Source organism: Acidovorax sp. GW458-11-26-14-TSB4 (assembly GCF_059423865.1).
The window spans coordinates 1-222,072 of sequence record NZ_JBWKYR010000002.1 but is presented as its reverse complement, the minus strand read 5'-3'; the positions used below and the strand labels follow the sequence as shown (position 1 = coordinate 222,072).

Here is a 222,072-nt window from a genome sequence, read left to right as displayed (position 1 = left end):
GGTGCAGCGCCACCACTCGCGACGGGAAATGGACCTCTCCGGCCAGCCGCGCGACCGGGCGGCAGCCCAGCGCTGGTGGGTGGCCAGCGGCCTGATCGCACTGTATTTTCTGGCCCTGCTGGGCTTTCATGCCATGGACCTGGTGCAGGCACGCACCGTGTTCGTCGCCCTGGCGCTGATCGCCGTGGGCGTGCCGGGCTTTGCCCTGGCTTTTGCGCTGGGGCTGCACCACCGCGCCAAGGAAAAGCAGCTCAAGCTGCCCATTGCCATGGTGGCCTGCGCAGGCCTTCTGGTGCTCTGCTACCTCGATCCCATCCTGCAGATCCTGCTGGCGCCGTTTGCCTTCATCGTGGTCGCCTATGCCATGTACCGGGTCTCGGGGCGGGCGCTGATGTCGCTGGCCGGCATGCTGATGGCGGGCTACGGCCTGGTGATCGCCATGCACCATGCCGAGCAGGGCAACGAGGCGCTGCTGCGGTTGGAGCTGGCGCACTGGGTAGCGCTGGCGCTGGCGCTGCCGGCCTTCATCCTGCTGATCGGCAAGGTGCAGAAGCTGCACCGGGTGCTGCACCGCGCGAGCCGCAAGATCCGCAACATCCAGGAAGATGCCCAGCGCGACACCCTGGTGGGCTGCTTCAACCGGCGCTACACGGTGGCGGCGCTCGAAGAGCAAAAGCAGCTCGCCGACGAGAGCGGGATCCCGCTGTGCCTGGCGGTGATCGACCTGGACCACTTCAAGCGCATCAACGACGAGCTCGGCCACCTGGGCGGCGACGAGGTGCTGCGCACCTTCTCGCGCGTGGCGCAGGACAACGTGCGCGCGGGCGATATCTTCGGGCGCTATGGCGGCGAGGAGTTTCTGCTGATCTTCCCGGGCACCTCGCTGCTGCCCGCGCTCAACACCTGCGAGCGCATCCGCGCGCACGTCGAATCGCACGCCTGGACCGGGGCGCTCAAGAGCCGCGTCTCGGTGTCCATCGGCGTCACGCAGTACATCCTGGGCGAGTCGGTGCTCGAGTTCTTCTCGCGCGCCGACACCGCCATGTACATGGCCAAGGAAGGAGGGCGCAACCAGGTGGTGGTGGAAGAGCCCGTCTCCAAGGGCGATTCGTCCATCACGCCGGTGGGCACCGAAAAGGACTTTCTCGGCACCCCAGCGCCCTGATCAGCCGCCGATCTGCCCCGGCATGAAGTGCAGCAGCACGGTGGTCATCACCAGGTAGCGCATGAACTTGCCCACCGCCATGTAGGCCAGGCAGGGCCAGAACGGCAGCTTGAGCCAGCCGGCCACCGCGCACAGCGGGTCGCCCACCACGGGCAGCCAGCTGAGCAGGCAGGCGCGCGCGCCGAAGCGCTCCAGCCAGGCCAGTGCGCGCACATTGGTGGCATGCCCGCGCGCCTTGTCCACGGCCTTGTGGGCCCCGAGGCCCATCCACCAACTGACGCCGCCGCCCAGGGTATTGCCCACCGTGGCCACCAGGATGGCCGGCCAGTACATCTGTGGGTTGAGCTTGATGAGGCCGAACACCGCCGGCTCCGAGCCCAGCGGCAGCAGCGTCGCCGAGATGAACGAGACGACGAAGACGGTGCTCAGGCCGAACTGCGGCAAGGCCAGCCATTGCATCAGCTGGTGCATCCATATTTCCATGCACCGGAGTTTAGAGGGGGCCTGCGCACCCAAAGCCGGGTAAAGGCTCCGTCCTACACGGGGGTGCGCCATCCGCGCATGTCCCATCGCCGGGTGGATTCGTATCGTTCATGGACGCTAGCGCTCAAGCAGGAGGCCCTCATGCAAACCATCCACCGCACCCCCAACGTCCCCCACCGCAGCCCCTGGCTGTCGCTGGCAGCGGCGGCTTTGCTGGCGGCATGCGTGCAGAGTCCCCAGGCGGCCGTCCCCCAGCCAGCGGGCGCATCCAACGTGGTCCAGGACCGCGGCTGTGGCGCCACGGGGCAGCCGGCTGCCCTGCGCTCCGTCGAAGATGGCCTCCGTGCCCAGGGCATGGCGCTCAAGGCGCAGTGCAATGCACAGACCGGCGCCTGGACAGTGCGGGTGGTCGTGGTCGATGGCCTGCGCGCCAGCAAGGTCGTGCGCGGCCCCCTGGCCGATGGCGGCGAGGTGGACATGGGCACGCCCGCTGGTGTGGTGGCCCCGGCCACCGAGAACTTCTCGCCGGACGTGCACCACAACCGCGACTGGCTGCGCAGCCTGATGGCGCGCCACCAGTTCGACAACCTGCCCGATGCCTGGTGGCACTATGCCCAGCGGGGTGCGCCTGTGCAAGCGGGCGACACCGACCTCGCCGCGCGCTGACAGGCCTTCCCCAAGGGAGGGGGCAAGGGGCTTGTTGCACTGCAGCACAAGTCCTCCAAAAAAGTCGCGCAGATTTCATTTGCTGAAATTTTAAGCAGGTACAATCCTGCCTCCTTTTTCGGCATTCGCGGCATTCGCGTACCCCCATCCCCTTCATGCAGATCGGCCACATTCCTTTGGCGAACAGCCTGTTCGTCGCCCCGATGGCGGGCGTCACCGACCGGCCGTTCCGCCAGCTGTGCAAGGCGCTGGGGGCAGGCTATGCCGTGAGTGAAATGGTGACCTCGCGCAAGGACCTGTGGAACAGCCTCAAGACCTCGCGCCGGGCCAACCACGAAGGGGAGCCCGGGCCGATTGCCGTGCAGATCGCCGGCACCGATGCGCAGATGATGGCCGAGGCCGCGGTCTACAACGTGGAGCGCGGCGCGCAGATCATCGACATCAACATGGGCTGCCCGGCCAAGAAGGTGTGCAACAAGTGGGCGGGTTCTGCCCTGATGCAGGACGAGGCGCTGGCCGTGTCCATCGCGCAGGCGGTGGTCGAGGCCTGTGCACCGCACAAGGTGCCCGTCACGCTCAAGATGCGCACCGGCTGGTGCCAGGAGCACAAGAACGCCGTGGCGCTGGCGCGCCAGTTCGAGGCCGTGGGCATACAGATGCTCACGGTGCACGGGCGCACGCGCGAGCAGGGCTACAAGGGCCATGCCGAGTACGACACCATCGCCGCCGTGAAGGCCGCGGTGCGCGTACCGGTGGTGGCCAATGGTGACATCACCTCGCCCGAGAAGGCGCGCGATGTGCTGGCCGCCACCGGGGCCGATGCCATCATGGTCGGCCGTGCGGCCCAGGGCCGGCCCTGGATCTTCCGCGAGATCGGCCACTTCCTGGCCACCGGCGAGCACCTGGCCCCACCCCTGGTGGCCGAGGTGCGGCGCCTGCTGCTCGACCACCTGCAGGACCACTACCACCTGTATGGCGAGCTGACCGGCGTGCGCAGTGCGCGCAAGCACATTGCCTGGTACCTGCGCACCATGCCCGGCGGCGAAGCTTTTCGACAACACATCAACACCATAGAGGACTGCGTGGACCAGTGGCAGGCGGTGGCGGACTATCTGGATGCCCTGGCGCAGCAGATGGACCGCTTTCCCGCCGCGAGCACACTGGCGGCCGACGCAGACCCCAGCGAAGAACAAGAGGGATTGGCTGCATGAGCAAGAAACATATTGAAGAATGCGTGCGCGAGAGCCTGCAGGGCTACTTTCGCGACCTGGGCGGCGAGACGCCCGACGGCATGTACGACATGCTGGTGCGCGTGGTCGAGCGCCCGCTGCTGGAAGTCGTGATGCAGCAGGCCGACAACAACCAGTCGCGCGCCGCCGAATGGCTGGGACTGAACCGCAACACCCTGCGCAAGAAGCTGGTGGAGCACAAGCTGCTCTGATGCCCTGTTGCGCCGGGCAGTGCTTGCGCTCCCCACTACCGCGGTGCAGTTGCCGGCAACTGCACCCCACCCGATTCCAAACTCCTTTACCGACCCGCCATGAACGCACTTCTTTCCGTCTCCGACAAAACCGGCATCGTTGAATTTGCCCAGGCTCTGCATGCCCTGGGCATCAAGCTGCTGTCCACCGGCGGCACGGCCAAGCTGCTGGCCGACAAAGGCCTGCCCGTGACCGAGGTGGCCGAGGTCACGCAGTTCCCCGAGATGCTGGACGGCCGCGTCAAGACCCTGCACCCCAAGGTGCATGGCGGCCTGCTGGCACGCCGCGAGCTGCCCGAGCACATGGCGGCGCTCAAGGAGCATGGCATCGACACCATCGACCTGCTGGTGGTCAACCTCTACCCCTTCGAATCCACCGTGGCCAAGGCCGGCTGCACACTGGCCGATGCCATCGAGAACATCGACATCGGCGGCCCGGCCATGGTGCGCAGCGCCGCCAAGAACTGGAAGGACGTGGGCGTGCTGACCGACGCCTCGCAGTACCCCGCGGTGCTCGAAGAGCTCAAGGCTGCGGGCAAGCTCTCGGACAAGCTGCGTTTCGCGCTGTCGGTGGCCGCTTTCAACCGCATCGCGCAGTACGACGGCGCCATCAGCGACTACCTCTCGTCCGTCACCTTCGAAGAAGAAAAGCTGTCCGAGACCTACGTGCCTGAGCGTGCCCAGTTCGCTGGCCAGAGCAACGGCATCTTCACCAAGGTGCAGGACCTGCGCTACGGCGAGAACGCGCACCAGCAGGCTGCGCTGTACCGCGACCTGCACCCCGCGCCCGGCTCGCTGGTCACCGGCGTGCAGTTGCAGGGCAAGGAACTGTCGTACAACAACATCGCCGACGCCGATGCCGCGTGGGAATGCGTCAAGAGCTTCGAAATCCCGGCCTGCGTCATCGTCAAGCACGCCAACCCCTGCGGCGTGGCCGTGGGCCTGGATGCGCTCGACAGCTACAGCAAGGCCTTCCAGACCGACCCCACCAGCGCCTTCGGCGGCATCATCGCCTTCAACCGTCCGGTGGACGGCAAGGCCGCGCAGCAGATCTCCAAGCAGTTCGTCGAGGTGCTGATGGCCCCCGACTTCACGGCCGAGGCGCTCGAAGTCTTCAAGGCCAAGGCCAATGTGCGCCTGCTCAAGATCGCGCTGCCGGCCCATGGCGGCAGCACCGATTGGCAGCGCGGCCGCAACGCCATGGACGCCAAGCGCATCGGCTCGGGCTTGCTGCTGCAGACCGCCGACAACCATGAGCTGTCGCTGACCGACCTCAAGGTCGTGACCAAGAAGCAGCCCACGCTCGAAGAGATGGAAGACCTGCTGTTCGCCTGGAAGGTGGCCAAGTACGTCAAGAGCAACGCCATCGTCTTCTGCAAGGGCGGCATGACCATGGGCGTGGGCGCCGGCCAGATGAGCCGCCTCGATTCGGCCCGCATCGCCAGCATCAAGGCCGGTCACGCCAACCTGAGCCTGCAGGGCACGGTGGTGGCGAGCGACGCCTTCTTCCCCTTCCGCGACGGCCTGGACGTGGTGGTCGATGCGGGTGCGACCTGCGTGATCCAGCCCGGCGGCTCCATGCGCGACAACGAAGTCATCGCCGCCGCCGACGAGCGCGGCGTGGCCATGGTCTTCAGCGGCGTGCGCCACTTCCGGCATTGAGCCGTTGGCGATGCGTTGGCATCGCCACCTGCAAAATAACAAAGGCGGCCCGGGCCGCCTTTTTCTTTGGACGCAGGCAGGGTCAGGCCGCCACGATGCGCCCGCGCCCTGCGGCGCCGGCCAGCACCTTGAGCGATTTGTCGGTGCTGGCCGTGTAGTTGCGGCTGTTAATGGTGTTCACGTACACCCAGTCGGCGCGGCATTCGGTGGGCGTGGCAGTGAGCACCATGTAGCCGCGGCGCGAGGTGTCGCAGTATTTCAGCGTCTTGATCAACTGCTGCAGGGCGCCGGCCAGCACGGCCGGATTTTCCTTGGACAGGTATTCCTCGAAGCCGGGCGAGGTGACGGAGGAGGTGGCGAACTCCACGCCCACGGCATTGCCGTTCATGTCGGCCAGCTCGTTGGCCCAGGCGTTGTGGGTGTCGCCGGCCAGCACCACCAGGTTCTTGTCCAGGCCACGGGCCATGCCCAGCACGGTTTCGCGTGCGGCCTGGTAGCCGTCCCAGGCGTCCAGGTTGTACGGGATGGAGGGTTGCGCGAGGACGGCCTTCTCGGTGGCCGTCAGCGTGGCCGGTGCCGCCTGGGCCTTGGCGACCATGGCGGCGTATTGCGATACCGAGACGCCCGTGCCGGGCTGCAGCGTGTCGATGAGGATGGGCGCAGGGATGTTCATGCGCCCCATCAGCACCTGCTGGCCCAGTACCTGCCAAGTGGCGTTCGATGCTGCCATCTGCTGCTGCAGCCACTGGGTCTGGGTGGCACCCATGAGCTGGCGCGTGGGCGCCCCCACGGCTGCGGTGAAGCCCGCCGCATCGAAGCCGTTGGCCGTGAAGAAGCGTGCATAGTCGACCTGCTCGTCGCGCCCGATCACGCGCGTGTCGAGCATGTGCAGGGCGACCAGGTTGCCGAAGGCGAAGCTGCGGTAGATCAGCTCGGGCTGCGCGTTGCGGGTGGGCATCCACTCGTGGTAGGCCTGCATGGCGGCGGCCTTGCGCGTGGCAAAAATGCCTTCGGTGGCGCTCTGGTGGTTTTCGGCGCCGTTCATCCAGGTGTCGTTGGCGATCTCGTGGTCGTCCCACACGGCGATCATCGGGGCCACGGCATGCAGGGCCTGCAGGTCCAGGTCGCTGCGGTACTGCGCGTGGCGCGTGCGGTAGTCGGCCAGCGAGAGGATCTCGCCCGCGGGCTGGGCCAGGCGGCCCAGTTGCTCTGCATTGGTGGAGGCGTAGCCGCCGCGCGCGTACTCGTACAGGTAGTCGCCCAGGTGCACCGTGGCGTCGAGGTCGTTGCGGCGTGCCGCGTCGGCATAGACGTTGAAGTAGCCGGTCGGGTAGTTGGCGCACGAGAACACGGCCAGCCGCACCTGCGCCACGCTGCCGGTGGGCAGGGTGCGCGTGCGCGCCACGGGCGAGGTGGCTGCGTAGGACGTGAAGCGGTAGTAATACTGCGTGGCGGGCTTGAGGCCTGTGGCATCGACCTTGACGGTGAAGTCGCGGGCGGCCGTGGCGGTGGCCGTGCCCTGGACCACGATGGTGGAAAAGGCGGCATCGCTGGCCAGTTCCCAGCGCACGGGGATATCGTCGCGGTAGTCGGCCGGCGGGGTGACGCGGGTCCAGAGGATCACGCGGTCGCTCAGCGGGTCGCCACTGGCCACGCCATGGGCAAAGCGCACCGCGGGGCCGTCATCGCTGCCGCCACAGGCGGCCAGCGGCAAGGTGCCCAGTGCGGTGGCGCCGAGCGCCAGCTGGCGCACGAAGACCCGGCGGCCGGCATCGGCCGGAGCGGCATGGTCGGTTTCAGCGCCTTCGGGATGCAGCAGGTTGGTCAGAGGGCGGTCGGAGCGGGGAGGGCGGTTCATGGGGGCGATCCTTTGAAACCGCCAAGCCTCGCACGGTGCCGTGACGGATCGATGAACCGGCCCTGCCGCTGCCTGCCGGATGGCCGGGCCCTACGCGCCCGGGGGCATTCCAAAATCCATCGGCAGGCCCACGTAGTTCTCGGCCAGCGCGGTCGATGCCGCGCGCGAGTGGATCAAATAGTCGAGCTCGGCCTCCTGCATCTTCTGGCCGAACTCGCCGGTGTCCGGAAAGCGGTGCATCAGCGAGGTGAACCACCACGAGAAGCGCTCGGCGCGCCAGACGCGGCGCAGGCAGCGGTCGGAGTAGGTGTCGATGCCGGCGCTGGACTTCTCGCCGTAGTAGTCGGCAAACGCGTTCCACAGGTAGCCCACGTCGCTGGCGGCCAGGTTCAGGCCCTTGGCGCCGGTGGGCGGCACGATGTGGGCCGCGTCGCCCGCGAGGAACAGGCGGCCGAAGCGCATGGGCTCGGCCACGAAGCTGCGCAGTGGGGCGATGCTCATCTCCAGCGCCGGGCCGGTGACCAGGTTGTCCCGCGCCTCAGGGTCCAGCCGGTTGCCCAGTTCGGCCCAGAACTGGTCGATGCTCCAGTTCTCGACCTTGTCGGTGTCGGGCACCTGCAGGTAGTAGCGGCTGCGCGTGGTGCTGCGCATGCTGCACAGCGCGAAACCGCGCTCGGTGTTGGCGTAGATCAGCTCGTGCGAGACGGGCGGCACGTCGGCCAGCACGCCCAGCCAGCCAAAGGGGTAGACGCGCTCGTAGGTCTTGAGCGCAGCGGCCGGCACGCTGGCGCGGCAGACGCCGTGGTAGCCGTCGCAGCCGGCGATGAAGTCGCACACGACCTCATGCGTCTGGCCGTCCTTCTCGTAGGTCACACGCGGCTTGCCACCGTCGAAGTCGTGCACGCTCACGTTGCCCGCCTCGTACACGGTGGTGAGGCCCGCGGCGGCGCGCGCGTCCATCAGGTCGTGCGTGACCTCGGTCTGGCCGTACACCGTGACGCGGCTGCCGCCAGACAGGGCGTGCAGGTCGATGCGGTGGCGCGCGCCCTTGAACAAGAGTTCGATGCCATCGTGCGGCAGGCCCTGGGCGTGGGCGCGGGCGCTCACGCCGGCCTTTTCCAGCAGGTCCATGGTGACCTGTTCAAGCACGCCGGCGCGGATGCGGCCGAGCACATAGTCGGCGCTGCGCTGTTCGATGATGACGGCGTCGATGCCGGATGTGTGCAGCAACTGGCCGAGCAGCAGGCCGGCCGGGCCGGCGCCGATGATGGCAACCTGGGTACGCATGGAGGAACCTCGCAAAGCTGGGGGATGAAGACCCTGAGAACTGGCTCAGAGGCATGGCCCAAGCGTAGGTTGATGCAGGTCAAAGCGCGATGCCGCCAGGCCGGTTGCGTGCGATCAGTGGATGCTTTGTGCGATGATCGCGCAATCCTTTGTCCATGACCTCCCCCGCCCCCACCATCGCCAAGGCCGACCTCATCGAAGGCATGGCCAAGGGCATGGCCGTGCTGGAGAGCTTCGACACCGAGCGCCAGCGCCTCAACGCCACGCTGGCCGCGCAGCGCACCGGCCTCACGCGCGCGGCGGCGCGCCGGCACCTGCTCACGCTGGCGCACCTCGGGTACCTGGAGAGCGATGGCAGCTATTTCTGGCTGGCGCCCAAGGTGCTGCGCTTCTCGGGCAGCTACCTGGCGTCGGCCCGGCTGCCACGCGTGCTGCAGCCCACGCTCAACCGCCTGGCCGCGCAGACCCAGCAGTCCTTTTCGGCGGTGGTGCTCGATGGCAGCGAGGTGGTGATCGTGGCGCGCAGCGGGGTGTACGGCGCGCCCTCGCGCGTGCTGGCCTATGGCCTGCACCTGGGTGCGCGGCTGCCGGCGCACCCCACGTCCACCGGGCGGGTGCTGCTGGCGGCGCTGCCCGCGCCACAGCTCACGGCCTGGCTCAAGGGCGCTGCGCTGCAGCGGCTCACGCCCCATACCCTTACCCAGGTCGGCCCGCTGCGCCAGGCCATCGCGCGTGCGCGGCGCGACGACTGGTGCCTGGCGGTGGAAGAGCACGAGCTGGGCGTGCACGCCCTGGCCGTCCCGCTGCGCAACCTGCAGGGGCAGACCGTGGCGGCGCTCAATGTGGTGGCCTCACCCAAGCAACTGGACGAGGGCAGTCTGCAGCGCGAGATGCTGCCGCTGCTGCAGGAAGCCGCCCGCGAGTTGCGCGGGCTCCTGTGACCGATTGCCTACAGCCGGCTAACGTCGTTGGGGCGCCTTGCCGTGCTACAGCACTGTCTGCGGCTCCCCGCCTAGTTATCCGGCCGAATGCGAACCGGCTGGACGCGCTGCTTATTTTGCGAGCGTCTTGAAGACTTCGCGCGCGGCGGCCACCGTGGTGGCGATGTCCTCTTCGCTGTGGGCCGAGCTCACGAAGCCGGCCTCGTACAGCGCAGGCGCTATATAGATACTGCGGTCCAGCAGCCCATGGAACAGCTGGTTGAAGCGGGCGCTGTCGGTAGTCAGCACCTCGGGGTAGCTCTGGGGCAGGTTGGGCAAGAGGAAGAAGCCGAACATGCCGCCTTCGCAGTCGGCGCTGAAGGGTACGCCCTCGGCGGCCGCGGCGGCCTTGAGGCCATCCACCAGCGATTGCGTGCGGGCCGACAGGGCGTCGAAGAAGCCGGGCTTCTTGATCTCGCGCAGCGTGGCCAGGCCGCAGGCCGTGGCCACCGGGTTGCCTGACAGCGTGCCGGCCTGGTACACCGCGCCAATGGGGGCCAGGTGTTCCATGATGGCGCGCGGCCCGCCGAAGGCCGCCAGCGGCATGCCGCCGCCGATGACCTTGCCCAGCACCGTGAGGTCGGGCTTGAAGCCGGGGATGCTCTTGGCGTACACGCCCTGAGCGCTGGTCAGGCCGACGCGGAAACCCGTCATCACCTCGTCCAGCACCAGCAGCGCACCGTATTCGGTGCACAGCTCGCGGCAGCGCTGCATGAAGGGCACGCTCGCGCGCACGAAGTTCATGTTGCCGGCGATCGGCTCGATCATCAGGCAGGCCAGGTCCTTGCCGTGCAGGGCGAAGGCCTCCTCCAGCTGGGCGATGTCGTTGTACTCCAGCACCAGGGTGTGTTGCACCACCTCGGGCGGCACGCCCGCGCTGGTGGCATTGCCGAAGGTCGCCAGGCCCGAGCCGGCCTTGACCAGCAGTGCATCGGCATGGCCGTGGTAGCAGCCATTGAACTTGATGATCTTGCTGCGGCCGGTGGCGCCGCGCGCCAGGCGGATGGCGCTCATGCCGGCCTCGGTGCCCGAGCTGACCAGGCGGATCATCTCCATCGAGGGCACCAGGCCGATGATCTCCTCGGCCAGTTCCACTTCGCGCTCGGTCGGCGCGCCGAAGCTGAAGCCTTCCAGCGCGGCCTTCTGCACCGCCTCGACCACGGTGGGGTGGCCGTGGCCCAGGATCATGGGTCCCCAGGAGCCGATGTAGTCGATGAAGCGCTGGTCGTTGGCGTCCCAGAAATGGGCGCCCTGGGCACGCTTGACGAAGCGCGGCGTGCCGCCCACGGCCTTGAAGGCGCGCACGGGCGAATTCACGCCGCCCGGGATCAGGGCCTTGGCGCGTTCGAACAGGGGAATGTTGAGGTCAGTGCTTTGTGTCATGGGGGGGCATCACGAAACCTTCGATGGCCGTGGTGTCGTCAAGGGCGGCTTCTTCGTCTTCCCCGTCCTCATCGTCGGGCTGGGCCCAGAACATGCGGTCGGGCACGATGTGCCCCATTCCGGGGCGAAAGCCGGCATCCAGGCAGCGGTCCAGGTAGCCCAGCGCCTCGCTGGTGGCCTCGCCCAGGTCGTTGCCGCTGGCCACCAGGGCGGTGAGCGCCGCCGAGAGCGTGTCGCCCGCACCCGAGAAGGTGGCATCGAAGAGTTCGAACTTGCCGCTGCCCAGCACCGTCTGCGGCGAGGCCAGCACGTTCTCGACGAACTGCTCGGGCAGGGGGATGCCGGTGACCAGGGTGTAGGGCACGCCCATCTCGGATGCGGCCCGGGCAATGTCGCGTGCGGTCGGGTTGCGGTCGCTTTTCCAGTCCGGCAGCAGCCAGCGCCACAGCGTGCTGTGGTTTCCAACCAACACTGAGGTCTGCGGCAACAACAGCTCGCGGAAGGCGTCCAGGTACTCGTCGATCTGCTCATCCGTCCACCAGGACAGGTTGGGCATGTACGCTATCACTGGGACTTCGTCATAGTCTGTGGTTATTTCGGCGATGGCGCTGATGTTCTCGGGGCAGCCCACGAAACCCACCTTGATGGCCTGCACGGGCATGTCCTCGAGCACGGCCCGGGCCTGCTCCGAAACGGCCTCGTCGTCGAAGCTGAAATGGTCGAATATCTGCGCCGTATCGCGTGCGTAGGCGCCTGTGACCACCGCGATGGGGTGGCCGCCGACCGATGCGATGGTGGTGATGTCGGCCGTCAGGCCGCCGGCACCGCTGGGATCGTTGGCGTTGAAGACCAGCACGCAGGCCGGGCTCGCTTCGTCGCCGGATGCGTCGTCGATGTCATCGATGTTGGAGGGGGAAGGTGCGGAAGATGTCATGGGCCAGTGGCAGCATAGGGGGTGGCAAGGAAGCCGCAGCCCGGGGAGATGACTAGATACAATCGTTGCATTCTATGTGAAGGCCCTTTAAGCTGTGACCGACTCTAAAACTTGGATGTGTTTGATTTGCGGGTGGATATATGACGAGGCACAGGGTGCGCCCGAGCACGGCATTGCCCCCAACACTCCATGGGAGCAGGTTCCCATGAATTGGACCTGTCCGGAATGTGGCGCCCGCAAGGAAGATTTCGAGATGGTTCAGATTTGAGGCGCGGCTCCTGCCGCGCTGTTTATTTTTCCATCGGGAGCATTAGCAATTGACTACAACAGGCGCATCTTTCAAAGTGCTCGTGGTGGATGACAGCAATACCATCCGCCGAAGCGCCGAGATTTTTCTCAAGCAGGGGGGGCACGAAGTCTTGTTGGCAGACGACGGCTTTGATGCTTTGGCGAAAGTGAACGATTACCAGCCGCAGCTGATTTTCTGTGACATTCTCATGCCCAAGCTCGACGGGTACCAGACCTGCGCGATCATCAAGCGCAATGCCCGTTTCGCAGATACCCCGGTGGTGATGCTGTCCTCCAAGGACGGCGTATTCGACAAGGCGCGCGGGCGCATGGTCGGCTGCCAGGAATATCTCACCAAACCGTTTACCAAAGACCAGTTGCTGCAGGCTGTGCAGCAATTTGGCAATTCCCAACAAGGAGCGATGTAATGCCCATCCAGAAAGTTCTGGTCGTCGACGATTCGAAGACCGAGTTGATGTTTCTGACGGACCTGCTGCAGAAAAAAGGCATGCAGGTGCGCACGGCCGAGAACGCCGAAGAAGCCTTCCGCCGCCTGGCCGAAGACAAGCCCGACCTGATCCTCATGGACGTGGTGATGCCCGGCCAGAACGGCTTTCAGCTCACGCGTGCGATCACCCGTGATCCTCTGTACGCCGACGTGCCCATCATCATGTGCACCAGCAAGAACCAGGAGACCGACCGGGTCTGGGGTATGCGCCAGGGTGCGCGCGGCTACATCACCAAGCCGGTGGATCCCGCCGAGCTGCAGGCCAAGATTGACGCGCTGAACTGAGGCGGCGGCGCTTTCATGGCCAACCGCGAAGCCCTCCGCGAGCTACAAGTCCGACTGGCCAGCCGCCTGCAGGCCGCCAGAACGGAAGGCTTGTCCGTATCGTCCTGGCTGGCTGTAGAGACAGCAGGGCAGTACTACCTTCTACCTCTCGCCCAATCGGGCGAGATTTTTCCTTGGGTCACCGTCCAGCCCGTGCCGTACACGCAAAGCTGGTTCCTGGGTGTCGCCAACCTGCGCGGCGGCCTGGTCGGCGTGGCCGATCTCGCCGGCATGCTGGGCACCACGGTCACGCGCACCGAGCAGGCCCTGTCCGAGGCCAGCCTGCTGGCCTTCAATGCCGTGCTCGAGGTGAATGCCGCGCTGCTGGTGGACCGCCTGGCCGGTCTGCGCGGCACGGACTCCTTCGTGTCGTCCGAGCCTCCTGCGCCGGAGTCTCCGGCATTCTTCGGCACCACCTACATCGATGCAGGTGGCGCGCGCTGGCAGGAGCTCAATCTGCAGATCCTGTCCCAACATCCCGCTTTCCTGAGCATCAGTGCTTGAGTTTTTCTGTAAGGCTGCACCATGTCCGTCGTCAATCAATTTGGAAAACTGTTCAACCGGAAGCCCGGCACGCGGGACGCCGCAGCGGGCCACGCCGCAGCCGATGACGGCCAGGACGTGCTGGGGACCGGTTCGCTCGAGGCAGCCGCGCTGCGCGAGTACCAGAGCGACGCGATGAACAGCGTGCAGGGCGACCCCGGTGGCTATGCCACCGAGATCGGCGAGGTCGATGGCGACCAGGACTTGATCTCGCTGCCGGTGCTGGGGACTTCCACGGCCGCCGGCCACCAACGCCGCCTGCTGGCCCTGCTGGCCATCGGTGTGGTGGTGCTGGGCGCGATTGCGGCCTGGGTGCTGCAGCAGGCGGACCGCTCCGCACAGCAGCTCGCCGCTACCGGCCAGTCCCTGATGCAGTCGCAGCGCCTGGCCAAGTCGGTCTCGCAGGCCCTGGTGGGCAGCCCCCAGGCCTTCCCCGACGTGGTGGAAAGCTCGGGCGTGCTGGCGCGCAACGTGCGCGCCCTGACCGCTGGCGACAACGAACTCGGCGTGCAATCGCTGGGCGAACCCTACAAGCCCGACCTGGATGCCGTGACGCCCCTGATGGAGCGCGCAGAGCGCAACGCCGGCGTGGTGATGGGCCAGCAGAAGATCCTGACCCAGGTGGGCGACGCTCTGCGCACCATCAACCGCCAGTCGTCCGACCTGCTGGAAATCGCCGAAACGGTGTCCTCGCTCAAGCTGCAGCAGAACGCCCCCGCGGCCGAAATCTCCGCCGCCGGCCAGCTCGTGATGCTGACCCAGCGCATCGGCAAGTCCGCCAACGAATTCCAGACCATGGAAGGCGTGAGCCCCGAGGCCGTGTTCCTGCTGGGCAAGGACTTGAACTCGTTCAAGGAAATCGCCCAGGGCCTGCTCGACGGCAGCCCCGAACTGCGCCTGGCCGCCACCAAGGACGCACAGACGCGCGAGCAGCTCGAGGCCCTCGTGAAGCTGTACGAGCAGACCCGCACGCAGGCCAGCGCCATCCTGGGCAACCTGCAGGGCCTGGTGTCCGCCCGGGAAGCACAGTCCGCCATCATTGCCGACAGCGAGCCGCTGCGCCGCCAGCTGGAAAACCTGCAGGGCAAGCTGTCTGCGCAGACCGGTCTGGGCGCCGGACAGATCGGTGCCCTGGCCCTTGCCGCCCTGTTCGTGCTGGCTTGCGGTGTCGGCATCTCGCGTGTGCAACTGCTGGACAGCCGTGGTCGCCAGACCGCTGCCGAATCGCAGCAAAAGGACGCCAAGCGCCAGGAGCAGGAAGCCAAGCGCGTCAACGACGCCAACCAGGCCGCCATTTTGCGTTTGATGAACGAACTGCAGTCGGTCGCTGAAGGTGACCTGACCCAGGAAGCCACCGTGACCGAGGACATCACCGGCGCCATCGCCGACTCGGTGAACTACACGGTGGAAGAACTGCGCCAGCTGGTGGGCAGCGTGCAGAATACGGCGACCCGCGTGGCACAGACGACGGCCCAGGTGGACTCCACCTCGACCGAACTGCTGGCCGCCTCGACCGAACAGCTGCGCGAAATCCGCGAAACCGGCCGCTCGGTTCTGGACATGGCGACCCGAATCAACGAAGTGTCCACGCAGGCGCAGGAATCCGCCACGGTGGCCCGCCAATCGCTGCAAGCCGCCGACTCGGGTCTGCAAGCCGTGCAGAACGCCATCGGCGGTATGAACTCCATCCGCGACCAGATCCAGGACACCTCCAAGCGCATCAAGCGCCTGGGCGAATCCTCGCAGGAGATCGGTGAAATCACCGAACTGATTTCCGACATTACCGAGCAGACGAACGTGCTGGCCCTGAACGCTGCCATCCAGGCCGCATCCGCCGGTGAAGCCGGCCGCGGCTTCTCGGTGGTGGCGGAAGAAGTGCAGCGCCTTGCTGAACGCTCCGCAGACGCCACGCGCCAGATCTCGGCGCTCGTGAAAGCCATTCAGACCGACACCCAGGATGCCGTGGCCGCTATGGAACGCTCCACGCAGGGCGTGGTGGAAGGGGCCCGCCTCTCCGACTCCGCCGGTACTGCGCTGACCGAGATCGACCGCGTGTCGCGCCGCCTTGCCGAACTGATCGAACAGATCTCGTCCTCGACCTCCCGCGAAGCCGTTCTGGCAAACGAAGTGGCCGACAACATCCAGCACATTTTTGCCGTGACGGAGCAGACCGGAGAAGGCACCCGCACGACGGCCCAGCAGGTGCGCGAACTGTCGCACATGGCCGAAGAACTGCGCCAGTCTGTCGCCCGTTTCAAGATCGCCTGAGGCGATCCGTAGTCATCAACCAGCTGGCTCATTGCAGCCGGGGACTAACCCATGCCATCTATTGATGTCAAAAATGCACCGGCCGCAGACTGGACCCAGGGAGATCAGGACCTGGGTCCTTTGGCCTGGGTGCTGGACGAACTGCGCAAATCCCTGGGCGGTGCCGTCAAATCCATGCGCCGCTTCGTGCGCGATGTGGAAAGCGCCAATGAATCCGACCTGGCCGCGCTCGACGCCGGTGCCCTGCGCATCGCGCGCCAGCAACTGCACCAGGCCAGCGGCGCGCTCGAAATGGTGGGCATGGGCCCGCCAGCGCTCGTGCTGCGCGCCATGGAAGCAGCGGTGCAGCGCTTCGTGCAACGCCCCGAGCTGTGCACCGACGAGGCCACCAACACCATCGAGAAGGCCAGCTTCGGCCTGATTGAATTCCTGGAAAGCGTCCTGGCCGGCAAGTCCATCTCGGCAGTGGCCCTGTTCCCCCAGTACCGCGATGCCCAGGCCCTGGCCGGTGCCGAGCGCGTGCACCCAGCCGACCTGTGGCCCGTGGAACGGCGCTTTCGCGAGCCCGAGGTCACCATCCCCGCACAGCCCCTGCCGTACGGACCCCAGGCGCGCGGCCAGCTGGACGCGGCCGTGCTGCGCATCGTCAAGTCGGGCGACCTCAAGGCCGCCCGCGCCATGTACGACACCTGCCTGGGCTTCGTGGCTGCCCAGCAGGACCGCCAGTCGCGTGCCTTCTGGAAGATCTGCGCCGCCTTCTTCGAGGCCTTTGCCGGCGGCCTGCTGCCACCCGACGTGTATGTGAAGCGCGTGGCCTCGCGCGTGCTCATGCAGTACGCCACCCTGGCCAAGGGCGACCCCACCATCGCCGACCGCCTGGTGCAGGACCTGCTGTTCTTCTGCTCGCAGGCCACCGTGCCTGCGGGCGCGGAGGCCAGGTTCCCCGCGCTGATGAGCGTGCGCCAGGCCTTCAGCCTGGACCGCTTCAAGCCCGTGGACTACGAGACCGCGCGCTTCGGCCGCTTCGACCCGGCCGTGCTGGCCCAGGCCCGAAAGCGCATTGCCGCCGCCACCGAGACCTGGTCGGCCCTGGCCGGCGGTGACCGCAACAAGATCAAGCCCGCTGCCGACCAGTTCAGCCTGGTCTGCGATTCGCTGCGCAAGCTCAGCCCCGGCAGCGAGAAGCTGGCCACGGCGCTCACGCACGTGATGGACGCCACCACCCGGTCCGGCGAGCCGCCATCGGCCGCGCTGGCCATGGAAGTGGCCACCTCGGTGCTGTACCTGCAGGCCGCGTTCGAGGAGCTCGACGCCGCCGAGGACCAGATGGCCGAGCGTGCCGCCCGCCTTTCCGAACGGCTCGAAGCCGTGGGCGCCGGTGCCGAGCCCGAGCCCCTGGAAGCGTGGATGGAAGAGCTGTACCGCCGTGTCAGCGACAACCAGACCATGGGCAGCGTGGTGGACGAGCTGCGTGCCACCCTGGCCGAAGCCGAGAAATCGCTCGACCTGTTCTTCCGCGACCCCAAGGATGTCGCCGTGCTGGCGCCGGTGCCTGGCCACATGGCGCAGATGCGCGGCGTGCTGTCCGTGCTGGGCCTGGACCAGGCCTCGCTGGCCGTGGTGCGCATGCGCGACACCGTCGACCGCCTGCTCATCAACGAAATTCCCGAGGAAGAGCGCCAGCCCGCCTTCGAGAAGCTGGGCAGCAGCATGGGGGCCCTGGGCTTCCTGATCGACATGCTGAGCTACCAGCGTGCCATGGCGCGCAAGCTCTTCGTCTACGACGAGGAACAGGGCGAACTGCGCATCCTCACCGGCCGCACGCGCTCGCGCGCCACCGACAGCACCCAGGAAGCCACGCCGGCCAAGCTCGAAGAGCGCGCAGCCATTCCGCTGCCCGACGTGGTGCCGCGTTTCCCGGTCGAAGAGCCGGAAAGCGCCCCCACCGACTTCTCGCCACTGCCGGGTGAATTCTCGGCACCAGCCCCGGCGCCCGCGCCGGTGGAGCAACTGGCTCCCGAGATCGGCTTCGGTCATCTGGGTGCCGCTCCCGTGGCGCCCGAGCCGGCTCCTGCGCCGGCACCTGTGGCCGCTCCCGCGCCGGTGGTATCGGCGCCGGTGGTGCGGCCGCCCGTCGCCGTCGAGGACGAACTGCTCGAGATCTTCCTGGAGGAAGCGCGCGAAGTGGTCGCTACCGGCCTGGCTGCCATCGCCACCTTGCGCAACGAGCCGGGCGAGCTGAGCGAGCAGACCACGCTGCGCCGAGCCTTCCACACCCTCAAGGGCAGCTCGCGCATGGTGGGCCTCAACGACTTCGGCGAAGCCGCCTGGTCGATGGAGCAGGTGCTCAATGCCTGGCTGGCCGAGCAAAAGCCCATGCAGCCCCCCCTGCTGCAGCTGTCCACCGATACCTTGCATGCCTTTGGCGACTGGGCCGACAGCCTGGCGTCGGGCACGCCGACACACTGGCAGCCCGAGGCCTTCCGCAAGGCGGCAGAGGCCATGCGCCAGGACGGCAAGCTCCTGTCCCTGACGCCGGGCGCTGCCGAACCTGCCGCCGCCGAGGAAGTGCCCCTGATCGACGTGCCGGCCGACATCGTCGCCGAGGCGCCGCCCGAACTTCCGGCCACCGTGCCGCAGCCGGTGGAGGAGTTCGTGCCCGTGCCGGAACTGGTCGAGGAGCTCCCTGCTGCCCTGGAGCCCGTGCCCGAAGCCCTGCCGCAGGAAGAGGAAATCGTCCACGCCGACTTCGTTTCCACCGAGGTTCCTGAAGACGCGGTCGAGCCGGAGATCATCGCGTTCGAGGCGCCCAAGGAAGTGCCCGACACCAGCTCCACGGTCACCGAAGAGATCGACTTCGCGGTTTTCGCCGATGCCGTCGCCCAGGCACCCGGCAGCCCCGAGCCGGCTCCAGCCATCGAGCCTGCCGTCGTGGCCGAGCCGGTGGCAGCGGCGCCGGCCGGGGTGGACTTCGATCTGCCGATGCTCGACACCTTCGAGATCGCTGCAGAGCCCGCGCCGGCACCCGTGCCCGAGCCCGTGGTGGAGGCCGTGTCCGGCACGCCGTTCGAATTCGCACTCGACGACCAGTTGCTCGAAGCCGGTGCCCCGGCGCCCGCACCAGCCGAGGCCTTGCCCGAGGCCGAAGCCCTGCAGGCCTTTGCCCCTGAGCCCGCGCCGCAGGAACCGGTCCTGGTGGCCGAGCCCTTCGCCCCCGCCGAAGAGGTGTTGGAGCCCCTGCCCGAAGTCCTGCCCGAAGTCGCGGCAAGCCCCGCCGCGCCTGCGGTCGCTGCGCCCGTGGCCGACGAGGCATCGTTCGACGAGGCCGTCAAGGTCATCGAAACCCTGCGCATCGGCATCCCGCTGTACAACGTCTACCTGAACGAAGCCGACGAATGGTCGCGCCGCCTCGTCACCTGCCTGCAGGAATGGTCGCTGGAGCTGCACGAACCCCTGCCGGACACGGCCGTGGCCCTCGCGCACTCGCTGGCCGGCAGTTCCGCCACGGTGGGCTTCACCGCCCTGTCCGAACTGGCGCGCGTGCTGGAGCATGCGCTGCAGCATGTGCAGTTGCAGACGCGTGGTTCCGAAGACCAGGCCCGCGTCTTCATGGATGCCGCGGAAGACATCCGCCGCCTGTTGCACCAGTTCGCTGCCGGCTTCCTCAAGGAGCCGAGCCAGGAGGTCCTGGCCGCACTGCGCCTGATTCTGGAGACCGAGGTCGACAACACCCTCACGCCGCCCGAGGACGAGGCCGACGACATGCCGGTCCCGGAAATGACGGACTCGGTGGTCGCTGCCCTCGATGCCCTGGAGAGCCCTGCTGCCACCGAACCACCTGCGGCGGCCCCTGCCGTGGTGGAGCCGCCACCGGTGACCGCGGTGGTTCCCACCGGCCACGTGGCGCCTGCGCTGTCGGCCGTGGTGCACGACCACGACCAGGACGTGGACGATGCCATCGCCCGCGCCGTGGAGCTGTCGTCCGACATCGACGACGACATCGACGCCATCGACGTGATCGACCCCGACCTTTTCCCGATCTTCGAGGAAGAGGCCCAGGAACTGCTGCCCCAGCTCGGTGGTGCCCTGCGCCAGTGGGCGTCGCGCCCCGACAACCTGGGTGCCCGCAGCGAAGTGCTGCGCGCCCTGCACACGCTCAAGGGCAGTTCGCGCCTGGCTGGTGCCATGCGCCTGGGTGAAATGGCCCACCGCCTGGAGTCCGCCATCGAGCAGCTCGATGTGGAGACCGTCACCAGCGCCGAGATCGAGCCGCTGCAAGGCAGCTTCGACGGGCTGGAGGCCAACTTCGCCGCGCTGAGCGCCATCGGTAGCCAGGACCCGGCCGACGCCGTCGTCGCGCTGCCCGTGCCGACCCGCAGCGAAACCCCCGCTCCTGAAGCGCCTGCGGCCCTGGCCGCGGTCGCTGCTGCCCCGGCCCCGTCGGAGCAGCGGCCCGTGGCGGCCTCCGCGGCCCCGGCCGTGCGCCTGCCCGGTCCTTCGCAACTGGCCCCGCTGCGCGTTGCGGCCAACCAGTCGGTGCGCGTGCGCGCCCAGATGCTGGATCGCCTGGTCAACCAGGCCGGCGAGGTGATGATCAGCCGCTCGCGCCTGGACGTGCGCCTGTCGCAGTTCCGCTCTTCGCTGACCGACCTGTCGGGCAACTTGGACCGCCTGCGCCTGCAGCTGCGCGACATCGAAGTGCAGGCCGAATCGCAGATGCAGTCGCGCCTGGCCCTGTCCAAGGATTCGGCGGCCGGCTTCGACCCGCTGGAGTTCGACCGCTTCACCCGTGTGCAGGAACTCACGCGCATGATGGCCGAGTCGGTCAACGACGTGGCCACCGTGCAGCGCAACCTGCAGCGCACCATGGAAGGCGCCGAAGACGACCTGATCGCCCAGGGCCGCCAGGCGCGCGAACTGCAGCGCGACCTGCTGCGCACCCGCATGGTGGAGTTCGAAGGCATTGCCGAGCGCCTGTACGCCGTGGTGCGCCAGGCCTCCAAGGAGACCGGCAAGCAGATCAAGCTCGACATCACCGGCGGCTCCATTGAAATGGACCGCGGCGTGCTGGACCGCATGACCCCGGCCTTCGAGCACTTGCTGCGCAACTGCGTGGCCCACGGCATCGAGAACCCCGAAGCCCGTGTGGCCGCCGGCAAGCCGGCCTCGGGCACCATCACTGTGGACCTGCACCACGAAGGCAACGACGTGTCGGTCGAGTTCCGCGACGACGGCGCCGGCCTGAACCTGCCGCGCATCCGCGAGAAGGCCATTGCCCAGGGCCTGATCGAGCGCGGCCTGGAACTCAGCGATGCCGACGCCGCCAACCTGATCTTCACGCCCGGTTTCAGTACCGCCAGCGAAGTCACCGGCCTGGCCGGCCGCGGCATCGGCATGGACGTGGTGCGCTCCGAGATCAACGCCCTGGGTGGCCGCATCGAGACCACCAGCCAAACCGGTCAGGGCACGGCTTTCCGCATGGTGCTGCCGCTGACCACGGCCGTGACGCAGGTGGTGATGCTGCGTGCCGGCGACCTGTCCATCGGCGTGCCCGCCAACCTGGTGGAGATCGTGCGCCGCACCTCGGTGGCCGATCTGCAGGAAGCCTACAAGGCCGGCCACTTCGACGACGGGCTGGAGCAACTGCCCTTCTTCTGGGCCGGCGCCCTGCTGCAGGCGTCGGCCCGCAGCCATGAAACCGTCGGCAAGACCCGCCCGGTGGTGATCTTCCGAAGCGCTTCGCAGCGCATCGCCATGCACGTGGACGAAGTGCTGGGCAACCAGGAAGTGGTGGTGAAGAACCTCGGGCCGCAGCTGTCGCGCCTGCCCGGCCTGGCCGGCATGTCCGTGCTGGCCTCGGGTGCCGTGGTGCTGATCTACAACCCGGTGGCCCTGTCCACCGTGTATGGCGACCAGGTGCGTGCCGCCAGCGAGAACCTGCCGATGGTCACCGACAAGGTGGAAGCCGGCGCGCCCGCCGGTACGCCGCTGTCCTCCGGTGTCAACCAGGTGCCGCTGATCCTGGTGGTGGACGACTCCATCACCGTGCGCCGCGTCACGCAGCGCCTGCTGCAGCGCGAAGGCTACCGCGTGGCCCTGGCGGCCGACGGCCTGCAAGCGCTGGAGCGGCTGCAGGAAGAGCGTCCGACCGTGGTGCTGTCGGACATTGAAATGCCGCGCATGGACGGCTTCGACCTGGCGCGGAACATCCGCGCCGACGGGGCCCTGCGCGACCTGCCCATCATCATGATCACCTCGCGGATCGCCGAGAAGCACCGCGAGCATGCCATGGAGCTCGGGGTGAACCACTACCTGGGCAAACCGTACTCGGACGAAGAGCTGCTCAGCCTGATCCAGCACTACGCCCGCATCGCCGCTGCCGCAGAGGCCTGACCCACCAAGCAACGCCTGCACCCTCACCGGTGCAGGCGTTGGTTTTTGGGGGATGGGCGAAGCGGCTTTTTCGTGTCCCACTGCCTAACCAGAGAACCCGATGGAGTCGACTTCACCCGGTGGCGACAGCCGCCTGCTTGCCTGCCTGGCCTTGGTCGCGCGCGAGGGCGCGTCCGACCTGTTCCTGTTGGCGGGCGCTTCGCCCACGGTCAAGCGCCAGGGCCTGTACGTGCCCATCTCGCGCCAGGTCATGGGCGCCGAAGACATCCGCGTGATGGCCTACTCGGTGATGCGCAAGGCGCAGCGCGAGGAGTTCGAGGCCACCATGGAGTGCGATCTGTCGTACACCACGCCCGATGGTGAGCGCTTTCGCTTCAACATCCACATGCAGCGCGGGCAGGTCGGCATCGTGGTGCGGCATGTGGTCTCGCACATTCCGCAGCTCGACCAGCTCGGCCTGCCGCCGGTGCTCAAGCAACTGTCCTTCCTCAACGGCGGGCTGATCCTCACCGTGGGGGCCGCCGGCTCGGGCAAGACGACCACGCTCGCGGCCATGCTGGACCACCGCAACGAGCACGCCAACGGCCACATCCTCACCATCGAGGACCCGATCGAGTACCTGCACAACCACAAGAAATCGCTGGTGACCCAGCGCGAGGTGGGCCTCGATACCCTGTCCTACGACGAAGCCCTGCGCCGCGCCATGCGCGAGGCGCCCAGCGTGATCCTGATCGGCGAAATCCGCGACCGCGCCACCATGCAGCATGCGCTGCACTATGCGCAGTCGGGCCACTTGTGCGTGTCCACCCTGCACGCGCACAACGCCAGCCAGTCGGTGCAGCGCATCCTGAACTTCTTCCCGGAGACGGCCCACCAGCAACTGCTGATGGACCTGTCGCTGAGCCTCAAGGCCGTCATTGCGCAGCGCCTGATCAAGAGCGTCAAGGGCACCCTGGTGCCCGCCACCGAGGTCATGCTGCTCACCCCCTTCGTGGCCGATCTGATCCAGAAGGGCCAGGTCGACGAGCTCAAGACCGCCATCATCCGCGGCAGCGAGCAGGGCATGGGCAGCTTCGACCAATCGCTGCTGGCCCTGGTGGAAGCCGGCACCATCACCCCGGCCGAGGCCGTGGCCAATGCCGACAACCGCACCGATGTGACCCTGCGCCTGCGCCTGGCGGCCGGCAACGGTCTGGCCATCGATGACGGCGGCATGCAAATGGCCGAAAAGCCGCGCGACCCCATCTCGCGCTTCTGACCTGCCGCGCACGCGGGTGCGCTTTCAGTCTGCTGCCGTCTTCACCACCGCATAGCGCTGCAGCGTGCGCTCACGCGCCTCGTCGTGCGCCACGATGGGGTGCGGGTAGTTTTCTCCCAGCACCACGTCGGCCGCCTGCAGCTCCAGCGGCGTGGCCTTCCATGGTGCGTGCAGGGCCGCATCGGGCAGGTAGGCCAGCTGCGGCAGGTACTTGCGGATGAACTGGCCCCGGGCGTCGAACTTCTCGCTCTGGCTCACGGGATTGAAGATGCGGAAGTAGGGCTGTGCATCGCAGCCGCTGGAGCTGGCCCACTGCCAGCCGCCGTTGTTGGCCGCCAGGTCGAAGTCGTTGAGGTGGGTGGCGAAGTACGCCTCGCCCCAGCGCCAGTCGATGCCCAGGTCCTTTACCAGAAAGCTGGCCACCACCATGCGCAGGCGGTTGTGCATGTAGCCCGTCTGGTTGATCTGCGCCATGGCGGCGTCCACCAGCGGGTAGCCTGTGCGGCCCTCGCACCAGGCTGCGAACAGCTCCTTCGCATGGGGCCCTTGCTCCCATTCGATGGCGTCGTAGGCCGGCTTGAAGCTGTGCCCCACCACATGCGGGTGGTGGGCCAGGATCTGGTGGTAGAAATCGCGCCAGATCAGCTCGCTCAGCCAGGTGGCCGCCCCTGCATTGCCTTGCACCATCAGCCCGTGGGCAGTGCGCGCCAGCAGGCGCGGCGAGATGGTGCCAAAGCGCAGGTGCACGCTCAGGTAGCTGGGCCCCTTCACGGCCGGAAAATCCCGCGCCTCGCCATAGCGCGCAATGCGCTGGCGAAAGTCCTCGAACAGCTTGTCCGCCCCGCTGGCGCCCGTGGGCAGGGCCTGCCGGTTCAGGTCCGAGGGCTCGAATCCCAGCGCTTTCAATGTAGGCACTGCATGGGCATGCGCCTTGGGCCGGGCTGCCAGGGCTTTGGCATGGCGCTCCACCGGGTAGCTCTTGAGGTAGAAGGCATCCAGCTTCTTGAGCCAGGCGTTCTTGTACGGCGTGAACACGCTATAGGGCTTGCCTGTCTGGGTCAGCACCTCGTCGCGCTCGAAGACCGTGTGGTCCTTGGAGGTGTGAAACGCCCGCCCGGCCGCCGCCAGCCGCGTGCGCACCCGGCTGTCGCGGGCCAGGGCCTGCGGTTCGTCGTCGTGGTTGGTGTAGACCGCATCGACCGCGAGCTCCTTCGCGAGGGCGGGAATGGCGTCGCTGGCCACTGCGTGCAGCACGATCAGCCCGCCCATGGCATGGCCCGATAGGCTGCGCAGCCGCTCGTCGAGTTCGACCAGCGACTCGCGGATGAACTCCACGCGCCGGTCTTTTCTGGGCAGCGGATCGAGGATTTCCGTGTCGAACACGAAGGCGCAGTGCACGGCACGGCATTGGGTCAGCGCGTGGTAGAGGGCCGCGTGGTCGCTGGCGCGCAGGTCGCGCCGGAACCAGACGAGACCGGTGGAATAAGAGGGCTCCATGTTCACCGTTAAAATTGGCCAATATGTCTATCGATTCTGCGCCCATCAACCTGACGCACCATTTCCTGATCGCCATGCCCGGTCTGGAGGATGCGTCTTTCGCGCGCAGTGTGGTCTACCTGTGCGAGCACAGCGAGCGTGGCGCCCTGGGGCTCATCATCAACAAGCCCAGCGACATCACGCTCAAGGGCCTGTTCGACAAGGTCGACCTGTCCCTGCGCCGCGAGGACCTGCGCGCCGAACCCGTGTTCCAGGGCGGCCCGGTGCAGACCGAGCGCGGCTTCGTGCTGCACGAGCCCATGCTCATGGACCGGGCCGAAAACGACGAGTCGGTCTACGCCTCCACCATGACCATCCCCGGCGGCCTGGAGATGACCACCTCCAAGGACGTGCTCGAAGCCCTGTCCACCGGTGCCGGTCCGCGCCGCGTGCTCATCACCCTGGGCTATTCGTCCTGGGGCGAGGGCCAGCTCGAGTCCGAACTGGCCGAAAATGCCTGGCTCACCGTGGGCGCCGATCTGTCGGTGATTTTCGACACCCCTGTGACCGAGCGTTACGACCGCGCGCTGGGCCTTCTGGGCCTGCAGGCCTGGATGCTCTCGCCCGAGGCGGGGCACGCATGACCGGCTTGCCCGTTCAGCCTGCCGTTCCTGCGCATTTCCAGACCTTTCTTGCCTTCGATTTCGGCGCCAAGCGCACGGGGGTGGCCTCAGGCAACCGCATGCTGCGCACGGCCAGCCCGCAGGAGACCATCAAGGCCGAGGGCGCCGACGCGCGCTTTGCGCAGGTGGCCCTGCGCATCAAGGAATGGCAGCCCGATGCCCTGGTGATCGGCGTGCCCTACCACCCCGACGGCGCGAGCCACGAAAACACCGAGCGCGCCCTGAAGTTCGGGCGCCAGCTGCGCGGCCGCTTTGGTTTGCAGGTGTTCGAGGTCGATGAACGCTACAGCACCACCGAAGCCATCGCCGGCGGTGCCAAGGATGCCGATGCCGCCTCGGCCTGCATCATCCTGGAACAGTTTTTGAGGAATCTTCCACCATGACGACGCCCAATTCACCTTCACCGTCCGGCAGCCTGGTGCTCGACGCCGAGGCCCTGTACCGCGAGCTGCTGCGCGGCGTGCGCAGCATGGTGAACCCGGGCAGCACCCAGTTGGCGGGAATCGCCTCTGGCGGCGCCTGGCTGGCCGAGCGCCTGCAGAAGGACCTGGGCCTCGCGGGCGCCCCCGGCGTGCTCTCGTCGGTGATGCACCGCGACGACTTCGCCCAGCGTGGCCTCGCGGCCGGCGCGCAGACCGCGCTGCCCTTCGATGTGAACGGTGCCGACATCATCGTGCTCGACGACGTGCTGTACACCGGCCGCACCATCCGCGCGGTGCTCAACGAGCTGTTCGACTACGGCCGCCCCGCCAGCGTGCGCCTGGCCGTGCTGGTGGACCGCGGCGGGCGCGAGCTGCCCGTGCACGCCGAATTCGCCGCCGCGCGCGTGGCGCTGCCGGCCACGCAATCGCTGGCCCTGGCGCGCGACGCCCAGGGCGGGTTCCAGTTCCAAGTCCACCAAGCCCGGGAGGCCTGACCGTGCTGCACAAGCGCAACCCCCAACTCAACCGCAATGGCGAACTGGTCCACCTGCTGTCCATCGAAGGCCTGCCGCGCGACATCGTCACGCACATCCTTGATACCGCCGCCAACTTCGTGAGCGTCAGCGATCGCGAGGTCAAGAAGGTGCCGCTTTTGCGTGGCAAGAGCGTGTTCAACCTGTTCTTCGAGAACAGCACGCGCACCCGCACCACCTTCGAGATCGCGGCCAAGCGCCTGTCGGCCGACGTCATCAACCTCGACATCGCGCGCAGCTCGGCCAGCAAGGGCGAATCGCTGCTCGACACCATCGCCAACCTGTCGGCCATGGCGGCCGACCTGTTCGTGGTGCGGCACAGCGAATCGGGCGCACCCTACCTCATCGCCCAACACGTGGCTCCCCACGTGCACGTCATCAATGCGGGCGACGGCCGGCATGCCCACCCCACGCAGGGGCTGCTGGACATGTACACCATCCGCCATTATAAAAAGGACTTCAGCAACCTCACCGTGGCCATCGTGGGCGACGTGCTGCATTCGCGCGTGGCGCGCTCGGACATCCACGGCCTGACCACGCTGGGCTGCGCCGAGGTGCGCGTGGTGGGCCCGCGCACCCTGGTGCCGTCCGACATGTCGCAGATGGGCGTGCGCGTGTGCCATACGCTCGAAGAGGGCATCAAGGACGCCGACGTCGTCATCATGCTGCGCCTGCAGAACGAGCGCATGAGCGGCGCGCTGCTGCCGTCGAGCCAGGAGTATTTCAAGAGCTTCGGCCTCACGCAGGAAAAGCTTCGGCTGGCCAAGCCCGACGCCATCGTCATGCACCCCGGCCCCATCAACCGCGGCGTGGAGATCGACTCCGCCGTGGTCGACGGCAAGCAGAGCGTGATCCTGCCGCAGGTCACTTTCGGCATCGCAGTGCGCATGGCCGTCATGTCCATCGTTGCAGGAAATGAAGCATGAAGATACTCATCCAGAACGGCCGGGTGATCGACCCCGCTTCCGGCTTTGACCAGACCTGCAGCATCGCCTTGGCCGCGGGCCGCATCGTCGGCATCAACCGCGTGCCGCCCGACTTTGCCCCCAACCGCGTGATCGACGCCGCCGGCTGCTACGTGCTGCCCGGCCTGGTGGACCTGGCCGCGCGCCTGCGCGAGCCCGGCCACGAGCACGAAGGCATGCTCGAATCCGAAATGGCCGCGGCCGTGGCCGGTGGCGTGACCAGCTTGGTCTGCCCGCCCGACACCGACCCCGTGCTCGACGAGCCCGGCCTGGTGGAGATGCTCAAGTTCCGCGCCGAGAAGCTGCACCAGAGCCGCCTGTTCCCGCTGGGCGCGCTCACGCGCAACCTGGCCGGCGAGGTGCTCACCGAGATGGCCGAACTCACCGAGTCCGGCTGCGTCGGCTTCAGCCAGGCCGAGGTACCGCTGGCCAGCACCCAGGTCACCCAGCGCGCGCTGCAGTACGCCGCCACCTTCGGCTACACCGTATGGCTGCGCCCGCAGGACCTGCACCTGGGCAAGGGCGTGGCTGCCAGCGGCCCGCTGGCCACGCGCCTGGGCCTCTCGGGCGTGCCCGTGGCGGCCGAGACCATTGCCCTGCATACCATTTTCGAGCTGCAGCGCAGCACCGGCGCCCATGTGCACCTGTGCCGCATCAGCAGCGCCGCGGGCGTGGAGCTGATCCGGCGCGCCAAGGCCGAGGGCCTCAAGGTCACGGCCGACGTGAGCATCAACTCCCTGCACCTGACCGATGTGGACATCGGCTTCTTCGACAGCCGCGCCCGCCTGTCGCCCCCACTGCGCCAGCAGCGCGACCGCGATGCGCTCAATGCCGCCTTGGCCGACGGCACCATCGACGTGCTGGTGAGCGACCATACCCCCGTGGACGAAGACGCCAAGACCCTGCCGTTCGCCGAGGCCGAGCCCGGCGCCACCGGGCTGGAACTGCTGCTCAGCCTGGCCCTCAAGTGGTCGCAGGACAGCGGCGTGCCGCTCAAGCGTGCGCTCGCCGTCGTCACCAGCGAGCCTGCACGCGTGCTGGGCGGCGCATTGGGCACCCTGCAGGCCAGCGTGGGCAAGATCGTCGAAGGCGGCGTGGGCGACCTGTGCATCTTCGACCCCGCTGCCGCCTGGACGGTGCAGGGCGAGGCCCTGCGCAGCCAGGGCAAGCACACGCCCTTCCTGGGCTACGAGCTGCCCGGCCGCGTGCGCACCACCCTGGTCGGCGGGCAGGTCGCCTTCGACCGCGGCGGCTGAGCCGGCTCCATGCGAATGACGGTGCTGCCATGAGGGCCCTGCGCGCCATATGGCGCCTCGTGCGCATGCTGGGCCACATCCTCAAGGGCATGGCCATCGTGGCGCTGCGCTTTCCTGCGCTCTCGCCCGACCAGCAGCACGCCCGCGTGCAGGCCTGGTCCATGGAACTGCTGGCCAAGGCCGGCATCTCGCTGCGCCTGCTGGGCCAGCCCCCGGTCACCGGCCCGGTCATGCTGGTGGCCAACCACATCTCCTGGCTCGACATCCCGGTGATGCACGCTGCGCGCCACTGCCGCTTTGTTTCCAAGTCCGACGTCAAGGCCTGGCCCCTGATCGGCGGCCTGGCGACTGCCGCCGGCACCCTGTACATCGAGCGCGCCTCGCGCCGCGACGCCCTGCGCATGGTGCGCACCATGCAGGAGTCGCTGGAGCGCGGCGAGGTGCTCGGCGTCTTCCCCGAAGGCACCACCGGCGACGGCCGCGAGATCCTGCCCTTCCACGCCAATCTGATCCAGGCCGCCGTGGCCGCCAACGCCCCCGTGCAGCCCGTGGGCCTGCGCTTCGTGGACCGCACCACGGGCGAGTTGAGCTTCGCCCCCAGCTACATCGGCGACGAAACCCTGGTCGGCTCCCTCTGGCGCACCCTGAGCGCCCCGGCCATCGAGGCCGTGGTGCACTATGGCGAGCCGCAGCTGCCCGCGGGGCGGGATCGGCGCGTGTTCACGCAGGATCTGCAGGGGGCTGTGGACCGGTTACGGCGCAGCTGAGAGCGAGAAGCCCGAGCTGCCCTCGCATCTGGCGGGGTATGCGTTCGGGCGCAGGCGCGTGGTGTGGTGCAGATCCGTGGGGCGCTGCTGTCGCCCAGTGTCATCGGTGCGCAGCCGTGGCGCCAGGCGAGGTAGGCGGCACGGGCGCGGGGCCTGTGGACTCGGATGGTGGCGGCACCGCCACCGACTGCACCATGGCCTGCGCCAACGTCTCGTACAGCGGCCGCGCCAGCATGCGCGAGACCAGGCTGGCCAGCATGGCGGCGGCCATGAGGCTGAGCACCATGGCGTGGCCGTCCACCATTTCCATCACGATGATGAAGGCCGTGAGCGGTGCCTGCGTGACAGCCGCGAGGAAGGCGGCCATGCCCATGGCGATGAGGGCGGGAGCGATGTCGCTGCCCAGCAGCAGCGACACGTTGTGCCCCACGCCCGCGCCGATGGACAGCGAGGGCGCGAAGATGCCGCCGGGCACGCCCAGCCAGGCCGATAGCCAGGTGGCGATGAACTTGAGCGTGACATAGAACGCCGGCATGTCGGCCTGGCCTGCCAGCATGTGCTTGACCGCTTCGGAGCCTGCGCCGAAAGTGGCCCCGCCCGTGACCAGGCCGATCACGGCCACCACCAGCGCACCCAGCGCCGCGAAGCGGATCGGAAAGCGCGCGCGCAGCCGGCAGGCGCGCTCGCCGGTGCCGGTGAGCGAGGCCGCCAGCAGCTTGGCGAACAGCCCGCCCAGCACGCCGCACGCCAGCGTGACGGCCAGGCCGGGGAGCAGGGCGTCCCAGTCCAGCCGCGGCACCTGGATGCGGCCGAAGTAACTCAGGTTGCCGAAGGCCGACACGCCCATCAAGCCCGCCAGCACGATGGCGGCGATGATGACGCCGCTGCTGCGCGACTCCAGCTTGCGCGACAGCTCCTCGATGGCGAACACCACGCCGGCCAGCGGCGCGTTGAAGGCCGCCGCGATGCCGGCCGCGCCGCCGGCCACCAGCAGCGCATGCGCGGTGATGCCCGAGCGCGGGTCGAACCAGCGCCGCGCATGGTGCATGACGCCCGCAGCCACCTGCACCGACGGCCCCTCGCGCCCGATGGACAGGCCCGCCAGGAAACCCGCGCTGGCCAGCACGATCTTGGCGAACGACAGCCACAGCGAAACGAAGCGCCCGCGCCAGCCCGGCTGCAGCGCCGGGTCCAGCGCGCTCATGACCTGGGGGATGCCCGAGCCCGCCGCCCCTGGCGCCCAGCGCCGCGTGGCCCACACCACGGCCGCCGTGACGGCCGGCATCCACAGCAGCACGGCCCAGCCGCCCTGCCAGCGGTAGATGTGCATGAACAGCTCGAAGGCTGCATCGGCCAGCAGTGTGAACGCCACCACGCATAGCCCGGCCGCGCAGGCATAGGCCAGCACGATGGAGCGGTCCAGCCAGCGCCGGCCGTCCTTGAGTTCGTCGCGGACGTTGTGGAAGAAATCGGGTTCCTGGTGGTGCATGGGCGGGGCGCTTGCAATTGCCGTGCCGCAGGGGGCGGGGCTGGGTGGCAGTCACAAGGGTCGATGCACGGGCGGGCGCCTGGGTTCCCCTGCAATGGCATTTCATCCTGCATTTGGGGGTCTCGGTGGTGGTGATGGGCATGAGGGTCTCCACCACGAATTCGCCGGGCGGCAATCCGGGGGCATGGGCCCAGGGCGATGTCCACCTCGCCTTTGCGCAGGGGCGCCTGCCGCAGGCGGCTTGCAAAGCGGCGTGGCCGGGGGCGTGCGCCACGCTTTCTGAGGCCGACCGGCCGGGCGGAACCTTCGTACCCTGCAGGCGCCCGGCTTGGCGATGTTGTCCGACAGACCGGGCCCGGTGGTTTGCCCCATAGTGGTTCCATCCTTCCCGGCCTACGGAGCGTGATCCACCATGATGCGAGCAATCTTCCGGCAAGCGGCTTTCTGGGCCTTTGTGGCCGGTGCCGCCATTGCAAACGCCCAGGGCGTCAACACGCCTGCCATCGTGCCGGGGCTGCGGCCTGCCGTTCCACCCGCATCGTCGCCCTACCAGCCTCCGATGCCAAGCACCAGCACAACGCCGCAGCAGACCCCTGCGGCCCCGCCCAGCCAGACCCCGGCCCAGACGCCGGAGCCGCCACCCTCCCAATCGCCCTCCGAGACGCCGCGCGAGCCGGTGGCTGCTCCACCTGTGCAGGGCTGATAACCGCAGCCTCTGGCGCAGGCCCTGCGCTGGGGCGCGCCTTGCCGTTCTTCCGTTGCGGCCAGTTCGGACAGCCGGAGTAGCCTGCCTGTCCGAAACCGTGCATATTCCACGTTTGCAACGGCAGGGCGCAGAGGTGGGCGGCTCAAACGCAGCCTGATTGCCTTATCGTCCGCACCAGTCGACAGGCCTGCGTTCATGGTGAAGTGCAGGCGTCGTCCATTCACTGCGCCGGGGAGGCCACCATGAACCTGATTGAACGCGTCAAGAGCATTCTTCTCAAGCCCCAGGAGACCTGGGCCACCATCGAGTCCGAGCCTGCCGACGTGGCAGGCCTGTACACCCAGTACCTGATGATCCTGGCGGTGATCCCCGCGGTCTGCGGTTTCATCGGCATGTCGCTGATCGGTGTGGGGGGCTTCGGCTTTACCATGCGGGTGCCCATTCTCTGGGGCCTGACCAACATGGTGGTCTCGTACGTGCTGAGCCTGGTGGGTGTGTTCGTGCTCGGCCTCATCATCGATGCGCTGGCCCCCACCTTCGGTGGCCAGAAGAACCAGATCCAGGCGCTCAAGGTCGCGGTCTACGGCAGCACGGCGGCGCTGCTGGGCGGCATCTTCACCCTGTTGCCCCTGTTGTCGATACTGGGCCTGCTGACGGCGCTGTACTCCATCTACCTGGTGTACCTGGGTCTGCCGGTGCTGATGAAGAACAATCCCGAAAAGTCGATCGCCTACACGGCGGTGGTGATCGTGGCCGGGGTCGTGGTCGGCATCGTCATCGGCGCGGTGAGCACGCTGTTCGCGCCGCGCGGCCCCGCCATGTTCAGCGGCTCCTCGGACGCGCCGGCCATCACCATGAACACCCCCGGTGGCAAGGTCACCATCGACACCGCCGGCCTGGAAGCCGCTAGCAAGAAGATGGAAGAGGCCGCGCGCCAGATGGAAAAGGCCCAGAAGAGCCAGGACCCTGCCGCCATTGCCGCCGCCAACAGCGGTGCCGTGGCTGCTGCGGCCGGCATGATGGGTGGCGGCCAGGCCGTAGCGGCCCAGTCGCTCAAGGCCGCGCTGCCAGAGAAGCTGGCCGATCTGCCGCGCACGGGCTTTGACGTGCAGGACGGCGCGGCCCTGGGCCTGCCCACCAGCCAGGCCAGCGCCTCCTATGGCAGCGGCGACAAGCGCGTTCGCATCGAGATCATCGACATCGGCGGCCTGGGCCAGATGGCGGCCCTGGCCATGGGCATGGGCCAGGGCGAGAAGGAAGACCAGAACAGCGCCGAGAAGACCTGGCAGGAGAATGGCCGCACGCTGCACCAAAGCTACCGCAAGGATGGCAGCCGCGCCGAGTTCAAGACGGTGCTCAAGAACGGCGTGGTGGTCGGCATCGAAGGCGACCGCGTGGGCGTGCAGGACCTGCGCGGCATGCTGTCGCAGGTGGACCTGAACGCACTGGAAGCGCTCCAGCGCAAGCCCAAAGGTTGATGCAGGCCACCATGGCGGCATGAGCGGGCGCCGGCCCGCATTTTTTTGCCTGCGTTGCAGGGCAGGTAGACTGGATGCACGCAGTCTCTTGTCCTTGATCCCCCGGATCCATGAACGACTCCATTGCCTCCACCGCACCCGCCACGCTGTACCAGCGCGTCATGGGCGGTGACTTTGATCGGCTGGCTTCTCCCGTGGCGCGTTTTCACCGCCTGGCTGGACCACAGGTGCTGCACGGCCAAGTGCAGGTGCAGGCCCCTGCATCGCTGCTGGGCCGTGTGCTGGCCTGGGGGCTGGGGGCGCCGCAGCAGGCAGGGCATGGGGCGATCCGTTTCGAGCTGGATGCCACGCCCGCCGCCGAGGTCTGGACCCGCATCTTCCCCATGCGCACCATGCGCTCCACGCTGCGCGAGGCACCGGGCTTTGTCGAGGAGCACATGGGCGCGGCGCGCTTGCGCTTCGGCCTGTCGGCGGTGGAGGGCGGCCGGCTGGAAATGCGCCTGGTGCGCATGTGTTTCCTGGGCATACCGTGCCCGCGCTGGCTGCAGCCGGCCATCGTGGCGCGCGAGACGGGGCAGGGCGATGACGAGCTGCACTTCGACGTGCAGGCCAGCGTGCCCTGGATCGGCCGTGTGGTGGCTTACCAGGGGCACCTGCGGGTGCCTCCCATGCCATGATCGTCGTCTTCGACGGCAAGTGCCTGCTGTGCAACGGATGGGTGCAGTTCCTGCTGCGCCATGACCGGCAGGGGCGCATCCGCTTTGCGTCCATGCAGGGGCAGGAGGGCGGGCGCCTGCTGCGCGAGGCGGGCCTGTCGGCCGGTGAGGGCCTGCAGACCCTGTTGGTGATGGAGGGCGGCAAGAGCTGGCAGCACACGGCCGCCATCCTGCGCGTGCTGCACCGTCTGGGCTGGCCCTGGCGGTTGGCCTGGGTGGGCTGGTTGGTGCCGGCGCCGCTGCGCGACGCGCTGTACCGCTGGGTGGCGCGCAACCGCTACCGCATCTGGGGGCGGTCGGAGGTGTGCATGGTGCCGGCCCCTGAGCATGCAGGGCGCTTTCTCGATTGAACTGGCGCCCCCTGCGGACGCACCTGTTCAAATCCGCGCTTTGACGTGGAACTGTGCCGTGCGGCCCTCGGTCTCCGGCGTGGAGGCAAAGCTGTATTCCAGCGGTGCACTGGCATCGCGTGCAATCGTCAACAGGCCCAGGCCGGCGCCTTTGCTCAACGTGTCATTGGCATTGTGGTCGGGGTTGCGCAGCTGCTCGCGGTAGCTTTGCTTGATCTCTTCGAGGCTCATGGCCCGCAGGGTGTCGAGCTTGTCGGTCAGGCGCGGCACATGGGCGATGTCCACCGCGTTGCTGCATACGATCCAGTATTGCGCGGGGGCCGCCTCGGCCTCCTGGCCATCGCCGGGCAGGTCCTTGCCCACGCCAATGGCGCCCTTGGGGCCGGGGGCCGCAGTGGCCGCACCATCAGCGGCCGGCGCTGCGCCGTCTTCGGGCGGCACGGCATAGTGCAGGATGTTGTGCGCCATCTCCACGAAGGTGGAGAACAGCTTGCGCTTGGCCGGACCCGAGGCGTCCTCGGTGGCCAGACGCTGCTTGAGCGAGTCGGCCGCCGCGGCCACCACGGCCGGGGTGAACTCGCCTGCGTAGTAGAACAGCACGCCGCAGTCCTGCGCGTTGGCCTGGAAGCGTTCGAAATCGGGGCCGTTCATGCGCTGGCCCCCCAGTGGGTGAGACGGAAGGATGGCGGTACCGCCTGGACGGAGGCTCCAGCGGCCGGGCGACTGGCAAGAGAAGACATGCAGGAACCGGTGATACTACGAATTGCAACCGATTCTTGCCGTCTTGCGTGACGGCGCCGTGACGTTTCGGTGAAGCGCGGCCCGGCCGCTCAGGCGGGCTGCGCTTCGCGCGGGAATGTCACCACATGGTTGGCCTCTGCGCGTATGCCGATCCACTCGCCCAGCGCATGGTCGTGGTGGCTGGGCACGTGGGCCAGCACGGTCTGGCCGTTGGCCAGGCGCAGGGTGTACAAGAACTCCGAGCCGCGGAACGACTTGCGCACGATCTGCGCCTGCACCGGCGAGGCATCGTCGTGCACGATGTCGTCGGCGCGCAGCAGCACATCGCATTCGCCGCCCGGGTAGCTCGCGGGCAGGGGGCACTCGGCCAGGTCGGTCAGCTCGCCCACGGGCGTCTGCGCCACCACGTTGCTGCCGCGCTGCACCAGCGTGGCGGGCGCGAACACGCCGTGGCCGATGAAATCCGCCACGAAGCGCGTGGCCGGGCGGTGGTACAGGGTGTAGGCATCGTCCCACTGGTGCAGCTGGCCCTCGTGCATCACGCCGATCACGTCGCCGATGGCAAAGGCCTCCAGCTGGTCGTGCGTGACGAACAGGGCCGTGGCGCCCGCGGCCTTGAGGATGCCGCGCACCTCGTGCGCCAGGCGCTCGCGCAGGTCCACGTCGAGGTTCGAAAACGGCTCGTCCAGCAGCATGAGCTGCGGGCGCGGTGCCAGCGCGCGCGCCAGCGCCACGCGCTGCTGCTGCCCGCCCGACAGCTCGTGCGGAAAGCGCTGCTCGCTGCCCGCCAGGCCCACCAGCGCCAGCACCTCGGCCACGCGCGCCGCCTGCTCGGCGCGCTGCAGGTGGTGGATGCCGAAGGCCACATTGCGCCCCACCGACAGGTGCGGAAACAGCGCATAGTCCTGGAACACCATGCCGATGCGCCGCTGCTCGGGCGCAACGCTCACGCTGGCGCTGCTGACCACCTTCTGCGTCAGGCTGATCTGCCCGCCCGACACGGGTTCGAGCCCGGCCACGGCGCGCAGCAAGGTCGTCTTGCCGCAGCCCGAGGGGCCGATGAGCACGCCGATATCGCCCGCGCGCAGGCCCAGGGACACGTTCTGCACCGCCGCGCGGGGGCGGCCGGCATAGCGCACTTCAAGTTGGGAGACCTCTAGGAACATGGTCCCATTTTAGGTTGCCTGGGCCAAATGCTTAAAATTCGCATTTGCATTTCCGAACTCCCCTGCCGCCCCGGGCGCGGGGCCGGCATGCCCTGACCCCTTTGCCGAGCCTTTTCGCCTTGCGCCGCACACCTTTTCGCATCCACACCATTCCCCTGGTCCTGCTCGCCGGCATCCTGGTGCTCCCCGTCCTGGCGGTGCTGGCCTCGTGGCTGCCGATCGGGCAGGCCGACGCGCTGGCCGGCCCCATCCTGCGCGAGATGGCTTCCACCGTGCTGCCCGGCTATGTGTGGACCACGCTGTGGCTGAGCGTGCTGGTGGCGTTGGGCGCGGCCACCGTGGGCACGGCCGCAGCGGCAGCGGTCACGCTGTTCGACTTCCCGGGCCGGCGCGCCTTCGAATGGCTGCTGCTGCTGCCCCTGGCCATGCCGGCCTATGTCACGGCCTATGCGTACACCGACTTCCTGCAGTTCAGCGGCCCGCTGCAGGTGGGGTTGCGCGCCACCTTCGGGCTCGAAGGCCGGCTGCTGCCCGAGGTGCGCAGCCTGGGCGGTGCGGTCTGGGTGTTCATCTTCTCGCTCTACCCCTATGTGTACCTGCTGGCGCGCACCGCGCTGGGCGAGCGCGCCGCGCACCTGATGGAGGCCGCGCGCCTGCTCGGCGCACCGCTGCCGCGCCGCATCCGCGCCGTGGCGCTGCCGCTGGCGCGCCCGGCCGTGGCCGCCGGCGTGGCCCTGGTGCTCATGGAGACCCTGGCCGACTTCGGCGTGGCCAGCTACTTCGGCATCCAGACCTTCACCACCGGCATCTACAAGGCCTGGCTGTCCATGGACAACCGGCTCGCCGCCGCGCAGCTCGCCACCATCCTGCTGGTGGTGGTGATGGCCTTGCTGCACCTGGAACACCGGGCGCAAAAGCGCATGCGCTTTGCCGCCGGCCTGGGCCGCGCGGGCTCGGCCGAGGCGCAGCCCATGGCGCTGCGCGGTGGGCGCCGCCTGCTGGCCTGGGCCGTGTGCGGCCTGCCGGTGCTGATGGGCTTTGTCGCGCCCGTGGTGTTCATGCTGCGCCCGCTGGCGGCCGACTGGTCGGTACTGCCCTGGGCGCGCTTCATCGAATGGGCCGGCAACAGCGTGCGCCTGGGCGCCATCACCGCCGTGCTGGCCGTCATCGTGGCGCTGGCGCTGGCCTTTGCCGTGCGCCGCAGCGCCGACGCCGTGACGCGCGGCGTGGTGCAACTGGTGAGCCTGGGCTACGCCGTGCCCGGCGCCGTCATTGTCGTGGGCTTGCTGCTGCCCGTGGGCTGGCTGCAGGCCGCCGCGCCCCAGTGGGGCCTGGGCGCCTTGGTCACCGCCACTGTCACGGGCATCGTCTGGGCCTACCTGGTGCGCTTTTGCGCGGTGGCGCTGCAGTCCATGCAGAGCGGCTATGCGCGCATCCCGCAAAGCCTGGACGACTCGGCACGCATGCTGGGCACCGGCAGCGCCGGCCTGTTGGCGCGCGTGCACTGGCCCCTGCTCAAGCGCTCCACCGCAGCGGCGGCGCTGCTGGTCTTTGTGGACGTGATGAAGGAGCTGCCCGCCACCATGGTGCTGCGCCCCTTCAACAGCGACACCCTGGCCGTGGTGGCATACCAGCTCGCGCGCGACGAGCGCCTGGGCGAGGCCGCGCTGCCCTCGCTGGCGCTGGTGGCCGTGGGGCTGGTGCCGGTGATATTGCTCAGCCGCACGCTGAGGTCGGGCAAGCGCTAGCAGTCCGCTGGTTGCAGCACTTGGCGGCAAACCGGGTAACCTGCGCGCCATGCACGCCCGAGTTCTGCGCTACCTCGACGAAGTGGTCCGCCGCGGTTCCATCCGCAAGGCGGCCGAGCACCTGCACGTCGCGCCCACGGCGGTCAATCGGCAGATCCTGGACCTGGAGGCGGAGCTGGGCGCGCCGCTGTTCGACCGCATCCACAACCGCCTGCGCCTGACGCCGCTGGGCGAGATGGTGCTGGCCCATGTGCGCAGCACCCTGCGTGAGCACGCCGCGCTGCGCGAGCGCATCGCCGAGTTCAAGGACGAGCGCCGCGGCGAGATCACCGTGGCCACCACGGCGGGGCTGGCGGGCTCGCTGCTGCCCTCGCTGGTGCATGCGTTCCGCCAGCGCTACCCGGGCATCGCGGTGCGCACCATCGACCTGCCGATCACCGAGATCCCTGCCGCCGTGGAGCGCGGCGAGGCCGAGCTGGGCCTGGGCTACGACCTGTCGCTCAAGCCCGCGCTGCGCACGCTGTCGGCCAGCGAATGGCCCATCGGCGCCGTGGTGCCGCCCAGGCATGCGCTGGCGCGCCAGTCCTCGGTGCTGCTCAGCGACTGCATCGGCCATGCGCTCATCCTGCCGGCGCCGCAGCTGACCATCCGCACCCTGCTCGATGAGGCCTTTGCGCGCAATGCCATCACGGTGACGCCCGTGGCCGAGTCGACCTCGGTGGCGCTGATCCTGCGCCTGGTGGTGCTGGGCGAGGGCATTGCCCTGCTCAATCCGCTGGACGTGATGGAAGAGCGCGCGCGCAACGCCCTGGTCTTCGTGCCGCTGCGCGACGCCCACTTGGCGCGCCAGACCCTGGTGCTGGCGGCGCGTGCCAAGGGGCAGCTCAGCCCCGCGGCCGAGTTGATGGGCGCCAACATCGGCGATGCCCTGGCGCGGCTGTACGCCGGCGCGCGCTGAGCGGGCTGCGACTGTCCACATTTTGTGGACACCCCGAGCGCAATTTGGCGCTATCGCGTGGGCATCGGCCTTCCTAGACTGGCGGCACCGCATCTGCACAACAAGCGAAGCCGCCCCCCATGAGCACACAGACCACGCCGACCCCCCTGATCGCCCTGAACGCCGATGTCCTCGTCACCATGGACGCGCAGCGCCGCGAGATCCGGGATGGCGCCCTGGTGGCCCACGGCCCCGCCGTGCAATGGGTGGGCCCCACGGCCGAGCTGCCGCTGGAATACCGCCGCACGGCCGACGAAGGCCGGGCCCGGGTGCTGGACATGCGCGGCCGCGTGCTGCTGCCCGGCCTGGTCAACACCCACCACCACATGTACCAGAGCCTCACGCGCGCCGTGCCCGCGGCGCAGGATGCGGAGCTGTTTTCCTGGCTCACCAACCTCTACATGCTGTGGTCGCACCTCACGCCCGAGATGGTGCATGTCTCCACCCAGACGGCCATGGCCGAGCTCATGCTCTCGGGCTGCACCACCACCAGCGACCACCTGTACATCTACCCCAACGGCGCGCGCCTGGACGACGCCATTGCCGCCGCGCAGCAGATGGGCATGCGCTTTCACGCCGCGCGCGGCTCCATGAGCCTGGGGCGCAGCAAGGGCGGCCTGCCGCCCGATGCGGTGGTGGAGGAGGAAGAGGCCATTCTGCGCGACAGCCTGCGCCTCATCCAGCAGTACCACGACGCCTCGCGCCACGCCATGCTGCGCGTGGTGCTGGCGCCGTGCTCGCCGTTCTCGGTGACGCGCGAGCTGATGCGCGAGTCGGCCCTGCTGGCGCGTGCCCACGGCGTGTCGCTGCACACCCACCTGGCCGAGAACGACAACGACGTGGCCTTCTCGCGCGAGAAGTTCGACATGACCCCCGCGCAGTACGCCGAGAGCCTGGGCTGGGTGGGCCGCGACGTATGGCATGCGCACTGCGTCAAGCTCGACCCCGAGGGCATTGCCCTGTTCGCGCGCACCGGCACGGGCGTGGCCCACTGTCCCTGCTCCAACATGCGCCTGGCCTCGGGCATCGCGCCCGTGCGCGCCATGCGCGATGCCGGCGTGCCCGTGGGCCTGGGGGTGGATGGCAGTGCCTCCAACGATGGTGCCCATATGCTCGGCGAGGCGCGCCAGGCCCTGCTGCTGCAGCGCGTGGGCCATGGCCCGGCCGCCATGGGCGCGCGCGAGGCACTGGAGATCGCCACCCTGGGCGGTGCGCGCGTGCTCAACCGCGACGACATCGGCGCGCTGGCGCCCGGAATGTCGGCTGACTTCGTGGCCTTCGACATGTCGGCCGTCGGCTATGCCGGCGCAGGCCACGACCCGGTGGCGGCCCTGGTGTTCTGCACGCCGTCCCACGTGGACACCAGCGTCATCAACGGCCGTGTGGTGGTCGAGCGCGGCCGCCTGCTCACGGCCGATCTGCCCGTGGTACTGGGGCGCCACAACGCGCTGGCGCAAACGCTGTTCGAGCGGGCCTCGGCCGGCCACTGATCGCTTTATCCACCGATCCACCCACCACCAGGCTGCCCTTTGCGGGCGGGCCCGGTTCATCCTGGGCGCATGCCGCCCGCCATCGCACGCAAGGAGCCCCGGCAACGCGCCCCACCAGTGACCGCATTCCTCACATGACGACAAGTGCCCTGCAAAAGGGCCAACAAGGAGACAAGACAATGGAACAACAACTGCTTTACCAGGTGGAAGACCGTCCACCGATGATCGCCACCACGGTGCTGCTGTCGCTGCAGCACCTGCTGGCCGCGCTCGGCGGCATCATCGCCGTGCCCCTGGTGGTGGGTGGCGCGCTCAAGCTACCGGCCGACCAGATCGTGGCGCTGGTGAATGCCGCGCTGCTGGGCTCGGGCATCGTCACCATCATCCAGTGCAAGGGGGTCGGGCCGGTGGGCATACGCCTGCCCTGCGTCATGGGCACCAGCTTCGCCTTTGTCGGCGCGGGCATCAGCGTGGGCCTGGAGCATGGCGTGGCCGGCATCCTGGGTTCTTCGCTGGTGGGCTCGCTGGTGATGATCGTGGGCAGCTTCTTCATGCCGGTGATACGCCGCTTCTTCCCGCACACCGTCACCAGTGTGGTCGTGACCCTGATCGGCCTGTCGCTCACGCCCGTGGCGGTGGACTGGGCGGCCGGCGGCGTGGGCGCCAGCGACTATGGCGCCGTGGGCCACCTGGCCATCGCTGGATTCGTGCTCGCGCTGGTCATCGCCTTCGTGCAGTGGGGCAAGGGCGTGGTCTCGGCCAGTGCCGTGGTGCTGGGCATCGCCAGCGGCTATGTGCTGTGCCTGGCGCTCGGCCTGATCGACTTCACCCAGGTGCGCGAGGCGCCGGTGTTCGCCATCCCGCAGCCGCTGCACTTCGGCATGGCGTTTCCGGTCTCGGGCATCTTCGCCATGTCCATCGCCTTCCTGGTCACCATCGTCGAGACCACGGGCACCTTCATGGCCCTGGGTGCGGCCACGCGCACGCCCATCCCGGGCAAGCGCCTGGCCAGCGGCATCCTGTGCGACGGCGTGGGCTCGGCCTTCGCGGCGGTGATGTCCAGCCCGCCGCTGTCCACCTTCGCGCAGAACGTGGGCGTGGTCTCGCTCACCGGCGTGGCCAGCCGCCACGTGGTCACGCTCACCGGTGTCATGCTGCTCTTGGCCGGGCTGTTTCCGGTGCTCGGCGCGCTGGTGGTGACCATTCCGCAGCCCGTGCTCGGCGGTGCGGGGCTCATGATGTTCGCGATGATCGTCGCGGCCGGCATCCGCATGCTGGCCAGCACCGCGCCCTCGCGGCGCAACACCCTCATCATCGCCGTCTCGCTGGGCTGCGGCTTGGCCGTCACGGTGCGGCCCGAGCTGCTGGGGCGCCTGCCGGCCTTCGTGCGCGAGGTCTTCGGCTCGGGCATCACCGTGGGCGCGCTGGTGGCCGTGGGCCTGAACCTGGCGCTGCCCGGGCGAGAGCACGGTGAAGACGAGCCCGCCTGAGCCCACGCCGGCATGAAAAAGCCGCCCGAAGGCGGCTGGCTGCGTTGGCGTGCTGCCAGGCGAGCGGCTCATTCGCTCCAGTCCGAGTGCTTCTCGCAGATCTTGTTGGTTTCCTTGCCCTTGCGGGTTTCGGCAAAGGTCACGAGGTTGCCCTTGAAGTCGTCGGGCGTCTCGTTCCACATGCAGGTGCACCAGGCCTGGGCCTTGGTCTGGCCCTTGATGGGGCTTTTCTCGTCGCCGCCCTCGTAGAGCTTGGCGGCATAGCCCAGGCACTGGCGGTACTGGGCGTCGCCTGCCGGGGGCTTGTTGTAGTCGGTGGCGGCCAGGGCGGATGTGCCCGCAGCCAGGACGAGAAGGGCGCCGGTGAGCGCGGTACGGATCGATTGCATGGGGGGCCTTTGCCAGGTGGGTGGTTTTTGGTGTTGAAGACGGCGGGGCCCGGGCGCCTGCGGCAGGGATGCAGCATGCCACCCGGGTGTTACGCAGTGTATCTTGGCGAAACAGAAAGTTTCAACACTATTTTGCACCCACCTTGGCAGCCTGCACTGTGCCCCGCAACGGCCGCACCAGCCGCCGCCAGCCCACCACCACGCCCGTGGCGCTCAGCACCCCGCCGCCCAGGCTCAGCACGATGAGCAGCACATCCCACAGCGGGCGGCTGGCCAGCAGCGGCGCCCAGTCCCAGCTGTGCAGCAGGGCGAACAGCCAGCGGCTGGCACGGCGGTGCGTGTCGCTCTTGTCGAGCACGGCGCCGGTGTGCGGGTCGATGTGCACCCAGGTGGCATGGGCGTCGGCAAACACCACGCGCAGCACGGGCAGGGGCTTGTCACCGCCGCCCGTCATGGTGTGGGCGGCACGGCTGTAGTAGTGCAGGTCGTAATCGTGCAGCAGCTCGGCGCGGGCCACTGGGGCGGCCACCAAGCGGGCCGCGGCGTCCTGCAATGATTGCGCATTGAAGGTCTGGGCCTGTGCTGTGGCGGCGTCCAGCACGGCGGGCGCACCCGTGGGGCTGGCGGCCAGCACCAGGGTGTGGCCGGCGTGGCGCACCCAGCGCAGCTCGCGCGTGTTGGGCGAAGCCGCGGCCAGCAGGGCCTGCACGCTGGCCGCCTGTGCCGGCACCACCAGTGGGCCGCCGTGCATGGCCTGCTGGCGCAGGGCCGGGGCGCCGCTGTCGAAGATCTTCCAGGGGTTCATGGACATCAGGCCGCTGAAGATCCAGGTCAGCGTGACCGCCGCGAACAGCAGGCCGAAGACATGGTGCCAGCGCATCATGAACCCCCGGTAGGGCGAGCGCGAGCCGTTCTTGTAGCGCCGCGTGAAGCGCCAGCGCAGCACGCCCACCACCGTGCCCGTGAGGGTGAGCACGATGCCCGCGATGGACAGCCAGTTCACGATGTCGGCCCACCAGGCATTGAACACATTGCCGCGAAACGGGTAGAGCCAGTGGATCCAGGCGCCCAGGTAGTTCCAGCCGCGCTCGCTGCGTGTGGCGTCGCGCACCACCTCGCCCGTGGTGCCCGAGACATACACCTCGGTGTCCGCCGCGTCGCCCAGGGCCAGGCGGTGCAGGGGGCGGTGCGCATCGAGCGCGCGCGAGTGGGTGAAGGCGTCTTCGTCCAGCGTGCCCAGGTGGCGCGGGGCGCCTTCCGATGCGCCCGCGAAGGCCTGGGCCGATGCCGTGGCCCGGCCCGCGTCCACGCTGCGCAACACCTCGCCGGTGGCGGCATCCACCACCGTGGCCGGCTGGCGCTTGGGCGCGCCCTCGGGCTGCACCAGGTACACGGCCCGCCCGCCGCTGGCCACGGCCAGGCGCAGGTCGGCCAGGGGGCCGGTGATGCCGGCCGCGCGCAGAGCATCGGCGGGCTCCAGCGCGATGGATGCACCGCGCAGCGGCGCCAGGTGTTCCAGGCGCTCGGTGGCCGTGAGCTTGGGGTAGCCCACGTACATCATCACCACGCCCGAGAAGAACCACATGGCGAAGAAGGTGCACAGCACCACCCCGGCCCAGCGGTGGACCAGGTACAGCCAGCGCTTGGCGTGTTGCATGCGGTGTCCTCCGGCCTCAGAACGCGGTGTGCAGCGTCAGATCGGCCGTGCGCGGTGCGCCAAGGTAGACCTGGTCGCGCACCTCGGCCGCGTAGGTGCGGTCGGTGGCGTTGCGGATGCGCGCGGTGAGCGTGGTGGCGGAGCCGAGCTTCCAGCCCAGGCCCAGGTCGAGCAGGGTGTACGAGGGCCAGTACTTGGTGTTGGCCGCATTGCCATAGACCTTGCCCACATGGCGCAGCCCCGCGCTGGCCGTGACCGTGGGCGTGATGGCGTACGACACCCAGAGGTTGGCCACCGCCTGCGGCACCAGGGCCGGCACCTTGCCCGCCATGGACACGCCGCCCTGCACGAAGTTCTCGTACCGTGCGCGCGTGAGCGCCAGGTTGCCCTGCAGCTGCCACTGGGCGCTGGGGCGCAAGCCAGCCGACAGCTCCACGCCGCGCGAGGACTGCTCGCCCACCAGCAGCGTGAGGTTGGGGTTGGCCGGGTTCTGCGAGGCGATGTTCTGGCGCCGGATCTCGTACACCGCCACGGTGGCGCTGCCCTTGCCGTCCCAGAAGTCGAACTTGCTGCCCACTTCGACTTGGCGGCCCGTGGTCAGTTCGCTGTTGTTGCGCACATCGGCAAAGGAGGCTGAGGCCAGCGAGCCCGAAGGCGGGTCGGCCGCGTTCGAGGCCTGGGCGTACAGGTTGGCGCCGGGGGCGATGTCCCACACCAGGCCCAGGCGGCCGGTGGTGGGACGGTAGTCGCGGCTGAAGGTGGCGGGCGCGGCGGCCGTCACGGCGCGGCGGTTCACCAGGTCCAGGGCTATGCGCTCGTGGCGCAGCGCGGTGACGAGGTTCAGGCCGGGTACCACGGCGGTGCGGTTCTCCAGGTACAGGGCGGTCGTCGTGGCCTTGTTGTCCTTGTCGGCGTTCCAGACTGGTGACAGGCCTGGAATGTCGAAGAAGTTCTCGGTTGCAAAGCGGTAGGGGTCCACGGTGCTCACGGTGACGGCGGGGCCTTGCGGGAAGCGCGTCTGCTTGTTCACGCTCATGTCCAGGCCAAAGGCCCAGTCGCTCTTTCGGCCCGCCAACTGGCCCTGGTAGGTGCCTTCGATGCGGTTGCCCAGCAGCGTTTGGTCATGGCGCTGCAGATAGGGCGAGGTGCGCGCCACGGCCGTGTTGGCGGCGTTGAAGGTGTAGATCTCCACGTTGCGGTAGTCGCGCAGCGCGTCGTAGGCGTAGAAGGTGTTGCGCAGCTGCAGCGCGTCGGACACGCGCCACTGCGCCACCGAGCGCAGCCACTGCACGCGGTGCCCGTACACGCCGTCGGCGCTGTTGTAGTTGGCAAAGCGCGTGGCCGGGTCGATGCGCAGCGCGCCCACGGCGGGGTTGAGCACCGGCGTGCCCCAGTAAGGGCGGTCCACATGGTCCTTCTGGTACTCGTACGACAGGGTGTGGGTGAAGCCCCCGCCCAGGTCCGACAGCAGCGAGGTGGCCAGCTGCGTGGCCTGGGTTTTCGTGCCCGTAGTCCAGCTGCCCGCGTCGCGGTGGTTGATGTCGATGCGCGCGAAGTGCGCCGGGCCGGAACTGTCGCTGCTGCCCGCACTGCCTGCGATCTGCCGGTTCAGGCCCACCGAGATTTCCTTGAGCCCGTAGGAGCCCGCGCGCACCTGGCCCTCGGCGAAATTGCCGCGCTCGGCCGTCTTGGTGATGTAGTTGATCGAGCCGCCCACCCCGCCCGAACCGTAGAGGAAACTCGACGCCCCGCCGATGGCCTCGACGCGGTCGTAGATCCAGCTGTCCACCGCGCGCGTGGCGCTGCCGTACTGCGGGTTGATGCCGTTGTACAGCTGCGCCACCGAGTTGGCCGTGAAGCCGCGGTAGCTTGCGGCCATGGAGCCGGGCGCGTTGTGCGCGCTGACGCCGGGCACGGCGCGCAGGATCTCCTGCGTGTCCTGCGCGCCGCGCGCGTCGATGGTGGCACGGTCCACCAGGGTGACCGAGGCCGGCGTTTCGCGCGCCGTGAGGCCCAGGCGGCTGCCTGTAGCCACTGGGGTGTCGAGCTGCAGCCGGCCATTGGGCTGGGCCGCGGCATCGACCACGTCGACCGGTTGCAGGGTGGGTGTCTGCGCCGTGGCGGCCAGTGGCACCAGGGCCAGGATGGCTGTGCACATGGGCGACAGAGGGAAGAAGCGGGCGGGCGTGGCGGCACCAGCCAAAAGGGAACGGGACATGGCAAAACTCTCTGGCGGACGGCATGGCACCGGGCTGCCGGTGCGCACCGTCCGCGGCGCGGACGACGGGAAAGCCGCGCAGCCCGGGCGATCCGGGGCCGCGCGAATGGCGGTCAGGTCAGAGAGTCGTTGGCGGCCCGCGGGCGGGCAGGGGTGCTGCGGTGATGGCCGCGATGCGCGCCGCCTCCACGGGCTGCACGGCATGCGCCAGCGGCTGCGGCAGGGGGAGGGTGGCCGTGCTGGCCGGTGGTGGGGCGCCCACGGTGGCGCACAGCGGGCAGTCCATGCCCATGGCGCCCATCTCCACGGTGCCGTCCTCGGTCTGCACCAGCAGCTTGATGGTGCCGGCACCCGAGCAGATCACCTCGATGGCCTGCGGGTTCACCAGCGGCGAGGCAATCGCCACGCCCACGGACGCCATGAACCAGGCCAGCACCACAAGGCGCAGGGCGGCAAAGGTTCGAAGGGCGTGCATGGGGCGCAATTATGCAGGCAAGCCGCCAAAAGCAATCGGGCGCCGATGGCGCCCGATGGATCTGCGTCAAGCCAGGATGGATCAGGCTTGCGTGTACGCCGTCTTCACCGTGGTGTAGAACTCCGCCGCATAGCGGCCCTGCTCGCGCGGGCCGTAGCTGCTGCTCTTGCGGCCGCCGAAGGGCACGTGGTAGTCCACGCCAGCCGTGGGCAGGTTCACCATCACCATGCCGGCCTGGGCGTGGCGCTTGAAGTGCGTGGCGTGCTTGAGGCTGGTGGTGGCGATGCCGCTGGCCAGGCCGAAGGGCGTGTCGTTGGCCAGGGCCAGCGCTTCCTCGTAGTTCTTCACGCGCTGCACGCTCACCACGGGGCCGAAGATCTCTTCGCGGTTGATGCGCATGCCGGGCGTGGTCTCGGTGAACAGGGCCGGGCGCAGGTAATAGCCGGGGGCGCCGTCGGCGTTCTTCTCCAGGGCTTCGCCGCCGTAGGCGAGCTTGGCGCCTTCCTGCTGGCCGATGCCGATGTACTCGAGGTCCTGCGCCAACTGGCGGTCGTCCACCACGGGGCCGATGTCGGTGCCGGCCTTGCGCGCGTCGTCCACCTTCAGAGTCTTCATCTTCTCGACCATGGCGGCCACGAAGCGGTCGTGGATGCCTTCTGTCACCACCAGGCGGCTGCTGGCGGTGCAGCGCTGGCCGGTGGAGAAGAAGCCGCTGTTGATGGCAGCGCCCACGGCGACGTTGATGTCCGCATCATCGAGCACCACGAAGGGGTTCTTGCCGCCCATCTCCAGCTGCACCTTGGCGCCGCGCGGCACGCAGGCCGCTGCCACGCGCTGGCCCGTGCCCACCGAACCGGTGAAGCTCACGCCGGCGATGCGCTCGTCTTCCAGCAGCACCTGGCCCACGTCCGAGCCGCGGCCCATCACCAGGTTGAACACGCCGGCCGGCAGGCCCGCGCGGTGCAGAATGTCGGCCAGCGCCCAGGCGGAGCCGGGCACCACCTCGGCGGGCTTGAACACCACGCAGTTGCCATAGGCCAGGGCCGGCGCGATCTTCCAGGCCGGGATGGCGATGGGGAAGTTCCACGGCGTGATGATGCCGATCACGCCCAGGGGCTCGCGCGTGATCTCGATGCCCACGCCGGGGCGCACCGAAGGCAGCACCTCGCCGCCGGGGCGCAGCGCCTCGCCGGCGAAGAACTTGAAGATGGCGGCCGCGCGGCCCACTTCGCCAATGGCTTCGGGCAGGGTCTTGCCCTCTTCGCGGGCCAGCAGGTCACCGAGCTCGGCCTTGCGAGAGATGATCTCGTTGCCCACCGCGTCCAGCACGTCAAAACGCTGCTGCGGGGTGGACAGGCTCCACGCCGGGAAGGCGGCGTGGGCAGCCGAGACGGCCTCCAGCGCCTGCTCGCGGCTGGCCACGGTGTAGTCGCCGATCACGTCGCGCGTGTCCGAAGGGTTGGTGTTGCGGTAGCTGCGGACGCCTTCGGTCCAGTTTCCGCCGATCAGATTTGCATGCATGGTGGTTGTAGGCTGAGGTGGGTGGTTGAGGGGGTGAAAATCAGGGTTGCCGCAAGGCTGGGCGCTCAGCGCCGCACTGCAGATGGGCTGGCGGTTGATGTAGTGAACACTGAACGATAACCTGCCGACGCCAGATTCGGCAAGCCTCGGGCGTGCATTGCTGTCTCCTGTCATGCAGGGCGGCGGCATGCTGCTGGCAGCTGAGCCCCGTGTCTGCAAGCCATCGCGCGCAGACAATTGTTGTATGTCATCGTACAACAAAATGTGCTTTTGCGCACCCTTGATCGCCAAGGGCGGGAGCCACCCCTGGCGCTCAGCCCGCTTCGGCCTGCGCGCGGCGGCGGCGTTCGCGGCTGTTGGCCAGGTGGGTGCGCATGGCCGCACGGGCGCCGTCGGGGTCCTGGGCCAGGATGGCGTCGTAGATGCTCTCGTGCTCGCCATTCACGCGCCGCAGGTACTGGCGCAGGTCGCTCTCGCTGTCGCCGGCATCGAGCCGCGCACGCGGAATGATCATGCTGCCCAGCGTGCCCATCAGCTCGGCGAAATGGCTGTTCTGCGTGGCGCGCGCAATTTCCAGGTGGAACTGGAAGTCCGATGCCACCGCATCGCGGCCCTCGTCCACCGCCTGCGTCACGGCGTCCAGTGCGATGCGCATGGCGGCGATGTTGGCGTCCGTGCGGCGCTGCGCGGCCAGCGCGGCGGCCTCGGTCTCCACGCCGATGCGCAGTTCCAGCACGGCGATCACGTCGCGCAGCGTACTGAATTGGTCGGGCGTGATCTTGAAGCCCGGCGCCTGGCCCAGGCCCAGCACGAAGGTGCCGATGCCGTGCCGTGTTTCCACCAGGCCCGAGGCCTGCAGCTTGGAAATCGCCTCGCGCACCACCGTGCGGCTGACCTCGAACTCCGCCATGATCGCCGCCTCCGTGGGCAGCTTGTCGCCCAGCGCCAGGCGCCCGTCTCGGATACGGTCACCCAGGGACTCCACCAGCTCCAGGGCCAGGGTGCGGGGCTTGCGGCGAAGGGCGACGGCGGTGTTCATTTCTTGGTGTTATCCCTATGTATCGAAGGGGCTCATGGGAGTACATTGCCTTTCGTTGTACGACAACTGATGACGTTCAACGACGCATACCGCAACTGTAAGCCAAGAACCTTCCCGATTTCCATGCCCTGCCACCCGACCCCGATCCGATTCAACCGCCTGCTGCTCACCGGCGCCGCAGGCGGGCTGGGCCGTGAACTGCGCAGCCGCCTCAAGGCGTACTGCACTACCCTGCGCCTGTCCGACATCGCCGACCTGGGTTCCGAGGCCGCCGGGGAGGAAGTGCGCCCCGCCAGGCTGGAGGACGCCGCTGCGATCCACGGCCTGCTGGCCGGGGTGGACGCCGTGGTGCACCTGGGCGGCGTGTCCACCGAACAACCCTGGGACGCCATCCTGCCCGCCAACATCGTGGGCGTGTACAACCTGTACGAGGCCGCGCGCAAGCAAGGCGTCAAGCGCGTGATCTTTGCCAGCAGCAACCACGTCACCGGCTTCTACCGGCAGGACGAAGTCGTGGGCCTCAAGGACCCGGCCCGGCCCGACGGCCTGTACGGCGTCTCCAAGGCCTTCGGCGAAGACCTCTCGCGCTTCTATTTCGACCGCTACGGAATCGAAACCGTGTGCCTGCGCATCGGCTCCTCCTTTCCTGAGCCGCGCAACCGCCGCATGCTGGCCACCTGGATGAGCTACGACGACCTGGAGCGCCTGGTCGTCGCCAGCCTCACCGCACCCGTAGTGGGCCACAGCACCATCTACGGCATGGGCGACAACACGACGACCTGGTGGGACAACACCCTGGCGCGCCACATCGGCTACCGTCCGCAGGACAGCTCCGAGCCCTTCCGCGCCAAGGTGGAGGCCGCCGACCCGGCGCCCGACATGGCCGACCCGGCCGTCATATTCCAGGGCGGCCCCTTCGTGCGCACGGGGCCTTTCGAATGAGCGCTACCACCGTGGACCTGCTGCTTGCCGACCACCGCGACCAGGTGGGCGAAAGCCCGCTGTGGAGCCCTGCCGAGCAGGCCCTGTACTGGGTGGACATCGAAGGCCGCGCCCTGCGCCGCCTGCGCTGGGCCGACCGCCAGCTCACGAGCTGGGCCACACCCGAGCGCCTGGCCTGCATTGCGCTGCACGCCGAGGGCGGCCTCATCGCCGGCATGGACACGGGCCTCTTTCATCTGCTCCCGGCCGACTATGGCACGCTGGCTTGCACCCCCATCTCCCCCGTGCAGCACCCGCAGGACGGCATGCGCTTCAACGACGGGCGCTGCGACCGCCAGGGCCGTTTCTGGGCCGGCACCATGGTGCGCGACATGGCCCTGGCGAAGCCCGCAGGGGGCCTGTATCGCCAGGATGCGCGCGGCCTCTCGGTGCCCCAGGTCGAAGGCCTGGTCACCCAGAATGGCCTGGCCTTCAGCCCCGACGGCGCCACCATGTACCTGAGCGACAGCCACCCCAGCGTGCAGAAGATCTGGTCACTGGACCTGCATGACGACGGCAGCCTGGGCCCGCGCCGCCTGTTCGTGGACATGCGCGAATTGCCCGGCCGGCCCGATGGCGCGGCCATCGACACCGATGGCTGCTACTGGATCTGCGCCAACGACGCGGGCCTGGTGCACCGTTTCACGCCCGCGGGCGTGCTCGACCGCTCGCTCACCGTTCCGACCAGCAAGCCGTCGATGTGCAGCTTCGGCGGCCCCGACCTGGACCTGCTGTTCATCACGTCCATCCGCCCGGGACAGCCGCAGGGCGACGACATCGCGCACGGCGGTGCGGTCTTGGTGACCCGCCCCGGCGCACAGGGGCTCAGAGAAGCCCCGTACCAGCCCGCCCGGGCTGCCTGACCACCCCCCATTCAACCCTGGAGACAAACCACCATGAACGTTCCACACCTCATCGGCCGCGTGGCACTGGCCGCCGGCATGCTGCTGGGCAGCCTGGCCGCGCAGGCCACCGAGTTCCGCTCGTCCGACATCCATCCCGAGGACTACCCTACGGTGCTGGCCGTGCGCCACATGGGCGAGACGCTGTCCAAGGCCACCGGCGGCAAACACAGCATCAAGGTCTACGCCAAGGGGTCGCTCGGTATCGAGAAGGACACCATCGAGCAGACCAAGCTGGGCGCCATCGCCATGACGCGCGTGAACGTCGCGCCCATGAACAACATCTGCCCCGCCACCATGGTGCCCACCATGCCCTTCCTGTTCCGCGACAAGGAACACATGCGCAAGGTGCTCGACGGTGACATCGGCGACGAGATCCTCAAGGACTGCGAATCGCAGGGCTTCGTGGGCCTGGCCTTTTATGACAGCGGCGCGCGCTCGATCTACACCGTGAAGAAGCCCGTCAAGACCCTGGCCGACGTCAAGGGCCTGAAGGTGCGCGTGCAGCAGAGCGACCTGTGGGTCTCGCTGCTCGAAGCCATGGGCGCCAACGCCACCCCCATGCCCTTCGGCGAGGTCTACACCGCGCTCAAGACCGGCCTGGTGGACGCTGCCGAGAACAACTACCCCAGCTACGAGAGCTCGCGCCACTTCGAGGTGGCCAAGTACTTCAACAAGACCGAGCACTCGATGGCGCCCGAGATCCTGCTGTTTTCCAAGCGCGTGTGGGACACCCTGAGCGCCGATGAGCAAAAGGCCATCCGCGCAGCGGCCAAGGAGTCGGTGGGCTTCATGCGCAAGATCTGGGACGAGCGCGAAGAGAAATCCCTGGCCACCGTGAAGGCCGGCGGCGCGCAGATCGTGGAGATCGACAAGGTCGCTTTCAAGACGGCCATGAAGCCGGTGTACGACAAGTTCCTCAAGGACCCCAAGCTGCAGGACATGGTCAAGCGCATCGACGCGGTCAAGTAAGCAGAACCCAGAGCCCCTTCAGGCTGGCGGCGCAGGGCAGGGCCCCGCCGCCAGCCTCTGTCCAGTTGTAGTTTTTCAATGTCCACTATGTACACGCGACTTTGCGCTTTGATTGCGCGCACCTGCCTGCAGCTCGGGGTGGGGGGCCTGGTCCTTCTGGTCTGCGCCGTGCTCTACCAGGTCATCGGCCGCTATGTGTTCAACGACACGCCCACCTGGGCCGAGAGCGGTGCTGTGCTGCTGGTGCTTTACGTGACCATGCTGGGCATGGCCGTGGGCGTGCGCGATGCGGGCCACATCGGCCTCGAATCCTTCCTGGTGCTGGCGCCCGACTGGCTGCGCACCAAGCTCGAATTGCTGATCCACGCGCTGGTGCTGTTGTTCGGCGTCGTCATGGCCTGGAACTGCGGCGTGCTGGCCGAATCGGTCGCGCCCTACAAGATCCCCACGCTCGGTATCTCCGAAGCCTTCAAGTACGTGCCGCCCGCCATGGCCGGCGTGCTGGTGGCCATGTTCTCGCTGGAGCACATCATCGCCATCCTGCGCGGCGTCGAGGTCGAGCCGGCCTGGCATTGACTTCCCGCCCCCGAGCCGTTCTTTTGCACCCTTACGTCCCTACAAAGATTCCACCACCATGGCGTTGACCATCCTCTGCGTGACCTTCACGCTGCTGCTGCTGCTGGGCGTGCCCGTGGCCTTTTCGATCGGCCTGTCCTCGCTGGCCACCATCCTCTACGAAGGCCTGCCGCTGGCCGTGGGCTTCCAGCAGATGATTTCGGGCATGAACCCGTTCTCGTTCCTGGCCATCCCGTTCTTCATCTTCGCCGGCGAGATCATGATGTACGGCGGCATCGCAGACCGCATCGTCAACTTCGCCAAGAGCGTGGCGGGCCATGTGCGCGGCGGTCTGGGCATGAGCAACGTGCTCGCCTGCACGCTGTTCGGCGGCGTCTCGGGCTCGCCCGTGGCCGACGTCTCGGCCATGGGCGCCGTGCTCATTCCGCAGATGAAGAAAGAGGGCTACCACACCGACTACGCGGTGAACGTGACCACGCACGCCTCGCTGGTGGGCGCGCTCATGCCCACCTCGCACAACCTCATCATCTTCACACTCGCTGCCGGCGGCAAGGTGAGCATTGCCGCGCTGATCCTCGCGGGCATCGTGCCCGCGCTGCTGCTCACGGTGTGCAACCTGGCGGCTGCCTACCTGGTGGCCGTCAAGCGCGGCTATCCCGCCGGCACCTTCCCTGGTTGGGAAATCGTGTGGATCTCGTTCCGTGCCTCCGTCCCGGGCCTGGCCGTGGTGGTCATCATCATCGCGGGCATCCTGTCGGGGGCCTTCACGGCCACCGAGTCGGCGTCGGTCGCGGTGCTCTGGGCGCTGGTGCTCTCGGTCTTCGTCTATAAGAAGCTCACGCGCGAGCAGTTCCTCAAGGCCGCCTCCAAGGCCGTCAAGACCACGGGCACGGTGCTGCTGCTCATCGGCATCTCGTCCATGTTCGGCTACCTGATCGGCCTGTACGGCGTGGCCGAACTCACGGGCGATGCGCTCAAGTCCATGAGCACCTCGCCGTGGGTCATCTTCCTGTGCGTGAACATCATCCTGTTCATCCTGGGCACCTTCCTGGACATGGCGGCCACCATCCTCATCTGCACGCCGATCTTCCTGCCCATCTGCCAGCAGTTCGGCATGAGCACCGAGCAGTTCGGCATCGTCATCCTGATCAACTGCGCCCTGGGCCTGAACACCCCGCCCGTGGGCACCACGCAGTTCATCGGCTGCACCATCGGCGGCATTTCCGTGGGCGAGGTGATGAAGACCATCTGGCCGTTCTACAGCGCGCTCATCGTCGCGCTGATGCTGGTGACCTACGTGCCGCAGTTCTCCATGTGGCTGCCGGACCTGGTCCTCAAGGGTGGTGGGTGAAGCGCAGGGGGGCGTCCTGCGGCTCCCCTGCGGTTTTTTCTGGATATGAACGAGGCGCCTGCGGGCGCCTCATCTTCTTTTGAACGAAAGATGGACCTGATGGGGGCTTCCCGTTTTTCCGACCGCAAGGTCCTCGTCGCCGTGGCGCTGCTGTGCTGCCTGCTCTGGGGCAGCTCCTACCCCGCCATCAAAACCGGCTACGCCTGGTTCGCCATTGCCAAGAGCGACGTGCCCACCCAGCTCGTCTTCGCGGGCTGGCGCTTTGTGGGCGCTGGGCTCATACTGCTGGCCTGGGCCCTGGCCAGCGGCCGCAACATCCTGGCCCTGGGCCCCGGCGCGCCGCGCCAGCTCGTGGTGCTCGGCCTGGCGCAGACCGCCCTGCAGTACGTCTTCTTCTACGTCGGCGTGGCGCACACCACGGGCGTCAAGGCCTCCATCATGAACGCCACCGGCACCTTCTTCAGCGTGCTGCTGGCGCACTGGGTCTACCACAACGACCGCCTGAGCCACGCCAAGCTTTGGGGCTGCGTGGTGGGCTTTGCGGGCGTCATGGTGGTCAACCTGGGCCGCGGCACGCTGGACATGGACTTCACCCTGCTGGGCGAAGGTTTTGTCGTGCTCGCGGCCTTGGTGCTGGCCGCCGCCAGCATCTATGGCAAGCAGGTGTCGCAGCGCATGGATTCGGTCGCCATGACCGGCTGGCAACTGGCCATCGGCGGTGTGGCCCTGCTCGCCATGGGTTGGGGCACGGGCGGTTCGCTCTCTGGCTTCACGCCTGCGTCCACCGTGTTGCTCGTGTACCTGGCCCTGCTGTCCTCGGCCGCGTTCTCGCTGTGGAGCTTGCTGCTCAAGCACAACCGCGTGAGCCAGGTCACGGTGTTCAACTTCACCGTGCCCATTTTTGGCGCCGCCCTGTCGGCCCTCTTCCTGGGCGAGGCGCTGTGGGAGTGGAAGAACCTGGTGGCCCTGGTGCTGGTGTGCGCGGGGATCTGGTTGGTGACGCGTGGTGCGGGGCAGGGTCAGGCGGGGAGGTGAATGCGCTGCCAGTCTGCACACCGCCGCTGCGGCGTCAACGGGGCAGCCTGACAACCCCATAGGGGTTGAACTTGAAGTCGTCCTCTTCGTAAGAGGAGGCGAGCGTGTGGGCGCCGCGGCGCTCCTTGAGCACCTGCGCCAGCCCGCGCTGCGCCATCTCATCCGCCACGGCATCCATCAGCGCCACCGCCTGCAGCTCCGATCCCATCGACTGCGGCACATACACCTCCGGCAAACCGACCAGGTGAAAGCCCACGCTTTGCAGGTAGCCCTTGTCCGATATCGGGCGCCGGGCGAAGGCCAGGCGGCCCACCCGTTGCTGTGCCAGCAGGTCGCCGGATTGCAGGGCCCGGGCGCCCTGGCGGACCAGCTCCCGCCAACGATCAAGCCCGTGCGCGACGCCTGCACTTTCGCCCTTGGCGGCAACCGCCCCGGCATCGATCAGCCGGCTGACCAACTGCAGTGCCGCCATCGAGACCTTGACCGTGTCCTGCCGATCCATGGGCGGCCCCAGCACGTAGAGGACGGAGCGGTGGCTGGCGACCGCCTGTTCGTCCGCTGCGGTCCAGGCATTGGGGAGCACCCGGTCGCGGTTCACCTCGAACGACCGTGGCATGCGCTTGTCAGGCTCGGAAAGGGAGTAGTCCTCGTCCGCACTGAACCCGGTCGCGAAATCACGCACCGCTGCCGACACGGCGGCCTTCAATGGAGCCAGGTTGCTGCTTTTTCCGAGGAAGCACAGTACATGGCGCGGCTGCACCGACGGTGGTTCAGGCACTGGGGGTGTGGACGGGCGTCCTTCGGGCTTCTGGCCCCAGGCCCCCCTCCAGCCCACGGTAGCGGCGATGCCTGCTGCAACGAGACGGCGCATGGTGTTCAAGGTTCTGTACCTGCAGGTTGTTGATGGTGGTAACGACGGGACAGCGCGCGGGGGCGGGCGCTCGGACCGCAGCGCGACAGCCGTCCATCTTACGGCGATCGGCGCAGGGTGGTTGTCCTCCCATAGGCGGCCCCGGCAAGAAACACTTCGTCTTGCCGCTGCTTTCTGGTAGAAAGCGCTGTCACCCCGTCTTGCGCTCAGCCAGCCCAGGCCGTGGTGCCGCGCTCCGAGCCGAACGCCCGCTTGGGCATCCGGTCCCCCCGAGAGATCTGCGGCCACAGGCACCTGGTTTCCTGGCCGCCAGCACGAGGATGCAATCAGCATGGCCTACCACCCCCTGGACCTCGCTCACCCCACCGACGCGCACAGCAGCCCCGTGCAGATGGTCTTCCTCTTCAGCGATCTGCACGACCCAGCGGCGCTGGCCACCGCGGTCCCCGAGGGGGCCGAGCTTGTGCTGCTCGATGGCATGCGCGACGGCCTGGCACAGATGGCCGCGCACCTGCAGGGGCGCAGCGGCATTGGCGCCCTGCATGTGCTCTCCCACGGCAGCCCGGGCCGCCTGCACTGGGGCAGCACCGTGCTGGATGCCGACAACGCCCCAGGGCATGCCGACCTGCTGCGCGCCATCGGCAGCGTGCTCGCCGACGATGGCGACGTGCTGCTCTACGGCTGCCACTCGGGCGCGGGCAGGGAGGGCATCGCCTTGCTGCGCACGCTGTCCGACCTGTTCGGGGCCAACGTGGCGGCGTCCACCAACGCCACCGGCTCGCCGCAACTGGGCGGCGACTGGGTGCTCGGGCGGCAGCACGGCCCGGTGCATACCCCGGCGCTGGTGGGCCCGGCCGACTATGCAGCGGTGCTGGCTGCGCCCGCCGACGAAAACTACGATTCCAATGGCATCACCAACTTCGCCACGGCCACCTTCACGCTGGACGGCATCAAGTACACGGTCACCGGCACGGGCACCTACTCCCACAGGGTCTCCAACGACAGCACCCTGTCGGCGCTGGGCAACGACGCAGGTGACTACTTTCTGCGCTTCGACCGGACCAATGTCTCTGGCATTTCCAGCATCAAGGTCGAGGCGGCCGATGGCAGCGCATTCCGGCTCAATGGCCTGAGTTTCGGTGCAGCGGCCGATGGCACCATCACCGTCACCCCCGATGGGGGCTCGGCCCTGACCTACGCCAGCAGTGGCACGACCATCCTGCAGCAGAACGTCAACACCACGGCCAATACCCACTTTCAGAACATCACCAGTTTCACCTTCGCGGGTGCGAACCTCTCCCTGGCCCTGGATGACCTGGATTTCGAGCCGGCTGTCGTATCGATCGCCGCGATCACCGGCGCCACCTACAACGCATCGACCGGGGTGCTGTCCGTCACCGGCACCAACCTCGCCAGCGGCGGCAATGTCGATGTTGGCAAGCTCGCTCTCACCGGCCAGGGCGGCACCAGCTACGTGCTGACCAGCAGCAACGTCAACGCCAGCAGCGCCACCACCTTCTCGGTCACCCTGAACGCGGCGGACCAGCTCAACGTCAACGGCCTGCTCAACACCAACGGCCTCGCGGCGGTGGACGCCACCGTCTTCAACCTGGCGGCAGCGGCCGGCTGGCAGTCGGGGGCCTCCGCCGACACCACCGGCAACGCCATGCTCGTCTCCGGCGTGGCCGCCCCTGCCATCACCAGCGCCACCTACGACACCGGCACCCATGTCCTCACCGTCACGGGCACCAACTTGGTCAAGACCGACGGGGCCACCAACGATGTCTCGGTCAACAAGCTGACCCTCACCGGCGAAGGCGGCGCAACCCGCGTGCTGTCCACCTCGGCCAACGTGGAGGTCACTTCGGCCACCAGCTTTGAGGTGACCCTCTCGGGCGCCGATATCGCCGCGGTGGCGGCGCTGCTCAACAAGGGGGGAACCAGTTCCACGGGTGGCACCACCTACAACCTGGCCGCAGCCGATGACTGGAACAGCGTGGTCACGGGCGGCAACATCGCCGACCTCACGGGCAATGCCATCACGGTCTCCATCCCGGGGCCGGCTCCCACCATCACCAGCGCCACCTACAACGCCAACAGCGGCGCCCTGGTGGTGACCGGCACCGGCTTCAGCGCGCTGGCGGGGGCCGCCAACGACATCGTTGCCGACAAGTTCAGCTTCATCGGCGAGGGCGACGCGGAGTACACGCTGACCACCACAGGCAATGTGGAGATCACCAGTGCCACTGCCTTCACGCTGACGCTCAGCGCGGCCGACCGTGCGGCCGTGAACCAGTTGGTCAACAAGAACGGCACCAGTTCCACCAGCGGCACGAGCTACAACCTGGCTGCTGCCGAGGACTGGGCCGCCGGCGCCGATGCGGCCTCGGTGGTGGCCGACCTCACGGGCAATGCCATCACCGTGAGCAATGTCGCGGTACCCACCGCTACCAGTGCCACCTACGATGTGGGCACCGGGGTGCTGGTAGTTACCGGCACCAACCTGCTGGGCAAGGCCGGCACTGCCAACGACATCGTCGCCAACAAGCTCACCTTCACTGGCAAGGCTGGCGGCACCCATGCGCTGACCGACACCGCCAACGTGGACATCACCAGCGCCACCAGCTTCACCCTGACGCTGAGCGCCAGCGACAAGGCAGCCGTGAACCTGCTGCTGGACAAGACCGGCACCAGCGCTACCGACAGAACCACCTACAACATCGCCTTTGCCGAGGATTGGAACGCTGGTGCCGATGCGGCCGTGGTGATCGCCGATCGCACAGGCAACGCGGTCACGGTCGGGGGCACGCCGCCGCCCTCGAACAACGTGGATGGCACGCCCGTCACCGTTACCACGGAGCCCGATGGCACCACCACCACCACGGTGCCCGTGGTTGCCAGCAACCGGCCCGATACGCCCGGCTCGGCCACCCCGCTGGCCGATATCCCCATCGTCAAGGCCGCCGATGGCCATGCCCTCGTGTCCGTCAGCGTACCTGCTGGCGTGGGCCTCACTTCCGTGGGGCAGGCCACCGGCAGCACGGGCTCGGCCGCACAGACTGAGCTCCTCAAGCGCATCGACTCCGCTGCGGGCAGCAATTCGGAACTGGCCCCCCAGGCGCAGGACTTCCTGGCCACCTTGGGCGCCAGCGAATCGCTGGTGGTGCAGATCATCAAGCCCATCACCGGCACCGGCTTCAACCCCAATGTGCCGCTGGTGATCAACGGCAGCGCCGCGGCGGGGGACGGCAAGCAGGCCATCGTGGTGGACGCGCGCGCCCTGCCCGCGGGCAGCGTGATCCAGGTGGACAACGTCGAGTTCGTGGCCATCGTAGGCGCCGTGCGCACCATCGGCGGTGCCGGCCAGAACATGGCCGTTGGCGATGGTGCCGCCCAGTGGATCGTGCTGGGCCCGGGCAACGACACCCTGCACGGTGGCGACGGCAACGACACCGTGGGCAGCGAGTCCGGGGACGACCGGGTCTATGGCGACGCCGGCGACGACATTGTCTTCGGCGGCGCCGGCAACGACATCCTCTCGGGCGGCACGGGCAGCGACAAGCTCAATGGCGGCACAGGCTTCGATGTGGCGCTGCAGGAGGGCTCGCGCGCGGACTACACGGTGGTGCTGGAGGCCAATGGCATCAAGCTCACGCATACCGCATCCGGTGTCTCCGACTGGCTGGTCGATGTGGAGCGGGTGCGCTTCGACAGCGGCCCCAGCCTCACCGTGGCCCACAGCGCGGCCGAGGAAGCGGCGGCCTACCTGTTCCAGAAGTGGCTGGGGCGCGAGCTCACGCCCGGCGAGGGCGCCATCATCCAACCCTTCACCAGCGCCACCGCGCTGGAAGTGGCCGCCCTGTTTGCCCAGTTCTTCCCGCAGCAAAGCGCAGGCAGGACGCCAGCGCAGCTGCTGGAAGGCATGGCCAGTGCAGTTGCCGTGCGCGTGGATGCCATCCGAGATGTGACCGGCGACGCCGGCAACAACACCATCAGTCCCACGCTGGGCCTGGCCCGGTATGTGGACGGCGGGGCGGGTGCCGATACGGTCGTGGTGCCGGCCACGCTCGCGCAGACCCACGTGCAGCACAACGGCAACGGCAGCTATACCGTGCAGCGCATGACCGATGGGGCCATGCTCGATTTAACGCGGGTGGAGCGCATCAGCTTCAGCGACACCAAGCTGGCCCTGGACCTGAACGGCAACGCCGGCCAGGCCGCCAAGCTGCTCGGTGCGCTGGGCGGCCCGGCCTTTCTGACCAACAAGGGCGCGGTGGGCGAGGTGATGCGCCTGCTCGACGCAGGGGCCTCCAGCCAGACCGTTGCAGGCATTGCCCTGCAACTGCTGGGCGTGCAGACGCCGTCCCAGGTGGCACAACTGCTGTGGACCAACATCGTCGGCCGCGCGGGCTCGCAGGCCGAGCTCAAGCCCCTGGTGGACCTGATGGTCAGCGGCGTTTCGTACAACGAGGTGGCCGTGATGGCGGCCAACCTGGAACTCAATGCCACGCGCATTGATCTGGTGGGGCTGGCCAGCAAGGGCATCGAGTTTGTGTGACGGCAGGGGCCGCCCGGCCCCTGCCGATCGCCCGCGCTGGGGCTGCGTCAGCCGCCCCAGCGGCCCCGGCTGGGTGGACGCCATGGCCACTCGCACCTTCGACATTCCCAAAGACTTTCACCCCACGCGCCGCTCGCTCGGCATCACGGGCGACGGCTGGTGGCTCACCGACGACGGCGCCATGCTGGTCATGTGGCACTCCGGCCAGCGCATATATATCCACCGCGCAGAGCAGCTGGTGGTGGTGAACCTGGCGGCGTACCCCGAGCCGCGCTATGCGGGGCCGCATGAGCATGATCGGGATGCGGAATTGAACAGCTTCGTCCAGGCGTGCAGGGCTTGAGAGGTGCCACCGGCATCCTGCCTGCGCCAACCCGTCGCCGCGCATAAACTCGGCGCATGCCCCACACCCTCCACCGCGACGCATTCCAGCAAACCCTGCACGGCCAGCGCACCGACCTCTACACCCTGCGGGGCGAGGGCGGCATGCAGGTGGCCGTGAGCAACTACGGCGCGCGGCTGGTGCAGATTGCGGTGCCCGACGGGCAGGGCGGGCTGGTGGATGTGGCGCTGGGCTACGACAGCCTGCAGGGCTACCTCGATGGGCAGCTCTCCATGGGCGCACTCATCGGCCGCTGGGCCGGGCGATTGCGCCAGGGGCTGCTGGCACTACCCGGCGGTACCTTGACGATGCACCTGCCCACCAACAGCGGCCCGCACCACCACCATGGCGGGCCGCGCGGCAGCCGTTTCCAGGTGTTTGCGGTGGACGAAGTGCAGGCCGATGCCCTGTTGCTAAGCCATGTGTTCTGCACCGAGGACGATGGCGTGCCCGGCACAGTGCGGCTCACGGTGCGCATCGCCGTCACGCCCGACAACGCGCTGCAGATGGCCTGGACGGCCGAGGCGGCGGATGCGCCCACCATCGTCAACATCACGGGCCATGCCTTCTTCAACCTCGCGGGCCATGGCAGCACGCACCGCCACCAGTTGCAGGTGCCCGCCAGCCGCTATGTGCCGCTGGCGCTGGACGTATGCCCGCTGGGGCAGGTCGACGATGTGCAGGGCACGGCCTTCGACTTTCGCGAGCTGCGCACGGTGGGCGAGGCCATTGCCCAGCACAGTGACCAGCTGGCGCTGGCCGGCGGGCTGGACCATTACCTGGTGCTCGACAGTTCGGTATCGGCCCGCGCACCGTTTGCATTGCCCGCCAGCAGCCCTGGCCTGCGCCTGGCCGCGCGCCTGCGCGAGCCGGTGAGCGGCCGCAGCATGCAGGTGTGGAGCACGGCCCCCGGCGTGCAGGTGTACGCGGGCCACGGCCTCAAGGCAGACCCGGCGCGCGACCTGGGCCGGGGCACTGGCGCAGGCGGCTGGCTCTGGCAGCCTGGCGATGGCATCTGCCTGGAGCCCATGGAGTACCCCGACGCGCCCAACCATCCGGCCTTCCCTATGCACTGGCTGGCGCCGGGCGAGGTGGAGCATGGGGCCATCGTGTACCGGTTCTTGTGATCCACCGGCATCGCGTCCGGCCGCATCGCTTGCGGCAGTATCAGGACCTTGCCCATGGCTGCAGTTCAACGGCGGCCAACCGAAGCGCACAGGGCAGGCGCGTGCGGCCCTTCGCCATCAACACCTGCCCTTAGCTTTCACCACCATGGACAAATTCTTGCTGCAGCAGCAGGTGCTGCAACGGCTTGCCCAAGACCTGCTGCAGGCCGAAGAGGCGGTGCGCGTGGCCCATGAAACGGCGACCCACGAAGAGAACATCGCCGAAAACAAGTACGACACATTGGGGCTCGAAGCCGCCTACCTGGCCACCGGCCAAGCCCGGCGCGCCGAAGCCATCCGCCAGGCAATGGCCCATTGGCGTCAGTTCCACCCACATCCCTACGACGCTGGCAAAGGCATACAGCTCGGCGCGCTGGTCTGCCTGGCCGATGCCGATGACAGGCAGCAACTGTTCTTTTGGGGTCCGGATGGGGGCAGCATGCAGTTGGCCAGTGGCGGCCAGCCGGTGCAGGTCATCAGCAGCGAAGCCCCTTTGGCTCGGGCCATGCTGGGCAAATGCGAGGGGGACGAGGTGTTGCTGCAGGTCGGCCCGACCCGACAGCAGTTCGAGGTATTGTGGGTTTACTAGGTCGCCGAGGTCTGCAGACGTGCAGGCGCAAGCGATGGGCAGCACACGCGCTGCCTGGGAGGGTGGATGAAGGTGTCCGAATTCGGCGAGTCAAACCGCCGGCTTCGCGGACTCTTCGCCTGCGCATTCAACCAAGCGGAGGCAGCCGTGGCGTACTTCTCTCACACCATTTTGCTCAATGTCGGGGCTGACCAGGCCTGGGATGCACTTCGTGACGTAGGCAACCTGCACACCCGGCTGGTGCGGGGCTTTGTGGTCGAGTGCGAGTTCGACGGCAGTGAGCGCATCCTCAAATTCGCCAATGGGGTCAGCGCCACCGAACGAATCGTCGCCATCCGGCGCGTCTCCTGGTCGGCGATCAGCGAGCGCCTTGCACACCACAACGCCTCTGCCCAGGTTGTGCCGGAAGGTCCGGGGTCTTGCCGGTTCATTTGGTCCGTGGACGTGCTGCCCGATTCCATAGCTCCCAGCATCGAAGCCATGGTGCAGGCGGGCCTCCAGTCCATCCAGCTGACGCTTGAGCAAGCAGGTGCCGCCTGAACCGTTGCGGCTGTGGCTTTCATCCTGGCCGATTGCGAAAGTCTGGCCAGAACCGCTGCGCCAGTTGGGCCCGGCCCGCCTAAGTTTCGCCTAAGTGTCCGCTCAGAAACTGCCTTCCATCACAGCAAATCCCTTGCTAGGAAAGGCAGACCACCATGAACACCTCCAGCTTTGTCGCATCGACCCCCCGCCGCCTGATCGCCGCCCTGGTGGCCGCAGGGGCCCTGGGCGCCGCAAGCGTCGGGCTCATCAGCGGGCACACGGCGCGGGCATCGGCACCCGTGCCGGCGCCCGTGGTGGCGCAGGCCGCCTTGCCCGCCGGCGCCGCGCTGCCCAGCTTTGCGCAGATCACCGCGCAGAACGGCCCGGCCGTGGTCAACATCAGCGTGACGGGCAGCTCCCGCGCCTCCATGGACGGGGACGACGATGACGAGCAGCCGACCGCGCGCCAGCAGCAGCAAAAGCGCCAGGCGCCGGGCCTGGACCCCGATGATCCGTTCTACGAATTCTTCCGCCGCTTCGGCGTGCCTGGTGCCGGTGGTGGCGTGCAGCCCAACGTGCCCACGCACGGCCAGGGCTCGGGCTTCATCGTCAGCCCCGACGGGCTGGTGCTGACCAATGCCCACGTGGTCAAGGGCGCGAGCGAGGTGATGGTCAAGCTGACCGACCGGCGCGAGTTCCGCGCCAAGGTGCTGGGGACCGACCCCAAGACCGACGTGGCCGTGCTCAAGATCGACGCTAAGAACCTGCCCACGGTGCGCCTGGGCAGCACGCGGGACCTGCAGGTGGGCGAATGGGTACTGGCCATCGGCTCGCCCTTCGGCTTCGAGAACAGCGTGACCGCCGGCGTGGTCAGCGCCAAGGGCCGCTCGCTGCCCGACGACAGCCTGGTGCCCTTCATCCAGACCGATGTGGCGGTGAACCCCGGCAACTCGGGCGGCCCGCTGTTCAACGGGCGCGGCGAGGTCGTGGGCATCAACTCGCAGATCTACAGCCGCTCGGGCGGGTACCAGGGCGTGTCGTTCGCCATCCCGATCGAGCTGGCCGACAAGATCAAGGAACAGATCGTGGCCACCGGCAAGGTGCGCCATGCCAAGCTCGGTGTGGCGGTGCAGGAGGTGAACCAGGCGTTTGCCGAGTCCTTCCAGCTCGACAAGCCCGAAGGCGCGCTGGTGGCCAGCGTCACCAAGGACAGCCCGGCCGACAAGGCCGGCCTGCAGGCGGGCGACGTGATCCGCCAGGTGGACGGCCAGCCCATCGTGGCATCGGGCGACCTGCCGGCCTGGGTGGGCCAGGCGCAGCCCGGGCAGAAGGCGCGCCTGTCGGTGTGGCGCCAGGGCAAGCCGCTGGAGCTGACCGCCACCCTGGGCGACGCCAGCGACAAGGGCAAGAACGCCGTGGCCAAGGCCGACGAGGCCGTGGGCAAGGGGCAGCTGGGCCTGTCGCTGCGCCCGCTGGACCCCGATGAGCGCCGCGAGGTGGGCGTGAAGGAGGGCCTGGTGATCGAGCAGGCGCGCGGCCCGGCCGCCGCCGCTGGCGTGCAGCCCGGCGACGTGCTGCTGGCCATCAATGGCGCACCGGCCAAGGACATCGATCAGGTACGCGCGGCCATGGCCAAGGCGGGCAAGTCGGTGGCCTTGCTCATCGAGCGCAACGGCGACAAGATCTTCGTGCCCGTTCGCCTTGGGTGAGCGGCCCAAAAAGCTCTCCTGGCGTCGTTGCTCCGTCTTGCCGTACCTTGAGTACTGTCTGCGACGGAGCGCCTAGCCAGGACCGCTGCGCTGAGCTTTGTGGTCCGCTTGGAGGCTGTGGTTCCAGGGGCTGCTTCGGCGGCCCTTTTCCATTCATTTCTTTCGCTATGCTTGCCGCACCATGCGACTGCTGCTCGTTGAAGACGACCCCATGATCGGCGAGGCCGTGCAGGACCTGCTGCGCGCCGAGGACTATGCCGTGGACTGGGTGCGCGATGGCGATGCCGCCGACACGGCCCTGCGCGCCAATGCCTATGACCTTGTGATGCTGGACCTGGGCCTGCCCAAGCGCGACGGCATCACCGTGCTGCGCGACATGCGCACGCGCAAGGACCGCACCCCCGTGCTGGTGGCCACCGCGCGCGACGCCGTGGCCCAGCGCATCGAGGGGCTCGACGCCGGGGCCGATGACTACGTGCTCAAGCCCTACGACCTGGACGAACTGCTGGCCCGCATCCGCGCGCTGCTGCGCCGCGCGGCCGGGCGGGCCGAGCCGGTGTACGAGCACAAGGGCGTGAGCATCAACCCCAGCACGCGCGAGGCCAGTGTCAACGGCGTGCCCGTCGTCCTCTCGGGCCGCGAATGGGCGGTGCTGGAGCCGCTGCTCGCGCGCCCGGGCCTGGTGCTGTCGCGCCAGCAGCTCGAAGACAAGCTCTACGGCTGGGGCGACGAGGTCAGCAGCAATGCGGTGGAGGTGTATATCCACGGGCTGCGCAAGAAGTTGGGGGCGGACATCCTCTTGAACGTGCGCGGTGTCGGCTACCTGGTACCCAAGGCATGACGGAGCCATCCAGCCCCTGGCGCAGATTGCTGCCACACTCCCTGCGCGCGCAGCTGCTGGTCTTTCTGCTCGCCGCCATCCTGCTCGCGGGCGCCGTGCAGGGCGTGCTGGCCTACCGCAGCGCGCTGGCCGAGGCCGACTCGCTGTTCGACTACCACATGCAGCAGACCGCGCTGGCCCTGCGCTCGGGCCTGCCGCCCGATGCGCGAGACCTGGGCCAGGGCCTGTCGGGCGAGGACGAGAACCACGAATTCATCGTGCAGGTGTGGACCAACGAGGGCCTGCGCATCTTTGAATCGGCCGTGGGTGCAGCGCTGCCGCAGATCGCGGTGCTGGGCTTCACCAACGTGCAGGCGCGCGGCGGCACCTACCGCGTTTTTTCGCTGCAGACGCGCGCCCAGGTCATCCAGGTGGCGCAGAACATGGCCGTGCGCAGCGGCATGGCGCGCACCCTGGCGCTGCGTACGCTCGCGCCCCTGGCCGTGATGGCGCCGCTGCTGCTACTGGCCGTGTGGTGGGGCGTGAGCCGCTCGCTCGCACCTGTGGAGCGCGTGCGCCGCCAGCTCGCCCGCCGCCAGGCCGACGACCTCTCGCCCGTGAGCGACGAGGCACTGCCCGACGAGGTGCAGCCCCTGGTGACCGAGCTCAACCTGCTGTTCGAGCGCGTGCAGGGCGCCTTCGCCGCGCAGCAGCACTTCGTGGCCGATGCCGCGCACGAGCTGCGCTCACCCCTGGCCGCGCTGCGCCTGCAACTGCAGGGCCTGCAGCGCGCGGGCCAGGATGATGCGGCGCGCGCCGTCGCGGTGGAGCGCCTGTCCGCCGGCATTGACCGCGCCACGCGCCTGGTGGAACAACTGCTCACTCTGGCCCGGCAAGAAGCCGCTGCTGCCAGCCCGACCGAAACCGTGGACTTGCGCGCCGTGGTCCAGCTCGCCCTGGCCGATGCCGCCCCCGCAGCCCAGGCGCGCAGCATGGACATGGGCCTGCTCGACTCCGATGCCGTGCACATCCCTGGCCGCCCCGAGGCCCTGCGCATGCTGGCGCGCAACCTGCTAGACAACGCCGTCAAGTACACGCCCCCCGGCGGCCAAGTGGACCTGCAGGTCCAGCGCACGGCAGACAACGCCGTGGAGCTAATGGTCGAAGACAGCGGCCCCGGCATCCCCCCCGAGCACCGCGAGCGCGTGATGCAGCGCTTCGTGCGCGAAACCGCCGACAGCGCTCCCGGCAGCGGCCTGGGCCTGGCCATCGTGCAGGCCATCGCCCAGGCCCACGGCGCCAGCGTGGCGCTGGATGCCTCGCCCCGGCTGGGCGGGCTGCGGGTGGTGGTGCGGTTTCCTGCCGCCACTGCAGCACCGGTCGCATAGGCAGCACCGGCGGCGGCATCCAGGCCGCACAATGCGCCCACTATCAAGGGGGCTGCATCGTATGAACTTCATCGTGCTGGGCGCAGGCGCCATCGGCTGCTATGTGGGTGGGCGCCTCGCGGCGCAGGGGCAAAGCGTCTGCCTGGTCGGCCGCCCCCACGCCATGGAGCCCCTGGCGCGTGAAGGCCTCACCGTCACCGACCTCGAGGGCTACCGTGCCCACGTGCCCGCCGCGCAGCTGCGTGTGGCTGGCACGCTGGCCGAGGCCGCGCCGAGCCCGGGCACTGTGATTCTGCTCTGCGTGAAAAGCGGCGCCACCGACAGCGCTGCGCGCGAGCTGGCCGCCGCCTGCGCGCCCGGCACGCCCGTCATCTCGCTGCAAAACGGCGTGGACAACGTGGCCCGCATTGCGGCACAGGCACCCGCGCTGAACGCCCTGGCCGGCATGGTGCCCTACAACGTGGTGCTGCGCGGCGCCCAGGTGCACCGCGCCACGGCCGGCGCCATCCAGCTGCAGCGCGACGCCGCCACCGAGCCCGTGGCCGCAGTCTTCAACGCCGCCGGCCTGGCCACCGTGCTGCCCCAGGACATCCGCGCCGTGCAGTGGGGCAAGCTGCTGCTCAACCTGAACAACCCGGTCAACGCCCTGTCCAACCTGCCCCTGCGCGAGGAACTGCTCGACCGCGACTGCCGATACGTCTTCGCCGCCCTGCAGACCGAGGCCCTGGGCGTGATGCGGCGCGCCGGCATCACGCCCGCCCAGGTCACCGCCGTCTCACCGCGCATGCTGCCCCGGGTCATGCGCCTGCCCAACTGGCTCTTCACCCGCCTGGCCAAGCGCATGCTGCAGATCGACGCCACGGCCCGCTCCTCCATGTGGGACGACCTCGAAGCCGGCCGCGTGACCGAGATCGACGCCATCTGCGGTGCGGTGGTACGGCTGGCCGCGCAGCATGGGGCGCAGGCGCCGCTCAGTGCGCGCATGTGCGAACTGCTCAGTGGGCCGCGGTTGCGGTTGACGGGGGTGGAGCTGAAGAGGGCGGTGGGGCTGGGGTGAATCGCTTCGGGTGAAGCGCTGCTACGCCGCGCCGCCACGCCCGGCCGCGGACAGGTCTGCCGCCCGCTTTCGGAGCGCCCCCAGCATGCTGAAGCCCATCAGCCCGCTGAACAGGCCGAAGGCCCCGAAGCCGTATACGCCCGCCTGCCACAGGTGTTTGCGCGCAAGCTTGTATGCGCTGGAGTTGCCTCGAATCCGTCGAAGGTTCCAATCGAGCTCTTTCAGTTCCTGCGCATTGAAACTCCCGCGGTCAATGTAATTGCGTTCAATGGCTTCCAGTGCCACTTCCGTGCTGAGTTTGTCGAAAGGCACCTGCACGAAACAGTAGGCGCTGAGGCAGAGGGCTGCGACAGCGAGAAAAAAGTAAGCAACGGCGAATCTGCGCACGGTGGATGGGCCTAGGGAAAAAGCGGCCTCTCGGGCCTTACGGCAGGCAGCGTCTGACCGATTGTCGCCACGATACGGGCCTGCTTCAGCGAGCGTCACATGAAGCAGCGTGCAGGCGCCTGCCACGACGAATATGGTTTCGACGCCAGCCTTGCCCTGGCGGGGGCGCCCGCTGCAGCAGGCATGCCGGTGCTGCGCTACCGCAGCAAGGCGACCTCGTTTCCGGGGCGTGTGTCGCGCTCCAAAGACTCGGTGGCGGCGAGGCCCCTGCGCCAGCGCGACCTGGTCACCGTGACTGACCCCCAATGCAGCTACCAGCGGCTGTACCGCTTTGACCCGCAGGCCCGCGCTTACGTGCCCGACACCCCCGTGCCCGACTGCTCGAACTACACCGTGCCGTGAGCATTGCATTGCCCGGTGCAGGCGTGTCCACCCCGCGCGGGCATGCAAAGACGCCCGGCGCCGGTCTGGTTCGGTAAGTCGCTGTGTACGGTAGCCAGGCGGGCCAGGGCATGCCGGTCGCCGGCAGGCTTTACGGCCTGTGCGCCGGCGCCCTGGCGCGTGTCAGAACCGTGCCTTGACGAACACGCTGGGGCCGGGCAGTTTGACGCGCAGGCGGGCGTCCACGTCGTCGTTGTACTTGAGGTCGATGTCGGTCACCCCGTACGAGACCACCAGCCCCACGTTCTTCACCGGGAACCACTCGACGCCCAGCGCGGCGTTGTAGATGCTGCCGTGGGCCTTGCCGCTTTTCTTCCACACGCCCGAGGCGTCGGCGAACAGGCGCAGGTCGGGCGTGATGGCGTGGCGCACGCCAAACTCCAGCAGCGGGGCGATGGCGTCTTCGCTCGCGTCGGCAGAGAAGCCGCGCGACTCGTTGCCCACGCGGGCGTTGCCGCTGGCGTTCACGCCCAGGCGGTAGTACGCGGCGCCGGCGCCCAGGCCCACGGCGGTGTTGCCCGAGCCCATCCACCACTTGTAGGCCAGCTTGGCGAACTCCAGCTCGGTCTGCAGGCGCACGTCGGCCGCGGCGGTGGTGGGGCCCTGGCCGTTGCTGCCGCCACCCAGGCCGAAGCTGCCGTTGGCGCTGTCGGACCAGGTGCGCTTGTAGCGGTAGTAGTCGAACGACAGGCCCTGGCTGTCGAACAGCAACAGCTCGGCCGATACGCGCGGCAGCGTGGCTGAGCCGGCCTTGAGGTTGCCGCCCGTGTCCAGCGTGCCGTACTGCGTGCCCACGCGGGTGCCGAACTCGGGCTTGACGTAAAAGCCGCCGGCAGAGATGCTGAACCGGTCCAGCGCAGGCGACACCTCGGCCCACGCAGGCAGCGCGCCCATGCCCGCGCCCACTACCAGGGCCGCGCCGGCAAGGGTGCGGGCGGTGACGGTGGCCCGGGCCAGATGGCCACGCGTGCTGGATGGGTTCGAATGCAGTGGGCTGTGGGTGGACACGGGTGCGGCAAGGGCGCCGCCGGAGACGGGGGAACGCATGGAATTTCCTCGGGTGGTGAAGGTTTGGAACAGTGAAATGAAGAAAGCATCAGGGAGCGGGCGGCGCAAGGCAGGGGCAATGCAATGGCAAGGCGTGGCGATACATGGCAATGGCAGTGCAGGCCTGCGGGCAACGCCCGGTGGTTTCAGATGCTTGCGCCGAATATACGTTTGCAACCACGGCATGCCCTGCAATTTGGGGCCTTGTCCTACAGCCCGTGCAACGTGATCTTGGCGCTTGGGCGGGGGCACGGCTGGGCACAGCGCGGCATGCCCGCCATGCAGGCATTTGCATCCGCAAGGCCGGTTCGAGAGGGCCGCGCGCAACAGCGCTGCGCGACAAAAGCGAGTGCAAAGTCAGCGACACCGACCTGCTGTACCAGCCAGCGCTGCGGTGGGTCGGCGCGGTCATGGCACCAGCCGCGTGGCCAGCATGGTCGGTGCATCCGCGGGCCGTTGGCCGGCATTACCTGCGGCGCGTCTGCCCCAGCGCCAGCGCCACGACAGCGATGCCGCCAGCGACGATCAACGCGTCCTCGATCAGGCCGCTGCGCGTTTGACCGATGTGTCTCATGGCGCTCTTTCTGGCATCCAGGGTGATGTATGCCAAAGGCACCGCGGTGGCCACCGCCACCAGTGCGCCGGCTTGCTCACGACCAGGCGGAGCCAGCGCCGCACCGGCGATTCCGGCGCTCATGACGCGCGCCAACAGGCCCAGGGCAACTGTCCTGTCGGGGGCCGTCTTCATCTTGTCACCGGCCAATTCTCCGGCCCCCATCGCTAGCGCGCCGTACTTGAACAAGGGGCGGTCCAGCAGTGCCAGTCTGCCGGGCGTGGAGTGGCCGAGCAGCCTGGCTGCCGACAGCGTGGCCATGGGTGTCATGGAGCGGGCACTCGCGACCGCTCCGATGAGCGCGGACCAGAGCAGGCTTGGCGTTTTCATGTGGTTTCCCCGTGGGTGATGCAGTGGACAAATCGTCAGTGACAACCCTCCATTACAGCTAGTTCTTGAACTCGCTGACGCCCGTAGGACAACGAGCCGCACGGGTACCGCCGAGCCCATCTACCAACACCTGCCTGTGCAGGTCGATGGTGGCTGCAATCGGCCCGCCGTCGGTTTCGTCCATGGGATAAGCTGGGCCGTCCATCCCCAAAATACTTGTCGCGGCCTGTCGATCTGCCGCATTGTCGTTCGTCGTATCCACAGGAGGCGGCAGGAAGAAGGGCGCACGCACCTTACGGGCGTCCCGCTTGCCCTCCAAAATAAATCATCCACCCAGGAGCCAGCCCATGCCCGCACCCAGCACCACCCCCGCCGTCAAAGGCCCCGCCTCGTACTTCCCCTCCATCGAGGCCAAGTACGGCCAGCCCATCAGCCACTGGATGGACGTGCTGCGCGCGGCGGGCGAGCGCAAGCACATGGAGTACGTCGCCCTGCTCAAGGCCGACCACGGCATGGGCCATGGGCATGCCAACGCGCTGGTGGCGGCGTTCCTGGCGCAGGGCAGATAGCAGGCCTGAAAAGGGGGCGGACACATCCCTCGGCCCTATGCACGGCCCGCGCCCTACTGCAGGTACAGGTGGCCTTCGAACGCCACGATATCGTTGGCAAAGCACGGCTCGCCCACGCGGTGGATGGCACGGCCTGCAATGCTGTCCGACAGGAGGCTGAAGTACTGCACCAGGTTGATGGCGTAGGTGCCCTTGGGGCTCACATTGCACTCGCCGCTCAGTTAGGGCTTGATGCCGTTCATCGGAAAGCCCACGAACAGGTAGTTGCCACGGTCTGCCGCTCCTTGTGCGCAGCAATGCGCGCAAGGGCCTGCGGCACATCGCCGGCCCCCAGGGCCAGCACGGGCTTGGGCATGCTGGCCCACCATTCGTCCTCGGCCTCCTTCTGGTCCTCGACTGGGTCGCTGCTGCCTTCCCAGAACACGGAGTGGGCCCATGTGCCAGCGCCGTCAATGAAGGTATAGGTGCTGTAGCCGTTCTCGTGCGACAGCAGATTTGCAGGGAGATTTCCAGCATGGGCGCGGGGGCGAAATGATTGATGACACGCCCTGGCTGGGCCAGCGGCGCACCCGATCTCGCGATGGCGCTGGACAAGTTGTCACTCTCACGGCACCACGGCCCCTTGCCGCCGAGCCTCCCAGCGTGCCAGGCCTGGCCACTCAATACGGCGATGGCCGATGGCATTGCTTGAGCGCAATGGCCTTGTCCGTGCCTTGCACCACGCTGTCGAGCGTGAGGTAATCGGTGGGGGGAGTGGTGCGGAAGTCCTGGTACAGGCGGCACAGGTATTCGCCCTTGCGCACCCACACTACGCGCACTTTGGTGCCCCCGTCCTCGATCTGATCGCCCCAGAAGGCGGTAAGGTCGCCGCGGCTTTCCTGGCGGTCGAACACGGTCTCCTTGTTCTGTGGAATGCTGTCCATGTACACGCCGCCGCGGCCTGAGCAATCGGCCGTGGTGAAGGCCACATGCCCATTGGACACGGCCACCCGAGTCTCGCTGCGGCGCACGATGCGCAGTTGGCTCAGCTGGCCTGGGTCGGGGAAGGAGGGGTTGCAGTACTCACCCGTCCAGTCGCCCTGGGGCAAGGCCCAGGTGGTTCTGGCGCAGGTTACCTGCACCGATTGCACGTGCGCGTTGCCCACCGGGCCGCTGGCGTTGGCCAGCGTGCAGACCTGGCCCGCGGGGTGCGACAGCACGCGCACCGCATAGGTGCTGCTGCCCGCCACCGGCGTGGCAAAGAGAAAGCGGCCGTTGTCCGTGAGCGCCAGGTCATCGCCCTGGTTGTTCTGCAGCACCAGCCGGCCACCGGGCAGCAGGCCCGTAACCTGGCCGCCCACGGTGTGGGTGCCGGCGGGCAGGGTCTCGCAGCGCACGGCCACGTCGGCTACGTTGGCTGCCTGCACGGTGCCCGTGCCTTGCGCCACGCTGCAGCGCTGCCCCGCGGGCTGTGACGAGACGGCGATGGCATAGGCACCGCCCGTGGCCACGCGCCGGCCCATCGTGAAGCTGCCGTTGGCGGCCACGGTCAGATCGTCGGCCCCCTGGTTCTGCAGCGTCAGGCTGCGCCCCTCGCCCACACCGCTAACCACACCGCCCACCGTGAAGTCGCCGACGCCCTCATCCCCGCCACCGCAGGCCACCAGCAGCAGCGGCAGTGCCAAGGCCAGGCAGGCCGTGGGCGTACGGCGGTACCGCGGGGCGGATGATGGGGATGCCATCGGGGGCTGGGCGCTGGAGGTCGTGGGCATGGTCGAACACCTTTCTGACAAGGCAGGTCAAGGACAAAAAGAATTACAAACAACAGACAGGCAAATAAACAGAAAAATCGCATCCGACATGCGCGCATGCGCGCATGCACGCGGCGCCGGGGGCGCGAGGGGCGGGCCATGCTGCGCAAGGAGGCGCCAGACAGGCGTTGCGCCGATCTTCATCGCGGCGCAGGGCGCTGTCTGTGTTGCGCATCACATGTCCAGGCGCCCACCCAAATAGGTGGCCGGGGCGGTCAAGGCGGCGGCAGGCGACCTGGTCCGGTCTGCGCGTGGCCCAGCAGGCTGTGGTTGCGCACCAGCGCTGCCAGCAGCTGCAGGGCCTCCTCCAGGTTCCAGTCTCGGTTCCGGTGCGAGGTGCTGCGCGCCTCGGTGCCGCTGGCGTGGTGCACCAACTTCACGCAGCTTCTCAAGTGCACGACCATGCCGGAGTCGATGGCGCCCTCGCGGCGAAAGTGCTCCACGGTGTAGTCGTGCGCTCGCAGGGTGATCTCGGCGGGGTCGAGCGCGGCGACGAATTGCGCCTGCACCCACTGGCAATGCCGGTCCGCCAGCAGTTGCGCGATTGCTGAGGCCATGGGCGCGTAGCAGATGTCTGCAAGGAACTTGATGGTGAGCTCCTTGCAGCGGCCGTCGGCGTGCAGGCGCTCGTCGATGACGTCGTAGGTGCGGCCCAGGCCCACCAGTTGGTGCAGCTCCGCGAAGAAGCGGTTCACCGGATCCCGCGAGCTGTCTTGCAGGGCGTGGCGGGTCCGCAGGATGAGGAATGCATCTGCGGCAGGGACCCGGCGAAGCTGCATGGCGGGGGCTGGCTTGCCTGTCCGTTCGTCCGGCTCCCGGTGGGTGGCTGCGCCCGGTCTACACACCCAAGCCCGGGAACACGGCCACCCGCTGGTCCCTGGGCTTGCGGAGCTGGACTGGTGCCGGGTGCGGACCAGCTCCCGTGCATCCTTCGCCATGCGGTTGCGTGTCCACGCCGGCCACGGCGAACACCTGGGCCCTGTCCTTGCTGTGCGACCTGAAACGCATGGTGAACCTTCCATCTGGATCAGCCCGCGTTGTAGGCAATGGCCAGTGGGCCGTCAAGGCAAGAATTGCGCGGTGCTGGTGGCGAGGACTGGGCGTCCAGGTTGCCCCCGCGCGCGGCCTCAACGCTGGCGCATGCTGCGTTTCATCCTGGTCCCTTTGGTTGCCTGGTCCTGGGCCTGCGTGCCATCGGCCTGGGACATGCGCTGGCTTGCGGCCCGGATGCTTTCCACCGTGCAACGGGCGGCCCGCAGCGCATCGAGTACCTGCGCTGGGACGTGCGCGGCCTCATCGGCGCCAAGGCCTGCATCGGCTGGGGCCGCTCGTTCGCCGAGATGGTGGATACCGTCCAGATGCGGGAGATACACACGGTGGCCGCGCCCTGAGAGTCGCAGGGGTTGGCCCCGGGGTGGACTTGGACTACCCCGGATCGGCCTCTTCTCCAGGCAGCGGCACCTGCAGCCCCGCCTTCAAGCACCCCAGCGACACCGACGTGCGAAAGCGCCGCACGTTGTCATCGCCCTCGAACAGCCGCCGCGTCAGCGCCTCGTAGTCGGCCATCGACGCCACGGTCACCACCAGCAGGTAGTCGGCCTCGCCGGTCACGCTGTAGCACTGCTGCACGGCCGCCTCTGCAGCGATACGGCTGCGCAGCGGGGCGGTGCGGTCGGGGCGCTCGTTCTCCAGATGCACCTCGACCATGATGGTCAGGGGCAGCCCCACCTTCTCGGGGTCGATCACGGCCACATTGGCGCGTATCACGCCGTTCTGCTGCAGCCGCTGGATGCGCCGCTGCACTGCGGGTGCCGACAGATGCACCGCTTGCGCAATCGCGCGCTGGGGCGTGGTGTTGTCGCGCTGCAGGATGCCGAGGATGGCCAAGTCGAAGGCGTCGAGGGCTGGAGTGGCGGGCATGGGGTGGTTCTGGACAGTGAACGAGCGAAAGTTGCGTGCAGGGCCTGAAATTCGAGCGAAAGTCCAAGCGCTATCGCACTATATTTTCAACCATGTCTTCCCTGTTGCACCGTTACCAGCGTTTTGTTCCCTTCCTGGCCGTGCTCGGCGCCGTCACGGCGCTGGGCGTCGGCACTTCCTGGGCCAAGCACTATCTGTTTCCGCTGGTGGGCGCGCAGGGCACCACGGCCGTGCGTGTGGGCTTCTCGGCGCTGCTGCTGATCCTGCTGTGGCGGCCCTGGCGCTGGCAGCTGTCGCGCACCGACCTGCGCGCCGTGATGCTCTACGGCGCCATGCTGGGCGCCACCAACCTCACGTTCTACATGTCGTTGCGCACGCTGCCCTTCGGGCTGGCGGTGGCCATCGAGTTCTCGGGCCCGCTGCTCATGGCCGTGCTGTCCTCGCGCCGCGCCATCGATTTCGTCTGGGTGGCGCTGGCCGTGGTGGGCCTGGGCATGCTGCTGCCCCTGGGCGGCATGAACGGCAGCACGCTGGACCCCACCGGCGTGGCCTACGCGCTGGCGGCCGCCACCTTCTGGGCGTTGTACATCGTGTTCGGCAAGCGCGTGGGGCATCTGCATGCGGGCCATTCCGTCTCGCTGGGCCTGGTGGCCGCCGCCGTGGTGGTGGTGCCCGTGGGCGTGGTGCATGCCGGCACCGCGCTGCTGTCGCCCTATGTGCTGCTGGTGGGCGTGGGCGTGGCGGCCGTGTCCAGCGCCATCCCCATCTCGCTGGAGATGATGGCCTTGAAGCGCCTGCCCAAGGAGGCCTTCGGCATCATGATCAGCATGGAGCCCGCCGTGGCCGCACTGCTGGCCCTGCTGCTGCTGGGCGAGGTGCTGAGCTTCCACCAGTGGCTGGCCATTGTGCTGATCATGTCGGCTTCGATGGGAACGGCGATGACGGCGAAAAGGCAGGTGCAGGGCAAGGCTGCGGCGCAGGAGGCGGTGGTTGCTTGACGGCTGCGGCGGCTTTGGCGCAGGTCACTCCACCCGCATCAGCACCTTGCCGATGGCCTGGCGGCCCTCCAGCGCGCGGTGCGCCTGTGCACCGTCGCGCAAGGCGAAAGTGTGCGCTATGCGCAACTGCACGTCGCCCGCCAGAATCCACTCGAACAGCTGCGCCGCACGCGCCCGGCGCTCCTGCGCGCTGGTGAGTACGTTCCACAGGTCACCGCCCACCAGCGCCAGTGAGCGGTCCATGAGACGGCGCGGGTCCACCGGCGCCGGGTCGCCCGCTGCCATGCCGTAGAAGACCACGGTGCCGCCGGTGCGCGTGGCCGCCATGCTGTCGGTCAGGGTGGTGCCTACCGAGTCGTAGACCACATCGGCCCCGCGCCCGCCGGTGAGCGCCTGCACGGCCTGAAGCCAGCCCTCGGTAGGGATCACCGCCACCACGCTGGGATCTGTACCCAGCACTTCGCGCACCGCCTGGCGTTTGGCCTCGGTCGATGCGATGGCGATGACCCGCGCGCCCAGGCGGCGCAGCATCTGCGTGAGCAGCAGCCCCACGCCGCCCGCTGCGGCATGCACCACGGCCCAGTCCCCCGCGCGCACCGCATAGCTGTCGCGGCACAGGTACTGCGCCGTGAGGCCTTGCAGCAGGCTGGCCGCGGCCGTTTCGAAAGAGATGGCGTCGGGCAATGGGATCAGCCGATCCATGTCCACCGCGCACAGCTCGGCGTTGGCAAACGGGCTGTCGGCAAAGCCCACGCGCTGGCCCGGCTGCAGGCCGCTGCCCGATGGGGCGCTGACCACCTCACCGGCACCCTCGTAGCCCAGGATCCAGGGTGGCGAGCCGGCCAGGTGGTAGTTGCCCTTGCGGCGGTAGATGTCCGCAAAGTTCAACCCCACCGCCCGCATGCGCACCAGCGCCTGCTCTGGGCCGGGGGCCGGGTCGGGGACGGCTTCATGGTAGAGAACATCGGCATCGCCGAACTGGTGGAAGACGAGTGCGTGCATGGACTGGACACCTTCTTGGATGGATTGATTCACTTGTTGCCCGATGAAGGCACCCTGCAGGACCAGCCAGAAGCTGCGGACCAGAAACAGCTATTTTTTCTACTGCCATTGGCTTCCGGGCTTCTCTGCGTGCCGCATGGCAGCATCACATACATAGCAGATCCTGGCATTCAGGTTAGCATCGGCATCCCGGCTCAGCGAGCCTGCTGTGCTGCATTCACTCAGTAGAAAAAATACTGCCATCACATGAACGCCAGCCACCACACGCCCTTGCATGAGCTGCCGTCCCTGAAGGCGCTGCGCGTCTTCGAGTCCGCCGCGCGGCACCTGAACTTCCGGCTCGCGGCCGAGGAACTGGATGTGACGCAGGGCGCCGTGGCGCAGCAGGTGCGTGCGCTGGAGGCAGAGCTTGGCATCCGGCTGTTCGAGCGGCATGCGCGCGGGCTGGCGCCCACCGAGGCCGGCAGCGCCTATGCGCTGCGCGTGCGGCGCGCGCTGGAGGAGATTGCCGACGCCACGCGCCAGCTGCGCCCCGGCGAGCGGCAGGTCACCATCAGCGTGGCACCGACCCTGGCCGCCAAATGGCTGCTGCCGCGCCTGCCGCGCTTTGCCGAGCGGCACCCCGGCATCGAGCTGCGCGTGCTCGCGACGGAGCGCGTGTCGCGCTTTCATGCCGAGGGCGTGGACCTGTCGATCCGCTATGGCCAGCCGCCCTTCGGGCCTGGGCTGAACGTGCAGCGGCTGCTCGTGACCACCTTGATCGCGGTGGGCAGCCCGGCGCTGCTGGCGGGCCCAGGCGCGCTGTCGGCCAAGCGGGTGGCCCGGCTGCCGCTGGTCCATGACGCGCATGGGTCCTGGCCTGCCTTCTTCGCCCACGCGGGCTTGCCGCCCCCGCAGCCCGGCGGCACGCGTTTCAACCAGACGGGACTGGCCATCGATGCCGCGGTGGCTGGCCAGGGGTTGGCGCTGGCCAGCCCTTTCTTCGTCGCGGCGGATCTGGCTGCCGGTCGCCTGCTGCAGGCGCTGCCGCAGGTGGCGCTGCGCACGGGGATGGACCACTACCTGGTATGGCCGCAGCGCCCCCGCAGCGATGGGCTGGTGCCCCTGGACGCGGTCGCCGCGTGGCTGCTGGAGGAAGCGGCTGCGAGCAGCGGTGGTGCACACGCCTGAGCCTGCAGTCCCTGCCCTGCCTTGCCATGGCCGCTCGGCGCGTCGCGCCCATCGGCATTTCGGTGTGGCCCTGAACGCGTCCTAGCGCAATTGGACTATGGACGACTGCCCGCGATCCCTGCAGCATCACGCACCATGCCAGCGCTCGAGGAATTGCAGCGCGGCACCCAAGGCGTCGTGACCTGTGTGTGCGCAGACCGGTTCGATGCACCACAACGGCAGCAGAGAACATGCACATGGGATTTTTCACGAAACTTCTGCAGATTCGCAGGGTGGCACGGTCCAGCGTTGACACGCCGTGGGACCTGGAGGACAACGCCAGCGAGCTGGTGCTGGATGCCGAGGCCGCCGAGCACCTGGTCATGGAGATGGAGATCGACGCCTGCATCGCCAGCCATGGGGCTTGGCGCACACAACTGGAGCAGGCGCTGCAGCAACAGATGCTGCAGCAGCAACCCAACCACAGGCGGCAGCAGAGTCCGCGGCCGTTGAATGGCGCGGAAGGCACGCTCGCGGCCGCAATGCCGCACCCCGAACTGCTCTGCGACGCGGCGCGTCCGTGCGCGGTGGCGCGCTGGCTGGAAGGCCCTGGGCAAGCACTCCATGGCAACCGCCAGGCCTTTGGCATGCTGGCGGCGCGGCACCGGTACTTTCACCAGCAGGTGGCGGCAGCGATCCGGCTGCACCAGGCGGGCGAGAGCATGCAGGCTCGGCAGATCGTGAACGGGGGCTGTGCCCATGCCTCCAACCAGGTGGTGCTGCTGCTCAAGGAGTTCCGCAAGGGGCCGTGGCGCTAAGCGCTCAATCTGTTGCAGACCTTGGTAGGCGGGTCCGGTCCGGCCAAGGGCCGGGGGGGGCCCAAGCAAGCCAGGCGAGGCCTTTCGTCACAGCGAGCGGGTTTAGGCGACGGAGCTATGCGCCTCTGCTCTTTACAGGTTCCAGCCGCGACGGCGCACCCCGCTCGCGCGCTGCTGGTCAGCGCTGGGGACGCCTGTCTCACACACTTCACTTCATTTGCAAAAGCGCGCGGAGTAGGGGTTGACCTCCGCTGTGCCGGCATAGGTGAAGGCGTACATCACCGAGTAGACCTGCGAGTTGAGCGTGAAGCCCTGTGGGTAGTAACCCAGCGCCAGAACGCGGCGGTCGGACAGCACGGTGCCAAAACCCAGGTAGTCGGGCTGGTAGCGCAGCGCCTCCAGGCTGAGGATGGTGGTCTGGCCCGAGATCATGTCCACGCGGTCGGTGCCGAAGCCAAAGCGCAGGGGTTCGATAAAGCGGCCGCCGCCGTTGTAGCACAGGTAGGTGCGCGCAGAGGGCGGGAAAGCGAAGTCCGCGGGGATGACCGTGGTGGGCACGGGCGCTGGCGTCGGAGCGGGTGTCGGCGCAGGCGTGGGGGCTGGCGCAGGCGCTGGTGCCGGTGGGGGTGGCGGCACGGGCGTTGGCGTGGGCGTGGGGGCAGGCACGTCCACGGGGGCCGAAGGCGTGTTCTGGTAGATGGTCTTCTGGTAGGTTTTGCCGGTGGCGGCCGACGAGTAGCCCGCTGTGACGATCAGCCCGGGAATGCCTGACACATCGAGCGCGCTGGTGATGGCAAGGGTCTTGCCCTCCAGCGCCACCGGGTTCGCGAAGTAGGGCACGGGCTTGTTGGCATCGCCCGCCACCCAGCCGGCCTGCGTCAGGTTGAGCAAGATGCCCGAGGTGGGCTCGGTGGCAGTGATGAAGTAGTTGCCCTGGCCCGCGTGCAGCGTGGAGGGCTTGAACACCGCGTCCAGCGTCAGGCTCTTGGCATCGCCCCTGACCTTGGCCTCGATGCGGTAGTGCTCGGGGTTGTACACGTCGCCCAGCGTGGTGCCGGTTGGCACGAGGATGGGGTCCTTCTGCCCGTCAATGCCCAGGGTCGCGTAGATGGTGCCGTCGTCGAACACCACGGCGGTGCTGCGGTTGCCCGCCGCGATCAGGGAAACGGCCTTGCCGTTGTTAGGAATGTTGAGTTGCCCTTCACCGTAGGCACCCCAGGCGACGACGGTGCCGTCGCGCTTGAGGGCCACGGAGTGCAGGCCCCCGGCGGCGATGGCCACCACATCGCTCAGGCCCACGGGCACATCGCTCTGGCCGTGATGGTTCTTGCCGAAGCCTACCACCGTGCCGTCTTTCTTGAGCGCCAGCGTGTGCATGTAGTTGACGGAGATGGCCACCACGTCCTTCAGCCCGGCGGGCACATTGGTCTGCCCGTCGCGGTTGGAACCCCAGGCGCGCAGCGTGCCGTCCTTGAGCAGGGCGACGGCATGCTCCTCGCCGGCGGCCACCGCCACCACATCGCGCAGGTCCGCGGGCACCTTGGCCGGCGGCTCGTCGCCCCAGGAGACGACCTGCCCGTCATCGCGCGCTGCCAGGTGGTAGCGGTTGCCCCCGGCGATGCTGACGAACCGGCCCGGGTACTCGCGCGCCAACACGGTCTTGGTGAAGCTGCCGATCCAGTTCTTATGCACCTCGATAGAGCCATCGGACTTGAGCAACATCGAGTCCCACGCGCTGTTGTCTATCTTCTCCACGCCACTGGTGCCCGGCTCGATCCACGGCGCGGTGCTCCAGCTCTTCTCGCCAAAACCCATCACCCGCCCATCGCGGCCCAAGGCCGTGTAAATGGACGAGCCGCCACTGATCGCCGGCTGCGCCGCCTGCGCCAGCATGGGGAACGCAGCCAGGCAGGCCAGCATTACCAGCGCGCGTTGCAGGACCGGGGCCGGTTGGCGCAGGGCGGGGGTGCGATGGGGGGAAAGGCGCTGGGCCTGCCTCTGCGATTGCGTCTGCTTCTGTTGTTGTGCTTGCATGGCGTGGGGTGCCCCGGGGCAAGGGCACGGATGAAGGGTTCGGGTGGATTGCAATGGCCGCAGCATGCCCTGTTGTCGTCGTGTTCGGTTTGCTGGGCGCGCGGCGTCAAGGTGCAGGCGCGGCTCACTTCGGCCATTCCAGGCATCCCTCAATGCGCGTGGAAAGGGGGCGGGGTGGGGGCTATGTTCTGCGTGAGGGAACGTACCACATCCGGGGTGAGGGGCCAAGGGAAATTGGGGCGAGGGCTGCAGGGTGGTAGTGCTGGGGGATGGCCGGTGCACCCCAAGGCCAGTGTCAGCGGCTCATCCCACGAAGGAGGGACGTGGTCCCCTCGACAGGAATCGAACCTGTATCTAGCGCTTAGGAGGCACTCGTTCTATCCATTGAACTACGAGGAGGACGCAGGCGCGCATTGTAGGGGCAGTGCGGGGTGGTCCCGGCGATGCCCCGCTTTTTTGCCCGTGTTGCGCCGTCCCTCAGTCGTACTTCAACGTGTAGATGATGTCCACCGCACTCTGCGCCCCCGTCTGCCCACGCAGGGTCAGCCGGCGCGAGAGGTCGTAAAAGATGTACAGCGTGCCCAGCGTGCCCGACAGGCTGCGCTCGTACGTCACGTATAGGTCGGTGGACAAACGCTTGCCGAAGGTCAGCGCCGCGCCCGTGGCGTCCTCGCCCGCGCCGGGGCCCTTGAAGCCGATTTCGTCCAGACCCAGGCGGCTGGCCATGTTGGCGGTGGGGCCGGCGCCGCCGCCCTTGCGGCCGAGCAGGGCCAGCGCGGCCTGTTGCAGCACGGCGGCTTCGGCGCCGCCGGCAGCGGCGTCGCGGCCCAGCACCACCCACGAGAGTTTTTCAGCGTCGGGCAGGTCCGGGTCGGAGTACAGGCGCACGCGCGGCGCCAGCACCGAGCCGCTGACCTGCACGCCCGCGCGCACGCTGATGTTGGGGCGCAGGGCCAGGATGTCGAGAGAGGGGTTGTTGTACGGGCCGCTGAAGCGGATGAGCCCCGTCTCCACGTCCAGCATCTGGCCCCAGGCGCGGTAGCGCCCCTGGTCGGTGCGCACTTCGCCGATCACGCGCGGGGGCGCGCCGGGCACGGGGCTGCTGCGCACGTCCAGTTCGCCTGTGAGCCGCGTGGTGATGCCGTGGCCCTGCAGCGCGAAGTCGTTGCCCAGGTTGAGGGTGATGGCGATTTCGGGCGGCTTGGCCGTGGTGGGGGCCGTGCTGGCGCCGGCCGGCTGCTCGGCGGCCTGGTTGGCCTTGGCGATGGCTTGGGCCTTGGCCTGGGCCTCGCGGTCCTTGGCGGCGGAGCGCACCACCACGTCGCTGCCCAGGCTGGGCGCGCTCTCGTCGGGCAGGATGATGGTGGCGCGGTCGGTGGTGAGCTTGCCGCGCACGCTGAACTGGCCCTGCTGCAATTGCGCCTGCACCTTGCCCGACACGCTGACCTGCCGGTCGGCCCGCGCCAGCACCTGCAGGGCCTTGGCCTCGGCCTCGAAGTTCATCGCTATGCCGGATGCCTTGTTGTCGCTGCCTGCCGCTGCCCAGCTCACGCGGCCCGTGCCGCTGAGGGTGCCCCCATCCTGCGGGGCGCTGGTGCGGTTGCCGCTGTAGCCGGGGATGCGGGCCTTGCTGCCCGTGCCGCCGCGCAGGCGGAACTCGGTGATATCGAGCTGGTTGCCGTTGAGCGCCGCGCGCAGGCGCCCGCCCTGCAGGTCCACCCCGTCGAGGATGGAGCGCACGGCAAGCTCGTCTGCCCCCAGCGTGCCGGCCCAGCGCGGCGCGGCGCGCGTGCCCGACAGGGTGGCGTTGGCGTCCAGCGTGCCGCGCACGCGCCAGCCCGGTGGGGCCAGGGCGGACCACACGCCCACATCGGGCAGGCGGGCGCGCAGCGTGCCGGCCAGCGGTGCATCGGGTGCCAGCGTGGTGGCCGCCAGCGTGCTGGCCAGGGTGAGGCGGGTGCTGGCGGTGGCGTCCACCTCGCCGGCGCGGGCGCTGGCCCACACCAGCCTGGCGCGCAGCGCGTCGCCCTCGGCCTCCACGCTCAGCTCGGCCTGGCGCACGCCGGCGGCGCTGCTGCTGCCGGGCTCTTCGGTCACGGTGGCTGTGGGGCTGCCGGCGCCCGCGCCCTGGCCGCTGCTCTGCACGGTGGTGATGGTGGCCTGGTCCACTGCCAGGATGCGCAGGTCGCCCGAGGCGCGGCGCACGCTGGCGCTGGCGCGCAGGGGGCCGCTGGTGGTGTCCACGTTCCACTGCCCGTCGAACACGATGTTGCCCGCCAGGCCCAGGCGGGCCAGCAGGGGCTGCTGGGCGGGCTTGCCGGTGGCGGCATCAGCAGTGCCCCCAAAAGCATCCACCCAGGCCATGGGCAGACCCTGCAGGCTGCCCTGCGTTTGCAGGCGCAGCGGGCCGCCGCCACCGCCCGCATAGCTCACCGGCTGCCAGCGCAGGGTGACGGTGCCCGCCACCGGCCCGGTGATGCGTGCCTGCCCGGCCGATGCCTGCACCGACAGGGCCGCGCTGGTGTTGGAGGGAGCAGTGCCGGATGCTGCCGGGGCAGCGGGCGCCGGCGTGGCCGCGCCCATGCGCAGCTTCACCGTCACCGGCTCGGCCAGCTGCACGGCCCAGGGGCCGGGCAACCGCGTGTCCTGCGCCTGCAGGCGCAGCTCGGTCACCTGGGCCTGCCATTCGTTGGCGGCGTTGGTGCCGCCGGCCAGGCGTGTGCGCACGCTGGCGCGCTGCGTGCCGGTGCGGGCCTCGCCGTCCAGTGCCAGCGTGGCCTGGGCTAGCGAGCCTGCCAGCTCGGCATTCACGCTGCGCAACTGGATGTTGGACATCGCACCTGCGCCGCCTTGGCCCGGGGGCAGGGCCACGTCGAGCTGCGGCGTGTTCAGGCGCGCCTGCAGGGTGAAGGCGTCCTTGCCGGCGGCACCTGCGGGGGGCAGTGCCTTGCCGGCCATCACGGCTTCAATCTGGCGCTGGGCGGTCTGCCAGCCCCCGCTCCAGCGCGCATTGAGCTGGGCCTGGCCCTTGGCGGTGATGCCCTTGGCCGCATCGGCCATGCCCGGCAGGCTGGCCAGCCAGGCCTGGGTTCGCTCGGCATCGGCCAGCTGCACCTGCAGTTCGCCCGCGCCCTTGGCGGGCGCGATCTGGCCGTTGGCGTTGACGGTGGCGCCGGGCACGGTGGCCTTCAACTGGCCCTGTGCCGACTGTTCGCCCACGGCCACGCGCAGCTGCGTGGCCTCCACCTTGGCCTGCAGGGCGTCGAGCAGCAGTTTGTCCAATTGCACCGTGCCGCCGCCCACTTGGGCCAGGTACTGGCCCTGCGCGGTGAAGGTGTTGATGCGCAGCAGCGGCGCGGTGGCTTTGCGGCCCTTGGCGGGTGCAGTCGATGTAGCCGGCTGCGCCGGGGCATTGCCCGTGGCGCGGATGTCCGCCGTAAAGCGCACGGCCTGGTCGGCCTGGCCCTGCGCGGTGATACGCCCGCCCAGCGGCGCGGCCGCCAGTGCCGTGTGCAGCGCATCGGGGCGCAGGTTGCGCAGATCGGCCTGGCCCTCGGCCGCACCGGTGGCGGGGGTGAACTGGCCCTTCAATGCAATGGTGCCCGCGGCCTTGCCGGTGCCGATGGTGGCGTTGGCCTCGGGCACATCCCAGCGCGTGCCGTCAAAGCCCGCGCGCGCCTGCAGCGCGGCCAGAGGCAGGTGCCGGGTGTCCCAGGGGCCGGGCAGGTCGTTGCGCAGGTCGGCGGCGATGTTCCAGCCGGCGATGGCGGAGGGGGCTGGGGGTGAAGAGGGCGTGGCTGGCGTGGTGGGGGCCGCAGGTGCTGCCGTGGCAGCGCTGGCATCCACCGGGTCCACCTTGACCGTGCCATGCAGCAGCGTGCGCGGCGCCTGCGGCCACAGGGCCGCCAGGTCCAGCGCCTTCAGCGTGGCCTGTGCCTGTTTGAGCGGCTGGGGCACCCAGGGGAGGATGGTGGCCTGCACGTCGGCCTGCATGGGCTCGGCAGGGGCCGTGGCATGGGCGGGCGCGCTGGCCTTGGCGCTGGCCGAGGTGCCCTTGCGGGCGGGGGGGGCTGCGGCCGATGCCGCCGGTGCCGATGCCGCGGGCGCTGCTGCCGCCACCACCACCGGCTTCAACTGCGCCGCCGCCTGCAGTTGCGCCGCCGCCGTGGCCAGCGTGCCCTGCACGGTGGCGTGCGCGGCCACCCGCAGCGGGTTGCCGCCGCCGGGGGGCGTGGTCTGCACAGTGCCGTCCAGCGTGGCGTCGATGGCCATGGGCGCCAGGGCCTGCAGCTTGACCTGGGCGCTGTAGCGGCCCTGGGCCAGCTCCACGTTGTCGATCTTGAGGTGGTGCTCAGTGCCGTCGTAGCGGTAGTCGCCGACCAGGCGCTGGGCCTGCACGGCGGGCTCTCCGGCCAGGCTGATCTGCTGCTCGGGCGAGCCCGCCCACTCCAGGCTGTCCACCTGGAAGGGCACGGCCACCTGCACGGGCAGCACCAGCTGCGTGAGCGGCTTCACCGGTTCGGTGCTGGGCGCCGTGGCCTGGGGGGTGATGCGCACGCGCGATGCATGCACCTCGCCCAGCTCCACCTTGCGGCTGAGCAAGGGCGCCAGCTGCCAGCCGATGCGCGCACCGTCCACCTCCACCACCATGCCCGGGCTGCTCCAGCGCAGCCAGCCAATGCTGCCGCCCGTGCGCAGCGAGCCCGTCACGTCGCGGCTCTCCAGCTTCTGCTCGGCCGGCAAGTACTGCGCCGCGCGCGCCAGCGCCAGGGCCAGCGAGGTGCTGCTGCCGGCCCACCACCACACCGCGCCAGCCACGGCAAGCACCAGCGCCAGCAGGCCCAGCAGCAGCCACACCAGCACGCGCAGCCAGGTGCGGCGCCGGCGCGGCGGTGGCGGCGGGGCCGACGAGCCGGCGCTGAAATCGGGCGAAGGCTTGGCAGCGGAAGAGGGCGGTTTGCGAGAGGGCATCAATCAGAAAGTCAGCGAATCAGGAGGGAGCAGGAAAACAGGGGGCCGTGCTGGCCGCGTCAGAACGTAAAGCCCAGCCGCAGGTGCAGCCGCAGCTCCTTGGCCTGCACGCCATAGGCCAGGTCGGCCTGCAGCGGGCCCACGGGGCTGCGCCAGCGCACGCCGGCACCCACGCCCACGCGCGGGTCCAGGTCGCCCACCTTGTCGGCCACGGCACCGGCGTCCACGAACAGGGTGCTCTCCCAGTCCGTCATGGCGCCCTTGTAGACGATGGGGCGCTGCCATTCCAGGCTGCCCACGGCCATGTAGCGGCCGCCGTAGAGCTGGCCGTTGTCGGTGCGCGCACCGATCTTGCGGTAGCCGTAGCCGCGCACTGTGGTGTCGCCCCCGGTCAAGAAGAGCTGCGTCACCGGCAACTGCGCGCCCTCGCGCGCCAGTACCGCGCCACCCTCGGCGCGTACCGCCAGGCGGGCTGCGCGCGAGGTGCCGTCCTCCGCCTCCACGCGGCCCGCGGCAATGAAGGTCTGCCAGCGCAGCAGCGTGCGCACAAAGGGGTCGCGCTCGGGCGTGAGCGTGGTGCCCACGCCCAGCTCGGCCGCAATGCCATGGCCGCGCGTGGGGGCCGTGTTGTTGTTGAAGTAGCGGCCCGTCCAGCCGTAGTTGATACTCACTGCCGTGCCCGAGGGCGGGGCGTTCAGCCCCTGGCTCTTGGCATAGTCGTACTGCAAAAAGTAGTTGCGGTCGATGTTCTTGGTGCTCTTGCTGCGGCCACCGCGCAGGCGCGCGCTGTTGGTCTCGTAGTCGCCCGTGTCTTCGCGCTGCACCTGCCCGCCGGCAAACCAGCGCCAGCCGTTCTCGCCGGGCAGGTCGGTCCATTCGGTGCTCAGCAGCTTGTTTTTGCGGTCCAGCGACAGCTTGCTCACCGCGCGCCAGCCCAGCAGCGGCATCTTGTTGTGGATGTGGTCAATGGTCAGCCGCGGCCCGCTGTCGGTGGACAGGCCCGCGCCGAAAACCACCTTCTGCAACTGCGCCTCGCGCACCTGCGCCACCACGGGTGCGGCCAGCGGGTCGGTGCCATCGGTGTCCAGCGTGAGGAACACCGCGTCGTAGTATCCGCTGCTGGCCAGGCGCAGTTGCGCGTCCAGCAGCTCCGTCTCGTCGTAGATGGCGCCCGTGGGCAGGCGCGCCAGGCGGCGCGCGCCGTCGGGGTCGTAGCGCTCGTTGCCCTCCACGCGCAGCGCGCCAAAGCGGTACAGCGGGCCCGTGTCATAGGCCACGCTCAGGGCCGCCTCGTGCTTGTCCGCATCCACCTCGGCGCGGCTGTTGGTGATGCTGGCCGTGGGGTAGCGGCGCACCTGTAGCTGGCGCAGGCCATCGCTCTTGGCCCCGTCCCACGCCGACTGGGTGAAGGCCCTGCCCGGCGGCAGCCCCCAGCCGTTTTGCACGCGCCGCAACTGGCGCGCGCGGCCCTCGCCGTCCTGCGCGTTGCTGATTGCTTCGGCAAAGGTGATGTCGGCCTTGGCGATGCGCGTCTGCGGCCCGGGGTCCACCGTCACCACCACCGTGCGTGGCGCCAGTTTGGCATCGGGCGTTTCGGTCATCTCCACCGTGATGGCGGGTGAAAAATACCCCAGCGTGCCCAGCAGCTCGCGCGCATTGGCATCGGCCGCGCCCAGCAGGCGCTGCAGCTCGCTGGCCTGCAGGTCGGGCAACTGGCGAAAGCGCTGCAGCTCCAGGTGCTTCTCCAGCGTCTCGCGCACCGTGTCAGGTGCGCGCACCTGCACGTCGAACGAGGGGCTGCCGTCGCTGTCCGCCGGGATGGGGCTCGACGCCGCATCGCGCGGCGTATTCGCATCGTTACCGCGCCCGGGCAGCAGGCTGCAACCCTGCAGCAGCAACAGCCCCGCAGCACTGCAAAGCAGCAACGCCGGCCATCGGGCCGGCGTTGGGGAATGGGCAGTGGGCGGCAGGTGGCTACGGGACACGGCAGGCGGTTTGGGTTGGGGTGGACGACGGGTCATGGTACGGCACATGCAGGCTCGCGCCCCGGCGCCGGGATCGCCACAGGGGGCTGCCTGCGAAGGCCACACTATCGCCGCAAAAACCGCGTTCCCTTGTAAGACAGATTCCCGCAGCGTATCGGGGTGTGTCTGGTGGAAGCGAGAGGACGCTGCCTGGCCGAAAGCGACTGCGCAGATGCTCCATCAAACCACCACCCATAGCGTCACCCCCATTACTGCGCCTGCCAGCAAGGCCGGCGCAGCCACCGACCAGTCCTGCGTGGACGGTACGCTCGCCCCGAAGGCCGACGCTGCCAGCCAGGCATGCAGCCAGTACATGGCGCCAGACCCGGCCGCAGGCATGAAGGTGGTGGCCCACCAGAAGCTCAGCGGTGCCAGCGCCACCGGCGCCAGCGCAATCGGCAACGAGCGCAGGTACCCCGCCTGAAACCGCACCGACCCCAGCCGCCAGCCCCCGTGCGTGCGCACCGGCACCAGGTTGGGCATGGTGGGCCGGGCGCCCAGCAGCGCTGCCACCGTCCAGTGCATGGCCTCGTGCAAGGCAGTGCCCGGCAGCACCGCCAGGCAGTATGTCCACATGCCGATGTGCACGCACAGGCGTTGAAAGAGCAGGATGCCGCCCAGCACCAGCCAGTCCCTGGTGTCCAGTGCGTGCGCGCGCACGCTCGCCCAGGCCAGTGGGTGGGTGAGGGCATCGGTGATCCAGGTGGTGCTGCTGCTGTCCATGTGGGGGCGGTCCGTCGATCCATCGTTCGTTCGCTCATTCATTCATTCATTGAGCAAGGAACAGGGCGCGCCACGGGTGGGCACCCAGGGGCGATTGTCACGATGAAATCGGGGGCGCGTGTCGGATGGGATGCCTTGTTGGCCGCTGACGTACCGCACGCTCGCCTGCAACCCCAGGCCCCCGCTATAGTTGTCGGCACCGCCCCGCAGCCGGGACTGTGCCCCGGGCGCCCGGCGGCTCGTACGCCGCGCACACCGAAAGGAGCACCCCATGGGACGCCTGACCTTCAGCATCAACCTCACCCTGGACGGCTGCGTGGACCACCAGGAGGGCATTGCCGACGACGAGACGCACGCCTTCTTCACCCACCTCATGGACACGCACGGCGCCATGCTGTGGGGCCGCGTCACCTACGAGATGATGGAACACTACTGGCCCGCAGTCGCGCGCGGCGAGGTGGAGGATGCGCCACCGGCCGTGCGTGAGTGGGCGACCAAGCTGCAGGCCAAGCCCAAGTACGTGGTGTCCTCCACGCGCAAGGATTTTCCGTGGGCCCACAGCCACCTGATCGCCGGCGGCGACGACCTGCGCGCGGGCATCCAGGCGCTCAAGGACGCAACCCCGGGCGGTGTGCTGCTGGGCAGCGGCAAGCTGGCCACCGTGCTCGACCGGCTGGACCTGATCGACGAGTACCAACTGCTCGTGCACCCGCGCATCGCCGGCCACGGGCCCACGCTGTACCAGTGCGGGCTGCCCGCCGCGCGGCGGCTCGCGCTGGTCTCGGCGAAGCCGCTGCGCTGCGGCGCGGTGGCTGTGCATTACCGGCGGGCGGGGTGAGGCGGTTCGGGCCTGGCGCCGGCCAAAGCGGCTGGACACCCGCATGCTGCGGCCCAAGGGCTTCATCAGCGTTGCGCAGAATCGCCTGTTTGGGTGACAGGGCGCACGGCCGCCACCCGCTAGACTTGTGCCATCGGGCCATGCGCAGCCGTGCCCGGTACGGCAACAACTGGTACGGCAGCCGGGGTGAATGGAACCATGAATTTGATTGCTCGCACTTTGACGGTGACCGGTCTTCTGCTGTTGGCATGCTTCGCTGGAGCGGGCAATGCGCAGCCGAACCCGGTATCGCGAAACCAGATCACAGACGCCGTCGAGCTCGCATTGCCCAGCGGCTGGCGGGTTGCTACCCCAAAGCAAGTCGTCAACTTCGAGAGAGAACGAAAAGACATCTACTCCCGGGCTGGGTTGGATCCCAAGGTCAATCCCGGTGATACGGTGACGTTCCAGGCGGAAAAATCGGAGGGAGCTGATTCGATCATGCTTGGCGTGACAGTCATGCCGGGAGAGGCATCCCACGCAGAAGTCGCCCAGCTGTCCGAGCAACGGATTGCGCGGATTGGCGACGCCTTCGCGCAACAGTTTCGCACCATGGCAGCGTCCGCCGGAGTCACCAATGTCGTGTTCACGCCACCGGTGCTCCAGCGCGTTGGCGACAAGCTCGCGATCGGATACTGGAATACGTTCACCACGGCCGACGGGGTCAAAAGGACTGGCGTCAAGTACCACGTGTACATGCGAAACGCGACGGTCGTGATCTCGGCGACGGGGGCCGATTCCATCCGCAAGTCGCTGCGCGACGAAGCCAGCACCTTGATCCAGGGGGTTCGGCTGAATGAACGTTGACAGGGATCCCCATGCCTATGGCCGCCTCGGGGCCCAAGCGGACCGCCCGGCCCAGATCGCATCAGCGCACGGTTGCACTGGCACCGTTGCCTGACACGGGCGTGGCGTGCTCTCGCAAGCAGTTGCAGATCCTGTTCAGGTCACTCTGCGGATCCCCCTTGCCGCCGCGCGCGCGGCAGTGCACAGCACAAAGAAGACGTGCCGTCATCAGCTCCACACAGCGGCCGTGAATGATGTGTGCGATTGAAGAAGAAAAGAAAGACGGGAAGTAGACAGGGAGCTTCACAACCATGGCGATAGTTAGCAAAACCACCGTGGCCGCACTGGCGGTCGCGTGCATTTCCACGGGCTGTGCCATCGTGCACCGGCCCTACGTTTCTCCGGTGGCGAGCGCGGCCACTGCGCAGTTGCGCATCGTGGACGACCAGAACCGGGTGCTGATGCCGCCCAGGACCATGATCTCGACCTTCGACGATCCGCAGTCGTGCACCAACCGGTTCTGGCTGCAAAGCGGTGGACCGCAGCCGGGGATGGTGACGGCGGCATCGGCCACGATCCCTGCGGGCAAGCCGTTCTCGGTGGCCATTCACCACCTGGAGGGTGCGAAGTTCTGCGTGCCGGTGCTCCAGTTCACGCCCATTGCAACACGCCACTACGTGGCGCGGCTGCATGTCAACCCGGAGTCGTGTGTCGTCAGGCTGGCATCCACCGCCACCGACGAACGCAAGGACGAACGGCCAGAGCCCTACCAGAGCATGAAGTTCTCCAATGGCCTGTCGGAGGAAAGCAGCTTCTGCAGGCCCAAGTGATGACGGTGCTGCGTGGCGGGGCCTGGGCCGCTCAAGCACCGGCACGGACAACGCCGCGCCATCGCAAAATGCCAAGGCAAAAGAAAAAAGCAGCCTGAATGGGCAGGGGCCCGGGTGAGCCCGGCGGGACCCGACAAAAAAGAAAGAGGGAGGGATGATTGATGGAAAACAGATTCGACGTGACGGGGCGCATCGATCCATTGCTGGACGATGCCGGGCTGGGCAACATCCAGTTCCTGCAGCGCAACCGGGCCGAGCCCGCGTCGCTGCTGCTGCGTATCGCCACCTTCCTGGTGGTGGGCATCTACCTGGCCATGATGGCCTTTCTGGCCCTTGCCAAGGGCGGTGGCGCGCCGGAGATGACGGGGGCCATCATTGGCGCCCTGGTCGTCGTGATGGTGCCGATGTGGCTCACCGGGTGGTGGAGCGAAGACTTGAAGCAGCGCCGCCGCTTCCAGATCGTTGCCTGCACCGCCGTGGTCTTGATCGCGCTGCAGGTGGTGGGCTACCTGAGCGTGCGCGGCACGCTGGCGGACTGGGCGCGCGGTGGCGCCCCCGCGTCGGCACAGTCGCTGCGCGACCGCGCCCTGGCATGCCAGCAGCGGGGCGACCTCGCGTGTGCCGACGAGGTCTGGACCCGCTACCTGCAACTGCGCCCTGAGGACAGCCAGGCACGGGCCACGCTGGCCGCCGTGAAGAACCACCGCGACGACCACGCAGGCGCGGTGCGCGAGTTCGAGCGCTCCTTCAGCGAGGGCCACGGTGGCTACGACGTGTTCACCTACTACGCGCGCAGCCTGGTACGGGTGGGCCGCCAGCAAGACGCCATCACCTGGTACTACCGCGCGCTGGCCGTGGTGCCGAACCTGGTGGACGTGCGCCGCGAACTCTCCAAGCTGCTGGTTGGCCAGCAGCGGCACTACGAGGCGCTCTCGGTCCTGCAGGCACTCGATGCGCACAACGAAGCCGCGGGCCGGCCGGCCAACTTCACGGCAGAACGCATCTCCATCGAAGACGCGATCCGCACCGCGCAGGGTTCATCGCCCGCAGCAGGTCCTGCCACCGTGATGCGCATCGCCGCCATGGGCGGGCACTACTTCGCACCCGTCACCCTTGGCTCGGCCCGGCCGGTGCCCTTCATGGTGGACACCGGCGCCACCCTCGTCAGCATGAGCACCCGGATGCTGCAGGACAGCGGCGTGCAGTACCGCGTGCTGCAGGAGCAAGCGGAAGTTCGCGTGGCCGATGGCCGAAAGATCCAGGCGAAGGTCGTGCTGCTCGACGGGCTGCAGATCGGCCCCCAGGTGCTGCGCAACGTGCGTGCCGTCGCCTGCCAGGACTGCGCGTCGCTGCTGGGCATGTCGGCACTGAACCAGTTCGACCTGCAGTCCGTGAAGACGGACAACGTCGAAATGCTGTCGCTGGTGCCGCGCAGCTGATGGACCACCTCGCGGGTCCGCAGGCCTGCGGGCCCGTGCATGGCGATGTACGGCGCGGCTATGAAAGCGCAGGGGGCTCGCCTTGTGCGCAAGGATGCCCTGTTGCCTGCCTGGATCACTGAGTCCGGAAGTGGAAAAAGAGGGCTGCGCCCAGCATCGCCAAACCGGGCAGCAAATTCCCCAACCAGATGGATGCCCGCGAGGTGGAGCGGCTCATGTAGCGCGATTCAGCCAGCAGGTAGGCATGTCCCTCTGGGGTCAGCAGCCACCAGATCATCACCCCGCCGCCGGCCAGGCACCCGATGCCTACCGCTGCAAGCAGCGCAATGAAGATGCTGCCCGTGGCACTTGCCGCCGGCACGATGGCAAGCACCGCCACCAAGGCCGTAGCAGCGGCCTGCCATTTCTCTGCGCGCGCAAAAGCGTCCATCGAGCACTCCCGGAAGGTCGGAACCATAGAAGGTCACCGTATAGGGTGCAAAGGCTAAGCCAAAAATCAGAGAGATGCACTACATGGATGACCGGACACCGTCCTGCAGGCCGCCATGGGTTTTGTGCTCTCTGCGGAAGAATACCGCGCGGATAGTGATGAAAGCCCCTAGCAAGCCCAGCAGCAGCCATGCGAAGACAGGGCCCCAGCCGTTCTGGATGGCCGTGTACTTGCGGACCTTTTCTTCGTAGTGGAACCAGGTCTTCTCGGCGTTGGACAACTCGTAGCACAGGTCGCCCCCGCCCTTGGATGCGGGCGCCATCAGCAGCGTCACCTGCTGGGTGCGCAGGTGCTCGGCGTGCCGGGCGTTCGACTCCACATCGTTCTCGTCGAGGCAGTTGGACGTCGAGGACGAGCCGAACGCGCAGCTGCATTTGTGGACCACCCCGTCCGCACCGCGCACCCGGGTTGCATACTGCGACCGCTTGCTTGGCCACGTGTCGTACTGCGCCAACAGCCGCCCCTCCACGCGAGTCAACTGGTCCTTGGGGGGAATCTCTACCAGGCTCGATTGCATGCCGTAGAAAGCCACGAGCACCGCCAGCACCAACAGAACGCACTGGATGCCGCCCACCAGAGGGAACACCAGCCAGCCCAACCAGCCCAGCAGGCTGCCGATTTTTCCCATCACCTTCTGCACGCCTTGCCCCCTCTCTTCACTCTCTTCACGACATTGTTTCAGCGAGGCACTTTCCCCCTCCGGCATGCAGGGTCAGCCGGCCAGCCATGCACTCAGACCGCCGCAGGCCCCAGCAGGATCCTCGTTGATCAATCAATCAATACGATGGCGGCAGCGCCGCCAGGTCCGGCCCCAGCGCCAGCACCTCGCGATAGCGCCCCGCGCTCAGCATCTCGTCCACGTCGCTGCCATAGCCGGGGAACAAGCTCAGACCCTCCAGGCGGGTCGCATGGGTCAGGTGCGGGTCACCCGCCTTGCGCCCCGCAGGGCCGTCGTCATGCAGCGTGGACACGCAGCCAGGCAACGATGTCCGCCGTCACTTCGTCGCGGTTCGTCTCGTTCAGGATTTCGTGGCGCGCTGCCGCGTACAGCTTCACGGTCACATCGGCCATGCCGGCATCGCGATAGCGCTGGCCCAGCAGCTCGATCAGCGCACCGCCTCCGGCCAGCGGATCGGCGTCGCCCGAGGCGATCAGGAGTGGCAGGTCACGGCGGATGCCCGCCAGCAACGCGGGGTCCGCCAGCCGGGCGGCGGGGGCGAAGAGCGACGGGATCACATCGTCCGGCACCTCCCACCCGCACCAGGGGTCGGCCACATAGGCATTGACCTCCGCGTCGTCCCGCGACAGCCATTCATACCCTGTGCGGTGTTCAAAGCCGGCATTGAAAGCCGCGAGCCCCGCTGGCGCGTCTGCCGGGGCATTGGCCATGGCAGCGGCCAGCGCGTCGAGCGCGGTGGAGCCAGACAGAATGACCCCTGCCCATGTCGATGCGTGGTCCAGCAGAGCGGCCTGCGCCGCAAACGACCCCATCGAATGGGCAAACAGAAACACCGGCAGGCTGCCATGCTGCGCCCGCAGTGCCGATCCATACTGGGCCACATCGGCAATCAGCCCGCTGAAACCCGCCGCACCGAAGTCGCCCAGGCGCCCCCCGGCGGTACGCCCGTGCCCACGGTGGTCCACCGCGTGGACCACGAACCCCGCGGCATTGAGCTGCCTGGCAAAGCGGTCATAGCGTTCACCGTGCTCAGCCAGTCCGTGGGCAATCTGCACCACTCCAGCCGGCTGGCCCGCAACATGGGCCCAGGTGTAGGTCGTCACCTTGGTGCCGTCTGCGTTGGAGAGGAAGTAAGAGGTGGAAGTGCTGCTCATGCTTTTATTCTGACACGCAGGAGGTTGGGGCCCAAGGGATGATTGGCTGGTGGGCCAGGGTGGGCAGGCGCCCACTCTGGCCGTTGAAATCGCTGGCATCGCCTCCTGGCGTCCCCCCTTCAATACACCGGCCAGGGCGCCGCCAGGTCCGGCCCCAGCTCCAGCACCTCGCGAAAGCGCCCTGCGCGCAGCATCTCGTCCACGTCGCTGCCGTAGCCGATGAACAGGCGCAGCCCCTCCAGGCCCGGGCCGTCCAGGCGCGGCAGCAGGGTCAGCGGTTGGGACTGCGCCTCGCCAGTGAGCTGCACGTTGCTGGCCAGCGCCGGCACGGGCCAGCGCAGCGGGCCCCAGTGGCCCTGCGCGTCCATCTGCACCCAGGTGCTGCCCGGGCCCGGCACGCCCAGGGTGGCCAGGGCGTACAGGTTGGCGCTGGCGGGAGTGCCCGCGCTGCCAAACACCTCGCCCTTGAAGGCCAGGCTGCGCGGGCTGCCCGCCAGCTCCATGTTCACGCGAAACGGCGGTTGCCGCGCATCGGTGGTGCCCACCGTGGTGGGCACGTTGGGCGTGGCCGGGTCCAGGTCCAGATCGCCCCGGCCGGCCTGGCCCGCCACGGGGATCGGCTCGGCCGCGCTGGCATAAGCGCCCGTGCCCAGCTGCCCGTAGCGGCCCTGGCCCAGGGCCCACACCGTGCCATCGGCCAGGCGCAGGTGCACCGAGCCGCCGCGCTGGGCGAAGATGCTGGTGAGCTGCTTGTCCTCGTCCATGCCCATGGCCACCTCCACGATGGGCGCATGCATGCGCAGGCGCCGGCCCAGGTGGTTGTTGAACAGCTTGCCATAGCACTGGGCCGTGCCGTCCTGCAGCACCGCGCAGGCATTGAACTCGCCGCCGTAGATGGAGACTGCCTTGCCCGGCAGGGGCAGCACCCTGGGCTCCATCACCAGCCAGTCGGCCACGGGCAGCGCGCCGCCATCTACCCCACCGATGCCGTTGTTGCGGCGCTGGCCCCAGAACCACACCTGGCCCGCTGCGTCCAGCGCGTACGAGGCGCCGTAGCCATCGTCCACCGTGGCCACCTGCACGATGGTGGCGGGCAGGCCCAGCACCTTGCGCGGCGTGCGCAGCCATGCGCCGACCGTGTACAGGTCGGTGCCCGCCGGCAGGTAGCCCGCGCCGCCGCTGCTGCCAATGCGCCACACCGACCCATCCACCCCCAGAATGAGCCCGTGCCCATTGCCGCCCACCGCCACATCGCGCGCCAGCGGCATCCCCGACGATTCGCCCACGATCACCGGGCGCATGTGCGTCGCGATGGCCACGCCCCAGCCGCCCGAGCTCCACACCTTGCCATCGGCATCCACCGCCAGCCACTGGCCCAGCGCCGCGGCCAACTTTTTGACCTGCACCGGCAGCGCCACAGGCGTAGGCACTTGCAGGGGCTGGCTGGCAACAAAGCCTGCGCTCGGGTCGTACCGCGTGGCCCCATTGCCCCAGGCAAAAATGCGTCCGTCCTGCAACAGCGCATGGCTGCCCGTGCCGCTGGCGTGCACGCTGGCCGCGGGCCCTGGCAGGCCCACCCGGCGCGGGCTGGCCGACGACTCCAGCCCGCCCCCCGCCGGCACGGCCAGGTGCCCGCCCGTGTTGGAGCCCTGGGCATACAGCTTGCCGTCGCGCGTGATGTACACGACCACCGAGGCCAGGCCCAGCGACTCCGTGCCGGAGCCGCTGGCATCCACCACGTTGGTGGCCAGCTTCTCCAGCGACACCTGCCAGCCCGGTGTTTCGTTCGGGTTCACATAGCGCCAGCGCCACAGGTCGCCCTCGGCCGTCCAGCCCAGGTAGCCATCGCCGCCACTCACAGTCGTCTTGATCTGCACGCCGTTGCGCACCAGCTCCGGGTGCATCGAATAGCGGTAGGGGTCGAAGGGGTCGTACGCAGGGGTGGTACTGGCCGCCAGCCGCACGGGTGGGCAATCGGTCGTTTGCGGTGGCGGCAGCGCACCCTGGCTGCGGTACACCGGGTCGGTGCCCCAGGTCCAGCGCGTGCCATCGGCCGCTTTGCCCGTAATGCGCGAGGCCGGCACCTCCCGCGGCACATAGCCCCACCGGTCCGCCACCGGTGCCGACGCAGCCACCGTGAAATCCACCAGCGGCGGCACATCGCGCATCGCCACCGGCTGCGCCGTATACGCGGCCGATGCGCCGCACGCCACCCCCGCGCCCCAGGACCAGACCACGCCCTGCTCGTCCAGCGCCACCGTGGTGCGCGCACTGTGAATGATGCGCGCCAGCCGCGCCGGCACCTGCGCAGAAGCACGCTGCGGCGCGGGCGCATCCACCCCTGTGGGCAACGGCCCCCACCACCAGGGCTGGCCGTCCTTGTCGATCAGGAACGAAGGCGCTCCCTCCCCGCCGTTGGCAACAAAGCTCGCCCCGCGAAAAATGATTTGCGGCGTGGGCCGGTCCGCCCGCGTGCCATCGCCCAGCTCGCCCCGCAGGTTGGTGCCCCAGCTCCACACATTGCCGTCGGCATCCAGCACCAAGGCGGTCGTGCGGCTGGTGCGCACCATGGCCGCCTTGGCCGGCAGCGCAATCTCGCGCGCCGTGGTCGCATAAATCGTGCGCCCCTGGCCCAGCTGCGCCTGCCGGTTGTCGCCCCAGGCGAGCACGCTGCCATCGGCCTGCAGGGCCAGGCCGTGGCGGGCGCCGGTGGCGATGGTTTGGGCTTGGGTGGGTGAAGGGAGAAGGGGAAGGGTGGCTGCGCAGAGCAGGAACGCGAGTGCGAGCAAGTGCTGCCGCCACCAATGTCCTCCGGCCTTCTGGTGACTGCCTTGCATTGCGCGGGTGGTGCTTGTCGTCATGGCCTCGCCTCTCAATCTATCTTGTGGGGCCATTGTGACGGGACGGGCCAATCGGGGCGGGTGATAGCCGTCACATGCGAATGCCCATTGCTTGCTGGCGCGCAAATGTGGTTTTTGCCAGAGCGTGCCAGGCGGACGCGGCGGGGGCTGCGGGCAGCTTTTGGAGCGCCTTGGGGCATATCCGGGTGCAGCTTCACCGCCAGGGGGCTATGACAGCCGGGGCTGCTGGGGGCGGGCCAATGTGTGACACGGCGCATGGCAACAATGGCAGGCGCCACAATAGTGGCCGAACGCACCCCCTTCTCCATGACGATGCCAACCACCACCCCAACCACCCCCATCCGCCTCACCCAATACTCCCACGGCGGCGGCTGCGGCTGCAAGATCGCGCCGGGCGTGCTGTCCGAGATCCTGCGCGGCAGTGGGGCGGGGGGCATGGTGTTGCCCCCGGAGCTGCTGGTGGGCATCGAGACGGCCGACGATGCCGCCGTGTACCAGCTCAACGGCGAACAGGCGCTCATTGCCACCACCGATTTCTTCATGCCCATCGTGGACGATCCGTTCGACTTCGGGCGCATTGCGGCGACCAATGCCATCAGCGATGTGTATGCCATGGGTGGGCGCCCCATCATGGCGTTGGCCATTGTGGCCATGCCGGTCAACCAGTTGCCGGTGGAGGTGATCGGGCGCGTGCTCGAAGGCGGGCAGGCGGTGTGCCGCGCGGCCGGCATCCCGATTGCCGGGGGCCACACCATCGACTCGGTGGAGCCCATCTACGGTCTGGTGGTGCTGGGCCTGGTGCACCCCGCGCGCGTGCGCCGCAACCGCGATGCGCACGCCGGCGATGTGCTGGTGCTGGGCAAGCCGCTGGGGGTGGGCGTGCTGTCCGCCGCGCTCAAGAAGGGTTTGCTCGACGCTGCCGGCTACGCCTGCCTGGTGGACACCACCACGCGCCTGAACACGCCCGGCATCGCGCTGGCCGAGCTGGACGGCGTGCATGCGCTGACCGATGTGACCGGCTTCGGCATGGCCGGCCACACGCTGGAGATGGCGCGCGGCGCCGGGAACCTGCAGGCGGTGCTGGAGTGGCAGCGCCTGCCGCTGCTGCCGGGCGTGCAGGACTGGGCCGCGCAGGGCACAGTCACCGGCGCATCGCGCCGCAACTGGGAAGGCTATGGCGCCGAGGTGGCCCTGGCCCCCGGCCTGCCCGCGCACGCCCAGGCATTGCTCACCGACCCGCAGACCAGCGGCGGCCTGCTGGTGAGCTGCGCGCCGCAGGCGGTCGATGCGGTGCTGCGCACCTTTCGCGAGCAGGGCTTTGCCGATGCCGCCGTGGTGGGGCGCATGGAAGCACTGGCCACCGGTGACTCCTCCACCACCGCCACCCGCCTCACGGTGGTGCCATGAAGGAGCCCACGCGCGTGCACGACCGGCACGCCTTCGACACGCTGATCGACGGGCGCAGCCCGGCCGAGTTCGCCATCGACCACATTCCCGGCGCCATCAACCTGCCGGTGCTGGACAACGAGGAGCGCCGCATCGTGGGCACGCTGTACAAGCAGCTGGGCGCCTTCGAGGCGCGGCGCGTGGGCGGGGCCATGGTGGCCGCCAACCTGGCGCGCCACCTGCAGGGCCCTCTGGCCGACAAGCCGCCCGGCTGGAAGCCGCTGGTCTACTGCTGGCGCGGCGGCCTGCGCAGCGGCTCCATGACCACCTGGCTGCGCCTGGTGGGGTGGGATGCGCAGCAACTGGCGGGCGGCTATAAGGCCTGGCGGCGCCATGTCATCGACACCATCGCGCAGCGCGCGCCCGGCCTGCCCCTGGTGGTGCTGTGCGGCGCCACCGGCAGCGCCAAGACGCGGCTGCTGCACACCCTGGCGGCCCAGGGCCAGCAGGTGCTGGACCTGGAGGCCCTGGCCCGGCACAAGGGCTCGCTGCTGGGTGCGCTGCCGGGGGTGGAGCAGCCCTCGCAGACCGCGTTCGAGACGGCCATTGCTACGGTGCTGGAGACACTGGACCCTGCACGCCCTGCGTATATCGAAGGTGAAGGCAAACGCATTGGGCGGCTGACCGTGCCGCTGATGCTGGTAGAGCGCATGCGCAATAGCCCCTGCGTCGAGGTGCAGGCGTCTGTCGCCGCGCGCGTGGAGTACCTGCTGCGCGACTACGCCTACCTGGGCGATCGCCCGCAGTGGCTGGCGGACCAGCTCGACCCCCTCAAGCCCCTGCACGGCAACGCCACCATCGCCGCCTGGCAGGCCATGGCCCACGCGCGCCAGCTGCCCCAGCTGTTCGAGGCGCTGGCCACGCTGCACTACGACCCTTCGTATGCGCGGTCGCAACGGGCGTACTTCAAGGCCTGGGCAGGCCGGCAGGTGGTGGTGGCCGACGACCTGAGCGCACAGGGCATCGAGGTGCTGGCGCAGCGGGTGGCGGCACTGCCCGTTGGGACGGCCGCGGCTACCGCCTGAGCGCAAGGCGGGTAGGGCAGGGCCGGCGCCCCCGCCCCTCACTTCGATAGCAGGCGCATCGTCTCTTCCAGGCCCTTGAGCGACAGCGGGTACATCCGGTTCCCAACCAACTGCTGGATGATGCTGATGCTCTGGCGGTACTGCCACACGCCCTGGGGCTCGGGGTTGATCCACGCGAACTTGGGGAAGGCGTGGGTCAGGCGCTGGATCCATTCGGCGCCAGGTTCTTCGTTGTTGTATTCCACGCTGCCGCCGGGCTGCAAGATCTCGTACGGGCTCATGGTGGCGTCGCCCACAAAGATCAACTTGTAGTCCTTGTTGTACTTGCGGATGATGTCCCAGGTGGGGAATTTCTCGGCAAAGCGGCGGCGGTTGTTCTTCCACATGTAGTCGTACACGCAGTTGTGGAAGTAATAAAACTCCAGGTGCTTGAACTCGCCCTTCACGGCGGAAAAGAGTTCTTCCACGCGCTGCACGTGTTCGTCCATGGTGCCGCCCACGTCCATGAGCAGCAGCACCTTCACGTTGTTGTGGCGCTCGGGCACCATCTTGATGTCCAGGTAGCCGGCGTTGGCCGCGGTGCTGCGGATGGTGTCGGGCAGGTCCAGTTCCAGGTCGTTGCCCTCGCGCGCAAACTTGCGCAGGCGGCGCAGCGCCACCTTGATGTTGCGCGTGCCCAGCTCCTGCTGGTCGTCGTAGTCCTTGTAGGCGCGCTGCTCCCACACCTTCACGGCGCTCTTGTTCTTGCCGGCGCCGCCAATGCGCACGCCCTGGGGGTTGTAGCCGCCATGGCCAAAGGGGCTGGTGCCGCCGGTGCCTATCCACTTGTTGCCGCCTTCGTGGCGTTCTTTCTGTTCTTCTAGGCGCTTCTTGAGCGTCTCCATCAGCTCGTCCCAGCCCATCTTTTCGATGGCGGCTTTTTGCTCGGGGGTCAGCTCGTTTTCCAGGATCTTGCGCAGCCAGTCGGCGGGCACTTCCTTGGTGAAGTCGGCCAGCATCTCCACGCCCTTGAAGTAGGCGCCAAAGGCCCGGTCGAACTTGTCGTAGTGCTTCTCGTCCTTCACCAGGGTCAGGCGCGAGAGGTTGTAGAAGTCGTCCAGGCTCCAGGCGTCGTCGGACCGGGGGCCCACCACGCCGGCGTCGAGCGCTTCGAGCAGGGTCAGGTATTCCTTGACCGACACGGGCAGCTTGGCTGCGCGCAGGGTGTAGAAGAAGTCGATGAGCATGGGGGAGCCTCCTCGGGCTTGGCTTGTTTCTTCAGGCCGTCTCGCGGCGTGCGCGCAGGTACAACAGCTGGGCGCGGGCCTCGGCCCATTCGCCGGCGCGCATGCTGTACATCACGGTGTCGCGGATGGTGCCGTCGCGGCGCAGGGCGTGCCCGCGCAGCACGCCGTCCTTGTGCGCGCCCAGGCGCTCGATGGCGCGCTGCGATGCGAAGTTGTAGTTGTCGGTGCGCCAGCCCACCACGTTGCAGCCCAGGGTGTCGAAGGCGTGGCCCAGCAGCAGCAGCTTGCAGGTGGTGTTGACGTGGCTGCGCTGCACGCTCTGGCGGTACCAGGTGTAGCCAATCTCCACGCGTTTCACGGCCGGCAGGATGTCGTGGTAGCTGCTGGTGCCCAGCACGGTGCCCGTGGCCTCGTCGATCACGGCAAAGGCAAAGCGGTCGCGCGTGTTAAGGGCTGTCTCGATGTAGGCGCGCGTGTCCTGCGGCTCGGGTACGGAGGTCACGCGCAGCGTCCACAACTGGCCGTCGGCCGCGGCGGCTTTCAGGCCGGCCTCGTGCTCCAGGGCCAGGGGCTCCAGGCGCACGCCATGGTCGCGCAGGGTGACGGGTTGCACGAAGGAGGAGGGCTGCTGCGGGGCGCTCATAGCTACTTTTTCTTCTGCTTGGCGGGCGGTTGTTGTGATGGCTGTTGCTGCTGTTCGGCCTGCAGCTTCTGGCGGCGCTGCTGCTGCCAGCGCCGCGCGGCGTGCAGGCCCAGGCCACCGCCCAGGCCCACCAACGCAATGCCGAGCAGGGCCTTGGTGCCGTAGCCCGGCGCAAAGATGTCGAAGCCCGCCAACTGGCCCAGCCAGAAGCCGGCCAGCGCACCGCCCACGAAGCCGATGGCGTCGGCAACGCCGTCGATGAGGGAGGGGGTGGGTGGGGTCGGCTGGGTCATGGCGGCCCGATCAACGGTTCCTCTGGTTCATGAAGACCAGCTTCTCGAACAGGCTCACGTCCTGTTCGTTCTTGAGCAGCGCGCCCACCAGCGGGGGCACGGCCACCTTGTTGTCGGCGCTTTGCAGGGCGCTGAGCGGAATGTCTTCGGCCACCAGCAGCTTGAGCCAATCGAGCAGTTCGCTGGTGGAGGGCTTTTTCTTGAGGCCCGGCAGGTTGCGCACGTCGTAGAACGTCTTCATCGCCACGCTGAGCAGGTCGCCCTTGAGCGTGGGGAAGTGCACGCCCACGATCTGGCGCATGGTCTCGGCCTCGGGGAACTTGATGAAGTGGAAGAAGCAGCGGCGCAGAAAGGCGTCTGGCAGCTCCTTCTCGTTGTTGGAGGTGATGAACACCAGCGGGCGGTGCTTGGCGCGGATCAGCTCGCGCGTTTCGTAGCAGTAGAACTCCATGCGGTCGATTTCGCGCAGCAGGTCGTTCGGGAACTCGATGTCGGCCTTGTCGATCTCGTCGATGAGCAGGGCCACGGGGCGGTCGGCCGTGAAGGCCTGCCACAGCACGCCCTGCACGATGTAGTTGCGGATGTCCTTCACGCGCTCGCTGCTGTCGCCGTCGTTCAACTGGCTGTCGCGCAGGCGGCTCACGGCGTCGTACTCGTACAGGCCTTGTTGCGCCTTGGTGGTGGACTTGATGTGCCACTGCAGCAGCGGCATGTCCAGCGCCTTGGCCACTTCCTCGGCCAGCATGGTCTTGCCGGTGCCCGGCTCGCCCTTGATGAGCAGCGGCCGCTGCAGGGTGATGGCGGCATTCACGGCCAGCATCAGGTCTTGGGTGGCAACGTAATTCTGGGAACCTTGGAATTTCATGGCAGGGAAAACACCGGATCGTTGATGAATGGGCTTGACAGGCGCTGGCTATAATCCGCGGGTTAAGCAGAGCCGTTGAGTTGAACTTCCACGAGATTGTGCGCGCAAAATGAACAAGACGTTGACCACGATATTTGCCCTGGCTGTCGCTTCCGTGACGGCTTTCTCTCACGCTCAGGAGACCAAGGGCGATGTGAAGGCAGGTGAAAAGAAGATTGCCATGTGCATCGGCTGCCATGGCATCCCCGGCTACCAGGCCAGCTTTCCTGAAATCCACAAGGTGCCCATGATCTCGGGCCAGAGCGGTGCCTATATCGCCGCCGCACTCGACGCTTACCGCAAGGGCGACCGCAAGCACCCCACCATGCGCGGCATTGCCGACTCGCTGACCGACCAGGACATCGCCGACGTCTCTGCCTATTACGCACAGCACGGCAAGACTGCCGGCGCCGCAGAGCTGCCCGCCAAGCCCAAGCGCGAACCCAGCGTGCAGGTGGCCGAGCTGCTCAAGAAGGGCGCCTGCGTCTCCTGCCACGGCGACAACTTCGCCAAGCCCATCGACCCCTCGTACCCCCATATCGCGGGCCAGCACGCGGACTACCTGTTCGTGGCGCTCAAGTCGTACAAGGCCGAGAAGAACCCCAACCTGGGCCGCAGCAACGCCATCATGGCCGGCGTGGCCAAGCAGTTCACCAACGCCGAGCTGAAGGCACTGGCCAACTACCTGGGCAGCCTGGAAGGTGACATGCAGACGGTGCGCCAGTCGCCCTTCCGTTGAGCCCTCCGCTCCCTAATTGAAAAAGCCCGCAATCGCGGGCTTTTTCTTTGGGCGGGTGCGAAAGAGCGAAAGGGGCTCAGTCCCTTGTTGCGCGGCGTTGTACCGCCGCGATATAGGCATTGCCATCGGGCGGGCGGCCCGAGCGCTGGCTTTCCCACAGCATCTGGCCCAGGCACTCCATCGTGGCGTGGTGTGCGTCGTGCAGTGAATCGAGGCGCTTGGCCAGCAGCTCCACCGCCTGGCGGATGCCGCGCGGTTGGTCGATGCTGCACTGCTCACTGATCGACAGATGCATGGACAGGTGCAGAAACGGATTGGTGCGGTCGGGCGTTTCGTCGTAGTTGCGGGCCACGGCGGCCTCGGCATCGGACAGGTCGGCGTGGTACTCGGGGTGCTCGGCGATCCACAGGCTGGCCAGCGTCTCGATGGCCTCCATGGGTGCGCCACTTTGCGACTTGGCGTGCACCCCGCAGAGAAAGCGGCGCACGTCGGCTTGGGACGGGTTGAACATGATGGCCCGCAGGGTAGCACGCAGCACGTGCCGGGGTGGGGCGCGGGGGTATGCGCAGGCTACCGTTGCCTGTAACGGCCGGGCTCGCACCAGAAGCGGGTCTTCACGCCCGGCTGGGCTTCGAACAGCTCGGCGGCATGGCTGCAGTTGGCCATGTTGTAGGCCTTGCCATCGGCCGCGTCGAAGGTTGCGACATGCATCCGCAGGGTGCCGTTGACGGCGCTGTTGCGGTACAGGGTGAACACCACGGAACTGTCATCCGTGGCGGCAGTGGTGGTGGTCGCCAGAAGGGCCGCGCAGCACGCGAAAAAGAGCACCGCGAGGCCCGGCGAGCGGGAGCCTGTCGGGAACGTCATCCCAACAATCTAGCAGCCTGCCGCGACAAGTGGTAGCGTCAAATTACCAACGCCCTTCGCACAGTTTTGGAGGGGCGGGGCGCCGCGCCGGCGGTGGCAGGCTGGCGAACTTGCTGCACAGGGCGGGGCGAATCTGTCCTACGGGCCCGTCCCGGGCCCGACCCTACATTGGAGCCGCGGGGGATGCACACAGTTGGTCACCGCGCGATACATCGCAAGACAAACAACACCATCCAAGGAACTGCCATGAACAACAACGCAACGCGCATCATCGGGGCCCTGCTGCTCATCGTCGGCCTGGCCGGCTTCTTCACCGGCGGATTCAGCTTCACCAAGGAAACCACCCAGGCCAAGCTCGGCCCGCTGGAGCTCAAGGTGCAGGAGAAAGAGTCCGTCAACGTGCCCCAGTGGCTGAGCGTGGGCGCCATGGCGCTGGGCGCGGTGGTGCTGGTGCTGGGGTTTCGACGCGGCAGCCGCTGAACGCGATAACTCCCCAGGCTAAGGGCGAGCCAGCAGCATTGCTGCTCACGGCTTGCCCTTTTGCCATTTACTTCTCCGGTGGGGCCGCGTTTCTGTCAGCCCCTTGAGTATCAGGTCCGCGGCGCACCCATCATGCGCGAGATGGTGCGCGCCGCCTTCAGCAGCGCTGGCAGCATCGCCTCCTGCATCACCTGCGCACTGGTGCGGTTGGCCTGGCCGCTGATGTTGAGTGCGGCCACGGTCTGGCCGGTGCGGTTGGTGAGCGGCGCGGCAATCGAGATCAGGCCCTCCTCCAGCTCCTGGTTCACCAGGCACCAGCCCTGCTGGCGCGCCTGGCGGATGCGGGTGAGCAGGGTGGGCACGTCGGTGGCGGTGTGCTCCGTCCAGCGCTGCAAGGGGTGGACTGCAAGGCGCTGCTGCAGTTCCTCGTCGGGCAGGGCGGCCAGCAGCATGCGGCCCATCGACGTCCAGCACGCGGGCAGGCGCGAGCCCACGCCCAGGTTGGTGCGCATGATCTTGTGCGTGGGCACGCGCAGCACGTAGACGATGTCCAGGCCGTCGAGCACGGCGGCCGAGGACGACTCGCGCACCTCCTCCACCAGGTCTTCCATCACCGGCTCGGCCAGGTTCCAGATGGGCAGGGACGACAGGTAGGCAAACCCGAGGTCCAGGATGCGCGGTGTGAGTCGGAACTGCCGGCCATCGGTCTCCACATAACCCAAGGTCTGCAGCGTGAGCAGGATGCGACGCGCCCCGGCACGCGTGAGGCCGGTCTGCGCGGCCACCTCGCTCAGCGTCTGCTGCGGCGCGCTGGCGCTGAACGAGCGGATCACCTCCAGCCCGCGCGCAAAGGATTGCACGTAGCTGTCGCTGGGTTTGGGGTCTTTGGCGGGCGCGATTTGGGTGTTCATGGGCAGGATGACTATAATTCTTTCAGCGAACATTTGTTCTATATGCGAACAAATAGAGGCACATTTCCAAGGCGAAGTTGCGGGCGCGAGACAACGAACGCGCAGCTTGCCTCCATTCTCAGGAAAGCAGATCGATGATCAACAAGATTGCAGAGTCGGTGGCCCAGGCGCTGGCCGGCGTGAAGGACGGCGCCACGGTGCTCATCGGCGGCTTCGGCACGGCCGGCATCCCTGGCGAGCTGATCGACGGACTCATCGCCCAGGGCGCGCGCGACCTCACGGTGGTCAACAACAACGCCGGCAATGCCGACCACGGCCTGGCGGCGCTGCTCAAGGCCGGCCAGGTGCGCAAGATCATCTGCAGCTTTCCGCGCCAGGTGGACAGCTACGTTTTTGACGAGCTGTACCGCAGCGGCAAGCTGGAGCTGGAGCTGGTGCCCCAGGGCAACCTGGCCGAGCGCCTGCGCGCTGCGGGGGCCGGCATCGGTGCCTTCTTCTGCCCTACGGCCTACGGCACCGAGCTGGCAGCGGGCAAGGAGACGCGCGAGATCAATGGCAAGCACTACGTGCTCGAATACCCCATCCACGGCGACGTGGCCCTCATCAAGGCCGAAAAGGGCGACCGCTGGGGCAACCTGACCTACCGCATGTCGGCACGCAACTTCGGCCCCGTGATGGCCACGGCCGCCAAGACCACCATCGCCACGGTGCATGAGGTGGTGGAGCTGGGCGCGCTGGACCCCGAGGCCATCGTCACGCCCGGCATCCATGTGACGCACGTGGTGCGTATCGACCGCGTGGCGACGCAAGCCGGCGGTATCAAGAAGACAGCCTGAACCCAGCGGACCGAGTGCACACCACCATGACCCCCACCAGCTACCAAAAACGAAGCAAGGACGACCTGGCCCGCCGCGTGGCGCAGGACATCCACGACGGCGCCTACGTGAACCTGGGCATCGGCCAGCCGACCCTGGTCGCCAACCACATCCCCGCGGGGCGCGAGGTCATCCTGCAAAGCGAGAACGGCATCCTGGGCATGGGCGCGGCGCCCGCTGCAGGCCATGAGGACTATGACCTCATCAACGCCGGCAAGCAGCCCGTGACGCTGCTGCCCGGTGGCGCCTACTTCCACCATGCCGACAGCTTTGCCATGATGCGCGGCGGCCACCTGGACATCTGCGTGCTGGGGGCCTTCCAGGTGTCGGCCACGGGCGACCTGGCCAACTGGAGCACGGGTGAGCCCGGCGCCATCCCCGCCGTGGGCGGTGCCATGGACCTGGCCATCGGCGCCAAACAGACCTGGGTGATGATGGACCTCTTGACCAAGCAGGGCGCCAGCAAGGTGGTGGCCGCATGCACCTACCCGCTCACTGGTGTCGCCTGCGTGAAGCGCATCTACACCGACCTGTGCACACTGGCATGCACGCCAGCGGGCGTGCAGGTCATCGACATGGTGGACGGGCTCACGCACGCAGAACTCGAACGCCTGATCGGACTGCCGCTGCTTGCAGCCTGACCGCTTTTTCATACCGCTTTACAACCACCCTCAGGAGACAAGAACCATGAGCCAGCAAGCCTTCATCTGCGACGCCATCCGCACCCCCTTCGGGCGCTACGGCGGCGCGCTGTCCAGCGTGCGCACCGATGACCTGGGCGCGATCCCGATCAAGGCGCTGATGGACCGCAACCCCGGCGTGGACTGGGCCGCGGTGACCGACGTGCTCTACGGCTGCGCCAACCAGGCCGGCGAAGACAACCGCAACGTGGCGCACATGTCCAGCCTGCTGGCCGGCCTGCCCATCGAGGTGCCCGGCGCCACCATCAACCGCCTGTGCGGTTCGGGGCTGGACGCCGTGGGCTCGGCCGCACGCGCCATCAAGGCCGGCGAGGCGGGCCTGATGATTGCCGGCGGCGTGGAGAGCATGAGCCGCGCCCCCTTCGTCATGCCCAAGGCCGAGTCGGCCTTCAGCCGCAACAACGCGGTGTACGACACCACCATCGGCTGGCGCTTCATCAACAAGCTGATGAAGGAAAAGTACGGCGTGGATTCCATGCCCGAGACAGCCGAGAACGTGGCCGTGCAGTTCGGCATCGAGCGCGAGGCGCAGGACCGCATGGCCCTGGCCAGCCAGCTCAACGCCGTGGCCGCGCAAAAGGCCGGCCACCTGGCGCGCGAGATCGTGCCCGTGACCATCCCCCAGAAAAAGGGCGATGCCATCGTGGTCGACAAGGACGAACACCCGCGCGAAACCAGCCTGGAAGCGCTGGCCAAGCTCAAGGGCGTGGTGCGGCCTGACGGCAGCGTGACCGCCGGCAACGCCAGCGGCGTGAACGACGGCGCCTGCGCCCTGCTGCTGGCCGACGAAGCCAGCGCCGGCAAGTACGGCCTCAAGCCCCGCGCCCGCGTGGTCGGCATGGCCACGGCCGGCGTGGCCCCGCGCATCATGGGCTTTGGCCCCACGCCCGCCACCCTGAAGGTGCTGGCGCAGACCGGCCTGACCATCGACCACATGGACGTGATCGAACTGAACGAAGCCTTTGCCGCACAGGGCCTGGCCGTGCTGCGCGCCCTGGGTTTGAAGGACGACGACGCGCGTGTGAACGCCTGGGGCGGCGCCATTGCCCTGGGCCACCCGTTGGGTGCCAGCGGTGCGCGCCTGGTGACCACTGCGGTCAACCGCCTGCACGAAAACGCCGGCCAGTACGCGCTGTGCACCATGTGCATCGGCGTGGGCCAGGGCATCGCCCTCATCCTCGAACGCGTCTGACGCGCAGCTTGCCCACAGGAGCCCAGGCCGTGCCTACGTCTACCACCTTGTTGCAGACCTCTGCCGGGGCCTTTCGCGTTGCCATCGACGGCCCCGAGGGCGCACCCGTGCTGGTGCTCTCCAACTCCCTGGGCACCACCCTGGAGATGTGGGACGCACAGGCCGCGCGCCTGGCCCGCGACCACCGCGTGCTGCGTTACGACACGCGCGGACATGGCGGCAGCGTGGTGCCGCCCGGTCCCTACAGCTTCGAGCAACTGGGCGGCGATGTGCTGGCCCTGCTCGACGCCCTGCAGATCGAGCGTGCCAGCTTCTGTGGCATCTCCATGGGCGGCTTCACCGGCCTGTGGCTGGGCGTGCACGCCGGCAACCGCCTCAACCACCTGGTGGTGGCCAACAGCGCCGCCAAGATCGGCACCGAAGACGGCTGGAGCACGCGCGCCGCCCTGGTGCGCGAGAAGGGCGTCGCCGCCATGGCCGAGCTGGCCGCATCGTCGCCGGGCCGCTGGTTCACGGATGGCTTTGTGGCCGCGCAGCCGCAGGTGGTGCAGCGCGCGCAGGGCTGGATCGCGGGCATAGCCCCCGAAGGCTATGCCGCCTGCTGCGAGGCCCTGGCCCAGGCTGATCTGCGCAGCAGCATCGCGCGCATCGCCGTGCCCACGCTGTTGATTGCCGGCGTGGCCGACCCCGTGACCACGGTGGCCGACGCCCAGGCCATGCAGGCCGCAATCCCCGGCGCGCAGCTGGTGCAACTGCCGGCATCGCACCTGTCCAACCTGGAAGCCCCGGCCGAATTCGACGCCGCGCTGGCCGCCTTCGTGGCCTGAGCACCGGAACACGCCGCCCCAGCCACCGTGCCGAATGGCGCGTGTGGCGCCCGCTGGCTGGGCGCAACCCTGGCCATCCCTTGAATCTGTGAAGGAAGCATCCCCATGACCCACCCCAGCACCCAGCGCGAGCGCGTCCTCATCACCGGCGGTGGTGCCGGCATCGGCGCGGCCACGGCCGAGCGCTGCCGGGCCGACGGCTACGAGCCCGTGATCATCGATCGCGTGGTCGACCACGTGCCCGGCGGCATCCAGGCCGACCTGTCGAACACGGCCGACACGGCGCGCGCGCTGCAGCAGGCACTGGCCGGCGGCCCCATCACGCGGTTGGTGAACAACGTGGGTGTGGTGGTGCCGGCCGATGCCGAGCACCAGACGCTGGACGAGTTCGACCTGGCCGTGGCGCTGAACCTGCGCTGCAGCCTGCAGTGCATGCAGGCCTTGCTGCCGGGCATGAAGGAGGCAGGTTTTGGCCGCATCGTCAACATGTCCTCGCGCGCCGCGCTGGGCAAGGAGCTGCGCACCGCGTACTCGGCCACCAAGGCCGGTCTGATCGGCATGACGCGCGTGTGGGCGCTGGAGCTGGGGCGCCACGGCATCACCGCCAACGCCATCGGTCCCGGCCCCATCCGCACCGAGCTGTTTGACCGCGCCAACCCGCCCGATGCGCCGCGCACGCGCGCCATCATCGAATCCGTGCCCGTCAAGCGCGTGGGCACACCCGCGGACGTGGCGCATGCCGTGTCCTATTTGCTCGATGCGCGCAGCGGATTTGTCACCGGGCAGACGCTCTATGTCTGTGGCGGCATGACCGTCGGCGTGGCCGGCGTCTGACGCTGCACTTTCTCTTTCCCTTTTCGTAACCGCTGTTCAAGGAGACACATGAACGCCACCACCACCCGCCGCGCCGCACTGGCAGCCCTCGCCGTTGCCGCCACGGCCGCCATCCCTGCGGGCGCCTTTGCCCAGGCCGCCTATCCCAACAAGACCGTGACCATCGTCGTGCCGTTTGCGGCCGGTGGCACCACCGACATTCTGGCGCGCATCATCGGCCAGGCGCTGACCACCGAGCTCGGCCAGCCGGTCATCGTGGACAACCGCGCAGGCGCGGGCGGCAACATCGGCGGCGCTCTTGCCGCCAAGGCGCCGGCCGACGGCTACACCCTGTTCATGGGCACGGTGGGCACGCACGCCATCAACGCCAGTCTGTACAAGAAGATGCCCTTCGACCCGATCAAGGACTTCGCGCCGCTGACACGCGTGGCCAATGTGCCCAACCTGCTGGTGGCCAACCCGGCCCAGCCCTACAAGAGCGTCAAGGAACTCATTGCCTACGCCAAGGCCAACCCCGGCAAGGTCAACTTCGGATCCTCGGGCAACGGCAGCTCCATCCACCTGTCGGGCGAGCTGTTCAAGTCGCTCGCCAAGGTGGACATGGTGCACGTGCCCTACAAGGGCAGCGCCCCGGCCGTGACCGACCTGCTGGGCAACCAGATCGGCATCATGTTCGACAACATGCCCTCGGCCATCCAGCACGTGCGTTCGGGCAAGCTCGTGCCCATCGCCGTGACCACCGCCAAGCGCTCGCCCGAGCTGCCCAACGTGCCCACCATCGCCGAAGCCGGCGTGCCCGGCTACGAGGCGACTTCGTGGTTCGGCATGTTCGCGCCCACCGGCACGCCCGCACCGGTGCTGGCCAAGCTCAACACCGCCCTGGTCAAGGTGCTGAACCAGGCCGAGGTGAAGAAGAAGATCAACGAGCAGGGTGCCGAGACCTACAGCGAAACGCCCGAGCATTTCGCCGCCTTCATCAAGACGGAAAGCGTGAAGTGGGGCAAGGTCGTGCAGGAGTCGGGCGCGAGCCTGGACTGAGAGAAAAAGCCCCGCTGGCAGGCGCCGGCCAGCGGGGCGTCGCATGCAACACCGCGTGCTCACTGCACCCGGTAAACCCGCCCTGTCTGTCCGCCTTCCAGGCTGCGCTGGTAGGCCAGGGCGGCGCGGGCCGCGGGCACGGTCTCGAAGCCTGGGAAGAAGGGCCCATAGCTGCCCACCGATTCGGTCAGGATGGTGGGGCTCACGGCGTTGATGCGCAGGCCGCGCGGCAGCAGCTCGATGGCGGCAGCCGCCACGAAGCCGTCGATGGCGGCATTCACCGCCGTGGCGTTGGCGCCGTTGCGGATGGGCTCGATGCCCACGATGCCGCTGGTCAGCGTGATCGAGCCACCCTCGTTGAGGTAGTGCTGGCCCAGCAGCGCCAGTTGCACCTGGCCCAGGAGCTTGTCCTGCAGGCCCAGGTTGAACTGCTCGGGCGTCATCTCGGCGAGCGGGCCGAAGTGCAGGTTGCCGGCGGTGCTCACGATGGCATCGACTTTGCCCACGGCCTTGAGCAAGGCGGCCACGCCGCCCGGTTGCGCGAAGTCCGCACGGTGCGTGCCGCTGTTGCGGCCCGCGGTGATGACCTCGTGGCGCGCCGAGAGGTTGGCCAGAACGGCCTGGCCGATGGTGCCGCTGGCGCCGATGAGAAGAACCTTGCTGGTGGACATGGCTTGTTCCTTTTGCGGGTGTTGCCCGAAAGCGTTGAAGAAGCCTGGATTGTTTTGTGAATCAATCAGCGCATAAAGTACAGTGAAGTTCTTCTTGAACTAACCTGGGGTTTGTAATCGCCATGGACAAGCTGCGCAACATGGAGGTCATGGTGGCCGTGGTCGAGGCCGGCAGCTTTGCGGCCGCCGCGCGCCAGCAGAGCATCTCGGCCGTGATGGTGGGCAAGCACATCCGCCAGCTGGAGGAGCACCTGGGCGCACGCCTGTTCCAGCGCAGCACGCGCCAGAACAGCCTGACCGAGGTGGGCGCGGCCTTCTACGAGGACTGCCGGCGCGTACTTGAACAGGTGCGCTGGGCCGAGTCGGCGGTGGAGCGCAACCGCGCCGTGCCCCAGGGCCTGCTGCGCGTGAGCGCGCCCTTCACGCTGGGCAACCAGGTGATCGCGCCGCTGGTGGCCGACTTCCTGCTCGCCCACCCACAGGTGCGCGTGGAGCTGCAGCTAACCGACAGTGTGGTCGACATGGCGGGCGAGGGGTTCGATGCTGCGGTGCGCATCGGTGCCATTGCCGACGAGGGCCTGGTGGCCCGGCCGCTCAAACCCTACCGCATGGTGATTGCCGCCACGCCCGGCTACCTTGCGCGCCATGGCCGCCCCGAGCGCGTGGCCGACCTCGCGCAGCACCAGTGCCTGAGCCATTCGGTCTGGCAGCGGCGCGTGGAGTGGACGCTGCACGACGACGGCAAAGCCTTCCAGTGGCCCGAGCTGGCGCGCTTCACCTGCAACCAAGGCGACGGCCTGCGCCAGGCCGCGCTGCGCGGCCTGGGCCTCATCATGCAGCCCGAGGTGCTGCTGGCCGAGGAGATCCGCGAGGGCCGGTTGGTGCCGGTGCTCACCCATTGCGTCCCCGCACCGCGCCCGGTGCACCTCGTCTACGCGCCGGACCGGCGCCAGTTGCCCAAGCTGGCGCGCTTTGTCGAGTTCATGGTGCGGGCGCTGGGGCAGCCTGCGGCGTAGGCGCAGGCCGGCGGTGGCTCAGGCCTCCTCGCCATGGAATTTCTCCCAGGCGATGGACTCGATGTGCCCCGTCAACTCGTTGGATTGTTCGTCGAGCAGCTTGTACATGATCTGGTGCTGGTGGATGGAGGCACTGCCTTCCAGCCCGAGCAGCACGGTGTAGAGCGCATCGGTCAGCGCACCGTTCACCACCTCGCGCGCCACGGCGATCTGCGCTTCGGTCAGGCCCGCCTCCTGGAGCGCCGCGATGCGCGAGATGCCGGAAGTGGGGCTGAAGTAGCCCGCCAGCAGGTGCTCCTTGAGGTCCTTGAACTCCTGGACGAACGCTTCCGGGCTGATCGAGAAGGCGGGGTTGTCCATCCCATGTCCTTGCGCCCCGCGGGGCTCAGAGATTGCGCACCTTGCAGGCCGCCGAAATCATGCGCCGCGACCACTCGCCGGGCATGTCCTTGAACAGCACGGGTGCTTCGCCTTCCTTGTACTCCTCGCGGCCGACGATGGTGCCGGCCCACTCAGGCTGTGCGTAGTACGACAGCCACAGATACCAAGCCTTGCGCGAGGGGCAGTCGACCACGACCTTGGCGTAGTACGAGCGGTACTTCTGGCCCCGGAACGAGGTGCGCTGCTGGTCGCGCGAGACGCGCAGGTCCAGCACCACACGCTGGTCCACGCCGATGGGTTCGGGCAGGATCTCGATCAGGTTCTTGCCCGCATCGGCGCGGTCGCCGCTCAGCGTGAACCAGCCGTCCGAAGAGACGTATTGCCGATGGGGCTGGAGCTGCTGCTGGCCACCCGCCAGGGCTGCGATACACAGAACAACGGCGCAGAGCATGGTAGGCTTGGGGTGCGTCCGGAGACGGGTGGTGGCAATCGGAAAGCCATTATCCATGAGGCGGGTGCGCGGTTTCTCCCTGTTACACAAGTACGTGCACCGGGCTGTGGCCTGCCCACCCGTTCAGGTGTTGCGCCAGGCCGATGATTCTGCCAATACCCAGTCGCGAAACGCCGCCAGCCGTGGCTGCTGCGCGGCGGCTGGCGGGTAGGCCAGCCAGTAGCTGTAGTCGTTGGGCAGGTCCAGGGCAAAGGGCTTGACCAGCCGCCCGGCCGTGATGTCGGCCGAGGCCAGGAACATGCGGCCCAGCGCCACGCCCTGGCCCTCGGCGGCCGCCTGCAGCACCAGGGCCGAATCGCTGAACCCCGGGCCCGTGCGCGCGATGGCCTCGGCATCGCTGCGGCTGGCCCCGGCCAGGGCCAGCCAGCGCGGCCACAGGTCGCCGGGCTGGTCGTGCAGCAGGGTGTGGGCCTGAAGGTCGGCCACGGTGGCCAGCGGTGCCTGCGCCAGCAGCGCAGGGCTGCACACGGGCGACAGGCGCTCGGGCGAGACCAGGTCGGCCTGCAGGCCGGGCCAGCGCCCCAGGCCCAGGCGGATGGCAATGTCGAAGCCCTCGTCGCGCGCAAAGTCGTGCAGCGCCACTTCGCTGGTGACATGCAGGTCGATGCCCGGGTGCTGCGCCCGAAAGCGCGCCAGCCGCGGCACCAGCCAGCGCGCCACGAACGAGGGCAGGGCGGTGATGCGCAGCGGCCCCGCCAGGCTGTGGTCGTTGCCGGCCAGCCGCTCGGTGGCGCTGGCCAGGGCATCGAGCAGGCGGCTCAGCTCGGGCGCATAGGCCTTGCCGGCCGCGATGCGGGTGAGCGCATGGCCCTGGCGCTCGAACAGCTTGCGCCCCAGCCAGTCCTCCAACTGCCGCACCTGGTGGCTGATGGCCGCCTGCGTCACGTGCAACTCGTCCGCCGCCCGCATGAAGCTGTGGTGGCGCGCCACGGCCTCGAAGGCGCGCAGGGCGTTCAGCGGGGCAGGCGACGGGCCATGGCTCAATCAAAAATTGCTCATCGAAGGTATGAGATTACATCGTTTGTCGCCAGCCCGTGCGGCCGCTGTAATCGGCGCTTTCTCCCATCGTTTTTGTATTGGAAGTGCCGCCCATGATCGCCCTGCCCACCTGGCTATTGATCCTTGCCTTTGCCGTGCCCATGATCGTCAGTCCCGGCCCGGACAACACCGTGCTGGCCGCATCGGGCGGGCAGTTCGGGCTGCGGCGCACGGTGCCGTTCTGGATGGGTTTCGAGGCCGGCAACTTAGTCCACTGAAACCGGGAAATCGGCTGTGCGCAGGGGTGGCAGCGGGATGCGGCGCAAGGCGCGGGCTGCAGTCAAGGCTGGCCGCCTTGGCAATGCGCGCAACGCCGCGATGCGCCCGCTGCCACCCCGGCCCGAAGGGTGAGGGCCTGGCAGGGCCGCACTCGTCGTTGCCGTGCTCGCCGGGTGTGCAATCCGGCTGCGCCCGCCGCCTAGATTGCGGCCCTGCCAGACCCTCACGCACAGCCGATTGCCCGGCTTCAGTGGACTGGTGGTGCCCGGTCTACGGCTTTGGCCTGAGCGAGGTGTTCACGCGCCACCCGGTGGCTTACACCGCGCTCAAGTGGGGCGGCACGGCCTACATCGTGTACCTGGCCTGGTGCTTCTTTCGCAGCGCGGGCGCAACCGAGCGGCAGGATCTGCGGCCGCTGGGCTTCATCGACGGTTTCGTCTCACTGAGCCTCAACCCCGAGGGGCACTCGATGATCCTGGTGATGTTCTCGCAGTTCCTCTCGCCTGCGCTGCCACTCTCGGCCCAGGTGCTGCAGATGGCCGTGGTCTTCGTCGTGGTGGGCCTGGCCTGCCACTTCCTGTGGATCTACGGCGGCCAGGTGCTCTTCAGCCGCGCGCAAAGCCCGCGTGCCATCCGGTTGCAGGGGCTGGCGTTCGGGGCGTGCATGCTGGTGGTGGCGGTGGCGGTGGCGGTGGCGGTGTCGTGAGGGGCCACCGCGTAGGTCGATCACTGTTCGGCACCCACCTTCAGGGAGATGGGGCGTTGGACATGGTGCGACAAGTCCGACACTACGTCGCGGCCCGCGCACGCCGGCTGGCCCAGGCCAGCAGTGCCCACCCTGCGGCCACGACGACGACCGCGATTCCCAGCGCATACACCGATACGCCGCCGTACCCGCCCACCTTCTCCGGATTCAGGAAGGGGTAGGGATACCACCCCACGGCAGCGCCGCGCACCATTGAATACGCGAGGTACAGGCCCGCGAACCCCACCACCCAGCGCAGCGGCCGCACGCCCACGGCCGGGCGCGGCGGCCACAGCAGCCAGTCGAGCAGCACCACGACGGGCATCACATGGTGCACTACCGAGTTCACCCAAGGCCTCAGCTCGCCCAGATCCACATCGCGCAGCAGCAGCGCGAACACGACGCCGACCACCAGCATGCAGGTGGCGGTCACGGCGCGCAGCGATTCGAAAGCGGCCGAGGGCCGTGCGTGCGTCCATTGGCGGCATGCACCCGCGATCAAGACGCCAGCGGCCAGAAGGTTCGACAGGTTGGTGAAGTAGCTGAAGAAGTTGAGCACGTTGTAGCCCAGCCTCACATGCAGCCACAGTTGCCAGCCGATGGCGGTGAGCGTGAGGAGAGCGAAGGCCAGGCGGAGACCGGCGGTAAGCGGTATGGGGGTCATGGTGGATCGGCGTTGATGCGATGAGGCTGACGCTGGGCCGCAATTGCGCAGTCACACCCGCCACGCCGGCAGTTCCCAATTGCGCCACAGCGCCAGGCCGCGCAGCCCGGCCGTGGCCAGCACGCAGGCCAGCAGCGGGGCCCAGGGGGGCATGTCCAGCTGGCGCAGGGCCACGTCGATCCAGCCGCCAGCAAACGCGCACAGGGCGTAGGGGCGGTGGTCGCTGAAGGCCTGGGGCACCTCGTTGCACAGCACGTCGCGCAGTACGCCGCCGAAGACGCCGGTGGTCACGCCCATCATCACGGCGATGATGGGCGGCATGCCCACGGCGGTGGCGGTGTCGATGCCCACGGCGGCGAACAGGCCCAGGCCGATGGCGTCGGGCAGCAGCATGGCGCGCTCGGTGGGTTGGAAATGCCGCTGGCGCATGAACAGCATGGCGCACACGCACAGCGCCAGCAGGCCCCAGATGAAGCCGGTGTGGCGTATCCAGAAAAACGGCCGCTGGTCCAGCAGCAAATCGCGCAGCGTGCCACCGCCGAAGGCCGCGACAAAGGCCACCACGCACACGCCCACCACGTCCATGCGCTTGCGCGCCGCGGCGATGATGCCCGACAGCGCGAACGCGATGGTGGCCGCCACTTCGATGAAAAAGCGCAGCGTGTGAATCCAGGGGGCGTCGAGCAGGTCCATGCGCTCGATTGTGCCGCGCGACCTGGCGTTTACGAAGCTATGCCAGCGCGTGGATGAGCAGGCCCAGCGCACAGCCGGCCCAGCCCGCGATGCCGATGCGCCGCGCCCAGCGCAGGCAGCCCTCTGGCCACAGGTTCATGGCCAGCACCAGGCCCCAGCCCAGCACCATCCATGAGGCCACGGCGATGGCGATGCCCGCTGCGATGCCGGCAGCCACGGTGGCGGCAGCGCATTGCAGTGCCAGCGTGGCCAGCGCCAGGCCCCAGGCCTTGCGCTGCGCTTGCGGGCCCGCGGGCGCATCGCCCCAGGCCCGCGTGTCGGTGGCCTGGGCCCAGCGCACCAGGGCCAGCAGGCAGGCGGCGGCCGCGCAGGCCAGGGCCAGGGTGTCGCCGCCCATCACGCGGCGGACTCAGCGCGCTGCGCAGGCGGTATGTTGTGCATGGACCTTGTGCGGTGCTTCCATTGGCGGCGCAGCACCGCGATGGTCATGCCCAGGCACAAGGCTGCGGCAGTGGCCCACACCGCGGTGGCCCATTCCACCACCGTGCCCGCGCGCCAGGCCAGCCCCGCCAGCGCCGCTGCGGCCAGCGCTGCCAGCACGGCAGCGGCGCGCGGCCACCAGGCCTGCAGCGTGGCGGCCGGCAGCACCAGAAAGAAGGCCACCAGCAGGCCCAGCATGCCGGCCGAGCGCGCAGGCTCTGCCGCCACGATGTGCGCGATGCGAAACGACTCGATGGCCAGCAGGCCCGCGAGCCAGAACGAAAGGCCCTTCGTGGAGGGCATGGCAAGCCAGCGCCAGCGCGTGGCACGGCGGTGGTGGTGGTTGTGATGGGTGCTTTTGCCACCGCTGTCGCGGCGGCGATTCGCCTGTACCCGCGCCGGTCCGATGAACGCGGCCAGCCCCGCCAGCACGACGCCCAGCGCCACCAGGCTGGCCAGCATGGGCCACTGCAGCGGCGCGCCCAGCACCCGGCCCGCTGCGCCCGCCAGCCCCAGCAGTGCGCCGGCCGCGCAGAGCGACCCGCGCCACAGCGCCAGGTGGCGCAGTGCCCAGGCGGTGAGCAACGACGCCAGCAGCCAGGTGCCGATCAGCGTCCACACAGCCCACACCGGCCGCTGCGCCAGCGGCGGCAGGCCGGCCGGCGGCCACAGGTGCACGAGCACGGCCACGAGCACGGCAGCGGGCACGGTGGCGTGCAGCGCGAGGAAGCAGCGCACCACGAAGGAAGCGTTGCGGGCGGCCGGCTTCGTCATGCCTGCAGCCCGCCCTGCACGCCGGCCTGTTGCTGTGCTTCACGCCGCCGCTGCTGGCGCGAGTCCAGCCAGATCAGCGTGCCCGAGAGGGAGAGAAACGCCGGCGTCATGCCCAGAATGAAGTACAGCCACTTCAGCGCCAGCCCGCCAAAGTCGCCAAAGTGCAGCGGCTCCATGAGCCCGTTGACCAGCGACCAGAAGCCTGCGGTGCGCGGGTCCAGCACCTTCTTGGCCTTGCCCGTGGCGGCGTTCATGTCCACCCGCGCCGTGCTGGCCATATGGCCGGCCAGGGCACCGGTAAAACTGGCCTCGGCGGACGTGGTGCCCCAGCGGCGCAGCGACACATAGCGTGCCTCCAGCCCCGGCACGGCCTGCTGTGCGCTTTGGTACAGGGCGTCGAGCGACTGCATGGGCGCAGGCTCGGCAGCGGGCGGCTTGCGCGCGGCACTGGCCGCAGGCGCGCCCGCCATCACGTATTTGGTGCCCTGCTCGAACAGCGGCGCCAGCCCCAGCCAGGCGCCCGTGGCGGCAATCAGGATGTGAAAGCCCAGGCCCCAGATGCCGGCGGACTTGTGCAGGTCCGACATCACCACGCGAAAACTGCGGCCCCAGCGCTGGGTGAACAGCTCGGCGATGATCTTGCGGTGGATGACGATGCCCGTGCCAATCAGCACCAGCATGGCCGCGCCGAGGAAGCCCACGATCCAGCGCGGCCCGAAGAACAGAAACACATGCAGCATGCGCAGGTACTGGCCGAGCTGGCTGTCCACCGGGCCCACCACGGCGCCCGTGTCCGAGCGCAGGGCCACCTTGGTGCGCTGGCTGGCGGGCGCGCCGCGCTCGCGCACGTGGGCGAAGTAGCTGGGGTTCACGTCATCGGGCAGGGCGATGGTCTCCACCGTGACGCCCGGGTAGCGCACCTGCAGCTGCGCCAGCACGGTATCGAGCGGCGCGGGCGACTGTGTTCGCGGCAGCCCGGCCAGCGAGGGGTTGGCCCACAGGTCGATCTCGTTCTTGAACACCACCACCGCGCCCGAGAAGCAGACGATGAACATCAACAGACCCGTGACGATGCCCGCCCACGAATGCAGGACGAACAGGCGGTTCAGCGTGCGCTGGCTGGTGGGCATGGCGGCTGGCGTTGCAGAAGGAGGACCGTCTTCAGAAGAAGTAGGTCAGCCCCAGGCTGAAGTTGCGCGGCAGCGCGGGCGAGACCACGTTGGCGTTGATCGCGCCGTCGTAGTAGGCCTTGTTGAACAGGTTTTTCACCCCGGCCGTCAGGCGGTAGTTCTCGCCCGCGTAGCTGATGGAGGCATCGGCCACCACGTACGAGGGCAGTGTGAACGGGTACGAGCCGATCTGCTCGCTCACATAGCGCCCGCCCAGGCCCAGCGTGACGCGCTGGTACTGCGGCAGCCTGTAGGTGGCCCAGGCCGTGAGCGTGTGGCGCGGCGTGAGGTTGAGCGGCAGGCCCACGATGGCGGCGTTGTTGTCGCGCGTGACCTTGGTCTGCGTGTAGGTGTAGGCGCTGGTCAGCTTCCAGCCGTTTTTCAGGTCGGCACCCAGCTCCACCTCCAGGCCGCGCGCACGCTGCTGGCCGGTCTGCACGCTGAAGCCGGTGTTCACCGGGTCGGCCGTGGTCACGTTTTCGCGCACCAGGTCGAAGATCGCCAGCGCACCCGTGAGCTGGCCACCCGGGGCCTCGTACTTCACACCCGCCTCCCACTGCTTGCCCGTCTCGGGCACAAAGGGCGTGCCGTTGAACGCCAGGCCCGAGGTCGGCAAAAAGGACTCGCCGTAGCTGCCGTAGGCGGCCCAGCCGGGCGTGAACTCGTACACCAGGCCGGCCGACAGCGTGGTGGCGCTGTCCTTTTGCTGTGTCTGCACGCGCGTGGTGCGGTTGTCGATGTCGTTGGTGGACCAGTCGCGGCGCAGGCCCACCAGGGCCGTCCATCCCTGGCCGAACTTGATCTGGTCCTGCGCATACAGGCCCGCCACGGTGAGCTTGCCGGGCGCATCGCTGGTCAGCGCCGCCGGGCAGTTGGCCTGCACGCCGTAGGCCGGCGCGAACAGGTCCAGCGCGGCAATGGAGCAGGTGCGGCTGGCCAGCAGGCTGTGGCCGCTGCGCACGTCCAGGCCCGTCACCAGTTGGTGCTTTGCGCCCAGTGCCTCGAAGCGCGTGAGCAGCGAGGTGTCGGTGGCCAGCAGGTCATAGTCCATGTACTGGCGCGAGGCGCTGCGGTTCTGCAGGCGCTGGTTGGCCTGCAGTGCCTGGTTGGAGACGAAGTTGCCCGTGCCCTTCTCGGTCTCATAGCGCACGTTCTGGCGAAAGGCCATCGCGGGCGAGACCTGGTGCTCCAGCGCATAGCCCAGCGTGGTGCTCTCCACGTCGTACACGCCAAACGCGGGATCACCGGTGAACAGCGTGCGGGGCAGCGTGCCGTTGCGGTTGGGCAGCAGCGTGCCATAGGGGGTGATGCCCTGCTGGCGCATCCACTCGCTGCGGCTGTAGGTGGCAAACAGCACCAGGTCGGTCTGCGCGCCCAGGTCGATGGACAGCGAGGGCGCGAACCAGCGGTCCTTGCGGTAGACGAACTGCGTCGGGTCGTCGGCATTGCTCACCTGGGCGTTGATGCGCAGCGCCGTCTTGCCCGATTCGGACAGCGGCCGGTTCACATCGGCCTGCAGCGTGCGCTGGCCGAAGCTGCCCACCTCCACACCCACTTCGTTGAGCGCTTCCTTCTTCGGGCGTTTGCTCACCGCGTTGACGATGCCCCCCGGCTGCACCTGGCCGTACAGCACCGAGGCCGAGCCCTTGAGCACCTCGAAGCGCTCGTAGCCATAGGGCTGCAGCTTGGCCCACATGCCGGGGCTCTGCACCAGGCCATCGACCAGGATGGATTCGGTCGAGCGAAAGCCGCGGATGTTCAGGTCATCGAACCCCCGGCGGCCAAAGTTCACGGGGCTCACCCCCGCCACCGTCTGCAGCGCCTGCTGCACATTGGTGATCTGGCGCGACTCCATCTGCTCGCGCGTCACCACGCTGACGGACTGGGGGGTTTCGAGCCGGCGCATCGGCGCTTTGCCGGCCGTCTGCGCCTCCACCGGCGCAAAGCCCATGTCCTTTTCGGGACTGGCGTTGATGCGCACCTCCTGCAGTTGCGGGGCTGTGGTGGCTGAAGCATCAGTGGCTTGGGCAAAGGCGGACTGCGCCAGGCACAGGGCCAGCGGCGTCATGGCGAACAGGCCGGTGGTGCGGGCGGTCGAACGAGAAGAAGCAACAGCAGGCGCGCGCGAACGCGCCGCGGCGCGGGAGGGCGAAGAGGGCATGAGATGGTCCGGAACAACAACAGGAGCGGAGGGCGGGCGCTGGCGGGCATCCTGGTGGCGGGACACTTGGCTTGCTAGATCGTGGGAATTGTAATGCGAATGACTCGCGTTTGCGAATAATTGTAAAGAACGTCTGCGCCCAGTCCAGACCAACTCCCGCTGGCCGACCGGGCTTCTTGTCGCAATTGGCCGCTCCCTGTCCGCGGCCTGCGAATCTCAGGCAGCCAGACGCAGCCCTTCAGAATCGGCCGCGCTGTGGGAGGCGGCCACCATGGTGTGGGGCGGCGCGAACGCATCCTCTGCGGCAGCCGCCGCCTGCGTCGCCCGCACGGCGAACACGCTGGCCGGGGCCGGTTTCGGCACCGCCGCAGGCCGGCTGATCAATGAGAGGTTCAAGCCCGGGCTGGCGAGGTTGAAGTCCGACACTACGGACGCCACCATATTGCGCACGGCGGTGCCGTCCCGCGGCGAGTCCACCCGGATGTCCAGGCCGTCTTGCGTGTACCGGGTGGCTACCGCCGATACAGAGTGGGGCATGCTGCCCAGCAGCTGCTCCACGCCCATCGCAAGCGTGGCGAAGGCGCGTACAGCGGCCTTCTCGGTCAAGGGGGATGCATCGCCTGCACCATCGCAGTGGCCGATGCAAATGCGTTCAACGCGGTAGCTGTGGTTCATGGTCTTCTCGGTGAAGCCATGAAGATGCCCGAGAGGCGAGAGCGCGCTTGTAGGAGGGTGGCGGGTTTTCGCAGACCGTGACCGCTTGCCCGCCCTGTGCCGCTGGATTCACCAGCCCGCCGGCGATCAGTCCTGCCGCGTCCGCTCCTTTTCTGGAACTTCTTGCGCACCACCTGACACCGCGTAGCCGGGATACGCACCATCGCTCCCAGCCTCTGCAGCCTCCTGCCGCTCCCGCGCCATCTGCTCGGCCAACTGGTTGCGTCCCTCGCGCGCCACGGCGATCATCTTGGCGCGGTCGCGGTGGTGCGGGTACATGCGGTCCGACAGTGCGATGTTGTGTTCGCGAAAGCGCCGGGTCATCTCCTGGGCCTGCTCGGGCGGCAGGCCCATCAGCTCCAGCACGGTGCGGGCGCTGTGCATGCTCGATTCGAACAGCTCGCGCTGCACCAGGGTCACGCCCTCATCGCGCAGCTTGTTCCAGTGGGTGAGGTCGCGCGCGCGGGCCACCACGGTGAGGTGGGGAAAATGCTTGCGCGCCAGCGCGGCGATCTTGACGGACTGCTCGGGGTCGTCCACCGCGATGACGAGGATGCGCGCCTGCCCGGCACCGGCGATGCGCAGCAGGTCGAGCCGGGTGGCGTCGCCGTAGTGCACGCGGTAGCCGAAGGTGCGGGCCACTTCGAGCATCTCCACACTGTGGTCGAGCACGGTGGTGCGTATGCCCTGCATCAGCATCACGCGCGCCACGATCTGGCCGTAGCGGCCGAAGCCGGCAATCACGATGGGCGCATCCTGCGGCTCCGAGATCTCTTCGGCGGCGGGGGCCTTGAGGTTCGCATAACGGCGCAGCAGCACGCGGTCCAGCACCACCAGCAGCAAGGGGCTCAGCAGCATCGACAGCGCCACGGCGCCGATGAGCAGCGAGGCGGTTTCGGCCGGGAAGACCTGGGCGCCGGCGGCGGCCTGGAAGACGACGAAGGCGAACTCGCCGCCCTGGGCGAGCAGCAGGGTGAACACCGGGCGCTCCTGGTAGGGGATGCCGACTGCGCGCGCCAGCGCATAGATCACCACCGCCTTGCAGGCCAAAAAGCCCAGCAGGATGCCGGCCATGAGCCAGGGCGAGCGCATGAGCACGCCAAAGTCGATGCTCATGCCCACGGCAATGAAGAACAGGCCCAGCAGCAGGCCCTTGAAGGGCTCGATGTCGGCCTCCAGTTCGCGCCGGTACTCGCTGTCGGCCAGCAGCACGCCGGCAAGGAAGGCCCCGAGCGCCATCGACAGCCCGACCATCACCATCAGCATGGCGATGCCCACCACCAGCAGCAGCGCGGCGGCGGTGAAGACCTCGGGCGTGCGGCTCTTGGCGATCCAGCGCAGCAGCGGGCGCAGCAGCAGGCGGCCGCCGAGGATGATGGCGGCGATCACCCCGACGATCTTGGCCACCTCCCACACCACCTCGCCCGGCGAGTGGCTGGCGGCGCCTGCGTCCGCGGCGGCGCCCAGCAGCGGCAGCAGCGCCAGGATGGGGATGGCCGCCACGTCCTGGAACAGCAGTATGGAAAAGCCCGCCTGCCCGCTGGCGGTACGCATCAGGTTGCGCTCGGCCAGGCTTTGCAGCGCGATGGCGGTGGACGACAGCGCCAGCCCCAGCGCCCCCACCAGGCCCACGCGCCAGGGCAGGCCCACCAGGCAGGCCAGGCCGAACAGCACGGCCGCGCAGCCCAGCACCTGGGCCGTGCCCATGCCGAAGATGGGGCGGCGCAGCGCCCACAGCCGGCTGGGCTGAAGCTCCAGCCCGACCAGAAACAGCATGAGCACCACGCCGAACTCGGCGAAGTGCAGGATGTCCTGCACATTCTTCACCAGGGCCAGGCCCCAGGGCCCGATGGCGATGCCCGCCGCCAGGTAGCCGATGATGGCGCCCAGGCCCAGCGCCTGTGCAATGGGCACGGCCAGCACGGCGGCCGTGAGGTACAGGAAACCGTAGGTGAGCCAGGTGGGTGCGTGTTCCATGGTCGGGTCGGGTGGGGCGGCTTGTTGTGGTTGGCGATGTGCTGCATGCCCCGGCATTCATTCTGGCATTCTGGCCAATGCTCTGCTTTTTGTAGCGCAATTGGCCCGCAAACGGTCCAGGGTGCCCGCCATTGATAAGATGCGTGCCCTTGCTTTTGTGGTGGTTCCATGGATTTCCAGACCTGGTTGGCTTTTTTCGCGGCCTCGTGCCTGATTGCGGTGTCCCCCGGTTCGGGCGCCGTGCTGTCCATGAGCCATGGCCTCTCATTCGGCGTTCGCAAGGCGGGCGCCACCATCCTGGGCTTGCAGATGGGGCTCTTGCTCATCCTGCTGATCGCTGGGGCGGGCGTGGGATCGCTGCTGCTGGCGTCCGAAGTGGCGTTCAACGTGGTCAAGGTGTTGGGCGCCTGCTACCTGATCTGGGTAGGCTTTTGCCAGTGGCGTGCCGGCGATGCGTCGCCGCTGCAGGGCGACGAGCAGGAGCCGGCCGGTACGTGGCAAAAGCGCGTGCTCACGGGCTTCCTGACCAACGCGACCAACCCCAAGGGCATCATCTTCATGGTGGCCGTGCTGCCCCAGTTCATGACCGACACGCGCCCGCTGTGGACACAACTGCTGGTGATGGCCGCCACCACGGTGGCTGTGGACGTGACCGTGATGCACGGCTACGCCGCCGGTGCCAGCGCCATGCGCCGGCTGATGCGCAGCGCGCGCGCCGTGCGCACGCAGAACCGGGTATTCGGAGGATTGTTGATGGCCGTCGGGGCCGGCCTCTTCTTCGTGAAACGCGGCGGACAGCACGCTTAAAGGTGTCCTCAGTTGCAAATTCGTTGAAGAAATCTCCCGACAATCGCCGCCATGCGTCGCAAGCAAATGCTCGCCATGCCACCCGGCATGGCTGTGCTTTGCGCCTAGCCTGGCAGCAATTTCGGCAGATTTCTTTCTTCAACGAATTTACAACCCAGGACACCGGCTTGCACTGTGCTATCAATTGGGTAGCATCGCACTAGAGCCATAGCACGGCAGGCACTTTGGAGTGCCTGTTTTCATTGACAGACCCAACGCAAGGAGTTCGTGATGCCCGTGATCGTCGTTGCAAACCCGAAGGGGGGCGTGGGCAAGTCCACGCTGTCGACCAATGTGGCGGGCTACTACGCGCGCCAGGGCCACCCTGTCCTTCTGGGCGACACCGACCGCCAGCAATCCGCGCGCCTGTGGCTGGGCCTGCGCCCGCCGGCCGCGCGGCCCATAGGGGTGTGGGACGTCAGCTCCGACGTGATCAGCAAGCCGCCGAAGGGCACGACGCACGCGGTGCTGGACACCTCGGCCGGGCTGCATGGCTGGCGCCTGACCGACGTGCTCAAACTCGCCGACAAGATCATCGTGCCCCTGCAGCCCAGCGTGTTCGACATCTTCGCCACGCGCGGCTTTCTGGACCAGCTGGCCGAGCACAAGCGTGCCGACGGGGTGCAGGTGGGCATCGTGGGCATGCGCGTCGATGCGCGCACGCGCGCGGCCGACCAGCTGCACCAGTTCGTGGACAACCTGGGCTTTCCGGTGCTGGGCTACCTGCGCGACACGCAGAACTACATCCACCTGGCGGCGCACGGGCTCACGCTGTTCGACGTGGCGCCGGGCCGCGTGGCACGCGACCTGGAGCAGTGGCAGGGCATTTGCGAATGGCTGGACGCATGAGGGTTAGTACCTGTCACTCGGCCGACATGGGACGGCGGGGCCCGGCGCTACATTGGGGCCATGAAAATCTTCCGCTCCTACTCCGAAGTCAGCGCCTGCGTGGGCCAGGAGGTCGCCGTGACCGACTGGATCACCATCACGCAGGAACAGGTCAACCTGTTCGCCCAGGCCACGGGCGACCACCAGTGGATCCATGTGGATCCCGAGCGTGCCAAGGCCGGACCCTTCGGCGCGCCGATTGCGCATGGCTTTCTCACCCTGTCGCTGATTCCGCGCTTCTTCGAGTCGGGGCTCACCATCGAGGGTGCGCGCATGGGCGTGAACTATGGCCTGAACAAGGTGCGCTTCACCTCGCCGGTGCCCGTGGGCAGCCGCGTGCGCGCACGCCTGACCCTGCAGGCCGCCGAGCCGCTGGCACCCGATGGCATGCAGATGACCTGGCTGGTGACGGTGGAGCGCGAGGGCAGCGACAAGCCGGTGTGCGTGGCCGAATCGCTGGCCCGCAACTACGGGGCCGCGCCCTGAAGGCTGGGCGCCCAGCGCCCCACCACTTTTCGCAGGAGGGCTGAAAAATGGACCGCCTGCAAGCCATGAAAGTCTTCGACCGCGTGGTCGACGAGGGCGGCTTTGCCGCCGCCGCACGCGCGCTCGACATGTCGCCCCCCGTGGTCACGCGCATGGTGGCCGAGCTGGAACAGCACCTGGGCACGCGCCTGCTTCAGCGCACCACGCGCAAGGTGGCGCTCACCGATGCGGGCGAGGTCTATTTGCAGCGCGTGCGCAGCATCCTCAACGAGATCGACGATGCCGAGGCCGAGGCCGTGGCCAGCACGCGCGATTTGCGCGGCACCATCCGCATTGTGGCGCCGCCGGTGCTCACCACCAATTTTCTCGCGCCGCTCACCGCGCTGTGGCATGCGCGCTATCCCAAGCTGATGCTGGACATCAGCGTCGATGCGCTGGCCCTGCGCCGCATCGACGAGTTCGACGTGACTCTCATGGTGGCGGGCGAGGATTTCGACGCCAACATCGTGGCCCGCGCGCTGCTGCATGGCCAGGCCATCGTCGTGGCGTCGCCCGAGTACCTGGCGCGCAAGGGCATGCCCCTGCAGCCCGCCGACCTGGCGCAGCACGAGTACCTGCGCGATACGGGGGCGCCCGCGCGCTCCGAGATGGGTGGCGGGCGCAAGCTGCGCCTGCACCCGGCCGTGGGCGACGGCGACTGGCAGGAGGTGGATGCGCCCGCGGTGCTGCAGTCCGACAGCAATGGCGTGCTGCTGCGCGCAGCCATCGATGGCGCCGGCGTGGCCGTGACGGCGCGCCTGCTGGTCGAGGAGCAACTGGCCAGCGGCGAGCTGGTGCACGTGCTGCCCGATTGGATCGTCTCGCGCTATACGGTGTACGCGGCGCTGCCCTCGGGCCGCATGCTGCCGGCGCGCACCAAGGTGTTCCTGGACTTCATGTCCGAGCAGGGGCCTCAGGCCATCGCCGACCAGCGCTATCAGCCGGGCTGAACCATGGCCAGCGCGGCCGCCAGTGGCGCCGGTGCCGAGGCGCCAAAGCTGTTCTGGCGCCAGGCCTCGAACACCGATACCGCCACCGCGTTGGACAGGTTCAAACTGCGCTGCCCCTCGACCATGGGCAGGCGCAGGCGCTGGGCGGGCGGAAAGGTCTCGCGCAACTCGGGCGGCAGGCCACGCGTCTCGGCGCCGAACACCAGCCAGTCGCCCGGCAGAAAGCAGTTGTCGAACAGGTCCTGCGAGCCGTGCGTGGTCATGGCGAACATGCGCGCGGGGTCGGGCTGGGCATCGCGCAGGAAGGCCGTCCAGCCCGAATGGCGCAGCACCGAGGCGTACTCGTGGTAGTCGAGGCCGGCGCGGCGCATGAGCCGGTCTTCCATGGAAAAACCCAGCGGCTCGATGAGGTGCAGCGTGCAGCCGGTGTTGGCCGCCAGCCGGATCACGTTGCCGGTGTTGGGCGGTATTTCGGGCTCGACCAGGACGATATGGAACATGCAGGTATTTTCACGCGAAGCATGTTCCCTGGGCGCCGACCTTGTAACAAATTATGGGGTGTCCATCGGCGTGCCTGCGCCCGGCTCCGTGCGCGCAAGCACCAGGGCCACCACCGAGGCGCAGCCTGCCTCGCGCAGTGCGGTGGCCGCGGCGTCCATGGTGGCGCCGGTGGTCATCACGTCGTCGATCAAGGCCAGGTGCCGCCCGCGCAGGCTGGCTGCCAGCGCGGGTTCGACCACGAAGGCGCTGCGCAGATTGCGCAGCCGCTGGGCGCGGGTCAGCCGGGCCTGTGCATCCGCGGTGTGCAGGCGCACGAGCGCACCGGCCTGCGCTGTGGCGGGTGACAGGGCGCGGGCCAGCAGCCAGGCCTGGTTGAAGCCGCGCTCGCACAGCCGTTCGTGCGAAAGCGGAATCGGCAGTACCAGGTCGGCGTTGTCCAGTGCGCTCTGCACCCCGGGCGCGCCGCGCATCAGCGCGGCCAGCGTGCCGGCCCAGCCTGGATCGCCCCGGAACTTGAAATCGGCCACGGCGCCGGACCAGGGGTATCCGTAATCCACGGCAGCCAGGCAGCGGTCGGGCACCGGCGGAGAGCGCAGGCAGGCACCGCACACCGGCACGCCATCGGGCACCCGCAGGGCGCAGCGTGTGCAGCGCGCAACAGGCTGCGCAAAGCGCGCCGTGCAGGCAGTGCAGATGCGCGTAGCGGGCCAGGCGTGGCAGACAGCGCACTGGCTGGGCAGGGCGCGCGCCAGGGCCTCGAGCCCGCGGCCCAGCCCCGATTGCCTGGATAGCCCCGTGAACGCCTTGAACCGCATGAGTCAATATACTCGTTGGACCCCCGGTTCCTACGACATGCCCACAGAGCGCCCCCCCACGATCGACCCCCTGGCCGCAGCCCGCTGGCACGCCGCCGCACCTGCCATGGCCCCCTGGCTCCACGAGGAGGTGGCGCGCCGCATGGAGGACCGCCTGCAGTGGATACGCCAGGCGCCCGCCGCCTGGTGTCACTGGGACCCCGTGCGCGGCGGTCTGCAGGGCCATGCGCTGGTGAGTGCCCGCTATCCCAAGGCGGCCTGCCAGGTGGCCGAGACGGCAGCGCACTGCGTGCCCGTGGCTGAACAGGCGCTGGCCCGGCCCTGGTGGAGCCCGGCGCGCTGGACCGGGCCGGTGCCGCAGTTCGGCCTGCCCGCCGATGCCAGCGTGCAGATGCTCTGGGCCAACATGGCACTGCACATGGCGGCCGACCCGCAGGCCCTCATCGGCCAGTGGCACCGGGCGCTGGCGACAGATGGCTACCTCATGTTCTCGTGCCTGGGGCCCGACACCGCGCGCGAGCTGCACGGCGTCTACGCCACCATGGGCTGGCCACCCGCCGGTCATGCCTTCACCGACATGCACGACTGGGGCGACATGCTGGTGCACGCCGGCTTTGCCGAACCGGTGATGGACATGGAGCGCATCACGCTGACCTTCGCCACGCCCGAGCGCCTGCTGCAGGAGCTGCGCGAGCTGGGCTGCAACCTGCACCCCGGCCGCTTCGGCGCACTGCGCGGGCGCGGCTGGCGCGAGCGCCTGCATGCGGCCCTGGTGCAACACCTGGCCGACCCGGCGCAGGGCGGGCAGCTGGCGCTGACTTTCGAAATCATCTACGGCCATGCCTTCAAGCCCGCGCCGCGCCTGAAAATGAGCGCCAGCAGCGCGGTTTCGCTGCAGGACATGCGGGCCATGCTGGCCACCGGTACAGGTAGAAGTACCGGGTAGCTGCCTGTCAATGACATGGAACAAGGCACGCTACAATTCAGGGTTATTGGGATTTCGGGCATCTTCCCGCGCAACGTAGCGGGCTGCGCATGCCGCGCCAGTGGCTTTCCTGGTGTGGTCTGCAGCCGGCAGTCTTGTGGGCACCTCCGGTGACAGGCTTGGTATTTCGTTTTGCCACGGTCTCGGGCCAGCGCATCGATTGGCGCCTGGCCCGCAACTGCTCGGTCACCCCCGCGCAGATGGGCTGGATGTACCTGTCGCTGTGTGCTGTGTCGCTGGGCATCGCCACGTTCTTCTGGATGCTCGGAGCCCGTCTGGTCATGCCCTTCGCGTGGCTGGAGATGGTGGTAGTTGGATTGGCATTCGCCATGTACGGACGTCATGCGGCCGATGGCGAGAGGATTTCACTGCAGGGCTCGCGCCTGGTGGTGGAGTTGGAGACAGCAGGCAAGCTGATACGCGCCGAATTCGACCGGAGCTGGGTTCGCGTAGAACCCAAGACCGGCGACCGGTCGCTGATCACCCTGTCTGGCCAGGGCCGATCGGTGGAGGTGGGGCGCTATGTGCGCCCCGAGCTTCGACCGGCACTGGCATCGGAGATACGCATGGCCTTGCGCGCAGCCTGACCCCACGCAGGAGCGCCAGCAGGGATTGGTTAATTTGAGGCTTAGTAAATGAGAACTATGAAGAGCATTTCCAACAAGCTGGCTTCTCTGCTCCTGATCGCCGGTACATGGGTAGGTGGCGTGGCCCATGCCGTTCAAGACCTGCCTGGCGGGCCTGCAGTCAATCAGCTCAATCTGCATCCTCCGGTCACGAGGATTGCCGAGGAGCAGCATTTCCTGCATTGGATGATGCTCATCATCTGCACGGTGATCTTCGTGGCCGTGTTCTCCGTGATGTTCTATTCCATCTGGAAGCATCGCCAGTCCAAAGGCGCCAAGGCCGCCAACTTCCATGAATCGGTGACCGTCGAAGTGATCTGGACCATCATCCCCTTCATCATCGTGATCCTCATGGCCCTGCCCGCCACCAAGGTGCTGGTGGCCCAGAAGGATACGACCAATGCCGACCTCACCATCAAGACCACGGGCTACCAGTGGAAGTGGGGCTATGACTACATCACCGGCGAGGGCGAGGGCCTGGCCTTCATCTCCACGCTGGACAGCAGCCACCGTGTGATGTCCGACAGCGGCGACGTCAAGGCGGCACCCGCCGACTACCTGCTCAAGGTGGACAACCCCATGGTGGTGCCGGTCAACAAGAAGATCCGCATCATCACCACCGCCAACGACGTGATCCACGCCTTCATGGTGCCGGCCTTCGGCATCAAGCAGGATGCGATCCCCGGCTTCGTGCGCGACACCTGGTTCCGTGCCGAGAAGATCGGCGACTTCTATGGCCAGTGCGCCGAGCTGTGCGGCAAGGAACACGCCTACATGCCCATCCATGTGAAGGTCGTCTCCGCCGAGGACTACACCGCCTGGGTGGCCGACCAGCGCAAGAAGGCCGCCGCCAAGCTGGACGACCCGACCAAGGTCTGGACCCTGGACGACATCATGAAGCGCGGCGAGAAGGTCTACGCCGCCAACTGCGCCGCCTGCCACCAGGCCAACGGCAAGGGCGCGGGCCCGATCAAGCCGCTGGACGGCTCGGCTGTGGTGCTCGATACCGACCATGCCAAGCAGATCCAGATCCTGCTCAAGGGTGCTGCCAACGGCGCCATGCCATCATGGGCGCAGCTGAGCGATACGGACCTTGCGGCCGTGGCCACCTACACCAAGAACACCTGGTCCAACAAGACCGGCCAGCTGGTGCAGCCTGCCGAAGTCGTCGCCCAGCGTGGCAAGTGATCACCGCCCAACGTACTGATTGAGGAAACCAAGATGAGCGCAGTTCTTGACAACCACGGGCACGGTGGCGACCACGCACACGACGACCACGGCCACCACGGCCCCACCGGCTGGCGCCGCTGGGTGTTCGCCACCAACCACAAGGACATCGGTACCCTGTACCTGCTGTTCGCCTTCGCCATGCTGATGGTCGGCGGCATCCTGGCCCTGCTGATCCGCGCCGAGCTGTTCCAGCCCGGCCTGCAACTCGTGAACCCCGAGCTGTTCAACCAGCTCACCACCATGCACGGCCTGATCATGGTGTTCGGCGCCATCATGCCGGCCTTCGTGGGCTTCGCGAACTGGATGATCCCGCTGCAGATCGGCGCCTCCGACATGGCGTTCGCGCGCATGAACAACTTCAGCTTCTGGCTGATGATTCCTGCCGCGGCCATGCTGGTCAGCTCCTTCTTCATGCCCGGCGGCGCCCCCGCCGCCGGCTGGACGCTGTACGCACCGCTGACGCTGCAGATGGGCCCCTCCATGGACGCCGGCATCTTCGCGATGCACATCCTGGGTGCTTCGTCCATCATGGGCTCGATCAACATCATCGTGACCATCCTGAACATGCGCGCCCCCGGCATGACCCTGATGAAGATGCCCATGTTCGCCTGGACCTGGCTCATCACCGCCTACCTGCTGATCGCCGTGATGCCCGTGCTGGCCGGCGCCATCACCATGACGCTGACGGACCGCCATTTCGGCACCAGCTTCTTCAACCCCGCCGGCGGCGGTGACCCGGTGATGTACCAGCACATCTTCTGGTTCTTCGGCCACCCCGAGGTGTACATCATGATCTTGCCGGCCTTCGGCATCGTGAGCCAGATCGTGCCCGCCTTCGCGCGCAAGAAGCTCTTCGGCTACGCCTCCATGGTGTATGCCACCTCGTCCATCGCCATCCTGTCGTTCATCGTGTGGGCGCACCACATGTTCACCACCGGCATGCCCGTGACCGGCCAGCTGTTCTTCATGTACGCCACCATGCTGATCTCGGTGCCCACGGCCGTGAAGATCTTCAACTGGATCGCCACCATGTGGCGCGGCTCCATGACCTTCGAGACCCCGATGCTGTTTGCCGTGGGCTTCATCTTCGTGTTCACGATGGGCGGCTTCACCGGCCTGATCCTGGCCATGGCACCCATCGACATCCAGCTGCAGGACACCTACTACGTGGTGGCCCACTTCCACTACGTGCTGGTGGCCGGCTCGCTGTTCTCGATGTTCGCAGGCGTGTACTACTGGCTGCCCAAGTGGACCGGCCACATGTATTCCGAGACGCGCGGCCAGATCCACTTCTGGGGCTCGCTGATCACCTTCAACATCACCTTCTTCCCGATGCACTTCCTGGGCTTGGCCGGCATGCCCCGCCGCTACGCCGACTACCCCATGCAGTTCGCCGACTTCAACGCCATCGCCTCGGTGGGCGCTTTCGGATTCGGCCTGATGCAGGTGTACTTCTTCCTGGCCATCGTGCTGCCTGCCATGATGGGCAAGGGCGCTGCGGCCCCCGCCAAACCCTGGGACGGCGCCGAAGGCCTGGAATGGGAAGTGCCTTCGCCCGCACCGTTCCACACTTTCGAGACCCCGCCCAAGCTGGACGCTACCGCGACCCGCGTGATCGGCTGAAGACCATGCCCATGACCCCCGAACAGAAGAAGAGCAACCTGCGCCTGGGTTTGATCCTGGCGTCCATCGCTGCGGCCTTCTTCATCGGGTTCATGGTCAAGATGGTCCTGCTGTCCTCCCGCTGAAGCAGCAGCAACAGCCAAAGGCCCTGGACCCGACACCATGAACCTGCGCCGCGAAAACGCCAAGATGGTCGGCAAGCTGGTCGTGATCGCGGCCGGCATGTTCGCCTTCGGCTACGTGCTGATCCCGATCTACAAGCACATCTGCGAGATGACGGGGATCAACATCCTGTCGCTGTCCGAGCGCCAGGTGCCCGGCAACGGCGTGGCCGGCAAGGACGTGAAGATCCCCGCCAACACGCAGGTGGACAAGAGCCGCACCATCACCGTCGAGTTCGACGCCAATGCACGCGGCCCCTGGGACTTCAAGCCCGCGCAGCGCTCGGTGCAGGTGCACCCCGGCGAGCTGACCACGGTGATGTACGAGTTCCAGAACGTGCAGAATCGCCGCATGGCCGCACAGGCCATTCCGAGCTACGCACCGCGCCAGGCGGCAGCGCACTTCAACAAGCTGGAGTGCTTCTGCTTCAACCAGTACACGCTGGAGCCCGGCGAGAAGAAGGAATGGCCCGTGGCCTTCGTGATCGACCCGCGCCTGTCCAAGGACGTCACGACGATCACCCTGTCCTACACGTTCTTCGAGGTGGGCGGCAAGACACCGGCCGCGCCTGAGTCCACCGCGGCAGTCGCCCCGGTGCTCCAGCCAGCCTTGCAAGGAGCCGGATCATGAATGCCCCCTCGCCGGTGCAGCGCAAAGGCTCGCTGCTGCGCACCATCCGCGCCGTGGCTTGGTCCTTCGTCGGCATGCGCAAGGGCAGCGAATATGCGCAGGATGTCGAGAAGCTCAACCCGGTGCACATCATCGTGGTCGGGCTCATCGCGGTGTTCCTGCTGGTGATCGGGCTGATCGCCCTGGTGAACTTCATTGTGTGACGGCGGCGGCATAGGCAAGACACCAGAGATACCGAGCGTCCCCACGGATACCGATAGACAGATAGATAACAAAAGATTTTGAGATTCAGGAGCTGAAATGAGTGCAACAACCCCCGGAACGACACCGTACTACTACGTGCCCGCCGAGTCGCGCCATCCGGCGATGGCGGCGGCCGGCCTGTTCTTTGTGATCCTGGGCGCAGGCCAGTGGATCAACGGCCACGACTGGGGCAAGTACTCCCTGGCGCTGGGCCTGGTCTGGTGGCTGTTCGTGCTCTACCAGTGGTTTGGCGACGCCATCCGCGAAAGCGAAGGCGGCCTGTACGGCCACAAGATCGACCTGTCGTACCGCTGGAGCATGAGCTGGTTCATCTTCTCGGAGGTGATGTTCTTCGGCGCCTTCTTCTCGGCCCTGTGGTGGGCGCGCGCGCATTCGGTGCCGGCCCTGGGCAGCCTGGACAACGCGCTGCTGTGGCCCGACTTCAAGGCCGTGTGGCCCAGCATGGCGGCCGGCATGACGGCCTCGCCCGCCGGCATCGTCGAACCCTTCCAGACCGTGGGTCCCTTCTGGCTGCCCACCATCAACACCGCGCTGCTGCTGACCTCGGGCGTGACGCTGACCATCGCCCACCACGCGCTGCGCGAGAACCACCGTGGCAAGACCATCGCCTACATGTGGGCCACCGTGCTGCTGGGCTTCGTCTTCCTGTGCGTGCAGGGCTACGAGTACTACCACCTGTACACCGACCTGAACCTCAAGCTCAGTTCGGGCGTGTTCGGCTCCACCTTCTTCATGCTCACCGGCTTCCACGGCTTCCACGTGTTCCTGGGCATGCTGATGCTGCTGTTCATCACCTTGCGCCTGCAAAAGGGCCACTTCACCCCCGAGAAGCATTTCGGCTTCGAAGGCGCCGCCTGGTACTGGCACTTCGTGGACGTGGTCTGGCTCGGCCTGTACGTGCTGGTCTACTGGATGTAACCCACGCCTCCAACGAAAAAAGCGCCGCGAGGCGCTTTTTTTGTGCCGCCCTGGAGCGGGGCGGGTTCAGCGCGAGGCCGGCAGTCCCGTGGGCTGGATATAGCCCAGCTGCCAGGCCACCAGGATGCACAGGAACAGTACGATGGACAGCCCCACCCGCACCGCCAGCGCCCGCGCCATGCGGCTGCCCCGGGCCTTGTCGTCGCCGGCATCCTTGCCGCCGCGCATCATGAAGAACAGGGCCGAGGCCAGGCTGGCCAGGATGGCGATGAAGGCCAGCACAACGAGGTATTTCATGGAGCACATTATCCCGTGACACGCACGCAACGCGCCCTGGGCCCGCTTTTCTGGCTGATCCTGCTCGCAGCCCTGGCTGGCATGGCGGTCACGGCATCGCTCGGGCGCTGGCAGTTGTCGCGCGCCGCCGAGAAAGAGTCGCTGCAGGCCCAGATCGACGAGCGCACGCGCCAGCCGGCCATCGATGGCCGCGCGTTGCTGGCGCCGGCCACGCCCGAAGCTCGGCAGGCGCTGGTGCACCGCGCCGTGCAACTGCAGGGCACCTGGTTGCCCGAGCACACCGTGTACCTGGACAACCGGCAGATGCAGGGCCGGCCCGGCTTCTTTGTGCTTACCCCCTTGCGGCTCGAGGGTGATCCTGGCGCCGTGGTGCTGGTGCAGCGCGGCTGGGCGCCGCGCAATTTCCAGGACCGCATGCAGCTGCCGCCGGTGCAGACGGACCCGGGCCTGGTACAGCTCACGGGCCGCGTGGCGCCGCCCCCTTCGCGCCTGTACGAGTTCGAAGGCGGCGACAGCGCCAAGGGGTCTTCCCGCATCCGGCAAAATCTCGACCTGGCTGCCTTCGGGGCAGAGACCGGCCTGGCGCTGGCGCCCCTCACGGTTTTGCAGACCGGGGGTGCTGCCGAAGGTCTGCTGCGCGACTGGCCGGTGATCGGCGCGGGCGTCGACAAACACTATGGCTATGCATTTCAATGGTTCGGGCTCTGCGGCCTGATTGCACTCCTCTATGTCTGGTTCCAAATCGTCCGACGCTTCCTTCGCCCACGCCGCCAGCCAGGTGCCTGAGCGCCCTGGCAGCGGGGTTGCCCACCCGCTGGGGCTCACCGTGCACAGCCTGCCCGAGGCGGGCGAGGCCGTCGCCACCAGCCAGCGCACACGCCATGGCCGCCTCAAGATGTTCGGCGTCCTGCTGATCTGCGCCGCCCCGGTCATCGCTTCATACTTCACCTACTACGTGATCCGGCCCGAGGGGCGCCGCGTCTATGGCGAGCTCATCGATCCCCAGCGCAGCATGCCCGCGCTGGTGGGCACTGCGCTCGATGGCAAGCCGGTGCCCCTGGCCTCGCTCAAGGGCCAGTGGCTGCTGGTGAGCGTGGCCGGCGGCGACTGCAACGACGCCTGCCAGAAGCACCTGTACCTGCAGCGCCAGCTGCGCGAGACCCTGGGCCGCGAGAAGGACCGCGTGGAATGGGTCTGGCTCGTCAACGACGCCGCCCTGCCGCCGCCGCTCTTGGCCCCGGCCCTGCAGCAGGCCACCGTGCTGCGCCTGGCACCAGAGGCCCTGGCCGCCTGGCTGGCGCCTGCCGCCGGCCATGCCCTGCAGGACCACATCTACGTGGTCGACCCCATGGGCAACTTCATGATGCGCTTTCCCGCCGCCATGGACCGCAGCGGCGCGGCCAAGGCCAAGCGCGACCTGGACCGCCTGCTGCGCGCCTCTTCCTCCTGGGACGAGGCCGGCCGGCCCGCCAAGCCATGACCGATACCCAGCCCCTGTACGACCTGGCGCCGCTGGCCCGGCTCATGCTGCTGGGCGTGATCATCGCCCTGGGCCCGCTGGTCTGGGTGTGGCTGCGCAACCGCAAGAGCACGCCGCTCAAGCGCCTGCAGGCGCTCACCGTGCTCACGCTGTTCCTCACCTTCGATCTGGTGCTGTTCGGCGCCTTCACGCGGCTCACCGATTCGGGCCTGGGCTGCCCCGACTGGCCCGGCTGCTACGGCAATGCCAGCCCGGTGGGCGCGCGTGCCGAGATCGCCGCCGCACAGGAGGCCATGCCGACCGGCCCCGTCACCCACGGCAAGGCCTGGGTGGAGATGGTGCACCGCTACCTGGCCACGGGCGTGGGTGTGCTCATCATCGTGATCACCGTGTCCTCGTGGGTGCAGCGCCGCCAGGCACGGCAGCAGGCACCGGGCCAGGGTGCTGCCGAGCCGCCCATCAGCCCCTGGTGGCCCACCTTCACGCTGTTCTGGGTGTGCCTGCAGGGCGCGTTCGGCGCGCTCACGGTCACCATGAAGCTGTTCCCGGCCATCGTCACCCTGCACCTCATCGGCGGCCTGGTGCTGCTGGCCCTGCTGTGCGTGCAGGCCGTGCGCCATGCGCACTGGGCGCAGGGCCGGATGGCCGAGCGCATTGCCCCGGCACTGCGCCAGGGCCTGCTGTGGACCACTGTGCTGGTGTCCGTGCAGATCGTGCTGGGCGGCTGGGTGAGCACCAACTACGCCGTGCTCGCCTGCACCACCTTCCCCACCTGCCAGGGCAGCTGGTGGCCGGCCATGGACTTTGCGCAGGGCTTCCAGGTCTGGCGCGAGCTGGGCATGCTGCAGGACGGCACACACATCAGCTTTGCCGGCCTCACGGCCATCCACTACGCGCACCGGCTCATGGCCTACCTGGTGCTGGCCGCGCTGCTGGCGCTGGTGTGGCGCCTGCGCAAGGCGGCCGTGTTGCCGGTGCAGACGCGCTGGCTGCTGGCGCTGTCGCTGGCGCAACTGGCCACCGGGCTGTCCAACGTGGTGCTCGACTGGCCGCTGCTGGCCGCCGTGCTGCACACCGGCGGCGCCGCCGCCCTGGTGGTGGTGCTGACCTGGGCGCTCGCGTCCAGCCGGTCCGCTGCCGCTGCCGCCCCCGAAGAATCCCCGGCGCCGCAGGGCGCATCGAGAAGAGTGTCCGCATGAGTGTCGCCCCCGCCGCCCTTTCGTCGCCGCCCTCGCGCGTGGCCCAGTTCTATGCCCTGACCAAGCCGCGCGTGGTGCAGCTCATCGTGTTCTGCGCGCTCATCGGCATGGTGCTGGCCGTGCCCGGCCTGCCTACCGCCCAGCAGCTCGGCCGCATGGCCATCGCCTGCCTGGGCGTGTGGCTGGTGGCCGGTGCTGCCGCCGCCTTCAACTGCATCGTGGAGCAGGGCATCGATGCCAAGATGAAGCGCACCGCCTGGCGTCCCACGGCCAAGGGCGAGCTGTCCAACGTGCAGACCCTGCTGTTCTCGGCCATCCTGTGCGGCGCGGGCTCGGCCCTGCTGTACTTCGCCGTGAACCCGCTGACCATGTGGCTCACGTTTGCCACTTTCGTCGGCTACGCGGTGATCTACACCGTGATCCTCAAGCCCGCCACGCCGCAGAACATCGTGATCGGCGGGGCCTCGGGCGCCATGCCGCCGGTGCTGGGCTGGTCGTCCATGACGGGCGACGTGGGTCCCGAGGCGCTGATCCTGTTCCTCATCATCTTCCTGTGGACGCCGCCGCACTTCTGGGCCCTGGCGCTGTACCGCGTGGAGGACTACCGCAAGTCCGGCCTGCCCATGCTGCCCGTGACGCATGGCAACGAGTTCACGCGGCTGCAGGTGTTCCTCTACACGCTGATCCTGTTCGCGGGCTGCCTGATGCCCTTTGTCTACGGCATGAGCTCTTGGATCTACCTGATCGCCGCCGTGGTTCTCTCCGCGGGCTTTTGCGGCTACGGCTTCGCGCTGTGGCGCAAGTACTCGGACGAACTCGCGCGCAAGACCTTCCGCTTTTCCCTCATCCACCTGAGCGTGCTGTTCGCAGCCCTGCTGGTGGACCACTACGTGCTCTGATGACGCACCACCCCATGATGCACAAACGAAACGCCTTGAAAGCCATCGCCCTGGGCACCGCAGCACTCGCCAGCGGGGCGCTGCTTACCGCCTGCGGCGACAAGAAGGGCCAGGCCCTGCAGTTCCGCGGCGTGGACATCACCGGCGCCGACTATGCGCGCGACCTGCCGCTGCCCGACCACAACGGCCAGATGCGCAGCATGAAGGACTTTGCGGGCAAGGTGGTGGTGGTGTTCTTCGGCTTCACCCAGTGCCCCGACGTCTGCCCCACAGCAATGGCTGAACTGGCCGAGGTGAAGAAGGCGCTGGGCAAGGATGGCGACAAGTTGCAGGGCCTGTTCGTCACCGTGGACCCGGAGCGTGACACCCCCGAGGTGCTCAAGGCCTACATGGCCAACTTCGACCCGGGCTTCCTGGCGTTGCGCGGCTCGCCCGAGCAACTGGCTGCCGTGGCCAAGGACTTCAAGATCTACTACAAGAAGGTCGAGGGCAAGACCCCCACCAGCTACAGCATGGACCACTCGGCCGGCAGCTACGTGTACGACACGGCCGGCCGCCTGCGCATCTACAACCGCTACGGCAGCGGCGCGCAGGCGCTGACCGAGGATGTGCGCGCGCTGCTGAACGCCGCTGCCTGAGCGCAGCCATAAAAAAGCCCTCCATCGCCATGCGGGGGAGGGCGATGGATGGGCGCGACTGTTTACTCGGCCTTGATGCCGCGCATGGCGATCACGCCGCCCAGCAGGTTGGTGTCGGCCTTGATGCGGTTGGCCAGGCCTTCGGGCGAGGTGCCCACCACCTGCCAGCCCTGCTGGAACAGCTTGCTGCGCACATCGGGGCTGCGGGCGATCTCGCTGATGAGTGCGGCGACCTTGGCCTGGATGGGTTTGGGCATGGTGGAGGGGGCGGCAAAGGCGTTCCAGATCTCCAGGTTGTAGTTGGTGATGCCGGCCTCCGCCAGGCTGGGCACATCGGGCACCAGCGGGCTGCGGCCCGAGGAGGTGACGCCGATGGCGCGCAGCTTGCCGGCCTTGACCTGGGCCTGGGCCAGGGCGGGGGGCAGCAGGGCCATCTGCAGCTGGCCGCCGAGCATGGCCGTGGCCACCTGGGGGTAGCCGGGGTAGGGCACATGCACGGGGTTGATGTTGCTGCGCGACTTGAGCAGTTCGGTGCCGATGTGGCCCACCGTGCCCACGCCGGGCGTGCCGTAGCTCCATTTGTCGCCGCCATTGCGCGCCGCCACGAAGAATTCGCGTGCATCGGCCGTGGCGGGCACGCCCGGCTGGCTCACGGGCGCGGTCAGCACCAGGGGCGAGGTGCCGATCAGGCTCAGCGGCGCCAGGTCCTTGATGGGGTCGTAGGGCACGGCGGGGTTGAGCATCTTGGCGATGGTCATGTTGCCGTTGATCATCAGGCCGATGGTGTGGTCGTCACGCGCCTTGGCCACGGCATCGGCGCCGATGTTGCCGCCCGCGCCCACCTTGTTCTCCACGATCACCGGCTGGCCCAGCGCCTTGGACAGGGGCTCGGCGATGGTGCGGGCCGTGAGGTCGGGCGAGGAGCCAGCGGGGAAGCCGACGATGATGCGCACCGGCTTGGTTGGCCACGCCAGGGGGGCGGCAGCAGCCGCCGCGGCGGCAGGCTTCTGCTGGGCGATGGCCAGGGGCGACGACAGGGCGGCGATGGCCAGGGCCAGGGCGGCGCGGCGGGGAACAACAGGGCGTGACAAGAGCATCTCCTTGAAAGTGATCTGCAGCGGCTGCAACGCCAAAGCAAAAGGGCCCCGACGGGGCCCTTTTGGTGTGGGCGCTTTTGCCGCGAAGCAGCGATGGTAACGCGCTCCCTGCGGTGAACGGCGCCGATGCTTATGCGTATTCGGCCAGCGCCTTCTTCATCTTCTTCATGGCGGCGACTTCGATCTGGCGGATGCGCTCGGCGCTCACGCCGTACACGGCTGCCAGCTCGTGCAGCGTCATGCCGCCCGAACCGTCGTCGTTCACCTTGAGCCAGCGCTCTTCCACGATGCGGCGGCTGCGCTCGTCCAGGTCGGACAGGGCGGCAGCGATGCCATCCGTGGCCAGGTGGTCGCGCTGGCGCGATTCGATCATGGCGGTGGGCTCATGCGCGGCATCGGCCAGGTAGGCGATGGGGCCGAAGGCCTGCTCGCCATCGTCGGATGGGGCCGGGTCGAGCAGCACATCGCCGCCCGACATGCGGGTTTCCATCTCGATGACTTCCTCGCGCTTGACGTTCAGCTGCTGCGCCACCGAATCGATCTCGCTGTCCGACAGGGTGTCGCGGTGCGTCGCCGCATCTGCTGCGGCGGCATCGGCCTTGAAACCCTGCTTCATGGACCGCAGATTGAAAAACAGCTTGCGCTGGGCCTTGGTGGTCGCCACCTTGACCATGCGCCAGTTCTTGAGGATGTACTCGTGGATTTCCGCCTTGATCCAGTGCATGGCGTAGCTCACCAGGCGCACGCCCTGGTCGGGATCGAAACGCTTGACGGCCTTCATCAGGCCCACATTGCCTTCCTGGATCAGGTCGCCGTGCGGCAGCCCGTATCCCAGATACTGGCGCGAGATGGAAACGACGAGGCGCAGGTGCGACATCACCAGCCGGCCGGCGGCGTCCAGATCGTTGTTGTCCTTGAGAGCGCGTGCATATTTCTGCTCTTCCTCGTGGGTGAGCAGCGGCAGGCGGTTGACGGCCGAAATATAGGCGTCCAGATTGCCCAGCGGGGGCACCAGCGCCCACGGGTTTGCGGGCGCCAAAGTCGTCGTCGCGGTTCCAGATTGAATGTTCATTCCAGAAATCCTTTCCTCTAGGGCATGATATTAGCACTCTCTTTGAGTGAGTGCTAAAGCCGAAGTTCCCATGCGTTCGCTGGGTGTTTGAGTGTGATCAAACCTATGGCCGGTGATTGTCGATTTCAGGTGAGTTTTGCCCTGTTCTCACTGAATCGTCTACCGGTTTCTCTCTGAGAACGACTTCGGCTGCTTGAAAAATAGTCTACCGAGCGGGTTTTTTGTCGGATGTAGGAACTGTGCCCAGTTGGCTGTCATGCATTGCGACCTGTGCCGTACTTCCCAGCGGTTCACAGTGCGTTGAGTCGCTGTCTGCCCTGCGTGCCCGTTGGAGGGGCATTTCCCGCATGGTGGAATCAATCGGGAGCTGAATGCCCAGCCGTATTTGTCCATCCTGCGGTGGCTGGCTGAAGTGCAAGTTTGCGCAGCCACTGTACGGGGGGCGAAATCGGGGAACTGGGCACCCGGCCACCAGTTCACCCTCCGCATCGAGTTCAGTGTGCCTTCCTGCAGGTGTTGCCAGCGATGTGACGCTTTGGCGAACACCATCCAGCGTTCCTCGAGCTGTTCACGGTCTGCATCGTCCGTGAGCATCCCTCCCACGGTGGACGCCACGGCCACCGCCGTGCCGGCATGCGAGGCCACCTTGCTGTCGTAAGGGGGCGGCCGGTGGTCGGCAATGGCTTCGGTGTTGCGCATGTTGCGGTAGGCACAGATGGCATCGCCGGTGGAGACCGCGAAGTTCACGCAGGCCAGCGCCAGCAAGGGTGTGGCGCCGCCAAACGATATGGCCGTGAGGCCCACGGCCACGCCCACCGCCACCCCGGACAGGGCCACGCCCGGCGCCTTTGTCCAGAACGAGGTCTTGGCCGCGTCCACGCCCTCCTGCCGGGCTGCGAGCAGCTTTTCACCGGCAGCCACCAGCTTGCCCTTGGCCACATCGGCCCGCGAGGGTGCCACGCCCCCCGCGCGGGCCGGCTCGGAGGCGATTGCGCGCACCCGATCAGCCTGGCCTGCCGACACATCGCTGCGCGGTGGCGCGGGCAAGGTCAGCGACACCGGTGCCTGGGAGGCCGCCTGTGCCGTCTGGGTGGTCTGCCATGCAGGTTCGCTGCCGACGGTGCCGAACACATTGGCCGGACGGCCCATTCCAACGCCGATGGGGGAGCTCATGCGGAACCTCCCTCAGGCTGGGCAGGCGCGCTTGCGCGTGGGCGCGCACCAGGTGGTATTCCGGGTTCAGGTAACTGAGCTGGATGCGGGAGCGATAAGCCTCTTCGGCCTCTTGCGGATTGCCCGTGGCCTCCATGCATTCGCCCAGCCGCAGGATGCAGCCCGCGTTCGTGGCATCCATCAGCAGCGCCTGTGCGTAATGCTGGGCGGCGGCTTCGTGCTGGCCCAGCAGTTGCTGTGCGAGCGCGTAGGCAAACTGGAAGCGCGGCTCCCAGGGGTCGTGCGTGACCAGCAGCATCAAGTCTTCCATGGCCTCCTGCGCGCGGCCTTCCGCCAGGTGGCCGTAGGCTTCGGCTTAGACCGATTCCAGGTCGTCGTCCGTGATTTGCCGACGCCAGCGTGACCCCGTGGTTGACAAAGGCATCGGCAATGCCGTCGGGAGGGCTGAGGTCGACGGTGGTGGCGTCGGGCGATGGGGATATGGTGGGCTCCTGACTGGAAAGTCCAGTGAGCGCCGAGTAACCGGCCGCTGCCAAAAGTTCCTGCCCTGCCGTTGCCTGGTGCGTCCGGGCGGCCCTGGTCCTGGGCGTCGGTATCCGTAACGGTTCAACAATAATGGCAGGCGTTTGACAATGCTTTGCAATGCACTTGGAACTGAACCCGGCGACCTGTTACTAAACTGGCGACATAACAGGTTGCCTGAGCTTGCACCGTGACGATTTCGAACTCTTTCCCCCTTCCTGCCGCGGCCGGTTCTGTCGGGCTGCCGTCGGTGGACGCATTCCGGTCGGCTGCCCAGCAAGGTGACTGGGTTCATGTGAGCCAGGACGGCGCACAGTGGCAGGTCCGGGCGTCCGGAACCACGCCATCGCAGCGTTCGGTGGCATGGGTCGAGCCGCAGTCCGACCCCACTTCTGCTTTCGTCGGTGCGCTCGGCCAGTCCTTCTCGCGCGGCATCCAGGCGTCCGTGGCGCGAGAGCTCGGCCTGCAGCCTGCTCCGGGTCGGCCGTTGTCGGCCCGCACCGTGTTGCAGGCCATCGATATGGCACAGACCAGCCAGGCGGCGATGAACGGCGTCGACTTCTTCACCCGCCTGAGCGTCTCGGCGACCGGCTCGTCGGCTGCATTTGCCGAGGCCTGCCGGTCGGCCGCGCTGGATCCGGCGGCCTTCGACGCCCAGCAGCGCGCCGCCATTGATGTGCGTGTCCAACAGCGTTTCGATGCCGCTGCCGCCAATGGCCTCTCACCCGTTCCCGAGCCACTGGCCCGCCAATGGCTGGCCGAGGAAATCCGCCAGGGCTGACAAGGCCCTGCGGGGCCTGTTCTGTGACACTTTTGGACTGTACAGCGCTGCAAGCGTCTGTAAGAATCTGCGCATTGCATAGTGCGTTGGTAACTGCAGGTTAAAGTTTTTGCAGCTGGCATCCGTGACGTTTCCCCTTCCTACCCTTGACGCATCGATGGCGGACGCCTGTGGCGTGGCCGATGCCGTTGCCTTGCCCTCGGACGGCGGGGCCATGCTGGGCGAAGAAGATGTGGCGGAGCGCGATGCCCTGTTCCGCACCCTGGTGCAGGCCCACGGTGTGCGCCTGCACCGCTTCATCATCAAGAACATTGGCCATTCCACCGACGCGGAGGATCTGGCCCAGCAGGCTTTTCTGGAGGCCGTGCGTTCCTACCAAAACTTCAAGGGCCAGTCCGAACTGTCGACTTGGCTGTACGGCATTGCGATGAACCTCGTGCGCAACCACCTGTCGCGTGCACCGCACCGCCGCTACGATTTCGGCTCCGACGACGAATTGGCCGAAATGGCCGCCGATTCGCCCACGCCCGCGCAAAAGCTCGAGCAGAGCCAGCACATGCGCCACCTGCAGTCGGCGCTGGCCGAATTGCCCCAGGCCATGCGCGAAATCTTGCTCATGGTGGGGGTGGACGAGCTGTCCTACGAGGACGCCGCAGCCCTGCTCACGGTGCCGGTGGGCACGGTGCGCAGCCGGCTATCGCGGGCACGCACCGCGCTGCGCGACAAGCTGCAGGCGCGCGGCGTCGTGCTCGACTTCTAAGAACCTGTTCAAGATCTTTTTGAAGCCGCGCAAGTCCCTTTTCGGGATGGGATGCAAGGCGCGGGGCGCCGCTTTAGCCCGCGGGGCCCTTACTGTGGGCTCGGCCGCAGTGCCTCGACCGCGCTGGCGGCGGCAGCGGGCAGCGAAACCAGGCGCGGCTTGATCATGAACAGGCGTTCGCGCGTCTGGTAGTTGTTGGTCCTGTTCGAGAACAGCAGCCCGAACAGTGGCACCTGGCCCACGATGGGCACGCGGTTGTTGTCATTGGTCTGCTGGGTGCTCCGGTAGCCGCCGATCAGCAGGGTCTGGCCTTCGCCCACGATGGCCTGGGTGCTCACCACGCTGCGCCGCACCGTGGGGATGGCGTCGACCCGGGTTTCCTGGATCTGGCCGTCCTCGATGTCCACGTCGAGCTGGATCACCGGGCCTTCGGCGCGCTGCACGAAGTGCGGCGTCACCCGCAGCGTGGTGCCTGCCGTGATCGGGGTGACCGTGGCCACGCGTTCGCCGATGCTGCGGATGTAGAAGGTCTCGGACAGGTCGAGCAGTGCGCCGATGTTGTCGATGGTGAGGATGGAGGGGCGCGACTGGATGGATGCATCGCCCGTGCCTTCGAGCGCACGGATGCGGTTGACCAGGAAGTTGCCCGAACTCACCACCAGGCTGCTCGGGTCGATGGAGGCGCCGCGCTGCAGCGCGCCCAGCACGAAGTCATTGCCATCGCCCGTAGGCGTCATATTGCCGAAGCCGCCCACCGTGCCGCCGCGGCGGCCGCTCCAGGAGATGCCCAGCTCGTCGAGCTTGGTGGAGTTGATGTCGATGATCATCGCCTCGATCTCGATCAGCGGGGTGGGCACATCGAGCTGCTCGATCAGCGCCTTGTACAGCGGGATGCGCTCAGGCGTGTCCTGCACGATCAGGGCATTGAGGCGCGAGTCGGCCTGGATCGAGGGCGCCAGGCGCCGCTGGGCCGTGACGCCGCCTGGCGTGTTGCCGGAAGACACGCCCCGGGCGCCCGTGAACGAGGTCGCGGGCGGCACGGTGCGGGCCCCGGTGGCCGAGCTGGTGCCGTTGGGCGATGCCGCCAATGCGGCGGCCTGGCCGGAGCTGGCGGCATCGAACGACAGGCCCGCCGTGTTGGCGGCCGAGGGAACGCCTTCGACCAGCGGTGCGGCGATGGAGGAGATCAGCGCGTTGTTCACACCCGACGAACCGCCCCCGCCGGTGATCAGGTTGCGCAGCACTTGAGCGAGGCCCGGCGTGGTGATCTGCCGGTCGCGGTAGAGGATGGTGCGGTCGTCCACCGAGGCGTGCTTCAGGCGGAACACCGCTACCTGCTGGCCGCCCGCGGTGAGCGGCAGCGTGGCCATGGTGCGCTCGACCAGGGCCACATAGGCCGGCGGGCCGGAGACCAGTGCAACCCCTTGCTCGGGCAGCTCGCCCCAGCCAAAGCGGGCATCGAGCACGCCCAGGCTGGTCAGTGCCTGCCGCACCGCGGCGATGCTGCTGCCCCCCGAGGTGATGCTGCGCGTGCTCATCTCGGTGGTGCGGGCGACGAACAGCGTGCCCGCGTGCGTGAACCACGTCAGGCCGTAGACGCTGGCCATGCGGTCCATGAACTCGGTCGGCGTTTGCGCATTGAAGCGGCCGCTGACCTTGCCTTCGACCAGGGGCGAGAGTTCGAGCGACAGGCTGAAGCTGGCGGCAAAGTCGCGCAGCACGTTGGCGATGGGGGCGTTGTCGGCGTAGTAGCTGTAGGGCGCATCGGTCCAGGGCACCGGGCCGGCGTGGGCGCAGGGCACGGCGGCCAGGGCCAGGGCGCAGGCCAGTGCGCTGGCCAGACGGGGGAAGAGCGGGCGGGTGGGGAGGAGGGTGCGGTGCATGGGCTGCGGCGTCAGACGTTGGCGATGGCCTTGCTCCAGAAGGCCAGGCAGTTCACGAAACTTCCCACGGCATCGTCGATGTCCTGCGTGGAATTGGCGGGGGCGGCCTGCTGCAGCCAGATGGCGCGGTCGCGCTCGTCCACGGCGCAGGCGGCGGCGTGTTCCTTCATCGTGCCGCAGGCCAGGCGGCCCACGCCCAGCAGCAGGTCGTCGCGTGCCGGCCCGGGTTCGGGCAGGCTGCGCAGGCGCGAGCGCACGGCGATGCCGCCCTGCGGCAGGGCCTGCAGGCGGATGCGGTACTGGCCGTCCACGGTGAGCGTGACGGGCGCGCTGGTGTTGCCAGGGGCGGCGTCACCAGCGCCGAACTGGGCGGCATAGGCCTGGAGCAGGCGGGCGGACGCGGGGTCGGCCAAAGCGGAGGTCATCATGGCAGGGGGCCTTCCATCTGTTGCAGCAGCCGCAGCACCTCGGCCACGGGTTCGATGAGTTCGGAGGGAATGTACTGGCCGGCCTGCGCGTGCTCGGTGAGCGCGCGGGCCAGCGGAATGTTCTGCATCACCGGCACGCCGGCTTCGCGCGCCGCCTGCATCATGCGTTCGGCCAGGGCGCCTTCGCCCATGGCCAGCACCACGGGCAGCGGGGTCTCGTCGGCGTCGTAGCGCAGCGCCACGGCCAGGTGGGTGGGGTTGGTGACGACCACGGTGGCCTTGCGCGAATGCTCCACCGCGCCCTGCTGCATCATTTCCTGGTGCAGGTGCTTGCGCTGGTGCTTGATGTGGGGGTCGCCCTCCATCTCCTTGTATTCCTGCTTGACCTCGTCCTTGCTCATCATCAGCCCCTTGCGGTACTGGTAGCGTTGCCAGGCGAAGTCGGCCAGGGCGATGGCGCCGTAGGCCAGGCCGACGTTGATCAGCATGGTCTTCATGAGCTCGCCCACCACGTGGCCCAGCCCGGCCATGCCGGCCTGCGGGATGCTGGTCATGATGGGCAGGGCGTCGGCGATCAGGATCCACAAGAGCGCCGAGAGGAAGCCGATCTTGAGCACCGACTTGAGGAATTCCATCAGGTTCTTCTTGGAGAAGATGTTCTTGAGGTTGTCCAGCACGTTGAGCTTCTTGGCCGAGGGCTTGAGCTTCTCGAACGCGAACAGGATGCCCACCTGCATGGTGTCGCCGAAGATGCCGGCCGCCAGCACGATGCCGATGAAGGGCAGCACCACCAGGGCCATCTCGCGCAGCACGGCGTCGATCAGGGCGTTGGCCGCGTCGTTGAAGCCCATCTGCATCAGGGTGGTTGGCAGCAGGATCATCTGCCCCAGGCCTTCGACGATACGCCCGGCACTGGCCAGCAGGTAGCCGAAGATGGCCAGGATCAAGAGCGTCTGCGTGAAGTCCTTGCTGTAGGCGACATCGCCCTTCTGGCGCGAATCGCGCAGGCGCTTGCCGGTGGGTTGTTCGGTTTTTTCGCTCATGTGTCTCCTTTCTTGCGGCTAGGGGGTGCCGAATGGGCCCCAGTGCTCGCGCAGCAGGGGCAGGATGCGGCCCACGGCCTCGACCTGGTCGGCGCCATAGTCGAACAGCGAGGCGGCATACAGCATCAGCACCAGCATGGCCAGCGCGCTCTTGATGGGCATGGCCATGAAGAACACCTGCAACTGCGGCGCAAAGCGGCTCACCAGGGCCAGGCCGATCTCCGCCAGGAACATGGCCACCAGCACGGGCGCGGCAAACAGCACGGCCAGGCGCACCAGGCGGTCGAGCTGCGACAGCATCACCGGCACCGACTCGGGCTGCAGCACCGGCATCCACTGCGTGACGCTCCACAGCGCGAAGCTGTCGTACAAGGTGCCCAGCAGCAGCGAGAACCCCCCCGTGAGCAGGAAGAAGACGATGAAGGCCTGGTTGAACATCAGGCCCAGCGGCGAGGAGTCGTTGCCCGTGAGCGGGTTCAGGGTGGAGGCGATGCTGGCGCCACGCTGGTTGTCCACGAGAAAGCCCACGGCCTCGAAGATCCAGAACGGGATGGCGGCCAGGTAGCCGATCACGAAGCCGATGAAGGCTTCCTTGACGATGGTGCCGATCACCTGCGCCGTGCCCCAGTCGGCGGCCGTGACCTGCGGCTGCAGCGCCGGCACCATCACCAGGCCCAGGGCGCCGGCAATGGCAAAGCGCGCCAGCCCGGGCACGAGCTGGGTGTTGAAAAGCGGCAGGACAAGGAACATGGCCAGGATGCGCGGTTGTGTCAAAGCCAGCGTTGCGACGAACGACTTGACTTGATCGTAGGTAACCGGCAGGTCCATGGGGTTCCAGCGCAGGCAGCTCTGGCCGCGTTATTTTCCGAGCAGGGGCATCACGTCGAAGATCTGCAACGTGAAATTGAACAGCTCGCCGCCCACCCAGCGCGCCGTCAGCAGCAGGGTGAGGGAGACCGCGATCAGCTTCACGCCGAACGACAGCGTCTGCTCCTGGATCTGCGTGAGCGCCTGGAACAGCGAGAACAGCGTGCCGACGATGGAGCCCACGACAATGGGCGGCAGCGACAGCCAGAGTACCAGGTAGAGGGCCTGGGTGAAGTAGGAGACGACGTCGACGGTCTGCATGGCGGGCTCCGGGAGGTCAGGCGTAGGTGAGGACCAGGCCCTGGATCAGGCGCGACCATCCGTCCACCATCACGAAGAGGAACAGCTTGAGCGGCAGCGAGATGGTGACCGGCGACACCATCATCATGCCCATGGCCAGCAGAATGTTGGAGACGATCAGGTCGATCACCACGAAGGGCAGGTAGAGCAGGAAGCCGATCTGGAACGCCGCCGTCAGCTCCGACACCACGAAGGCCGGCATCAGCACGATGAAGTCGCGCTCGGTGAGGCCGGCCGACAGCTTGGGGCCCCACATGCGCTGGGCCGTGCGCACGAAGAAGTCGCGCTGCTCGGGCCGGCTGTTCTTGGTCATGAACTCGCGCAGCGGCTCGGCCCCTTCGCGCACACCGCCGATCAGCGCGGGCACGCTCTTGAGCGTGTCCGGCTGGGCGGTGAGCCGGTCGAACATGTTCACACCCACGGGCGCCATCACGTAGACCGACAGGATGAGCGCCATGCCGTACAGCGCCAGGTTGGGCGGCATCTGCTGCACCCCGAGGGCATTGCGCAGCAGCGACATCACCACCACGATCTTGAGGAAGCAGGTGCACACGACCACCAGGGTGGGCATCAGCGCCATCAGCGCCAGCAGGAGCGCCAGCGTGATCGGATCGAAACTGGTCATCGCGCCGCGCCGTTGCCGAACAGGTTGCGGATGGACACGCCCAGTTGGCCGTCGATCTCCACCAGATCGCCCTCGCCGACCAGGGCGCCGTTGGCGCGGATGCGCACGGCGCCGGCAAGCGGGTGGCCCAGGTCCAGGGTCTGGCCAGGCTGCAGGGCGCGCAGTTGCGCCACGGTCAGGGCCACATCGCCCAGGTCGAACGACAGGCGCACGGGCAGGGCGTCGAGCGCGGCGGCGGTGCCGTTGGCGGGCGCTTCGTCAGCGGAAGAAACAGCGGGCATGGTGTCGGTCCATGGATGCAGAACGGTGAAGGAAGGTGCGGCGGCGGCGCTGCCGTCGGCCTGCGAATAGGACGAATAGGACACGTGCAGGCCGGCCTGGCCCGCGGCATTCAGCCAGAGGCTGCCCCGGGCGCCCAGGAAGCAGCTGTCCACGAGCACCACATCGCCCGGGGCCAGGCCCGCCGCCTCGTCCAGCGTGAGGCGGCAAAAGCCGAATTCGGCGCGCAGCGCCAGCGGTGCCTGGTCCTTCACCGGACCGGGCGCGGGCGCGCGCCTCGCCACCAGCCCCGCCAGCAGCAACAGGCCCAGGCCATCGGCGTGCAGGCTTGCGGCAATCGCCTCGGGGCCGGCATCGGCGGTCAGCAGCAGCTCGAAGGCATGGGGCGGCAAGGCCGTGACCGGCGCCTCGCCAGCGGCCCAGTCCAGCAGCTGCGGCGTGCCACGGCCCAGGGCCTGCAGGCTGGCGAGCAGGTCGGCCAGGCTGGCTTCGAGCAGCGCCTGCGCCACTTCGTCGGGCACGGCCGGCAGGGCGGCGCTGCCCAGGCTGGCGCTGAGCGCCTGCTCGATGGCCAGGGCCGGCAGGCGCAGCGTGAACTGGGCGCCCGCCCATTCGAAGCGCAGGGTGGTGCTGGGCGCGGGCACCGCGGACGCGCCGGTGGTCGGCACCAGGCGCGCCCGCCAGGCGGTGCTGCCCAGGCGAAGGGGCAGGCCGGCGGCACGCTGCGCGATGGTGGTGCGCGCCTGCGCCTCGTTGCGCGAAAGGCGCTGCGGCTGCAGGGGTGTGGCGGATGCGGGCTGGGCGGACATCGGTGCGGTGCAAAGGAGGGCGTTGGATGGGGCTGCAAAGGCGCTCAGGCGCCGGCGCGGGCCTCCACGGGGCAGGGGTCTTCGGGGTCGTCGGCCAGCACGCGCACGCAGACCGGCCGGGTCAGGCGGCCAGCCAGGCCATCGGCCAGCCACTGTGCATTGCGCGCCAGGCGCTCGCGCGCGCCTTCGTGCGAACAGGTGAAGCAGGTCACGAGCAGGCCTTCCTCTTCGAACACGTCGAGCACGACGCCGGGCAGGCTGTCGTCGGCCAACTGGATCTGCACCGCGCGGCGGCCACTGCTGCCATCGCTGACCAGCAGGCGCTTGGCCATGCTCGCCAGGGTGTCGTCGATGCCGCCGGGCAGGTCCTGCGCGGCGGAGGGGGCGCTGGCCGCTGGTGGTGCAGCCTGCAGCGCGGCCGGACCTCCGAACAGATCGAAGGGCCGCTGCGCTGTGGGGGCCGGGGCGGCAGGCGGCGCATGGCGGCCCGCATCGAGCAGGGCGCGCAGCGACTGGGCGTCGTCGTCCAGCTGCTGCTGGCCGCGGGTGTCGGTTGGGGGCTGCTCTCCCTTGCCGGCATGCACGTCGAAGGGCGTCGACGCGGGCATGCCCAGGTCGAGGTGGATGGGGCGGTCGCTCACCGGCGTGCCTCCTTTGTCATGCGGCGTGCTCCGGATCGTGGGCTTCCCAGTCTTCGCGATCGCGCCGGACGCTGGCGGCCTCTTCCATCTCCAGGTCTTCCTTGCGCTCGACCTCGCGCATCTGCGCATCTGCATAGTTGCGTGCCAGGTCGACGAACTTGGACTTCTGGCGCGAGGCTTCCTGGTGCGCGGCGCGGGCGTCGCTGAGTTTCTGGTTCTGCGCCTCCTGCGTGCGCTGGGCCGCGTCCACGGCGTCCTGCTGAGCGGCCTCGCGCTGGCGCAGGCCGACCACGGACAGCTGCACGTCCTCGATCTCGCGCAGCCGCACGACGCGAGAGCACAGGTCGCGGTACAGCGCGGTTTCGGTCTCCAGGCCTTCGCGCAGCAAGCGTGCGAGCAGGGCCTCGGCCGCTTCTCGGGCGGCCTGCGCATCGGCCAGCGCCTGGCGCTGCACGCGCACGGCACTTTCGGCCTGGCCTTCGCGGAAGGCCTTGATGGCGAGCAGGTCGCGGAAAATGCTCACCGGCGCACTCCCGACCCCACCAGGGCGGCCAGTTTTTCCAGTGTCTGCGGCAGGCTGGAATGTTCGTCGGTGCGCTGGCGCAGGAAGGCACGGATGGCCTCGACCTTGTCGATGGCCTCGTCCGTGGTCGGGTCGCCGCCGCGCTTGTATTCGCCGATCTTCACCAGCAGCTCGACCTCTTCATACTTGGCCATCAGTTCGCGCAGGCGGCCGGCCAGCTTCTTGTGCTCGGGCGTGATGACGGCGTTCATCACGCGCGAAGCCGAGGCCAGCACGTCGATGGCCGGGTAGTGGTTGGCCGCGCCCAGCTTGCGCGAGAGCACGATGTGGCCGTCCAGGATGGAGCGCGTCTCGTCGGCGATGGGCTCGGTCATGTCGTCGCCCTCGACCAGCACGGTGTAGAGCGCGGTGATCGAGCCCTTGTCGTTCATGCCCACGCGCTCCATGAGCTTGGGCAGTGTGGCGAACACACTGGGCGGGTAGCCGCGCCGCGTGGGCGGCTCGCCCGCCGCCAGGCCGATCTCGCGCTGCGCACGCGCAAAACGCGTGACCGAATCCATGAGGAACAGCACCTTCTTGCCTTGGTCGCGGAAGTACTCGGCGATGGCCGTCGCCACGTAGGCGGCCTTGGCGCGCTCCATGGACGATTTGTCGCTGGTCGCGCAGACAATCACGCTCTTGCGCCGGCCTTCCTCGCCCAGTTCGTGTTCGAGGAATTCGCGCACCTCGCGGCCACGCTCCCCGATCAAAGCGACCACGGTCACGTCCACGTCCGCACCTTTGACCAGCATGCCCATGAGGGTGGACTTGCCGCCGCCGGCCGCCGCGAAGATGCCCATGCGCTGGCCTTCGCCGCAGGTCAGCACCGCGTCGAGGGCGCGCACGCCCAGCTCCAGCGGCTCATGGATGATGCGGCGCTTGAGCGGGTCGGGCGCCTCGGCGAACACCGGGTAGAACTTGCTCGCCTCCAGCGGGCCGCGCTCGGCCTCGTCGAGGGGGCGGCCCAGGCCGTCGAGCACGCGGCCCAGCAGGCCGAAGCCCACGGGCACCATGTGCGCCCGGCCGGTGGGAATCACCTCGGTGGCCGAGGAGATGCCGTACATGTCGCCGATGGGGGTGAGCAGGGCCGCGTCGCGCGCAAAGCCCACCACCTCGGCCTTCATCTCGAAGTCTTCGCCGGGGTTGCGCAGCACGCAGACCTCGCCCACCTTCACCGTGGGTACCACGGCCTTGATGATGGTGCCGATCACCTGCGTGACGCGGCCCTTGATCTGCAGCACCGGCGTGTCGTCCAGCGCCAGCTGCATCATCTCGGCGATGTAGTCGAACTGGCGCACCGACCGGGTGCTGCCCTGGGGCTGTCCCTTGGCGATGGCGGCGTTCATATGCGGCTGCCCAGCACTTTCTGGAAGGCGCCCTGCAGCGCGGCGATCTGGCCGTCGATGCTGGCCTCGACCAGGCCGATCTCGCTGTCCAGGATGCAGGACTCGCCCTGCAGGCGCGCGTCGGGCACGATGTCCAGGTAGCCGACGCCGGGGTAGGCCGCCAGCAGCTCGGTGACGCGTGCGCGCACGCCGTCCACGCGGGCGGGTGGCAGGCGCAGCGTCATCTGCTTCTGGTTGCGCACCACGGCCAGCGCGCTCTTCACCACCAGCAGCACGCGCTCCTCGTCGTCGTAGCCGTCGATGATCTTGCGCACCGCGCTCATCACCAGGGCCACCATGTCGGTCTCGACCTTGGCGAAGTAGTCCACGGTGCGGCTCACGGTCTCGATCATCTTCTCGGCCTGCTCCAGCTGGGCTTCCGCCATGCCTTCGGCAAAGCCGCGCTGGCGCTCTTCCTCGAACGCGCCCTCGGCACCGGCCACGATGGTGTCGGCCTGCGCCCGGGCTGCGGCGAGCAGGCCCTCTGCGTCTGCCCAGGCCGCTACCTCGGCCGCCTTGACGACGCGCGTGCCCGGTGCAATGCGCGCATGCAGCGTGCGGGCGGGGGTCAACGGGTTGCGGGGAACAAGGAAAGCCATTGCGGGTCCAGTCGGGCCAGGAGTTGGAGGCACAGGCCGCGCGCGTGCGCGGCATCGAGCCCGCTGGCCGCGCGCAGCGGCGCAGTGTCGGCCTCGGGAGGGAGTTTCCAGTCGGCACGGCGGCGCACTGGCGCCGGCGCATCGTGCCAAGCCTGGGCCAGCAGGCCGGCGCCCAACTGGTCTGCCGCCTGGGCGTAGCTGGCGGCGCCATGGCCCGGCAGCCAGGGGCTTGCATCATCCAGGCCGGGGTGCAGTTCGGCCGCGCCGGTGCGTGCCCAGTGCAAGGCGTCGGCACCCAGGCCTTCGCGCGCCGCCAGCACCTGGTCGCGCTGGATGGTCTGGCGCAGTTGCCGGCCCAGCAGCAGCACGCCAGCGTCGCGCACCAGGCGCGCCAGCAGGTCCGGCGCCGCCAGGGCCAGCGGCAGGGCCGGGTGCCCGAGGTCGGCCACCGGGCGGGCATCGTCGCCCAGCCGCTCCAGCAGGCGCTGCGACCAGCGCTTGTGCAGGCTGCGCTGCGCCGCCGGGTGCGCCGCCAGCGGGCCGAGCGCGGCCGCTTCTGGAAACCATGCAGCGGCGCGCTCAGGGTGCAGCGTCTGGCTGGGCAGCAGGTTGAAGGCTTGCAGCCGCACGAACAGTGCGGCCGCGGCGGGTGTGGAAGGCGTGGGCAGGGCAGCCATCGGCGTGGTGACAGGTCAGCCGCTACACCGGGCGGGCCGTGGTGGCGACCGCGCCGGCCGGCTTGTTGCCGCGTGCGGGCAGCAGGTAGCGCCAGACCAGGTAGCCCAGCCCGGCGAGGGCCAGCACGATCACCACGGCCAGGCTCCACAGCAGGGCGGAAAGACCGCCGGCCGCATTGCGCGACACCTCGAAACCCCAGACGCTGGAGGTTTGCGCGGCGGTGGCTGCGGCCGAGGTGGCGCGTGGCTGGGCGCCGACGAAGATCACCGACACGCGCTCGGCCGTGAGGCCGGGAATGCTGTTGGTCACCAGGCGGCGGATCTGCGGCTGGATGATGTCCAGGCTGTAGCCATCCTGGTGCTTGATGAACACCGCTGCGGTCGAGGGCACGCCGGCCTCGCCCGCGGTACCGCGCTCGGGCAGCACCACATGCACGCGCGCGGCCAGCACGCCATCGATCTTGGACAGGGTGTTGGACAGCTCCTGCGACAGCGCATAGATATAGCGGGCGCGTTCTTCCAGGGGAGAGGAGATCAGGCCTTCCTTCTTGAACACCTGGCCCATGCCGGCGAAGCGCTCGCGCGGCAAGCCGTTCTCGCGCAGGATCTCGAGCGAGCGGCCGACCTGGGCTGAGTCGACCTGCACACCCACCATGCCGTCCTTGCCGGGGGTCTTCTGCGCGGGGATGTCGGCCTTGAGCAGGGCCGCGAGCACATCGTTGGCCTCGTCCTCGGGCACGGCACCGAGAAGATCCACGCGCGCGCCGCAGGCGGCCAGCAGCAGCGCGCACAGCGCCACTGCCAGGCTCTGCCAGAGGCGCCGGGCAAACAGGAAGGAAGGCAGGGCGGGTGCGTTCATTGCAGGCGCAGCAGTTGGTCGAGGTTCTGGGTGGAGCGGCTCACGGCCTTGCCGACAAGATCGTATTGCACCGATACCTGCACCAGCTGCAACTGCAGCTTGAGCAGGTCCTGCATGTTCATGTTCTTGTCGCCGTTTTCCAGCACCGTGGACACGGACTTCCAGGCCGACTGGAAGTCGCTGGAGACATTGTTCATGCCCGACAGGATGCGCTCGCCCATGGAGCCCGGCGCGGTGGCGGCAACCCCGGTGCCCGCCGCGGCCGGCGCCAGCGCCGCCTGCACCGCTTCGGCCACCGGTGTGGGCTGCTGTCCCATGATGGCGGAAAAGCGCGCGGCCGCCAGGCTGTCGGGCGCCGCCAGGGCGGCCGGGGGCGCGCTCAGCGCCTGCGTGGCAGAGGTGACTGCGGCGAGGGAGCCGGTGATGGGATCCATGGCGGGTGTCCTTGGCTTCAGGGCGAAAGAGGTGGGGGGCTGGCGGGAGCCTGGGGTTCGCCCAGCATGCGGCGTGCCAGCCGCAGTCCGTCATTGTCGCCGTCCGGCGCGGCATTGTGCAGCAAATCGCGCAGCAGCCGCGTGCTTTCGCTGGTGCGGCCCTCCATCTGCAGCGCCAGCGCGCACAGGGCCGACGCGGTGTCGGCGTCCTCGCCCGGGGCGAGCTGCGGCAGGGCGCGCATGAGCTGCTGCGCGGCCTCGGCCGCGCGCCCGGCATTGAGCAGGGCAATGGCCGGCCCCACATGCGCGAAAGCGCGGTCCGGCCGCACGTGCGCAAGCGCGCCGAAGATGCGTTCGGCGCGCGGCACGTCGGCCTGGCCTGCGGCGATGAAGCCGATCTGGGTCAGCAGACGGATGTCGTCAGGCGCCAGCAGGAGCGGCTCCCTGCAGACCCTGGGCGGGGGCGCTCAGCAGTTCCATCAGCGCCTGGGCGCGTTCCGCGGCCTTGCTGTTGGAGGCTGCGTTTTCCTTGCAGTACTGCAGCACCAGCTCGACGTTCTGCTTGGCTTCGTCGAACTCGCGCTTGAGCAGCAGGCATTCGACGATGGCCATGCTGTGCTCAAGGTTCTCGGGGTCGATGGTCACGAGGAACGAATGCACGTTCAGCGCCTCGTCATAGCGCTCCAGCATGCGGTAGCACACGGCCAGGCCCTTGAGATAGGCCACGTTGGTCGGCTTGTACAGCGTGAGCAGCGAGAAGTAGCGGTAGGCCGTCTCGTAGCGGCCCTGCACCACCAACTGGTGGGCCAGGGCGTAGATCGCGTCGGTGTCGGCATTGGACAGGCGCGAGTGGGAGGGCAGGGCTTCGAGCGCGTTCTTCAGATCGAGGATCGACTGGACTGCGCTGGCGTCATGGATGGCGTTGGACATGGCGGCGGGTTCCCTCGTTCGTTGGTCAGATGTTGCGCGAAATGCCGCGGTTGGTTTCGATGGCGGACTGCTGGATGGACTGCAGCTTGTCGCGCACGTCGCGGATCACGTCCATCATCTGCTGCATCATGTCGTTGGCGTGCTGCACCGCGGTCTCCTGGACCTTGGCCTGGGTTTCCAGGTTCATTTTCTCTGCGTCGGCCAGGTCCGCCTTGTGCGTGAAGCTGGCTCCGATGATTCCGCCCAGTCCACCGGTGATGCCGCTGGACGCCTGGCCCAGGCCCGCGTACAGGGTACCCTGTGCGCCCAGGGCCTTGCCGGCTGCTACCTGGTCCGTGGCGCCGTTGCTCAGCGCCGTCTTGCTGCTGGCCGAAAGCATGCCTTTGGTGCCCATCTGGTCGATCTGCGCCAGGTTCTTGGTGCCATCGGCCTCCATCTTGGCGCCCTTGATGGTCTGCGTGGCCGACGCGGCCGACAGCCCGGCCTGCAGCAAGCCGCCTGCGATCTGCATGGCGCCCTGCACGATGGCGGCCGTGAGGCGCTGGGCCGCCGCGTCCTTCATCTTCTCGGCGGCGTTCTGCAGCGAGGTGATCTGGGCCTGCGACTCGGCCGTGCGCTGGGTGCGGGCGGTGTTGCGCATCTCCTGTGCCAGCTTCTGGAACAGCGCCATGAAGGCGAAGATGTCCGCGGTCACCTGGTTTTCGGTCAGCCCTGCCAGGTTGGCTGTGCCGACCTTGGTATCGCCGGGCAGATCCAGCCCGTCGGCGGGGTTGCTGCTGTTGCCCAGCAGGGCGCGCTGGGCCTGCAGCAGCGCGTCAGGGTCGGTGCCCTGTGCGCCTTTGGCTCCCTGGGTGCCGGCTGTGCTGGCCAAAACATTCGGGTCCAGCGTTCCGGTATAGAGGGAAGCGCTCCGGTTGAATCCATCGATACTGCTCATGGGATTGTCCTCCTGGGTTGAACGCAGGGTTCAAATGGTTTGCGACTTGCCTGTCAGGTTGGAGCTGATCTGCGCCCGGCTCTGCCCTGCGGCGTTGATCATCTGGGTGACGATGTTCATGCCTTCCATCATCTCGTCCATCACCTTCTTGAGTTCCTCGCGGTTCTCTTCCATCTGCTGCTGCAGCTTGGCGATGATGGCGTCGATCTTCTTCTTGTCGGCCTGGATCACCTCGGCGTCGCGCTTGTCGTGGGCGATCGCGACGTTCACCGCGCCCTGGGCCGCCTGGGTGGCACCGGAGGCGACGCCAGCGATCGCCTGACCCGCCCGGCCGACGGCCAAGGCGATCTTCTGCGCATCGCTCACCGCCGATGCGCCGCCGGTCAGCACGATGGACACCGCCATGATCGCGATGGTGGCCACCACGGCGAAGGTCGCCGTGACGATGCCGACCTGCTCTTCATTGGCGCCGAGCTCCTTGGCCAGTGCGCCGATGCCCTTGCCGAAGGCCATGGCGGGGTCCATCCACTCCGCCACCGTGTCGAAGCCCTTGCCTCCGCGGGCCTTGTCGATCTCGCTGGCGATGCTGACCACCGACGAGGCCAGTGCCAGCACCGCCAGGGCCAGCAGCGGTGCGGCTGCGCCGCCGGTCGCCGCCGTGGCGACCGCCGCGGCCACCACGGCGAACGCCGCGGCGATGGCCGTGAAAATCTTCTTGAACCAGTTGAGCACGCCGCCGGCCTTTTCCTTGGCCGCCTGGTCTTCGCACTTCTTGATCCAGTCCTGGATCTTTTTCATGGACTTTTCGTGCTGCAGCTGCTGGTTCTTGGAGGCCGTGTCGATGCCCTCCTTGGCGGTCTTGAGCTGGGCCTCCTGGGTCTTGCCTTGCAGCACCAGCAGGGCCGCCGCCATGTCTTCGGCCGAGAAATTCAGCGATACGCCATCGATCTGGGGGGCACCGTTGGCATTGGCGACGTTGTTGCCGCCGGCGGACTGGCCCGTGGCCTGCAGCGTGCCCGCGAGCTTGCTGATCTCATCGAGGATCTTGTTCGGATCGGTCTGGATGGACGCCTGCAGCTTGGCCAGGATATCGGCGTTCATGTCGCCGAGCTGCTGGTTGACAAAGGCAGGCGTGGTGGAGACGCGTGTGATGTCGTTCATGGTCTTCGCTCCTCTCAGTGGGCCGTGGGCGACTTGCCGGCGCCGTTCAGCAGGTCCTGCATGGCCTGGGCGCGGACCTTGAGGTCGGCGTACTCCGGCGCATCGCTTTGCCGCAGGACATAGTGCAGCGCTTCCTGCGCTTCCACGCGGTAACCGAGGGCGAGCATGCACTCGGCGGTGTGGAAGGTGGGCAGCGGGTCGCCCATGTCCATCAGGGAGGCCATCGAGTAGTACTTGATGGCTTCCTTGTAGCTCTTGAGCATTTGGAGGCTGGCAGCGAAGGCGTTCATGAAACGCTTTTCCATGTGGTTGTGCACCACCAGGAAGCCGAAGGTGCGCATGGCATCCTCGTAGCGGGCCTGGGAGTACAGGCTGTGGCCCAGCGAATACAGCACTTCGTAGTCCGTGTCGTCGTAGGCGTAGACCGAACCGAGCGTTCCGCCGTTGGCCAGCAGTTCGGTGATCTGCTCCTCCAGGTGTTCGGGACCTGGCAGGCTTTGCATCTGGATGTTCATGGCTATTCCCCTCGTAATTGAGCGTGGCCGGACTGCGGCCAGGCGTGTTTCAGCGCATGTTGCCGAGTATGGAGCTGCGGCTGTCCTGCATCTTCTTGATGAAGTTGGTCATCAGGTCGAAGGCCTCGTTGCGCTTGTTCGACAGGCTCTGCAGGCGCAGCATGTCCATCTGCTGGCTGTTGCTCAGGGCGTCGATCTGGGTCTTGGAGTCGGCGATGCCGCTCTTGAGCGTGACCTGCTCGGCCTTCATGTCCTGGTTCTTCTTGGTCAGGCCGTCGATCTTGGCGTTGAGCTGGTCGATCCAGCCGGACACCGTGGTGCCGTGGGCGTCCATGGTGCCGTTCTTGTCGACATCGCGGGGCGCCGGGCCCTTGTCGGTCAGCCCCTCGGCGCGCACCCGCTGCAGCATCTCGGTGGACTTGCCCTTGTCGTCGCCGGCCCAGGCCCAGGACAGGCCGGTGTAGCCGTTGGGATCGCGGTCGCGGACCTGCGTGAGCTGGTCGCGCATGGTCTTGAGCTCGGCGATCTTGGCATCGTTGGCGGGCATCGCCACATCGATTTCGTTCAGCCGGGTCTGGCTGGCATTCATGCCCTGGTTCAGCGCCGCGATCTGGTCGTTCTTGGCCTGGACCGAGGAAATCTGCTCCTTGAGCGAGTTCTCGAGCAGTTGCGAGCGCTGGCTCTGCACGGACATGAGCGCGGTTTCGAGATCCATGCTGCCCAGCTGGATCGGCGTTGTACCCTGGATGGTGTTGAGATTCACAGACATGGATTGGCTCCTCGATGGCAGTGGAGGGTCAGCGCATGTTGCCGACGATGGAGCTGCGGCTGTCCTGCATCTTCTTGATGAAGTTGGTCATCAGGTCGAATGCTTCGTTGCGCTTGTTCGACAGGCTCTGCAGGCGCAGCATGTCCATCTGCTGGCTGTTGCTCAGGCTGTCGATCTGGGCCTTGAGCTGCTGGATCGCGGAGTCGACCTGGCCCATGGTGGTGTCGCCCTGGACGTTGTTGCCATACACGCTGGCACCGAGCTCGGCCATGTCGGCGTAGCCGGCATCGACCAGCGCCGCATTGGCGCGTCCCTGGGCGTCCTGCACGGTGGCCAGGGAGTTGCCGCCCTTTTTCGAGTCCTGCGTGTCCATCATCTTGGTGGTCGCATTGGAATCGCCGCCGAACAGGCCCTTGACGCCGTTCAGTGCGGCCATGGCGGAGTTGAGCTTGGCGATCTGCTTGTTCTTCGCCTCGACGTTGGAGATCTGTTCCTTGAGTTGGGTTTCCAGCAGGTTGGCGCGATTGCTTTGCACGGCCATCATGGCCGTTTCCAGGTCCATGCCCTGGACGTTGATGGAGTTGAGTGCGCCGACGTTGGCGCCGCCTACAGCAGACATGTTGTGCTCCTAAGGGAAAACGATAGGTTGTGGGGTTCAGATCATGGTGCGGGGGCGCTTTGCGCCGCCGGCCGGTGCCGCGCCGCTGAATGACTGGCGCGCCTGCTCTTCGCCGACTTCCTGCTCCACGGCGGCCATGTCGGCCTCGAAGGCCTTGCGGGCCTCGGCTTCGGTGTCGGCGGTGGATTGGGACCGCAGCACCGAACGCACCTTCTCGGGATCCAGGCCCTGGCTGCGGTAGAACTCGTCGCCGGCGGCGAGCTGGCTTTGCACTTCGTCGACCAGCGCCTGGGCGCGGGCCACGATGTCGTTGTGATCGTCTTGTCCTGGCATGTGAGCACTCCTGTTGGGTTTTGGGGAGGGGAAGCTGGCGGTTGTCAGCCGCGACACCGGGTAAGTAACAGGCCTGTCAGGCCGGTTCCACGGCCATGGCAATATTTTTGGCGTCCGGGCCAGGGAACCATCGCGTCCGTGGTGTTACCCAGAGATACTTGCGTGCCGCCGGATCCAGCCATGTCCCGAATCGATGCTTTCAACCCCGCTACGCCCTCTTTCGACACCGCCCTGCACCAGGGCGGGGCACAAGGGGGGCAGAATGCCGTCGGCCACTTCGGCGGCCAGCAGGTGCAGGTGGACGATGCCAATTCGGTGCTGACCGACGCGGCCGAGGAAATCAGCCTGCACCACTCGGAGAAGGCCGAGTCCAAGCACTCGTCCGAGCGCAAGAAGGAAGCCACGCGCGCCATGGAGCTGATGACCCCTGAGGCCATCATGGCCTACATGGATGCCTCGCAGTCCCAGGGGGGGGCGGAGGAACTGGTGCAGCTTGCAAAGCGCATGCTGTCCGGCCAGGGCGACCCGGCGGCGCAGGCCAGGAAGGCCTTCGGCGAGCCGACGCAGCAGTTCATGGCATTGCAGTACGCGCTGCAGCAGGGCGAGCGCGAGGGCGTGGAGCCCGAAATCCTGGACGCCCTGCGCGAAGCGCTGGACGATCTGGAGATGGAGCACGGCCCTCGCATCCGGGCCGACATCAACACCATCGGCACGGCGGCCGAGGGCGCGCAGGGCCACGCGCAGGTCAGCCAGTTCCAGGCGACCTACCGCGACGTGGTGCTGGGCAACAACAGCCTGTCCGGCACCCTGCGGCTGGCGCTGGAGCGCTTTGGCGATGGCGATTTCGCCGCTGGCCTGGCCCGCCTGATCAAGGCGCTGGGCAGCGACCTGGCGGCGGCCCGGCCCTCGGGCGATCCGTCGCGCCTGCAAAGCCTGGTGCAGGACCTGTACCACCTGAGCGTGGCCGCCACCGTGCTGGACGACAGCCGGGCGCTTCTGGAGGGCCTGGCAGCCAAGCATGGCATTGCACTTGGCTCACCCGCCGGCCTGATGCAGGACCTGGTGGGCGTGAGCGCCGAAAAATGGGTTGCGGGCACGCGTTTCACGGCCCTGGCGGAAAAGTTCGGGGCGGGGGGGGTGGAGGCGCAGATCCAGTTCCTGACCGGCGTGAAGCTGCTGCTGCGCGACATGCCGCCCAAGGTGTTCATCGACGCGGACCAGCGTCAGACCGTATTCCAGGCGGTGCAGGATGCACTGGACGCCGCCATTGACCGGGAGGATTATTGATATGGCCGATCTGCGGCAGGCTTTGGCCGAACTGGGCCACGACATCGGCATTCCCGAACTGGCACCCGGCCCCCAGGGGGAATTGCAGTTGCGTTTTCCCGACACCGGCGCCCTGCTGGGCGTGTCGCAGCACGAGGACACCGTCGTCGTGCACTACGCCGAGCCGGTGCGCTACGATATCGCCGCGCTGCTGCTGCGCGCCATGCGCCAGGCGGCCAAGGTGCCCGAGCCGGCGCAGGCGGTGCAGGTGGGGCTGCGCAGCACCACCTCGGGTGACTGGCTGGTGCTGGCCACGCGGTTTGAGGCCCACGAGGCGGGCGCACGGCGCATCCGCCAGGCGGCGGACTTCCTGCGCCAGTGGCTGGCCACGCTCGAACCATGAAATTGCCCTCCGGCATGCCGGCGGCATGGAACTTCCGGCACGCCACGGTTACCCACTGCACAGGCGCGGTGGGGTCCGGCGCGCTGCCCCCTTAGTTGCAAGGAAACACCATGTCCAACGTCTCTCTCGGCCACCTGGCCTTCGACCGGGGCATCGACAGCATCACCTACGCCCGCCAGGAAGGGCTGCAGGCCCTGCCCGAGCGCGAAGAGGCGCCGCCGCCCGATCTGGGCGCCCGGCCCCAGGTGGAAACCCTGCTGTCCCTGCTGACGCTCGACGACGCCCTGGAGTCGGCGATCCGCCCCCAGCTCGAGAACCGCGACCTGATGGTGCCTGCGCGCTTTCGCCAGGCACTGGACGATGCGCTGGCGCGCCTGACCGAGGCCGCCGAGCAGACCCAGCCGGCCGGCGGCGACAGTGCGGGTGACGGTGCACGCGTGCTCAACCGCGCCGTGCGCCTGCTCAAGGAAGAGTGCGGCCTGCGCGACCTGCTGCAGATGTACCGCAGCGCCCTGTACCAGGGTTGAGGGCGGATGGCTGACCTGAACACCGCCGCGGCGCCGGCCCTGGGTGCCGACATCGAGCTGATGGACCTGCTGGGCTATGTGTACCTGCAGAACAACCGGCCTGACAAGGCGGCCGTGCTGCTGGCTGCCCGCGACGTGCTGGCGCCCGACCACCCGCGCACCCTGCTGACCCTGGCGCTGGCCCAGGTGCGCGCGGCCAAGCCGGCACGCGCACTCGATACGCTGGACCGGCTGGCCCTGCTGGGCGCCATGGACGGCGCCTTCCACCTGGTGCGTGCCCAGGCGCTGCAGGCCCTGGGCCGCACCGACGAGGCGGCCGGCGCCATGCGCGCCTTCATCGCCCTGCGCGGCGCCGAGGCCGCCCCGGCCGCAGGCGCACCCTCCGCCGCTGCCCGCCATTCCGCATAAGAACCCATTCCATGTCGCAGACCGCCACCGCCAACCGCCTGCAGCGCATCGTCCAGGTCGCCACCAGCCGCAATGACCTGGTGCTGGCCTTCTTCCTGGTGGCCGTGATCTTCATGATGATCCTGCCGCTGCCCACCTGGCTGGTGGACACGCTGATCGGCATCAACATGACCGTCTCGGCCATCCTGCTGATGGTGGCCATGTACCTGCCCTCGCCGCTGGCGTTCTCGTCCTTTCCCTCGGTGCTGCTGGTCACCACGCTGTTCCGGCTGGGCATCTCGATCGCCACCACGCGACTGATCCTGCTGCAGGGCGACGCGGGGCACATCATCTTCACCTTCGGCAACTTCGTCGTCGGCGGCAACCTGGTGGTCGGCCTGGTGGTGTTCCTGATTCTGACCATCGTGCAGTTCGTCGTGATCACCAAGGGCGCGGAGCGCGTGGCCGAAGTGGCAGCGCGTTTTTCGCTCGATGCGATGCCGGGCAAGCAGATGTCGATCGACGGCGACATGCGCGCCGGCACCATCGACATGGAAGAGGCCAAGCGCCGGCGCAACATCGTCGAGAAGGAAAGCCAGCTCTACGGCGCCATGGACGGCGCCATGAAGTTCGTCAAGGGCGATGCCATCGCCGGCCTGATCATCGTGGCCGTGAACCTGCTGGGCGGCATCGTCATCGGCGTGATGCAGCGCGGCATGACGGCCGCCGAGGCGGCGAAGACCTATTCGGTGCTGACCATCGGTGACGGCCTGATCGCGCAGATCCCGGCCCTGTTCATCGCCATCTGCGCGGGCATGATCGTCACGCGCGTGCAATCGGGCGACGGCCCGTCCAACGTCGGCAAGGACATCGGCCAGCAGGTGCTGGCCCAGCCCCGCGCCCTGCTGATCGCCGCCGCCGTGGCCCTGGGCATGGGCCTGATTCCCGGCATGCCGCTGCCGGTGTTCCTGATCCTGGCGGGCGTCATCGGCACCGTGGGCATCGTCATCATGCGCAGCACGCGCCGCGTGGTCGACGAGAAGACCGGCGAGGTCACCGAGGTGCCGGCCATGCAGCCCGCGGGCGAAAAGCCCAAGAAGAAGGCCACCGACGGCAGCGAGGAATTCGCGCCCACCGTGCCCCTGCTCATGGACGTGGCCGCGGGGCTGCAGCAGGCCTTCGACGCCGACGTGCTCAACGAGGAGCTGCTCAAGATCCGCCGCGCCCTGTATTTCGACCTGGGCGTGCCGTTCCCCGGCATCCAGCTGCGCTTCAACGACGCCCTGCCGCCCGAGAGCTACAACATCCTGCTGTCCGAGGTGCCGGTGTCGCAGGGGCGGCTGCGGCCGGGCTGGCTGCTGGTGCGCGAAAGCACGGCCAACCTGGATGCGCTGCAGATCGCCTACGAGAGCGACCGCAAGTTCCTGCCGCACATTCCCACGCTCTGGGTCTCGGCCGAGCTGCGCGATACGCTGGGCCGGGCCGGCATTCCCTTCATGGACCCGAGCCAGGTACTGACCTACCACCTGGCCTTCGTGCTCAAGAAGTACTCGGCCGACTTCATCGGCATCCAGGAGACACGCTTTCTGCTCAGCGCCATGGAAGGGCGTTTCCCCGACCTGGTCAAGGAGTCCACACGGGTGCTGCCGATCCAGAAGATCGCCGAGATCCTGCAGCGCCTGGTGTCCGAGGACATCTCGGTGCGCAACCTGCGCGCCATCCTTGAGTCGCTGATCGAATGGGGCCAGAAGGAAAAGGATTCGGTGCTGCTGACCGAGTACGTGCGCTCCACGCTCAAGCGCCACATCAGCTACAAGTATTCGAGCGGGCAGAACATCCTGCCGGCCTACCTGCTGGCGCCGAGCATCGAGGACACGGTGCGGGGCGCCATCCGCCAGACCTCGGCGGGCAGCTACCTGGCGCTGGATCCAACGGTGAGCAAGCGCCTGGTGGACAACATCAAGAAGACCGTGGGCGATCTGGGGGCGAGCGCACAGCGGCCGGTGCTCCTCACGTCCATGGACATCCGCCGCTACCTGCGCAAGATGATCGAGCAGGACCTGTACGAGCTGCCTGTGCTGAGCTACCAGGAGCTTACGCAGGAGATCAATATCCAGCCGCTCGCACGGATCGACCTGTGATGCGGGCCTTTTCCACCATCCGCACCAGGATGCACCCCGGCCGCCGCCGGGGCTGCGGCCGTTCAGACCTTGGCCAGGCCTTCGTCCAGCGTATCGGTGACGGCGAACAGGGTCAGGAAGCCGCTCATGTCGAACACCTCGCGCACCATGTCGCGCAAACCGACCAGCACCAGCTTGCCCTTGCTGGCACGCAGCTTCTTGCCCGCGAGCAGCACCACGCGCAGGCCGGCGGAGCTGATGTAGTCCAGCGCCGAGAGGTCGAACACCACGCGCTGCGTGCCCGATTCGAGCTGTTCGGTGATCACGCGCTCGAGTTCGGGCGAGCTGCTGCTGTCGAGGCGGCCGCGCGGGCGCAGGATCAAGATGTCGTCGCGGCGCTCCTGTTCGAGGTTCATGGGCGCAATCCTTTGAATCATGGCTGTGGAAAAGAAGTCCTCGGACTTCGGCTGAGCCCATTGTATGGGCCGCACCGTCGTTCCCGGCACGCGATGCGCACAGGAGCCTGCCAATGAGCGCGCAACCCGACGACCACGGGCAGGACGCCGAGCTGCGTGTGCTGAGCGGCTGCCACGCCGGGGCCCGCGCGCCGCTGGCCGAGGCCCTGCGGATCGGCGCGGGCGACGACTGCGACCTGATCGTGAGCGACATGGTGCTGCCGCCGGGCGCCCAGGGCTGGCTGCATGCCACCGGGGGCCATTGGAAGGTGCTGGCCCAGCGGCGGCCCGCTGGCGCGGCCAACGACGCTGCCGGCCCCGGGGCCGCGGGTGACGCCTGGGTGCCCCCCACCGCCTGGGGCGGTGTGGTGCGGCTGGGTGGCATCGCCATCACGGTGAGCGCTCCCCATGCCTCCTGGCAGGCACTTCCAGAGGGTGAGGCTGTGGCTGCCGCGCCCGTGGCGCCGGCTGCCACAGCGGAGGCCGAGCCGGCACCAGCGCAGGAGCTTGCGCTTCCGGATGGGGCGGATGCCACGCCCGCACCCCGGGAAACGCCGGCGCCGGTGGTGGTGGACGCAGCAGCACCTGCGGCCGCTGCGCCACCGCCTCCGGTGGCGCGGGCGCGCAGCTGGCACCCCGCCTGGGTGGTGGGGGCCGCCCTGTGCGTGCTCCTGCTGGGCGTGTTCGTGTCCCTGCTCACCGGGCGCGGCCCGGCACCTGCAGCCCCGGCAGCGGCCACGGCGGCCCCCGCACCCGCGGACCCGGCGCGCCAGCAGCAGATGCTGCGCGGCATACAGCGCGCGGTGGCGGCGGTGGATCCCGCCCTGCGCCTGCAGATCGACCCGCTGCCCGATGGCCGCGCGCGCGTGAGCGGATGGGTGCCGGGCATCGAGCAGCTGGATCGCCTGGCCGAAGGCCTGGCCACGGTCCGGCCCACGCCGGTGCTGGCCGTGCGCACCGCTCCCGAGCTGCTCGACGACCTGATGGTGGTGGGCAACGCCACGGGCGCACCGCTGCGCTTCGAGCTGCTGGGCGCGGGTCGCGTCAAGGCCCTGGGGGCGGTGCTGGCGGCGACGGAGCGCGACCGTGTGCTGTCGCAGCTGCGCGAACGCCTGCCGCCGGGCATCGAACTTGTCGACGCGCTGCGCGTGGCCGAGCAGCAGGGCCCCGCCATCCTGGAATGGCTGCGTGTTGCCGGCTTCGGTACGGCCAGCGCCAACTGGGACGCGCAGGCGCAGCAGTTCGCGCTGGCGCTGGACATCGAGCCCGGCCGGCGCCCTGCGCTGGAGTCGCTGCTGGCACGCGACGGCACGCCGCTGTCCGGCATTGCCTTCACCTTGCGCGTGCGCGAGACCGCGCAGGCGGCGGCCGCGCCTGCCGGCAGCGTGGCGCTGGTGCACGCCAGCGTGGCGCCACTGCCGTTTCGCATTCGCGGCGTGGTCGGCGGCCCGGCGCCCTACGTGGTGCTCGGCGATGGCAGCAAGCTGCAGCCCGGTGGCCAGCGTGCCGGCTGGCGCCTGGCCGGCATCGAACCCGACCGCCTGGTTTTCGAGGGACCGCGCCGCCTGGTGGTGTCGCGGTGAGCAACAGCATGAAACTTCTGGTACCTGGCGTTGACCGATCCGTGCAGGCGTCGCCTGGGCCGCTGAGCGAGCTGGAGCTTGCGTTGCAAGGCGAGCATGCCGCGCAGGCGCGCGAAGAGGCGCTCGCCGCCCTCGGGGCGATCGAGGACCGGCTGCGCAGCGCGGCTGCCGCCGGCTTGCCGCCAGCCGAATTTGCGGTGCTGACCGCCTTGCAGGACGCTTGTCAAGCGGCCCGCGAAACGCTCACAATACCGGTGCGCCGCCTGTAGACAGACTTTTTCCGCGTTTTTTCTTCTTCTGCGCGTTTTTTCCACCCCGCCCCACCCTTCAGGAGTCCGCCATGGCCGGTATCAACTTCAACAACCTCAACAACACCCTGGGCAAGGTCTCCCAGACCCGCGAAGCCGAGCTGCAGAGCACCATCACCAGCATGGACGATTCGGCAACCACCACCGACCTGCTCAAGCTGCAGCAGCAGATCCAGCAGTGGACCATGTTCACGCAGATCCAGAGCACCGTGGTCAAGGAAGTGGCCGACACCATGAAGGGCGTGATCCAAAAGGCGGCCTGAAGCCCCTGGCAGTCCTCCCGCACCCACAAAAAAGCCGCGCATTGCGCGGCTTTTTGTTGCCGGTCGCCGCCACCCGGAGGCTGCGGCGCCGGCTGCCCTCCGGCGTTCAACTGCGCAGTTGTATGTTGAAGCGCAGGGATTCGGCCACGCTGACGCTGTAGTCGGGCGCAATGCGCAGGCTGTAGGAGAAGGTTGCGTGGCTTTGCGCCGGGTCGACCTGCACGGGGGACGAGCCGTCGAGCGGGGTCACCCTATCGACATTGGGGCGCGAGTAGTCGAAGGTGACGCGAATGCCTCCGGCCGGGTCGGCCTCCATGCGGTAGCCCGAGACGCCAAGGCCTTCGGGCATGCCGGGCGTGCCGTCGGGCGCCTGGATGCCCAGGTCCCCGCGCATCATGCTGCCCATCAGCGGTGCCATGGTCTGCTGGTTGGCGTACTGGCTCACCAGCATCTTCATGCGGGCGTCGCCATGGGTCAGCGTATCCAGCAGGGCGGCCGACTGCGCGGCGTCTCCCTGGCGGATGGTCTGGCCGCCAATGGTCACCGTGGCGCGCGGCCAGTCCTTGCCGGCCTGCTCGCAGATGCCGTCCGGTCTGGCGGTGACCACGCCGTGGCCTGAGGGCGGGGTCAAGACATCCCGGTTGAAGGCCTGGGCCGCCGCGCCCGTGAGCGAGCCGGGCAGATCCTGGGGCCGGTTGTCGCGCGGGTCGATCGAGATGTGCACCTCGGCACCGCGCCGTTCGATGCCGAACTTGTCCGACTGGCCACCGAGCTTGGCCGTCGCCTCGGCGATCTGCCGGCGCACGGCCATCACCTCGCGCAGGGTGCCGGCATCGTTTTTCTCGGTGGCCGCATCCTGGATGCGGTTCAGTGCCTCTTCGATGAAGGGCAGGCCGAACTTGTGCACTGATTGGCCCACGGCCTTGGCCGAGGCGTCGATGGTGCCGGCGGCGATGGCGTTGTTCACCAGTTGGGCAAAGGGCGCCGCCACATCGTTCTTGAGCGTGCCCTTGTAGATGTGCTCCTGGCGCCGCATCTCGTCCGACCTGCCCTGGAACATGCTGCCCAGGAAGTTGGTGGCATGGCCGATGTTGCGGTCCAGCGCGGAGAAGAAGCGGGTGATGCCCTGGCCCACGCCCTGGTGCGGCTCGGTGCGGAAGTAGGGCGGGCAGCCCACCGACTCGAACTTGACGAACAGGTCCTGCGTGCCGTCCTTGGCCGCGAGCTTGTCGAACAGGATGGTTCCGCCCTGGCCTGGCAGCATGTTGCGGTAGTCCTCGATGCCGCGCTGGCTGGGCTTGCCGCTGGGGATCAGGCCGGCAATCTTGTGCTTCTCATTGTGGTCCACGCGTTCGCCGAAGTGGGTGGACATGCGCGAGTCCGCCGTCGGGGCCGCTGCCAGGAAGCCGTAGATCTTGTTGCCCGGGTCCTTCATGACGAAGGAGCCCGAGGAGGACATGTCGGTGACCTTCTGGCCGCCGATGGCGGAATGGTCCTGGCTCTGCTCGCGCTGCACATCCTGCTGCGCGGCGGCGGCCATCATGTACCAGCTCAGCGCCCGCGTGGTGTGCACGCTGCTGTCCACCTGCACCGGCTGGCCGCCGACCTGCACCGTGACGGGCGAGCCCCCGGCCGGGCTGTCGCGAAGCGCCTCCGCCAGGCGCTCACCGGTGGCGACCATGCCCTCTATCTGCTGCGGGGTCATGGGCGTGCCCTGGGCCTGGGCGTGCGCCGTGAGCTTCTCCATCACGCCGGGATTGTTCAGCAGGCTGCCGGGCATGGGCTGGCGCATCTGCGTGAGCGCCGGGTTGGCGGTTTCGAAGCGCCTGTCGGCGGCGGGCTCCAGCAGCTTTTCGTTGATCAGCCGAGGCACCTGCAGCAGCAGGCGTGTCACGCCCACCGTGACCAGGGCCGCCAGCCCCACCGGCAGTGCGATCGGGGCCAGCACAATGCCGGCCAGCACCTTGCCTGCGGTCTTGAAAAAGCTCTTGGCCTTGTCGGCCAGGCTGACGGACTGCTCGCGCGGCTGGCCATCGCCGACCTGGATCTGGCGGCCGGCGAGTGCGCCTGCGCCCATGCGCGCCGGGCCCACGCCCTGCGGCGCTTGGCCCTGGCCCTGGGGCGCCTGTACATGGCCCTGGAGGCCCAGGGGGGCGATCCCGCCCAGGTTGGGCGGGGGAAGTGCGTGACCGATAGGACTGCTCATGGCGTGCTCCCTGGCTGCGGATCAGGCGCGAAGCCCCATGTGGGGCGGCATCAGCGGCGCGGCGCCACCGCCGTCGGCGGGCGTGCCTTCGACAAAGGCCTTCCAGAACGCCGAGGTGTCGACGAAGCCGCTCAGCAGGGAGGCCAGGGTCTCGCCGGTCAGGGCCTCGTCGATGGCGATGCGGCCGCACAGCGTCACCGCGCCGGTCTCCTGCTGCAGGCCCAGGGTGCAGCCACCGGTGCCGACCCAGAAGTTGTTGGCTTCGAGCAGGGTGCGCGCGATGCGGTCCAGGTGCTCGGGCGTGGGGGTGCCCAGGGTGGTGAAGAACAGCACGTCGCCGCTGACCGGGCTGCCTTGCAGCTGCAGGCCGATGGGAAAACCGTCGATGAGCACCTCCTCGGTGCGCAGCAGCGCTTCGCTGTCCAGCCCCACGTGTTGGGCGAATTCTTTCAAGAGTTCTTCGTAGCTCAGGCTCATGGGCGCTCCAGTTCGGTTGGCGGTTGACCGTTGCAGGGCGCGCCATACGGGGCGCCGCCTGCTTGTCCGGGTAGGTAACAGCAGCCGGGGCGAAGGTTCCATGGCCGCATGGCGGCGGCGCAGCCCGCGCCTCAGTTCGCTGCGGCCTGCTTGGGCACGTTGATCACTTCCGCCACGTTCAGCAGCAGCATGGGCGGGTACAGGTCCAGCGCCTGCACCGTGCGCATGTTGACCAGCAGCGAGAAGCGCTGCAGCGTGGAGGCTGCGATCGCCTGGGGCGGCTTCTTCTCGACCAGGATCTGGCGCGCCATGGAGCCGGCGTAGCGGCCGATGTTGGAGCCGTTGGAGAACAGCCCGAACAGGCAGCCGGACTGGCGCACAATGCTCTCGGTCGCGCAGAAGGTCGGAAGCTTGTTCTGCAGCGCGGCGCTGGTGACTGCGTCGCGGTGCGTGAAGGCCAGGAAGGTGATGGGGCCGACATAGAGGAAATCGGCCTTGCGCTCGGCCAGGGTCTGGATCTGCGGGGCGATCTGCGCGGGATCAGGGCCGCCCTGGGGCAGCAGGGGCAGGCTGGCCTCGACCACCTCGAAGTTCTGCGTGCGCGCCAGCTCCTTGAGCCGGTCGCGGATCAGTCCGGAGTTGGGCTCGGCCGGATTGTGCAGGTAGCCCAGGCGCGTGAACGGGCGGTAGGCCCTGATGGCATTGAGCTGCACCGGCAGCGGCGCCACGTGGCTCACGCCCGTGACGTTGCGGCCGTGGTCCTCGAGCGTGCGCAAAAGGCCGGCGCCCACGGGGTCGGTCACTTCGGTGAAGACGATGGGCAGATCGCGGATCGCATCGTCCTTGCCCGCCTGGTCATGTTTGCCCGCCAGCGCCAGGGTGGTGGGCGTGCCCCAGGCGTAGATCAGGTCGGGGCGCGCCGCGCGCACCTTGGCGCGCAGCTCGGGAATGTCCTCGCTGCGCCCCGAGAAGCGGATGGGCACGTACTGCACAGGCACATCCTGGCGTTGCAGGTAGCCGGTGAAGCCGGCTTCGATGTTCTGGTCATCGCGCGGCAGCACCATGGCGACGGTATAACGTTTCGTGGCGGCGGCCACGCCTGCGGCGGCGGCGTTGCTGGCGCTCTGGGCGGCAGCGGCCGAGGCGCCCAGCAGGGCGCAGGCGGCTGCGGCGGCGAGGAGGATGCGGCGCAGTTTCATCGGAATTCTCCAGGGGGTCAGGCTGCCGCGGCGGCCTGGATGCGGGGGGTGCGCAGGCCGGCGGCCAGGCTCAAGGTGGACACCGACAGCAGCAGGCCCACGGCCACCACGGCGCCGGCATAGCCGAAGGCGGTCACGGCGACCGCGGTGACAAAGGGCGCGACGATGCTGCCGCCGCGCTCGATCAGCCGGAACGCCGCCAGGGCCTGTTCCGGCGTGGCACGGGCGCGGGCCGTGTCCACGCCCTCGAAGGCCTCGGTCGTCAGGGCGATCTGCGGTGAGGACTGCATCGCCTGGCCCAGGCCCAGCAGGGCGCAGCAGGTGGCCATGCCCCAGACGCCGCCCAGGGCCGGCAGCGACAGGCAGGCCAGCGCGCTGAGCACGCCGCCCGCCACGATGAAGGGCTTGCGCTGCCCGAGCAGGTCGGACCAGTGCGCCACCAGCGAGGCGGTGAGCGCAAAGCACAGGAAGTACAGCAGCAGCACCCGGCCCGCCACTGCGGGCGGCTGCTGCAGCTCGTTCATATAGAGAGGCACCACCACCGAGAGGATGGTCACGGCCACAAGGCGGCCCGGCAGGGCTGCGCCCAGGATCACCCAGATGGCGCGCGGCTCGCGCAGCACCGCCATGTAGCCGCGCCAGCCACCGGTGGTGGCCAGGCCGCGCTGGGCCCCGGCGCTGCTTTCGGGCGCGGGCAGCGACAGGCGCAGGGCGGCCAGCAGGGCGCCGACCATGCACAGTGCGCAGGCAAGGAAACCGATGCCGTCGCCGGCGCGTGCCGCGATCATGCCGCCAAAGGGCGGGCCGACGATGCCGGCCGCCACGATGGCCGCCGCCACCTCGGCCAGGCCGCGCGCGCGTTTTTGCGGCGGCGTGATGCGCACGATGGCCGTTTGTACCAGGATCAGCGCCAGGCCATAGGCCGCACCCCCCAGGGCGCGCAGGCCGATCAGGGTCCAGGCGTCGGTCGCCCAGGCGGTGGCGGTCAGTGCCAGCGTGCCGGCCAGGGCCGACAGCATCAGGCTCCAGCGCAGGTCGAAGCGCCGCGCCAGTGCCGGGCCGGCGGGCTGGGCCAGGGCCAGCGTGGCCATGAAGGCGGCGACGGGCAGTCCGGCCACCATGGTGGGCGACAGCGCGGCATCGATGGGCCGCACCTCGCTGGCAAACACGGTGAAGAAGGGACGCAGCAGCTCTTCGGACAGGGCGACCAGGAACACGGTCAGGCGCAGCAAGGTGAGCTGGGCGCCGATCTGGGGCGCTTCGGCCGTGGCACCGTCGTTGCGCGCGGTGCGGATCAGCTGGGCCCGGCATTCGGCGGCGTCGCGCTCATGGGCGGCTGCGCTTTCCTGGTCGATGGCGTGGTTTTTCTGCCAGCGGCGCTGCAGCCCCTGCCACAGGCGGGCCTGCACATAGGCGGCCAGCGGGAACAGCAGCGAGCGGCGCCACAGGCCGCGCGCGAGTTCGCGCACCAGCACGGCGGCGATCACCAGGGCCAGCACCAGGTCGATCAGCATGCCGGCGAGCTGGCGGTCCACGAAGTCGGCCGGGTAGCCGACGACCACGGAGCCATCGCCGGCCGTGAGTGTGCGGCGCGGGAAGTCGGAGGCGTCGTTGCGTGCATCCGTGGGCACGTCTTCGCCCCAGGTGGAGTTGCGCACCGCGCCGCTGGGCGGCTGCAGGGCCAGGTAGCTCAGCTCGGGGGCTTCGGCGAGCTGTTGCCGAAAGAGTTCGTCCACGCCGTTCATCGCGCTCCAGGGCACGCCGAGCGACAGCGCGCGGGCCACCTGGCCCGACAGGGCGCGGCCCACGGCGTCGGCGTTGGCCTGGATCTGCGCCGTGACGGCCGGGCGGGCGGCCTCGCGAGCGATCCACAGCATGGCGGCTGGCGCCACCACCACGCTGAAGACCACGGCCAGCCAGAGCTGTCTGGCAGAGCCCAGGGGAGGGCTCGTACCGGCGTCACCGCCGATGCCGCGCATCGAGGTGATGATGCGGGTGCTCCAGCGCAGCAGCAGCCACCAGGTGATGAACAGGGCCAGCAGCATCAGCGGCAGGGCGCGCAGTACCATGCCGAGCGCGGCATCGCGGGCCTGGGCGCGCACCTCGGTTGGGTCGAGCGCTCCCCACAGCGTGGCGGCCGGGGCGCCGGTGGAATCGAAGATGGCCGCGCCGATCCACGCGTAGCGGCCGGTGTTGCGCACCGCCGGGGCATGGCCCGGCCCGGCATCGATCACCGCCTGCTGCCAGCGCGGGGCGATGGTGGCATGCAGCGCCGCATCGCCCGAGCGCAGCACCGCCTCGCCGCGGTCGGTGTCGATGAACACCCCGCGCAGCGGGCTGCCCGCTGCGCCCAGGCGCGCGACCCGTTCGGACAGCACGGTCTGGTCGGCCACCGAGACGCCGAAGCGCAGCCCGGACTCGGCCTCGTCGGCCACTTGGCGCAGCTGGCGCACGGTGCGGTCCTGCGCGAGCTGGGTCAGCAACTGCTCCGTCCGCCAGGCGATCAGTACAAGGGACAGGCCGAACAGCACCAGGGCGAAGATCGACGCGAACATCAGCGATTCGCGCCGCAGGCGCTTTTGCAATGCGGCTGCGTCGATCTCACTGTCCTGTGGGGCGTTGGTCGTGTCGGTCATGGAAATGATTCCTCGGTATACCGGTTTCGTCGAATGTCATTGAGCTGTTCTATAGTCGGGGAGTTCTTACAATTCCTTTCGACCCGCCGCGCGCTGCCTGCGCCACCTCGCCCATCGTGCTCAGTCCCTTGCCCCAGATTCCGCCCATCCTGCTGCCCGAAACGGGGTTGGTCAACGTGCCCCAGGCACGCACCCGCTTGCTGGAGGCGCAGGATTTCCATGAATGGATGGCGTTGCGCGACGCGGTGCTGTCCACGCTGCCCGACCCGGATTTCTACGTGCGCGAGGACGACGAGCAGGACTTCTTCCAGGCCCACATGTACCCGGGCGGTGAACTCGTCGGCGTGTTCGTTGAAGACGCCCTGATCGCCTACGCCATGGTCGAACTGCCGGGGGAGCATGAGGCGCACAACCTGGGCCACGTGATCGGCCTGGACCCGGCGCAGCACGGCATGGTGGCGCACCTGTCGAGCTGCATGGTGCTGCCGCAGTGGCGTGGCCGCCAGCTCCAGCGCACGCTGCTGTCGGCGCGCCTGGGCCTGGCGCACGCCTGCGGACGCCCCCTGTGCATGGCCATGGTGTCCCTGCTCAACCACCGCAGCCGCCACAACATGCTGCGCCAGGGCCTGCGCATCGTCTGGACCGGCATGATCGACGGCCTGCAGCGCCATGTGGCCATGATCGACCTGGAGCAGGGCATGGACTTCGAGACCGAGGATGAGCTGCTGCTGCCCAGCCTGGACTACGAGGCGCTGCGCGCCGCGGCGCTGGCCGGCTATGCCTGCGTGGGCGAGGTGCGCGCACCCGACGGCGCGGTGTCGCTGCGCTATGCGCGCCATCTTGCTCACAACCGCCGCCCCCGGTAGGTCAATGCCACCACCGTGATGTCGTCGGCCTGGGCGGCACCGTTCTCGAAACCGCGCACGGCCCGCACCAACTGGTCGGGAATCCGCGCTGTGACCACGCCCCGCGGGTCGCTGCCAATGGCGGCCATGGCCGCCAACAGAGCCTCGTCCCCGAACAGGTCGCCCTGGGCGTCGGTGGCCTCGGTCACGCCATCGGTGTAGAGCACCACGGTTTCGCCGCGGGCCAGCGTGACCTCGCCCTCGATGTATTCCTGCTCTTCCATCACGGCCAGTGCCATGTTCCTGCCGCGCGGGAACAGTGCGGCATTGCCCTCCGTCAGGCGCACCGGCGGGTTGTGGCCCCCGTTCACGTAGACCAGACGCCCGGTGGGCAGGTGCAGCACGCCGTAGAACACGGTGACGAACATCATCTGGTCGTTCTCGGCGCACAGCTGGTCGTTCAGGGCCCGGATGGTGGCGCCGGGTTCGCGCAGGAACAGCGCATTGCTCTTGAGCAGGGTGCGCGAGATCGCCATGAAGAACGCGGCCGGCACGCCCTTGCCCGACACGTCGGCCACGACCACGGCCAGGTGCTCGTCGTCGATCGGGAAGTAGTCGTAGAAGTCGCCGCCCACTTCCTTGGCCGCGATCATGGTGGCCGCGATGTCGACCTCGTCCACGTCGGGTGCCGAGCGCGGCAGGATGGACAGCTGCATCTGGCGCGCGATCTCCAGCTCCTGCTGCAGGCTGGCCAGGGTGGCCTGGGTCTGCACCGCCGCCTGCAGCTCGCGCAGCAGCTTGAGCAGGCGGTTCTGCTGGTTGGTCACCAGGCCGGACATGCGGCCCAGGATCCCCGCGAGTTCTGCCAGCTGGTTGGTCGGCACGGCGCTGGCGTCGGTTGCGGCCTGGGCGGCCTGCGCCTCGGAGCTTGAACCGAGCGCCACGAGAATCTCCTCGCGCGAAGCCGGGTCCAGGCTGTCGGCCAGCGTGCGCAACTGGTCGCGGATCAGGCGCTCCTGCTGCTGGCGGATGCGGATGCGCTCCTGGCGCAGGGTCTCGAGGTTGAGCAGTTCCGAGCGGATTGCCACCACGCCGCGCGCGATCTCGCCGGACTCGTCCTCGGCGTCTTCCTCGCCGTGGTCCAGCGAAGCGTCGGTGGCGCCGCGCGCCAGTGCGTTGAGCACGCCGACCGAGCGCGACAGCGGCTCCATCGCATGGCGCAGGTAGGCCACCAGGCCCGCCGCCAGCAGGGCCGCGAACACCAGCGCAGCGGCCAGCGTGGCGCGCGAGAACAGCAGGTCGGCGTAGTGCGTGGCGCTCACGTCCTGCATCCAGACCAGGGCACCGACGATGCGCGCGTCGGGATTGCGCACGGGCTGGCTGACGATGCGCAGCGCGCGCGGCGTGTCGTTGTGGTCTTCCAGCTGGACGGTGACGGCCTGGTTGGAGCGCACCGGGATCGGTGTCTCGGTGGCGGCCAGCACACCCGCGCGCGTACCCACGGATTCGGCGCCGCGCATGTTGGCCAGGAAGATGTCCCCCCCCAGGTAGGCCGCGAGCTCGGACAGCTTGGGCGCGACGTCCTGGCCCACGGCCAGCGCGCCGCCATCGAAGCCGCGCACCACCACCCACTGGTACTGGCGCACCGCCACCTGGCTCAGGCCGCGCACGGCACCGGCCTGGCCGCTGGCCGCGGCCACCCAGCGGAATTCGGCCATCGGCTGCGGATCGATGCCCGGCTCGGTGGTAGCCACCAGCGTACCCTGGCGGTCGAACACGTCGATGCGCAAGCCCGGGGCGCGCCGTGTCGCAGCCGCCAGCAGTGTGTCGATGCGGGCGGCGGAGCCCGGCGCCGCCAGGTCGCGCAGCGCGGCGTCCTGCGCCAGCTGCTGGGCCAGCACGTCCTGGCGGTCGAGGTTTTCGTTCTGCAGCTTGTCCCAGGCGATGCGCTGGTTCTGCAGCAGCACTTCGTCGTAGCGCTGCGACCAGCGTTGGTCGCTGAGCCAGCCCATCGCGGCAAAGGCCGCGACCAGCAAGGCCATGGCGGCCAGCAGGATGGCGATCAGCCGGTGCCTAAGGTGCATGGTGCCCCCCGGCGGGAGCCGCATCCGCACCCTTGTCTGCACCGGGGACGGGGCGTGGGACAGCGCGTGGGCTGTGTCCGCTGCTCGCCACCAGCAGCAGCACGGCCGCAAGCAGCGGCCAGCCGCCGTGCAGGTGGGCGCCCACCGCACCGCTGGCGCACACGGCACCGGCGCCCATCGCGGCCCACTGCAGGGTCGACAGGGCGGGCAGCCGGCGCTCACCCCCGGTCGCGCGCGCCAGCCGGCCCAGTGCGCCGCCTGCCAGCAGGGCGGCCAGCATCAGCGCTGCGTCCGGCAGGTACCGGCCCGTGGCCGGCCAGTGCGAGGCCGCGCCAAGGACCAGAAGGGCGGCCACGGCTGCGGCCGCCAGCGCGCCCGGGGAGGGCATGCGCGCACGCAGGAACAGCCCCGCGGCCATGCCCAGCCCCAGCATCGGTGTCCAGAAGCTGGGCTGCCCCAGCGCGTGCGTGGCCAGCGCCAGCCCCAGCAGCAAGCCGGCGGCAGCGGACTGGCCCAGTGCCCGGGCGCGCTCGGCCGCGGGCCGGGCATGCGCGGGAAGGGCCGTGCCGTGCACGCCTGTGCGGTTGCGCCAGGGGCTGCGTGGCTCGTTCCAGCGCACCACGAAAAAGCCGGCGCAGGCGGCGGGCAGCAGCAGCGCATAGGCACCCTGCAGCATGCCCAGGGCATCCAACGCCAGACCTCCCAGCGCCGGGCCCAGCCAGATGGCGGTCACGGTCCAGCCGCTCCAGGTTGCGGCGCGCCAGCGCGGCCGCGCATGGGCGTATTCGGGCCGGGTGCCCGGCACGCGCTCGACGGCCTGGCAGGCGGCCAGCACCGCACCCACCACCAGGCCGTGCCAGGCGCCTGCCGCGATGGCGAAAGTCCAGGGCAGGCTTGCCGGCAGGCCGCCGGCGCAGGCCATGGCCGTGGCCAGCAGGGCGGCGCAGGCGGGCAGCACCACGGTGGGCGCGGGCCATTGGCGCCAGCGGGTCACGGACCAGGCGGCCATGCTCGCCAGGAAGAACGCGGCCAGGCTGGCGGCCGTGGCGGGAGCCAGGCTCTGCCATTGCCAGGGGGTGTCGCCTTGCAGGTGCAAGCTGCGCAGCCACAGGGTCTGCAGCGCCAGCGCGCTCAAGGACACGAGCAGGGTGATCCAGAACGCCTGCGCCTCTGCCGCCACGACCCGCACCTGGGCGATACCGTGTTCGGCGAAGCGGTCGTCGGCCTCGGCCTCGGCCAGCAACTGGTCCAGGCGCTCGCGCCGCGCGTGCTGCGGCTCCGTCTGGCGCAGCGAGGCGATCAGCCGGCGCACGCGCACCAGCCCTTCGTGCGCTCCGCGCACCGCGTGGCCGAGCTGCTGCACCCGCAGGTCGAAGCCGCGGCGTTGTGGCAGCACAACGGTGTTGTCGTAGCGGCCCTGGGCGATGGCGCGGCGCGCACGCCAGGCAGCATGGTTGCGCAGCTCGATGCCCTGGGCCTGGGAAAAACGCGCCGCCAGGTAGGCCAGCAGCACCAGCAGGCCGATGGCCGGCAGCAGCAGGGCGGCCGTTGCGCGGGCAAAGGTGGCCGCACCGCTGTCGCGCAAGGCCAGGCGCAGGGTCGCGACGGAGGCACCGCGGAACTGCACGGGCGCTTCGGCCGTGGCGCCGGCTTCGCCCGCGTCGCGCGTGGTCTTCCACAGCTCCGTGCCGTCGGGCAGCAGCAGTGCCACGGCATGGATGTCGGGCTGCGAAGCCATGCGCTGCTGGAACAGCGCCTCGACGCCGACCAGCGCGCGCAGCGGGATGCCGGATTCGACGGCATGGGTGATGCGCAGGCTCAGCGACTGCGCCATCAGCTGCGAGCGCGTGCGATCGCTTGCGGCCCGCATGTCACGCAGCTGCTCATAGGTGTAGACGGACAGGATGCAGGCCGCCAGCAGCAGCAGTACCAGGGCCGCGATGCCCAGGCGGGTCGCAGGTGCGCAATGTCGGCGCGTGCTCATTCCGGACGCTCGCTTTCATCCAGGCGCACCAGGCACTCGTCCATGCGCTGGCGTACCTGGGCGCTGCGCACCAGTGCCCGCGTCTGGGCGCTCTCGCATTCGGCGCGCAGCCGGGCCGACTGCGGGTGCAGGGCCCACAGCGTGGCCAGCCAGCCCAGCAGGCCGGCGATGGCCAGCACCAGCACCGCCATGGCGCCCAGGGTCAGCGTCTTCCCGTCGGGGTGCCAGATCGCGAGCCGAAAGCGCACGGGCTGGGTCGCATACGTGGCGCTGATGTGGCCCACGACCTCGCCGAAGGCGTTGTGCAGGGGCAGGCCCATGATGGCCTCTCCCGTGAGCGCTGCGCTCCAGACCCGGTCCTGGCGCGCGCCGGCCTCGGCCGCACGGGCCGCACGGGGTTGCAGCGCCTCGCCGATGGCGCCCCGGTCCGTGCTGAAGAGGGCGAAGCCCGCACGGTCCACCACATCGACGGCGTACAGCTGGGTGTCGCTGGCCAGGGCCCGCTCCAGCCGGGGCTGGATGCCGCGGTGGTCCGGCAGGTCGAAGCCCAGCGCCAGGTCGCCCTCGATGGCCTCCTGCAGCTCCACCAGCGTGAGCGACAGGCGCGAGCGCTGGATCTGCGCCTCTTCCTGCGCGCGCACGTCCAGCAGCAGGCTGGCGATCAGTGCGATGCCGGCCAGCACGATGAGCAGCCACAGCCCGCCCAGTTCCCACAGTGCGGCGAGCGTGGGCTTGGCGGCCACGGCCGTGCCGGCGGCCTGGGGAGAAGAGGGGGATGAAAGCGTTTGCATGGTCCGGCTCATGCCACAATGCTTTCGCGACCCACCGGACTGCGGCGCAGACAACAGCGCCCGCAGGTGCAGCCCAAGGTTTCAGTGCGCAGACATCTATGAATCCACCGCTCGAATGGCAGCAGACCCTGCACGGCACCGTAGCCGAACTTCCCGCTTTCTTCGAGCGGCTGGAAGCCTGGGCGGACGAGAGCGGCGTGCCCATGCCCCTGGCCTCGTCCTTCGGGCTGATGCTGGACGAATTGCTGACCAACGTGGCCATGCATGGCTATGCGGGGAAGGGCGGACTGGTGGAGGTGCACCTGCGTTTTGATGCGCCGGCCAGGCTGCAGGCCGTGTTGCGTGACCATGCGCGGGCATTCGATCCCACCACCGTGGCGGAGCCCGACGTGGGGGCGTCGCTCGATGATCGGGACATAGGGGGCCTGGGCGTGCATTTCGTGCAGAGGTTGGCAGATCGTTTCGAGTATCGGCGCGACGGTGAAGTCAACGAAGTCACGGTATCGCGTTGCCTGCCGGCAGCCGGGGCGGCGCAGTCGCGCTAGGGCCTGTCAGCACCGTCTTGGGCCCGGAATGGCCCGTGCCTCGGGTGCATCCAGCCCCGGGCCGGGCAACGCGGCTGCCGAAAACAGTGTTAACAGGCGCCAGATTGTTAACAAGTGTACAAGCGTATCATTGCGCCCGTCGCGTGGCTGTCGTTTGTGCGCCTCGCTTTACGCTTTTTGTCATGTCCGAAGATGCCGTTGCTGCTGTGATTTCCGCGCTGGGGGAGGCCATTGGCATCCCGGCGCTGCGGCCCGACGCGCGCGGCTGCTGCCGGCTGCTGTTCGACGGAGACCAGGTGGTGGAAGTCCATCCCGCGCCGGCCCAGGGGCGCTGGCTGCTCTCATGCGTGCTGCGCGGCAGGCGCGCCGACGGCCTGGCCACGCTGCAGGTGCTGATGCAGGGCAACCACATGGGCGCGGGCTTTGGCGGCGGCTGGGCCGCGCTCGACGCCCAGGGCCAGGCCGTGGTGCACCTGCCGCTGCCCTGGGCCGAGGCCAGCGCGCCCGCCCTGCTGCAGGCGATCGAGCTGCTGCTGCAGCATGCCGAGCGCTGGACGCAACGCCTGTCCGAAAGCGCGGCCAACCCGGCGCCGCACCTGCACCCACACCACATGGCCAGCGCGCACCTGCGCGTCTGATGCGCGCCCGCCTTCATGGCGGGTGTTGGGCCCGGGGCTGTGCGCGCTCGCTGCTGCGGGCCCTGCTGATCGCCGAGGCGGCCGCAGGGCAGGGCACGGCACCGCCGGCGTTCGTCGATGGCCATGTGCTGCCGCTGGAGCCGCATGTCGCCATCCTCGCCAGGCGCTACCACCGCGTGCCCATGCTGGCCGGCAACACGCGTGAGGAGGGCAAGCTGTTCGGCGGCGGGATCGGCGGGATCGGCGGGATCGGCGGGATCGGCGCCTTCAAGCCCTATGAGTACGAGCGTTTCGGCATGCAGTACCAGTTCAACCCCGATGCGCCGCCAACCCTGGCCGAGCCAGACCTGCTCAACCCCATTGTTCCTGCCGGTGGACCAGCCCGTGCGTGGGCGTGCCCTGGCCCAACCGGCCTTCGACCCTGGTCTTCGACGCATCGAAGGAGCACAGGCGCATCCGGTCCAGTGAGGCCGGCCGCCGGCCTGCAACCCCTCGCCGACGGCGGGGGCGCTAGCGGCCGCTCGGCAACAGCTTTTCCACCAGCGGATGCAGCACTTTCCTGTGCGCTGCGATCGCAAAGAAGTGCTCGTCCACGCCCTCGCAGGCACCGACCCTCCTGACTCCGTAGTGGACTGTCAGGTCGTCGTGCACCAGGCCCGCCATCGGAAAGACGCCCATGCCCGCGGCGCCAAAGGTCTTGAGCAAGGCGCTGTCCTCGAACTCCCCGGTCAGGTTCGGCTGGATCGCCATGCGCTCGAACCACTGGTCGAGCCGGTTGCGCACGGCGGCATGGGTGGTGGGCAGCAGCACGGGCACCTTGGCCAGCGATTGCGGAAAGCCGCGCCGGGCCGCCGAATACAGCCCGGGCGGTGCGTACCAGGCCAGGGGCGAGGAGGTGAGCGGGTGGCTGTAGACCTTGAGGCTGGGGTTGGGCGGAGCGGGCCGGTCGGCCAGCACCACGTCGAGCCGGTGCAGCGCCAGGTCGCCCAGCAGGTCCTCGAACTCGTCCACCAGGCACAGCAGCTTGAGGTGCGGTGCCTGCATCACCGGCTGCATCAGGCTCCTGACCGCGAGCTTGGGCAACTGGTCGGAAATGCCCACCACCAGGCGCACCGTGGGGGCGCCGGCCGCATCGCGCACGGCGGCCGGCAGCTGTTCGCCGAGCTGGAAGATCTGCTCGGCCTGGCGCATGGCGGCCAAACCTGCGTCGGTGAGGGCCACCCCGCGCCCCGAGGGCTTGAGCAGGGCATAGCCAAGCGAGCGCTCAAGTTCGCGCACCTGCGTGCTCACGGTCTGCACGGCCATGCCCAGGCGCTCGGCGGCGCGCGCGACCCCGCCCTCCTTGGCGACGACCCAGAAGTAGTAGAGGTGCCGGTAGCTGAAGTCGGGGCCCATGCACTGTCCGGTTTTTCAGAACTGTCGCTTCCCAATTCTCTGCTTTCACAAAGCGGCCGCCTGGCTATCGTGGGGCCAGGCATGCAGACCGCAGGGCTGCTCCCCAACACCGCACGGTGGCCGCGGAGCGGGCCACCACACCGACCACTCGGAAGGAGACAGCCATGTTGAGAGTCCTTGTTCCATCGGATGGTTCCGCCAATTCGCTGCATGGCCTGCGCCATGTGATCGGCGAGTTCACCAAGAACCGGGATCTGGCGATCCATGTGCTCAACGTGCAGCCGCCGTTTTCCCAGCATGTCTGCGATTTCAGCAGCAAGAGCGACCGGATGGACCTCCACCGGGAGCAGTCCGAGCAGGCCCTTGTCCCGGTGCGCCAGGCGCTGGACGATGCCGGCGTGCCCTACACCGTGCACCTGGAGGTGGGCGACAAGGCCGACTGCATCGTGGAGACCGCGCGCCGGCTCGGTTGCGACTGCATCGTCATGAGCACGGCGCGCAAGAGCTCGCTGGTGCGCATGGTCGAGAACTCCATCACCAACCAGGTGATCGAGCGCGCCACCGTGCCCGTGGAGGTGATCCCTGGCGAGCCGGCCTCCAGGCTGGAGCGCTTCGGCATCCCCGCGGGCGTGGGTGCGGGCATCCTGGTGCTGTGGATGGCGGCCAGTTGAATGGGCGCGGTGCCAGGCGATGACCGGCAGCATCGACACCCTGGCCACCGGTCCGATGTGGGCCGGCTTCATCGCCTTTGTGCTGGCCATGCTGGCGCTGGACCTGTTCGTGCTCGGCGGCAACAAGGCGCACCGTGTCGGCCCCCGGGAAGCCGCAGGCTGGGCGCTGGCCTGGGTGGTCCTGGCCTGCGGCTTCGGCGCGCTGCTGTGGTGGTACCTGGACGGCGTGGCCGGCCGCGAGGTCGCCAACCGCAAGGCGCTGGAGTTCTTCACCGGCTACCTCATCGAGCAGGCCCTGTCGGTGGACAACATGTTCGTTTTCGTGATGATCTTCGGCTACTTCGCCGTGCCGCCTCAGCTGCAGCGCCGCGTGCTTCTGTACGGCGTGCTCGGCGCCATTGCCATGCGTGCCGCCATGGTGCTGGCGGGCGTGTGGCTGGTGTCGGAGTTCGCCTGGGTGCTCTACGTATTCGGCCTGTTCCTTGTGGTCACCGGCATCAAGATGCTGGTGCTGGCCGAGCACCAGCCCGACCTGGACAGCAACCCCCTGCTGCGCTGGCTGCGCGGCCACCTGCGCATCACGCCGGGTTTCCATGGCCAGGCCTTCTTCGTGCGCATTGGCGGGGTGCGCCATGCGACGCCGATGTTCCTGGTGCTGGTGATGATCGAGGCCAGCGACCTGGTGTTCGCGGTGGACAGCATCCCGGCCATCTTTGCCGTGACCACCGACCCGTTCATCGTCTTCACTTCCAACATCTTCGCCGTGATGGGGCTCAGGGCGTTGTACTTCCTTCTGGCCGACATGGCCCAGCGCTTTCATCTGCTCAAGTACGGCCTGGCGCTGGTGCTGGTGTGCATCGGCGGCAAGATGCTGGTCTTGCCCTGGTTCCACCTGCCCACGCACTGGTCGCTGGCGGTCGTGGGCGCCATCATCCTGGTGTCGGTGCTCCTCAGCCTGAAGCTCCAAGGCCCCAAGGGTTCCCGCAACGCGTGGTGAGCACTGCGGCCCAGGTGGCCCTCAAGTCGTGCGAAACTGCCTGCGGTAGGCCAGCGGCGAGACCTTGAGCGCCGCCGCGAAGTGCTGTCGCAGCGAGGCCGGGGTGCCGAAGCCGGCCTGGTCGGCCACCGCTTCGATGGATGCCTCGGTGGTTTCCAGCAGGCGCTGGGCCAGGGCCAGGCGCTGGTGCAGCAGCCACTGGCCCACGGTGGTGCCCATGGCCTCACGGAAGTTGCGCGTGAAGCTCCTGCGGCTCATCAGCGCCTTGCCGGCCAGTGCATCGAGGTCGTGCGGATGCTGCAGGTTCTGCAGCATCCAGTCGATCACGGGGCTCAGGCGGTCGCGTTCGGGCGCGGCGCGCACGGGGGTCTCGATGTATTGGGCCTGCCCGCCCTGGCGGTGCGGCGCCACCACCATGCGGCGCGCCGCGCGGTTGGCCGCATCGGCGCCGTGGCGCACGCGCAGCAGGTGCAGGCAGCAGTCGATGCCGGCAGCCGTGCCGGCCGAGGTGAGCACGTCGCCATGGTCCACGTACAGCACCTCGGGCTGCAGCTGCACGCGGGGGTAGCGCTCGGAAAAGCGCTCGGCCAGGTACCAGTGGGTGGTGGCCGTGCGGCCTTCGAGCAAACCCGCTTCGGCCAGCACGAAGGCCCCCAGGCACAGGCCCACGATGGTCGCGCCGCGGCGGTGCGCTTTGCGCAGCGCGTCCAGCAGTTCGGGCGGCGCCGCGCGGGTGTCGTCGAACCACGAGGGCACGACGATGATCTGGGCCTTGCGCAAAATTTCCAGCCCGTGCGCAACTTGGATCGCAAAGCCTGCATTGGTGCGCAGCGCGCCAGGCGCCGCGGCGCAGACCGAGAGCGCGAAGCGGTGGCCGCGGTCCTCATCGCGGTCCTCGCCAAAGACCAGGCAGGGCACCGAAAGGTGGAACGGGCTGATGCCGTCGAACGCGACCACGGCAACGGTCTCTGGTTTGTGGAGCAACATGGCCCGATTCTATCGATGATTGGCATTCGGGCCACTATCGAAAGAACGGACCAGACCCTAAGATCGAGCCCATCAACCACCAGAACGGAGCCTTGCCATGTCCACTGCACCCCGCCGCGCCCTGATCGTCATCGATGTCCAGAACGAGTACTTTGACGGCGGCCTGCTGCCCATCGAATACCCGCCTGTGCAGCAAAGCCTGCCCCGCATCCTGCAGGCCATGGATGGTGCCCACGCCGCCGGCGTGAAGGTGGTGGTGGTGCAGCACCATGCGCCCAAGGGCGCGCCGGTGTTCCAGGCCGATGCCCACAATGGCCAGCTGCACCCCGAAGTGGCGCGCCGCCACCGCGACCACCTGGTCACCAAGGCCACGCCCAGCGCCTTCACGGGCACCGACCTGGCGCAGTGGATCGCCGACAACGGCATCGACACGCTCAGCGTCATTGGCTACATGACGCACAACTGCGATGCCTCCACCGTGTTCGAGGCCATGCACCGCGGGCTGGCGGTGGAGTTCCTCTCCGACGCCACGGGTGCGCTGCCCTACGAAAACGCGGCGGGCTATGCCAGCGCCGAAGAGATCCACCGCGTCTTCAGCGTCGTCTTCCAGAGCAACTTCGCGGCGGTGGCCAGCACCGAAGGCTGGCTGGCCGCGGTGCGCGATGGCCAGCCCCTGGCCAAGGACAACGTGGTGGTGTCCAACCAGCGCGGCCGCGCACGCGCAGCCCGCGCCTGAAGAATCCACAGCCTCTCACCCGGCCAGGTCGCGCAGCGCTCCGGCCAGGGTGGGATGCTCGAAGCGGTAGCCGGCCTGCAGTGCGGCCCGGGGCTCCGGGTGCTGCCCGTCGAGCAGCAGGGTGGCCATCTCGCCCAGCAGCCAGCGCAGCGGCGCCCCGGGCATGCGCAGGAAAACCCTGCGGCCGAAGGACTGCGCCAGCGCCCGGCTGAAACCTGCCTGCGATGGCGTCTCTGGCGCCACGGCGTTGACCGCACCCTCCAGCGCCGGGTGCGCCAGGCCAAAGCGGATCAGCCCCAGCGCATCGGCCAGGTGGATCCACGGCGCCGGCTGCCGGCCCGAGCCGAGCACCGCGCCCAGCCCGAATCGGGCGCCCAGGGCCAGCATGGGGTAGGCGCCATCGCCCCGGCCCAGCACCACGCCCAGGCGCAGCCGTACCACGCGCACGCCCAGGGCCTCGGCGCGCCGCGCCTCATGCTCTATGGCTACGCACAGGTCGGACTGGAATTCGCCGGGCTGGGGCGGGCCGTCCTCGGCCAGGGCCGCGCCATCGAGGTTGTTGGCCGCGCCGTAGTAGCCCACGGCCGATGCGCTCACCAGCACCTGCGGCACCTGCTGCAGCCGCCGCATCAGCTGCACCAGGGCAATCGCCACCTGCGTGCGGCTTTCGACCAGCGCGCGCCGGCGCGCGGCAGTCCAGGGCCGGCCCAGCACCCGGGCGCCCGCCAGATGCACCACGGCGCCGATGTGGGTTTCGCTGGGTATCTGGTCCAGGCTCTCCACCACCCACATGCCGGGGCCGAGCAGGCCCTGTGCCTGCCGTGCATCGCGCGACAGGGCGATGACGCGCCGGCCCTCGGCCTGCAACTGCCGCACCAGGGCGCTGCCTACAAAGCCGGTGGCGCCCGTGACCAGCACCGCCGGCCCCGAGGGCGGCGTGTGCGCCCCGGGGGCAGGCGCCGATGCCTGCTGCGCGGCCGCGCGCCCCAGCCGGCGTACGGCACGCACATTGCGCGCGCTCCACGCGAGCACGCCCGCGCCGTACAGCGTGAAGAGCCAGGAGACCCAGCCGTGGGGGTGGAAGTGCAGTGCGGTGGTCATTGAAGCCCAATCATGCAACACCGGCACCATCAGCGCCACGAAGGCCCCATAGCTGATGGTGAGCACGGTGTGCAGCAGGCGCTCGAACGGCGGCAGCCGGCGTGTGCGGTCTTCTTCCAGGAAGTCGGCCAGGGTGACCAGCACCTCGGCGGCCAGGACCAGCGCCAGCACACCGGCCATCGCGCCGCGCCACTCGAACCAGGCCAGGCCCAGAAAGACCAGGCCGTACAGCGCCTCGCGCGCCGCATGCAGCGCCAGCTCGCGGCGCGCCGAGACGCGCTGCGGCAGGCGCGCCTCCCATTCGTGGTGCCAGAGGTTGTCGAAGGCGCCGAGCACGGACTGGAAGGACAGGAGCAGAAAAACGGTATGCATGGTGGACTCACTCATTCACTTATTCATTCGACGTGCAGAGGGTCGGTGAAGACACCCGACTGGTAAAAGGTTTCTCCCCACAGCGGGTGCGCCATGGACAGGGTGAAGCGGAAATCGCCGCCGCCCAGGTCGGTGTGGGTCACGCAGCACTGGCCGGGCGACAGCCATTGCGGCACCGGAATGCGCAGCCGGCCCAGCGCCAGGAAGAAGCGGCGGCTGTGGAAGACCAGGCTGCCGTCCTCTTCGAACACGTCAAGGGCCATGGACAGGCCGCCGTCGGTGCGTTCCGTGAGCTGACCGCCCGCGCCGGGCTCCTTGGTCGAGCGCACGGTGGCTGCACCCGCCGCGTCACCGAACAGGCGCTCCCACACCACGCCGCCCTGGCCGTTGCTCCGGACGCGCACGGTGGCCGCAAGACCGCTAGCCCGCAGCCCGGTGAGCGGGCTGCCGAAGGCGCGCGACAGGCCGGCGTACAGGCGGCCAATGGCGGAGCAGCGCAGCTCCATGTGGCCGGTGTATTCCACGTCCGGGTGGCCGGCACCGAAGCGCCGCCGCACGGCGGCCGGCAAACGGGCCCAGCCCGCGGCGCCCACATAGTCGGCCAGGTCGAGGTGCCGTGCGGCGTGGGCTGCAGGGGCGAAGGAGGTCAGGGAGGTGGAGGGCATGGCGGGTTTCCTGTGGGGCTGCTTGCCCCCTCCTTTTGCGAAAACCAGGCCAGCCTGCTGTGCGGTCGCAAGCCCTTGATTCATTTGGATTTTCATCAGCGGCCTGCATACTTCGTTTACAGTGCGCGCAGGCCTGGTTGTCAACGCTGGCGACAGGCCCACCCTCTCGCCACCCATCCCCTCCATGCTCATCCGCGCCGTCCTCGGCTTCTCGATCGTCGAAACCCTGGCCCTGGCCGGCATGCTGCTGTGGTGGGCCGACCGGGTGGCTGGCGCCCGGCTGCTGGCGGCCTTTCTGACCGGCATTGCCATCTGGATCACGGGCAACGAGCTTCCCAACTGGATCGGGCCGGCGCACCAGCCGCTGACCTTCGCGCTGCTGGCCTTTGCGCCCCTCACGTCGGCGTTCTTCTTCCACTTCTGCGTGGTGTTCTGCCGCGTGCCGCTGCCTCGCTGGGGCGTGGTGGCAGCCTATGTGCTGGGCGGCTCGGCGACGCTGGCGGCGCAGGTGCTGCTGCCGGCCGAGCTGGTGCACAAGCCGCATGTGGGCTACATCGCCGTCGCCAACACGGTGGGCTGGACGGCCAGCCTGGCCTGGATCCTCCTGGGCACCGGCGGGGTCGCCGTGCTGCTCACGGCGCTGGCGCGCGCGCGGCGCCCGGCCTTCAACCAGATCGCGGCGGTGACCGCGTCCTGCCTGTGGGGCCTGCTGTGCCTGGCCGGCTACGGCATCGTGATCCTGGACCTGCCGGTCTACCCCTACCCGCTGCTGGGGCTGCCGTTCTACCCGGTGATCCTGGTCTACGGCATCCTGCGCTATGGCGTCTTCGTCGCCAACGCCTGGGCGCGCCGGGCGCTCGCCTGGGCCCTGCTGCTGGCCGCTGGCGCGGCCATGGTGGCGCTGATCCCGCTGCTGCCCATCGAATCGCGCTGGGCCGGTGGCCTGGTGGTGGCGGCCAGTTGCATTGCGCTCAACGGCCCGGTGCGCCAGTTCGCCGAGCGCCTGGTGTACCCGGGCGGCGCCGTGTCGGCGGCCGACCTGCAGTCCTGGCGCCAGGCGCTGCAGGCGGCCGACAGCATGCACGCGTTGGAAAACGAGGCCAGCCGCCTGCTCAGCCGCCGCACGGGCACCGAGGTGCGGGTGCTGCTGGGCGAGGGCGCTGAACCGCCCCCCGGCGGCATGCCCTGCCTGCGGGGCACACGTTCTGGCCCCGGCTGGGCCATCACCCTGCACGGCTGGGAGGCCGCGCCCCCCGGGCCGCGGCGCGTGGCCGAGCTGTTCGGCACGGTGGTCGCCGATGCGGCCGAGCGCGTGGCCCAGGGCGAGCAGATCGCGGCGCGCGAGCGCGAGCGCCAGCTGCAGGCGCGCCTGGCCGAGCTGGGCTCGCTGGCCGCCACCGTGGCGCACGACATCCGCAACCCGCTGAACATCATCGCCATGGCCGTGGCCACCGCCCCGCCCGAGGTGCGCCGCGAGGTGGCCAGCCAGGTGGGGCGCATCGCCCACCTGAGCAACGACCTGCTCGACTACGCCAAGCCTTGGAAGCTGGTGCCCCAGCGCTACGACCTGGCGGCCCAGGTGCGCGTCAGCGCTGGCCGGCTGCCGCACTGCACGCTGGGGCCCGGGCTGCAGCAGCCCCTCATGATCAACGGCGACGCACGGCGTGTGGAGCAGGCACTGACCAACCTGCTGGAGAACGCGCGCGCTGCATCCGGCGCCGAGGCCCCGGTCCACGTGCACATCGACGCCGAGCAGCGTGCCGATGCCGTGCTGCTGCATGTCTGCGACGACGGCCAGGGCGTGCCTGAGGAAATCCGCCACCGGCTGTTCGAGCCCTTTGCCTCGCGCAGCCCGGGTGGCACTGGCCTGGGCCTGGCCATCGTGGCGCGCACCCTGGCTGCCCACGGGGGCTCGGTTGCGCTCACCGAACGGCCGCCCTGGACCACCTGTTTCACCCTGAGCTTTCCCCTGAACCATGCCAACCCCACCTGACGCTGCGGACCACGGCCGCATCCTGCTGGTCGATGACGAACCGGCCTTCCAGCGCCTGGGCGCCAATTTCCTGCGTGGGCTGGGCCATGAGGTGCTCGTCGCGGGCGATGCCGAACAGGCCCTGGCCGCGTTTGCCACGCAGCCGGCGCCCGACCTGGTGCTGCTGGACCTGGCCATGCCGCCCACCATGGACCCCGAGGCCGGGCTGGAGCTGGTGCCGCGCTTTGCACGGGTGCCGGTCATCGTCTGGTCCGGCCATGGCGACCACGAGCTGGCCTTGCGCGCCGCCGAACTCGGCGCCTGGGACTTCCTCACCAAGCCCATCGACCCGGACATGCTGCGCTTCGTCATCGCGCGGGCGCTGCGCAAGGCCCGGCTCGATGCCGAGCTGCGCAGCCTGCGCGCGGTGCAGGCGGGCGATGACATGGGTCTGGTCGGCCAGGCCCAGGCCACGGTGCAACTGCGCGCCATGGTGCGGCGCGTGGGGCCCACGCGGGTCAGCGTGCTGGTGCTGGGCCCCACCGGCAGCGGCAAGGAGCTGGTGGCGCGCGCCCTGCATGCCTGCAGCCCGCAGTCGGCCAACGCCTTTGTCGCCATCCACTGCGGCGCGCTGTCGGCCGAGCTGCTGGAGAGCGAGCTCTTCGGCCACCTCAAGGGCAGCTTCACCGGCGCCTACCGCGACCAGCCGGGCCTGGTCGAGGTGGCCCACGGCGGCACCCTGTTCCTCGACGAGGTGGGCGAAATGCCGCCGCCCATGCAGGTCAAGCTGCTGCGCTTTTTGCAGGAGGGCACCTTCGTGCCCGTGGGCGGGCGCAGCACTAAAAGGGCCGAGGTGCGCGTGGTGGCCGCCACGCACCGCGACCTGGAGGCCATGGTGCGCGAGGGCAGTTTCCGCGAAGACCTGTACTACCGCCTCAAGGGCGTGGTGCTGCGCACCCCGGCGCTCAGCGAGCGGCCGGCCGACGTGCCGCTGCTGGCCACGCGCTTCCTGCACCGCGTGGCGCCGCGCGCCGGCCTGTCGGGCGATGCCCTGGCCTGGCTGGCGGCGCGCGAATGGCCTGGCAATGTGCGCGAGCTCAAAGCCTTGATCGAGGCGGCAGGGGCGCTCTTGCTGCCAGACCAGCCCGAGGTCGATGCGCCACTGCTGCGGCTGGCCGCGGGGGAGGCGGACGGGGATCTGCCTGCCGAGCCCGCCGCCCCCTTGGAAGGCCTGGGGCCGCTCGACGCCGCGCTGGCAGAACTGGAGCGCCGGCTGGTGCGCGATGCCCTGCAGTCGGCCGGCGGCAACCAGTCGGAGGCTGCGCGGCGCCTGGGCATCTCGCGCGTGGGGCTCATCAAGAAACTGGCACGGCTCGGCCTGCGTTAAGGCGCAGATTTGGCCTTGCCCGGCAGCAGGGCCACGCGCTCGCTCAGAAAATCCACCAGCACGCGCACCCGTTGGGGCAGGTAGGGGCGGGCAGGGTACAGCAGGTGCGCCTTTTGGGTCGGGCCGGTGTACCGGGGCAGCACGCGCGCCAGCCGGCCCTCGGCCAGCAGCCCGGCCACCATCCAGGTGGGCTGCAGGGAGATGCCGGCACCGGCCAGCACGCTGTCGAGCAGGGCCACGGCATTGTTCACGCGGTAGCGGCTGTGCACCGGTACGTTGACGGGGCCGGCCGGGCCCTGCAGCAGCACGCCGTCGTCACCGGCGGCATAGCGCAGGTAGTCGTGTGCCAGCAGGTCCTCTGGCTGGCGCGGTTTGCCGCGTGCCGCCAGGTAGGCCGGCGCGGCCACCAGCACGCGCGGCCAGGTGCCCAGGTGGCGCGCGACCAGGTCCGGCGGCAGCGGGCCACCCAGGCGCAGTGAGACATCGATGCGTTCTTCCAGCGGATGGATGAAGCGGTCGTCCAGCACCAGCTCCAACGCGATGTCGGGGTAGGTGGCCAGGAACTCGCCGGCCCAGGCATTGAGCCGGCACTGGCCCAGGGCCACCGGTGCGCTCACGCGCAGCAGGCCGCGTGGCTGGGTGCTGCGCTGGCGCACATCGGCCACCGCCTCGCCATGGGCTTCGAGCATGCGCCGCGCGTGCTCGTGAAAGCGCTGGCCTTCCTCGGTCAGGCTCAGCCCGGTGGGGGAACGGCGCAACAGGCGCACGCCCAGCGACTGCTCCAGAGCGTCCACCAGCTTGCTCACGGTGGGCTGGGTGGTGTGCATGGCGCGCGCCGCGCCCGACAGGCTGCCCAGTTCCACGCTGTGAACCAGGGCCGCCAACGCGCGCAGGGTGTCCATGGGTATTCCATTTACGAATGAAGACCATGCCATTTTGCCGGCTGTTCATGGAATGTGGAATGAAAGACATTGGCCTCTTCTGTCTCCAATTCGCAAGGATCTGCCACCATGAACACCCCCTGGAGTCTCACCGCGCGCATGCGCCGCGCCGCGCTGGCATTGGCCGTGGCTGCCGCCGCGCTTCCCGCCGCTGCAGAACACTGGAGTCCGAGCTGGATGGCCGCCCCCCAGCCGCTGTGGGGCGGCGACTTCGTGCTGCCGCTGGGCCTGCCGTTCCAGTACCACCAGCAGACCATCCGCCAAGTGGCGCGCCTGAGCATCGGCGGCGCGAAATTGCGCGTGGTGCTCAGCAACGAGGGCAGTGCGGTGCCGCTGCACATCGGCGCGGCCCGCGTGGCGCGGCATGCGCAGGGCTCTGCCACCGTGCCGGGCACCGACCGCCCGCTGCTTTTTGGCGGCCAAGCTGCCACCACTGTGCCGCCTGGCGCGCGCTGGGTCAGTGACGCGGTGGACCTGCCCCTGCCGGCGCTGGCCGAGGTCGCCGTGTCGCTGTACCTGCCGCAGCCCAGCGCGCCAGCCGGCTTTCACTTCGATGCGCGGCAGACGTCCTATGTGGCCGATGGCGACCTCACGGCCGCCCACCAGCTGCCGGCAAATGCCACCGCGTGGAGCACCCGCGTCTATGTGAGCGGCCTGGTGGTGCAGACCCCCGCGCCGGCCGCGACCGTGGTCACGCTGGGCGATTCCATCACCGATGGCAATGGCGCCACACCCGGCGCCCACGCGCGCTGGCCCGATGTACTGGCCGAGCGCCTGGCCGGGCGGGGCGTGGCCGTGCTCAATGCTGGCATCTCCGGCGGCCGCCTGCTGCGCGACGGCATGGGCCGCGCAGGCCTCACGCGGGCCGCGCAGGACGTGTTCGCCCAGCCCGGCGTGCGCGCCCTCGTCGTGCTGCTGGGTACCAACGACATCGGCTGGCCCGGCGGCCCCTTTGCACCCCAAGAGCGCGCGCTGCGCGCCGAGGAACTGGTGCACGGCTACCGCCAGCTCATCGCCATGGCCCGCACCCACAATGTGCGCATCGTGGGCGGCACCATCCCGCCGTTCGGCGACGCGCTGGCCGGCACGCCGCTGGCGGGCCACTATTCGCCCGAGAAGGACGCCGTGCGCCAGGCCGTGAACCGCTGGATCCGCGAGGCCGGGGCCTTCGATGCGGTGGCCGACTTCGATGCGCTGCTGGGCGACCCGCACCGCCCCTCGCACCTGCGCGCCGAGATGGACTCCGGCGACCACTTGCACCCCGGGGATGCAGGCTACCGCGCCATGGCCGAGGCCATCGACTTGGAGGCGCTGCTGGGGCGCTGAGGTCCGCCCACCAGGAACCTGCTACAACCGGTGGACAGCTGCGCCCTGGCCGCAGCGTCTTTCTGGAGGAGCCCGATGTCCCAGCACCCCCGCTTCAACGTCTTTGGCCGCATCGTCGAAGTGCAGCGCCACGGCGCGCAGTGGCAGTCGTTCCTGATCGGTGCGGACGGCAAGCGCGCACCGGCGGGCTGGGTGGTGCCCGATTTCATCGAGGCGGACGAGCTGGCCCAGTACCTGGCCGACCTGTTCCACGAAAGCGCCATGCCGCACAACGGCGAGGTGCACCGGATCAGCTAGTGCTGCCTGACCCGCCGGGCGGTAGCGGGGCTGGTGGCTCGGTCATTGTGTCGCGGGCACCAAACGTCGCACCACCTCGGCCAGACCCGTGGGGCCCTGCCGCGGCAAACCCTCGAAGCACAGCCAGCCGGCATTGAACCCATCGAGCATCTGCATGCGGCGCTCGGGGTGGCGCATGCCCTGGGCCCGGAACGACGCCTCCCAGGCGTCGCGCGGCACGGCCTCGGTGCCTACCGGGTGGCCCAGCCGCTGGGCCAGCGCCTGGGCGATGTCGAGCGGCGATACCGCAGCGGGGCCTTCCAGTTCCACGATCCGCTGGCCAGTCCAGCGCTCGACCAGCAGCTCCGCAGCGGCCCGCCCGACGTCTTCGGTGGAGACCATGGGGATGCGCCGCTCCAGCGGCTGCAGGTAGCTGGGCACGAGGCCGTGCTCGCGGGCGGCGGCGATGTCCCATTGCAGGTTCTCCATGAACCAGGCCGGCCGCAGGTAGGTGATGGGCAGGGGCAGGTCGGCCAGAGCCTGCTCCAACAGGCCGAGCTGGTTCAGCAGGTTGGGCTCTGGCGCCTGGGCGCCCACGGTGGACAGCACCACCACCCGATCCGGCATGGCCTGCTCGAGCGCGCTGCGCACCGCCGCGATGACGGCGCGCGATTCGGGAAACTCGGGTGACGGATCGAACTGCGGCGGCAGCAGGATGAAGACACCCTCGCAACCGGTGAATGCCTGGGCCAGCGCCTGCGCATCGCCCATGTCGGCCAGGGCCATCTGGCAGCCCCGGGCTGTCCAGGCTGCGGCCTTGCCGGGGTCCCGTACGATGGCCCTGACGGGCTGGCCCTGCGCCAGCAGAGAGCGCGCCAGCGCGCCTCCGACCTGGCCTGTGATGGCGGTAATGGCAAACATGTTCCAACTCCTCGAGAATCAGCGGCCGATTGCCGCCGGGACGAATTCTGCGGACGATGGATCATTTCAGCGATAGCATGGATGGCATTTGACTCATGACTGGAAGGCATGCATGCCCGGCTTCGACGAACGCCTGCTCGCAGGCCTGGGGGTCTTCACTGCCATCGCGGACGCGGGTAGCTTTGCGGCAGCCGGTGAGCAACTGGACATGTCGCAGTCCGGTGTCAGCCGCGCCGTGGCCCGGCTCGAGCGGCGGCTGGGTGTGCGCCTGTTCGACCGCACCACGCGCGTGGTCAGCCTCACCGAAGAGGGGCGCCGCTTCCATGCCAGGGTGCTGCCCCTGCTCGCCGGGCTGGAGGACGCCGCCAACGACGCAGGGATGGGGCGCACGCTGGTGCGCGGCCGCCTGCGCGTTCAGCTCGACCCGTTCTTCTCGCGCATGGCGCTGGGGCCGCGGATCGGTGAGTTTCTGCGCCTGCACCCCGGGCTGACGCTGGACCTGGTCACGCGCGACCATTTGGGCGACATGGTGGCTGACGGCTTTGACCTGGCCGTGCGCTTTGGCCACCTTCCGGACTCCACCCTGGTGGCGCGCAAGCTGCTCGACACGCGCATCCTCACGGTGGCGGCACCGGCCTACCTGGCGCGCCATGGTCGGCCGGCTACGCCGCAGGCCATCGCGCAGGACGGGCATGCCTGCATCGATTTTCGCGATTCCGCCACCGGCAGGCCCTTCCCCTGGGAGTTCCACCGCAAGCGCAAGCGGCTGCAGGTGCCCACCGATGGCCGGCTGATCGTCAACGATGCAGGCACCTTGCTGAGCACTTGTCTGGCGGGCTACGGCATCGCGCAGATCATGGACTTCGGCACCCGCGCGCTGCTCGACGCGGGGCAACTGGTGGAGCTGTTTCCCGACTGGCCTGACGAGCGTTTTCCGCTGCACACCGTCCACCCCTCGCGCCACCAGGTGCCCGCCAAGGTGCAGGCGTTCCTGACGTTTGTGGTGGGGGTGGTGGAAGCCGGGGACCAGTGAGCGCGGTGCCCTCAGACGGCATCCGTCCGGTACACATACAGCCGGTTGCGCCCCATGGTCTTGGCCTGGTACATCGCGTTGTCGGCCTGGCGCAGCACCTCGTCCACCGTGAGGGTGTGGCCGGACACCAGGCTCACGCCGATGCTGGCCTCGCTGCGGTAGGGCTGGCCGCCGAGGTCATAGGGTGCGCGCAGGGCGGCCAGCATGGCCTCGCCCACGGCGCGGGCCTTGCCCGCGGCCTCGGGGGCGTCCTTGCCCAGGCTTTGCAGCAGCACGACGAACTCGTCCCCGCCCAGGCGGGCCACGGTGTCCTGCTCGCGCACGCAGGCGCGCAGCCGGGTGGCCACCTCGCGCAGCAGCAGGTCGCCCACGGCATGGCCGCGGCTGTCGTTCAAGGCCTTGAAATGGTCGAGGTCGATGAACAGGGTGGCGGCGATCTGGCCATTGCGGCTGCTGGCGGCCATGACCTGCTCGAGCCGGTCGGTCAGCAGGCGCCGGTTGGGCAACTGCGTCAGGGTGTCGTACAGGGCCAGGCGGCGCGCTTCTTCTTCGGCGGCCTTGCGCCGGGAGATGTCGATGTCGATGCAGAACATCTCGGGCTCCTGGCCCGGCACGTGCACGTAGGCGTGGCTTGAAAACACGTCCACCGGTGAACCATCCTTGCGTTTGAGGCGCAGTTCGCCGGCGGGAATGGGTTCGCCTGAGCTGAACATGTGCGTGACCTGGGTCGTCACGGCCTCGTGCATGGGCTCGGGGATGATCAGCTCGAGCAGGTTTCTGCCCAGGGCCTCCTGCTCGGTGTAGCCGTACAGCTCCTCCGAGGCCTTGTTCCAGTAGGTGGTGGTGCCATCGGCCCGGTAGCCCTGCACCGACACCGACGGGATGCCCAGCAGCAGCGAGCGAAAGCGCAGCTCCGATTCGTGCAGCGCCTGCTGCGCCTGCCAGCGCTCGGTGATGTCGCGTGCCAGGAAAAGCACGGCAGCCTGGCCGTCCACTTCGGCCCCCAGGGGCTGCGCCCGCCCTTCGAAGTAGCGGATGCCCGATGCGGTGTACACCGCATACTCGAGCTTGCGTGGCGTGCCCAGCGCCAGCGTGTCCTGCAGCAGCTGCACCACCCGCTGCGCCTCGCTGCAGGCCAGCACATCGTGCATGCGCCGTCCCACGCGCTGCGGCGCCCCAACGGCATGCACGCCTTCATGGTGCGAGAACATTTCCAGGCAGCGGCCATTCGCGTCGAGCACCACCAGGGCATCGGGGATGGCCTGGGTGATGGCCTGCAGGCGGGCGGCGCTGCCCGCCAGGGCGAAGTCGGTGGCCTGGCGCTGCTCCACGTCGCGCAGGAGCACGCCCAACAGTGCCGTGGCCACCGGAAAGATCATCAGGTAGGGAACCGCCACGTTCTCGTTGAAGCGCACCGCCACCTCGGCGGGCAGCCCCTGGAACAGCCCCACCACGGCCAGGTGCAGCAGCAGGCCGAAGGCCAGCAGCGGCCAGATGCCCACGCTCAGGCGCCAGCGCTGGCGCGCCTGCCGGTAGGCGAGGCCGGCAGCCACGCAGGTGATGATGCTCAGCACGCCGATGAAGGCCCCTGCGCCACCGAGCCACAGCCGCCAGCCGGCCGCCATGACCCCGGCCAGCAGCGCCACCGTGGTGCCGCCGAACAGGCCCGCCATGCCCAGCACCACCGAGCGCGCGTCGATGATGACGCCCGGGGCAATGCTCAGGGGCGAGAGCATGCCGACGATGCAGATGCCGCCGAACAGCAGCCCCGAGAACGCCTGGCCCACGCGCGGTTGCCTGCGCCACAGCCGCAGGTTGGCGCCATGCAGAAAGCACAGGGCCAGCAGCAAGGCCGCGCCTTTGACCAGTTCGACGAACAAGGAACCTCCCCGCAGTCCGTGAGCGAAGTTCCATCATGTGGCAATTGCTGCCGGTGGTAAATGCTATTTTGGCGGGTTTTCCGCCACCGGCCGGGGGGCAGCCTCTCAGGTCAGCAGCGCCTGGGCGAATTCACGGGCGTTGAAGGTTTCCAGGTCTTCGAGCTTTTCGCCCACGCCGATGAAATAGACAGGAATCGGGCGCTCCTGCGCGATGGCGGCCAGAACGCCGCCCTTGGCCGTGCCGTCGAGCTTGGTGACGATCAGGCCGGTGAGCTGCAGAGCGTCGTCGAAGGCGCGCACCTGGGCCAGGGCGTTCTGGCCGGTGTTGCCGTCGATCACCAGCAGCACCTCGTGCGGGGCCGTGGCGTCGGCCTTGGTCACCACGCGGCGGATCTTCTTGAGCTCTTCCATCAGGTGCAGCTGCGTGGGCAGGCGGCCGGCCGTATCGACCAGCACCACGTCCTTGCCGCGGGCCTTGCCTGCGGTCACGGCGTCGAAGCTCACGGCGGCGGGGTCGCCGCCCTCCTGGCTCACGATTTCCACGGTGTTGCGGTCGGCCCAGACGCCGAGCTGCTCGCGCGCGGCGGCGCGGAAGGTGTCGGCCGCCGCGAGCAGCACGGCCGCGCCTTCGCCCGAGAGGTGTTTGGTGAGCTTGCCGATGGAGGTGGTCTTGCCCGCTCCATTGACCCCCGCCACCATGATCACGGTGGGCGTGTACTGGCCGATGACCAGGGATTTCTCCAGCGGGCGCAGCAGGTCGGCCAGGGCATCGGCCAGCAGGCCCTTGACCTGGGCGGGGTCGGTGGCCTTGGCTTCCTTCACGCGGCGGCGCAGGTCGGTGAGCAGGTGCTCTGTGGCCTTCACCCCCGTGTCGGCCATGAGCAGGGCCTCCTCCAGCTCATCGTAGAGCGCATCGTCGATCTGGGTGCCGGTGAACACCGTGGCGATGCTGGTACCGGTCTTGCGCAGGCCGAGCTTGAGCCGGTCGAGCCAGCCTTTGCGTTCCACCGCCGCAGGGGCGGCGGGTGAAGGTGGTGCGGGGACCGGGATGGGGGCTGGCACCACCACGGGCGCTGGCGCTGACACCACCGGCGCAGGCGCGAGGGTGGGAAATGGTGCCGGGGGCACCCAGGCAGAAGGCGCTGCCGGGGTGGGCGCAGGCACGGGTGCCGGAGCTGGCGTGGAGGCGGGTGCGGGGGTGGGCACCGCCGGAGGGGGCGGTGCGATGGCCGGCGGTGGCGCCGGCGCAGGCTCGGCTGCCTTGGCGCCAAACGGGTTGCGCAGCCAGCCGAAGCCGGGGACGGCCGGGGCGGGCGCTGCAGCCGGGGGCTCGGGCACAGCCACCGGGGGGGCTGCCGCAGGCTCTGCGGGCACGGCGGGCGCAGTGCCGGCAGAGGGTTCATCGGCCGAGGTGGGCGAATTTGGGGGTTTTTTCTTGAAAAAACTGAACATTGCAGGGTTCTTAGAATCACCCATTCTATGAAACGTGCTTTCACCCTACTGGGCCTGATGGCCTGCCTCAGTGCCGGGGCCACCACCGCGGTGGTGCCTCCGGTGTCCGATTCACCCTCTGTGGCGGGCAAGACGGCAGCGCCGCCGGCCGCCGCCAAGCCGGGGGCCACGGCCTCCGGCGCGCAGCAGTTCACGCTGGCCAACGGCATGCAGCTCATCGTGCAGCCCGACCATCGCGCCCCCACGGCGGTGCACATGGTCTGGGTGCGCGTGGGCTCCATGGACGAGGTGGACGGCACCTCGGGCGTGGCCCACGTGCTCGAGCACATGATGTTCAAGGGCTCCAAGACCGTGCCACCGGGCGACTTCTCGCGCCGCGTGGCGGCCCTGGGCGGGCGCGAGAACGCCTTCACCAGCCGCGACTACACGGGTTACTACCAGCAGATCCCGGCCAACCGGCTCGAGGACGTGATGCGCCTCGAATCCGACCGCTTTGCCAACAACCAGTGGCCCGACGCAGAGTTCAAGAAGGAGCTCGAGGTCGTGAAGGAAGAGCGGCGCATGCGCACCGAGGACCAGCCGCGCGCCGTGCTGGCCGAGCAGCTGTTCGCGGCCATCTTCACCGCCTCGCCCTACCGCCGCCCCATCGTGGGCTGGATGAGCGACCTCGATGCCATGACGCCGGACGACGCGCGCGCCTTCTACCGCCAGTGGTACACGCCCACCAACGCCGCCGTGGTGGTGGCCGGTGACGTGGACGTGGCCAAGGTGCGCGCGCTGGCCGAAAAATACTACGGCAAGCTGCCCACGCATGCCCTGCCCGCGCGCAAGCCGCGTGTGGAGCCGCCGCAGCAAGGCCTGCGCCGCATTGCGGTGAAGGCGCCGGCCGAGCAGGGCTATGTGGCGCTGGCTTTCCGCGTACCGGCCCTGGAGCGGCTGCAGGACCTGCAGGAGTCCGACCGCGATGCCCTGGGCCTGCTCATGCTCTCGGCCGTGTTCAGCGGCTATGACGGCGCGCGCCTGGAGCGCGCCCTGAGCCAGGGCGAGAACCGCGTGGCCGACAGCGTGGGCGCCTCGGCCATGCTCACCGGGCGCGGACCGGCGCTGTTCATGTTCACGGGCATCCCGGCGGAAGGCAAGACCGCCCAGCAGGTGGAAGAGGGCCTGCGTGCCGAGGTGGCGCGCGTGGCGCGCGAGGGCGTGAGCCAGGCGGAGCTGGAGCGCGTGAAGACGCAGTGGATCGCCTCCAACGTCTACGAGCGCGACTCGGTCCACAGCCAGGCGCAGGAGCTGGGCAGCAATTGGGTGCAGGGCTTTCCGCTCGACGCGGAGCAGCGCCTGCTGGACCTGATGCGCACCGTCACTCCGGCCCAGGTGCAGGCTGTGGCCGCCAAGTATTTTGGCGACGACCAGCTCACCGTGGCCACGCTGCTGCCGCAGCCGCTGGACAGTGCACGCCGCCGCCCCGCATCGCCCGCCGCCGGTGCCGTCCTCCACTGAGCCAGCCAGGTGCCCATCCCATGATCCATTTCAAGAAACTTGCCTTCTCCACCCTGCTGGCTGCCTCTGGCACCCTGTTCTACAGTGCCTCGGCCTGGGCCCTGCTGCCCATCCAGCACTGGACGGAGCCCAATGGCGCCCGCGTGTGGTTGGTCGAAAGCCCGGTCATCCCCATGGTGGACGTGCAGATCGACTTCGACGCCGGCAGCCGCCGCGACCCGGCGGCGCAGGCCGGCCTGGCCAGCGCCACGGCCTCCATGGCCTCCAAGGGCGTGAAGGCCCAGGGCGCCGAGCCTGCGCTCGACGAGAACGCCCTGGGCGAGGCCTGGGCCGACCTGGGCGCCAGCTTCGAGGCCGGTGCCGACAACGACGCCATGCACTTCTCGCTGCGCTCGCTGACCGACCCGCCGCTGCTGGACAAGGCGGCACGCCTGGCGGCGCGCCAGATCGCCGAGCCGAGCTGGCCGGCCGATATCTGGGCACGCGACCGCGCGCGCTGGAGCGCGAGCATCAAGGAATCGGACACGCGCCCCGCCACCGTGGCGGAAAAAGCCTTTGGCGCCGCGGTCTACGGCAGCCACCCCTATGGCGTGCGCACCACGCAGGAGACGCTGGCTCGCATCAGCGTGGCCGACATGCAGGCCTTCCACACCCGCGCCATTGCGGCCTGCCGCGCCAAGGTCAGTATCGTCGGCGCGGTCACGCGGGCCCAGGCGCAGACCCTGGTGGCCACGCTGCTGGCACGCCTGCCCGCCGATGCGGCCTGCGCGCCCCTGCCTGCCGTGGGCGAGATCGCCGCGCTGACCGCGCCCGAGGAAAAGAACATCCCCTTCGCCTCGGCGCAGGCGCATGTGCTGATCGGCCAGCCCGGCTTTGCGCGCCGCGACCCCGACTTCATCGCGCTGCTGGTGGGCAACCACATCCTGGGCGGCGGCGGTTTCGTCTCGCGCCTGACCGAGGAGGTGCGCGAAAAGCGCGGCCTGAGCTACAGCGTCTACAGCTACTTTGCGGGCGGCCTGCATGCGGGTGCTTTCACCATCGGCCTGCAGACGCGGCCCGACCAGGCGGCCCAGGCCGTGAAGGTCTCGCGCGACGTGCTGGCCCGCTTCGTGGCCGAGGGCCCGACCGAAGCCGAACTGCGCGCCGCCAAGGACAACCTGATCGGCGGCTTCGCGCTGCGCATCGACAGCAACAAGAAGCTGCTGGGCAATGTGGCCAACATCGCCTGGAACGATCTGCCCCTGGACTACCTGGACCGCTGGACCGAGCGCGTCGATGCGCTCACGGTGGCCGACATCCGCGCCGCCATGCAGCGCAAGCTGCAGCCCGAGCGCATGGTGACCGTGGTGGTGGGGGGCAAGCCATGAGCCGCTCCACCCTGCGCGGTGGAGCCATCAACGCCGAGATCCGCAAGGCCCAGGCCGCGACCGCTGCACCTGCGCCCAAGCCCGGTGCCAAGGGCGCGGCCCCCAAGGACAAGGCGGCCGCAGCGGCGCCCAAGGGCGCCGGCGAGATCCGCATCATTGGCGGGCAGTGGAAGCGCACGCGCCTGCCCGTGGCCCAGCGCCCGGGCCTGCGGCCCACGCCCGACCGCGTGCGCGAGACCCTGTTCAACTGGCTCGGCCAGGACCTGGCAGGCTGGCGCTGCCTGGATGCCTTTGCCGGCACCGGCGCCCTGGGCCTGGAGGCGGCCTCGCGCGGTGCTGCGGCCGTGCAACTGGTGGAAAGCGATGCGGCGCTGGTGGCGCAGCTCAGTACCCTGCAGCAGCGCCTGGAGGCCAAGGCCGTGCGCGTGCAGCGCGGCGACGGCATCGCGGCGCTGCGCCAGGCCGCGCCGGCCAGCCTGGACCTGGTGCTGATCGACCCGCCGTTCGACGGCAACCTGTTCGAATCCGCCCTGCAGGCCGCGGCCAAGGCCGTCGCCGCCAGCGGCTATGTCTACCTCGAAGCGCCCGTCGCCTGGACCGACGAAAGCCTGGCCGCCAGCGGGCTCACGGTCTACCGCCACCTCAAGGCGGGCGCGGTGCATGCGCACCTGCTGCGGCCCGTGGCGCACCCGGCGGCCTGAGCTTCGTTCGCGCCGGTGCGCGCGAGCGCCAAGGTCGGGCAAAGCGCGGCACCGACGCTCCATGTTGCAGTGCACTGCATAATGCGCCCAAGCGGCCCGGCAGGCCCACAAGAGGCCGGGGCCAGTGCCCATTTCGCCGTACAGGAGACAACCCGCCATGGCCCAGAACGTGCTCGCCGTCTATCCCGGAACCTTCGACCCCATCACCCTGGGCCACGAAGACGTGGTGCGCAGGGCCACCCAGTTGTTCGAACGCGTGATCGTCGCCGTGGCCGCGGGCCACCACAAGAAGACCCTGTTCAGCCTGGAGGAGCGCATCGACATGGTGCGCGAGGCGGTCAAGGCCTACCCCCAGGTGCAGGTGGAGAGCTTCTCGGGCCTGCTGCGCGACTTCGTCGTCTCGCGCGGCGGCAAGGCCATGGTGCGCGGCCTGCGTGCCGTGACCGACTTCGACTACGAGTTCCAGCTCGCCGGCATGAACCGCAGCCTCATGCCCCAGGTGGAAACCGTGTTCCTGACCCCGAGCGACAGGTACCAGTTCATCAGCAGCACCTTCGTGCGCGAGATCGCGGTGCTGGGCGGCGAGGTGACCAAGTTCGTCTCGCCCTCGGTGGAGGAGCGGCTGGCCGTCAAGGTGCGCAGCCTGGCGCCACAACCCTGACGGTCAACCCATCCAGCCCCCGCGCTGCAGCCATTGGGTGAGCAGCGTGTTGACCACCTCGGGCCGCTCCATGGTGAGCATGTGGCCGCAATCGGCCACGACCTCGAATTCAGCGCCCGGGATCAGGCCCGCGATCTCCTCGGAACAGGCCAGCGGCGTGAGCTGGTCCGCTTCGCCGCAGACCACCAGCACCGGGCATTTCACCTCGGGAAGGTGCAGGCGGGCATCGGGCCGGGCGATGACGGCGCGGTTCTGCCGCACCAGTTGCTCGGCGCCCGCGCGCAGCACGAAGTCGAGATAGTCCTGTACCAGGTCGGCGCGTGCCGCGCTCGTGGGGTGGAAGGCGAAGGCCACGTTGGGCTCGATCACCTCGCGCACACGCCCCTGCTCGAACAGTGCGATGGCCGCTTCGCGCAGCGCCTGCATCTCGGGCGTTTCAGGGCGGGCCGTTGTGCCCAGCAGCGCCAGCCCGACGACGCGGCCCGGCGCCTGCCGCACCGCTTCAATGGCGATCATGCCGCCCATGGAGGCGCCGCACAGCAACAGAGGGCCGGGATACTGTTCCAGCAGCAGGGCCGCCATGGCCTGCACCGTCGTGGCCTCGGGCCGGGTGTGCACCCCGGTGATCTCCGGGCGCAGGACCGCAGGCAGCACAGCGCTCTGGAAGCGCCACATCGTCGCATCGCCTGCCAGGCCGGGGATGAGCAGCAGTTGCGGTGCAGGGCTGGGCGGTGGGTTGCGGGTCATGGCGTCTTGGGCGGCGGTCATCATCATCGTCGGCAGGGGCGCAGGCGGGCGGTTCATTCCACCGTGGTGGTGGCGAGGTGGGGTGCACCGCTGTCGGTGGCTGCCTGCGCGCTCTGCACGAGATCGTGCACGAAGCGCAGCTTGACCATGGCGCCCGAGGACAGGGCGAACGGATAGGCGTCGTCCTGCCCCAGGCTGCGGTTCAGACTGTTGAGCATCAGCGTCAATGGAACCCATTGGCGCACCATGTCCTGGAAATCCGGGTGCCTGGCTGCGAACGGGTCGCTCACGTGGTGGCGCATGGCCATGTGGGGGTCGGGCACGGTCACAGCCGTCTGGTAGCTGGCGGCTGTCTCCAGCAGGTCCACCATGTGCAGGTAGTGGGCCCAGGTCTCGGCCCAGTCTTCCCACGGGTGGGCGGCGGCATAGGCGCTGACGTGGTTCAAAAACCAGTCGTTGCCGCTGCCGCCCTTGGCATAGTGCGTGTCGAGCGCCGCCGCATAGTCCTGGCGTTCGTCGCCGAACAGTTCGCGGAACGCCAGCAGCCGGTCGCCATCTCGCACCAACTGGTCCCAGTAGAAATGGCCGGACTCGTGGCGCAGGTGGCCGATGAGGGTGCGGTAGGGCTCCCCGAGCGCGATGCGACGGCGTGCCCGCTCATCGTCATCGGCTTCGGCCACGTTGAGCGTGATGGTGCCGCCCTGGTGGCCGGTGAGGATGGCGGGGCCGCCCGGCAGGTCGGCCAGGAACTCGAACACCGGCCCGGCCCGGCCCGGTACGGGTTCCAGGCCGAGTCGCGCCAGGGTGTAGAACAGCTGGCGCTTGGCCGCTTCGATCTGCTTCCAGCGGCGCAGGTTGGCCGGGTCGGACAGGTCGGGCAGGATGCGCGTCTGACGGCACGAGACGCACAACTCCGCATAGTCACTCGAAGGCACTGCAAAGTTGCACGCGTCGTAGGCCGTGTGGTTGTGGCACATGCGGTACAGCTTGCCGCCATACTGCGACGTGCCACGTTCGCCCATGCGACGCCACAGATCCGGGCCATCCTGCGGCGCAGGCGTCAATGCTGCCATCGTGGGCTGGTCCGGCAGAAACGCCAGTGCGCTGCCGCAGTGCAGGCACTGCACGCTGTCGAAAAACACCAGATGACCGCAATGGTCGCAATTGAAAACCCGCATGTGCTGAGCTTAAACCGGATGCCGCTCAAAAGTGCGTGCAGGAGAGAGAAGGGCATGCAAATCGGGCTTGCACACATGCCGCAATGGCAAAACAGCAGGCCCTGCGAGAAGGCAGGGGCCTGCTGTTCGGCCGGATCTCAGCAACTGGCGCTACCGAGACCAGTACCCCCGCGCAAGGTCCGACCCGCCGCGCGGGGGGCGTCCCCCTCTTCAGGGGGATGACGCTAAGCGGCTCAGGGGGTTTCCGCTTAGGGACGGACTACGATGCTGTTGCGCACTTCGCGCACATGCTTGGTATTGCGCGCGATGTTCTCGGCCTGGTTCTTTTCGGAGGCCGACTTGGCGAAGCCCGACAGCTGGACCGTGCCGTTGAGCGTTTCCACACTGATCGAAGTGGCGGACACGGTCTTGTCCTCGGCCATCTTGGCCTTCACGGCCGTGGTGATGCCGGCGTCATCGACGTAGGAGCCGACGGTCTGTTGTTCGCGTGCGACCGAGCAGCCGGTGGCGGTGACGATGGTGATGCCGGCGATGGCGGCAAAAGCGAGGGCACGTGCGTATTTCATGATTTGTCTTTCGGGTTGGTTGTTTGCAAACGCGGGTGCTTTTTTCAAATTCAGCCTGTCGGTCTTTTGCACCCTCCATGACCGGCAGGCTGTGGGATGCTGGGGCAGCGGGCGGGTAGGCCTATTGCTCCAGCAGGTCTTTCAGTTCATCGGCATGCTCTTCCTCGTCGGCCAGGATGCCTTCGAGCATGCGGCGCGTCGTGGGGTCCTTGTCGCCGATCAGCGTGATCATCTGGCGGTAGGCTTCCACGGCAATGCGCTCGGCCACCAGATTGGCACGCACCATGGCCTTGAGGTCGGTCGAGGTGTCGTAGTCAGCATGGCTGCGCGCGCTCAGGCTGTCTGGTGCGAAATCGGGCTCGCCACCCAGTTGCACGATGCGCCGGGCGATCTGGTCGGCGTGGCCTGCTTCCTCGTTGGCATGGACCATGAATTCGCTGGCGATCGCCGGCGACGACAGGCCATGGGCGGTGAAATGGTGGCGCTTGTAGCGCAGCACGCACACCAGCTCGGTGGCCAGCGCGTCGTTGAGCAGGGCGATGATGTCGTCGCGGTGTTCCGCAAAGGCCGGGGTCACCGCTCCGTCATCGAGGTGGCTGGTGGCGGCGGCCTGCAGGGCATGGTCATCCAGCACCAGGGTGCGGTGGTGCTCGTCGTGCGCGGGGGCTCTTTTGTCGTTCATGGCTTTGCCTGTTGTTCGTAGGGAAGAATGCCGGGGAGGCCGAGGCGGGATCAGTAGCTGCCTCGGCGGCGCGATCCCAGCAGGATCAGGCTCGCGGTGAGCGCGCCCACGCCGGCGGCGATGAGGATGGACTTGCCTGGCTGCTCGGCCACGTACTTGGTAGTGGCATCGGCCAAGTCCTGCACCTGGCGGCGGGCACGGGCGCTGGCATCGGCGGCATAGTCGATGCTGCGGGTGGCCAGTTCCTGGGCGCGGGCGGCCAGGTCGTCGATGGCGGGATCGGCTTCGCGGCGCAGTGCGCGGACGGTGCTTTCTGCCTTGTCCAGCGAACCGTTGGCGACGCTGCGGGTGCTCTGCACCGCATCCTGGGCGCTTTGCAGCACGTCATCGGCGAGGGTGCGGGCCCCTGCGGCTACCTTGTTGGTGGCGGATTGGATGGTCATTGGGTCACTCCTTGGGGTAGACGATGGAAATTCGGGATGCCGAAGCTTCAGAGGGCTTTATCAGCCCCTGCGCAGCAAGCCCACGACGAAGGTGACGACGGCCATGATCACGAACACGAAGAACAGGATCTTGGCGATACCCACGGCACCTGCGGCAATGCCGCCGAAGCCGAAAATGGCTGCGATCAGTGCGATGACCAGGAATACGACGGCGTAGTGCAACATATGCTTTCTCCATTGGGGCCGGAGGGTCCGGCGAGTGATGTAGCGCCTCTGTTGTCGGCGCCTGGGTCCAATGTAGGCTGCAGGGCCCGCATCCAATGCCGGTGGCGGGCGCAGCCATTTGTCGGTGCCCAGACGTCGGCCTTGTAGGACAAGGGCTTGCGGGATGGCGCATGGAAGGCACAGGCCTGCCGCCACCCAGGCGCGCTTGGTCGCTTAGCCAGAAAAACGGGGGAGGAAAGCGCTGCCTTGGCGCGCAGCGGCCAGATCAGTGCTGCAGGGGCAGGATTGCGGAGACCAGGGCGCCATTGCCCGGCCGCGAAGTGATGGTCAGGCGCCCGCCGGCGGCTTCCACCCGGTGGCGCATGCCGGCCAGGCCGTGGGACGAGGGGCTCACGCTGGCCGGATCGAAGCCCTGGCCGTCATCGCGTACCTGCACTGCCACATGCCGGGGATGGCTGTGCACGGAGACCAGCACCTTCTGCGCCTTGGCGTATTTGCCGATGTTGGTGAGCGACTCCTGTACCAGCCGGTAGACCGTGAGCTGCGTGGGCTCGGGTAGCTGCACCGGCTCCAGGCTGGTTTCCACCTCGATGCCGGCGCGCTCGCCGTACTCTCGCGCCAGGATCTCGATGGCGGCCGTGAGGCCCAGGTTGGACAGGGAGGAGGGGCGCAGGTCTTCGATGATGCGGCGCTTGAGCGCGATGCCGCTGTTGAGGGTTTCGGTCAGGTGGCGCAGGCGCTCGGCGATCTCCGGCACCTGGATATCGATCTTGGATTTGAGGCGCGCCACGTCGAGCTTGGCGGCGGTGAGCAGGGCGCCGAGTTCGTCATGCAGTTCGCGCGCCAGATGGCCGCGCTCGTCCTCGCGCACCTGCTGCAGGTGGCTGGCCAGTTCCGACAGCGTGGCCGTGCGCTCGCGCACCAGGCCTTCGAGCCGGTCGCGTTCGCGTTCCAGCAGCAACTGCTCGCGCAGGCTGAACTCCTGCAACGCCGTGGCCTGGCGCAGGTACATGAAGAAGGCCAGCAGCCCGATGGCGGTGACCGTGGCGATGCCGATGCGCGAGAGCATGAGCGAGCGCAGCACCTGCGCCTGGCCCTGCTTGACGACCACGGAGCTGCGGTCGATGAGGGCCTGGGCATGCTTGCGGATGGCCTCCATGTTCTCCATGCCCACATCGGTGTGCAAAATGAATTTCCAGGCGTCCTCGTTGCCCTGGCGGCGCAGCTTGAGGCTGAGCTCCATTTCGGCGAGCTTGCGCGAGATCTGGCGCGACAGCAGCGACAGCTCCTGCATGTCGTCGGGCGAATCGAGGAACTGGTTGCGCAGGTTGTCCAGGTCCTGCTGCACGCTGGCCAGGGCCTTGTCGTAGGGCTCCAGGTAGCGGTCGTTGCCGGTGAGCAGGTAGCCGCGCTGGCCGGTTTCGGCGTCCAGCATGCTTTGCAGCAGGCGGTTCAAGGCGCCGTGCGTCACCTGGCCGTGCGCCATCTGCGTGACGGCTTCCTGGGAGCGCGTGTGGCCGACCTCGTTGATCCCCACCAGCACCATGGCCGCGAGCAGCGCCATCGGCAGGCTCAGGGCCATCTTGCGGACTTTGGGAAGCAAGTCCTTGGCGATCTCATGCAAATTCATATGCGTTATTCTGGATAATGGCCACTGACCGGCTCACCGCGCCCTTGGGCGGGTGATTGCAACGCAGGTGCATTCAACAATAATTGGGAGCGGGAAGCCCCCTCCCCGAAAGAACGCTCAATGATCAAGATCGGCATTGTGGATGACCATGCAATCGTTCGCTCCGGACTGCGCCAGTTCCTGTCCGAGCACGTGGACCTGCGCGTGGAGGGTGAGGCCGCCAATGGCCGCGAAGCCATCGACCTGGTTCGCACCCATGAAATCGACGTGCTTCTGATGGACCTGTCCATGCCCGGCCAGAGCGGCCTGGATGCACTGGCCATGCTGCGCGCCAAGGCGCCTGACATGGGTATTCTGATCCTCAGCGGCTATCCGGAGGAGCATTACGCCATCAACCTGATCCGTCAGGGCGCCAGCGGCTACCTGAACAAGGAGTGCGACCCCGCCGAGATCGTCGAGGCCATCCGCATCATTGCCCTGGGCAAGCGCTACCTGACCCCGGCCGTGGCCGACCTGCTGGCCCAGCAGCTCAACCGCAAGGACGACGCTCCGCCGCACGAGCAGCTGTCGGAGCGCGAGTTCCAGGTGTTTCTCAAGCTGGCCAAAGGCGAGACGGCCGGCGACATCGCCAAGTCGTTGTCCCTGAGCGTGAAGACGGTGAGCACCTACCGCACGCGGCTGATGGAGAAGATGAGCCTGTCGTCCAACAGCGACCTGACCTACTACGCCCTGAAAAACCGCCTCATCGACTGAACGGGCCTCTGCCGCCTGGCGGTGAAAGGCGCGCCGAAGTGTGCTGGCAATGGCTGCCCTGCGCAGGCGGGCGCGGGTCTTCGCTGGGAGGGATGGGCAGGCTGGCGCAGCGCCAGCGCACTCAATGGCTGCCGCGCGCGACAACGTGGGCAACGTGGGCGGGGTGTACGCTGCCATGCTCTATGCAGTAGTCCACCAGGGCATCGATTTCGTTGGATTTGTCGAACACGGCATCCACACCCAACTGGGCGCAGCGCATGCGAATGTCGGGAGTGGCATAGTTGCTCAGCACAACCATCTTTTGGTGGGGGCGGCGGTCGCGGCAGGCCGCGAGCACGCCCAGGCCGCTGCCCTGGCGCAGGAACAGGTCGACGATGGCCAGATCCCATTGCTCCTGGTGGCCTGTGAGCCAGCCTTTGCCCTCGTCCTCGGTTTCGGCCACGCCCACCGCTTCGACGGACGCCAGTTCTTCCAGGGTACCGATCAGGTTCTCCCGGATGGTGGCATTGTCTTCAACGATGTACGTGCGGAGTTTCACTACCTGATCCATGAGACGGCCGGAACAAGCAAACCCGGGCCTGGTTCTGAATTTAACCGAAGCGTCGCTGCCATTCTGACAGCAGCCACGCGCGGACAGCGTAGGAGTGCTCCTACGGTGACGCGCACACGCCACATTCCGGTGCGCGCTGCACATGCATGGTGCTCCACTCCATCGAACGGCCGTCCAGCAACATCAGCCGCCCGGCCAGTGTCGTGCCCACGCCGGTGATCAGTTTCAGGGCCTCGGCCGCCTGCATGGTGCCGATGATGCCCACCAGGGGCGCGAACACTCCCATGAGCGCGCAGCTGACCTCTTCGAACTCGGCCTCCGGCGGGAAGATGCAGGCGTAGCAGGGCGCGTCGGCCCGGCGCGGGTCGACCACCGTGATCTGCCCGTCGAAACGGATCGCCGCCCCGGCCACCAGCGGCACGCCGTGGCGCACGCAGGCGGCGTTGACTGCCTGGCGGGTGGCGTAGTTGTCGCTGCAGTCCAGCACCACGCTGGCGCCGGGCAGCAGTTGGTCGAGCAGGGCGGCGTCGGCCCGGGCCTCGACGGCCTGGACCTCGACCCCGGGGTTGATGGCCGCCACCGCCTGCGCGGCCGACTGCACCTTGGGCTGGCCGACGCGCGCCGTGGTGTGCGCGATCTGGCGCTGCAGATTGGTCAGGTCTACTGCGTCGTCGTCCACCAGCGTGATGCGCCCCACGCCGGCCGAACCCAGGTACAGCGCCGCAGGCGAGCCCAGGCCGCCGGCGCCGATGACGACGGCATGCGCGGCCAGCACGCGTTCCTGGCCCTCGATGCCGAACTCGTCGAGCAGGATGTGGCGCGAATAGCGCAGGAGCTGGTCATCGGTCATGGGCGGCGTGCTCTTGGGGGCGGGTGTGCAGTTCGGGCTGCGATTGTGCGGGAGATTGCGTGCCGGTGGTGGCAGGCATGAAAAAGGCCGGTCTCCCTGGGGAGACCGGCCTTCTGCGATTCGGGGCTGCTGCGCTCAGCGAAGAGCTCAGTTTTCCTTCTTTTCTTCCTTGCGCTCGGTCAGCGTCTTGCTGACCAGCACGGGGCGGCCCTTGAGCTGGTTCAGCGCCTGCGCCAGCTGGAAGTCCTTGTCGGTGCCGAACTCGGGCGGCTTGCGGTCGGCAGCCGGCTTCTTGGCTTCCTCTTCCAGGCGTTTGCGGGCTTCCTCGCGCGCCTTCTCGCGCGCGGCGTCCTTCTTTTCCTCGCCCTGTCCGCTGCCCAGGTGCTTGTCCAGGTCGGCCTCGCGCATGCGCAGGGCGGCGAAGACATTGCCTTCCTCGGACTCGTCGATCATCACGTCGGGCACGATGCCCTTGGCCTGGATCGACTTGCCGCTCGGGGTGTAGTAGCGCGCGGTGGTCAGCTTGATGCCGGTGTCCGGGCCCAGGGGGCGCACGGTCTGCACCGAGCCCTTGCCGAAGGTCTGGCTGCCCATGATGGTGGCGCGCTTGTGGTCCTGCAGTGCGCCGGCCACGATCTCGCTGGCCGAGGCCGAGCCTTCATTGACCAGCACCACCATGGGGATGGACTTGATGGAAGCGGGCAGGCGGCGCAGGGGGTCGCCCCCGCTGCGGCGCTGGTAGTACTCGGGCGCGGCCTTGTAGGTGGATTTGCTCTCGGCCAACTGGCCGTTGGTGGTGACCACCGTGACGTTCTCGGGCAGGAAGGCGGCCGAGATGGCCACGGCCGCGTCGAGCAGGCCGCCCGGGTCGTTGCGCAGGTCGAGCACCAGGCCCTTGATGTTGGGGTCCTGCTTGTAGATCTCTTCCATCTTGCGCACGAAGTCGTCCACCGTGCGTTCCTGGAACTGCGACAGGCGGATCCAGGCGTAGCCGGGCTCGATCACCTTGCCCTTGACGGACTGGGTCTTGATCTCTTCGCGCGTGATGGTCACCGGAAAGGTGCGGCTTTCGTCCTTGCGGAAGATGGTGAGCGTGACCTTGGTGTTGGGTTCGCCGCGCATGCGCTTGACGGCCTCGTTGAGCGCCAGGCCCTTCACGGCGGTCTCGTCGATCTGGGTGATCAGGTCGTTGGGCTTGAGGCCGGCGCGGAACGCGGGCGAACCCTCGATGGGGGATACCACCTTGATCAGGCCGTCTTCCTGGGAAATTTCGATGCCCACGCCCACGAAGCGGCCCGAAGTGCCTTCGCGGAATTCCTTGAAGGACTTCTTGTCGAAGTACTGGGAGTGCGGGTCCAGGCTGGCCACCATGCCGGAGATGGCATCGGTGATGAGCTTCTTGTCATCGACCGGCTCGACATAGTCGGTCTTGACCAGGCCGAACACGGCCGACAGCTGCTGGATCTCTTCCAGCGGCAGGGGCGTCATGGCGCCGCGCGCGACAGTCTGCAAGGACACCGTGGTCAATGCACCAGCCACCACACCTACCGACACCCATCCTGCTATTTTGAGTTTGTGGCCCATAGAACACCTTTACCGCATCAATATACACCTGGGAAGCTGGTCCGATGCCTTTTTTACACACGTGTGAAAACAAGCGTTTCAAAAAGGCGCCGAACCACTTCTTAGAAGGGTCCACCTCGCCGCAGTTCCGCGCCGGGACTCGCTTTCGCAGGTTTCGAAACGGTTTATTGGCGGGCTTTACCCCCGCTTTACGCCGATTTTCTAGGCCTTGCCTTGCGAAGCCACCGCCGCGGCGGCCTTTGCCGCTGCTTCGGCGTCACCCAGATAGTAGTGGCGGATGGGCTTGAGGTCGCCATCGAGCTCATATACCAGTGGAATCCCGTTGGGAATATTGAGGCCCACGATTTCGTCGTCCGAGATGTTGTCCAGGTACTTGACCAGGGCGCGGATGGAGTTGCCGTGCGCTGCCACCACCACGCGCTTGCCGCCCTGGATGGCCGGGGCGATGGACTCGTTCCAGAAGGGCAGCACGCGCGCTACGGTGTCTTTCAGGCACTCGGTCAGCGGCACCTGGCCGGCGTCCAGGCGGGCGTAGCGCACATCGCTGCGCTCGCTGCGCGGGTCGGTGGCTTCCAGCGCCGGCGGCGGCGTGTCATAGCTGCGGCGCCAGACCAGCACCTGGGCGTCGCCGTACTGCTTGGCCATGTCGGCCTTGTTCAGGCCCTGCAAGGCGCCGTAGTGGCGCTCGTTCAGGCGCCAGCTGTGCACCACGGGCAGCCAGGTGCGGTCCATCTCGTCCAGGGTGTGCCACAGCGTGCGCGTGGCGCGCTTGAGCACGCTGGTGTAGGCCACGTCGAACTCGTAGCCTTCGGCCTTGAGCAGGCGGCCAGCGTTCTTGGCCTGGTCCACGCCGGTGGGCGTCAGGTCCACGTCGGTCCAGCCGGTGAAGCGGTTTTCGAGGTTCCAGGTGGATTCGCCGTGGCGGATCAGAACGAGTTTGTGCATGGTTTCCCTAGGAGAGGCGGGTCAAAACCATACATTTTAGAATTGCGGGGTTCGCCAACCCAAGGAATCTCCGTGAAATTCATTATCGACAACTGGTATCTGGTCTTCGTGGCACTGGCTTCGGGCAGCATGCTGATGTGGCCCTTGCTCAAGAACGCCGGTGGCGGTTCGCTCACCCCCGCCGGGGCCGTGCAGCTTATCAACCGCGAAAAGGCCGTCGTCATCGACGTCTGCGAGACCGAGGAGTTCGCTGCGGGCCACGTGGGGGGCGCCAAGAACATCCCGCTGAACCAGCTCGAAGAGCGCCTGGCCACCACGGTGAAGAACAAGGCCCTGCCGCTGGTGCTGGTTTGCGCCACGGGCGCGCGCGCCAACCGGGCCGTGGGCATTGCCAAGAAGCTCGGCTACGAGAACGTGCAGGCCATGGCCGGCGGCCTCAAGGCCTGGCGCGAGGCCAGCCTGCCGGTTGAAAAGGCCTGACCCCGCCCCCAACTGCCACTGAATTGCGTCCCTGCCTCAGCTTCTACGAAAGATGTCCGTCATGCAACCCGTGAAGATGTACACCACCGCCGTTTGCCCCTACTGCATCCGTGCCAAGCAGATCCTCAAGTCCAAGGGCGTGGAGCAGATCGAGGAGATCCGCATCGACACCGATCCGTCGGCCCGCACCACCATGATGGAGATCACCGGCCGGCGCACCGTGCCGCAGATCTTCATCGGCGACACCCATGTCGGTGGCCACGACGATCTGGTGGCGCTGGACGGCCGTGGCGGCCTGATGCCGCTGCTGGGTGCGCAGTGATTGCCTGAACTGTCTTCGGGGCGCTGCATAATGCACGCCCATGTGCCCGCTGCGGGAGTGCTTCCCCGGCGGGTTTCGTTTTGTCACAAGCTCGTTGTTTTGAGCGAAAGAGACTTTCAACCATGGCCGACCAAGAAAATCCCGTTTTCCAGATCCAGCGCGTCTACCTCAAGGACATGTCGCTTGAGCAGCCGAACTCGCCCGGCATCCTGCTGGAACAGGAACAACCCAGTGTGGACATCCAGCTGGGCGTGGAAGCCACCCCTGTGGCCGAAGGCATCTTCGAAGTGGCCGTGACCGCCACGGTGCAGACCAAGGTCAAGGACAAGACCGTGTTCCTGGTCGAAGCCAAGCAGGCCGGCATCTTCGAGATCCGCAACATCCCTGAAGACCAGATGGGCGCCATCATGGGCATCGCCTGTCCGCAGATCGTCTACCCCTACCTGCGCGGCAACGTTGCCGACCTGATCAACCGTGCCGGCTTCCCGCCCGTGCACCTGGCCGAAATCAACTTCCAGGCCATGTTCGAACAGCAACAGGCTGCGGCTGCGGGCAATCCGTCGCCCATCATCACGCAGTAATGCGTGGTTTGCGGGGGCGCAGCATGCCGTCCCCGCCGCTTGAGCTTCCGCTCTTTCCAGGCGCTTCTTCTCCATGAAAATCCTTGTTCTGGGCGCAGGCGCCTGGGGCTCTGCCGTGGCCATGAGCGCAGCGCAGCACCCCGCCGGCCATGCTGTCACCCTGTGGGCGCGCGATGCCGCGCAACTGGCGGCCATGCAGGCCGAACGCGAGAATGCGCGCTACCTGCCGGGCCTCTCCTTCCCGCCCGGGCTGTTGCTTGCAGGGGGAGATCCCGTGGCGCTGGCGAGCGCCGCAGACCTGGTCGTTGTGGCCACGCCCATGTCGGCGCTGCGCGGCATGCTGCAGGCCCTGCAGGGCTGCAAAGCCCCGGTGGCCTGGCTGTGCAAGGGCTTTGAATCCACCTCAGGGAACCAGGACAGCCGCTTTGGCCTGCTGGCGCATGAGGTGTGTGCCGAGGTGGCGCCCGCGCTGCAGGCCGGCGCACTGAGCGGCCCCAGCTTTGCCCAGGAAGTCGCCCGCGGCCAGCCCACGGCCCTGGTGGCGGCCAGTGAGCATGCCAGCGTGCGCGATGCCCTGGTGGCCGCCTTCCACAGCCCCAGCGTGCGCGTCTATGCCAATGAGGACATCGTGGGTGTCGAGGTGGGCGGGGCGGTGAAGAACGTGCTGTCCATCGCCACCGGCCTGTGCGACGGGCTGGCGCTGGGCCTCAATGCGCGCGCCGCACTGATCACGCGCGGTCTGGCCGAGATGACGCGCCTGGGCCTGGCGCTGGGCGCGCGCGCAGATACCTTCATGGGCCTGTCGGGCCTGGGCGACCTGGTGCTCACCGCCACGGGCGACCTCTCGCGCAACCGCCGCGTGGGCCTGCTGCTGGCCGAGGGCCGGACCCTGGCGCAGGCTGTGGAGTCGCTCGGCCATGTGGCCGAAGGCGTCTACAGCGCGCGCACGGTGGCGCAGCGTGCCCAACTGTTGGGGGTGGACATGCCCATCACCGATGCGGTTGTGGCCCTGCTCGATGGCCGCCTGCAGCCCGCCGAGGCTGTGGCCCAGCTCATGGGCCGGGGACCTCGCGGCGAAGCCTGAGGGCCGCTCCTAGGCGCCGGCCGAGAGGCGGCGCAGCAGGCCATCCTCGTCGTCGGGGTGGAAGAAGTACGGGTAGAAGCTGCGCTCCTGGGTCGAGAGGTCGGGCCGGCCGCCGAACTGGTCTATCAGGCGGCGCCCCTTGTTGCCATCCATGTGCAGCAGCACGGCCGGTGCGCCGACGCGATGGCAGATGCGCGCCGATCCCACCGGGTCGAAGCGCAGCATGCGCAGGTAGAACGCCGCATGGCGCGGGTTCACCTCGATCACGATGTCGGTCGCCCGGCGTGCGCGGAAGGCGACGATGAAGGCAATATGGAAGATGGCGCCCAGCACCTGCTTGGAGCGCACGCCCGGGTCCATGGCGAGCTTGCCAATCTCGCATATGCGCGCGCCGCGCTCGCGCAGGTCACCGATGAATTCGGGGAACTGGTCCTCGGCGGCCAAGTGGCCATCGTCCAGGCGCACGGAGATGGTGCCCGCGGGCTGCCCGTCGATCTGCACCACCAGGCTGCTCAGGTCGAAGTCGTGCGTCAGTGTGGCCTGCATGCTGTAGCCCCGGCTCGCGTACATGCGCGCCAGCACGCCCTGGCCCTTGCGCGAGAGGCGGATCTTGCAGGTCTTGGTTTCGACGGTGCCCAGGCGGCTCAGGTACTCGCCCGGGTACTCCAGTTCGACGATGGTCCGTTCTTCGGTTGGCATGGCAGGCTCCTCCCGGTGCCTCTCTGCCCTCGGTACGCCAGGCCCCATGGGAAAGGGGCGCAGGAACAGGGCAGGGAAGCACCAGCCTAGCGCTTGCAGCGGTCATCGGCAACCATTAAACGGCAGTTGGCGATCAGCGGCTGCAGGGCCTGCGCAAGCGGTGCCGCGCGGCCAACGAAAAAGCCGCATCTGCCCGGTAGGGCGGATGCGGCCTTGTGCGTTTGGCATGGTGCCCCAGGGGGCACGGTATCAGAGCACCCCGAACAGCATCAGCAGCAGAACGAGGGACAGTGGAACGCCGAGCAGCCAGAGAATGATGGGCATGGTGATCTCCTTGAGAGGTTGAAAGGGTTGTGAAGCCAGTGACTTCACTGTAGGTGACCCCCCTGCCGCGCACTGTCCTCCAACGCGGCGCCCTGTCGTAGTCCCCTGCCTACCGGGCGTGCAGGGGATGAGGCATCCCCCGCATGCTCACAGCCCTTCTTCCAGCGCCAGCAGTTGCTGCACGGTCTGGCGGCGGCGGATCAGGCGTGCCTGGCCGCCATCGACCAGCACCTCGGCGATCAGCGGGCGCGTGTTGTAGTTGGAGGACATCGATGCCCCGTAGGCGCCGGTGTCGTGGATCACCAGCAGGTCGCCCACGCTGGCCTCCTGCAGATCCCGCGGCAGCACCACGCCGCCATCGCCCTGGGTGAATACATCGCCCGATTCGCACAGCGGCCCGGCCACCACCGAAGGGCGCTGGGCCGCGGTGCTGCCGTCCTTGCGCAGCACTTCCATGGCGTGGTAGCTGCCGTACATGGAGGGGCGCATCAGCTCGTTGAAACCGGTGTCCACCAGCACGAAGTGGTTGCTGCCGGCATTCTTGGTGGCGCGCACCTCGCCCAGCAGCACGCCCGACTCGGCCACCAGGAAGCGGCCGGGCTCGATCTCCAGGCCGAGTTGGTGGCCGACGATGGCCTCGGCCTGCTGGCGCGCCGTGTTCCACAGGCCAAAGTAGTGCTGCGTGTCGATCACCGGATCGCCGCTGCGGTAGGGGATGGACAGGCCGCCGCCGGCCGAGATGGCGTGCAGATCGTGCCCGGCCGCATGGGCCGTACGCACCAGCTCCACCATGGCACCACACACCTCGGCCAGGTGGCTGTAGTCCACGCCCGAGCCGATATGCATGTGCAGGCCGGTGAGCGCGAGGCCGTGCTGCTTTATGGCGGCCAGCGCGGCCGGCAGGTCGGTGTGCCAGATGCCGTGCTTGCTGTGCTCGCCGCCGGTGTTGGTCTTGTTGCTGTGGCCATGGCCGAAGCCGGGGTTGATGCGCAGCCACACCGCGTGGCCGGGCGAGGCCGCGCCCAGTTGGTGCAGCATGTCGATGGAGCCGGCATTCACCGGCACGCCATGCTCGACCACGCAGGCCAGCGTGTCGGCGTCGAACAGGTCGGCAGTGAACACGATCTCCGACGGCTCGCCGCCGGCCTGGTAGCCTGCGGCCAGCGCGCGCAGGATCTCGCCGCGCGAGACCGCGTCCACCTTCACGCCCTGCTCGCGCATGAGCTTCAGGATGTGGATGTTGGAGCAGGCCTTCTGCGCGAAGCGCACGGTGTCGAAGTTGGACACTTCTGCAATGCGCTGGCGGATGGTGGCCGCGTCATAGACCCACAGCGGGGTGCCGAACTGGCCTGCCAGGGACCACAGCTGGGCGGGGGAGAAGGGATTGGACATGGACGAAGTGCTCCGAAGGGAATGGGTCGATCATGCCGCCCGTGAGTAATCCAGTCCAATGCTTGTTTTGCGAACTCTATTCATTTTCGATATGCTTTGCGCCATGCTCCCTGTTGAAGACATGGCCCCGCGGATCAGCCACCGCCATATCGAAGTGTTCCGCGCCGTCATGTTGGCCGGCAGCGCCACCGGGGCCGCTGAGCTGTTGCACACTTCGCAGCCGACGGTGAGCCGCGAGCTGGCGCGCCTGGAGTCGCTGCTGGGCTACCACCTGTTTGATCGCGTGCAGGGCCGCCTGCGCCCCCACGCGCGGGCCCTGGCGCTGTGGGAGGAGGTGCAGCGCTCCTGGCAGGGCCTGGACCGGGTGGTGGACCGGGCCGTGGCCCTGGGGCGCTCGGCAGGGGCCGCGCAGTCCCTGTCGGTGCTGTGCCTGCCTGCTCTGTCCCACGCCCTGCTGCCGGGTGCCGCGGCGCGCATGCTGGCCGCGCACCCGGAGGCGCGGGTTTCCGTGACGCCCCAGGAGCCTCCCTTGCTGGAGGAGTGGATGACGGCCCAGCGTTTCGACATGGGGCTCAGCGAGCAGGTGTCGTCCTCCACCCCGCCCGGCACGCGTTCGCAGTTGCTGTTGACCCTGGACGAGGTGGCGGTGCTGCCCGTGGGGCATGCCCTGGCGTCGCAGCCCGTGCTGCAGCTGGCGGACTTTGCGGATGTGCCGTTTGTGAGCCTTTCAGCCGACGACCCCTACCGACGCCAGATCGATGCGCTGTTCGCCGAGGCCGGTGTGCAGCGGCAGATGCGCATGGAGACGCACAGCGCGGTGGCGGTGTGCGCGATGGTGCAGCGGGGCCTGGGGATGGCCATCGTCAATCCGCTCACGGCGCTGGCCGTGGCGGGGCAGGGGGTGGTGGTGCGCAGGGTGGGGTTTTCGGTGCCGTTCAGTGTGAGTCTGGTGTTGCCGTTGTACCGGGCGGCGTTGGAGGAGGTGGGGTGGATGGTGGAGGCTTTGGAGGTGGAGGCTGGTGATCTGGAATCGAAACTTAGGCGATTGATTTGATTGCTTGTGGCCGTTGCCTGCCGCATGCCTTTTTTGAGGACGGGAGCCGGGTCTCGGCCCGGCGGCCGAGGTACCTTTCTTTGCGTCGCCAAAGAAACGTACCCCAAAGAAA

At 68.4% G+C, this 222,072-nt stretch carries 224 protein-coding genes and 1 tRNA gene (1 of these 225 only partly in view); 113 read left to right on the top strand and 112 right to left on the bottom strand.

Translation table 11 applies throughout. The features are described from left to right. On the top strand, window positions 1–1,165 hold the 3' portion of the coding sequence (locus AC07X5_RS07515) for a GGDEF domain-containing protein (protein WP_494769621.1). It extends 122 nt beyond the left edge of the window; 1,165 of the gene's 1,287 nt are visible here — the last part of the coding sequence; the start codon falls outside the window, past its left edge; it ends in the stop codon at window positions 1,163–1,165. Here AC07X5_RS07515 and AC07X5_RS07510 read toward each other — a convergent pair whose 3' ends face one another. Then, window positions 1,166–1,636: a YqaA family protein gene (locus AC07X5_RS07510; RefSeq protein WP_409959913.1), complete on the bottom strand. Its 471-nt coding sequence runs from the start codon at window positions 1,634–1,636 to the stop codon at window positions 1,166–1,168. A gap of 153 nt (window positions 1,637–1,789) precedes the next feature. Between AC07X5_RS07510 and AC07X5_RS07505 the strand changes: the two genes are divergently transcribed. From AC07X5_RS07505 to purH, 4 genes are all read left to right on the top strand, one after another. Beyond that, window positions 1,790–2,314: a D-Ala-D-Ala dipeptidase gene (locus AC07X5_RS07505; protein ID WP_494769620.1), complete on the top strand. Its 525-nt coding sequence runs from the start codon at window positions 1,790–1,792 to the stop codon at window positions 2,312–2,314. 155 nt (window positions 2,315–2,469) lie between these two features. After that, the gene (dusB, locus tag AC07X5_RS07500; RefSeq protein WP_494769619.1) at window positions 2,470–3,525 is read left to right on the top strand and encodes a tRNA dihydrouridine synthase DusB; all 1,056 of its coding nucleotides are present in this window, start codon (window positions 2,470–2,472) and stop codon (window positions 3,523–3,525) included. Continuing rightward, the gene (locus tag AC07X5_RS07495) at window positions 3,522–3,755 is read left to right on the top strand and encodes a Fis family transcriptional regulator (RefSeq protein WP_015015597.1); all 234 of its coding nucleotides are present in this window, start codon (window positions 3,522–3,524) and stop codon (window positions 3,753–3,755) included. The genes dusB and AC07X5_RS07495 overlap by 4 nt, the downstream gene beginning before the upstream one ends. Window positions 3,756–3,854: 99 nt before the next feature. After that, the gene (purH, locus tag AC07X5_RS07490) at window positions 3,855–5,456 is read left to right on the top strand and encodes a bifunctional phosphoribosylaminoimidazolecarboxamide formyltransferase/IMP cyclohydrolase (RefSeq protein ID WP_494769618.1); all 1,602 of its coding nucleotides are present in this window, start codon (window positions 3,855–3,857) and stop codon (window positions 5,454–5,456) included. Between the two features lie 82 nt (window positions 5,457–5,538). Here the strand turns inward: purH and AC07X5_RS07485 are convergent, their stop codons facing one another. Continuing rightward, complete coding sequence (locus tag AC07X5_RS07485; protein ID WP_494769617.1) at window positions 5,539–7,314, bottom strand: alkaline phosphatase D family protein; 1,776 nt, start codon at window positions 7,312–7,314, stop codon at window positions 5,539–5,541. 90 nt (window positions 7,315–7,404) lie between these two features. Beyond that, on the bottom strand, window positions 7,405–8,601 hold the full coding sequence (gene pobA / locus AC07X5_RS07480; RefSeq protein ID WP_494769616.1) for a 4-hydroxybenzoate 3-monooxygenase: 1,197 nt from the start codon (window positions 8,599–8,601) through the stop codon (window positions 7,405–7,407). A gap of 155 nt (window positions 8,602–8,756) precedes the next feature. On the opposite strand from pobA, the gene AC07X5_RS07475 reads away from it, so the two are divergent. Further along, entirely contained in the window at window positions 8,757–9,542 is a 786-nt protein-coding gene (locus AC07X5_RS07475; RefSeq protein WP_494769615.1) for an IclR family transcriptional regulator domain-containing protein, read from the top strand. Between the two features lie 111 nt (window positions 9,543–9,653). Here the strand turns inward: AC07X5_RS07475 and hemL are convergent, their stop codons facing one another. Both hemL and thiD read right to left on the bottom strand, forming a co-directional pair. After that, a complete protein-coding gene (gene hemL, locus AC07X5_RS07470) occupies window positions 9,654–10,964 on the bottom strand; it encodes a glutamate-1-semialdehyde 2,1-aminomutase (RefSeq protein ID WP_494769614.1) in 1,311 nt (436 codons plus the stop codon). Beyond that, window positions 10,948–11,898 (bottom strand): bifunctional hydroxymethylpyrimidine kinase/phosphomethylpyrimidine kinase, encoded by a 951-nt coding sequence (gene thiD / locus AC07X5_RS07465; RefSeq protein WP_494769613.1) that lies wholly within the window; start codon window positions 11,896–11,898, stop codon window positions 10,948–10,950. Before thiD ends, hemL begins: the two co-directional genes overlap by 17 nt. 94 nt (window positions 11,899–11,992) lie before the next feature. On the opposite strand from thiD, the gene AC07X5_RS07460 reads away from it, so the two are divergent. The 7 genes from AC07X5_RS07460 to AC07X5_RS07430 all read left to right on the top strand — a co-directional run bounded on the left by AC07X5_RS07460 (window position 11,993) and on the right by AC07X5_RS07430 (window position 23,480). After that, window positions 11,993–12,166: a rubredoxin gene (locus tag AC07X5_RS07460; RefSeq protein WP_409959927.1), complete on the top strand. Its 174-nt coding sequence runs from the start codon at window positions 11,993–11,995 to the stop codon at window positions 12,164–12,166. A 49-nt stretch (window positions 12,167–12,215) separates the two neighbouring features. Further along, window positions 12,216–12,614 carry a response regulator gene (locus tag AC07X5_RS07455; RefSeq protein ID WP_005796099.1) on the top strand — a complete coding sequence of 133 codons (399 nt, stop codon included), beginning with the start codon at window positions 12,216–12,218 and terminating at the stop codon, window positions 12,612–12,614. After that, entirely contained in the window at window positions 12,614–12,979 is a 366-nt protein-coding gene (locus tag AC07X5_RS07450) for a response regulator (RefSeq protein ID WP_007853160.1), read from the top strand. Before AC07X5_RS07455 ends, AC07X5_RS07450 begins: the two co-directional genes overlap by 1 nt. 15 nt (window positions 12,980–12,994) lie before the next feature. Further along, complete coding sequence (locus tag AC07X5_RS07445) at window positions 12,995–13,522, top strand: chemotaxis protein CheW (RefSeq protein WP_409959930.1); 528 nt, start codon at window positions 12,995–12,997, stop codon at window positions 13,520–13,522. A 21-nt stretch (window positions 13,523–13,543) separates the two neighbouring features. Next, on the top strand, window positions 13,544–15,829 hold the full coding sequence (locus tag AC07X5_RS07440) for a methyl-accepting chemotaxis protein (RefSeq protein WP_494769612.1): 2,286 nt from the start codon (window positions 13,544–13,546) through the stop codon (window positions 15,827–15,829). Window positions 15,830–15,880: 51 nt separating this feature from the next. Continuing rightward, window positions 15,881–22,222: a hybrid sensor histidine kinase/response regulator gene (locus AC07X5_RS07435; RefSeq protein ID WP_494769611.1), complete on the top strand. Its 6,342-nt coding sequence runs from the start codon at window positions 15,881–15,883 to the stop codon at window positions 22,220–22,222. Between the two features lie 100 nt (window positions 22,223–22,322). Then, a complete protein-coding gene (locus AC07X5_RS07430) occupies window positions 22,323–23,480 on the top strand; it encodes a PilT/PilU family type 4a pilus ATPase (protein ID WP_409960733.1) in 1,158 nt (385 codons plus the stop codon). Between the two features lie 24 nt (window positions 23,481–23,504). Here AC07X5_RS07430 and AC07X5_RS07425 read toward each other — a convergent pair whose 3' ends face one another. Further along, a complete protein-coding gene (locus AC07X5_RS07425) occupies window positions 23,505–24,977 on the bottom strand; it encodes a cryptochrome/photolyase family protein (protein ID WP_494769610.1) in 1,473 nt (490 codons plus the stop codon). A gap of 23 nt (window positions 24,978–25,000) precedes the next feature. Between AC07X5_RS07425 and AC07X5_RS07420 the strand changes: the two genes are divergently transcribed. Genes AC07X5_RS07420 through AC07X5_RS07395 form a run of 6 tightly spaced genes read left to right on the top strand, consistent with a single transcriptional unit; the run spans window position 25,001 to window position 29,582 of the window. Beyond that, window positions 25,001–25,600, top strand: a complete 600-nt coding sequence (locus AC07X5_RS07420; RefSeq protein ID WP_409960731.1) for a YqgE/AlgH family protein — start codon at window positions 25,001–25,003, stop codon at window positions 25,598–25,600. Then, on the top strand, window positions 25,597–26,022 hold the full coding sequence (gene ruvX / locus AC07X5_RS07415) for a Holliday junction resolvase RuvX (protein WP_409960730.1): 426 nt from the start codon (window positions 25,597–25,599) through the stop codon (window positions 26,020–26,022). The genes AC07X5_RS07420 and ruvX overlap by 4 nt, the downstream gene beginning before the upstream one ends. Continuing rightward, window positions 26,019–26,555 carry a bifunctional pyr operon transcriptional regulator/uracil phosphoribosyltransferase PyrR gene (pyrR, locus tag AC07X5_RS07410; protein ID WP_409960729.1) on the top strand — a complete coding sequence of 179 codons (537 nt, stop codon included), beginning with the start codon at window positions 26,019–26,021 and terminating at the stop codon, window positions 26,553–26,555. The genes ruvX and pyrR overlap by 4 nt, the downstream gene beginning before the upstream one ends. 2 nt (window positions 26,556–26,557) lie before the next feature. Beyond that, complete coding sequence (locus AC07X5_RS07405; RefSeq protein WP_494769609.1) at window positions 26,558–27,520, top strand: aspartate carbamoyltransferase catalytic subunit; 963 nt, start codon at window positions 26,558–26,560, stop codon at window positions 27,518–27,520. After that, window positions 27,517–28,815: a dihydroorotase gene (locus AC07X5_RS07400; RefSeq protein ID WP_494769608.1), complete on the top strand. Its 1,299-nt coding sequence runs from the start codon at window positions 27,517–27,519 to the stop codon at window positions 28,813–28,815. The genes AC07X5_RS07405 and AC07X5_RS07400 overlap by 4 nt, the downstream gene beginning before the upstream one ends. A 29-nt stretch (window positions 28,816–28,844) precedes the next feature. Next, window positions 28,845–29,582 carry a lysophospholipid acyltransferase family protein gene (locus tag AC07X5_RS07395; RefSeq protein ID WP_494769607.1) on the top strand — a complete coding sequence of 246 codons (738 nt, stop codon included), beginning with the start codon at window positions 28,845–28,847 and terminating at the stop codon, window positions 29,580–29,582. Window positions 29,583–29,682: 100 nt separating this feature from the next. Here AC07X5_RS07395 and AC07X5_RS07390 read toward each other — a convergent pair whose 3' ends face one another. Then, the gene (locus AC07X5_RS07390) at window positions 29,683–31,071 is read right to left on the bottom strand and encodes a chloride channel protein (protein ID WP_494769606.1); all 1,389 of its coding nucleotides are present in this window, start codon (window positions 31,069–31,071) and stop codon (window positions 29,683–29,685) included. A 412-nt stretch (window positions 31,072–31,483) separates the two neighbouring features. Here AC07X5_RS07390 and AC07X5_RS07385 point away from each other — a divergent pair, with 412 nt between their 5' ends. The 4 genes from AC07X5_RS07385 to AC07X5_RS07370 all read left to right on the top strand — a co-directional run bounded on the left by AC07X5_RS07385 (window position 31,484) and on the right by AC07X5_RS07370 (window position 34,321). Further along, window positions 31,484–31,774, top strand: coding sequence for a hypothetical protein (locus AC07X5_RS07385; protein WP_409960724.1), 291 nt, complete (start codon window positions 31,484–31,486; stop codon window positions 31,772–31,774). A gap of 245 nt (window positions 31,775–32,019) precedes the next feature. Then, complete coding sequence (locus AC07X5_RS07380; protein ID WP_494769605.1) at window positions 32,020–33,255, top strand: Yip1 family protein; 1,236 nt, start codon at window positions 32,020–32,022, stop codon at window positions 33,253–33,255. Window positions 33,256–33,365: 110 nt separating this feature from the next. Next, the gene (locus AC07X5_RS07375; protein WP_494769604.1) at window positions 33,366–33,932 is read left to right on the top strand and encodes a DUF4166 domain-containing protein; all 567 of its coding nucleotides are present in this window, start codon (window positions 33,366–33,368) and stop codon (window positions 33,930–33,932) included. After that, window positions 33,929–34,321: a thiol-disulfide oxidoreductase DCC family protein gene (locus tag AC07X5_RS07370; RefSeq protein ID WP_494769603.1), complete on the top strand. Its 393-nt coding sequence runs from the start codon at window positions 33,929–33,931 to the stop codon at window positions 34,319–34,321. The genes AC07X5_RS07375 and AC07X5_RS07370 overlap by 4 nt, the downstream gene beginning before the upstream one ends. A 27-nt stretch (window positions 34,322–34,348) precedes the next feature. On the opposite strand, the gene AC07X5_RS07365 is transcribed toward AC07X5_RS07370, so the two are convergent. Both AC07X5_RS07365 and AC07X5_RS07360 read right to left on the bottom strand, forming a co-directional pair. Continuing rightward, entirely contained in the window at window positions 34,349–34,972 is a 624-nt protein-coding gene (locus tag AC07X5_RS07365; protein ID WP_409960720.1) for a DUF6272 family protein, read from the bottom strand. Between the two features lie 179 nt (window positions 34,973–35,151). Further along, the gene (locus tag AC07X5_RS07360; protein ID WP_409960719.1) at window positions 35,152–36,228 is read right to left on the bottom strand and encodes an ABC transporter ATP-binding protein; all 1,077 of its coding nucleotides are present in this window, start codon (window positions 36,226–36,228) and stop codon (window positions 35,152–35,154) included. A gap of 119 nt (window positions 36,229–36,347) precedes the next feature. On the opposite strand from AC07X5_RS07360, the gene AC07X5_RS07355 reads away from it, so the two are divergent. The 4 genes from AC07X5_RS07355 (at window position 36,348) to AC07X5_RS07340 (ending at window position 41,953) form a co-directional block, all read left to right on the top strand. Further along, complete coding sequence (locus AC07X5_RS07355; RefSeq protein ID WP_494769602.1) at window positions 36,348–37,976, top strand: ABC transporter permease; 1,629 nt, start codon at window positions 36,348–36,350, stop codon at window positions 37,974–37,976. Window positions 37,977–38,025: 49 nt separating this feature from the next. Beyond that, window positions 38,026–38,934 (top strand): LysR family transcriptional regulator, encoded by a 909-nt coding sequence (locus tag AC07X5_RS07350; protein WP_494769601.1) that lies wholly within the window; start codon window positions 38,026–38,028, stop codon window positions 38,932–38,934. 119 nt (window positions 38,935–39,053) lie between these two features. Beyond that, a complete protein-coding gene (locus AC07X5_RS07345) occupies window positions 39,054–40,463 on the top strand; it encodes an 8-oxoguanine deaminase (protein ID WP_494769600.1) in 1,410 nt (469 codons plus the stop codon). 179 nt (window positions 40,464–40,642) lie between these two features. Further along, complete coding sequence (locus AC07X5_RS07340; RefSeq protein WP_494769599.1) at window positions 40,643–41,953, top strand: uracil-xanthine permease family protein; 1,311 nt, start codon at window positions 40,643–40,645, stop codon at window positions 41,951–41,953. 68 nt (window positions 41,954–42,021) lie between these two features. Here AC07X5_RS07340 and AC07X5_RS07335 read toward each other — a convergent pair whose 3' ends face one another. The 6 genes from AC07X5_RS07335 to AC07X5_RS07310 all read right to left on the bottom strand — a co-directional run bounded on the left by AC07X5_RS07335 (window position 42,022) and on the right by AC07X5_RS07310 (window position 49,252). Continuing rightward, complete coding sequence (locus AC07X5_RS07335) at window positions 42,022–42,342, bottom strand: hypothetical protein (protein ID WP_409960714.1); 321 nt, start codon at window positions 42,340–42,342, stop codon at window positions 42,022–42,024. Between the two features lie 127 nt (window positions 42,343–42,469). Next, window positions 42,470–43,999, bottom strand: coding sequence for a PepSY domain-containing protein (locus AC07X5_RS07330; RefSeq protein ID WP_494769598.1), 1,530 nt, complete (start codon window positions 43,997–43,999; stop codon window positions 42,470–42,472). Between the two features lie 16 nt (window positions 44,000–44,015). Beyond that, the gene (locus AC07X5_RS07325) at window positions 44,016–46,217 is read right to left on the bottom strand and encodes a TonB-dependent receptor (RefSeq protein WP_494769597.1); all 2,202 of its coding nucleotides are present in this window, start codon (window positions 46,215–46,217) and stop codon (window positions 44,016–44,018) included. Between the two features lie 118 nt (window positions 46,218–46,335). Continuing rightward, complete coding sequence (locus AC07X5_RS07320; protein ID WP_494769596.1) at window positions 46,336–46,692, bottom strand: DUF2946 family protein; 357 nt, start codon at window positions 46,690–46,692, stop codon at window positions 46,336–46,338. Between the two features lie 81 nt (window positions 46,693–46,773). Further along, a complete protein-coding gene (locus AC07X5_RS07315) occupies window positions 46,774–48,213 on the bottom strand; it encodes an aldehyde dehydrogenase family protein (RefSeq protein ID WP_494769595.1) in 1,440 nt (479 codons plus the stop codon). Between the two features lie 313 nt (window positions 48,214–48,526). Next, complete coding sequence (locus tag AC07X5_RS07310; RefSeq protein ID WP_494769594.1) at window positions 48,527–49,252, bottom strand: FadR/GntR family transcriptional regulator; 726 nt, start codon at window positions 49,250–49,252, stop codon at window positions 48,527–48,529. 123 nt (window positions 49,253–49,375) lie between these two features. Between AC07X5_RS07310 and AC07X5_RS07305 the strand changes: the two genes are divergently transcribed. The 6 genes from AC07X5_RS07305 to AC07X5_RS07280 all read left to right on the top strand — a co-directional run bounded on the left by AC07X5_RS07305 (window position 49,376) and on the right by AC07X5_RS07280 (window position 55,069). Further along, window positions 49,376–50,194, top strand: a complete 819-nt coding sequence (locus tag AC07X5_RS07305; protein WP_409960708.1) for an NAD-dependent epimerase/dehydratase family protein — start codon at window positions 49,376–49,378, stop codon at window positions 50,192–50,194. Beyond that, a complete protein-coding gene (locus tag AC07X5_RS07300) occupies window positions 50,191–51,096 on the top strand; it encodes an SMP-30/gluconolactonase/LRE family protein (RefSeq protein ID WP_494769593.1) in 906 nt (301 codons plus the stop codon). Before AC07X5_RS07305 ends, AC07X5_RS07300 begins: the two co-directional genes overlap by 4 nt. Before the next feature lie 33 nt (window positions 51,097–51,129). Beyond that, window positions 51,130–52,107, top strand: coding sequence for a TRAP transporter substrate-binding protein (locus tag AC07X5_RS07295; RefSeq protein ID WP_494769592.1), 978 nt, complete (start codon window positions 51,130–51,132; stop codon window positions 52,105–52,107). 87 nt (window positions 52,108–52,194) lie between these two features. Continuing rightward, window positions 52,195–52,683 (top strand): TRAP transporter small permease, encoded by a 489-nt coding sequence (locus AC07X5_RS07290; RefSeq protein WP_494769591.1) that lies wholly within the window; start codon window positions 52,195–52,197, stop codon window positions 52,681–52,683. A gap of 58 nt (window positions 52,684–52,741) precedes the next feature. Next, window positions 52,742–54,034, top strand: coding sequence for a TRAP transporter large permease (locus AC07X5_RS07285; protein WP_494611577.1), 1,293 nt, complete (start codon window positions 52,742–52,744; stop codon window positions 54,032–54,034). 99 nt (window positions 54,035–54,133) lie between these two features. Next, complete coding sequence (locus tag AC07X5_RS07280; RefSeq protein ID WP_494769590.1) at window positions 54,134–55,069, top strand: DMT family transporter; 936 nt, start codon at window positions 54,134–54,136, stop codon at window positions 55,067–55,069. Between the two features lie 34 nt (window positions 55,070–55,103). Here the strand turns inward: AC07X5_RS07280 and AC07X5_RS07275 are convergent, their stop codons facing one another. Continuing rightward, a complete protein-coding gene (locus AC07X5_RS07275; protein ID WP_494769778.1) occupies window positions 55,104–55,940 on the bottom strand; it encodes a hypothetical protein in 837 nt (278 codons plus the stop codon). Window positions 55,941–56,271: 331 nt separating this feature from the next. On the opposite strand from AC07X5_RS07275, the gene AC07X5_RS07270 reads away from it, so the two are divergent. The 9 genes from AC07X5_RS07270 (at window position 56,272) to AC07X5_RS07230 (ending at window position 68,131) form a co-directional block, all read left to right on the top strand. Beyond that, the gene (locus AC07X5_RS07270; RefSeq protein ID WP_494769589.1) at window positions 56,272–60,498 is read left to right on the top strand and encodes a DUF4347 domain-containing protein; all 4,227 of its coding nucleotides are present in this window, start codon (window positions 56,272–56,274) and stop codon (window positions 60,496–60,498) included. Between the two features lie 82 nt (window positions 60,499–60,580). Next, complete coding sequence (locus AC07X5_RS07265) at window positions 60,581–60,841, top strand: hypothetical protein (protein ID WP_494769588.1); 261 nt, start codon at window positions 60,581–60,583, stop codon at window positions 60,839–60,841. 56 nt (window positions 60,842–60,897) lie between these two features. Beyond that, entirely contained in the window at window positions 60,898–62,007 is a 1,110-nt protein-coding gene (locus AC07X5_RS07260; RefSeq protein WP_494769587.1) for an aldose epimerase family protein, read from the top strand. Between the two features lie 145 nt (window positions 62,008–62,152). Further along, window positions 62,153–62,635, top strand: a complete 483-nt coding sequence (locus AC07X5_RS07255; RefSeq protein ID WP_494769586.1) for a GreA/GreB family elongation factor — start codon at window positions 62,153–62,155, stop codon at window positions 62,633–62,635. A gap of 66 nt (window positions 62,636–62,701) precedes the next feature. Beyond that, window positions 62,702–63,175, top strand: coding sequence for an SRPBCC family protein (locus tag AC07X5_RS07250; protein ID WP_494769585.1), 474 nt, complete (start codon window positions 62,702–62,704; stop codon window positions 63,173–63,175). Between the two features lie 155 nt (window positions 63,176–63,330). Next, entirely contained in the window at window positions 63,331–64,866 is a 1,536-nt protein-coding gene (locus tag AC07X5_RS07245; RefSeq protein ID WP_494769584.1) for a Do family serine endopeptidase, read from the top strand. A 181-nt stretch (window positions 64,867–65,047) separates the two neighbouring features. Further along, window positions 65,048–65,707 carry a response regulator transcription factor gene (locus tag AC07X5_RS07240; RefSeq protein ID WP_494769583.1) on the top strand — a complete coding sequence of 220 codons (660 nt, stop codon included), beginning with the start codon at window positions 65,048–65,050 and terminating at the stop codon, window positions 65,705–65,707. After that, window positions 65,704–67,074, top strand: a complete 1,371-nt coding sequence (locus tag AC07X5_RS07235) for an ATP-binding protein (RefSeq protein ID WP_494769582.1) — start codon at window positions 65,704–65,706, stop codon at window positions 67,072–67,074. Before AC07X5_RS07240 ends, AC07X5_RS07235 begins: the two co-directional genes overlap by 4 nt. Window positions 67,075–67,135: 61 nt before the next feature. Continuing rightward, the gene (locus AC07X5_RS07230) at window positions 67,136–68,131 is read left to right on the top strand and encodes a 2-dehydropantoate 2-reductase (protein ID WP_494769581.1); all 996 of its coding nucleotides are present in this window, start codon (window positions 67,136–67,138) and stop codon (window positions 68,129–68,131) included. A 21-nt stretch (window positions 68,132–68,152) separates the two neighbouring features. Here AC07X5_RS07230 and AC07X5_RS07225 read toward each other — a convergent pair whose 3' ends face one another. Further along, entirely contained in the window at window positions 68,153–68,518 is a 366-nt protein-coding gene (locus AC07X5_RS07225; RefSeq protein ID WP_494769580.1) for a hypothetical protein, read from the bottom strand. Window positions 68,519–68,617: 99 nt separating this feature from the next. Here AC07X5_RS07225 and AC07X5_RS07220 point away from each other — a divergent pair, with 99 nt between their 5' ends. Next, window positions 68,618–68,920 carry a hypothetical protein gene (locus AC07X5_RS07220; RefSeq protein WP_494769579.1) on the top strand — a complete coding sequence of 101 codons (303 nt, stop codon included), beginning with the start codon at window positions 68,618–68,620 and terminating at the stop codon, window positions 68,918–68,920. A 162-nt stretch (window positions 68,921–69,082) separates the two neighbouring features. On the opposite strand, the gene AC07X5_RS07215 is transcribed toward AC07X5_RS07220, so the two are convergent. Next, window positions 69,083–70,006, bottom strand: a complete 924-nt coding sequence (locus AC07X5_RS07215) for a hypothetical protein (protein ID WP_409961671.1) — start codon at window positions 70,004–70,006, stop codon at window positions 69,083–69,085. A gap of 466 nt (window positions 70,007–70,472) precedes the next feature. After that, a complete protein-coding gene (locus AC07X5_RS07210) occupies window positions 70,473–70,880 on the bottom strand; it encodes a hypothetical protein (protein ID WP_494769578.1) in 408 nt (135 codons plus the stop codon). A 416-nt stretch (window positions 70,881–71,296) separates the two neighbouring features. On the opposite strand from AC07X5_RS07210, the gene AC07X5_RS07205 reads away from it, so the two are divergent. Then, window positions 71,297–71,518, top strand: a complete 222-nt coding sequence (locus AC07X5_RS07205) for a DUF4287 domain-containing protein (protein WP_409961668.1) — start codon at window positions 71,297–71,299, stop codon at window positions 71,516–71,518. Window positions 71,519–71,571: 53 nt separating this feature from the next. Here the strand turns inward: AC07X5_RS07205 and AC07X5_RS07200 are convergent, their stop codons facing one another. From AC07X5_RS07200 to AC07X5_RS07185, 4 genes are all read right to left on the bottom strand, one after another. Beyond that, window positions 71,572–71,721 (bottom strand): hypothetical protein, encoded by a 150-nt coding sequence (locus tag AC07X5_RS07200; RefSeq protein WP_494769577.1) that lies wholly within the window; start codon window positions 71,719–71,721, stop codon window positions 71,572–71,574. Window positions 71,722–71,756: 35 nt separating this feature from the next. After that, window positions 71,757–71,942 (bottom strand): hypothetical protein, encoded by a 186-nt coding sequence (locus tag AC07X5_RS07195; protein ID WP_409961667.1) that lies wholly within the window; start codon window positions 71,940–71,942, stop codon window positions 71,757–71,759. Window positions 71,943–72,177: 235 nt separating this feature from the next. After that, window positions 72,178–73,269 carry a hypothetical protein gene (locus AC07X5_RS07190; RefSeq protein WP_494769576.1) on the bottom strand — a complete coding sequence of 364 codons (1,092 nt, stop codon included), beginning with the start codon at window positions 73,267–73,269 and terminating at the stop codon, window positions 72,178–72,180. A gap of 254 nt (window positions 73,270–73,523) precedes the next feature. Beyond that, a complete protein-coding gene (locus AC07X5_RS07185) occupies window positions 73,524–74,003 on the bottom strand; it encodes a peptide chain release factor family protein (RefSeq protein ID WP_494769575.1) in 480 nt (159 codons plus the stop codon). 414 nt (window positions 74,004–74,417) lie between these two features. Here AC07X5_RS07185 and AC07X5_RS07180 point away from each other — a divergent pair, with 414 nt between their 5' ends. Beyond that, window positions 74,418–74,699, top strand: coding sequence for a hypothetical protein (locus AC07X5_RS07180; protein ID WP_494769574.1), 282 nt, complete (start codon window positions 74,418–74,420; stop codon window positions 74,697–74,699). Between the two features lie 34 nt (window positions 74,700–74,733). Here AC07X5_RS07180 and AC07X5_RS07175 read toward each other — a convergent pair whose 3' ends face one another. Next, the gene (locus AC07X5_RS07175) at window positions 74,734–75,228 is read right to left on the bottom strand and encodes an Lrp/AsnC family transcriptional regulator (RefSeq protein WP_494769573.1); all 495 of its coding nucleotides are present in this window, start codon (window positions 75,226–75,228) and stop codon (window positions 74,734–74,736) included. Window positions 75,229–75,320: 92 nt separating this feature from the next. On the opposite strand from AC07X5_RS07175, the gene AC07X5_RS07170 reads away from it, so the two are divergent. Next, window positions 75,321–76,226, top strand: coding sequence for an EamA family transporter (locus tag AC07X5_RS07170; RefSeq protein WP_494769572.1), 906 nt, complete (start codon window positions 75,321–75,323; stop codon window positions 76,224–76,226). A 24-nt stretch (window positions 76,227–76,250) separates the two neighbouring features. Here AC07X5_RS07170 and AC07X5_RS07165 read toward each other — a convergent pair whose 3' ends face one another. Next, window positions 76,251–77,228, bottom strand: coding sequence for a quinone oxidoreductase family protein (locus AC07X5_RS07165; RefSeq protein WP_494769571.1), 978 nt, complete (start codon window positions 77,226–77,228; stop codon window positions 76,251–76,253). 246 nt (window positions 77,229–77,474) lie between these two features. On the opposite strand from AC07X5_RS07165, the gene AC07X5_RS07160 reads away from it, so the two are divergent. Further along, the gene (locus AC07X5_RS07160; protein ID WP_494769570.1) at window positions 77,475–78,398 is read left to right on the top strand and encodes a LysR substrate-binding domain-containing protein; all 924 of its coding nucleotides are present in this window, start codon (window positions 77,475–77,477) and stop codon (window positions 78,396–78,398) included. Window positions 78,399–78,670: 272 nt separating this feature from the next. Further along, window positions 78,671–79,195 carry a CZB domain-containing protein gene (locus AC07X5_RS07155; protein ID WP_494769569.1) on the top strand — a complete coding sequence of 175 codons (525 nt, stop codon included), beginning with the start codon at window positions 78,671–78,673 and terminating at the stop codon, window positions 79,193–79,195. Between the two features lie 213 nt (window positions 79,196–79,408). Here AC07X5_RS07155 and AC07X5_RS07150 read toward each other — a convergent pair whose 3' ends face one another. From AC07X5_RS07150 to AC07X5_RS07130, 5 genes are all read right to left on the bottom strand, one after another. Further along, entirely contained in the window at window positions 79,409–81,229 is a 1,821-nt protein-coding gene (locus AC07X5_RS07150; RefSeq protein WP_409961763.1) for an RCC1 domain-containing protein, read from the bottom strand. A 324-nt stretch (window positions 81,230–81,553) separates the two neighbouring features. Beyond that, a tRNA-Arg gene (locus AC07X5_RS07145) sits at window positions 81,554–81,628 on the bottom strand. A gap of 78 nt (window positions 81,629–81,706) precedes the next feature. Then, on the bottom strand, window positions 81,707–86,200 hold the full coding sequence (locus AC07X5_RS07140; RefSeq protein ID WP_494769568.1) for a translocation/assembly module TamB domain-containing protein: 4,494 nt from the start codon (window positions 86,198–86,200) through the stop codon (window positions 81,707–81,709). A 59-nt stretch (window positions 86,201–86,259) separates the two neighbouring features. Then, complete coding sequence (locus tag AC07X5_RS07135) at window positions 86,260–88,221, bottom strand: autotransporter assembly complex protein TamA (RefSeq protein ID WP_494769567.1); 1,962 nt, start codon at window positions 88,219–88,221, stop codon at window positions 86,260–86,262. 183 nt (window positions 88,222–88,404) lie between these two features. Next, a complete protein-coding gene (locus tag AC07X5_RS07130; RefSeq protein ID WP_494769566.1) occupies window positions 88,405–88,989 on the bottom strand; it encodes a hypothetical protein in 585 nt (194 codons plus the stop codon). A gap of 229 nt (window positions 88,990–89,218) precedes the next feature. On the opposite strand from AC07X5_RS07130, the gene AC07X5_RS07125 reads away from it, so the two are divergent. The 4 genes from AC07X5_RS07125 (at window position 89,219) to AC07X5_RS07110 (ending at window position 92,879) form a co-directional block, all read left to right on the top strand. Beyond that, complete coding sequence (locus AC07X5_RS07125; RefSeq protein WP_494769565.1) at window positions 89,219–89,785, top strand: dihydrofolate reductase family protein; 567 nt, start codon at window positions 89,219–89,221, stop codon at window positions 89,783–89,785. Between the two features lie 198 nt (window positions 89,786–89,983). Then, a complete protein-coding gene (locus AC07X5_RS07120; RefSeq protein WP_494769564.1) occupies window positions 89,984–90,631 on the top strand; it encodes a hypothetical protein in 648 nt (215 codons plus the stop codon). Between the two features lie 290 nt (window positions 90,632–90,921). Then, the gene (locus AC07X5_RS07115) at window positions 90,922–91,440 is read left to right on the top strand and encodes a hypothetical protein (protein WP_494769563.1); all 519 of its coding nucleotides are present in this window, start codon (window positions 90,922–90,924) and stop codon (window positions 91,438–91,440) included. 161 nt (window positions 91,441–91,601) lie between these two features. Further along, window positions 91,602–92,879, top strand: coding sequence for a TIGR02281 family clan AA aspartic protease (locus tag AC07X5_RS07110; protein WP_494769562.1), 1,278 nt, complete (start codon window positions 91,602–91,604; stop codon window positions 92,877–92,879). A 115-nt stretch (window positions 92,880–92,994) separates the two neighbouring features. On the opposite strand, the gene AC07X5_RS07105 is transcribed toward AC07X5_RS07110, so the two are convergent. The 5 genes from AC07X5_RS07105 to AC07X5_RS07085 all read right to left on the bottom strand — a co-directional run bounded on the left by AC07X5_RS07105 (window position 92,995) and on the right by AC07X5_RS07085 (window position 97,991). Further along, window positions 92,995–93,309, bottom strand: coding sequence for a hypothetical protein (locus AC07X5_RS07105; protein ID WP_494769561.1), 315 nt, complete (start codon window positions 93,307–93,309; stop codon window positions 92,995–92,997). Window positions 93,310–93,388: 79 nt separating this feature from the next. After that, the gene (locus AC07X5_RS07100; RefSeq protein WP_494769560.1) at window positions 93,389–94,009 is read right to left on the bottom strand and encodes a hypothetical protein; all 621 of its coding nucleotides are present in this window, start codon (window positions 94,007–94,009) and stop codon (window positions 93,389–93,391) included. A 136-nt stretch (window positions 94,010–94,145) separates the two neighbouring features. Beyond that, window positions 94,146–94,340, bottom strand: a complete 195-nt coding sequence (locus AC07X5_RS07095; RefSeq protein WP_494769559.1) for a hypothetical protein — start codon at window positions 94,338–94,340, stop codon at window positions 94,146–94,148. Continuing rightward, on the bottom strand, window positions 94,324–95,202 hold the full coding sequence (locus AC07X5_RS07090; protein WP_494769558.1) for an alpha/beta fold hydrolase: 879 nt from the start codon (window positions 95,200–95,202) through the stop codon (window positions 94,324–94,326). The genes AC07X5_RS07095 and AC07X5_RS07090 overlap by 17 nt, the downstream gene beginning before the upstream one ends. A gap of 119 nt (window positions 95,203–95,321) precedes the next feature. Then, entirely contained in the window at window positions 95,322–97,991 is a 2,670-nt protein-coding gene (locus AC07X5_RS07085) for an RCC1 domain-containing protein (RefSeq protein ID WP_494769557.1), read from the bottom strand. A gap of 384 nt (window positions 97,992–98,375) precedes the next feature. Between AC07X5_RS07085 and selD the strand changes: the two genes are divergently transcribed. Further along, entirely contained in the window at window positions 98,376–99,470 is a 1,095-nt protein-coding gene (selD, locus tag AC07X5_RS07080) for a selenide, water dikinase SelD (protein WP_494769777.1), read from the top strand. Then, on the top strand, window positions 99,467–100,534 hold the full coding sequence (mnmH, locus tag AC07X5_RS07075) for a tRNA 2-selenouridine(34) synthase MnmH (RefSeq protein WP_494769556.1): 1,068 nt from the start codon (window positions 99,467–99,469) through the stop codon (window positions 100,532–100,534). Before selD ends, mnmH begins: the two co-directional genes overlap by 4 nt. A gap of 38 nt (window positions 100,535–100,572) precedes the next feature. Here the strand turns inward: mnmH and AC07X5_RS07070 are convergent, their stop codons facing one another. The 4 genes from AC07X5_RS07070 to AC07X5_RS07055 are packed head-to-tail and all read right to left on the bottom strand — an operon-like array spanning window position 100,573 to window position 103,561. Continuing rightward, the gene (locus AC07X5_RS07070) at window positions 100,573–101,760 is read right to left on the bottom strand and encodes a vWA domain-containing protein (RefSeq protein ID WP_184857641.1); all 1,188 of its coding nucleotides are present in this window, start codon (window positions 101,758–101,760) and stop codon (window positions 100,573–100,575) included. A gap of 31 nt (window positions 101,761–101,791) precedes the next feature. Next, entirely contained in the window at window positions 101,792–102,403 is a 612-nt protein-coding gene (locus AC07X5_RS07065; protein WP_494769555.1) for a GNAT family N-acetyltransferase, read from the bottom strand. 2 nt (window positions 102,404–102,405) lie between these two features. After that, window positions 102,406–102,696 (bottom strand): hypothetical protein, encoded by a 291-nt coding sequence (locus tag AC07X5_RS07060; protein ID WP_494769554.1) that lies wholly within the window; start codon window positions 102,694–102,696, stop codon window positions 102,406–102,408. 10 nt (window positions 102,697–102,706) lie between these two features. Further along, entirely contained in the window at window positions 102,707–103,561 is an 855-nt protein-coding gene (locus tag AC07X5_RS07055; protein WP_409961783.1) for an AAA family ATPase, read from the bottom strand. Between the two features lie 109 nt (window positions 103,562–103,670). Between AC07X5_RS07055 and AC07X5_RS07050 the strand changes: the two genes are divergently transcribed. Continuing rightward, window positions 103,671–104,339, top strand: coding sequence for a c-type cytochrome (locus tag AC07X5_RS07050; protein ID WP_409961784.1), 669 nt, complete (start codon window positions 103,671–103,673; stop codon window positions 104,337–104,339). Between the two features lie 76 nt (window positions 104,340–104,415). On the opposite strand, the gene AC07X5_RS07045 is transcribed toward AC07X5_RS07050, so the two are convergent. Together AC07X5_RS07045 and AC07X5_RS07040 are read right to left on the bottom strand one after the other, a co-directional pair. After that, window positions 104,416–104,850 carry a DUF1841 family protein gene (locus AC07X5_RS07045; RefSeq protein WP_409961785.1) on the bottom strand — a complete coding sequence of 145 codons (435 nt, stop codon included), beginning with the start codon at window positions 104,848–104,850 and terminating at the stop codon, window positions 104,416–104,418. A gap of 59 nt (window positions 104,851–104,909) precedes the next feature. Next, window positions 104,910–105,206, bottom strand: coding sequence for a hypothetical protein (locus AC07X5_RS07040; RefSeq protein WP_494769553.1), 297 nt, complete (start codon window positions 105,204–105,206; stop codon window positions 104,910–104,912). A 246-nt stretch (window positions 105,207–105,452) separates the two neighbouring features. On the opposite strand from AC07X5_RS07040, the gene AC07X5_RS07035 reads away from it, so the two are divergent. Then, window positions 105,453–105,686, top strand: coding sequence for a hypothetical protein (locus tag AC07X5_RS07035; protein WP_494769552.1), 234 nt, complete (start codon window positions 105,453–105,455; stop codon window positions 105,684–105,686). Between the two features lie 110 nt (window positions 105,687–105,796). Here the strand turns inward: AC07X5_RS07035 and AC07X5_RS07030 are convergent, their stop codons facing one another. Continuing rightward, complete coding sequence (locus AC07X5_RS07030; protein WP_494769551.1) at window positions 105,797–106,597, bottom strand: IclR family transcriptional regulator; 801 nt, start codon at window positions 106,595–106,597, stop codon at window positions 105,797–105,799. Window positions 106,598–106,731: 134 nt separating this feature from the next. Here AC07X5_RS07030 and AC07X5_RS07025 point away from each other — a divergent pair, with 134 nt between their 5' ends. From AC07X5_RS07025 to AC07X5_RS07000, 6 genes are all read left to right on the top strand, one after another. Continuing rightward, window positions 106,732–107,433 (top strand): 3-oxoacid CoA-transferase subunit A, encoded by a 702-nt coding sequence (locus tag AC07X5_RS07025; protein ID WP_494769550.1) that lies wholly within the window; start codon window positions 106,732–106,734, stop codon window positions 107,431–107,433. A gap of 26 nt (window positions 107,434–107,459) precedes the next feature. After that, the gene (locus AC07X5_RS07020) at window positions 107,460–108,113 is read left to right on the top strand and encodes a 3-oxoacid CoA-transferase subunit B (protein ID WP_494769549.1); all 654 of its coding nucleotides are present in this window, start codon (window positions 107,460–107,462) and stop codon (window positions 108,111–108,113) included. A gap of 46 nt (window positions 108,114–108,159) precedes the next feature. Further along, window positions 108,160–109,365 carry a 3-oxoadipyl-CoA thiolase gene (pcaF, locus tag AC07X5_RS07015; protein WP_494769548.1) on the top strand — a complete coding sequence of 402 codons (1,206 nt, stop codon included), beginning with the start codon at window positions 108,160–108,162 and terminating at the stop codon, window positions 109,363–109,365. Window positions 109,366–109,394: 29 nt separating this feature from the next. Next, window positions 109,395–110,192 carry a 3-oxoadipate enol-lactonase gene (pcaD, locus tag AC07X5_RS07010; RefSeq protein WP_494769547.1) on the top strand — a complete coding sequence of 266 codons (798 nt, stop codon included), beginning with the start codon at window positions 109,395–109,397 and terminating at the stop codon, window positions 110,190–110,192. 105 nt (window positions 110,193–110,297) lie between these two features. After that, a complete protein-coding gene (locus AC07X5_RS07005) occupies window positions 110,298–111,026 on the top strand; it encodes an SDR family NAD(P)-dependent oxidoreductase (RefSeq protein WP_494769546.1) in 729 nt (242 codons plus the stop codon). 48 nt (window positions 111,027–111,074) lie between these two features. Beyond that, entirely contained in the window at window positions 111,075–112,064 is a 990-nt protein-coding gene (locus AC07X5_RS07000; RefSeq protein ID WP_494769545.1) for a Bug family tripartite tricarboxylate transporter substrate binding protein, read from the top strand. Window positions 112,065–112,123: 59 nt separating this feature from the next. On the opposite strand, the gene AC07X5_RS06995 is transcribed toward AC07X5_RS07000, so the two are convergent. Further along, window positions 112,124–112,735: a short chain dehydrogenase gene (locus AC07X5_RS06995; protein ID WP_494769544.1), complete on the bottom strand. Its 612-nt coding sequence runs from the start codon at window positions 112,733–112,735 to the stop codon at window positions 112,124–112,126. Between the two features lie 122 nt (window positions 112,736–112,857). Here AC07X5_RS06995 and AC07X5_RS06990 point away from each other — a divergent pair, with 122 nt between their 5' ends. Further along, window positions 112,858–113,751 (top strand): LysR family transcriptional regulator, encoded by an 894-nt coding sequence (locus tag AC07X5_RS06990; RefSeq protein ID WP_494769543.1) that lies wholly within the window; start codon window positions 112,858–112,860, stop codon window positions 113,749–113,751. An 18-nt stretch (window positions 113,752–113,769) separates the two neighbouring features. Here AC07X5_RS06990 and AC07X5_RS06985 read toward each other — a convergent pair whose 3' ends face one another. The 3 genes from AC07X5_RS06985 to gcvA form a co-directional block, all read right to left on the bottom strand. Next, window positions 113,770–114,111 carry a hypothetical protein gene (locus AC07X5_RS06985; RefSeq protein ID WP_494769542.1) on the bottom strand — a complete coding sequence of 114 codons (342 nt, stop codon included), beginning with the start codon at window positions 114,109–114,111 and terminating at the stop codon, window positions 113,770–113,772. A 25-nt stretch (window positions 114,112–114,136) separates the two neighbouring features. After that, a complete protein-coding gene (locus AC07X5_RS06980) occupies window positions 114,137–114,583 on the bottom strand; it encodes a surface-adhesin E family protein (protein WP_409961797.1) in 447 nt (148 codons plus the stop codon). A gap of 123 nt (window positions 114,584–114,706) precedes the next feature. Next, window positions 114,707–115,627, bottom strand: a complete 921-nt coding sequence (gene gcvA / locus AC07X5_RS06975; protein ID WP_494769541.1) for a transcriptional regulator GcvA — start codon at window positions 115,625–115,627, stop codon at window positions 114,707–114,709. Window positions 115,628–115,734: 107 nt separating this feature from the next. Between gcvA and AC07X5_RS06970 the strand changes: the two genes are divergently transcribed. Beyond that, window positions 115,735–115,899: a hypothetical protein gene (locus AC07X5_RS06970; protein ID WP_494769540.1), complete on the top strand. Its 165-nt coding sequence runs from the start codon at window positions 115,735–115,737 to the stop codon at window positions 115,897–115,899. A 251-nt stretch (window positions 115,900–116,150) separates the two neighbouring features. Further along, window positions 116,151–116,606, top strand: coding sequence for a LysE family translocator (locus tag AC07X5_RS06965; protein ID WP_494769539.1), 456 nt, complete (start codon window positions 116,151–116,153; stop codon window positions 116,604–116,606). Window positions 116,607–116,688: 82 nt separating this feature from the next. On the opposite strand, the gene AC07X5_RS06960 is transcribed toward AC07X5_RS06965, so the two are convergent. From AC07X5_RS06960 to kefC, 8 genes are all read right to left on the bottom strand, one after another. Beyond that, a complete protein-coding gene (locus tag AC07X5_RS06960) occupies window positions 116,689–117,309 on the bottom strand; it encodes a Pr6Pr family membrane protein (RefSeq protein ID WP_494769538.1) in 621 nt (206 codons plus the stop codon). A gap of 51 nt (window positions 117,310–117,360) precedes the next feature. Beyond that, window positions 117,361–118,002 carry a trimeric intracellular cation channel family protein gene (locus AC07X5_RS06955; protein ID WP_494769537.1) on the bottom strand — a complete coding sequence of 214 codons (642 nt, stop codon included), beginning with the start codon at window positions 118,000–118,002 and terminating at the stop codon, window positions 117,361–117,363. Between the two features lie 37 nt (window positions 118,003–118,039). Then, window positions 118,040–118,399 (bottom strand): hypothetical protein, encoded by a 360-nt coding sequence (locus AC07X5_RS06950; RefSeq protein WP_494769536.1) that lies wholly within the window; start codon window positions 118,397–118,399, stop codon window positions 118,040–118,042. Further along, complete coding sequence (locus tag AC07X5_RS06945) at window positions 118,399–119,256, bottom strand: hypothetical protein (RefSeq protein WP_494769535.1); 858 nt, start codon at window positions 119,254–119,256, stop codon at window positions 118,399–118,401. The genes AC07X5_RS06950 and AC07X5_RS06945 overlap by 1 nt, the downstream gene beginning before the upstream one ends. After that, entirely contained in the window at window positions 119,253–120,386 is a 1,134-nt protein-coding gene (locus AC07X5_RS06940) for a PepSY-associated TM helix domain-containing protein (protein ID WP_494769534.1), read from the bottom strand. Before AC07X5_RS06940 ends, AC07X5_RS06945 begins: the two co-directional genes overlap by 4 nt. A 31-nt stretch (window positions 120,387–120,417) precedes the next feature. Further along, entirely contained in the window at window positions 120,418–122,586 is a 2,169-nt protein-coding gene (locus tag AC07X5_RS06935) for a TonB-dependent siderophore receptor (RefSeq protein WP_494769533.1), read from the bottom strand. Window positions 122,587–122,802: 216 nt separating this feature from the next. After that, the gene (locus tag AC07X5_RS06930; protein WP_494769532.1) at window positions 122,803–123,261 is read right to left on the bottom strand and encodes a hypothetical protein; all 459 of its coding nucleotides are present in this window, start codon (window positions 123,259–123,261) and stop codon (window positions 122,803–122,805) included. 126 nt (window positions 123,262–123,387) lie between these two features. After that, window positions 123,388–125,277, bottom strand: a complete 1,890-nt coding sequence (gene kefC / locus AC07X5_RS06925) for a glutathione-regulated potassium-efflux system protein KefC (RefSeq protein WP_494769531.1) — start codon at window positions 125,275–125,277, stop codon at window positions 123,388–123,390. A gap of 168 nt (window positions 125,278–125,445) precedes the next feature. Here kefC and AC07X5_RS06920 point away from each other — a divergent pair, with 168 nt between their 5' ends. The 4 genes from AC07X5_RS06920 (at window position 125,446) to AC07X5_RS06905 (ending at window position 128,486) form a co-directional block, all read left to right on the top strand. Then, on the top strand, window positions 125,446–126,084 hold the full coding sequence (locus AC07X5_RS06920) for a LysE family transporter (RefSeq protein WP_409961809.1): 639 nt from the start codon (window positions 125,446–125,448) through the stop codon (window positions 126,082–126,084). 270 nt (window positions 126,085–126,354) lie between these two features. After that, entirely contained in the window at window positions 126,355–126,972 is a 618-nt protein-coding gene (locus tag AC07X5_RS06915; protein ID WP_145695665.1) for a nucleotide-binding protein, read from the top strand. 60 nt (window positions 126,973–127,032) lie between these two features. Next, entirely contained in the window at window positions 127,033–127,497 is a 465-nt protein-coding gene (locus AC07X5_RS06910; RefSeq protein WP_492231425.1) for a MaoC family dehydratase, read from the top strand. Between the two features lie 47 nt (window positions 127,498–127,544). Continuing rightward, window positions 127,545–128,486 carry a LysR family transcriptional regulator gene (locus AC07X5_RS06905; RefSeq protein ID WP_409961811.1) on the top strand — a complete coding sequence of 314 codons (942 nt, stop codon included), beginning with the start codon at window positions 127,545–127,547 and terminating at the stop codon, window positions 128,484–128,486. Here AC07X5_RS06905 and AC07X5_RS06900 read toward each other — a convergent pair. Both AC07X5_RS06900 and AC07X5_RS06895 read right to left on the bottom strand, forming a co-directional pair. Then, window positions 128,474–128,986, bottom strand: coding sequence for a tRNA (cytidine(34)-2'-O)-methyltransferase (locus tag AC07X5_RS06900; protein ID WP_494769530.1), 513 nt, complete (start codon window positions 128,984–128,986; stop codon window positions 128,474–128,476). The genes AC07X5_RS06905 and AC07X5_RS06900 overlap by 13 nt on opposite strands. Window positions 128,987–129,037: 51 nt before the next feature. After that, window positions 129,038–129,802 carry a phosphoribosyltransferase family protein gene (locus tag AC07X5_RS06895; protein ID WP_494769529.1) on the bottom strand — a complete coding sequence of 255 codons (765 nt, stop codon included), beginning with the start codon at window positions 129,800–129,802 and terminating at the stop codon, window positions 129,038–129,040. Between the two features lie 37 nt (window positions 129,803–129,839). Between AC07X5_RS06895 and AC07X5_RS06890 the strand changes: the two genes are divergently transcribed. From AC07X5_RS06890 to AC07X5_RS06855, 8 genes are all read left to right on the top strand, one after another. Next, window positions 129,840–130,748 (top strand): biotin synthase, encoded by a 909-nt coding sequence (locus AC07X5_RS06890; protein ID WP_494769528.1) that lies wholly within the window; start codon window positions 129,840–129,842, stop codon window positions 130,746–130,748. Between the two features lie 149 nt (window positions 130,749–130,897). Next, a complete protein-coding gene (locus tag AC07X5_RS06885; protein WP_409961815.1) occupies window positions 130,898–131,374 on the top strand; it encodes a DUF2244 domain-containing protein in 477 nt (158 codons plus the stop codon). Window positions 131,375–131,431: 57 nt separating this feature from the next. Continuing rightward, entirely contained in the window at window positions 131,432–132,601 is a 1,170-nt protein-coding gene (gene coxB, locus AC07X5_RS06880) for a cytochrome c oxidase subunit II (RefSeq protein ID WP_409961816.1), read from the top strand. A gap of 33 nt (window positions 132,602–132,634) precedes the next feature. Continuing rightward, on the top strand, window positions 132,635–134,266 hold the full coding sequence (ctaD, locus tag AC07X5_RS06875; RefSeq protein WP_409961817.1) for a cytochrome c oxidase subunit I: 1,632 nt from the start codon (window positions 132,635–132,637) through the stop codon (window positions 134,264–134,266). A gap of 11 nt (window positions 134,267–134,277) precedes the next feature. Continuing rightward, entirely contained in the window at window positions 134,278–134,391 is a 114-nt protein-coding gene (locus tag AC07X5_RS06870; protein ID WP_221480214.1) for a cytochrome oxidase small assembly protein, read from the top strand. A gap of 37 nt (window positions 134,392–134,428) precedes the next feature. Further along, window positions 134,429–135,058, top strand: coding sequence for a cytochrome c oxidase assembly protein (locus AC07X5_RS06865; RefSeq protein ID WP_409961818.1), 630 nt, complete (start codon window positions 134,429–134,431; stop codon window positions 135,056–135,058). Further along, entirely contained in the window at window positions 135,055–135,261 is a 207-nt protein-coding gene (locus AC07X5_RS06860) for a DUF2970 domain-containing protein (protein ID WP_409961819.1), read from the top strand. Before AC07X5_RS06865 ends, AC07X5_RS06860 begins: the two co-directional genes overlap by 4 nt. Before the next feature lie 97 nt (window positions 135,262–135,358). Further along, on the top strand, window positions 135,359–136,240 hold the full coding sequence (locus AC07X5_RS06855; RefSeq protein WP_409961820.1) for a cytochrome c oxidase subunit 3: 882 nt from the start codon (window positions 135,359–135,361) through the stop codon (window positions 136,238–136,240). 66 nt (window positions 136,241–136,306) lie between these two features. Here AC07X5_RS06855 and AC07X5_RS06850 read toward each other — a convergent pair whose 3' ends face one another. Then, entirely contained in the window at window positions 136,307–136,537 is a 231-nt protein-coding gene (locus tag AC07X5_RS06850; RefSeq protein WP_409961821.1) for a twin transmembrane helix small protein, read from the bottom strand. Window positions 136,538–136,552: 15 nt separating this feature from the next. On the opposite strand from AC07X5_RS06850, the gene AC07X5_RS06845 reads away from it, so the two are divergent. The 5 genes from AC07X5_RS06845 to AC07X5_RS06825 are packed head-to-tail and all read left to right on the top strand — an operon-like array spanning window position 136,553 to window position 140,753. Continuing rightward, on the top strand, window positions 136,553–137,323 hold the full coding sequence (locus AC07X5_RS06845; RefSeq protein WP_409961822.1) for an SURF1 family protein: 771 nt from the start codon (window positions 136,553–136,555) through the stop codon (window positions 137,321–137,323). Then, window positions 137,265–138,017: a redox-active disulfide-containing membrane protein gene (locus AC07X5_RS06840; protein WP_494769527.1), complete on the top strand. Its 753-nt coding sequence runs from the start codon at window positions 137,265–137,267 to the stop codon at window positions 138,015–138,017. Before AC07X5_RS06845 ends, AC07X5_RS06840 begins: the two co-directional genes overlap by 59 nt. Further along, window positions 138,014–139,216 carry a COX15/CtaA family protein gene (locus AC07X5_RS06835; protein WP_409961824.1) on the top strand — a complete coding sequence of 401 codons (1,203 nt, stop codon included), beginning with the start codon at window positions 138,014–138,016 and terminating at the stop codon, window positions 139,214–139,216. Before AC07X5_RS06840 ends, AC07X5_RS06835 begins: the two co-directional genes overlap by 4 nt. Further along, window positions 139,213–140,115, top strand: coding sequence for a heme o synthase (gene cyoE / locus AC07X5_RS06830; RefSeq protein ID WP_409961825.1), 903 nt, complete (start codon window positions 139,213–139,215; stop codon window positions 140,113–140,115). The genes AC07X5_RS06835 and cyoE overlap by 4 nt, the downstream gene beginning before the upstream one ends. A gap of 14 nt (window positions 140,116–140,129) precedes the next feature. After that, the gene (locus tag AC07X5_RS06825; protein ID WP_494769526.1) at window positions 140,130–140,753 is read left to right on the top strand and encodes an SCO family protein; all 624 of its coding nucleotides are present in this window, start codon (window positions 140,130–140,132) and stop codon (window positions 140,751–140,753) included. 62 nt (window positions 140,754–140,815) lie between these two features. Here the strand turns inward: AC07X5_RS06825 and AC07X5_RS06820 are convergent, their stop codons facing one another. The 4 genes from AC07X5_RS06820 to AC07X5_RS06805 all read right to left on the bottom strand — a co-directional run bounded on the left by AC07X5_RS06820 (window position 140,816) and on the right by AC07X5_RS06805 (window position 144,405). Further along, window positions 140,816–141,850 carry a Bug family tripartite tricarboxylate transporter substrate binding protein gene (locus tag AC07X5_RS06820; RefSeq protein WP_494769525.1) on the bottom strand — a complete coding sequence of 345 codons (1,035 nt, stop codon included), beginning with the start codon at window positions 141,848–141,850 and terminating at the stop codon, window positions 140,816–140,818. Between the two features lie 130 nt (window positions 141,851–141,980). Next, entirely contained in the window at window positions 141,981–142,922 is a 942-nt protein-coding gene (rpoH, locus tag AC07X5_RS06815; protein WP_409961828.1) for an RNA polymerase sigma factor RpoH, read from the bottom strand. Between the two features lie 159 nt (window positions 142,923–143,081). Further along, window positions 143,082–143,981 carry a hypothetical protein gene (locus tag AC07X5_RS06810; protein WP_494769524.1) on the bottom strand — a complete coding sequence of 300 codons (900 nt, stop codon included), beginning with the start codon at window positions 143,979–143,981 and terminating at the stop codon, window positions 143,082–143,084. Next, window positions 143,926–144,405 (bottom strand): tetratricopeptide repeat protein, encoded by a 480-nt coding sequence (locus AC07X5_RS06805; protein ID WP_494769523.1) that lies wholly within the window; start codon window positions 144,403–144,405, stop codon window positions 143,926–143,928. Before AC07X5_RS06805 ends, AC07X5_RS06810 begins: the two co-directional genes overlap by 56 nt. A gap of 402 nt (window positions 144,406–144,807) precedes the next feature. On the opposite strand from AC07X5_RS06805, the gene AC07X5_RS06800 reads away from it, so the two are divergent. Next, a complete protein-coding gene (locus tag AC07X5_RS06800) occupies window positions 144,808–145,398 on the top strand; it encodes a BspR family type III secretion system anti-sigma factor (protein WP_409961831.1) in 591 nt (196 codons plus the stop codon). A 124-nt stretch (window positions 145,399–145,522) separates the two neighbouring features. Beyond that, window positions 145,523–146,158, top strand: coding sequence for an RNA polymerase sigma factor (locus tag AC07X5_RS06795; RefSeq protein ID WP_409961832.1), 636 nt, complete (start codon window positions 145,523–145,525; stop codon window positions 146,156–146,158). An 89-nt stretch (window positions 146,159–146,247) separates the two neighbouring features. Here the strand turns inward: AC07X5_RS06795 and sctC are convergent, their stop codons facing one another. From sctC to btc22, 22 genes are read right to left on the bottom strand one after another with little or no spacing between them, the layout of a single operon-like run. After that, window positions 146,248–148,041: a type III secretion system outer membrane ring subunit SctC gene (sctC, locus tag AC07X5_RS06790; RefSeq protein WP_494769522.1), complete on the bottom strand. Its 1,794-nt coding sequence runs from the start codon at window positions 148,039–148,041 to the stop codon at window positions 146,248–146,250. An 11-nt stretch (window positions 148,042–148,052) separates the two neighbouring features. After that, on the bottom strand, window positions 148,053–148,469 hold the full coding sequence (locus AC07X5_RS06785) for a type III secretion system chaperone family protein (RefSeq protein WP_494769521.1): 417 nt from the start codon (window positions 148,467–148,469) through the stop codon (window positions 148,053–148,055). Continuing rightward, window positions 148,466–149,512: a type III secretion system export apparatus subunit SctU gene (gene sctU, locus AC07X5_RS06780; protein WP_409961835.1), complete on the bottom strand. Its 1,047-nt coding sequence runs from the start codon at window positions 149,510–149,512 to the stop codon at window positions 148,466–148,468. Before sctU ends, AC07X5_RS06785 begins: the two co-directional genes overlap by 4 nt. 18 nt (window positions 149,513–149,530) lie before the next feature. Further along, a complete protein-coding gene (sctT, locus tag AC07X5_RS06775) occupies window positions 149,531–150,340 on the bottom strand; it encodes a type III secretion system export apparatus subunit SctT (RefSeq protein ID WP_409961836.1) in 810 nt (269 codons plus the stop codon). A 30-nt stretch (window positions 150,341–150,370) separates the two neighbouring features. Further along, on the bottom strand, window positions 150,371–150,640 hold the full coding sequence (sctS, locus tag AC07X5_RS06770; protein WP_409961837.1) for a type III secretion system export apparatus subunit SctS: 270 nt from the start codon (window positions 150,638–150,640) through the stop codon (window positions 150,371–150,373). 16 nt (window positions 150,641–150,656) lie between these two features. Continuing rightward, window positions 150,657–151,304, bottom strand: coding sequence for a type III secretion system export apparatus subunit SctR (sctR, locus tag AC07X5_RS06765; RefSeq protein WP_428000734.1), 648 nt, complete (start codon window positions 151,302–151,304; stop codon window positions 150,657–150,659). After that, on the bottom strand, window positions 151,301–152,392 hold the full coding sequence (gene sctQ / locus AC07X5_RS06760) for a type III secretion system cytoplasmic ring protein SctQ (RefSeq protein ID WP_494769520.1): 1,092 nt from the start codon (window positions 152,390–152,392) through the stop codon (window positions 151,301–151,303). Before sctQ ends, sctR begins: the two co-directional genes overlap by 4 nt. A 44-nt stretch (window positions 152,393–152,436) precedes the next feature. Beyond that, a complete protein-coding gene (locus AC07X5_RS06755) occupies window positions 152,437–153,033 on the bottom strand; it encodes a hypothetical protein (RefSeq protein WP_494769519.1) in 597 nt (198 codons plus the stop codon). 16 nt (window positions 153,034–153,049) lie between these two features. Next, on the bottom strand, window positions 153,050–153,556 hold the full coding sequence (gene sctO, locus AC07X5_RS06750; protein ID WP_409961841.1) for a type III secretion system stalk subunit SctO: 507 nt from the start codon (window positions 153,554–153,556) through the stop codon (window positions 153,050–153,052). Then, complete coding sequence (gene sctN / locus AC07X5_RS06745) at window positions 153,553–154,893, bottom strand: type III secretion system ATPase SctN (RefSeq protein WP_409961860.1); 1,341 nt, start codon at window positions 154,891–154,893, stop codon at window positions 153,553–153,555. The genes sctO and sctN overlap by 4 nt, the downstream gene beginning before the upstream one ends. A 44-nt stretch (window positions 154,894–154,937) precedes the next feature. Beyond that, complete coding sequence (locus AC07X5_RS06740) at window positions 154,938–155,552, bottom strand: HrpE/YscL family type III secretion apparatus protein (RefSeq protein WP_409961842.1); 615 nt, start codon at window positions 155,550–155,552, stop codon at window positions 154,938–154,940. Further along, window positions 155,549–156,256: a SctK family type III secretion system sorting platform protein gene (locus AC07X5_RS06735; RefSeq protein WP_494769518.1), complete on the bottom strand. Its 708-nt coding sequence runs from the start codon at window positions 156,254–156,256 to the stop codon at window positions 155,549–155,551. Before AC07X5_RS06735 ends, AC07X5_RS06740 begins: the two co-directional genes overlap by 4 nt. Window positions 156,257–156,278: 22 nt before the next feature. Continuing rightward, complete coding sequence (gene sctJ, locus AC07X5_RS06730; RefSeq protein ID WP_409961844.1) at window positions 156,279–157,115, bottom strand: type III secretion system inner membrane ring lipoprotein SctJ; 837 nt, start codon at window positions 157,113–157,115, stop codon at window positions 156,279–156,281. Beyond that, a complete protein-coding gene (gene sctI / locus AC07X5_RS06725; RefSeq protein WP_494769517.1) occupies window positions 157,112–157,549 on the bottom strand; it encodes a type III secretion system inner rod subunit SctI in 438 nt (145 codons plus the stop codon). Before sctI ends, sctJ begins: the two co-directional genes overlap by 4 nt. 17 nt (window positions 157,550–157,566) lie before the next feature. After that, complete coding sequence (locus AC07X5_RS06720) at window positions 157,567–157,917, bottom strand: hypothetical protein (protein ID WP_409961846.1); 351 nt, start codon at window positions 157,915–157,917, stop codon at window positions 157,567–157,569. Between the two features lie 52 nt (window positions 157,918–157,969). After that, window positions 157,970–158,479, bottom strand: a complete 510-nt coding sequence (locus AC07X5_RS06715) for a tetratricopeptide repeat protein (RefSeq protein WP_409961847.1) — start codon at window positions 158,477–158,479, stop codon at window positions 157,970–157,972. A gap of 25 nt (window positions 158,480–158,504) precedes the next feature. Further along, on the bottom strand, window positions 158,505–159,416 hold the full coding sequence (sctB, locus tag AC07X5_RS06710; RefSeq protein ID WP_409961848.1) for a type III secretion system translocon subunit SctB: 912 nt from the start codon (window positions 159,414–159,416) through the stop codon (window positions 158,505–158,507). A gap of 30 nt (window positions 159,417–159,446) precedes the next feature. Further along, window positions 159,447–160,577: a type III secretion system translocon subunit SseC family protein gene (gene sctE, locus AC07X5_RS06705; RefSeq protein WP_494769516.1), complete on the bottom strand. Its 1,131-nt coding sequence runs from the start codon at window positions 160,575–160,577 to the stop codon at window positions 159,447–159,449. 14 nt (window positions 160,578–160,591) lie between these two features. Beyond that, a complete protein-coding gene (locus AC07X5_RS06700) occupies window positions 160,592–161,092 on the bottom strand; it encodes a SycD/LcrH family type III secretion system chaperone (RefSeq protein ID WP_409961850.1) in 501 nt (166 codons plus the stop codon). 49 nt (window positions 161,093–161,141) lie between these two features. Then, a complete protein-coding gene (locus AC07X5_RS06695) occupies window positions 161,142–161,861 on the bottom strand; it encodes a hypothetical protein (protein ID WP_409961851.1) in 720 nt (239 codons plus the stop codon). A 28-nt stretch (window positions 161,862–161,889) separates the two neighbouring features. Continuing rightward, complete coding sequence (locus AC07X5_RS06690; RefSeq protein ID WP_494769515.1) at window positions 161,890–162,480, bottom strand: hypothetical protein; 591 nt, start codon at window positions 162,478–162,480, stop codon at window positions 161,890–161,892. A 36-nt stretch (window positions 162,481–162,516) separates the two neighbouring features. Beyond that, entirely contained in the window at window positions 162,517–162,813 is a 297-nt protein-coding gene (btc22, locus tag AC07X5_RS06685; protein WP_409961853.1) for a Btc22 family type III secretion system chaperone, read from the bottom strand. A gap of 180 nt (window positions 162,814–162,993) precedes the next feature. Between btc22 and sctW the strand changes: the two genes are divergently transcribed. The 5 genes from sctW to sctV all read left to right on the top strand — a co-directional run bounded on the left by sctW (window position 162,994) and on the right by sctV (window position 167,537). Continuing rightward, entirely contained in the window at window positions 162,994–164,100 is a 1,107-nt protein-coding gene (gene sctW / locus AC07X5_RS06680; protein WP_494769514.1) for a type III secretion system gatekeeper subunit SctW, read from the top strand. Between the two features lies 1 nt (window position 164,101). Then, complete coding sequence (locus AC07X5_RS06675) at window positions 164,102–164,482, top strand: CesT family type III secretion system chaperone (protein ID WP_409961855.1); 381 nt, start codon at window positions 164,102–164,104, stop codon at window positions 164,480–164,482. 110 nt (window positions 164,483–164,592) lie between these two features. After that, a complete protein-coding gene (gene sctX / locus AC07X5_RS06670; RefSeq protein ID WP_494769513.1) occupies window positions 164,593–165,009 on the top strand; it encodes a type III secretion apparatus assembly protein SctX in 417 nt (138 codons plus the stop codon). A gap of 6 nt (window positions 165,010–165,015) precedes the next feature. Further along, complete coding sequence (sctY, locus tag AC07X5_RS06665; RefSeq protein ID WP_409961857.1) at window positions 165,016–165,417, top strand: type III secretion apparatus assembly chaperone SctY; 402 nt, start codon at window positions 165,016–165,018, stop codon at window positions 165,415–165,417. A gap of 11 nt (window positions 165,418–165,428) precedes the next feature. Then, on the top strand, window positions 165,429–167,537 hold the full coding sequence (sctV, locus tag AC07X5_RS06660; protein WP_494769512.1) for a type III secretion system export apparatus subunit SctV: 2,109 nt from the start codon (window positions 165,429–165,431) through the stop codon (window positions 167,535–167,537). A gap of 62 nt (window positions 167,538–167,599) precedes the next feature. Here sctV and AC07X5_RS06655 read toward each other — a convergent pair whose 3' ends face one another. Further along, window positions 167,600–167,932, bottom strand: a complete 333-nt coding sequence (locus AC07X5_RS06655; RefSeq protein WP_494769511.1) for an STAS domain-containing protein — start codon at window positions 167,930–167,932, stop codon at window positions 167,600–167,602. Window positions 167,933–168,045: 113 nt separating this feature from the next. On the opposite strand from AC07X5_RS06655, the gene AC07X5_RS06650 reads away from it, so the two are divergent. The 3 genes from AC07X5_RS06650 to AC07X5_RS06640 all read left to right on the top strand — a co-directional run bounded on the left by AC07X5_RS06650 (window position 168,046) and on the right by AC07X5_RS06640 (window position 170,125). Further along, on the top strand, window positions 168,046–169,554 hold the full coding sequence (locus tag AC07X5_RS06650; RefSeq protein WP_494769510.1) for a hypothetical protein: 1,509 nt from the start codon (window positions 168,046–168,048) through the stop codon (window positions 169,552–169,554). Window positions 169,555–169,562: 8 nt separating this feature from the next. Further along, entirely contained in the window at window positions 169,563–169,823 is a 261-nt protein-coding gene (locus tag AC07X5_RS06645) for a hypothetical protein (RefSeq protein WP_494769509.1), read from the top strand. A 71-nt stretch (window positions 169,824–169,894) separates the two neighbouring features. Beyond that, on the top strand, window positions 169,895–170,125 hold the full coding sequence (locus tag AC07X5_RS06640; RefSeq protein ID WP_428000758.1) for an EscF/YscF/HrpA family type III secretion system needle major subunit: 231 nt from the start codon (window positions 169,895–169,897) through the stop codon (window positions 170,123–170,125). 106 nt (window positions 170,126–170,231) lie between these two features. Here AC07X5_RS06640 and AC07X5_RS06635 read toward each other — a convergent pair whose 3' ends face one another. From AC07X5_RS06635 to AC07X5_RS06620, 4 genes are all read right to left on the bottom strand, one after another. Further along, window positions 170,232–172,331: a hypothetical protein gene (locus AC07X5_RS06635; protein WP_494769508.1), complete on the bottom strand. Its 2,100-nt coding sequence runs from the start codon at window positions 172,329–172,331 to the stop codon at window positions 170,232–170,234. Between the two features lie 21 nt (window positions 172,332–172,352). After that, window positions 172,353–172,808, bottom strand: coding sequence for a type III secretion system chaperone (locus AC07X5_RS06630; protein ID WP_494769507.1), 456 nt, complete (start codon window positions 172,806–172,808; stop codon window positions 172,353–172,355). Between the two features lie 131 nt (window positions 172,809–172,939). Further along, window positions 172,940–174,007 (bottom strand): ABC transporter substrate-binding protein, encoded by a 1,068-nt coding sequence (locus AC07X5_RS06625; RefSeq protein ID WP_494769506.1) that lies wholly within the window; start codon window positions 174,005–174,007, stop codon window positions 172,940–172,942. 17 nt (window positions 174,008–174,024) lie between these two features. Beyond that, window positions 174,025–176,643, bottom strand: a complete 2,619-nt coding sequence (locus AC07X5_RS06620) for an MFS transporter (protein ID WP_494769505.1) — start codon at window positions 176,641–176,643, stop codon at window positions 174,025–174,027. Between the two features lie 128 nt (window positions 176,644–176,771). Between AC07X5_RS06620 and AC07X5_RS06615 the strand changes: the two genes are divergently transcribed. Continuing rightward, window positions 176,772–177,509: a GNAT family N-acetyltransferase gene (locus AC07X5_RS06615; RefSeq protein ID WP_494769504.1), complete on the top strand. Its 738-nt coding sequence runs from the start codon at window positions 176,772–176,774 to the stop codon at window positions 177,507–177,509. Here the strand turns inward: AC07X5_RS06615 and AC07X5_RS06610 are convergent. The 3 genes from AC07X5_RS06610 to AC07X5_RS06600 are packed head-to-tail and all read right to left on the bottom strand — an operon-like array spanning window position 177,488 to window position 182,347. After that, the gene (locus tag AC07X5_RS06610) at window positions 177,488–179,572 is read right to left on the bottom strand and encodes a PP2C family protein-serine/threonine phosphatase (protein WP_494769503.1); all 2,085 of its coding nucleotides are present in this window, start codon (window positions 179,570–179,572) and stop codon (window positions 177,488–177,490) included. The genes AC07X5_RS06615 and AC07X5_RS06610 overlap by 22 nt on opposite strands. Then, the gene (locus AC07X5_RS06605; RefSeq protein WP_494769502.1) at window positions 179,562–181,556 is read right to left on the bottom strand and encodes a hypothetical protein; all 1,995 of its coding nucleotides are present in this window, start codon (window positions 181,554–181,556) and stop codon (window positions 179,562–179,564) included. Before AC07X5_RS06605 ends, AC07X5_RS06610 begins: the two co-directional genes overlap by 11 nt. Then, window positions 181,553–182,347 (bottom strand): hypothetical protein, encoded by a 795-nt coding sequence (locus AC07X5_RS06600; RefSeq protein ID WP_494769501.1) that lies wholly within the window; start codon window positions 182,345–182,347, stop codon window positions 181,553–181,555. Before AC07X5_RS06600 ends, AC07X5_RS06605 begins: the two co-directional genes overlap by 4 nt. Before the next feature lie 98 nt (window positions 182,348–182,445). Here AC07X5_RS06600 and AC07X5_RS06595 point away from each other — a divergent pair, with 98 nt between their 5' ends. Beyond that, entirely contained in the window at window positions 182,446–182,892 is a 447-nt protein-coding gene (locus AC07X5_RS06595) for an ATP-binding protein (RefSeq protein WP_409956472.1), read from the top strand. 182 nt (window positions 182,893–183,074) lie between these two features. Beyond that, on the top strand, window positions 183,075–183,530 hold the full coding sequence (locus AC07X5_RS06590) for a type III secretion system chaperone (RefSeq protein ID WP_409956470.1): 456 nt from the start codon (window positions 183,075–183,077) through the stop codon (window positions 183,528–183,530). A gap of 510 nt (window positions 183,531–184,040) precedes the next feature. Here AC07X5_RS06590 and AC07X5_RS06585 read toward each other — a convergent pair. Beyond that, complete coding sequence (locus AC07X5_RS06585; protein WP_494769500.1) at window positions 184,041–184,925, bottom strand: LysR family transcriptional regulator; 885 nt, start codon at window positions 184,923–184,925, stop codon at window positions 184,041–184,043. Window positions 184,926–185,089: 164 nt separating this feature from the next. On the opposite strand from AC07X5_RS06585, the gene AC07X5_RS06580 reads away from it, so the two are divergent. Together AC07X5_RS06580 and AC07X5_RS06575 are read left to right on the top strand one after the other, a co-directional pair. Next, on the top strand, window positions 185,090–185,596 hold the full coding sequence (locus AC07X5_RS06580; RefSeq protein WP_409956465.1) for a universal stress protein: 507 nt from the start codon (window positions 185,090–185,092) through the stop codon (window positions 185,594–185,596). Between the two features lie 19 nt (window positions 185,597–185,615). Next, window positions 185,616–186,593 (top strand): TerC family protein, encoded by a 978-nt coding sequence (locus AC07X5_RS06575; RefSeq protein ID WP_494769499.1) that lies wholly within the window; start codon window positions 185,616–185,618, stop codon window positions 186,591–186,593. Window positions 186,594–186,614: 21 nt separating this feature from the next. Here AC07X5_RS06575 and AC07X5_RS06570 read toward each other — a convergent pair whose 3' ends face one another. Beyond that, window positions 186,615–187,580: a GlxA family transcriptional regulator gene (locus AC07X5_RS06570; protein WP_494769498.1), complete on the bottom strand. Its 966-nt coding sequence runs from the start codon at window positions 187,578–187,580 to the stop codon at window positions 186,615–186,617. A gap of 97 nt (window positions 187,581–187,677) precedes the next feature. Here AC07X5_RS06570 and AC07X5_RS06565 point away from each other — a divergent pair, with 97 nt between their 5' ends. Beyond that, window positions 187,678–188,316: a cysteine hydrolase family protein gene (locus AC07X5_RS06565; RefSeq protein WP_409956459.1), complete on the top strand. Its 639-nt coding sequence runs from the start codon at window positions 187,678–187,680 to the stop codon at window positions 188,314–188,316. A 15-nt stretch (window positions 188,317–188,331) separates the two neighbouring features. Here AC07X5_RS06565 and AC07X5_RS06560 read toward each other — a convergent pair whose 3' ends face one another. Both AC07X5_RS06560 and AC07X5_RS06555 read right to left on the bottom strand, forming a co-directional pair. Beyond that, complete coding sequence (locus tag AC07X5_RS06560; protein WP_494769497.1) at window positions 188,332–189,789, bottom strand: TIGR01777 family oxidoreductase; 1,458 nt, start codon at window positions 189,787–189,789, stop codon at window positions 188,332–188,334. 23 nt (window positions 189,790–189,812) lie between these two features. Further along, window positions 189,813–190,454: a DUF4166 domain-containing protein gene (locus AC07X5_RS06555; RefSeq protein ID WP_494769496.1), complete on the bottom strand. Its 642-nt coding sequence runs from the start codon at window positions 190,452–190,454 to the stop codon at window positions 189,813–189,815. Window positions 190,455–190,638: 184 nt separating this feature from the next. On the opposite strand from AC07X5_RS06555, the gene AC07X5_RS06550 reads away from it, so the two are divergent. Next, window positions 190,639–192,447, top strand: coding sequence for a sensor histidine kinase (locus AC07X5_RS06550; protein WP_494769495.1), 1,809 nt, complete (start codon window positions 190,639–190,641; stop codon window positions 192,445–192,447). Further along, on the top strand, window positions 192,431–193,813 hold the full coding sequence (locus AC07X5_RS06545) for a sigma-54-dependent transcriptional regulator (RefSeq protein WP_494769494.1): 1,383 nt from the start codon (window positions 192,431–192,433) through the stop codon (window positions 193,811–193,813). Before AC07X5_RS06550 ends, AC07X5_RS06545 begins: the two co-directional genes overlap by 17 nt. On the opposite strand, the gene AC07X5_RS06540 is transcribed toward AC07X5_RS06545, so the two are convergent. Further along, window positions 193,810–194,715 (bottom strand): LysR family transcriptional regulator, encoded by a 906-nt coding sequence (locus AC07X5_RS06540; protein ID WP_494769493.1) that lies wholly within the window; start codon window positions 194,713–194,715, stop codon window positions 193,810–193,812. The genes AC07X5_RS06545 and AC07X5_RS06540 overlap by 4 nt on opposite strands. A 108-nt stretch (window positions 194,716–194,823) precedes the next feature. Here AC07X5_RS06540 and AC07X5_RS06535 point away from each other — a divergent pair, with 108 nt between their 5' ends. After that, entirely contained in the window at window positions 194,824–196,080 is a 1,257-nt protein-coding gene (locus AC07X5_RS06535; protein ID WP_494769492.1) for an SGNH/GDSL hydrolase family protein, read from the top strand. Window positions 196,081–196,155: 75 nt separating this feature from the next. Further along, window positions 196,156–196,377 carry a DUF7661 family protein gene (locus tag AC07X5_RS06530; protein WP_007861526.1) on the top strand — a complete coding sequence of 74 codons (222 nt, stop codon included), beginning with the start codon at window positions 196,156–196,158 and terminating at the stop codon, window positions 196,375–196,377. A 42-nt stretch (window positions 196,378–196,419) separates the two neighbouring features. On the opposite strand, the gene AC07X5_RS06525 is transcribed toward AC07X5_RS06530, so the two are convergent. After that, window positions 196,420–197,277, bottom strand: a complete 858-nt coding sequence (locus AC07X5_RS06525) for an NmrA family NAD(P)-binding protein (RefSeq protein ID WP_494769491.1) — start codon at window positions 197,275–197,277, stop codon at window positions 196,420–196,422. A gap of 112 nt (window positions 197,278–197,389) precedes the next feature. On the opposite strand from AC07X5_RS06525, the gene AC07X5_RS06520 reads away from it, so the two are divergent. Further along, the gene (locus AC07X5_RS06520) at window positions 197,390–198,310 is read left to right on the top strand and encodes a LysR family transcriptional regulator (protein WP_494769490.1); all 921 of its coding nucleotides are present in this window, start codon (window positions 197,390–197,392) and stop codon (window positions 198,308–198,310) included. Window positions 198,311–198,321: 11 nt separating this feature from the next. Here AC07X5_RS06520 and AC07X5_RS06515 read toward each other — a convergent pair whose 3' ends face one another. Together AC07X5_RS06515 and ftsY are read right to left on the bottom strand one after the other, a co-directional pair. After that, window positions 198,322–200,190, bottom strand: coding sequence for a diguanylate cyclase domain-containing protein (locus tag AC07X5_RS06515; RefSeq protein WP_494769489.1), 1,869 nt, complete (start codon window positions 200,188–200,190; stop codon window positions 198,322–198,324). 105 nt (window positions 200,191–200,295) lie between these two features. Continuing rightward, entirely contained in the window at window positions 200,296–201,642 is a 1,347-nt protein-coding gene (ftsY, locus tag AC07X5_RS06510) for a signal recognition particle-docking protein FtsY (protein ID WP_494769488.1), read from the bottom strand. Window positions 201,643–201,669: 27 nt separating this feature from the next. Here ftsY and AC07X5_RS06505 point away from each other — a divergent pair, with 27 nt between their 5' ends. From AC07X5_RS06505 to coaD, 4 genes are all read left to right on the top strand, one after another. Next, on the top strand, window positions 201,670–203,142 hold the full coding sequence (locus tag AC07X5_RS06505; protein ID WP_494769487.1) for a M16 family metallopeptidase: 1,473 nt from the start codon (window positions 201,670–201,672) through the stop codon (window positions 203,140–203,142). 20 nt (window positions 203,143–203,162) lie between these two features. Beyond that, window positions 203,163–204,509, top strand: coding sequence for a M16 family metallopeptidase (locus AC07X5_RS06500; RefSeq protein ID WP_409956496.1), 1,347 nt, complete (start codon window positions 203,163–203,165; stop codon window positions 204,507–204,509). Further along, window positions 204,506–205,210 carry a 16S rRNA (guanine(966)-N(2))-methyltransferase RsmD gene (gene rsmD, locus AC07X5_RS06495; RefSeq protein WP_409956498.1) on the top strand — a complete coding sequence of 235 codons (705 nt, stop codon included), beginning with the start codon at window positions 204,506–204,508 and terminating at the stop codon, window positions 205,208–205,210. Before AC07X5_RS06500 ends, rsmD begins: the two co-directional genes overlap by 4 nt. 157 nt (window positions 205,211–205,367) lie before the next feature. Further along, window positions 205,368–205,871: a pantetheine-phosphate adenylyltransferase gene (gene coaD, locus AC07X5_RS06490; protein WP_409956500.1), complete on the top strand. Its 504-nt coding sequence runs from the start codon at window positions 205,368–205,370 to the stop codon at window positions 205,869–205,871. Window positions 205,872–205,874: 3 nt separating this feature from the next. On the opposite strand, the gene AC07X5_RS06485 is transcribed toward coaD, so the two are convergent. The 7 genes from AC07X5_RS06485 to AC07X5_RS06455 form a co-directional block, all read right to left on the bottom strand. Beyond that, window positions 205,875–206,639 carry an alpha/beta fold hydrolase gene (locus tag AC07X5_RS06485; RefSeq protein ID WP_494769486.1) on the bottom strand — a complete coding sequence of 255 codons (765 nt, stop codon included), beginning with the start codon at window positions 206,637–206,639 and terminating at the stop codon, window positions 205,875–205,877. Between the two features lie 32 nt (window positions 206,640–206,671). Further along, the gene (locus tag AC07X5_RS06480) at window positions 206,672–207,796 is read right to left on the bottom strand and encodes a zinc-binding metallopeptidase family protein (protein WP_494769485.1); all 1,125 of its coding nucleotides are present in this window, start codon (window positions 207,794–207,796) and stop codon (window positions 206,672–206,674) included. Window positions 207,797–208,044: 248 nt separating this feature from the next. Further along, on the bottom strand, window positions 208,045–208,362 hold the full coding sequence (locus AC07X5_RS06475; RefSeq protein ID WP_409956506.1) for a BON domain-containing protein: 318 nt from the start codon (window positions 208,360–208,362) through the stop codon (window positions 208,045–208,047). 121 nt (window positions 208,363–208,483) lie between these two features. Beyond that, on the bottom strand, window positions 208,484–209,044 hold the full coding sequence (locus tag AC07X5_RS06470) for a ferritin-like domain-containing protein (protein WP_494769484.1): 561 nt from the start codon (window positions 209,042–209,044) through the stop codon (window positions 208,484–208,486). Between the two features lie 50 nt (window positions 209,045–209,094). After that, a complete protein-coding gene (locus tag AC07X5_RS06465; RefSeq protein WP_494769483.1) occupies window positions 209,095–209,487 on the bottom strand; it encodes a hypothetical protein in 393 nt (130 codons plus the stop codon). A gap of 60 nt (window positions 209,488–209,547) precedes the next feature. After that, complete coding sequence (locus AC07X5_RS06460; RefSeq protein ID WP_322596859.1) at window positions 209,548–209,712, bottom strand: DUF1328 domain-containing protein; 165 nt, start codon at window positions 209,710–209,712, stop codon at window positions 209,548–209,550. A gap of 265 nt (window positions 209,713–209,977) precedes the next feature. Continuing rightward, entirely contained in the window at window positions 209,978–211,342 is a 1,365-nt protein-coding gene (locus AC07X5_RS06455) for a sensor histidine kinase (protein ID WP_494769482.1), read from the bottom strand. Window positions 211,343–211,462: 120 nt separating this feature from the next. Between AC07X5_RS06455 and AC07X5_RS06450 the strand changes: the two genes are divergently transcribed. Continuing rightward, the gene (locus AC07X5_RS06450; protein ID WP_184857840.1) at window positions 211,463–212,095 is read left to right on the top strand and encodes a response regulator; all 633 of its coding nucleotides are present in this window, start codon (window positions 211,463–211,465) and stop codon (window positions 212,093–212,095) included. A 121-nt stretch (window positions 212,096–212,216) separates the two neighbouring features. Here the strand turns inward: AC07X5_RS06450 and AC07X5_RS06445 are convergent, their stop codons facing one another. The 4 genes from AC07X5_RS06445 to gpmA form a co-directional block, all read right to left on the bottom strand. Further along, complete coding sequence (locus AC07X5_RS06445) at window positions 212,217–212,633, bottom strand: response regulator (protein ID WP_409956513.1); 417 nt, start codon at window positions 212,631–212,633, stop codon at window positions 212,217–212,219. 112 nt (window positions 212,634–212,745) lie between these two features. Next, a complete protein-coding gene (locus AC07X5_RS06440; protein WP_494769481.1) occupies window positions 212,746–213,495 on the bottom strand; it encodes a HesA/MoeB/ThiF family protein in 750 nt (249 codons plus the stop codon). A gap of 147 nt (window positions 213,496–213,642) precedes the next feature. Then, complete coding sequence (locus tag AC07X5_RS06435; protein ID WP_494769480.1) at window positions 213,643–215,079, bottom strand: S41 family peptidase; 1,437 nt, start codon at window positions 215,077–215,079, stop codon at window positions 213,643–213,645. 201 nt (window positions 215,080–215,280) lie between these two features. Then, complete coding sequence (gpmA, locus tag AC07X5_RS06430) at window positions 215,281–216,024, bottom strand: 2,3-diphosphoglycerate-dependent phosphoglycerate mutase (RefSeq protein ID WP_409963736.1); 744 nt, start codon at window positions 216,022–216,024, stop codon at window positions 215,281–215,283. A 72-nt stretch (window positions 216,025–216,096) separates the two neighbouring features. On the opposite strand from gpmA, the gene AC07X5_RS06425 reads away from it, so the two are divergent. The 4 genes from AC07X5_RS06425 (at window position 216,097) to AC07X5_RS06410 (ending at window position 218,491) form a co-directional block, all read left to right on the top strand. After that, window positions 216,097–216,504, top strand: coding sequence for a rhodanese-like domain-containing protein (locus AC07X5_RS06425; RefSeq protein ID WP_409963734.1), 408 nt, complete (start codon window positions 216,097–216,099; stop codon window positions 216,502–216,504). Window positions 216,505–216,565: 61 nt separating this feature from the next. Next, window positions 216,566–216,826, top strand: a complete 261-nt coding sequence (grxC, locus tag AC07X5_RS06420) for a glutaredoxin 3 (RefSeq protein WP_409963732.1) — start codon at window positions 216,566–216,568, stop codon at window positions 216,824–216,826. A gap of 122 nt (window positions 216,827–216,948) precedes the next feature. Then, window positions 216,949–217,407, top strand: coding sequence for a protein-export chaperone SecB (gene secB / locus AC07X5_RS06415; RefSeq protein WP_057201869.1), 459 nt, complete (start codon window positions 216,949–216,951; stop codon window positions 217,405–217,407). A 73-nt stretch (window positions 217,408–217,480) separates the two neighbouring features. Then, window positions 217,481–218,491, top strand: coding sequence for an NAD(P)H-dependent glycerol-3-phosphate dehydrogenase (locus AC07X5_RS06410; protein ID WP_409963730.1), 1,011 nt, complete (start codon window positions 217,481–217,483; stop codon window positions 218,489–218,491). A 9-nt stretch (window positions 218,492–218,500) separates the two neighbouring features. Here the strand turns inward: AC07X5_RS06410 and AC07X5_RS06405 are convergent, their stop codons facing one another. Further along, entirely contained in the window at window positions 218,501–219,190 is a 690-nt protein-coding gene (locus AC07X5_RS06405) for an N-acyl amino acid synthase FeeM domain-containing protein (RefSeq protein ID WP_409963728.1), read from the bottom strand. Window positions 219,191–219,661: 471 nt separating this feature from the next. Next, window positions 219,662–220,906, bottom strand: a complete 1,245-nt coding sequence (gene lysA / locus AC07X5_RS06400) for a diaminopimelate decarboxylase (protein ID WP_409963726.1) — start codon at window positions 220,904–220,906, stop codon at window positions 219,662–219,664. A 103-nt stretch (window positions 220,907–221,009) separates the two neighbouring features. On the opposite strand from lysA, the gene AC07X5_RS06395 reads away from it, so the two are divergent. After that, complete coding sequence (locus AC07X5_RS06395; protein WP_494769479.1) at window positions 221,010–221,960, top strand: LysR family transcriptional regulator; 951 nt, start codon at window positions 221,010–221,012, stop codon at window positions 221,958–221,960. The last annotated feature ends 112 nt before the right edge of the window (window positions 221,961–222,072 follow it).

Coding starts and splice junctions, on each gene's coding strand:
- AC07X5_RS06620 (WP_494769505.1), bottom strand. CDS start 176,643: ATGACCGACACGACCAACGCCCCACAGGACAGTGAGATCGACGCAGCC.
- AC07X5_RS06805 (WP_494769523.1), bottom strand. CDS start 144,405: ATGGAAGACTTGATGCTGCTGGTCACGCACGACCCCTGGGAGCCGCGC.
- AC07X5_RS07510 (WP_409959913.1), bottom strand. CDS start 1,636: ATGCACCAGCTGATGCAATGGCTGGCCTTGCCGCAGTTCGGCCTGAGC.
- AC07X5_RS07485 (WP_494769617.1), bottom strand. CDS start 7,314: ATGAACCGCCCTCCCCGCTCCGACCGCCCTCTGACCAACCTGCTGCAT.
- rsmD (WP_409956498.1), top strand. CDS start 204,506: ATGAGCCGCTCCACCCTGCGCGGTGGAGCCATCAACGCCGAGATCCGC.
- AC07X5_RS07105 (WP_494769561.1), bottom strand. CDS start 93,309: ATGGACGCTTTTGCGCGCGCAGAGAAATGGCAGGCCGCTGCTACGGCC.
- secB (WP_057201869.1), top strand. CDS start 216,949: ATGGCCGACCAAGAAAATCCCGTTTTCCAGATCCAGCGCGTCTACCTC.
- AC07X5_RS07150 (WP_409961763.1), bottom strand. CDS start 81,229: ATGCAAGCACAACAACAGAAGCAGACGCAATCGCAGAGGCAGGCCCAG.
- AC07X5_RS07285 (WP_494611577.1), top strand. CDS start 52,742: ATGGCGTTGACCATCCTCTGCGTGACCTTCACGCTGCTGCTGCTGCTG.
- btc22 (WP_409961853.1), bottom strand. CDS start 162,813: ATGCCAGGACAAGACGATCACAACGACATCGTGGCCCGCGCCCAGGCG.
- AC07X5_RS06945 (WP_494769535.1), bottom strand. CDS start 119,256: ATGACGAAGCCGGCCGCCCGCAACGCTTCCTTCGTGGTGCGCTGCTTC.
- AC07X5_RS07345 (WP_494769600.1), top strand. CDS start 39,054: ATGAGCACACAGACCACGCCGACCCCCCTGATCGCCCTGAACGCCGAT.
- AC07X5_RS06480 (WP_494769485.1), bottom strand. CDS start 207,796: ATGCGGGTTTTCAATTGCGACCATTGCGGTCATCTGGTGTTTTTCGAC.
- ruvX (WP_409960730.1), top strand. CDS start 25,597: ATGACCGGCTTGCCCGTTCAGCCTGCCGTTCCTGCGCATTTCCAGACC.
- AC07X5_RS07295 (WP_494769592.1), top strand. CDS start 51,130: ATGAACGTTCCACACCTCATCGGCCGCGTGGCACTGGCCGCCGGCATG.
- AC07X5_RS06565 (WP_409956459.1), top strand. CDS start 187,678: ATGTCCACTGCACCCCGCCGCGCCCTGATCGTCATCGATGTCCAGAAC.
- AC07X5_RS06690 (WP_494769515.1), bottom strand. CDS start 162,480: ATGTCTGCTGTAGGCGGCGCCAACGTCGGCGCACTCAACTCCATCAAC.
- AC07X5_RS06960 (WP_494769538.1), bottom strand. CDS start 117,309: ATGACCCCCATACCGCTTACCGCCGGTCTCCGCCTGGCCTTCGCTCTC.
- AC07X5_RS07250 (WP_494769585.1), top strand. CDS start 62,702: ATGAAGGTGTCCGAATTCGGCGAGTCAAACCGCCGGCTTCGCGGACTC.
- AC07X5_RS07110 (WP_494769562.1), top strand. CDS start 91,602: ATGGAAAACAGATTCGACGTGACGGGGCGCATCGATCCATTGCTGGAC.
- AC07X5_RS06455 (WP_494769482.1), bottom strand. CDS start 211,342: ATGAATTTGCATGAGATCGCCAAGGACTTGCTTCCCAAAGTCCGCAAG.
- hemL (WP_494769614.1), bottom strand. CDS start 10,964: ATGACACAAAGCACTGACCTCAACATTCCCCTGTTCGAACGCGCCAAG.
- AC07X5_RS06450 (WP_184857840.1), top strand. CDS start 211,463: ATGATCAAGATCGGCATTGTGGATGACCATGCAATCGTTCGCTCCGGA.
- AC07X5_RS06525 (WP_494769491.1), bottom strand. CDS start 197,277: ATGTTTGCCATTACCGCCATCACAGGCCAGGTCGGAGGCGCGCTGGCG.
- AC07X5_RS07420 (WP_409960731.1), top strand. CDS start 25,001: ATGTCTATCGATTCTGCGCCCATCAACCTGACGCACCATTTCCTGATC.
- AC07X5_RS06785 (WP_494769521.1), bottom strand. CDS start 148,469: ATGATGACCTCCGCTTTGGCCGACCCCGCGTCCGCCCGCCTGCTCCAG.
- AC07X5_RS07055 (WP_409961783.1), bottom strand. CDS start 103,561: ATGAAATTCCAAGGTTCCCAGAATTACGTTGCCACCCAAGACCTGATG.
- AC07X5_RS06990 (WP_494769543.1), top strand. CDS start 112,858: ATGGACAAGCTGCGCAACATGGAGGTCATGGTGGCCGTGGTCGAGGCC.
- AC07X5_RS07335 (WP_409960714.1), bottom strand. CDS start 42,342: ATGCAATCGATCCGTACCGCGCTCACCGGCGCCCTTCTCGTCCTGGCT.
- gpmA (WP_409963736.1), bottom strand. CDS start 216,024: ATGCACAAACTCGTTCTGATCCGCCACGGCGAATCCACCTGGAACCTC.
- AC07X5_RS06820 (WP_494769525.1), bottom strand. CDS start 141,850: ATGCTCTTGTCACGCCCTGTTGTTCCCCGCCGCGCCGCCCTGGCCCTG.
- AC07X5_RS06530 (WP_007861526.1), top strand. CDS start 196,156: ATGTCCCAGCACCCCCGCTTCAACGTCTTTGGCCGCATCGTCGAAGTG.
- pobA (WP_494769616.1), bottom strand. CDS start 8,601: ATGCGTACCCAGGTTGCCATCATCGGCGCCGGCCCGGCCGGCCTGCTG.
- AC07X5_RS06950 (WP_494769536.1), bottom strand. CDS start 118,399: ATGGGCGGCGACACCCTGGCCCTGGCCTGCGCGGCCGCCGCCTGCCTG.
- sctV (WP_494769512.1), top strand. CDS start 165,429: ATGTCGCAGACCGCCACCGCCAACCGCCTGCAGCGCATCGTCCAGGTC.
- AC07X5_RS07360 (WP_409960719.1), bottom strand. CDS start 36,228: ATGTTCCTAGAGGTCTCCCAACTTGAAGTGCGCTATGCCGGCCGCCCC.
- AC07X5_RS06860 (WP_409961819.1), top strand. CDS start 135,055: ATGAATGCCCCCTCGCCGGTGCAGCGCAAAGGCTCGCTGCTGCGCACC.
- AC07X5_RS06410 (WP_409963730.1), top strand. CDS start 217,481: ATGAAAATCCTTGTTCTGGGCGCAGGCGCCTGGGGCTCTGCCGTGGCC.
- AC07X5_RS07425 (WP_494769610.1), bottom strand. CDS start 24,977: ATGGAGCCCTCTTATTCCACCGGTCTCGTCTGGTTCCGGCGCGACCTG.
- AC07X5_RS06920 (WP_409961809.1), top strand. CDS start 125,446: ATGGATTTCCAGACCTGGTTGGCTTTTTTCGCGGCCTCGTGCCTGATT.
- AC07X5_RS07140 (WP_494769568.1), bottom strand. CDS start 86,200: ATGCCCTCTCGCAAACCGCCCTCTTCCGCTGCCAAGCCTTCGCCCGAT.
- AC07X5_RS06905 (WP_409961811.1), top strand. CDS start 127,545: ATGGACCGCCTGCAAGCCATGAAAGTCTTCGACCGCGTGGTCGACGAG.
- ftsY (WP_494769488.1), bottom strand. CDS start 201,642: ATGTTCAGTTTTTTCAAGAAAAAACCCCCAAATTCGCCCACCTCGGCC.
- AC07X5_RS06940 (WP_494769534.1), bottom strand. CDS start 120,386: ATGCCCACCAGCCAGCGCACGCTGAACCGCCTGTTCGTCCTGCATTCG.
- sctX (WP_494769513.1), top strand. CDS start 164,593: ATGTCCAACGTCTCTCTCGGCCACCTGGCCTTCGACCGGGGCATCGAC.
- AC07X5_RS07290 (WP_494769591.1), top strand. CDS start 52,195: ATGTACACGCGACTTTGCGCTTTGATTGCGCGCACCTGCCTGCAGCTC.
- AC07X5_RS07240 (WP_494769583.1), top strand. CDS start 65,048: ATGCGACTGCTGCTCGTTGAAGACGACCCCATGATCGGCGAGGCCGTG.
- AC07X5_RS06555 (WP_494769496.1), bottom strand. CDS start 190,454: ATGCCCTCCACCTCCCTGACCTCCTTCGCCCCTGCAGCCCACGCCGCA.
- AC07X5_RS07315 (WP_494769595.1), bottom strand. CDS start 48,213: ATGCATGCAAATCTGATCGGCGGAAACTGGACCGAAGGCGTCCGCAGC.
- sctU (WP_409961835.1), bottom strand. CDS start 149,512: ATGAGCGAAAAAACCGAACAACCCACCGGCAAGCGCCTGCGCGATTCG.
- AC07X5_RS06470 (WP_494769484.1), bottom strand. CDS start 209,044: ATGAACGACAAAAGAGCCCCCGCGCACGACGAGCACCACCGCACCCTG.
- AC07X5_RS07495 (WP_015015597.1), top strand. CDS start 3,522: ATGAGCAAGAAACATATTGAAGAATGCGTGCGCGAGAGCCTGCAGGGC.
- AC07X5_RS07300 (WP_494769593.1), top strand. CDS start 50,191: ATGAGCGCTACCACCGTGGACCTGCTGCTTGCCGACCACCGCGACCAG.
- AC07X5_RS07090 (WP_494769558.1), bottom strand. CDS start 95,202: ATGAGCAGCACTTCCACCTCTTACTTCCTCTCCAACGCAGACGGCACC.
- AC07X5_RS07445 (WP_409959930.1), top strand. CDS start 12,995: ATGGCCAACCGCGAAGCCCTCCGCGAGCTACAAGTCCGACTGGCCAGC.
- AC07X5_RS07205 (WP_409961668.1), top strand. CDS start 71,297: ATGCCCGCACCCAGCACCACCCCCGCCGTCAAAGGCCCCGCCTCGTAC.
- AC07X5_RS07370 (WP_494769603.1), top strand. CDS start 33,929: ATGATCGTCGTCTTCGACGGCAAGTGCCTGCTGTGCAACGGATGGGTG.
- AC07X5_RS07190 (WP_494769576.1), bottom strand. CDS start 73,269: ATGCCCACGACCTCCAGCGCCCAGCCCCCGATGGCATCCCCATCATCC.
- sctB (WP_409961848.1), bottom strand. CDS start 159,416: ATGAGCAGTATCGATGGATTCAACCGGAGCGCTTCCCTCTATACCGGA.
- AC07X5_RS06715 (WP_409961847.1), bottom strand. CDS start 158,479: ATGTCCAACGCCATCCATGACGCCAGCGCAGTCCAGTCGATCCTCGAT.
- AC07X5_RS06735 (WP_494769518.1), bottom strand. CDS start 156,256: ATGGCTGCCCTGCCCACGCCTTCCACACCCGCCGCGGCCGCACTGTTC.
- AC07X5_RS07380 (WP_494769605.1), top strand. CDS start 32,020: ATGAACCTGATTGAACGCGTCAAGAGCATTCTTCTCAAGCCCCAGGAG.
- AC07X5_RS06585 (WP_494769500.1), bottom strand. CDS start 184,925: ATGGGCCCCGACTTCAGCTACCGGCACCTCTACTACTTCTGGGTCGTC.
- coxB (WP_409961816.1), top strand. CDS start 131,432: ATGAAGAGCATTTCCAACAAGCTGGCTTCTCTGCTCCTGATCGCCGGT.
- AC07X5_RS06600 (WP_494769501.1), bottom strand. CDS start 182,347: ATGCAAACGCTTTCATCCCCCTCTTCTCCCCAGGCCGCCGGCACGGCC.
- sctT (WP_409961836.1), bottom strand. CDS start 150,340: ATGGACCTGCCGGTTACCTACGATCAAGTCAAGTCGTTCGTCGCAACG.
- AC07X5_RS06650 (WP_494769510.1), top strand. CDS start 168,046: ATGAGCGCGCAACCCGACGACCACGGGCAGGACGCCGAGCTGCGTGTG.
- AC07X5_RS07175 (WP_494769573.1), bottom strand. CDS start 75,228: ATGCCCGCCACTCCAGCCCTCGACGCCTTCGACTTGGCCATCCTCGGC.
- AC07X5_RS07260 (WP_494769587.1), top strand. CDS start 60,898: ATGCCCCACACCCTCCACCGCGACGCATTCCAGCAAACCCTGCACGGC.
- AC07X5_RS06630 (WP_494769507.1), bottom strand. CDS start 172,808: ATGAGCCTGAGCTACGAAGAACTCTTGAAAGAATTCGCCCAACACGTG.
- AC07X5_RS07320 (WP_494769596.1), bottom strand. CDS start 46,692: ATGCACGCCCTTCGAACCTTTGCCGCCCTGCGCCTTGTGGTGCTGGCC.
- AC07X5_RS06560 (WP_494769497.1), bottom strand. CDS start 189,789: ATGCATACCGTTTTTCTGCTCCTGTCCTTCCAGTCCGTGCTCGGCGCC.
- AC07X5_RS07070 (WP_184857641.1), bottom strand. CDS start 101,760: ATGCTCATCGACTTCTTCTACACCCTGCGCGCAGCCAAGCTGCCCGTG.
- pcaF (WP_494769548.1), top strand. CDS start 108,160: ATGAGCCAGCAAGCCTTCATCTGCGACGCCATCCGCACCCCCTTCGGG.
- thiD (WP_494769613.1), bottom strand. CDS start 11,898: ATGACATCTTCCGCACCTTCCCCCTCCAACATCGATGACATCGACGAC.
- AC07X5_RS07125 (WP_494769565.1), top strand. CDS start 89,219: ATGGGACGCCTGACCTTCAGCATCAACCTCACCCTGGACGGCTGCGTG.
- AC07X5_RS06985 (WP_494769542.1), bottom strand. CDS start 114,111: ATGGACAACCCCGCCTTCTCGATCAGCCCGGAAGCGTTCGTCCAGGAG.
- sctI (WP_494769517.1), bottom strand. CDS start 157,549: ATGGATCCCATCACCGGCTCCCTCGCCGCAGTCACCTCTGCCACGCAG.
- AC07X5_RS07040 (WP_494769553.1), bottom strand. CDS start 105,206: ATGACGTTCCCGACAGGCTCCCGCTCGCCGGGCCTCGCGGTGCTCTTT.
- AC07X5_RS07170 (WP_494769572.1), top strand. CDS start 75,321: ATGTCTTCCCTGTTGCACCGTTACCAGCGTTTTGTTCCCTTCCTGGCC.
- AC07X5_RS06955 (WP_494769537.1), bottom strand. CDS start 118,002: ATGGACCTGCTCGACGCCCCCTGGATTCACACGCTGCGCTTTTTCATC.
- AC07X5_RS06435 (WP_494769480.1), bottom strand. CDS start 215,079: ATGGGCCACAAACTCAAAATAGCAGGATGGGTGTCGGTAGGTGTGGTG.
- AC07X5_RS06695 (WP_409961851.1), bottom strand. CDS start 161,861: ATGTCTGTGAATCTCAACACCATCCAGGGTACAACGCCGATCCAGCTG.
- AC07X5_RS07340 (WP_494769599.1), top strand. CDS start 40,643: ATGGAACAACAACTGCTTTACCAGGTGGAAGACCGTCCACCGATGATC.
- AC07X5_RS07330 (WP_494769598.1), bottom strand. CDS start 43,999: ATGCAACACGCCAAGCGCTGGCTGTACCTGGTCCACCGCTGGGCCGGG.
- AC07X5_RS06935 (WP_494769533.1), bottom strand. CDS start 122,586: ATGCCCTCTTCGCCCTCCCGCGCCGCGGCGCGTTCGCGCGCGCCTGCT.
- AC07X5_RS06635 (WP_494769508.1), bottom strand. CDS start 172,331: ATGAGCAGTCCTATCGGTCACGCACTTCCCCCGCCCAACCTGGGCGGG.
- AC07X5_RS06625 (WP_494769506.1), bottom strand. CDS start 174,007: ATGAAACTGCGCCGCATCCTCCTCGCCGCCGCAGCCGCCTGCGCCCTG.
- AC07X5_RS07210 (WP_494769578.1), bottom strand. CDS start 70,880: ATGGCCACGCTGTCGGCAGCCAGGCTGCTCGGCCACTCCACGCCCGGC.
- AC07X5_RS07430 (WP_409960733.1), top strand. CDS start 22,323: ATGGAGTCGACTTCACCCGGTGGCGACAGCCGCCTGCTTGCCTGCCTG.
- sctR (WP_428000734.1), bottom strand. CDS start 151,304: ATGACCAGTTTCGATCCGATCACGCTGGCGCTCCTGCTGGCGCTGATG.
- AC07X5_RS06520 (WP_494769490.1), top strand. CDS start 197,390: ATGCCCGGCTTCGACGAACGCCTGCTCGCAGGCCTGGGGGTCTTCACT.
- AC07X5_RS06890 (WP_494769528.1), top strand. CDS start 129,840: ATGCCCACAGAGCGCCCCCCCACGATCGACCCCCTGGCCGCAGCCCGC.
- AC07X5_RS07390 (WP_494769606.1), bottom strand. CDS start 31,071: ATGCACCACCAGGAACCCGATTTCTTCCACAACGTCCGCGACGAACTC.
- AC07X5_RS06460 (WP_322596859.1), bottom strand. CDS start 209,712: ATGTTGCACTACGCCGTCGTATTCCTGGTCATCGCACTGATCGCAGCC.
- mnmH (WP_494769556.1), top strand. CDS start 99,467: ATGAAGGAGCCCACGCGCGTGCACGACCGGCACGCCTTCGACACGCTG.
- AC07X5_RS06605 (WP_494769502.1), bottom strand. CDS start 181,556: ATGAGCACGCGCCGACATTGCGCACCTGCGACCCGCCTGGGCATCGCG.
- selD (WP_494769777.1), top strand. CDS start 98,376: ATGCCAACCACCACCCCAACCACCCCCATCCGCCTCACCCAATACTCC.
- AC07X5_RS06895 (WP_494769529.1), bottom strand. CDS start 129,802: ATGCGGTTCAAGGCGTTCACGGGGCTATCCAGGCAATCGGGGCTGGGC.
- AC07X5_RS06475 (WP_409956506.1), bottom strand. CDS start 208,362: ATGAAATACGCACGTGCCCTCGCTTTTGCCGCCATCGCCGGCATCACC.
- AC07X5_RS07230 (WP_494769581.1), top strand. CDS start 67,136: ATGAACTTCATCGTGCTGGGCGCAGGCGCCATCGGCTGCTATGTGGGT.
- AC07X5_RS06485 (WP_494769486.1), bottom strand. CDS start 206,639: ATGACCGCCGCCCAAGACGCCATGACCCGCAACCCACCGCCCAGCCCT.
- sctQ (WP_494769520.1), bottom strand. CDS start 152,392: ATGTCCGCCCAGCCCGCATCCGCCACACCCCTGCAGCCGCAGCGCCTT.
- AC07X5_RS07280 (WP_494769590.1), top strand. CDS start 54,134: ATGGGGGCTTCCCGTTTTTCCGACCGCAAGGTCCTCGTCGCCGTGGCG.
- AC07X5_RS07115 (WP_494769563.1), top strand. CDS start 90,922: ATGGCGATAGTTAGCAAAACCACCGTGGCCGCACTGGCGGTCGCGTGC.
- AC07X5_RS07365 (WP_409960720.1), bottom strand. CDS start 34,972: ATGAACGGCCCCGATTTCGAACGCTTCCAGGCCAACGCGCAGGACTGC.
- AC07X5_RS07475 (WP_494769615.1), top strand. CDS start 8,757: ATGACCTCCCCCGCCCCCACCATCGCCAAGGCCGACCTCATCGAAGGC.
- AC07X5_RS06505 (WP_494769487.1), top strand. CDS start 201,670: ATGAAACGTGCTTTCACCCTACTGGGCCTGATGGCCTGCCTCAGTGCC.
- kefC (WP_494769531.1), bottom strand. CDS start 125,277: ATGGAACACGCACCCACCTGGCTCACCTACGGTTTCCTGTACCTCACG.
- AC07X5_RS07435 (WP_494769611.1), top strand. CDS start 15,881: ATGCCATCTATTGATGTCAAAAATGCACCGGCCGCAGACTGGACCCAG.
- AC07X5_RS07050 (WP_409961784.1), top strand. CDS start 103,671: ATGAACAAGACGTTGACCACGATATTTGCCCTGGCTGTCGCTTCCGTG.
- AC07X5_RS07235 (WP_494769582.1), top strand. CDS start 65,704: ATGACGGAGCCATCCAGCCCCTGGCGCAGATTGCTGCCACACTCCCTG.
- pyrR (WP_409960729.1), top strand. CDS start 26,019: ATGACGACGCCCAATTCACCTTCACCGTCCGGCAGCCTGGTGCTCGAC.
- AC07X5_RS07245 (WP_494769584.1), top strand. CDS start 63,331: ATGAACACCTCCAGCTTTGTCGCATCGACCCCCCGCCGCCTGATCGCC.
- AC07X5_RS06910 (WP_492231425.1), top strand. CDS start 127,033: ATGAAAATCTTCCGCTCCTACTCCGAAGTCAGCGCCTGCGTGGGCCAG.
- AC07X5_RS06540 (WP_494769493.1), bottom strand. CDS start 194,715: ATGGACACCCTGCGCGCGTTGGCGGCCCTGGTTCACAGCGTGGAACTG.
- AC07X5_RS06645 (WP_494769509.1), top strand. CDS start 169,563: ATGAAACTTCTGGTACCTGGCGTTGACCGATCCGTGCAGGCGTCGCCT.
- AC07X5_RS07305 (WP_409960708.1), top strand. CDS start 49,376: ATGCCCTGCCACCCGACCCCGATCCGATTCAACCGCCTGCTGCTCACC.
- AC07X5_RS07505 (WP_494769620.1), top strand. CDS start 1,790: ATGCAAACCATCCACCGCACCCCCAACGTCCCCCACCGCAGCCCCTGG.
- AC07X5_RS07000 (WP_494769545.1), top strand. CDS start 111,075: ATGAACGCCACCACCACCCGCCGCGCCGCACTGGCAGCCCTCGCCGTT.
- AC07X5_RS06535 (WP_494769492.1), top strand. CDS start 194,824: ATGAACACCCCCTGGAGTCTCACCGCGCGCATGCGCCGCGCCGCGCTG.
- AC07X5_RS06610 (WP_494769503.1), bottom strand. CDS start 179,572: ATGCACCTTAGGCACCGGCTGATCGCCATCCTGCTGGCCGCCATGGCC.
- AC07X5_RS06900 (WP_494769530.1), bottom strand. CDS start 128,986: ATGTTCCATATCGTCCTGGTCGAGCCCGAAATACCGCCCAACACCGGC.
- sctJ (WP_409961844.1), bottom strand. CDS start 157,115: ATGAACGCACCCGCCCTGCCTTCCTTCCTGTTTGCCCGGCGCCTCTGG.
- AC07X5_RS06465 (WP_494769483.1), bottom strand. CDS start 209,487: ATGACCATCCAATCCGCCACCAACAAGGTAGCCGCAGGGGCCCGCACC.
- AC07X5_RS07005 (WP_494769546.1), top strand. CDS start 110,298: ATGACCCACCCCAGCACCCAGCGCGAGCGCGTCCTCATCACCGGCGGT.
- AC07X5_RS06855 (WP_409961820.1), top strand. CDS start 135,359: ATGAGTGCAACAACCCCCGGAACGACACCGTACTACTACGTGCCCGCC.
- AC07X5_RS06595 (WP_409956472.1), top strand. CDS start 182,446: ATGAATCCACCGCTCGAATGGCAGCAGACCCTGCACGGCACCGTAGCC.
- sctY (WP_409961857.1), top strand. CDS start 165,016: ATGGCTGACCTGAACACCGCCGCGGCGCCGGCCCTGGGTGCCGACATC.
- AC07X5_RS07310 (WP_494769594.1), bottom strand. CDS start 49,252: ATGAACACCGCCGTCGCCCTTCGCCGCAAGCCCCGCACCCTGGCCCTG.
- AC07X5_RS07060 (WP_494769554.1), bottom strand. CDS start 102,696: ATGACCCAGCCGACCCCACCCACCCCCTCCCTCATCGACGGCGTTGCC.
- sctS (WP_409961837.1), bottom strand. CDS start 150,640: ATGCAGACCGTCGACGTCGTCTCCTACTTCACCCAGGCCCTCTACCTG.
- AC07X5_RS07270 (WP_494769589.1), top strand. CDS start 56,272: ATGGCCTACCACCCCCTGGACCTCGCTCACCCCACCGACGCGCACAGC.
- AC07X5_RS06570 (WP_494769498.1), bottom strand. CDS start 187,580: ATGTTGCTCCACAAACCAGAGACCGTTGCCGTGGTCGCGTTCGACGGC.
- AC07X5_RS07215 (WP_409961671.1), bottom strand. CDS start 70,006: ATGCGTTCCCCCGTCTCCGGCGGCGCCCTTGCCGCACCCGTGTCCACC.
- AC07X5_RS07220 (WP_494769579.1), top strand. CDS start 68,618: ATGAAGCAGCGTGCAGGCGCCTGCCACGACGAATATGGTTTCGACGCC.
- AC07X5_RS06580 (WP_409956465.1), top strand. CDS start 185,090: ATGTTGAGAGTCCTTGTTCCATCGGATGGTTCCGCCAATTCGCTGCAT.
- sctE (WP_494769516.1), bottom strand. CDS start 160,577: ATGAACGACATCACACGCGTCTCCACCACGCCTGCCTTTGTCAACCAG.
- AC07X5_RS06870 (WP_221480214.1), top strand. CDS start 134,278: ATGACCCCCGAACAGAAGAAGAGCAACCTGCGCCTGGGTTTGATCCTG.
- AC07X5_RS06395 (WP_494769479.1), top strand. CDS start 221,010: ATGCTCCCTGTTGAAGACATGGCCCCGCGGATCAGCCACCGCCATATC.
- AC07X5_RS06590 (WP_409956470.1), top strand. CDS start 183,075: ATGTCCGAAGATGCCGTTGCTGCTGTGATTTCCGCGCTGGGGGAGGCC.
- AC07X5_RS07350 (WP_494769601.1), top strand. CDS start 38,026: ATGCACGCCCGAGTTCTGCGCTACCTCGACGAAGTGGTCCGCCGCGGT.
- AC07X5_RS06550 (WP_494769495.1), top strand. CDS start 190,639: ATGCTCATCCGCGCCGTCCTCGGCTTCTCGATCGTCGAAACCCTGGCC.
- AC07X5_RS06405 (WP_409963728.1), bottom strand. CDS start 219,190: ATGCCAACCGAAGAACGGACCATCGTCGAACTGGAGTACCCGGGCGAG.
- rpoH (WP_409961828.1), bottom strand. CDS start 142,922: ATGAACATTCAATCTGGAACCGCGACGACGACTTTGGCGCCCGCAAAC.
- AC07X5_RS07120 (WP_494769564.1), top strand. CDS start 89,984: ATGAATTTGATTGCTCGCACTTTGACGGTGACCGGTCTTCTGCTGTTG.
- AC07X5_RS06915 (WP_145695665.1), top strand. CDS start 126,355: ATGCCCGTGATCGTCGTTGCAAACCCGAAGGGGGGCGTGGGCAAGTCC.
- AC07X5_RS07385 (WP_409960724.1), top strand. CDS start 31,484: ATGATGCGAGCAATCTTCCGGCAAGCGGCTTTCTGGGCCTTTGTGGCC.
- AC07X5_RS07265 (WP_494769588.1), top strand. CDS start 60,581: ATGGCCACTCGCACCTTCGACATTCCCAAAGACTTTCACCCCACGCGC.
- AC07X5_RS06700 (WP_409961850.1), bottom strand. CDS start 161,092: ATGAACATCCAGATGCAAAGCCTGCCAGGTCCCGAACACCTGGAGGAG.
- AC07X5_RS06440 (WP_494769481.1), bottom strand. CDS start 213,495: ATGACCGATGACCAGCTCCTGCGCTATTCGCGCCACATCCTGCTCGAC.
- AC07X5_RS06575 (WP_494769499.1), top strand. CDS start 185,616: ATGACCGGCAGCATCGACACCCTGGCCACCGGTCCGATGTGGGCCGGC.
- AC07X5_RS06655 (WP_494769511.1), bottom strand. CDS start 167,932: ATGAACCTCGAACAGGAGCGCCGCGACGACATCTTGATCCTGCGCCCG.
- grxC (WP_409963732.1), top strand. CDS start 216,566: ATGCAACCCGTGAAGATGTACACCACCGCCGTTTGCCCCTACTGCATC.
- AC07X5_RS06930 (WP_494769532.1), bottom strand. CDS start 123,261: ATGAACCACAGCTACCGCGTTGAACGCATTTGCATCGGCCACTGCGAT.
- AC07X5_RS06675 (WP_409961855.1), top strand. CDS start 164,102: ATGGCCGATCTGCGGCAGGCTTTGGCCGAACTGGGCCACGACATCGGC.
- AC07X5_RS07135 (WP_494769567.1), bottom strand. CDS start 88,221: ATGACCCGTCGTCCACCCCAACCCAAACCGCCTGCCGTGTCCCGTAGC.
- cyoE (WP_409961825.1), top strand. CDS start 139,213: ATGAGTGTCGCCCCCGCCGCCCTTTCGTCGCCGCCCTCGCGCGTGGCC.
- AC07X5_RS07440 (WP_494769612.1), top strand. CDS start 13,544: ATGTCCGTCGTCAATCAATTTGGAAAACTGTTCAACCGGAAGCCCGGC.
- AC07X5_RS07450 (WP_007853160.1), top strand. CDS start 12,614: ATGCCCATCCAGAAAGTTCTGGTCGTCGACGATTCGAAGACCGAGTTG.
- AC07X5_RS06850 (WP_409961821.1), bottom strand. CDS start 136,537: ATGAAATACCTCGTTGTGCTGGCCTTCATCGCCATCCTGGCCAGCCTG.
- dusB (WP_494769619.1), top strand. CDS start 2,470: ATGCAGATCGGCCACATTCCTTTGGCGAACAGCCTGTTCGTCGCCCCG.
- AC07X5_RS07025 (WP_494769550.1), top strand. CDS start 106,732: ATGATCAACAAGATTGCAGAGTCGGTGGCCCAGGCGCTGGCCGGCGTG.
- AC07X5_RS07400 (WP_494769608.1), top strand. CDS start 27,517: ATGAAGATACTCATCCAGAACGGCCGGGTGATCGACCCCGCTTCCGGC.
- AC07X5_RS07275 (WP_494769778.1), bottom strand. CDS start 55,940: ATGCGCCGTCTCGTTGCAGCAGGCATCGCCGCTACCGTGGGCTGGAGG.
- AC07X5_RS06980 (WP_409961797.1), bottom strand. CDS start 114,583: ATGCTCTGCGCCGTTGTTCTGTGTATCGCAGCCCTGGCGGGTGGCCAG.
- AC07X5_RS06500 (WP_409956496.1), top strand. CDS start 203,163: ATGATCCATTTCAAGAAACTTGCCTTCTCCACCCTGCTGGCTGCCTCT.
- AC07X5_RS07130 (WP_494769566.1), bottom strand. CDS start 88,989: ATGAATGAGCGAACGAACGATGGATCGACGGACCGCCCCCACATGGAC.
- AC07X5_RS07395 (WP_494769607.1), top strand. CDS start 28,845: ATGAGGGCCCTGCGCGCCATATGGCGCCTCGTGCGCATGCTGGGCCAC.
- AC07X5_RS06995 (WP_494769544.1), bottom strand. CDS start 112,735: ATGTCCACCAGCAAGGTTCTTCTCATCGGCGCCAGCGGCACCATCGGC.
- lysA (WP_409963726.1), bottom strand. CDS start 220,906: ATGTCCAATCCCTTCTCCCCCGCCCAGCTGTGGTCCCTGGCAGGCCAG.
- AC07X5_RS07325 (WP_494769597.1), bottom strand. CDS start 46,217: ATGTCCCGTTCCCTTTTGGCTGGTGCCGCCACGCCCGCCCGCTTCTTC.
- AC07X5_RS06825 (WP_494769526.1), top strand. CDS start 140,130: ATGATGCACAAACGAAACGCCTTGAAAGCCATCGCCCTGGGCACCGCA.
- sctC (WP_494769522.1), bottom strand. CDS start 148,041: ATGCACCGCACCCTCCTCCCCACCCGCCCGCTCTTCCCCCGTCTGGCC.
- sctW (WP_494769514.1), top strand. CDS start 162,994: ATGTCCCGAATCGATGCTTTCAACCCCGCTACGCCCTCTTTCGACACC.
- AC07X5_RS06545 (WP_494769494.1), top strand. CDS start 192,431: ATGCCAACCCCACCTGACGCTGCGGACCACGGCCGCATCCTGCTGGTC.
- AC07X5_RS07045 (WP_409961785.1), bottom strand. CDS start 104,850: ATGTTCAACCCGTCCCAAGCCGACGTGCGCCGCTTTCTCTGCGGGGTG.
- AC07X5_RS07065 (WP_494769555.1), bottom strand. CDS start 102,403: ATGAGCGCCCCGCAGCAGCCCTCCTCCTTCGTGCAACCCGTCACCCTG.
- ctaD (WP_409961817.1), top strand. CDS start 132,635: ATGAGCGCAGTTCTTGACAACCACGGGCACGGTGGCGACCACGCACAC.
- AC07X5_RS06835 (WP_409961824.1), top strand. CDS start 138,014: ATGACCGATACCCAGCCCCTGTACGACCTGGCGCCGCTGGCCCGGCTC.
- AC07X5_RS07035 (WP_494769552.1), top strand. CDS start 105,453: ATGAACAACAACGCAACGCGCATCATCGGGGCCCTGCTGCTCATCGTC.
- AC07X5_RS06865 (WP_409961818.1), top strand. CDS start 134,429: ATGAACCTGCGCCGCGAAAACGCCAAGATGGTCGGCAAGCTGGTCGTG.
- AC07X5_RS07020 (WP_494769549.1), top strand. CDS start 107,460: ATGACCCCCACCAGCTACCAAAAACGAAGCAAGGACGACCTGGCCCGC.
- AC07X5_RS07375 (WP_494769604.1), top strand. CDS start 33,366: ATGAACGACTCCATTGCCTCCACCGCACCCGCCACGCTGTACCAGCGC.
- AC07X5_RS06640 (WP_428000758.1), top strand. CDS start 169,895: ATGGCCGGTATCAACTTCAACAACCTCAACAACACCCTGGGCAAGGTC.
- AC07X5_RS06840 (WP_494769527.1), top strand. CDS start 137,265: ATGTCTGGTTCCAAATCGTCCGACGCTTCCTTCGCCCACGCCGCCAGC.
- AC07X5_RS06970 (WP_494769540.1), top strand. CDS start 115,735: ATGATCGCCCTGCCCACCTGGCTATTGATCCTTGCCTTTGCCGTGCCC.
- AC07X5_RS07160 (WP_494769570.1), top strand. CDS start 77,475: ATGAACGCCAGCCACCACACGCCCTTGCATGAGCTGCCGTCCCTGAAG.
- AC07X5_RS07165 (WP_494769571.1), bottom strand. CDS start 77,228: ATGCACGCACTCGTCTTCCACCAGTTCGGCGATGCCGATGTTCTCTAC.
- AC07X5_RS07030 (WP_494769551.1), bottom strand. CDS start 106,597: ATGAACACCCAAATCGCGCCCGCCAAAGACCCCAAACCCAGCGACAGC.
- AC07X5_RS07255 (WP_494769586.1), top strand. CDS start 62,153: ATGGACAAATTCTTGCTGCAGCAGCAGGTGCTGCAACGGCTTGCCCAA.
- purH (WP_494769618.1), top strand. CDS start 3,855: ATGAACGCACTTCTTTCCGTCTCCGACAAAACCGGCATCGTTGAATTT.
- coaD (WP_409956500.1), top strand. CDS start 205,368: ATGGCCCAGAACGTGCTCGCCGTCTATCCCGGAACCTTCGACCCCATC.